General features: G+C 67.5%; 218 protein-coding genes, 2 tRNA genes, 1 other RNA gene and 1 pseudogene (2 of these 222 running past the window's edge). 105 read left to right on the forward strand and 117 right to left on the reverse strand.

Going from position 1 to position 224,820, the window contains the following annotated elements:
* The 3 genes from ACX40P_RS07820 to ACX40P_RS07830 all read left to right on the forward strand — a co-directional run.
* Positions 1-1,220, forward strand: partial view of a DNA polymerase III subunit gamma/tau gene (locus ACX40P_RS07820; protein WP_459125750.1) — the 3' portion only. It extends 412 nt beyond the left edge of the window; the window shows 1,220 of its 1,632 coding nt (coding positions 413-1,632); its start codon lies off the left edge, out of view; it ends in the stop codon at positions 1,218-1,220.
* A gap of 1 nt (position 1,221) precedes the next feature.
* The gene (locus tag ACX40P_RS07825) at positions 1,222-1,545 is read left to right on the forward strand and encodes a YbaB/EbfC family nucleoid-associated protein (RefSeq protein ID WP_459125751.1); all 324 of its coding nucleotides are present in this window, start codon (positions 1,222-1,224) and stop codon (positions 1,543-1,545) included.
* A gap of 73 nt (positions 1,546-1,618) precedes the next feature.
* Positions 1,619-1,888 (forward strand): hypothetical protein, encoded by a 270-nt coding sequence (locus ACX40P_RS07830; RefSeq protein WP_459125752.1) that lies wholly within the window; start codon positions 1,619-1,621, stop codon positions 1,886-1,888.
* Between the two features lie 4 nt (positions 1,889-1,892).
* Here ACX40P_RS07830 and ACX40P_RS07835 read toward each other — a convergent pair whose 3' ends face one another.
* The 4 genes from ACX40P_RS07835 to ACX40P_RS07850 are packed head-to-tail and all read right to left on the reverse strand — an operon-like array spanning position 1,893 to position 5,180.
* A complete protein-coding gene (locus ACX40P_RS07835) occupies positions 1,893-2,498 on the reverse strand; it encodes a CAP domain-containing protein (protein WP_459125753.1) in 606 nt (201 codons plus the stop codon).
* A gap of 11 nt (positions 2,499-2,509) precedes the next feature.
* Positions 2,510-3,223: a monofunctional biosynthetic peptidoglycan transglycosylase gene (mtgA, locus tag ACX40P_RS07840; RefSeq protein ID WP_459125754.1), complete on the reverse strand. Its 714-nt coding sequence runs from the start codon at positions 3,221-3,223 to the stop codon at positions 2,510-2,512.
* A gap of 46 nt (positions 3,224-3,269) precedes the next feature.
* A complete protein-coding gene (gene rpoH / locus ACX40P_RS07845) occupies positions 3,270-4,172 on the reverse strand; it encodes an RNA polymerase sigma factor RpoH (RefSeq protein ID WP_459125755.1) in 903 nt (300 codons plus the stop codon).
* Between the two features lie 60 nt (positions 4,173-4,232).
* Entirely contained in the window at positions 4,233-5,180 is a 948-nt protein-coding gene (locus ACX40P_RS07850) for an RluA family pseudouridine synthase (RefSeq protein ID WP_459125756.1), read from the reverse strand.
* A 42-nt stretch (positions 5,181-5,222) separates the two neighbouring features.
* Between ACX40P_RS07850 and ACX40P_RS07855 the strand changes: the two genes are divergently transcribed.
* The 9 genes from ACX40P_RS07855 (at position 5,223) to rnpB (ending at position 12,696) form a co-directional block, all read left to right on the forward strand.
* On the forward strand, positions 5,223-5,627 hold the full coding sequence (locus ACX40P_RS07855) for a M67 family metallopeptidase (RefSeq protein ID WP_459126038.1): 405 nt from the start codon (positions 5,223-5,225) through the stop codon (positions 5,625-5,627).
* A gap of 196 nt (positions 5,628-5,823) precedes the next feature.
* Positions 5,824-6,468, forward strand: a complete 645-nt coding sequence (locus ACX40P_RS07860; RefSeq protein ID WP_459125757.1) for a histidine phosphotransferase family protein — start codon at positions 5,824-5,826, stop codon at positions 6,466-6,468.
* A 55-nt stretch (positions 6,469-6,523) separates the two neighbouring features.
* Positions 6,524-8,788 carry a chemotaxis protein CheA gene (locus ACX40P_RS07865; protein ID WP_459125758.1) on the forward strand — a complete coding sequence of 755 codons (2,265 nt, stop codon included), beginning with the start codon at positions 6,524-6,526 and terminating at the stop codon, positions 8,786-8,788.
* A complete protein-coding gene (locus ACX40P_RS07870) occupies positions 8,785-9,216 on the forward strand; it encodes a chemotaxis protein CheW (protein ID WP_459125759.1) in 432 nt (143 codons plus the stop codon). The genes ACX40P_RS07865 and ACX40P_RS07870 overlap by 4 nt, the downstream gene beginning before the upstream one ends.
* Positions 9,217-9,304: 88 nt before the next feature.
* Complete coding sequence (locus ACX40P_RS07875) at positions 9,305-9,670, forward strand: response regulator (RefSeq protein ID WP_459125760.1); 366 nt, start codon at positions 9,305-9,307, stop codon at positions 9,668-9,670.
* Positions 9,671-9,690: 20 nt separating this feature from the next.
* Entirely contained in the window at positions 9,691-10,758 is a 1,068-nt protein-coding gene (locus ACX40P_RS07880; protein WP_459125761.1) for a chemotaxis protein CheB, read from the forward strand.
* Positions 10,755-11,591: a CheR family methyltransferase gene (locus tag ACX40P_RS07885; protein ID WP_459125762.1), complete on the forward strand. Its 837-nt coding sequence runs from the start codon at positions 10,755-10,757 to the stop codon at positions 11,589-11,591. Before ACX40P_RS07880 ends, ACX40P_RS07885 begins: the two co-directional genes overlap by 4 nt.
* 37 nt (positions 11,592-11,628) lie before the next feature.
* Positions 11,629-12,318, forward strand: coding sequence for an N-acetylmuramoyl-L-alanine amidase (locus tag ACX40P_RS07890; RefSeq protein WP_459125763.1), 690 nt, complete (start codon positions 11,629-11,631; stop codon positions 12,316-12,318).
* Positions 12,319-12,329: 11 nt separating this feature from the next.
* An RNA gene (gene rnpB, locus ACX40P_RS07895) (RNase P RNA component class A) lies at positions 12,330-12,696 on the forward strand.
* Between the two features lie 318 nt (positions 12,697-13,014).
* Here the strand turns inward: rnpB and ACX40P_RS07900 are convergent.
* Together ACX40P_RS07900 and ACX40P_RS07905 are read right to left on the reverse strand one after the other, a co-directional pair.
* Positions 13,015-13,725, reverse strand: coding sequence for a carbonic anhydrase (locus ACX40P_RS07900; protein WP_459125764.1), 711 nt, complete (start codon positions 13,723-13,725; stop codon positions 13,015-13,017).
* On the reverse strand, positions 13,722-15,329 hold the full coding sequence (locus tag ACX40P_RS07905) for a SulP family inorganic anion transporter (RefSeq protein ID WP_459125765.1): 1,608 nt from the start codon (positions 15,327-15,329) through the stop codon (positions 13,722-13,724). Before ACX40P_RS07905 ends, ACX40P_RS07900 begins: the two co-directional genes overlap by 4 nt.
* Before the next feature lie 119 nt (positions 15,330-15,448).
* Between ACX40P_RS07905 and ACX40P_RS07910 the strand changes: the two genes are divergently transcribed.
* Both ACX40P_RS07910 and ACX40P_RS07915 read left to right on the forward strand, forming a co-directional pair.
* Positions 15,449-15,985, forward strand: coding sequence for a J domain-containing protein (locus ACX40P_RS07910; protein WP_459125766.1), 537 nt, complete (start codon positions 15,449-15,451; stop codon positions 15,983-15,985).
* The gene (locus ACX40P_RS07915; RefSeq protein ID WP_459125767.1) at positions 15,982-16,281 is read left to right on the forward strand and encodes a (2Fe-2S) ferredoxin domain-containing protein; all 300 of its coding nucleotides are present in this window, start codon (positions 15,982-15,984) and stop codon (positions 16,279-16,281) included. Before ACX40P_RS07910 ends, ACX40P_RS07915 begins: the two co-directional genes overlap by 4 nt.
* A 114-nt stretch (positions 16,282-16,395) precedes the next feature.
* Here the strand turns inward: ACX40P_RS07915 and ACX40P_RS07920 are convergent, their stop codons facing one another.
* The 8 genes from ACX40P_RS07920 to pspA all read right to left on the reverse strand — a co-directional run bounded on the left by ACX40P_RS07920 (position 16,396) and on the right by pspA (position 19,584).
* A complete protein-coding gene (locus ACX40P_RS07920; RefSeq protein WP_459125768.1) occupies positions 16,396-16,800 on the reverse strand; it encodes a SufE family protein in 405 nt (134 codons plus the stop codon).
* A gap of 49 nt (positions 16,801-16,849) precedes the next feature.
* Positions 16,850-17,092 carry a hypothetical protein gene (locus ACX40P_RS07925; protein WP_459125769.1) on the reverse strand — a complete coding sequence of 81 codons (243 nt, stop codon included), beginning with the start codon at positions 17,090-17,092 and terminating at the stop codon, positions 16,850-16,852.
* A 16-nt stretch (positions 17,093-17,108) separates the two neighbouring features.
* On the reverse strand, positions 17,109-17,366 hold the full coding sequence (locus ACX40P_RS07930; protein WP_459125770.1) for a hypothetical protein: 258 nt from the start codon (positions 17,364-17,366) through the stop codon (positions 17,109-17,111).
* A gap of 230 nt (positions 17,367-17,596) precedes the next feature.
* Positions 17,597-17,884 (reverse strand): hypothetical protein, encoded by a 288-nt coding sequence (locus tag ACX40P_RS07935; RefSeq protein WP_459125771.1) that lies wholly within the window; start codon positions 17,882-17,884, stop codon positions 17,597-17,599.
* Positions 17,885-17,897: 13 nt separating this feature from the next.
* Entirely contained in the window at positions 17,898-18,236 is a 339-nt protein-coding gene (locus ACX40P_RS07940; protein ID WP_459125772.1) for a hypothetical protein, read from the reverse strand.
* 29 nt (positions 18,237-18,265) lie between these two features.
* Positions 18,266-18,646, reverse strand: a complete 381-nt coding sequence (gene pspC / locus ACX40P_RS07945) for an envelope stress response membrane protein PspC (protein ID WP_459125773.1) — start codon at positions 18,644-18,646, stop codon at positions 18,266-18,268.
* A 1-nt stretch (position 18,647) separates the two neighbouring features.
* Entirely contained in the window at positions 18,648-18,917 is a 270-nt protein-coding gene (gene pspB, locus ACX40P_RS07950) for an envelope stress response membrane protein PspB (RefSeq protein ID WP_459125774.1), read from the reverse strand.
* 1 nt (position 18,918) lies between these two features.
* Entirely contained in the window at positions 18,919-19,584 is a 666-nt protein-coding gene (pspA, locus tag ACX40P_RS07955; protein ID WP_459125775.1) for a phage shock protein PspA, read from the reverse strand.
* 208 nt (positions 19,585-19,792) lie between these two features.
* Here pspA and pspF point away from each other — a divergent pair, with 208 nt between their 5' ends.
* Positions 19,793-20,812 carry a phage shock protein operon transcriptional activator gene (pspF, locus tag ACX40P_RS07960; RefSeq protein ID WP_459125776.1) on the forward strand — a complete coding sequence of 340 codons (1,020 nt, stop codon included), beginning with the start codon at positions 19,793-19,795 and terminating at the stop codon, positions 20,810-20,812.
* Positions 20,813-20,909: 97 nt separating this feature from the next.
* On the forward strand, positions 20,910-21,518 hold the full coding sequence (locus ACX40P_RS07965) for a superoxide dismutase (RefSeq protein ID WP_459125777.1): 609 nt from the start codon (positions 20,910-20,912) through the stop codon (positions 21,516-21,518).
* 36 nt (positions 21,519-21,554) lie between these two features.
* On the opposite strand, the gene ACX40P_RS07970 is transcribed toward ACX40P_RS07965, so the two are convergent.
* The 3 genes from ACX40P_RS07970 to mtaB all read right to left on the reverse strand — a co-directional run bounded on the left by ACX40P_RS07970 (position 21,555) and on the right by mtaB (position 24,406).
* On the reverse strand, positions 21,555-22,166 hold the full coding sequence (locus ACX40P_RS07970) for a septation protein A (RefSeq protein ID WP_459125778.1): 612 nt from the start codon (positions 22,164-22,166) through the stop codon (positions 21,555-21,557).
* A 111-nt stretch (positions 22,167-22,277) separates the two neighbouring features.
* Entirely contained in the window at positions 22,278-23,210 is a 933-nt protein-coding gene (ftsY, locus tag ACX40P_RS07975) for a signal recognition particle-docking protein FtsY (RefSeq protein WP_459125779.1), read from the reverse strand.
* The gene (mtaB, locus tag ACX40P_RS07980; RefSeq protein ID WP_459125780.1) at positions 23,207-24,406 is read right to left on the reverse strand and encodes a tRNA (N(6)-L-threonylcarbamoyladenosine(37)-C(2))-methylthiotransferase MtaB; all 1,200 of its coding nucleotides are present in this window, start codon (positions 24,404-24,406) and stop codon (positions 23,207-23,209) included. Before mtaB ends, ftsY begins: the two co-directional genes overlap by 4 nt.
* Between mtaB and ACX40P_RS07985 the strand changes: the two genes are divergently transcribed.
* The 6 genes from ACX40P_RS07985 to ACX40P_RS08010 all read left to right on the forward strand — a co-directional run bounded on the left by ACX40P_RS07985 (position 24,405) and on the right by ACX40P_RS08010 (position 29,408).
* Entirely contained in the window at positions 24,405-24,983 is a 579-nt protein-coding gene (locus tag ACX40P_RS07985) for a DUF924 family protein (protein ID WP_459125781.1), read from the forward strand. The two genes, mtaB and ACX40P_RS07985, sit on opposite strands and share 2 nt — an antisense overlap.
* Before the next feature lie 170 nt (positions 24,984-25,153).
* Positions 25,154-26,647, forward strand: a complete 1,494-nt coding sequence (ffh, locus tag ACX40P_RS07990; RefSeq protein ID WP_459125782.1) for a signal recognition particle protein — start codon at positions 25,154-25,156, stop codon at positions 26,645-26,647.
* A 34-nt stretch (positions 26,648-26,681) separates the two neighbouring features.
* Positions 26,682-27,155 carry a 30S ribosomal protein S16 gene (rpsP, locus tag ACX40P_RS07995; protein WP_459125783.1) on the forward strand — a complete coding sequence of 158 codons (474 nt, stop codon included), beginning with the start codon at positions 26,682-26,684 and terminating at the stop codon, positions 27,153-27,155.
* Between the two features lie 90 nt (positions 27,156-27,245).
* Positions 27,246-27,701, forward strand: a complete 456-nt coding sequence (rimM, locus tag ACX40P_RS08000) for a ribosome maturation factor RimM (protein WP_459125784.1) — start codon at positions 27,246-27,248, stop codon at positions 27,699-27,701.
* Between the two features lie 40 nt (positions 27,702-27,741).
* Entirely contained in the window at positions 27,742-28,038 is a 297-nt protein-coding gene (locus tag ACX40P_RS08005) for a hypothetical protein (protein WP_459125785.1), read from the forward strand.
* A gap of 107 nt (positions 28,039-28,145) precedes the next feature.
* Positions 28,146-29,408 (forward strand): hypothetical protein, encoded by a 1,263-nt coding sequence (locus ACX40P_RS08010; RefSeq protein WP_459125786.1) that lies wholly within the window; start codon positions 28,146-28,148, stop codon positions 29,406-29,408.
* A 3-nt stretch (positions 29,409-29,411) separates the two neighbouring features.
* Here the strand turns inward: ACX40P_RS08010 and ACX40P_RS08015 are convergent, their stop codons facing one another.
* Positions 29,412-30,317 (reverse strand): NAD(P)/FAD-dependent oxidoreductase, encoded by a 906-nt coding sequence (locus ACX40P_RS08015; protein ID WP_459125787.1) that lies wholly within the window; start codon positions 30,315-30,317, stop codon positions 29,412-29,414.
* Between the two features lie 96 nt (positions 30,318-30,413).
* Between ACX40P_RS08015 and ACX40P_RS08020 the strand changes: the two genes are divergently transcribed.
* The 17 genes from ACX40P_RS08020 (at position 30,414) to ACX40P_RS08100 (ending at position 50,297) form a co-directional block, all read left to right on the forward strand.
* Complete coding sequence (locus tag ACX40P_RS08020; RefSeq protein WP_459125788.1) at positions 30,414-31,931, forward strand: serine hydrolase domain-containing protein; 1,518 nt, start codon at positions 30,414-30,416, stop codon at positions 31,929-31,931.
* Positions 31,932-31,962: 31 nt separating this feature from the next.
* A complete protein-coding gene (locus tag ACX40P_RS08025; protein WP_459125789.1) occupies positions 31,963-32,214 on the forward strand; it encodes an AbrB/MazE/SpoVT family DNA-binding domain-containing protein in 252 nt (83 codons plus the stop codon).
* Positions 32,214-32,588 carry a PIN domain-containing protein gene (locus tag ACX40P_RS08030; protein WP_459125790.1) on the forward strand — a complete coding sequence of 125 codons (375 nt, stop codon included), beginning with the start codon at positions 32,214-32,216 and terminating at the stop codon, positions 32,586-32,588. Before ACX40P_RS08025 ends, ACX40P_RS08030 begins: the two co-directional genes overlap by 1 nt.
* Complete coding sequence (gene trmD / locus ACX40P_RS08035; RefSeq protein WP_459125791.1) at positions 32,585-33,322, forward strand: tRNA (guanosine(37)-N1)-methyltransferase TrmD; 738 nt, start codon at positions 32,585-32,587, stop codon at positions 33,320-33,322. Before ACX40P_RS08030 ends, trmD begins: the two co-directional genes overlap by 4 nt.
* Positions 33,319-33,714, forward strand: coding sequence for a 50S ribosomal protein L19 (rplS, locus tag ACX40P_RS08040; RefSeq protein WP_459125792.1), 396 nt, complete (start codon positions 33,319-33,321; stop codon positions 33,712-33,714). Before trmD ends, rplS begins: the two co-directional genes overlap by 4 nt.
* 116 nt (positions 33,715-33,830) lie before the next feature.
* On the forward strand, positions 33,831-35,273 hold the full coding sequence (locus ACX40P_RS08045; protein ID WP_459125793.1) for a DUF418 domain-containing protein: 1,443 nt from the start codon (positions 33,831-33,833) through the stop codon (positions 35,271-35,273).
* 39 nt (positions 35,274-35,312) lie between these two features.
* Positions 35,313-37,544, forward strand: coding sequence for a S9 family peptidase (locus ACX40P_RS08050; RefSeq protein WP_459125794.1), 2,232 nt, complete (start codon positions 35,313-35,315; stop codon positions 37,542-37,544).
* Between the two features lie 93 nt (positions 37,545-37,637).
* Positions 37,638-38,663 (forward strand): aspartate-semialdehyde dehydrogenase, encoded by a 1,026-nt coding sequence (locus ACX40P_RS08055; RefSeq protein WP_459125795.1) that lies wholly within the window; start codon positions 37,638-37,640, stop codon positions 38,661-38,663.
* 41 nt (positions 38,664-38,704) lie between these two features.
* On the forward strand, positions 38,705-38,950 hold the full coding sequence (locus ACX40P_RS08060) for a FitA-like ribbon-helix-helix domain-containing protein (protein ID WP_459125796.1): 246 nt from the start codon (positions 38,705-38,707) through the stop codon (positions 38,948-38,950).
* Positions 38,950-39,357 (forward strand): type II toxin-antitoxin system VapC family toxin, encoded by a 408-nt coding sequence (locus ACX40P_RS08065; RefSeq protein ID WP_459125797.1) that lies wholly within the window; start codon positions 38,950-38,952, stop codon positions 39,355-39,357. The genes ACX40P_RS08060 and ACX40P_RS08065 overlap by 1 nt, the downstream gene beginning before the upstream one ends.
* Positions 39,358-39,363: 6 nt before the next feature.
* Entirely contained in the window at positions 39,364-39,621 is a 258-nt protein-coding gene (locus ACX40P_RS08070; protein ID WP_459125798.1) for a hypothetical protein, read from the forward strand.
* Positions 39,614-40,360: a prepilin peptidase gene (locus tag ACX40P_RS08075; protein ID WP_459125799.1), complete on the forward strand. Its 747-nt coding sequence runs from the start codon at positions 39,614-39,616 to the stop codon at positions 40,358-40,360. The genes ACX40P_RS08070 and ACX40P_RS08075 overlap by 8 nt, the downstream gene beginning before the upstream one ends.
* Entirely contained in the window at positions 40,357-41,775 is a 1,419-nt protein-coding gene (locus ACX40P_RS08080; protein WP_459125800.1) for a coniferyl aldehyde dehydrogenase, read from the forward strand. The genes ACX40P_RS08075 and ACX40P_RS08080 overlap by 4 nt, the downstream gene beginning before the upstream one ends.
* A gap of 5 nt (positions 41,776-41,780) precedes the next feature.
* Complete coding sequence (locus ACX40P_RS08085; protein ID WP_459125801.1) at positions 41,781-42,245, forward strand: MarR family winged helix-turn-helix transcriptional regulator; 465 nt, start codon at positions 41,781-41,783, stop codon at positions 42,243-42,245.
* A 119-nt stretch (positions 42,246-42,364) separates the two neighbouring features.
* Positions 42,365-44,578: an autotransporter assembly complex protein TamA gene (locus ACX40P_RS08090; protein WP_459126039.1), complete on the forward strand. Its 2,214-nt coding sequence runs from the start codon at positions 42,365-42,367 to the stop codon at positions 44,576-44,578.
* Positions 44,578-48,792, forward strand: coding sequence for a translocation/assembly module TamB domain-containing protein (locus ACX40P_RS08095; protein ID WP_459125802.1), 4,215 nt, complete (start codon positions 44,578-44,580; stop codon positions 48,790-48,792). Before ACX40P_RS08090 ends, ACX40P_RS08095 begins: the two co-directional genes overlap by 1 nt.
* 50 nt (positions 48,793-48,842) lie before the next feature.
* A complete protein-coding gene (locus ACX40P_RS08100) occupies positions 48,843-50,297 on the forward strand; it encodes a flavin-containing monooxygenase (protein WP_459125803.1) in 1,455 nt (484 codons plus the stop codon).
* Here ACX40P_RS08100 and ACX40P_RS08105 read toward each other — a convergent pair.
* From ACX40P_RS08105 to ACX40P_RS08140, 8 genes are all read right to left on the reverse strand, one after another.
* Positions 50,281-50,730: a MaoC family dehydratase gene (locus ACX40P_RS08105; RefSeq protein ID WP_459125804.1), complete on the reverse strand. Its 450-nt coding sequence runs from the start codon at positions 50,728-50,730 to the stop codon at positions 50,281-50,283. The two genes, ACX40P_RS08100 and ACX40P_RS08105, sit on opposite strands and share 17 nt — an antisense overlap.
* The gene (locus ACX40P_RS08110; protein ID WP_459125805.1) at positions 50,730-51,206 is read right to left on the reverse strand and encodes a GNAT family N-acetyltransferase; all 477 of its coding nucleotides are present in this window, start codon (positions 51,204-51,206) and stop codon (positions 50,730-50,732) included. The genes ACX40P_RS08105 and ACX40P_RS08110 overlap by 1 nt, the downstream gene beginning before the upstream one ends.
* A 118-nt stretch (positions 51,207-51,324) precedes the next feature.
* The gene (locus ACX40P_RS08115; RefSeq protein ID WP_459125806.1) at positions 51,325-53,178 is read right to left on the reverse strand and encodes an acetyl/propionyl/methylcrotonyl-CoA carboxylase subunit alpha; all 1,854 of its coding nucleotides are present in this window, start codon (positions 53,176-53,178) and stop codon (positions 51,325-51,327) included.
* 145 nt (positions 53,179-53,323) lie between these two features.
* Positions 53,324-53,800: a nuclear transport factor 2 family protein gene (locus ACX40P_RS08120; protein ID WP_459125807.1), complete on the reverse strand. Its 477-nt coding sequence runs from the start codon at positions 53,798-53,800 to the stop codon at positions 53,324-53,326.
* Positions 53,801-53,805: 5 nt separating this feature from the next.
* Complete coding sequence (locus ACX40P_RS08125; protein ID WP_459125808.1) at positions 53,806-55,407, reverse strand: carboxyl transferase domain-containing protein; 1,602 nt, start codon at positions 55,405-55,407, stop codon at positions 53,806-53,808.
* Positions 55,404-56,573, reverse strand: coding sequence for an acyl-CoA dehydrogenase family protein (locus ACX40P_RS08130; protein ID WP_459125809.1), 1,170 nt, complete (start codon positions 56,571-56,573; stop codon positions 55,404-55,406). Before ACX40P_RS08130 ends, ACX40P_RS08125 begins: the two co-directional genes overlap by 4 nt.
* A gap of 80 nt (positions 56,574-56,653) precedes the next feature.
* A complete protein-coding gene (locus ACX40P_RS08135) occupies positions 56,654-58,996 on the reverse strand; it encodes a beta-L-arabinofuranosidase domain-containing protein (RefSeq protein WP_459125810.1) in 2,343 nt (780 codons plus the stop codon).
* Positions 58,997-59,001: 5 nt separating this feature from the next.
* Positions 59,002-60,336, reverse strand: a complete 1,335-nt coding sequence (locus ACX40P_RS08140) for a sugar MFS transporter (protein WP_459125811.1) — start codon at positions 60,334-60,336, stop codon at positions 59,002-59,004.
* A gap of 144 nt (positions 60,337-60,480) precedes the next feature.
* Between ACX40P_RS08140 and ACX40P_RS08145 the strand changes: the two genes are divergently transcribed.
* Positions 60,481-61,518 carry a glycoside hydrolase family 43 protein gene (locus ACX40P_RS08145; protein WP_459125812.1) on the forward strand — a complete coding sequence of 346 codons (1,038 nt, stop codon included), beginning with the start codon at positions 60,481-60,483 and terminating at the stop codon, positions 61,516-61,518.
* Complete coding sequence (locus tag ACX40P_RS08150; RefSeq protein ID WP_459125813.1) at positions 61,518-62,123, forward strand: aminotransferase class IV; 606 nt, start codon at positions 61,518-61,520, stop codon at positions 62,121-62,123. The genes ACX40P_RS08145 and ACX40P_RS08150 overlap by 1 nt, the downstream gene beginning before the upstream one ends.
* Here ACX40P_RS08150 and ACX40P_RS08155 read toward each other — a convergent pair.
* From ACX40P_RS08155 to ACX40P_RS08175, 5 genes are all read right to left on the reverse strand, one after another.
* A tRNA-Glu gene (locus tag ACX40P_RS08155) sits at positions 62,124-62,198 on the reverse strand.
* A 60-nt stretch (positions 62,199-62,258) separates the two neighbouring features.
* A complete protein-coding gene (gene recJ, locus ACX40P_RS08160; RefSeq protein ID WP_459125814.1) occupies positions 62,259-64,019 on the reverse strand; it encodes a single-stranded-DNA-specific exonuclease RecJ in 1,761 nt (586 codons plus the stop codon).
* A gap of 475 nt (positions 64,020-64,494) precedes the next feature.
* A complete protein-coding gene (locus tag ACX40P_RS08165) occupies positions 64,495-65,172 on the reverse strand; it encodes a 2OG-Fe(II) oxygenase (protein WP_459125815.1) in 678 nt (225 codons plus the stop codon).
* Positions 65,173-65,243: 71 nt separating this feature from the next.
* A complete protein-coding gene (locus ACX40P_RS08170; protein ID WP_459125816.1) occupies positions 65,244-66,266 on the reverse strand; it encodes an RcnB family protein in 1,023 nt (340 codons plus the stop codon).
* A gap of 111 nt (positions 66,267-66,377) precedes the next feature.
* Positions 66,378-66,923, reverse strand: a complete 546-nt coding sequence (locus ACX40P_RS08175; protein WP_459125817.1) for a (2Fe-2S)-binding protein — start codon at positions 66,921-66,923, stop codon at positions 66,378-66,380.
* Between the two features lie 93 nt (positions 66,924-67,016).
* On the opposite strand from ACX40P_RS08175, the gene ACX40P_RS08180 reads away from it, so the two are divergent.
* Positions 67,017-67,235, forward strand: a complete 219-nt coding sequence (locus tag ACX40P_RS08180; RefSeq protein WP_459125818.1) for a hypothetical protein — start codon at positions 67,017-67,019, stop codon at positions 67,233-67,235.
* A gap of 46 nt (positions 67,236-67,281) precedes the next feature.
* Here the strand turns inward: ACX40P_RS08180 and ACX40P_RS08185 are convergent, their stop codons facing one another.
* Genes ACX40P_RS08185 through ACX40P_RS08195 form a run of 3 tightly spaced genes read right to left on the reverse strand, consistent with a single transcriptional unit; the run spans position 67,282 to position 73,180 of the window.
* The gene (locus ACX40P_RS08185) at positions 67,282-68,787 is read right to left on the reverse strand and encodes an efflux transporter outer membrane subunit (protein WP_459125819.1); all 1,506 of its coding nucleotides are present in this window, start codon (positions 68,785-68,787) and stop codon (positions 67,282-67,284) included.
* Complete coding sequence (locus tag ACX40P_RS08190; RefSeq protein WP_459125820.1) at positions 68,784-71,990, reverse strand: efflux RND transporter permease subunit; 3,207 nt, start codon at positions 71,988-71,990, stop codon at positions 68,784-68,786. The genes ACX40P_RS08185 and ACX40P_RS08190 overlap by 4 nt, the downstream gene beginning before the upstream one ends.
* Entirely contained in the window at positions 71,987-73,180 is a 1,194-nt protein-coding gene (locus tag ACX40P_RS08195; protein ID WP_459125821.1) for an efflux RND transporter periplasmic adaptor subunit, read from the reverse strand. Before ACX40P_RS08195 ends, ACX40P_RS08190 begins: the two co-directional genes overlap by 4 nt.
* A 229-nt stretch (positions 73,181-73,409) precedes the next feature.
* Between ACX40P_RS08195 and ACX40P_RS08200 the strand changes: the two genes are divergently transcribed.
* Positions 73,410-74,690 carry an MFS transporter gene (locus tag ACX40P_RS08200; RefSeq protein WP_459125822.1) on the forward strand — a complete coding sequence of 427 codons (1,281 nt, stop codon included), beginning with the start codon at positions 73,410-73,412 and terminating at the stop codon, positions 74,688-74,690.
* A gap of 4 nt (positions 74,691-74,694) precedes the next feature.
* Here the strand turns inward: ACX40P_RS08200 and rsmD are convergent, their stop codons facing one another.
* Positions 74,695-75,240: a 16S rRNA (guanine(966)-N(2))-methyltransferase RsmD gene (gene rsmD / locus ACX40P_RS08205; RefSeq protein ID WP_459125823.1), complete on the reverse strand. Its 546-nt coding sequence runs from the start codon at positions 75,238-75,240 to the stop codon at positions 74,695-74,697.
* Positions 75,237-76,589, reverse strand: a complete 1,353-nt coding sequence (locus tag ACX40P_RS08210; RefSeq protein ID WP_459125824.1) for a pseudouridine synthase — start codon at positions 76,587-76,589, stop codon at positions 75,237-75,239. The genes rsmD and ACX40P_RS08210 overlap by 4 nt, the downstream gene beginning before the upstream one ends.
* Before the next feature lie 117 nt (positions 76,590-76,706).
* Between ACX40P_RS08210 and ACX40P_RS08215 the strand changes: the two genes are divergently transcribed.
* From ACX40P_RS08215 to ACX40P_RS08225, 3 genes are read left to right on the forward strand one after another with little or no spacing between them, the layout of a single operon-like run.
* Complete coding sequence (locus ACX40P_RS08215; protein ID WP_459125825.1) at positions 76,707-77,138, forward strand: response regulator; 432 nt, start codon at positions 76,707-76,709, stop codon at positions 77,136-77,138.
* Between the two features lie 49 nt (positions 77,139-77,187).
* Positions 77,188-79,581 carry a response regulator gene (locus ACX40P_RS08220; protein WP_459126040.1) on the forward strand — a complete coding sequence of 798 codons (2,394 nt, stop codon included), beginning with the start codon at positions 77,188-77,190 and terminating at the stop codon, positions 79,579-79,581.
* A 32-nt stretch (positions 79,582-79,613) separates the two neighbouring features.
* Positions 79,614-79,964 (forward strand): response regulator, encoded by a 351-nt coding sequence (locus ACX40P_RS08225; RefSeq protein ID WP_459125826.1) that lies wholly within the window; start codon positions 79,614-79,616, stop codon positions 79,962-79,964.
* A gap of 165 nt (positions 79,965-80,129) precedes the next feature.
* Here ACX40P_RS08225 and ACX40P_RS08230 read toward each other — a convergent pair whose 3' ends face one another.
* On the reverse strand, positions 80,130-82,394 hold the full coding sequence (locus ACX40P_RS08230; protein WP_459125827.1) for a coiled-coil domain-containing protein: 2,265 nt from the start codon (positions 82,392-82,394) through the stop codon (positions 80,130-80,132).
* 105 nt (positions 82,395-82,499) lie between these two features.
* On the opposite strand from ACX40P_RS08230, the gene ACX40P_RS08235 reads away from it, so the two are divergent.
* On the forward strand, positions 82,500-82,793 hold the full coding sequence (locus ACX40P_RS08235) for an Hpt domain-containing protein (protein WP_459125828.1): 294 nt from the start codon (positions 82,500-82,502) through the stop codon (positions 82,791-82,793).
* A gap of 3 nt (positions 82,794-82,796) precedes the next feature.
* Here ACX40P_RS08235 and ACX40P_RS08240 read toward each other — a convergent pair whose 3' ends face one another.
* The 8 genes and pseudogenes from ACX40P_RS08240 to ACX40P_RS08275 form a co-directional block, all read right to left on the reverse strand.
* Positions 82,797-83,975 (reverse strand): vWA domain-containing protein, encoded by a 1,179-nt coding sequence (locus tag ACX40P_RS08240; RefSeq protein WP_459125829.1) that lies wholly within the window; start codon positions 83,973-83,975, stop codon positions 82,797-82,799.
* A gap of 7 nt (positions 83,976-83,982) precedes the next feature.
* Entirely contained in the window at positions 83,983-85,353 is a 1,371-nt protein-coding gene (locus ACX40P_RS08245; protein ID WP_459125830.1) for a hypothetical protein, read from the reverse strand.
* Between the two features lie 109 nt (positions 85,354-85,462).
* Positions 85,463-85,591: pseudogene (locus ACX40P_RS08250) on the reverse strand (DUF817 family protein); the annotation flags it as partial.
* 104 nt (positions 85,592-85,695) lie between these two features.
* Complete coding sequence (locus ACX40P_RS08255; protein ID WP_459125831.1) at positions 85,696-86,541, reverse strand: AAA family ATPase; 846 nt, start codon at positions 86,539-86,541, stop codon at positions 85,696-85,698.
* Between the two features lie 38 nt (positions 86,542-86,579).
* On the reverse strand, positions 86,580-87,257 hold the full coding sequence (locus ACX40P_RS08260) for a DUF6975 family protein (RefSeq protein ID WP_459125832.1): 678 nt from the start codon (positions 87,255-87,257) through the stop codon (positions 86,580-86,582).
* A gap of 335 nt (positions 87,258-87,592) precedes the next feature.
* Positions 87,593-89,623, reverse strand: a complete 2,031-nt coding sequence (rpoD, locus tag ACX40P_RS08265) for an RNA polymerase sigma factor RpoD (protein ID WP_459125833.1) — start codon at positions 89,621-89,623, stop codon at positions 87,593-87,595.
* A 143-nt stretch (positions 89,624-89,766) separates the two neighbouring features.
* Complete coding sequence (gene dnaG, locus ACX40P_RS08270) at positions 89,767-91,575, reverse strand: DNA primase (RefSeq protein ID WP_459125834.1); 1,809 nt, start codon at positions 91,573-91,575, stop codon at positions 89,767-89,769.
* 200 nt (positions 91,576-91,775) lie between these two features.
* A complete protein-coding gene (locus ACX40P_RS08275) occupies positions 91,776-92,243 on the reverse strand; it encodes a GatB/YqeY domain-containing protein (protein ID WP_459125835.1) in 468 nt (155 codons plus the stop codon).
* Between the two features lie 97 nt (positions 92,244-92,340).
* Here ACX40P_RS08275 and carA point away from each other — a divergent pair, with 97 nt between their 5' ends.
* From carA to ACX40P_RS08300, 5 genes are all read left to right on the forward strand, one after another.
* Complete coding sequence (gene carA, locus ACX40P_RS08280) at positions 92,341-93,513, forward strand: glutamine-hydrolyzing carbamoyl-phosphate synthase small subunit (RefSeq protein ID WP_459125836.1); 1,173 nt, start codon at positions 92,341-92,343, stop codon at positions 93,511-93,513.
* The gene (locus tag ACX40P_RS08285) at positions 93,510-94,010 is read left to right on the forward strand and encodes a DUF6680 family protein (RefSeq protein WP_459125837.1); all 501 of its coding nucleotides are present in this window, start codon (positions 93,510-93,512) and stop codon (positions 94,008-94,010) included. The genes carA and ACX40P_RS08285 overlap by 4 nt, the downstream gene beginning before the upstream one ends.
* Complete coding sequence (gene carB, locus ACX40P_RS08290) at positions 94,010-97,342, forward strand: carbamoyl-phosphate synthase large subunit (RefSeq protein WP_459125838.1); 3,333 nt, start codon at positions 94,010-94,012, stop codon at positions 97,340-97,342. Before ACX40P_RS08285 ends, carB begins: the two co-directional genes overlap by 1 nt.
* 78 nt (positions 97,343-97,420) lie before the next feature.
* On the forward strand, positions 97,421-97,897 hold the full coding sequence (gene greA / locus ACX40P_RS08295; RefSeq protein ID WP_459125839.1) for a transcription elongation factor GreA: 477 nt from the start codon (positions 97,421-97,423) through the stop codon (positions 97,895-97,897).
* Between the two features lie 19 nt (positions 97,898-97,916).
* Positions 97,917-98,558: a rhomboid family intramembrane serine protease gene (locus tag ACX40P_RS08300; RefSeq protein WP_459125840.1), complete on the forward strand. Its 642-nt coding sequence runs from the start codon at positions 97,917-97,919 to the stop codon at positions 98,556-98,558.
* Positions 98,559-98,600: 42 nt separating this feature from the next.
* Here ACX40P_RS08300 and ACX40P_RS08305 read toward each other — a convergent pair whose 3' ends face one another.
* Positions 98,601-99,230 (reverse strand): carbonic anhydrase, encoded by a 630-nt coding sequence (locus tag ACX40P_RS08305; RefSeq protein ID WP_459125841.1) that lies wholly within the window; start codon positions 99,228-99,230, stop codon positions 98,601-98,603.
* 118 nt (positions 99,231-99,348) lie between these two features.
* Between ACX40P_RS08305 and lipA the strand changes: the two genes are divergently transcribed.
* Both lipA and ACX40P_RS08315 read left to right on the forward strand, forming a co-directional pair.
* The gene (lipA, locus tag ACX40P_RS08310) at positions 99,349-100,299 is read left to right on the forward strand and encodes a lipoyl synthase (protein WP_459125842.1); all 951 of its coding nucleotides are present in this window, start codon (positions 99,349-99,351) and stop codon (positions 100,297-100,299) included.
* Positions 100,292-100,759 carry a type II toxin-antitoxin system RatA family toxin gene (locus tag ACX40P_RS08315; protein ID WP_459125843.1) on the forward strand — a complete coding sequence of 156 codons (468 nt, stop codon included), beginning with the start codon at positions 100,292-100,294 and terminating at the stop codon, positions 100,757-100,759. Before lipA ends, ACX40P_RS08315 begins: the two co-directional genes overlap by 8 nt.
* Here ACX40P_RS08315 and ACX40P_RS08320 read toward each other — a convergent pair.
* The 3 genes from ACX40P_RS08320 to ACX40P_RS08330 are packed head-to-tail and all read right to left on the reverse strand — an operon-like array spanning position 100,714 to position 102,883.
* Positions 100,714-101,232 carry a CinA family protein gene (locus tag ACX40P_RS08320; protein ID WP_459125844.1) on the reverse strand — a complete coding sequence of 173 codons (519 nt, stop codon included), beginning with the start codon at positions 101,230-101,232 and terminating at the stop codon, positions 100,714-100,716. The two genes, ACX40P_RS08315 and ACX40P_RS08320, sit on opposite strands and share 46 nt — an antisense overlap.
* On the reverse strand, positions 101,229-101,738 hold the full coding sequence (locus ACX40P_RS08325) for a hypothetical protein (RefSeq protein WP_459125845.1): 510 nt from the start codon (positions 101,736-101,738) through the stop codon (positions 101,229-101,231). The genes ACX40P_RS08320 and ACX40P_RS08325 overlap by 4 nt, the downstream gene beginning before the upstream one ends.
* Positions 101,735-102,883 (reverse strand): bifunctional 2-C-methyl-D-erythritol 4-phosphate cytidylyltransferase/2-C-methyl-D-erythritol 2,4-cyclodiphosphate synthase, encoded by a 1,149-nt coding sequence (locus tag ACX40P_RS08330; protein WP_459125846.1) that lies wholly within the window; start codon positions 102,881-102,883, stop codon positions 101,735-101,737. Before ACX40P_RS08330 ends, ACX40P_RS08325 begins: the two co-directional genes overlap by 4 nt.
* A gap of 89 nt (positions 102,884-102,972) precedes the next feature.
* Between ACX40P_RS08330 and dusB the strand changes: the two genes are divergently transcribed.
* The 7 genes from dusB to hflX all read left to right on the forward strand — a co-directional run bounded on the left by dusB (position 102,973) and on the right by hflX (position 112,094).
* Positions 102,973-103,971 (forward strand): tRNA dihydrouridine synthase DusB, encoded by a 999-nt coding sequence (dusB, locus tag ACX40P_RS08335; protein ID WP_459125847.1) that lies wholly within the window; start codon positions 102,973-102,975, stop codon positions 103,969-103,971.
* Positions 103,968-105,029, forward strand: a complete 1,062-nt coding sequence (locus ACX40P_RS08340) for a two-component system sensor histidine kinase NtrB (protein ID WP_459125848.1) — start codon at positions 103,968-103,970, stop codon at positions 105,027-105,029. Before dusB ends, ACX40P_RS08340 begins: the two co-directional genes overlap by 4 nt.
* Entirely contained in the window at positions 105,026-106,489 is a 1,464-nt protein-coding gene (ntrC, locus tag ACX40P_RS08345) for a nitrogen regulation protein NR(I) (protein ID WP_459125849.1), read from the forward strand. The genes ACX40P_RS08340 and ntrC overlap by 4 nt, the downstream gene beginning before the upstream one ends.
* Before the next feature lie 54 nt (positions 106,490-106,543).
* Positions 106,544-108,799 carry a sensor histidine kinase gene (locus tag ACX40P_RS08350; protein ID WP_459125850.1) on the forward strand — a complete coding sequence of 752 codons (2,256 nt, stop codon included), beginning with the start codon at positions 106,544-106,546 and terminating at the stop codon, positions 108,797-108,799.
* Entirely contained in the window at positions 108,796-110,172 is a 1,377-nt protein-coding gene (ntrX, locus tag ACX40P_RS08355) for a nitrogen assimilation response regulator NtrX (protein WP_459125851.1), read from the forward strand. Before ACX40P_RS08350 ends, ntrX begins: the two co-directional genes overlap by 4 nt.
* 82 nt (positions 110,173-110,254) lie before the next feature.
* Positions 110,255-110,785, forward strand: coding sequence for an RNA chaperone Hfq (gene hfq / locus ACX40P_RS08360; protein WP_459126041.1), 531 nt, complete (start codon positions 110,255-110,257; stop codon positions 110,783-110,785).
* A 10-nt stretch (positions 110,786-110,795) separates the two neighbouring features.
* Positions 110,796-112,094, forward strand: coding sequence for a GTPase HflX (gene hflX / locus ACX40P_RS08365; RefSeq protein WP_459125852.1), 1,299 nt, complete (start codon positions 110,796-110,798; stop codon positions 112,092-112,094).
* On the opposite strand, the gene mazG is transcribed toward hflX, so the two are convergent.
* The 9 genes from mazG to ACX40P_RS08410 are packed head-to-tail and all read right to left on the reverse strand — an operon-like array spanning position 112,081 to position 120,416.
* On the reverse strand, positions 112,081-112,833 hold the full coding sequence (mazG, locus tag ACX40P_RS08370; protein ID WP_459125853.1) for a nucleoside triphosphate pyrophosphohydrolase: 753 nt from the start codon (positions 112,831-112,833) through the stop codon (positions 112,081-112,083). The genes hflX and mazG overlap by 14 nt on opposite strands.
* Before the next feature lie 51 nt (positions 112,834-112,884).
* A complete protein-coding gene (locus ACX40P_RS08375; protein ID WP_459125854.1) occupies positions 112,885-113,496 on the reverse strand; it encodes a retropepsin-like aspartic protease family protein in 612 nt (203 codons plus the stop codon).
* Positions 113,493-114,257 (reverse strand): MBL fold metallo-hydrolase, encoded by a 765-nt coding sequence (locus ACX40P_RS08380; protein WP_459125855.1) that lies wholly within the window; start codon positions 114,255-114,257, stop codon positions 113,493-113,495. The genes ACX40P_RS08375 and ACX40P_RS08380 overlap by 4 nt, the downstream gene beginning before the upstream one ends.
* Positions 114,254-115,033, reverse strand: coding sequence for a TatD family hydrolase (locus ACX40P_RS08385; protein WP_459125856.1), 780 nt, complete (start codon positions 115,031-115,033; stop codon positions 114,254-114,256). Before ACX40P_RS08385 ends, ACX40P_RS08380 begins: the two co-directional genes overlap by 4 nt.
* A complete protein-coding gene (metG, locus tag ACX40P_RS08390; RefSeq protein WP_459125857.1) occupies positions 115,030-116,559 on the reverse strand; it encodes a methionine--tRNA ligase in 1,530 nt (509 codons plus the stop codon). The genes ACX40P_RS08385 and metG overlap by 4 nt, the downstream gene beginning before the upstream one ends.
* Before the next feature lie 9 nt (positions 116,560-116,568).
* Positions 116,569-117,537: a DNA polymerase III subunit delta' gene (locus tag ACX40P_RS08395; protein ID WP_459125858.1), complete on the reverse strand. Its 969-nt coding sequence runs from the start codon at positions 117,535-117,537 to the stop codon at positions 116,569-116,571.
* Positions 117,534-118,160, reverse strand: a complete 627-nt coding sequence (gene tmk / locus ACX40P_RS08400; protein WP_459125859.1) for a dTMP kinase — start codon at positions 118,158-118,160, stop codon at positions 117,534-117,536. The genes ACX40P_RS08395 and tmk overlap by 4 nt, the downstream gene beginning before the upstream one ends.
* Complete coding sequence (locus tag ACX40P_RS08405) at positions 118,157-119,344, reverse strand: D-alanyl-D-alanine carboxypeptidase family protein (RefSeq protein ID WP_459125860.1); 1,188 nt, start codon at positions 119,342-119,344, stop codon at positions 118,157-118,159. Before ACX40P_RS08405 ends, tmk begins: the two co-directional genes overlap by 4 nt.
* 40 nt (positions 119,345-119,384) lie before the next feature.
* On the reverse strand, positions 119,385-120,416 hold the full coding sequence (locus tag ACX40P_RS08410) for a lytic murein transglycosylase (RefSeq protein ID WP_459125861.1): 1,032 nt from the start codon (positions 120,414-120,416) through the stop codon (positions 119,385-119,387).
* A gap of 110 nt (positions 120,417-120,526) precedes the next feature.
* Here ACX40P_RS08410 and ACX40P_RS08415 point away from each other — a divergent pair.
* Positions 120,527-120,616: transfer RNA gene (locus ACX40P_RS08415), tRNA-Ser, on the forward strand.
* A gap of 7 nt (positions 120,617-120,623) precedes the next feature.
* Here ACX40P_RS08415 and ACX40P_RS08420 read toward each other — a convergent pair.
* The 15 genes from ACX40P_RS08420 to ACX40P_RS08490 all read right to left on the reverse strand — a co-directional run bounded on the left by ACX40P_RS08420 (position 120,624) and on the right by ACX40P_RS08490 (position 134,788).
* Entirely contained in the window at positions 120,624-120,908 is a 285-nt protein-coding gene (locus ACX40P_RS08420) for a hypothetical protein (protein WP_459125862.1), read from the reverse strand.
* Positions 120,909-121,261: 353 nt separating this feature from the next.
* The gene (gene rpmE, locus ACX40P_RS08425; protein WP_459125863.1) at positions 121,262-121,492 is read right to left on the reverse strand and encodes a 50S ribosomal protein L31; all 231 of its coding nucleotides are present in this window, start codon (positions 121,490-121,492) and stop codon (positions 121,262-121,264) included.
* A 94-nt stretch (positions 121,493-121,586) separates the two neighbouring features.
* The gene (gene fabZ, locus ACX40P_RS08430) at positions 121,587-122,069 is read right to left on the reverse strand and encodes a 3-hydroxyacyl-ACP dehydratase FabZ (protein WP_459125864.1); all 483 of its coding nucleotides are present in this window, start codon (positions 122,067-122,069) and stop codon (positions 121,587-121,589) included.
* Positions 122,066-122,746 (reverse strand): OmpH/Skp family outer membrane protein, encoded by a 681-nt coding sequence (locus ACX40P_RS08435; protein WP_459125865.1) that lies wholly within the window; start codon positions 122,744-122,746, stop codon positions 122,066-122,068. The genes fabZ and ACX40P_RS08435 overlap by 4 nt, the downstream gene beginning before the upstream one ends.
* The gene (bamA, locus tag ACX40P_RS08440) at positions 122,746-125,502 is read right to left on the reverse strand and encodes an outer membrane protein assembly factor BamA (RefSeq protein ID WP_459125866.1); all 2,757 of its coding nucleotides are present in this window, start codon (positions 125,500-125,502) and stop codon (positions 122,746-122,748) included. Before bamA ends, ACX40P_RS08435 begins: the two co-directional genes overlap by 1 nt.
* Before the next feature lie 94 nt (positions 125,503-125,596).
* The gene (locus ACX40P_RS08445; protein WP_459125867.1) at positions 125,597-126,730 is read right to left on the reverse strand and encodes a M50 family metallopeptidase; all 1,134 of its coding nucleotides are present in this window, start codon (positions 126,728-126,730) and stop codon (positions 125,597-125,599) included.
* A gap of 9 nt (positions 126,731-126,739) precedes the next feature.
* Positions 126,740-127,897 carry a 1-deoxy-D-xylulose-5-phosphate reductoisomerase gene (locus ACX40P_RS08450; protein ID WP_459126042.1) on the reverse strand — a complete coding sequence of 386 codons (1,158 nt, stop codon included), beginning with the start codon at positions 127,895-127,897 and terminating at the stop codon, positions 126,740-126,742.
* On the reverse strand, positions 127,894-128,661 hold the full coding sequence (locus ACX40P_RS08455) for a phosphatidate cytidylyltransferase (protein WP_459125868.1): 768 nt from the start codon (positions 128,659-128,661) through the stop codon (positions 127,894-127,896). Before ACX40P_RS08455 ends, ACX40P_RS08450 begins: the two co-directional genes overlap by 4 nt.
* A 1-nt stretch (position 128,662) precedes the next feature.
* Complete coding sequence (locus ACX40P_RS08460) at positions 128,663-129,361, reverse strand: isoprenyl transferase (protein ID WP_459125869.1); 699 nt, start codon at positions 129,359-129,361, stop codon at positions 128,663-128,665.
* Positions 129,362-129,497: 136 nt separating this feature from the next.
* A complete protein-coding gene (gene frr / locus ACX40P_RS08465; protein WP_459125870.1) occupies positions 129,498-130,055 on the reverse strand; it encodes a ribosome recycling factor in 558 nt (185 codons plus the stop codon).
* 10 nt (positions 130,056-130,065) lie between these two features.
* Positions 130,066-130,785 (reverse strand): UMP kinase, encoded by a 720-nt coding sequence (gene pyrH, locus ACX40P_RS08470; protein ID WP_459125871.1) that lies wholly within the window; start codon positions 130,783-130,785, stop codon positions 130,066-130,068.
* Between the two features lie 131 nt (positions 130,786-130,916).
* Positions 130,917-131,846, reverse strand: a complete 930-nt coding sequence (tsf, locus tag ACX40P_RS08475) for a translation elongation factor Ts (protein ID WP_459125872.1) — start codon at positions 131,844-131,846, stop codon at positions 130,917-130,919.
* Positions 131,847-131,937: 91 nt separating this feature from the next.
* Positions 131,938-132,774 (reverse strand): 30S ribosomal protein S2, encoded by an 837-nt coding sequence (rpsB, locus tag ACX40P_RS08480; RefSeq protein WP_459125873.1) that lies wholly within the window; start codon positions 132,772-132,774, stop codon positions 131,938-131,940.
* 483 nt (positions 132,775-133,257) lie between these two features.
* A complete protein-coding gene (pssA, locus tag ACX40P_RS08485) occupies positions 133,258-134,070 on the reverse strand; it encodes a CDP-diacylglycerol--serine O-phosphatidyltransferase (protein ID WP_459126043.1) in 813 nt (270 codons plus the stop codon).
* Complete coding sequence (locus ACX40P_RS08490; RefSeq protein ID WP_459125874.1) at positions 134,060-134,788, reverse strand: phosphatidylserine decarboxylase; 729 nt, start codon at positions 134,786-134,788, stop codon at positions 134,060-134,062. The genes pssA and ACX40P_RS08490 overlap by 11 nt, the downstream gene beginning before the upstream one ends.
* Positions 134,789-134,906: 118 nt before the next feature.
* Between ACX40P_RS08490 and ACX40P_RS08495 the strand changes: the two genes are divergently transcribed.
* From ACX40P_RS08495 to ACX40P_RS08505, 3 genes are all read left to right on the forward strand, one after another.
* Complete coding sequence (locus ACX40P_RS08495) at positions 134,907-136,130, forward strand: NADP-dependent isocitrate dehydrogenase (protein WP_459125875.1); 1,224 nt, start codon at positions 134,907-134,909, stop codon at positions 136,128-136,130.
* A gap of 114 nt (positions 136,131-136,244) precedes the next feature.
* Positions 136,245-138,017, forward strand: a complete 1,773-nt coding sequence (locus ACX40P_RS08500; protein WP_459125876.1) for a cation:proton antiporter domain-containing protein — start codon at positions 136,245-136,247, stop codon at positions 138,015-138,017.
* A 214-nt stretch (positions 138,018-138,231) separates the two neighbouring features.
* Complete coding sequence (locus tag ACX40P_RS08505; RefSeq protein ID WP_459125877.1) at positions 138,232-138,645, forward strand: hypothetical protein; 414 nt, start codon at positions 138,232-138,234, stop codon at positions 138,643-138,645.
* Between the two features lie 44 nt (positions 138,646-138,689).
* On the opposite strand, the gene alaS is transcribed toward ACX40P_RS08505, so the two are convergent.
* From alaS to ACX40P_RS08520, 3 genes are all read right to left on the reverse strand, one after another.
* Positions 138,690-141,335 (reverse strand): alanine--tRNA ligase, encoded by a 2,646-nt coding sequence (alaS, locus tag ACX40P_RS08510; RefSeq protein WP_459125878.1) that lies wholly within the window; start codon positions 141,333-141,335, stop codon positions 138,690-138,692.
* Positions 141,336-141,544: 209 nt separating this feature from the next.
* Positions 141,545-142,162: a phytanoyl-CoA dioxygenase family protein gene (locus ACX40P_RS08515; protein WP_459125879.1), complete on the reverse strand. Its 618-nt coding sequence runs from the start codon at positions 142,160-142,162 to the stop codon at positions 141,545-141,547.
* A 141-nt stretch (positions 142,163-142,303) separates the two neighbouring features.
* Positions 142,304-143,554 carry a M24 family metallopeptidase gene (locus tag ACX40P_RS08520; RefSeq protein WP_459125880.1) on the reverse strand — a complete coding sequence of 417 codons (1,251 nt, stop codon included), beginning with the start codon at positions 143,552-143,554 and terminating at the stop codon, positions 142,304-142,306.
* Between the two features lie 77 nt (positions 143,555-143,631).
* On the opposite strand from ACX40P_RS08520, the gene ACX40P_RS08525 reads away from it, so the two are divergent.
* Positions 143,632-144,954, forward strand: coding sequence for a dicarboxylate/amino acid:cation symporter (locus ACX40P_RS08525; RefSeq protein WP_459125881.1), 1,323 nt, complete (start codon positions 143,632-143,634; stop codon positions 144,952-144,954).
* Here ACX40P_RS08525 and ACX40P_RS08530 read toward each other — a convergent pair.
* Together ACX40P_RS08530 and ACX40P_RS08535 are read right to left on the reverse strand one after the other, a co-directional pair.
* Complete coding sequence (locus ACX40P_RS08530) at positions 144,951-145,577, reverse strand: glutathione S-transferase family protein (protein ID WP_459125882.1); 627 nt, start codon at positions 145,575-145,577, stop codon at positions 144,951-144,953. The genes ACX40P_RS08525 and ACX40P_RS08530 overlap by 4 nt on opposite strands.
* Positions 145,578-145,590: 13 nt before the next feature.
* On the reverse strand, positions 145,591-146,406 hold the full coding sequence (locus ACX40P_RS08535; RefSeq protein WP_459125883.1) for a class I SAM-dependent methyltransferase: 816 nt from the start codon (positions 146,404-146,406) through the stop codon (positions 145,591-145,593).
* Positions 146,407-146,546: 140 nt separating this feature from the next.
* On the opposite strand from ACX40P_RS08535, the gene ACX40P_RS08540 reads away from it, so the two are divergent.
* Genes ACX40P_RS08540 through trmFO form a run of 4 tightly spaced genes read left to right on the forward strand, consistent with a single transcriptional unit; the run spans position 146,547 to position 150,051 of the window.
* On the forward strand, positions 146,547-147,095 hold the full coding sequence (locus tag ACX40P_RS08540; protein ID WP_459125884.1) for a GbsR/MarR family transcriptional regulator: 549 nt from the start codon (positions 146,547-146,549) through the stop codon (positions 147,093-147,095).
* A gap of 14 nt (positions 147,096-147,109) precedes the next feature.
* Positions 147,110-147,970: a fatty acid desaturase family protein gene (locus tag ACX40P_RS08545; RefSeq protein ID WP_459125885.1), complete on the forward strand. Its 861-nt coding sequence runs from the start codon at positions 147,110-147,112 to the stop codon at positions 147,968-147,970.
* A 24-nt stretch (positions 147,971-147,994) separates the two neighbouring features.
* Positions 147,995-148,672 carry a hypothetical protein gene (locus tag ACX40P_RS08550; RefSeq protein WP_459125886.1) on the forward strand — a complete coding sequence of 226 codons (678 nt, stop codon included), beginning with the start codon at positions 147,995-147,997 and terminating at the stop codon, positions 148,670-148,672.
* Positions 148,669-150,051: a methylenetetrahydrofolate--tRNA-(uracil(54)-C(5))-methyltransferase (FADH(2)-oxidizing) TrmFO gene (gene trmFO / locus ACX40P_RS08555; RefSeq protein WP_459125887.1), complete on the forward strand. Its 1,383-nt coding sequence runs from the start codon at positions 148,669-148,671 to the stop codon at positions 150,049-150,051. Before ACX40P_RS08550 ends, trmFO begins: the two co-directional genes overlap by 4 nt.
* Here the strand turns inward: trmFO and ACX40P_RS08560 are convergent.
* Together ACX40P_RS08560 and ACX40P_RS08565 are read right to left on the reverse strand one after the other, a co-directional pair.
* On the reverse strand, positions 149,987-150,457 hold the full coding sequence (locus ACX40P_RS08560; protein WP_459125888.1) for an EF-hand domain-containing protein: 471 nt from the start codon (positions 150,455-150,457) through the stop codon (positions 149,987-149,989). The two genes, trmFO and ACX40P_RS08560, sit on opposite strands and share 65 nt — an antisense overlap.
* A 63-nt stretch (positions 150,458-150,520) precedes the next feature.
* On the reverse strand, positions 150,521-151,198 hold the full coding sequence (locus ACX40P_RS08565; RefSeq protein ID WP_459125889.1) for a squalene/phytoene synthase family protein: 678 nt from the start codon (positions 151,196-151,198) through the stop codon (positions 150,521-150,523).
* 115 nt (positions 151,199-151,313) lie between these two features.
* On the opposite strand from ACX40P_RS08565, the gene ACX40P_RS08570 reads away from it, so the two are divergent.
* From ACX40P_RS08570 to ACX40P_RS08580, 3 genes are read left to right on the forward strand one after another with little or no spacing between them, the layout of a single operon-like run.
* A complete protein-coding gene (locus ACX40P_RS08570) occupies positions 151,314-153,098 on the forward strand; it encodes a TadE/TadG family type IV pilus assembly protein (RefSeq protein WP_459125890.1) in 1,785 nt (594 codons plus the stop codon).
* Entirely contained in the window at positions 153,095-153,706 is a 612-nt protein-coding gene (locus ACX40P_RS08575) for a TadE/TadG family type IV pilus assembly protein (RefSeq protein ID WP_459125891.1), read from the forward strand. Before ACX40P_RS08570 ends, ACX40P_RS08575 begins: the two co-directional genes overlap by 4 nt.
* Complete coding sequence (locus ACX40P_RS08580) at positions 153,703-154,374, forward strand: TadE/TadG family type IV pilus assembly protein (RefSeq protein ID WP_459125892.1); 672 nt, start codon at positions 153,703-153,705, stop codon at positions 154,372-154,374. The genes ACX40P_RS08575 and ACX40P_RS08580 overlap by 4 nt, the downstream gene beginning before the upstream one ends.
* A 127-nt stretch (positions 154,375-154,501) precedes the next feature.
* On the opposite strand, the gene ACX40P_RS08585 is transcribed toward ACX40P_RS08580, so the two are convergent.
* From ACX40P_RS08585 to eno, 4 genes are all read right to left on the reverse strand, one after another.
* Positions 154,502-155,929 (reverse strand): pyruvate dehydrogenase complex E1 component subunit beta, encoded by a 1,428-nt coding sequence (locus ACX40P_RS08585; protein ID WP_459125893.1) that lies wholly within the window; start codon positions 155,927-155,929, stop codon positions 154,502-154,504.
* 1 nt (position 155,930) lies between these two features.
* Positions 155,931-156,980 carry a pyruvate dehydrogenase (acetyl-transferring) E1 component subunit alpha gene (gene pdhA / locus ACX40P_RS08590; RefSeq protein WP_459125894.1) on the reverse strand — a complete coding sequence of 350 codons (1,050 nt, stop codon included), beginning with the start codon at positions 156,978-156,980 and terminating at the stop codon, positions 155,931-155,933.
* Between the two features lie 101 nt (positions 156,981-157,081).
* Positions 157,082-157,402, reverse strand: a complete 321-nt coding sequence (locus ACX40P_RS08595) for an FtsB family cell division protein (protein WP_459125895.1) — start codon at positions 157,400-157,402, stop codon at positions 157,082-157,084.
* 171 nt (positions 157,403-157,573) lie between these two features.
* The gene (eno, locus tag ACX40P_RS08600; protein ID WP_459125896.1) at positions 157,574-158,851 is read right to left on the reverse strand and encodes a phosphopyruvate hydratase; all 1,278 of its coding nucleotides are present in this window, start codon (positions 158,849-158,851) and stop codon (positions 157,574-157,576) included.
* A gap of 135 nt (positions 158,852-158,986) precedes the next feature.
* On the opposite strand from eno, the gene ACX40P_RS08605 reads away from it, so the two are divergent.
* Genes ACX40P_RS08605 through ACX40P_RS08625 form a run of 5 tightly spaced genes read left to right on the forward strand, consistent with a single transcriptional unit; the run spans position 158,987 to position 160,854 of the window.
* Complete coding sequence (locus ACX40P_RS08605) at positions 158,987-159,484, forward strand: hypothetical protein (protein ID WP_459125897.1); 498 nt, start codon at positions 158,987-158,989, stop codon at positions 159,482-159,484.
* Between the two features lie 26 nt (positions 159,485-159,510).
* Positions 159,511-159,834, forward strand: a complete 324-nt coding sequence (locus tag ACX40P_RS08610; protein WP_459125898.1) for a phage holin family protein — start codon at positions 159,511-159,513, stop codon at positions 159,832-159,834.
* A complete protein-coding gene (locus tag ACX40P_RS08615; protein WP_459125899.1) occupies positions 159,831-160,184 on the forward strand; it encodes a hypothetical protein in 354 nt (117 codons plus the stop codon). Before ACX40P_RS08610 ends, ACX40P_RS08615 begins: the two co-directional genes overlap by 4 nt.
* Before the next feature lie 3 nt (positions 160,185-160,187).
* Complete coding sequence (locus tag ACX40P_RS08620; RefSeq protein WP_459125900.1) at positions 160,188-160,577, forward strand: hypothetical protein; 390 nt, start codon at positions 160,188-160,190, stop codon at positions 160,575-160,577.
* 58 nt (positions 160,578-160,635) lie between these two features.
* The gene (locus tag ACX40P_RS08625) at positions 160,636-160,854 is read left to right on the forward strand and encodes a DUF4170 domain-containing protein (RefSeq protein ID WP_459125901.1); all 219 of its coding nucleotides are present in this window, start codon (positions 160,636-160,638) and stop codon (positions 160,852-160,854) included.
* A gap of 148 nt (positions 160,855-161,002) precedes the next feature.
* Here ACX40P_RS08625 and aspS read toward each other — a convergent pair whose 3' ends face one another.
* Entirely contained in the window at positions 161,003-162,814 is a 1,812-nt protein-coding gene (aspS, locus tag ACX40P_RS08630; RefSeq protein WP_459125902.1) for an aspartate--tRNA ligase, read from the reverse strand.
* 95 nt (positions 162,815-162,909) lie between these two features.
* On the opposite strand from aspS, the gene rnd reads away from it, so the two are divergent.
* Together rnd and ACX40P_RS08640 are read left to right on the forward strand one after the other, a co-directional pair.
* Complete coding sequence (gene rnd, locus ACX40P_RS08635; RefSeq protein ID WP_459125903.1) at positions 162,910-164,088, forward strand: ribonuclease D; 1,179 nt, start codon at positions 162,910-162,912, stop codon at positions 164,086-164,088.
* Positions 164,085-164,360 carry an I78 family peptidase inhibitor gene (locus ACX40P_RS08640; protein WP_459125904.1) on the forward strand — a complete coding sequence of 92 codons (276 nt, stop codon included), beginning with the start codon at positions 164,085-164,087 and terminating at the stop codon, positions 164,358-164,360. Before rnd ends, ACX40P_RS08640 begins: the two co-directional genes overlap by 4 nt.
* On the opposite strand, the gene ACX40P_RS08645 is transcribed toward ACX40P_RS08640, so the two are convergent.
* Genes ACX40P_RS08645 through ACX40P_RS08660 form a run of 4 tightly spaced genes read right to left on the reverse strand, consistent with a single transcriptional unit; the run spans position 164,357 to position 169,876 of the window.
* Positions 164,357-165,832 carry a Ppx/GppA phosphatase family protein gene (locus ACX40P_RS08645; RefSeq protein ID WP_459125905.1) on the reverse strand — a complete coding sequence of 492 codons (1,476 nt, stop codon included), beginning with the start codon at positions 165,830-165,832 and terminating at the stop codon, positions 164,357-164,359. The genes ACX40P_RS08640 and ACX40P_RS08645 overlap by 4 nt on opposite strands.
* Positions 165,829-168,009 (reverse strand): RNA degradosome polyphosphate kinase, encoded by a 2,181-nt coding sequence (locus ACX40P_RS08650; RefSeq protein ID WP_459125906.1) that lies wholly within the window; start codon positions 168,007-168,009, stop codon positions 165,829-165,831. The genes ACX40P_RS08645 and ACX40P_RS08650 overlap by 4 nt, the downstream gene beginning before the upstream one ends.
* A complete protein-coding gene (locus ACX40P_RS08655) occupies positions 168,003-168,641 on the reverse strand; it encodes a P-loop NTPase family protein (RefSeq protein ID WP_459125907.1) in 639 nt (212 codons plus the stop codon). Before ACX40P_RS08655 ends, ACX40P_RS08650 begins: the two co-directional genes overlap by 7 nt.
* Complete coding sequence (locus ACX40P_RS08660; protein ID WP_459125908.1) at positions 168,638-169,876, reverse strand: heavy-metal-associated domain-containing protein; 1,239 nt, start codon at positions 169,874-169,876, stop codon at positions 168,638-168,640. Before ACX40P_RS08660 ends, ACX40P_RS08655 begins: the two co-directional genes overlap by 4 nt.
* Positions 169,877-170,108: 232 nt before the next feature.
* Here ACX40P_RS08660 and purM point away from each other — a divergent pair, with 232 nt between their 5' ends.
* From purM to ACX40P_RS08680, 4 genes are all read left to right on the forward strand, one after another.
* Positions 170,109-171,209: a phosphoribosylformylglycinamidine cyclo-ligase gene (purM, locus tag ACX40P_RS08665; protein ID WP_459125909.1), complete on the forward strand. Its 1,101-nt coding sequence runs from the start codon at positions 170,109-170,111 to the stop codon at positions 171,207-171,209.
* The gene (gene purN, locus ACX40P_RS08670) at positions 171,206-171,763 is read left to right on the forward strand and encodes a phosphoribosylglycinamide formyltransferase (protein ID WP_459125910.1); all 558 of its coding nucleotides are present in this window, start codon (positions 171,206-171,208) and stop codon (positions 171,761-171,763) included. The genes purM and purN overlap by 4 nt, the downstream gene beginning before the upstream one ends.
* On the forward strand, positions 171,760-172,137 hold the full coding sequence (locus ACX40P_RS08675) for an MmcQ/YjbR family DNA-binding protein (RefSeq protein ID WP_459125911.1): 378 nt from the start codon (positions 171,760-171,762) through the stop codon (positions 172,135-172,137). The genes purN and ACX40P_RS08675 overlap by 4 nt, the downstream gene beginning before the upstream one ends.
* Before the next feature lie 71 nt (positions 172,138-172,208).
* Positions 172,209-172,742, forward strand: a complete 534-nt coding sequence (locus ACX40P_RS08680; protein ID WP_459125912.1) for a hypothetical protein — start codon at positions 172,209-172,211, stop codon at positions 172,740-172,742.
* An 18-nt stretch (positions 172,743-172,760) separates the two neighbouring features.
* Here ACX40P_RS08680 and ndk read toward each other — a convergent pair whose 3' ends face one another.
* The 4 genes from ndk to ACX40P_RS08700 are packed head-to-tail and all read right to left on the reverse strand — an operon-like array spanning position 172,761 to position 175,481.
* Positions 172,761-173,183, reverse strand: coding sequence for a nucleoside-diphosphate kinase (gene ndk, locus ACX40P_RS08685; protein WP_459126044.1), 423 nt, complete (start codon positions 173,181-173,183; stop codon positions 172,761-172,763).
* A gap of 56 nt (positions 173,184-173,239) precedes the next feature.
* Positions 173,240-173,680 carry a DNA polymerase III subunit chi gene (locus ACX40P_RS08690; protein ID WP_459125913.1) on the reverse strand — a complete coding sequence of 147 codons (441 nt, stop codon included), beginning with the start codon at positions 173,678-173,680 and terminating at the stop codon, positions 173,240-173,242.
* A gap of 3 nt (positions 173,681-173,683) precedes the next feature.
* The gene (locus ACX40P_RS08695) at positions 173,684-174,007 is read right to left on the reverse strand and encodes a DMT family transporter (protein WP_459125914.1); all 324 of its coding nucleotides are present in this window, start codon (positions 174,005-174,007) and stop codon (positions 173,684-173,686) included.
* Between the two features lie 4 nt (positions 174,008-174,011).
* Positions 174,012-175,481: a leucyl aminopeptidase gene (locus ACX40P_RS08700; RefSeq protein ID WP_459125915.1), complete on the reverse strand. Its 1,470-nt coding sequence runs from the start codon at positions 175,479-175,481 to the stop codon at positions 174,012-174,014.
* Between the two features lie 174 nt (positions 175,482-175,655).
* Here ACX40P_RS08700 and ACX40P_RS08705 point away from each other — a divergent pair, with 174 nt between their 5' ends.
* The 4 genes from ACX40P_RS08705 to rsmA all read left to right on the forward strand — a co-directional run bounded on the left by ACX40P_RS08705 (position 175,656) and on the right by rsmA (position 181,106).
* Positions 175,656-177,863, forward strand: a complete 2,208-nt coding sequence (locus ACX40P_RS08705) for an LPS-assembly protein LptD (protein WP_459126045.1) — start codon at positions 175,656-175,658, stop codon at positions 177,861-177,863.
* A gap of 75 nt (positions 177,864-177,938) precedes the next feature.
* Positions 177,939-179,276 (forward strand): peptidylprolyl isomerase, encoded by a 1,338-nt coding sequence (locus tag ACX40P_RS08710; protein WP_459125916.1) that lies wholly within the window; start codon positions 177,939-177,941, stop codon positions 179,274-179,276.
* Complete coding sequence (gene pdxA, locus ACX40P_RS08715; RefSeq protein WP_459125917.1) at positions 179,254-180,294, forward strand: 4-hydroxythreonine-4-phosphate dehydrogenase PdxA; 1,041 nt, start codon at positions 179,254-179,256, stop codon at positions 180,292-180,294. Before ACX40P_RS08710 ends, pdxA begins: the two co-directional genes overlap by 23 nt.
* Positions 180,291-181,106, forward strand: coding sequence for a 16S rRNA (adenine(1518)-N(6)/adenine(1519)-N(6))-dimethyltransferase RsmA (gene rsmA, locus ACX40P_RS08720; RefSeq protein ID WP_459125918.1), 816 nt, complete (start codon positions 180,291-180,293; stop codon positions 181,104-181,106). The genes pdxA and rsmA overlap by 4 nt, the downstream gene beginning before the upstream one ends.
* Before the next feature lie 4 nt (positions 181,107-181,110).
* On the opposite strand, the gene ACX40P_RS08725 is transcribed toward rsmA, so the two are convergent.
* From ACX40P_RS08725 to ACX40P_RS08745, 5 genes are all read right to left on the reverse strand, one after another.
* Positions 181,111-181,620, reverse strand: coding sequence for a tetratricopeptide repeat protein (locus ACX40P_RS08725; RefSeq protein WP_459125919.1), 510 nt, complete (start codon positions 181,618-181,620; stop codon positions 181,111-181,113).
* Positions 181,621-181,654: 34 nt separating this feature from the next.
* Positions 181,655-182,836, reverse strand: coding sequence for an RsmB/NOP family class I SAM-dependent RNA methyltransferase (locus tag ACX40P_RS08730; protein WP_459125920.1), 1,182 nt, complete (start codon positions 182,834-182,836; stop codon positions 181,655-181,657).
* A gap of 360 nt (positions 182,837-183,196) precedes the next feature.
* The gene (locus ACX40P_RS08735; RefSeq protein WP_459125921.1) at positions 183,197-183,784 is read right to left on the reverse strand and encodes a PEPxxWA-CTERM sorting domain-containing protein; all 588 of its coding nucleotides are present in this window, start codon (positions 183,782-183,784) and stop codon (positions 183,197-183,199) included.
* A 308-nt stretch (positions 183,785-184,092) separates the two neighbouring features.
* Positions 184,093-185,550, reverse strand: coding sequence for an IMP dehydrogenase (gene guaB / locus ACX40P_RS08740; protein WP_459126046.1), 1,458 nt, complete (start codon positions 185,548-185,550; stop codon positions 184,093-184,095).
* A 114-nt stretch (positions 185,551-185,664) separates the two neighbouring features.
* Complete coding sequence (locus ACX40P_RS08745; protein WP_459125922.1) at positions 185,665-186,456, reverse strand: HpcH/HpaI aldolase/citrate lyase family protein; 792 nt, start codon at positions 186,454-186,456, stop codon at positions 185,665-185,667.
* 66 nt (positions 186,457-186,522) lie between these two features.
* Here ACX40P_RS08745 and ACX40P_RS08750 point away from each other — a divergent pair, with 66 nt between their 5' ends.
* The 3 genes from ACX40P_RS08750 (at position 186,523) to ACX40P_RS08760 (ending at position 188,455) form a co-directional block, all read left to right on the forward strand.
* Positions 186,523-187,515 (forward strand): SPFH domain-containing protein, encoded by a 993-nt coding sequence (locus tag ACX40P_RS08750; RefSeq protein WP_459125923.1) that lies wholly within the window; start codon positions 186,523-186,525, stop codon positions 187,513-187,515.
* Between the two features lie 4 nt (positions 187,516-187,519).
* Positions 187,520-187,972, forward strand: a complete 453-nt coding sequence (locus tag ACX40P_RS08755; protein ID WP_459125924.1) for an NfeD family protein — start codon at positions 187,520-187,522, stop codon at positions 187,970-187,972.
* A 72-nt stretch (positions 187,973-188,044) separates the two neighbouring features.
* Entirely contained in the window at positions 188,045-188,455 is a 411-nt protein-coding gene (locus ACX40P_RS08760; RefSeq protein WP_459125925.1) for a DUF3597 domain-containing protein, read from the forward strand.
* 42 nt (positions 188,456-188,497) lie between these two features.
* Here ACX40P_RS08760 and ACX40P_RS08765 read toward each other — a convergent pair whose 3' ends face one another.
* Complete coding sequence (locus ACX40P_RS08765) at positions 188,498-190,111, reverse strand: phosphoenolpyruvate carboxykinase (RefSeq protein ID WP_459125926.1); 1,614 nt, start codon at positions 190,109-190,111, stop codon at positions 188,498-188,500.
* Between the two features lie 173 nt (positions 190,112-190,284).
* Here ACX40P_RS08765 and ACX40P_RS08770 point away from each other — a divergent pair, with 173 nt between their 5' ends.
* The 8 genes from ACX40P_RS08770 to ACX40P_RS08805 all read left to right on the forward strand — a co-directional run bounded on the left by ACX40P_RS08770 (position 190,285) and on the right by ACX40P_RS08805 (position 196,513).
* Positions 190,285-190,992, forward strand: coding sequence for a response regulator transcription factor (locus ACX40P_RS08770; RefSeq protein ID WP_459125927.1), 708 nt, complete (start codon positions 190,285-190,287; stop codon positions 190,990-190,992).
* 172 nt (positions 190,993-191,164) lie between these two features.
* Positions 191,165-192,721, forward strand: coding sequence for a sensor histidine kinase (locus ACX40P_RS08775; protein WP_459125928.1), 1,557 nt, complete (start codon positions 191,165-191,167; stop codon positions 192,719-192,721).
* Entirely contained in the window at positions 192,718-193,152 is a 435-nt protein-coding gene (locus ACX40P_RS08780) for an HPr kinase/phosphorylase (RefSeq protein WP_459125929.1), read from the forward strand. Before ACX40P_RS08775 ends, ACX40P_RS08780 begins: the two co-directional genes overlap by 4 nt.
* Complete coding sequence (gene rapZ, locus ACX40P_RS08785) at positions 193,149-194,063, forward strand: RNase adapter RapZ (protein WP_459125930.1); 915 nt, start codon at positions 193,149-193,151, stop codon at positions 194,061-194,063. Before ACX40P_RS08780 ends, rapZ begins: the two co-directional genes overlap by 4 nt.
* A 23-nt stretch (positions 194,064-194,086) precedes the next feature.
* Complete coding sequence (locus ACX40P_RS08790) at positions 194,087-194,494, forward strand: PTS sugar transporter subunit IIA (protein WP_459126047.1); 408 nt, start codon at positions 194,087-194,089, stop codon at positions 194,492-194,494.
* Positions 194,491-194,760, forward strand: a complete 270-nt coding sequence (locus ACX40P_RS08795) for an HPr family phosphocarrier protein (RefSeq protein WP_459125931.1) — start codon at positions 194,491-194,493, stop codon at positions 194,758-194,760. The genes ACX40P_RS08790 and ACX40P_RS08795 overlap by 4 nt, the downstream gene beginning before the upstream one ends.
* 220 nt (positions 194,761-194,980) lie before the next feature.
* Positions 194,981-195,778, forward strand: coding sequence for a TrmH family RNA methyltransferase (locus ACX40P_RS08800; RefSeq protein WP_459125932.1), 798 nt, complete (start codon positions 194,981-194,983; stop codon positions 195,776-195,778).
* A 57-nt stretch (positions 195,779-195,835) separates the two neighbouring features.
* The gene (locus tag ACX40P_RS08805) at positions 195,836-196,513 is read left to right on the forward strand and encodes an META domain-containing protein (protein WP_459125933.1); all 678 of its coding nucleotides are present in this window, start codon (positions 195,836-195,838) and stop codon (positions 196,511-196,513) included.
* A 147-nt stretch (positions 196,514-196,660) separates the two neighbouring features.
* Here ACX40P_RS08805 and ACX40P_RS08810 read toward each other — a convergent pair whose 3' ends face one another.
* The 3 genes from ACX40P_RS08810 to recR all read right to left on the reverse strand — a co-directional run bounded on the left by ACX40P_RS08810 (position 196,661) and on the right by recR (position 199,343).
* Positions 196,661-198,079, reverse strand: a complete 1,419-nt coding sequence (locus tag ACX40P_RS08810) for a DNA recombination protein RmuC (protein ID WP_459125934.1) — start codon at positions 198,077-198,079, stop codon at positions 196,661-196,663.
* Positions 198,080-198,188: 109 nt separating this feature from the next.
* The gene (gene def / locus ACX40P_RS08815) at positions 198,189-198,713 is read right to left on the reverse strand and encodes a peptide deformylase (RefSeq protein ID WP_459125935.1); all 525 of its coding nucleotides are present in this window, start codon (positions 198,711-198,713) and stop codon (positions 198,189-198,191) included.
* 33 nt (positions 198,714-198,746) lie between these two features.
* On the reverse strand, positions 198,747-199,343 hold the full coding sequence (recR, locus tag ACX40P_RS08820) for a recombination mediator RecR (protein ID WP_459126048.1): 597 nt from the start codon (positions 199,341-199,343) through the stop codon (positions 198,747-198,749).
* A 54-nt stretch (positions 199,344-199,397) separates the two neighbouring features.
* Here recR and fmt point away from each other — a divergent pair, with 54 nt between their 5' ends.
* Entirely contained in the window at positions 199,398-200,303 is a 906-nt protein-coding gene (fmt, locus tag ACX40P_RS08825) for a methionyl-tRNA formyltransferase (RefSeq protein ID WP_459125936.1), read from the forward strand.
* Entirely contained in the window at positions 200,300-201,046 is a 747-nt protein-coding gene (truA, locus tag ACX40P_RS08830; RefSeq protein ID WP_459125937.1) for a tRNA pseudouridine(38-40) synthase TruA, read from the forward strand. The genes fmt and truA overlap by 4 nt, the downstream gene beginning before the upstream one ends.
* On the opposite strand, the gene ACX40P_RS08835 is transcribed toward truA, so the two are convergent.
* From ACX40P_RS08835 to ACX40P_RS08865, 7 genes are all read right to left on the reverse strand, one after another.
* Complete coding sequence (locus ACX40P_RS08835) at positions 201,018-202,223, reverse strand: class I SAM-dependent RNA methyltransferase (RefSeq protein ID WP_459125938.1); 1,206 nt, start codon at positions 202,221-202,223, stop codon at positions 201,018-201,020. The genes truA and ACX40P_RS08835 overlap by 29 nt on opposite strands.
* Positions 202,214-203,572 carry an NAD(P)H-hydrate dehydratase gene (locus ACX40P_RS08840; protein WP_459125939.1) on the reverse strand — a complete coding sequence of 453 codons (1,359 nt, stop codon included), beginning with the start codon at positions 203,570-203,572 and terminating at the stop codon, positions 202,214-202,216. Before ACX40P_RS08840 ends, ACX40P_RS08835 begins: the two co-directional genes overlap by 10 nt.
* Before the next feature lie 33 nt (positions 203,573-203,605).
* Entirely contained in the window at positions 203,606-205,327 is a 1,722-nt protein-coding gene (ilvD, locus tag ACX40P_RS08845; RefSeq protein ID WP_459125940.1) for a dihydroxy-acid dehydratase, read from the reverse strand.
* Between the two features lie 66 nt (positions 205,328-205,393).
* Positions 205,394-206,131 (reverse strand): enoyl-CoA hydratase/isomerase family protein, encoded by a 738-nt coding sequence (locus ACX40P_RS08850; protein ID WP_459125941.1) that lies wholly within the window; start codon positions 206,129-206,131, stop codon positions 205,394-205,396.
* 109 nt (positions 206,132-206,240) lie between these two features.
* Positions 206,241-207,062, reverse strand: a complete 822-nt coding sequence (locus tag ACX40P_RS08855) for a 4-(cytidine 5'-diphospho)-2-C-methyl-D-erythritol kinase (protein ID WP_459125942.1) — start codon at positions 207,060-207,062, stop codon at positions 206,241-206,243.
* A 1-nt stretch (position 207,063) separates the two neighbouring features.
* On the reverse strand, positions 207,064-208,800 hold the full coding sequence (locus ACX40P_RS08860; RefSeq protein ID WP_459125943.1) for a tetratricopeptide repeat protein: 1,737 nt from the start codon (positions 208,798-208,800) through the stop codon (positions 207,064-207,066).
* Positions 208,775-210,436 (reverse strand): electron transfer flavoprotein-ubiquinone oxidoreductase, encoded by a 1,662-nt coding sequence (locus ACX40P_RS08865; RefSeq protein ID WP_459125944.1) that lies wholly within the window; start codon positions 210,434-210,436, stop codon positions 208,775-208,777. The genes ACX40P_RS08860 and ACX40P_RS08865 overlap by 26 nt, the downstream gene beginning before the upstream one ends.
* A 143-nt stretch (positions 210,437-210,579) precedes the next feature.
* On the opposite strand from ACX40P_RS08865, the gene ACX40P_RS08870 reads away from it, so the two are divergent.
* The 3 genes from ACX40P_RS08870 to moaB are packed head-to-tail and all read left to right on the forward strand — an operon-like array spanning position 210,580 to position 213,654.
* The gene (locus ACX40P_RS08870; RefSeq protein ID WP_459125945.1) at positions 210,580-211,302 is read left to right on the forward strand and encodes a uracil-DNA glycosylase; all 723 of its coding nucleotides are present in this window, start codon (positions 210,580-210,582) and stop codon (positions 211,300-211,302) included.
* Positions 211,302-213,137, forward strand: coding sequence for a lytic transglycosylase domain-containing protein (locus ACX40P_RS08875; RefSeq protein ID WP_459125946.1), 1,836 nt, complete (start codon positions 211,302-211,304; stop codon positions 213,135-213,137). Before ACX40P_RS08870 ends, ACX40P_RS08875 begins: the two co-directional genes overlap by 1 nt.
* A complete protein-coding gene (moaB, locus tag ACX40P_RS08880) occupies positions 213,127-213,654 on the forward strand; it encodes a molybdenum cofactor biosynthesis protein B (RefSeq protein WP_459125947.1) in 528 nt (175 codons plus the stop codon). The genes ACX40P_RS08875 and moaB overlap by 11 nt, the downstream gene beginning before the upstream one ends.
* A gap of 121 nt (positions 213,655-213,775) precedes the next feature.
* Here the strand turns inward: moaB and ACX40P_RS08885 are convergent, their stop codons facing one another.
* Both ACX40P_RS08885 and ACX40P_RS08890 read right to left on the reverse strand, forming a co-directional pair.
* Complete coding sequence (locus ACX40P_RS08885; protein ID WP_459125948.1) at positions 213,776-214,126, reverse strand: GFA family protein; 351 nt, start codon at positions 214,124-214,126, stop codon at positions 213,776-213,778.
* A gap of 11 nt (positions 214,127-214,137) precedes the next feature.
* A complete protein-coding gene (locus ACX40P_RS08890; RefSeq protein WP_459125949.1) occupies positions 214,138-214,635 on the reverse strand; it encodes a YbjN domain-containing protein in 498 nt (165 codons plus the stop codon).
* A gap of 92 nt (positions 214,636-214,727) precedes the next feature.
* On the opposite strand from ACX40P_RS08890, the gene ACX40P_RS08895 reads away from it, so the two are divergent.
* A complete protein-coding gene (locus ACX40P_RS08895) occupies positions 214,728-215,804 on the forward strand; it encodes a PA0069 family radical SAM protein (protein ID WP_459126049.1) in 1,077 nt (358 codons plus the stop codon).
* Between the two features lie 236 nt (positions 215,805-216,040).
* Here the strand turns inward: ACX40P_RS08895 and ACX40P_RS08900 are convergent, their stop codons facing one another.
* The 6 genes from ACX40P_RS08900 to ACX40P_RS08925 form a co-directional block, all read right to left on the reverse strand.
* Positions 216,041-217,633, reverse strand: a complete 1,593-nt coding sequence (locus ACX40P_RS08900; RefSeq protein WP_459125950.1) for a long-chain fatty acid--CoA ligase — start codon at positions 217,631-217,633, stop codon at positions 216,041-216,043.
* Between the two features lie 12 nt (positions 217,634-217,645).
* Positions 217,646-221,119 carry a DNA polymerase III subunit alpha gene (dnaE, locus tag ACX40P_RS08905; protein ID WP_459125951.1) on the reverse strand — a complete coding sequence of 1,158 codons (3,474 nt, stop codon included), beginning with the start codon at positions 221,117-221,119 and terminating at the stop codon, positions 217,646-217,648.
* Positions 221,120-221,213: 94 nt separating this feature from the next.
* Positions 221,214-221,693, reverse strand: a complete 480-nt coding sequence (locus ACX40P_RS08910; protein ID WP_459125952.1) for a glutathione peroxidase — start codon at positions 221,691-221,693, stop codon at positions 221,214-221,216.
* Complete coding sequence (locus ACX40P_RS08915) at positions 221,690-222,379, reverse strand: ABC transporter ATP-binding protein (protein WP_459125953.1); 690 nt, start codon at positions 222,377-222,379, stop codon at positions 221,690-221,692. Before ACX40P_RS08915 ends, ACX40P_RS08910 begins: the two co-directional genes overlap by 4 nt.
* Positions 222,372-223,622 (reverse strand): lipoprotein-releasing ABC transporter permease subunit, encoded by a 1,251-nt coding sequence (locus ACX40P_RS08920; RefSeq protein WP_459125954.1) that lies wholly within the window; start codon positions 223,620-223,622, stop codon positions 222,372-222,374. Before ACX40P_RS08920 ends, ACX40P_RS08915 begins: the two co-directional genes overlap by 8 nt.
* Before the next feature lie 636 nt (positions 223,623-224,258).
* A protein-coding gene (locus ACX40P_RS08925; RefSeq protein ID WP_459125955.1) for a TonB-dependent receptor crosses the window boundary here: on the reverse strand, positions 224,259-224,820 show its 3' portion. The gene runs 1,913 nt beyond the window's last position; only the last 562 of its 2,475 coding nucleotides appear in the window; its start codon lies off the right edge, out of view; it ends in the stop codon at positions 224,259-224,261.

Here is a 224,820-nt window from a genome sequence, read left to right on the forward strand (position 1 = left end):
CCCGCTACAAGATCTACATCATCGACGAAGTCCACATGCTTTCGAAGGCCGCGTTCAACGGTCTGCTGAAGACGCTTGAGGAGCCGCCGGGCCATGTGAAGTTCCTGTTCGCGACGACCGAGGTGAACAAGGTGCCGGTGACGGTGCTGTCGCGGTGTCAACGTTTCGACCTGAAGCGCATCCCCGCCGACCTGCTTGCCGGTCATTTCGCGCGCGTCGTCGCGGCCGAGCATGTGGAGGCGGAGGAGGATGCACTGGCGCTGATCGCCCGCGCGGCGGAAGGGTCGGCGCGCGACGGCCTGTCGATCCTCGATCAGGCGATCGCCCATGCCGACATCGGCGGCGGCGCGGTATCGGCCGAATCGGTCCGCGACATGCTTGGCCTGAGCGACCGTAGCGCGATCCGCACGCTCTTCGCGGCGCTGGTCGCGGGTGACGCGGGGGAGGCGCTGGCGGCGCTGCGCCGGCAATATGATCTGGGTGTCGATCCGGCGTCGGTGCTGAAAACGCTGCTCGAAACCGTCCATGGCATCACGCTGGTGAAGATCGGCGCCGATATTGCCGCGACGCAGGCGGCGGAGGAGCGCGAGGCGCTGGCCGAATGGGGCGCGCAACTGTCGCATCCGGCGCTGCATCGCCTGTGGCAGCTGTTGCTGAAGGGACATGGCGAGGTCGCCACAGCGGCGCTGCCGATCGAGACGGCGGAGATGGCGTTGTTGCGCGTCATCCACGCCTCGACCTTGCCCGACCCGGGTGAGCTGGCGCGGCAGATCGCCAGCGGATCGGTGCCCGCCGGCACTGCGTCCTCGGCGACCGCGGCGGCACCGGTTCCTGCGACGACGGCGGAAGCGGCGTTGCCCGCAACGATCGCCGAAGTCTACACCCTGTTGTCGGAGGCGCGACGTCACGTGCTCGCCGAGCACGTCCGCAACCGCCTGCGCCCCGTCCGCTACGCCCCGCCCGAACTGGTGGCGAGCAGCGCGACGCCGCTGCCGGCGGATTTCGTCCGCGACCTCGGCAATGAACTGCGCACGCTGACCGGGCGCGCGTGGAAGGTGACGACCGACGCGGCGCCCGGCGAACCGACGCTCGCCGAACAGGCGGCGGCGGCGGAGGATGCGCAGCGCGCCGCCGTGCTCGCGTCTCCGGCCGTCGCCGCGGCGATGGAACATTTCCCCGGTGCCGAGTTGATCGGCTGGACCAACCAACGAAGGGCATGACGTGAAAAGCATCGAAGACATCATGGCGATGGCGCAGAACGTGCAGAACGAGCTGACCAAGGCGCAGGCGAGCCTCGATGAGATCGAGGTGCAGGGTGCTTCGGGCGGTGGCCTCGTGAAGGTGACCGCGTCGGCCAAGGGTCGCATCATCGGCATCGACATCGACGCCTCGCTGCTCCAGCCGAGCGAGAAGGGGATGGTCGAGGATCTGGTCGTCGCCGCCTTCAACGACGCGCGGGCGAAGGCCGACGCCGCCTCGCAGAGCGAGATGGGCAAGCTGACCAGCGGCCTGCCGCTCCCGCCGGGCTTCAAGCTGCCGTTCTGATCGGTCGTTGCGCCTCGGGAACGAAGCCCGCCCGGCGTCGTTCAGCGCTCATCGCAGTTCAAGGGGACAGACGATGAGTGACGACCGCGTAACCGAAACGACGACGCCGACCGGAACCCAGGCGCCGCAGCACACGACGACGATCATCGAACGCCGCAGCGGTGGTGGGGGCGGGCTGGTGATCGGCCTGATCCTGCTGGTGGTGGTGGCGATCGGCGCCTTCTACCTGTTCTCGCAGAACAGCAGCGAGACGCGGAAGAACGACGCGATCACGCAGGCCGCGAAGGACGTCGGTTCGGCGGCCAAGGATGTCGGTGACACCGCGAAGAAGGCCGTGGACTAGGGGATCACGTCCCGCCTCGCGGCCGGACGCCCAGATCGACGACGCAGACCGCACCGTAGCGACGGTGCGGTCCGCACCACGCTCCGGCTACCCGGAAATACGGGTCGAGAATAAGCCGACGATGCATTCGCGACGGCACGCCGCCATCGACGATCAACTGCCGCACGACATCGCGCGCGGTGGTCTGGCCGTAGGAGATCGCCTCGGCGATGCCGTAAGGCTGGCCGCCCCGCCGCTCGACCCGCTGCGCCGGCATCAGCCCGTCCGGCGACGTGTGGCCGATCTGCCCGGTCCGGGCGTGCGAGGCGCCGAGCTCCTCAGCGGTGTCGGTCAGCAACGATGCCGCCGCTAGCGACGGCGCCGGCTTCATCGCCATCAGCACTCCGATCGCCTCATCGACCGCCGCGACGCCCTCCAGCGTCGGTGTCGGACGGGCGGTCGGCAAAGCGCGGTGCGATATGCCATCGCGTTCGAACCCCCGCCGATAGTCGCGGAGGACATCGGCGTAGGCCCGCGGGTTGTTGCGCGCGAGGTTGATCTCGGCGACGATCGCGTCGCTGTCCGGGAACCCCGGTGCGGAGCCGCCGAGCGCCAGCGCCGCCAGGGCCATCGCGACCCGCCTCACAGGCAGCTGTCGAGGCCCGAATTGCGCACGACGCCGGTGCGCCGGGCGATGGAGTTGCCGTACCGCTTCGTATAGCCGCGCGGGGCGATGCCGGCGCGCTTTTTTGGCAGAGGGAGGACGGCGGCGATCTGCGCGGCCTCGCGCGGCGTCATTTGGGACGCGTCGTGGTGGAAGTAGCGCATCGACCCGGCGTTGACACCGTAGGTGCCGATGCCGGTCTCCGCGACGTTCAGATAGACTTCCATGATCCGGCGCTTGCCCCAGATCGCCTCGATCAGAACGGTGAAATAGGCCTCCAACCCCTTGCGGGCGTAGCCGCCGCCCTGAAACAGGAAGACGTTCTTCGCGGTCTGCTGGCTGATCGTCGAGCCGCCGCGGATGCGACCACCCTTGCTGTTGCGCGCAGCGGCGCTGGCGATCGCCTTGTAGTCGAAGCCCGAATGCGAACAGAAACGCGCGTCCTCCGCCGCGATGGCAGCGCGGGGCATGTCCGGGTCGATCTGCGAGAGCGGCATCCAGTCCTTGGTGATGCCGTGCCCGCCCATCAGGTCGCCGATCATCGTCCAGGTGATCGGCGGCGGCACGAAGCGATAGATGATCGTCATCGTCACCGAGAGCGCGACGAAGGTGAACGCGAGCTTCGTCAGCCAGCCGATCATGCGGCGGACGAAGCCGCGTTGGGCGGGACGGCGCTTTACGGCTGACGGCATCGCGCGACGCTATAAGCCGTCGGACGGGGAGACAAGCGGCGCCCGGTTACGCGGGGAGCAGCCGCTTGCCACCCGCCAGTCGCATCATCGCCTTCTGCAGCTTCTCGAACGCGCGCACCTCGATCTGGCGAACGCGCTCGCGGCTGACGCCATAAACCTGGCTCAGTTCCTCCAGCGTTTTCGGCTCGTCGGTCAGGCGACGCTCGGTCAGGATGAACTTCTCGCGGTCGTTCAGGTCATCCATCGCCTCGACCAGCATGTCGTGGCGAACCGTCTTTTCCTGCTCGTCGGCGACGATCGTGTCCTGCAAGGGCGAGTCATCGGCCAGCCAGTCCTGCCACTGACCCTCGCCATCCTCACGCATCGGCACGTTGAGCGAGGTGTCGCCGCCCATCGCCATGCGCCGGTTCATCGACGTGACCTCGGCCTCGGTCACGCCCAGATCGGTCGCGATCTTGGTCAGATGCTCCGGCGTCAGGTCGCCGTCCTCGAACGCGTCGAGCTTCGACTTCATGCGGCGCAGGTTGAAGAACAGCTTCTTCTGCGCCGCGGTCGTGCCCATCTTCACCAGCGACCAGCTGCGCAGGATGAATTCCTGAATCGAGGCGCGGATCCACCACATCGCGTAGGTGGCGAGGCGGAAGCCCCGGTCGGGCTCGAACTTCTTCACGCCCTGCATCAGGCCGATGTTGCCTTCGGAGATCAGCTCGCTGACCGGCAGGCCGTAGCCGCGATAGCCCATCGCGATCTTGGCAACGAGCCGCAGGTGCGAGGTGACCAGCTGCGCCGCGGCCTCGGGATCGCCGTGCTCCTGAAAGCGCTTGGCGAGCATATATTCCTGCTCGGGCGCGAGGATCGGGAATTTCTTGATCTCGGCGAGATAGCGGTTGAGGCTCTGCTCGCCGCCAAGCGCAGGAATCGTCGCCGGGACGTTGCTGCCGTTTGCCATGACCTCGTAAATCCCTTTCCACGCACCGGACCGCAAGGGTTCTGCGGCGATGCACAATATCTATACGTGAAGCTGGTTGAACAGTTCCTGCATGTCAGCAGGCATTTCGCTTTCGAACGCCAAAGCGGCACTTGTCACCGGATGGATGAACCCCAGCCGGGCGGCGTGCAAGGCCTGACGGCGGAAATGCAGGGTTTCCAGCACGGCGCGATGGGCCGGTTTCGTTCTGCCGTAGACGGGATCGCCGAGCAGGGCATGTCCGATCGACGCCATGTGGACGCGCACCTGATGCGTGCGGCCGGTTTCCAGCCGGCACTCGACCAGCGCCGCCTCGCGCAGCGGCAGGATGGTCGAGAAATGAGTGACCGCGCGCTTGCCCGACGCGACGATGGCGACCTTCTTGCGGTTCTGAGCGCTGCGGGCGAGCGGGGCGTCGACGGTGCCGGACGGGGGCAGGGGGCGTCCGCCCACGATCGCCTTGTAGCGCCGGTCGATGCTGTGCGCCTTGAACTGCCGCGCCAGCCCGACATGCGCCGGATCGGTCTTCGCCGCGACCATCAGCCCTGACGTGTCCTTGTCGATACGGTGGACGATGCCGGGGCGGGCGACGCCGCCGATGCCCGAGAGCGATCCGCCGCAATGGTGGAGCAGCGCGTTGACCAGCGTCCCGTCCGGATTGCCCGCGGCGGGATGGACGACGAGGCCCGCCGGCTTGTCGATGACGATCAGATGTTCGTCCTCGTAGGCGACGATCAGGTCGATCGCCTGCGCCTCGTTATGCGCGGGGGCGGGATCGGGAATGTTGATGGTGAAACGGGTATCGACGACGGCTTTCCGGGAAGGATCGCGCATCGGGCCGTCCGGGCCGGTGACCTGACCCGTCGAGATCAGCGCCTTGATCCGCTCCCGCGACAAGGTCGGCACCGCGGCGGCGAGCGCGCGGTCGAGACGCCATCCTGCCATCGCCGGGACGACGACCGTTTCGATGATGGAAACCCCCCGGCTCATGTGGCACGCAAGATGGGGATGGCGGTGCGTGTTGCAAGACGGGTGTTGAGGGCGATTTCCGCCGAAGCGGCAGCGTCGCCGAAGCGAGAGGTGTGCGGCCTGCTGTACGGCGGCGGAGACGGCATCGATGCGGCGTCGGCCTGCGCCAATGTTGACGGAAGTCCGGAAACCGCATTCGAGATCGATCCGGCCACGCTGATCGCCGCTTACCGACGCGAGCGGGCGGGTGGGCCGCGCATCGTCGGCTGCTATCACTCGCATCCGGGCGGACGGCCGGTGCCGTCGCTACGCGACGCCGCCGCAGCGGCGGCCGACGGCTGGCTGTGGCTGATCGCCGGGGGCGGGAGGATCGAAGCGTATCGGGCGGTGCCGGACGGGGCGATCCATGGGCGATTCGAGCCGGTGGGCCTGATCGAACGTCCGGACGAGGTTCCGAAGGTTCCGTGATACCGACCCATCTCTGAACTTTCAGTCGATCCACGCGCGGGCTTTGGCAAAGCATGTCGAGAGGGTCTCGCGCGGCATCCGTCGGTCAAAGCATAGTATCGCGGTGTAGGACAGAGACGTCGCGTGACGGGACGAACCCGGTTGCAGGCTCACGGTCGCTGCGCGTAAGGCGGTGTATTGCCGGGAGCCCGCGACCTTGAACATCACACCGACCGATTTCGCCAGCCTGCTGTGTTCGCGACTGTGCCACGACCTGTTGAGCCCGGTCGGCGCGCTGAACAACGGGCTGGAGTTGCTCGCCGACGAGCATGATCCGGCGATGCGCGCGCGCTGCCTGGAACTGTTGAGCGAGAGCGCGAAGGCCTCGGCCAACAAGCTGAAGTTCTTCCGCCTGGCGTTCGGTGCAGCCGGCGGGTTCGGCGACATGGTGCCGACCGGCGAGGCGCAGGGCGCGATCGGCGGCCTGTTCGGCGCGGACCATCGCGTCAAGATCGGCTGGCTGGTCGAGGAGCCGCAACTGCCCAAGGGCGCGGTCAAGATCCTGCTGAACCTCGCGCTGATCGGCGGCGACGCGCTGGTGCGTGGCGGACAGCTGGATATCGGCGCGGAAACGGTCGGCGACCACGTCGAGATCGTCGTCGCGGCACAGGGCCCGCGCATCATCCTCGACCCCGAACTGCGCGCGGCGCTTGCCGGCGATCCGCCCGACACCGCCGTCACGCCGCGCTCCGCCGCCGCGCACATGGCGCGCGCGCTGGTCGTCGAGAATGGCGGCAGCTTGCAGGTGTCGCCCGAAGGCGAGCCGGTGCTGGTGATCGGTGCGACGCTGGGGCCGACGTAAACGCGGACTTAACCACCGGCGCGGCATATCGGTCTCCAGTATCCGGCGGGGACCGATGGACGAGCTTCTTCAGGAATTCATTGCGGAAACGCGCGAGACGCTGGAGGCCCTCTCCGGCGAGATCGTCGCGTGGGAAGGCGATCCGGGCGACAAGGGGCGCCTCGATGCCATCTTCCGCTTCGTGCACACGGTGAAGGGCAGCTGCGGCTTCCTTGATCTGCCGCGGCTCGCGCGGCTGAGCCATGCGGCCGAGGACGTGCTGGCCGACGTGCGCGACGGGCGCCGCACGCCCGACCGCGCGCTGGTCAACGCCGTGCTCGCCATCGTCGATCGCATCGGTGAACTGGTCGAGGCGATCGATGCCCATGTCGCGCTCGACGATCGTGACGAGGATGTGCTGATCGCCGCGCTCGCGGAGGGCCAGTTGGCCATCGTCCAGTCCAGTTCGACGGCACCGCGCGCCGCGGTGCGCAGCGTACGGTTGAGCGTCGACCTGCTCGACCGGATGATGTCGGGCATGTCCGACATGGTACTGGCGCGCAACGAGCTGGCGCGCCGCGTCCGCGACGAGGATCCCGATCCGGCGCTGGAGGCCGCCCTCGAGCGCATGTCCGCCACCGTCGCCGACATGCGCGACACCGTCACTCGCACCCGCATGCAGAAGGTCGAGGCGCTGTTCTCCGCCTTGCCGCGCATGGTCCGCGACACCGCCGCCGCGCTCGGCAAGTCCGTGACGCTGCGCGTCGAGGGCGCCGACGTCGAGCTGGACCGCGAGATGATCGAGGTGATGCGCGATCCCCTCGTCCACATCATCCGCAATTCGATCGACCATGGCGTCGAGCATCCCGCTCTCCGCCGGGCCGCGGGCAAGCGCGAGAATGGTCAGCTGACCGTCAGCGCGCGGCAATCCGGCAACCAGATCGTCATCGAGATTGCCGACGACGGCGCCGGCATCGACACCGACCGGCTGATTGCCAAGCTCGCCGCATCCGGGCGCGACGAACGCGAGTTGCGCGCCTTGTCCGAGCGCGGCAAGCTGGAGCTGGTGTTCGAACCCGGTCTGTCGAGCAAGGACGACGTCAGCGAGATTTCGGGCCGCGGCGTCGGCATGGACGTGGTGCGGGCAGCGATCGAGCAGATCGGCGGGCGGATCGAGCTGGACAGCGTCGCCGGCAAGGGGCTGCGCATCGCCATCCACGTGCCGCTGACGCTGTCGATCATCCCGACCATCGTCGTCGGCGTCGCCGACCAGTTTTTCGCGATACCGCGCCAGTCGATCGAGGAGATCGTCGCCGATACCGCCGATTCGATCCGCATCGATCAGATCGGCGATTCGCGCGTCGCCACCGTTCGCGACCGCCGCCTGCCGCTGGTCGATCTCGGCGAGCGGCTGGGCATCGGTCCGGACGTGCCGGGACCGCAGATGCTGGTGATCGTCGGGGTCGGCAGCGGCAGCTATGCCATCGCCGTCGACAGCGTGCTCGATACCGAGGAACTGGTCGTGAAGCCCGCCGCCCCGCCGGTGATGGCGAGCGGCCTGTTCGCCGGGCAGACCCTGCCCGACACCGGGCGGCCGATGCTGATGCTCGATTGCGCTGGCATCGCGGTCGATGCCGGCCTCGTCTTCAGCCGGACGATCGCCGCCACCGACGCCGCGGCCGACCTGGTCGACGTGGGCGAGGCGGTGCTGTTGTTCCGCGACCTCGACGATCGCATCCGCGCGATCCCTTCGGCGGTGGTCGACCGGGTCGACAGCGCCTCTGCGGATGCCATCGAATTCGTTGGCGGACGCCTGCGCCTGATGGTCGACGAGCAGATCGTCCCGCTCATCGCCTGTCAGCCGCTGACGACCGAGACCATCGGCGTCGTTCGCCTGCGCGACGGCGTGACCGAGCTCGCCTATGCCATCCAGGAGCCGATCGACATCGTCGCGCTGCCGTCGGTGCTGATCCCGCCGGCTGCGCCGGGGATCGTCAGCGGCGTGGCGCTGATCGACGATCAGCCGGTCGAGATTCTCGATCCCCACTGGCTGTTCGCCAACCATCGGGACGTGGAAGCTCGGGCCACCGACACTTGCTGCGTCATCGACGCGGAGGACGCGTGGATGGCGCAGTTCCTGCGGCCGATGCTGGAGCGCGCGGGCTACCGCGTCACCACCGCCGACGAGCCGGGGGCGATACTGATGCGCTGCGACGGAAAGCCGGCGATCCCCGGCCAGCGTGCCGTCCGGCTGTGCATCGACGGGGCCAATGGAATCTTTCGGTACGACCAGGCGGCGATCCTGTCCGCGGTCGCCGCCGTCGCGGGAGGGGGCGCATGACCGAGGGACTGTATCTGGTCGCCCATGTCGCCGGGCGCACCGTCGCGATCGACTGCAACCAGGTCGATTCGGTCGTCGATATCACCCAGATCACGCCGGTGCCGCGCGTCGCGCCGTCGGTGCGGGGCCTCGCCGCTCTGCGCAGCCGCGTCGTCACCGTCATCGACACGCGGCAGGCGCTGAACCTGCCCGGCCGCAGCAAATCCGGCCGGTCGGTGATCGTGCGGCAGGATGGGCATCTCTATGCGATGCTGGTCGACGCGCTGGATGATGTCGCGCCGTTCGCGATGCAGCCGCTGGCGAGCGGAATCGCGCTGTCGCCGACGTGGCGCGGCATCGCCCGCGGGCTGATCGAGCGGGACGGCGAGCCGGTGCTGGTGATCGATCTGTGCGGTCTCGTACCGCATTCGCAGGACATCGCCGCCTGACGCGTTTGATCCGGCGCGATTAACGACACCGTTACACCTGAGCGTGCAGGACGACGGTAGTGATGCTTTGCAAACGGGACCGACAATCATGAAGAGCTGCCTCGTCGTCGATGATTCCAAGGTCATCCGCAAAGTCGCGCGACACATCCTCGAAACGATGAACTTCGAAGTGCGCGAGGCCGGCGACGGTCGCGAGGCGCTGGCGTCCTGCCGGGAGGCATCGCCGGACGTCATCCTGCTCGACTGGAACATGCCGGTGATGAGCGGCATGGATTTCCTGCGCGCGCTGCGCGAGAGCGAGGAGGGGCGCAAGCCCAAGGTCGTATTCTGCACGACCGAGAACGGCATGGCCTATATCCGCGCCGCGATCGAGGCGGGTGCGGACGAATATGTCATGAAGCCGTTCGACCGCGAGACGCTCGAGAGCAAGCTCCAGATCGTCGGCGTCGCCTGAGACCCGACATGCGCGCGGCCGTGCAATCCCGGAGCGGTGACGACAGCGCAGCGGTCACCGCCGCCAGCGTGCTGATCGTCGACGATTCGATCGTCGCGCGCACCGCTTTCGGCCGCATCATCGATGAGACCGACACGTTCGTGGTCGCCGGCGCCGTGGGCACGGTGGCGGCCGCGCTGGCGTTTCTCGGCAAGCACCGGGTCGACATCATCCTGCTCGATCTCGACCTGCCGGGCGTCGACGGGTTGACCGGGATGCCGTCGCTGATCGCCGCCGGATCGGGGGCGCGTGTGATCGTGGTGTCGTCGACCGCGGCCGACGGCGCCGTCGCGACCATCCAGGCGCTCGCACTCGGTGCGGCGGACACGCTGGTGAAGCCCGGCGTCGGCGATGGTAGCCGGCGGTTCGGCGAGGTGCTGATCGAACGGCTGGAAAGACTTTGTGACAGGGGCGGGGAGGTCGTGCCCGTCCGTTCCGCATCGCCCCCCGGCGAACAGCTGCCCACGCTCCCGCAATTCGATGTGGTGGCGATCGGCGCGTCGACCGGCGGCATTCATGCGCTGAGTGCGCTGCTGCGCGCACTGCCGCTGTCGTTCGACCGGCCGATCCTGATTACCCAGCATCTGCCAGCGTCGTTCATGCCCTATTTCGCGTCGCAGCTGTCGGTGCTGGCGTCGCGGCCGTGCGACGTGGCCGAGGACCGGATGCGCGTGCGGCCGGATCGGATCGTGCTCGCGCCGGGTCACGCGCATATGCGCGTGGTCAGCACGGGTGAGGGCGTCGCGATCCGCCTGACGAACGAACCGAGTGCCAGCGGATGCATTCCGTCGGTCGATCCGATGTTCGATTCGCTGGCGACGGCGTGCGGAGCACGTGCGTTAGGCGTCGTGCTGAGCGGCATGGGGCGTGACGGGTCGATCGGTGCCCAGGCGTTGCTGGCTGCCGGCGCGCCGGTGGTGGTGCAGGATCGGGCCAGCTCGGTCGTGTGGGGCATGCCTGGGGCAGTCGCCAATGCCGGCGGGGCGAGCGCGGTGCTGCCGCCCGATGCGATCGGGCGATTGATCGCCGCCAGCGTGGAACGGCGATGACCTTCGCTGCCGCATCGCGCAGCGGCTCCGCCATCGCGCTCGGACGGCTGGCGCGGCTGCTGGAAGACCGCACCGGGCAATGTATCGCCCCTGCCCGCGCGTGGCGGTTAGAGACCGCGCTGACCCCCTTGATGCGAGAACGCGGCATGGCGAACCTGGACCAACTGGTCGACGATCTGGTGACATCGCGAGACCCGGCGCTGAGCGAACAGGTCGTCGATGCGCTCCTCAATCAGGAAACCTCCTTCTTCCGCGACGGCACCGTCCTCGATCAGGTCGCCGACGTCGCGCAGTCGTTTCGGCAAGCCGCGCCGCACCGCGCGATCCGAATCTGGTGCGCGGGCTGCTCCACTGGACAGGAGCCGCTGAGCCTCGCCATGCTGATGGAAGAGCGCGGGCTGGGCGAAGATGCGGTCGAGATCATCGCGACCGACGTGTCGCAAGGCGCGATCGCCCGCTGCCGTGCCGGACGCTATTCGCAGTTCGAGATCCAGCGCGGACTGCCGATCCGCCGGATGATGACCTGGTTCGACGGCGAAGGCGACGTCTGGACCGCGAAGCGCGAGCTGTTGCGACGCATCCAGTTCCGCGTCGCCAGCGTGATCGGCAGCGAGCCGGTGGGCGGGGTCTTCGACATCATCCTGTGTCGCAACGTCATGCTGTATCTGCCCGGACAGGCGCGGGCGGCCGCCTATGCCAACTTCACCGCGGCGCTCCGCCCCGGCGGGCTGCTGTCGCTGGGGGCGGGCGAGTCCGTGATCGGGCAGACCGAGATGTTCGAACCGTCGCGGCAATGGCGCGGCCTCTACGAGATCGCGCCTGCGCACAGGTAGTTGCGTTTCGGCACCGGTCGCCCCACAGTCACCGGTAATGGACATCATCGACACGCCTTCGCCGAACTTCGACGAACGGCTGATGCCGGTTTCGGCGATCGTGCTCCACTATACTGGCATGGAGGATGCGGCGTCCGCGCTGGCTCGCCTGTGCGATCCAGCGGCCAAAGTGTCCTCGCACTATCTCGTCTATGAGGACGGGACGATCCATCGTCTGGTCGCGGAGGACAAGCGCGCCTGGCATGCCGGCAAATCGCACTGGCGCGGGCTGACCGACCTGAATGCCTCATCGATCGGGATCGAGATCGTCAATCCCGGGCACGAGTTCGATTACGTGCCGTATCCCGATGCGCAGATCGAGGCGGTCATCCGGCTGGTCGCAGATATCAAGGATCGCCACGGCATCACTCGCGGCAACATCGTCGGCCATTCGGACATCGCGCCGGCGCGCAAGCGCGATCCGGGCGAGCTGTTCCCCTGGTATCGGCTGGCCCGATTGCGGCTGGCTCTGCCGCGGCCGACCAAGAACCTGATGGATCCGGGCTGGACCGAGGCGGGGTTCCTGCTGGCGCTCGAACGCTTCGGCTACGACGTTACCAATCCGATGGCGGCGATCATGGCGTTCCAGCGGCGTTTCCGCCCCGAGCTGATCGACGGCGAGATCGACGCGGAATGCCGGATGATCCTGCTCGCGCTGCTGCTTCCCAAACCGCAAGGTGACGATTAAGGCATGTCGGGTCAGAGGGTCGGGCGGCCGCGGGTGCTTTCGGGCACGCGAGGAAAGTCCGGGCTCCACGGAAACGACGGTGCCGGTTAACGACCGGCCGGGGTGACCCGAGGGAAAGTGCCACAGAGAGCAGGTCGCCGATCCCCGGATCGGTGAGAGTGAAAGGGTGCGGTAAGAGCGCACCGCGCGGCTGGTAACAGCGGCGGCACGGCAAACCCCACCGGGAGCAAGACCGAATAGGGACGGCATATGCGCTGCGTTCCGGCGCGTCGTCCGGGTTGGTTGCTGGAGGCGGCGCGCAAGCGTCGTCCTAGAGGAATGGTCGCCCATCCGCCTGACGGCGGTGGACAGAACCCGGCTTACAGACCCTCTGACGCTTTGCGGAGGCGGATAGCGGAGCTATCCGCTGCTGCCGCAGGCACCGCAAAGCGCGGCCGGCCTCGCGCCAGCGAGGACCGACGGCATACGCGATTTACTCGCGTATGCCTCGCGCTGGTGGTGTTGGCGACCACGATCCGGAGTGTTTGCCGCAAGAAGGAGGGCAGCCCTTCGACAAGCTCAGCGCGAACGGGGAGCGGTAAGGCTCAAGGCGAACGGCGAGAGTAACGCTCGGCGCGAACGGGGAAGGGGCGGTACGCCCTTCGTCAGCCCGGACACGTCCGGAGTGACGGAGGACAGGCGATCGCCCGCCGCCGCTTAAGCCGTCATCTTCTTCGGCTTCACCTTCTCCACGATCAGCTCGACACCCTGCGCCTTCAGCTCATCCGTCGTCAGCAGCACCTTGTCCGGCCGCCCGACCTCGTCGAGCACGGTCGACCGATCGATTTCCATCATCGGTTTGATGTGGCCGTCGCGGATGTCGTAGACCCAGCCGTGCAGCCAGACCTCGCGCCCTGCGGCGAAGGCCTGCTGCACCGGCTCGGTGCGCGCGAGCTTCACCAGCTGGTCGCGGACGTTGACCTCGACGAAGCGGTTGACCTTCGCTTCGTCGCCGACCTGGGCATCGATTTCGTCGCGGTGGTTGTGGAGCACCTCGCGCGCGGTGCCGAGCCATTCGTCGACCGGACCGGTCGTGCCGCCGTCCAGCGTCGCCTTGATGCCGCCGCAGGCATAGTGGCCGCACACGATGATGTGCCGCACCTCCAGCACGCTGACCGCATATTGGATGACCGACATCAGGTTCAGGTCGTCGGGGTTGACCAGATTGGCGATGTTGCGGTGGAGGAACATGCCGCCGGGCGGCGTCTGCGTCATCTGTTCCGGGCTGACGCGGCTGTCCGAACAGCCGATCCAGAGGAATTCGGGCTTTTGACCGTGCGCCTGACGCGTGAAGAACGCGGGATTCTCCTCGATCAGTTCCTGCGCCCAGGCGCGGTTCGACAGCAGGAGCTGCTTATATTCCCTCATGCGAAACGAACCTCTTGGCTGGTGGCGTTGATGAGCGTGGCGCTGCGCTCAGAGACGTCGCCACGCAGCGTCACGGTGATCCCGCGATACTCCGCGCCCTTGATGAAGGCATTGATGATGTCGATGTTGTCGAGGTCGACGTAGCTGGTCGCCGACAGGTCGATCAGCAGGTTGACGCCGTCCGGCACGCGGCCGAGCTCACGCTGCAACTCCACCTTGTGGATGAAGTACAGGTTGCGGCGCGCGCGGACGAGGCAGTCGTCGCCGTCACAGGCGAAGGTGATCGCGGTGCGGAAGTTGCGGGCGACGACGAAGACGAAGCCGACGACCAGGCCGATGCCAATCCCGATCAGCAGGTCGGTGAACAGGATGGCGACGATCGTGACGACGAACGGCACGAACTGCGTCCAGCCCTGCCCGAACCGCTTCACGAACAGGGCGGGCTTGGTCAGCTTGTAGCCGGTCGCGATCAGGATCGCGGCGAGCGCGGCGAGCGGGATGAGGTTCAGCAACGTCGGGATCAGCACGACGCTGAGCAACAGCCACATGCCGTGCATGATTGTCGAGGCCTTGCTCTGCGCATTGGCCTCCACGTTGGCGGAGGAGCGGACGATGACCGAGGTCACGGGGATACCGCCGAGGAGCCCCGAGACGATGTTGCCGCCGCCCTGCGCCATCAGTTCCCAGTTCTTGTCGGTCGTGCGCCGGCGCGGATCGAGCTCGTCGACCGCCTTCACGCTGAGCAGCGATTCGAGGCTGGCGACGATCGCCAGCGTCAGCGCGGTCGTCCAGACGAGCGGATTGCCGATCGCGGTGAAGTCGGGCGTCGCGAACAGGTCGGTGAATTCGGCGAAGGACTGGGCAACCGGCACGTTGACCAGATGGTTCTGGCGCAGCTGCAGCTCCGGCGCGACGAGGCCGAACACGGCGTTCAGACCGACACCGAGCAGCACGACGACGAGCGGACCGGGCAGGTAGCGCAGCGGGCCGTCCTTCGGCTTGTTCGCATCCCACCAGAACAGGAAGGCGAGGCCGATGACGGCGATCACCACCGCGCCCGCCGAGATGCTCTCGACGATGGCGTAGGAGATGGCGGTGAAGGTGTTCATGCCGTCGGACTGGGAGAAGTTGAACGTCCCCTCCGGCCCGCCGTCATAGCCGATCGCGTGCGGCAGCTGCTTGAGGATCAGGATCAGGCCGATCGCGGCGAGCATGCCGGTGATGACCGACGACGGCACGAATTCGGACAGCACGCCCGAGCGCGAGATCGAGAAAAGCAACTGCATGACGCCACCGACGACGACGGCGAGCAGGAACACCTCATAGGTCGGCATCCGCTCGATCGCGGCGAAGACGATCGTGGTCAGGCCGGCGGCGGGGCCGCTGACCGACAAGGGCGACTTCGACAGCCCACCCACGACGATACCGCCGACGACGCCGGCGATGATGCCCGCGAACAGCGGCGCCCCGGACGCCAGCGCGACGCCGAGGCAGAGCGGCAGGGCGACCAGCGCGACGACGATCGACGCCGGCAGATCGGCCTTCCAGCTCGACAGGAAGGATGGCGGCGCCCCGGGCGCGGTTGTGGCGGTGTGTTCGGACATGCCCCGCTCTGTATGCCGCGGCGCAACAACCGTGTGTGAGGCCTGTGTGATAAAGTGTTGCCGCTCCCCATCGCCCGGGCCGGGTTGCGCCGCGGCGAAGTGGGACTATGTCGTCGCCGATGGCGCGTTTCACCCGTTCGGACGACTGGGGCTTTCCCCGCTGGCGCGACTATGGCGCCCCGCGCGAAGCGACGCGGGTGCGGATTTGCGACCGCCACGGATGCGAAGAGAAGGGCGACTGCCCGGCGCCCAAATCGCCCAACAGCCCGGATCGCTGGTATTTCTGCCAGGCCCACGCCGGCGAGTACAATCGCGGATACAATTATTTCGAGGGGCTGAGCGCCGAGGACGCCGCCGCGCGCGAGGCGGACGAGCAGCGCGACGCCGGCGGCTATACGCGATCGAAGTATGAGGCGTGGGCGGGGCCGGGTGACGGCAGCCGCTCGCGCGACGAGATGCGTGCGCTCGACGTGCTCGGGCTGGAGCCCGATGCGGATTTCGAGACGATCAAGGTCGCGTGGCGGCGGATGGCCAAGGAAAGCCACCCCGACGTCAATCGCGGCGACGCCGACGCGGCCGCGCGGTTCCAGTCGGTGCAGGCGGCTTACGACGTGCTGCGCGTGGCGGAGGACCAGCGCAACTGGAAGCCGGCGTGATCCGCCACCTTCGCTCCGACTGGAGCGATACGATCGTCGTCTGCGGCAAATGTTCGAAGAAACTGGACGGCGGGTTCGGCGCGAAGGGGCGCCAGTCGCTCGCGAAGGCGCTGCGCAAGCTGGTGTCGGCGAAGAAGGGCCGCAAGGCCGCGATCGGCATCGTCGAGAGCAAGTGCCTGGGCGTCTGCCCGAAACGCGCGGTGGTCGTCGCGCGGGCGGGGGAGTGGCTGCTGGTGCCCGAGGGGACGGATGTGGAACGGGTCGCCGAGGGATTGGGGTTGGCAAGCGGGCGCTGACGGCAATTTGTCTTTTCGTCGTGCTCGCGCATAGGCGGAAGCCCAGGGCAGCGGTGCCGTTCGTGACCCTAGGCTCCCGCCTGCGCGGGAGCATGGTAGTGGGGTAAGGCCAATCTACGCGTAGCGCGCTGCCGTCTCGCGGATCAGCGCGATCATGTTGGGGATGCCCTGCGTGCGGTTCGAACTGAGCTGGTTGCGCAGGTCGAAGGGGGCGAGCGCCGCGTCGATGTCGGTCGCGAGGATGTCGACCGGCGCGCCGTCCTGTACCGTCGAAAGGACGAGGGCGATGATGCCCTTCGTGATCGCGGCATTGCTGTCGGCGAGGAAGTGGAGCCGTCCGTCGTCGCGGACGGTAGGATACACCCACACCGAGGCGGAACAGCCGCGTACCAGCGTCGCATCGGTCTTCAGCGCCTCCGGCATCGGTTCGAGCTGTCGGCCGAGATCGATCAGCAGGCGGTATCGGTCGTCGGCGTCGAGAAAGTCGTATTCATCGCGGATGTCGGCGAGGCTGGTCATGGCCCCCGCGTTAGGGGGTGCGCCCGTCCTTGCCAACCGGGCGTGCGGCCTACAGGTCCACCCCGGCCGCGATCGCCTCGAGCTTGCGGATGCGCTCCTTCAGGTCGGCGATCTCGATGCGCGCGCTGGCGCTGGGCGCCGGCACGTCGCTGTCGAAATCGCGCACCGCCGACAGCTCCTGCGCCTTCAGCGCCAGCCACCCGCGCCAGCCCGACAGGCCGGCGGCCGTGACGATACCGATGCCGGCCAGGCCGGCGGCGGCGAGGGTCAGATAGGTATTGGGATCGGTCATCACGAAAGTCCCTTCGTCAGTCCTGGCGGCGGTCGCGCAGGCTCTCAATCTCTCGATCGAGGCGCAGGCTGCCTTCGTTGTCGGTCACCACGCGCTCCAGCACCTGGATGCGCTGGCGCAGGTCGGTGATCTCGCTCTTCAGCCGGTGGTTCTCGGCCACGGCGGTAGCGTCGTCGCGGACGCTGTATTCATTGCCCTTCCAATCCTTGCGAAGACCCATCTTCGCCTTGACGATGCTGCTGATCATCACGATCGCGACGATCATCACCACCATGAATTGTCCACCGCTCATGTCTCGAACCCTTCGCTTGTTCTAGGTGTTACTCGGCGGGCTGCATCTCGGCGGCCCGGATGGCGCGGCGGCGGGGACGATCGACCCGCTCGGTCAGAAAGCAGCCGACTCCGGCCACCGCCGCCATGACGATGCAAAATACCAGCATTTCAAATGTCCTTGGTTGAATTTCTGTCGGGCAGGTCAGGCCGCCAGCGACATTTTCCGTGTCTTCAGTTCAGCGGCCGAGGATCGTTCGATCCGTCGCGAAGCTGCTCGATCCGGTCCGCCAGATCGGCGCCGCGATCCGTCGCGATCCGCTCCAGCACCCGCACCCGCTGTTCCAGTCGCTCGGTATGGGCGGCATATTGCGCCGCCTTCTCCGCGGCCTGGGCGTTCAGCGCGCTCGCCATCACCTCCTTGTGCTTCAGCCAGCGCCGGAACATCTCCGATCCGATGCCGAGGATGACAGGCAGGCCGATGACGACGAAGGCGAGCATGAAGATGGTGAAGCCGTTCACGTGATGATTTCCTTCAGCGGAGGGCGTCGATTTCGCGGGCGGTCCGTTCGGCGGGATCGGTGGCGATGCGTTCGAGCACCGCGATCCGCTCCTCCAGTCGGCCGACCTTGCCGGTCAGGCGCTCGTTCTCGGTAGTGAGCAGCGCGATCTTGCGATCGTCGTCCAATTCGTCGTCGTCGCGACCGGTCAGTGCTCGATTGATCCGACCGACCTTGCGCTTTGCGCCGCTGCTCATTCCCCAGTCGTCCGTCGGTTCGAAGCCATGCTTCGCGCGGATCCAGTTATTGATGATCCATCCGCCGGTGGTGATCGCGATGATCGCGATCACGAAGCCTGGTCCACCCCAATCCATCGATTGTCTCCCCTGTCAGTTACCGCGCCTCAGCGCAGCGCCTCGATCTCGTCGGCCAGACGCGTGTTGCGGCTGGTGTAGAAGGTTTCCATGTCGGCCAGGCGGCGGTCCAGCTCGCGGAACTTGGAGCGGACTTCGGCGGTGCTACGCCGCGGGTTGCCGCGCACGCCCTGCCAGAACTTCTGGTCCTCCGGCGTGTCGTAGAGGTCGTTCGGCTTCACCGGAGCGATCATGCCAGCGATGAAATAGACCGGGATCAGCGATCCGACCGACAGACCGACGGTCAGCAGGACCATCGCGATCCGCACCAGCGTGACGTCGAAGCCCGTGTAGTCCGCGATGCCAGCACAGATACCCAGCACCTTGCCGTTGTATTTGTCACGATAGAATTTCGTGCGACGCGCGGTCATGTCAGTTCCTCCGTGCGGGGGTGTAGTCGTCGGCCTCGCTCAGGCGCGGAGCCGGCGCGGACAGCTGGCGGAAGTCGGGATTGTCGGCGGCGACGATGCGTTCGATCGTCTGCACCCGATCCTCCATCCGCCGGGCGAAGAGATGCAGCTCGTCGAGCAGCTTCTCGTCCTCCTCAGTGATCTTCGGCGCCTGCTTCCACTTGGTGATATAGTGGAGCAGCAGCCACGGCAGGCCGATGACGGCGGCGACGATGCCGATGATGTCTTCCATCTCAGCCCTCCTTGCTCAGGCGCGCCTTCAGCGCGGCCAGCTCGGCGTCGACCTGATCGCTGGAGCGCAAATCGGCGAATTCGTCGTCGAGCGTGCGGATCGCACCCAGACCGGCGGCGTCGGCACGGCCCTCGGCCTCGTCCACGCGGCGCTCCAGTATGTCGAAGCGCGAGAAGGCTTCCGCGGTCTTGGGCCCCGCATACATGTCGCGCAGGCGATAGCGGTTGTTGGCGCTTTCCAGCCGCGTCTCGACCGAATTCTGCCGGCCCCGCGCCTCGACCAGCTTCTTCTGCAGCTTGGCGATGTCGATCTCGTAGGCGCGCAGCGCGTCCTCCAGCACCGAAATCTCGGCGTTCAGCTGGTCGCACATCTCGGCGGCCTTGCGGCGTTCGCCGAGTGCGGCCTTGGCCAGATCCTCGCGGTCCTTCGACAGCGCCAGCTCGGCCTTCTCGGTCCAGCTCGCCTGCAGCCCTTCCAGCTTCGAGATGTGGCGGCGCATTTCCTTCTGGTCCGCGATGGTGCGCGCGGCGGAGGCGCGGACCTCGACCAGCGTGTCCTCCATCTCGGAGATGATCATGCGGACCATCTTCGCCGGGTCTTCCGCCTTGTCGAGCAAGTCGGTGACGTTCGCGGCGATGATGTCTCGGGTCCGGCTGAAGATACCCATCAAAAAACTCCTGTAATCGTCGCCGGGGCAGTGCGAGGGAGCCTGCCCCGGCCCGCCGTGCGAGGGATCGTCCGGCGGTTGTCCTGTGCTTTGCAGGGGGCGTGCCAGTTTCGAAAATCGCGTCGGATCAAGGTGTTGCTGGGCGTTAGACCATCGCTGCGACTTGCCTCTTGCCAACAGTTGGCGAAATGCGCCAATCCTGCGCACCATGCAGCGCGCTACCCAGGTCGTCGGCCAGTCCGGCGCATTTCTCGACGCCCTCGAACGGGCCAGCCGCGCGGCGGCGCTCGACCGGCCGGTGCTGGTGATCGGCGAGCGTGGGACCGGCAAGGAGCTGGTCGCCGAGCGCCTCCACCGCCTGTCGCCGCGCTGGGACCAGCCGCTGGTGACGATGAACTGCGCGGCGCTGCCGGAAACGCTGATCGAGGCCGAATTGTTCGGGCATGAGGCGGGGGCCTTCACCGGCGCGACCAAGGCGCGTGTGGGGCGGTTCGAGGAAGCCGATGGCGGCACGTTGTTCCTCGACGAACTCGGCACGCTCAGCATGGGCGCGCAGGAGCGGCTGTTGCGCGCGGTCGAATATGGCGAGGTCACGCGGATCGGCGCGTCGCGGCCGATGCGGGTCGACGTGCGCATCGTCGCGGCGACCAACGAACACCTGCCCGACCGGGTGGAGCGGGGGCTGTTCCGTGCCGATCTGCTCGACCGGTTGAGTTTCGAGGTGGTGACGCTGCCGCCGCTGCGCGCGCGGACCGACGACATCATGGTGCTGGCCGAATATTTCGGAAAGCGGATGGCGTCGGAAGTCGGGTGGGAGAGCTGGCCGGGCTTCGGCCCGCGCGCGACCGACCAGCTGACGCAGTATCGGTGGCCGGGCAATGTGCGCGAGTTGCGCAACGTGGTCGAGCGTTCGGTCTATCGCTGGGACCGGGGCGGGGCGATCGATTCGATCGAAGTGGATCCCTTCGCCTCGCCGCACCGGCCGGGTGCATCGGCCGCTCCGGCGCCGAAGCGGGCGGAACCGGCGGCGGGATCGAACGAGCCGGTCGTGGTCGCCTGCGACGAGGGGCCTTCCGACTTCAAGGCGCGGGTGGCCCGGTTCGAGCGCGAGCTGCTGTCGCAGTGCATGTCGGAGCATCGCTACAACCAGCGGCTGGCGGCGGCGGCGCTCGGGCTGACCTACGACCAGTTGCGCCACGCGCTGCGTCGTCACGGCTTGCTCGGTTAGAAGAGCGTCGCCATATCGCCGCCGTAACGATCACGCGCGAGCGGAGCCATCCGGGCGTGCGTTCGTTTCCGCGCACGACCCTTTCAGGAGATGACCGATGGCCTTCGAACTTCCGCCGCTGCCCTATGCCTATGACGCGCTGGAGCCGACGATCGACAAGGAGACGATGACGCTCCACCACGACAAGCATCACAAGGCCTATACCGACAAGCTGAATGAGGCCGTCGCCGCCGATGCGTCGCTGGCGGACAAGTCGATCGAGGATATCGTGAAGTCGGCCGGCACGCTGCCGCCTGCCGTGCGGAACAACGGTGGCGGTTTCTGGAATCACAATTTCTTCTGGGAATCGATGACGGGCGGCGGGTCCGAGCCGTCGGGTGCGCTGAAGGATGCGATCGAGGCGAAGTGGGGTTCGGTCGATGCGTTCAAGGAAAAGTTCAACGCGGCGGGCGTCGGCCAGTTCGGCTCGGGCTGGGTGTGGTTGATCGTCGGGCAGGACGGCGAGCTGGCGATCACCTCGACCCCGAACCAGGACAATCCGCTGATGGACGTCGCGGCCGTGAAGGGCACGCCGATCCTGGGTAACGACGTGTGGGAGCATGCCTACTACATCACCTATCGCAACGTCCGCCCGGACTATCTGAAGGCGTGGTGGGACGTGGTCGACTGGGATGTGGCGTCGAAGCGGTACGACGCGGCGAAGTAAGCGGAGCCGGGGGGCGTTGCGACGCCCCCCAAACCGTCACCCCTGCGGCGGGACGGGCGCGTCGTCGTCGCCCAGCGTCAGGCCATTCCTGAGCAGCATCGGGATGTTCGCGAACGCGAAGGCCAGCGTGACGATTGCGCAGCCGGGGAATTTGAAGAGCACCCACTGGTCCGTGGTTACCGAGCGCCACACCGCCTCGTTCACCACCGCCATCACCGCGAAGAAGATCGCCCAGTTGATCGTCAGTTGACGCCAGCCGCGGTCGGTCAGCCCCGGATAGGCCGCGCCCAGCAGCCCCTGCAGCAACGGACGCCCCGTCCATAGCCCGAACGACAGCGTCGCGGCGAACAGCGCGTAGACGAAGGTCGGCTTCATTTTGATGAAGCGTTCGTCGTGGAAGTAGAGCGTCAGTCCGCCGAACACGAGCACCAGCACCGCCGTCACCAACAGCATCGGCGGGATCGCGCGGGTCTTCGTCCATGACACGATCATCGCCACCGTCATCGCGACCATGAAGGCGACCGTCGCCGCCATGATCCGCGCCAGCGCCGGGCCCGGCATGAGGAAATTGACCGCGAAGAACACGACCAGCGGGCCGTAGTCGATGCCGAAACGAACGGCGGGAGAGGGGGGCTTTGTTTCGGACAATGCTATCAAATCCGTTCGTGCTGAGCTTGTCGAAGCACCGTACTTCGTGCCGCGAATGATGGGGATGGAAGAAGAACGGTCCTTCGACAAGCTCAGGACGAACGGTATTGCCTAGAGCAATTCCTCCACGCCGGCGATGATCCGCGCGACCTCCATCGCATCGAAGGCGCGCAGGTCGTCGACCTTTTCACCCACGCCGATCGCGTGGATCGGCAGGCCGAACTTCTCCGCCGCCGCGACGAGGACGCCGCCGCGTGCGGTGCCGTCGAGCTTCGTCATGACAAGGCCGGTGACGCCCGCCGTTTCCTTGAACACCTCGATCTGGTTGAGCGCGTTCTGGCCGGTCGTGGCGTCGAGCACGAGCACGACGTCGTGCGGGGCTGCCGGGTTCAGGCGGCCGAGCACGCGGCGAACCTTCGACAGTTCGTCCATCAACTCGCGCTTGTTCTGCAGACGGCCGGCGGTGTCGACGATCAACACGTCGATGCCGGTCGCAGTCGCCTGTTTCACCGCCTCATAGACGATGCCGGCCGCGTCGCCGCCCTCCGGGCCGGTGACGATCGGCACACCGATCCGCTCGGCCCAGGTCTTCAGCTGCCCGATCGCGGCGGCGCGGAAGGTGTCGCCCGCCGCGAGCATCACGCCGTAATCCTGTTCGAGGAACTGATTGGCGAGCTTCGCGATCGTCGTCGTCTTGCCCGAGCCGTTGACGCCGATGACGAGGATGACCTGCGGCCGCGGAAACGCCGCGATCTCGAGCGGCGCGGCGACGGGCTCGAGCGCGCGGGCGACCTCCTCGGCGACGATCAGGCGGATGCCCAGCTCCTCCATGTTGCGCTCGAACTGACCCTCGGCCAGCCGATGGCGGACGCGCGCAGCGGTGGCGGGGCCGAGGTCTGAGGCGATCAGCGCCTCCTCGATCTCGTCGAGCGTCGCGTCGTCGAGCCGCGCGCCGCTGAGGCCGGCGAGGTTGCCGGTCAGGCGGTCCGACGTACGCTTGAAGCCGCCGATCAGCTTCTGATGCCAGGAGGGGGAGGTGCTCATGATGTCTGTCCGGTCAGCTTGGTCGCATCGGCGCCGGTGATCCGGACGCGGATCAGCGAACCGATGGGGGAAGGGGGGATCGCGACTTCGGCGAAGCCGGCGGTATGGCCGCGGTCGCCCGGCGCCTCGACCAGCACGTTTTGATCGGTGCCGATATGGTTGGCGAGCCAGCGCGCGCGACGCGTAGCGGCGGCGGTGCGCAGACTTGCCGCGCGGGCCTTCGCGACCGCCGGATCGACCTGCGGCATCCGCGCCGCGGGCGTGCCGGCGCGCGGCGAGTAGGGGAAGATATGGGCATGGACGATGTCGCAATCGTCGACCAGCGCCAGCGTGTTGGCGAAGGCGGCGTCATCCTCGGTCGGGAAACCGGCGATCAGGTCCGCGCCGATCGCGATGTCGCTGCGCCGCGCCTTCAGCCGATCGACCATCGCCACCGACTGCGCGCGCGAATGGCGGCGCTTCATCCGCTTGAGGATCAGATCGTCGCCGGCCTGTAGCGAGAGGTGGACATGCGGCATCACCCGCGGCTCGCCGGTCAGCAGGTCGAACAGCCGGTCGTCGATTTCGATCCCGTCGAGCGAGGACAGGCGCAGGCGCGGCAGGGTCGGCACCAGCTTCAGGATCCGTTCGACCAGATGGCCCAGCGTCGGCGCGCCGGGCAGGTCGGTCCCGTAGCTGGTGACGTCGACGCCGGTCAGCACGACCTCGCGGTGGCCCGCCGCGACGTGCGCGGCGATGTGCTCTACGACGGCGCCTGCCGGCAGCGACCGGCTCGGCCCGCGACCGGCCGGGATCGCGCAGAAGGTGCAGCTGTGGTTGCACCCGTTCTGCACCGCGACGAACGCGCGGGCGTGACCATCGAAGCGGGGGACGGGCGGGGCTATCGTCGTGCCCCAGGCGTCGGGTAGCAGCTTGGCCGGGTTGGCGACGACGCGGTCGACCTCGGGCATCGCCGCGATCGTGTCGGGATCAATCGTGGCTGCGCATCCGGTGACGACCAGTTCGGCACCCGGCCGCGCGCGACGGGCGCGGCGGATCGCGGCGCGGGTCGCCTTCACCGCTTCGTTGGTAACCGCGCAGCTGTTCACGACGACGATGTCGCGCGCGCCCAGCATCGCGCGTATGCTCTCGCTTTCGGCAATGTTGAGCCGGCAGCCGAGCGTCACGACGTGCGGGCCGGCGATGGAGACGGACATGGATGCGCATCTACGGACCACCGGCGGCGAAGTCCACGCGAACGCGCGCCGTGTGCTGCACTTCTGGTTCGAGGAGCTGACCGAAAAGCAGCATTTCGCGAAGGACGACGCGCTTGACCGCACGATCGCCGAACGGTTCGGCGGCTTGCGCGATGCGGTGCTGGCGGACGGGGCGGCGGGTTGGCGGGGCGATGCGGACACGCTGCTGGCGGCGATCATCCTGCTCGACCAGTTCTCGCGCAACATCCATCGCGACACGGCGGAAGCGTTCGCGGCCGATCCGCTGGCGCTGTCGCTGGCGCGGGAGGGCGTGGCGAAGGGGTGGGACGCTGACCTGCCCGCCGACCGCGCGGTGTTCCTGATGATGCCGTTCATGCATGCCGAGGATGCGGCGTCGCAAGCGACCAGCTTGGCGAAGTTCGAGGCGCTGGGCCGCGAGGAGAATGCCGCCTTCGCGCGCGATCATGCGAAAGTGATCGCACAGTTCGGACGGTTTCCCTCGCGCAATGCCGCGCTCGGGCGGCGATCGACGCCGGCGGAGCTGGAGTATCTCAGCCGGCCCGACGCCGGTTGGTAGTCAGGCGGCTTGCCAAATCGGCAGACTATCGGTAGAGGCTGCGATCGAGCGACCCCAGGCGGGTTCGTGACGCTATGCCGCCCCGAGGGGCGACGCCGGCCGACGGGGTTCCGTCCGCCGGCGTTTTTCGCGTTACGGGTTTTGCCTGCGGTCTCGATGTGGAGGCATGCATGTTCGACAGTCTGAGCGACCGGCTGGGTGGAGTCTTCGACCGCCTGCGTGGTCGTGGCGCGCTGACCGAGGCCGACGTGCGCGCCGCGATGCGCGAAGTGCGTGTCGCCCTGCTGGAGGCCGACGTCGCGCTGCCCGTCGCACGCAAGTTCGTCGACGAGGTCACCGAAAAGGCGGTCGGCCACAACGTCCTGCGCTCGATCACGCCGGGGCAGCAGGTCGTCAAGATCGTCAACGACGCGCTCGTCGCGATGCTGGGGTCGGAGAATACCGGCCTCGACATCGACGTGACGCCGCCCGCCGTCGTCATGCTGGTCGGCCTGCAAGGGTCGGGCAAGACGACGACGACGGCGAAGCTCGCCAAGCTGCTGTCGGGTCGCGAGCGCAAGAAGGTGCTGATGGCGTCGCTCGACGTCAATCGCCCGGCGGCGCAGGAGCAGCTGGCGGTGCTCGGTACGCAGGTCGATGTGGCGACGCTGCCGATCGTCGCGGGGCAGCAGCCGGTCGATATCGCGCGGCGCGCGCTGTCGGCGGCGAAGCTGCAGGGCTATGACGTGCTGATGCTCGACACCGCCGGGCGACTGCACGTCGACCAGGCGCTGATGGACGAGATGAAGGCGGTAGCGGATATCGCGACGCCGAACGAAATCCTGCTCGTCGTCGACAGCCTGACCGGTCAGGACGCGGTGAACGTCGCGCAGAACTTCAGCGACCAGGTGCCGCTGACCGGCGTCATCCTGACCCGCATGGACGGCGATGCGCGCGGCGGTGCGGCGCTGTCGATGCGCGCCGTCACTGGCAAGCCGATCAAGTTCGCGGGCGTGGGCGAGAAGCTCGATGCGATCGAGCCGTTCCATCCCGAGCGGGTCGCGGGTCGCATCCTCGGCATGGGCGACGTCGTCAGCCTGGTCGAGAAGGCGGCGCAGTCGATCCAGACCGAGGACGCCGAGCGCATGGCGGCGCGGCTGGAGAAGGGGAAGTTCGACATGAACGACCTCCGCTCCCAGCTCGCGCAGATGCGGCGCATGGGTGGGCTCGGTGCGCTGGCGGGCATGATCCCGGGCATGAAGAAGGCTCAGGCGGCGATGGCGTCCGGCGCGGTCGACGAGAAGATCCTGCTGCGCATGGACGCCATGATCGGGTCGATGACCGTCAAAGAGCGCGCCAAGCCCGAGATCATCAGCGCCAAGCGCAAGATCCGCGTCGCCAAGGGGTCCGGCACCACCGTGCAGGACGTCAACAAGCTGCTCAAGATGCATCTCGAAATGGCCACCGCCATGAAGAAGATCAAGAAGATGGGCGGGCTGAAGGGCATGATGTCGATGCTGGGCAAGGGCGGCATGGGCGGCCTCGGCAACGCGCTCGGCGGTCAGGGTCTGGGCGACATGATGGGCAAGATGGATGGCCCCGGCGGTGGCGGACTGCCAGGCCTCGGTGGTCCCGGCATGCCGAAGCTGCCGCCCGGTTTCGAGAATCTCATCAAGAAAAAGTAATTTCGACGCAATCGTTTAGAGAAGGAAGATCATCATGGCAGTTAGCATTCGTCTGTCGCGCGGCGGCAGCAAGAAGCGTCCCTACTATCGCATCGTCGTCGCCGACGCGCGTTCGTCGCGGGACGGCAAGTTCATCGAGAAGATCGGCACGTACAACCCGCTGCTCGCCAAGGACGACGAAAAGCGCGTCGTGCTGGACGGCGACCGCGCCAAGCACTGGCTGAGCGTTGGCGCGCAGCCGACCGACCGCGTCGCTCGCTTCCTGGACGTCGCCGGTGTGCGTGAGCGCGCGGCCCGCACCAACCCGAACAAGGGCAAGCCGGGCGAGAAGGCGACCGAGCGCGCCGAGGAGCGTGCCGAGAAGCAGAAGGCCGCCGAGGAAGCCGCCGCAGCCGCCGCCGCGACTCCCGCCGTCGAAGAGACGCCAGCCGAGGTCGAAGCCGAGCAGGCCGAGACCGTCGAGGTCGCCGCCGAGGCGATCGAGGACGCTACGCCGAACAACGGCTGATGCATGTGGGCGGCGGTCGCGGGTCGACCGCCGCCTGACATTTCTTACGAACCGGGGATTGCCGTGTCCGCTTCCAGTCGCAGCGTTACCTTGGCCGCTGTCACGGGAGCGCATGGCATCGGCGGCGAGGTGCGGCTGAAGGTGTTCGCCGACGATCTGTCGGTCCACAAGAGCTTCAACGACGGTGCGCTGACGCTGACCGCACTGCGCATGACGCCGCAGGGCGCGATCGCCCGCTTCGCACAGGTCGCCGACCGTACCGCCGCCGAGCGGTTGCGCGGCACCGAACTCACCGTCCCGCGCAGCGCCCTGCCGCCGCTGGGTGAGGGCGAATATTATCATGCCGACCTGATCGGGCTGCCGGTTGTGACCGATAGTGGCGTCGCGGTCGGCACCGTCGTCGCGATCGACGATTTTGGCGCAGGCGACGTGATCGAGATCGCACGCGCAGACGGCAAGCGCTTCATGGTGCCGATGACGCCGGCCGCGGTACCGGAGTGGAACGACGACCGGCTGGTCGTGACCGAGGCTTTCGCCGCCGAATAGTCGGCTTGCGGCGCGGCGTATCGCCTGCGATGCTGTTGATGTGACAACCCCGATCTGGATCGTGGCGACGGTGGCGTCCTGCATCGTTTGCTGGTGGCTAGCCGCAAAGGCGGGGCAGGCCGTTGTCGGCCGCTGCGTCGTATCGATCGCTGGGCCGTTCTGGACGATGTTCGTGGTGATCGCGTGGGATGTTCTACTGCCCGCCGGCTCCGAAGAAGAGCGCAAATGGCGGGTCGTTCTGCTCGTGATGGCATTTCTGATGTCGTCGGGCACGTTGCTCGTCACCCTCCCGACATGGTTCCTGCTGGAAGACAAGTTCGGCTGGCGCTTTCGCTGACGACGTCCCGGCAAGCCCCCGAATTCATGTGATTAGCCGCACCTTCATCTTGATCCCGACATAGCCGCTAGCTAGTCTTGTGTCCGGGGTTTTGGGGGAGACTGCGAATGCGCAAGACGATGCTGAGTGCGGGGGCAATGGCTATGCTGGCGGGGGGGCCGGCGATGGGACAGGCGACCATGATGGTTCCGACGGGCGGTGGACCCGTCACACCGGTGCCGCAATCGCCGCCGGTCGATCCGGCCGACACGCCGGAAGAGATCGCCAAGGATGCCGCGCGCGACCTGAAGGATACGCGCTTCTACAACAAGCCCGGCGCGACCCGCGCGGAATATGACGCGGCGTGGCAGGAATGTCGCCTGATCGCGCGCGGATCGCGCACGCCGTCGGGGATGGTTCCCTTCTATTACAACCCGGCGGTCATCTCGCCGCTGGCCGCAGGGATCGGCGGCGGCATCGGCGGGATGATCGGTGCCGCGATCGCGCAAGGCAAGCAACGGCGCGACAACCGCCGCTCGTGCCTGCTGATCCGCGGATGGCGGATGGTCGAGACGCCGTCGGCGGAAGCGACGCGGATCGCCGCGATGACCGACGCCGATCGTGACACCTATTTCAACACGATCGTCGGGGCGAAGGACGTGCGCGGCGAGGTCACCGAGCTGAAGAGCTTCACCCTGCCGGAGGATCCGGCGCTGCGCCCCGCCACGCCCTTCACCGGGCAGGGCGCGGTGTGGCTGGGCAAGAAGGTCGATCCCGCGGTGCCGGTGGTGTTGGGTCCGAACGAGGGCGCGGTCGTGATTGCCTATCGTCGTGTCGAGGCGCCGGCGCTGGGCCGGTCGGGCAGCATCGACCTGCTGCGCTACGACGCGGAGCATCGCGACGTCGTGTACCGGCCGAAGGACTGGAAGAAGCAGGGCGATAAGACGACCTATACGGCGTCGCTGTCCAGCCGCGACAAGAAGGCGGCGTATGAAGTGCAGGTGCTGAAGCTGACGCCGGGCGACTATGTCATCAACTCGACCACGGTCGGCGCGGTCGTGCCGACGAGCACCAACTGCTTCGGTGCGCCGACCTTCCGGGTCGGTGCGGGCGAGGTCGTCTATCTGGGCGATTTCGTGCCGTACATGGGCGTGAAGCTGTCGCGCGGCGATACGATGAGCGGGCTCGTCCCGACCAATCATATCGAGGATGCGCGTCGCACGCTCGCGGGTCCGCAGCCCGCACTGGCCGGCGCGCTGAAACCGGCCACCATCCGCAACGGGGCGACCTATGCCTGTTCGGGGATCACCATGACGCGGTGGGATATCGCCGGGGTGCCGGACATGCCGCCGCCACCGCCCGCACCGGCCACGGTCGCCGGTACGCAGTGACGATCAGCGGCGGAGCGGGATCCGCTCCGCCAGCAGGTTGCGGATCGTCGTCGCAGCGACGCCGGCCTGACCCATCGCGTTGCTGATCTGGTCCAGCCCCTTCACGACGTCCCCGGCCGCGAACAGGCCGGGGATCGAAGTGCGCTGGTGATCGTCGACCTCGAGACAGCCTTCGTCGGTGGCGCGTGCGCCGGCGGCGACGGCAAGCTTTGAGCGGATCACCGAGCCCAGCGCGGGATAGACGCTGTCGAAGCGGCGTTCGCCCGCCGCAGTCTTCACGACCATCTCTGCGCCCTCCGCGCGCAACGGCGTACAGGGGCCATCCATCCAGGCGATGCCGGCTTCGGCCAGTTCGCGGCGACAGGCCTCGGGCAGGTCGTGTTCGCCGTCGTGCGCGATCAGCGTGACGTCGCGGGTGAAGCCCCGCAGGAACAGCGCCTCGCGCATCCCATGATCGCCAGTGCCGATCACGCCGACGCGCTTGTCGGTGACTTCATAGCCGTCGCAGATCGGGCAATAACGCAGCAATCCGGCGGCAAGCGCCGCGTCGTGCGCCTCGGCCTCCATGTCGGGCCGGTTGTTCACCACGCCGGTGGCAAGCAGCACCGTGCGGGCCGCGAGCGTGCGATCGCCGACGTGAATGCGAAAGCCTTCGTCGACGGGTTCGATCCGCTCCACCGCGACACTCTCGCGGACCGCGCCGAATTCCTCCGCCTGTTGCAGCATCAGCGCGAGCAGGTCCGGCCCGGGAATGCCGCCGGGATAGCCCGAGTGATTGTGCGTGCGCGGGATAAGCGCAGCGCGGCTCGACCCGCAGTCGAACAGCCGGATCGAGAGATGGAAGCGCGCGAGGTAGATCGCCGCGGTGAGACCGGCCGGGCCGGCGCCGATGATGATGCAATCGTCCATATGTCGCGTGAAGGCGCGAGATGCCTCAGGGTTCCGCTTGGCCCGATGCCGCCGCACCGGTATCAATCGCATTCGAGATTACTCGGGGAGCGAGATATGAAGCGATTGGCAGCGGCGATGGCGGTGACAGCGATGTTGCCGCAGGTGGCATATTCCCAGATGTCGCCCGCACCGGTGGCGGTAGCCAAGACGCCGACCGACATCGCGACGCTGAAGACCCGCATCGATGCGATGATCGGCGACTGGGTGCGCGAACAGCATGTCCCGGGGCTGGCGTACGGCGTGGTGAAGGACGGCCGGCTGGTGATGGTCGGCACCTTCGGTACGCAGGATCAGGAGAGCAAGCGCACCGTCACCGCCGACAGCCGGTTCCGCATCGCGTCGATGTCCAAGGCGTTCACTGCGCTCGCCATCCTGAAACTTCGCGACGCGGGCAAGCTGTCGCTCGACGCACCGGCCGAGGCTTATGTCCCCGAGATGCGCGGCTGGACCTATCCGACCAGCGATAGCCCGAGGATCACTGTGCGCGACTTGCTCCACCACATCGCCGGTTACGTCGAGGACAATCCGTGGGGCGACCGGCAGCAACCGATCACCGAGGCGGATTTCTCGAAGATGCTGCGCGCGGGCGTCGCCTTCGCGACGGTACCGGGTAGCCGCATGGAATATTCGAACCTCGGCTATGCGACGCTCGGGCGGATCGTCTCGAACGTGTCGGGTACGCGCTATCAGGACTATATCCGGCGGGAGATCATGACGCCGCTGGGGATGACGGCGACAGGCTACGACATCTTCGCCTCGCCCAAGGACAAGCGCGCGATCGGCTATCGCTGGCAGGACGGCGGCTGGGTGCGCGAGCCGGACATGGCCGACGGCGCATTCGGCGCGATGGGTGGGGTGGAGACGAGCGCAAACGATTACTGGCGCTGGGTCGCCTTCCTGCTGTCGGCATGGCCGGCGCGGGACGGTGCCGACGCCGGGCCGGTGAAGCGGGCGACGGTGCGTTCGATCGTCGAGGGCGCCAACTTCACGGCGACGCGGATGCGCCCCGCGGCGCTGGGCGCGCCGTGCCGGCTGGCGATATCCTATGCGATGGGATGGAACGTGGTCGACGATTGCGACGTGGGTCGGATCGTGACGCATAGCGGCGGTTATCCGGGGTATGGATCGAACGTCGCGCTGCTGCCCGATGCTGGGGTGGGCGTGTTTCTGTTCTCCAGCCGGACCTATACCGGCGGCGGGCTGATGGTGACCAAGACGCTGGCGATGCTGCGTGAGGCGGGTTTGGCCGATGTGCGCGATCTGCCGGTGTCGTCGGGGTTGAGCGCCGCCTATGCCGCCGCGAAGACCGCCTGGACCGCGGGCGACGCCGAGCGCGCGCCACTGGCGGTCAACGTCCTGCTCGACCGCGATGCGGTCCGGCGGCGTGGCGAGATCGCGGAGGTGAAGGCGAAGGTCGGCACCTGCGCGATGTCCGAGGCGATCCGGCCGATCTCGGCGATGGAGGGCACGTTCGTCTGGACGTGCGAGCGCGGTCGGGTCGCCGGACGTGTGCAGCGCTCGCCCACCCCGGTGATGTCGTTGCAGGTGCTGGATTTCACGGCGGCGGATTGACGTATATACGGCGCGTATATACATTTCGGATGTGACGAAAGAATATCTCGCGAAGACCTTCAAGTCGGGCAATTCTGTGGCTTTGCGGCTGCCCAAGGCGCTTGGTGTGGGAGAGGGCGCCCAGATGCGGGTTCGCGAGGAAGCCGGGAAGTTCATCCTTGAGCCGACCGATGCGCCAAAGCGCAAGTTCAATGTGGACAAGGTTTTTGGGTCAGTGAAGGGCCTGAAGGTGATCGCCGACGAAGACCGTGTCTTTGAAGACCGACCGCTTCGCTTCGACTGATGAAGTACCTCTTCGATACGAATGTCGTCATCATGTCGCTCGGAAACATGAGTGAGCGACTGGCCCGACGCGCGGCGGAATGTGACGAGGGCGATATCGTCACCTCGTCGATCGCATTCGCGGAACTGTGCTACGGCTCGTTCCAGGATCGGCCGCCGTTGATGGATGAGCTCAAGGCATTCGTCGAAGAGGTTCCTGTCCTCGATTTCGATCGCAACGCGGCGATGGCGTACGCCACACTGCCCTTCCGGCGGGCAAGTTTCGATCGGCTGATCGCCGCCCATGCGCTCGCGCTCGACCTGACGCTCGTCACCAACAACATGCGCGACTTCGCCGACATCCCCGGCCTGCGCGTCGAGAACTGGACGCTGTGACCTTCGCCGCGACCGTATTGACGTTGTACCCGGAGATGTTTCCCGGGCCGCTCGGCATTTCGCTGGCCGGGCGGGCATTGCGCGAGGGGAAGTGGTCGCTGACCGCCACGCAGATCCGCGACTTCGCGACCGACCGGCATCGCACTGTCGATGGCACGCCGGCGGGGGGCGGGGCGGGGATGGTGCTGCGCGCTGACATTCTCGCCGCGGCGATCGATAGCGTAGGCGGTGGGGTGCCGGTGCTGGCGATGACGCCGCGCGGACGACCGTTGACGCAGGCGCGGGTGCGGGAGATCGCTGCCGGGCCGGGCGTTGCCATAGTGTGCGGGCGGTTCGAGGGGTTCGACGAGCGGATCTTCGAGGGCCGCGTGGTGGAGCCGGTGTCGATCGGCGACTATATCCTGTCGGGCGGCGAGATGGGCGCGCTCGTCCTGCTGGATGCTTGCATTCGGCTGCTCCCCGGCGTAATGGGCGCGACCCTTAGCGGGGATGACGAGAGCTTCGAAATGGGGCTGCTCGAATATCCGCATTACACCAGACCGGTGGAATGGGAGGGTCGCACGATCCCCGAAGTGCTGCGATCGGGGGATCATGCGCGGATCGCAGGCTGGCGCAAGTCGCAGGCCGAGACCGATACACGGCTAAGGAGGCCGGACCTTTGGGAGCGCCATGTCGGCGCTCGGGTCAAGCCTCCCTCTGGCGCGCGGCACACGTCAGAGGACGAACCGAAGTGAACATCATCCAGACGCTCGAAGCCGAGCAGATCGCCAAGTTCAACGAATCGAAGAAGGCTCCGGAATTCCGCCCGGGCGACACGCTGCGCGTCGGCGTGCGCGTGGTCGAGGGCGAGCGCACCCGCGTCCAGAATTATGAGGGCGTGTGCATCGCGCGCTCGAACAAGGGCATGGGCAGCAACTTCACGGTCCGCAAGATCAGCTTCGGCGAGGGCGTCGAGCGCGTCTTCCCGCTGTATTCGCCGAACATCGATTCGATCGAGGTCGTGCGCCGCGGTGTCGTGCGTCGCGCCAAGCTCTATTACCTGCGTGGCCGCACCGGTAAGTCGGCGCGTATCGCCGAGCGTCGCGATCCGCGTCCGGCCAAGGGTACGACCGCCGCGGCCGAATAAGCCCGCGTCACCCCGGCTTTTTGAAACGGCCGTCCCGGATGCGGGGCGGCCGTTTTGCTTTGTCGTAGCCCCTGTCGCGTGTTAGGTGAGTGACACGCTTCCGGGGGGATGCCGACATGACCGCAACAGTGATGACGACTGCGACCGAGCCGGATGGCGCGCCGCGCGTCGCGAGCCTGGATATCCTGCGCGGGATCGCCATTCTCGGCATTCTGTTCATGAACATCAACGACATGGGCGGATCGCTGAACGCCTCCTTCGACGACATCCGGCATCTCGGCTGGACGAGCGCCGACCGAGTCGCCTGGTGGCTGCGCGAGGTGCTGGCCAACGGCACTGCGCGGTGCCTGCTCGAAATGCTGTTCGGCGTCGGCATGGTGATCCTGACCGATCGTGCCGCCGATGCGGCGGGCGTGAGCGGCGGCGAGGGCGGATGGCTCAGGCGGGGGGCGCGACGGATCTTCGGGTCGTGGGCGGTGCTCAGGCCCTATTATGCCCGCAACCTCGTGCTGTTCGCGTTCGGCATCGTGCACATCTTCATTCTGATGTGGCCCGGCGACATCCTCCACACCTATGGTATCGCGGCGCTGATCGCCTTCCTGTTTCGCCGCTTGGGACCGAAGACGCTGCTGTTCATCGGTGGGCTGATGGCGCTGCTGCAGTTGTTCGGCGCCGGCATCGGGCTGACGATGGCGCAGCGGGCGCAAGTCGAGACGCGCCGGATCGAGGCGAAGCAGAGCGTCGGCAAGCCGATCACCGCGGACGAACGCAAGACGCTGAAGAAAGCGGCGGAGCGCAAGGTCGAAAAGGCCAAGGACGATGCGAACGTCGAGAAGCGCATCGCGATCGAGGACAAGGCACGATCGGCCGCGACGGGCACGGCGACCACATGGTTCGCGAGCGCCTGGAGAACGATGCTGTGGCTGTGGGGCGTGCCCGATACGGTGGGCGAGGGCATGTTCCTCGAACCGCTGTTCGTGTGGGAGGCGGCCGGCACGATGCTGATCGGTGCGGCGCTCTATAAATGGGGCGTGATCCAGGGTCTGCGATCGCGGCGCTTCTATCTGCGGGCGATGCTGATCGCCTATGCGGTCGCGATCCCGTGCCGTCTCGGCATGGCCTGGGCGGAGACGCGGTTCGATGACGGGCTCTACCTGATCTACGCGACGAGCGAGGTCGCGCGGCTGGCGATGACGCTGGGGCACATCGCCGCGGTCTACGTCCTGCTGGCGACGGCGACAGGCACGCGCCTGCTGAAGCCCTTCGAGGCGGCGGGGCGCACGGCACTGACCATCTATATCGCGCAGACGATCATCTGCCTGTGGATACTCTACCCCCCGTTCGCGCTGGGACTGTACGGCACGCAGGGCTGGATGGCGCTAATGATAACGGCGCTGGCCGTGAACGCGGTACTGCTGTTCGCCGCCAACTGGTATGTCCGCCACTATCGCATAGCGCCGGTCGAATGGGCGTGGCGGTCGATCATCGCGCGGAAGGCGCTGCCGTTCCGCCGGCGCGGCGGGTCGTCGGCAGGCGGGGCGGTGCCGGTCGCGGCATGAGGCTTGGCGTCGGGGCGGGGCCGCGTTAGGCTCGCCCCCATGCTTCGCACCATGCTCGCGGCGTCCGCCGCCGTCGCCGCGCTCGCCATGACCGCACCCTTCATGATCCCGCAGGCCGCCGCAGAAGAGCTGACGCTCCAGCGCATCTTCGCCAGCCCCGACCTCGCCGGCGCACAACCGCGCGGCCTGCGCCTGTCGCCGGACGGCACGCTCATCACCTCGCTGCGCCCGCGCGCGGACGAGAAGGATCGCTACGACCTGTGGGCGATGGACACGACCACGCTGCAATGGCGGATGCTGGTCGACAGCAAGAAGGTCGGCACCGGCGCCGAACTGTCGGAGGCCGAGAAGATGCAGCGCGAGCGCGCGCGTATCGGCGGGCAGCGCGGCATCGTCGCCTATGACTGGACGCCCGACGGCAAGGCGATCCTCGTGCCGCTGGACGGCGACCTGTATCTCGCGACGCTGGACGGCGGCGTGAAGCGACTGACCAATACGCCGGGCGGCGAGCTGAACCCGGCGATCAGCCCGAACGGTACCTATCTCAGCTTCGTTCGCGACCAGAACCTGACGACGATGAACCTCGCCAGCGGCACCGAGCGCAAGGTGACCGACGACGGCGCCGGCACGGTTCACTGGGGCGAGGCGGAATTCGTCGCGCAGGAGGAAATGGATCGCACCACCGGTTACTGGTGGTCGCCCGACGAACGCTATGTCGCGGTCGAGCGGTTCGACGAGGCGCCGGTCGGCACCGTCGTGCGCGCCGCGATCGGCGCGGACGGGACCAAGGTGTTCGAGCAGCGCTATCCCGCCGCCGGCACGCCCAACGTGCTGGTCGACCTCTACGTCATGGCGCCCGACGGCAGCGGGCGGGTTAAGGTTGATCTCGGCAAGAACCGCGACATCTATCTCGCCCGCGTGCGCTGGGCGCCCGATGGCAGCGCGCTGTACGTGCAGCGCCAGAACCGCGAGCAGACCGTGCTCGATGTGCTGAGGGTCGATCCGGCCACGGGCCGGTCGGAGCTACTGTTCACCGAGAAGTCGGGACCGCGCAGCTGGGTCAATCTCTCCAACGTCTTCGTGCCGATGAAGGACGGGTCGTTCATCTGGTGGTCCGAGCGGGACGGGCATGGCCACCTCTATCGCTTCGCCAGGAACCGCTGGACCCAGCTGACCAAGGGCGACTGGGATGTCGCCGGCCTGAGCGGTGTCGATGAGGACGGCGGCAAGCTGTACTTCAACGGCAACAAGGACGGCGTGCTAGAGCGGCACATCTACGCGCTCGACCTGAAGGCGAAGGGCTATCCGCTCACCCGGCTGACGCAGGCCGGATGGTGGAACAACGCGAGCGCCGACAAGGGCGCGTCGCGCTTCATCGTGTCGCGCTCCAATCCCGATCAGCCGACGCAGGTGTATCTGGCCGACGCGACGGGTCAGCGGCTGGCATGGATCAACGAGAATGCGATCGCGGCGGGGCATCCCTATGCACCCTATCTGGCCAGCCATGCGACGGCGAAGTTCGGCGAGTTGAAGACCAGCGACGGCGTGACGCTCAACTGGCGGATGATGACGCCGGCGCTGGAGGCCGGGAAGCGCTATCCGGTGTTCTTCGAACATTATGGCGGCCCGCACAGCCAGACCGTGATGCGCGCCTGGGGCAGCCCGCTGCACCAGTATCTGGTCGATCGCGGCTATATCGTCTTCCAGATCGACAATCGCGGATCGGCCAATCGCGGCAAGGCGTTCGAGGATGCGATCTGGCACGCGATGGGCAGCGTCGAGGTGCGCGACCAGCTGGCCGGCGCCGACTATCTGAAGACGCTCGATTTCGTCGATCCGAAGCGGATCGCGACCTATGGCTGGTCGTACGGCGGCTATATGACGCTGAAGATGCTGGAGGCGAACCCCGGCGTCTATGCGGCCGGCATCTCCGGCGCGCCGGTGACCAAGTGGGAACTGTACGACACCCACTATACCGAACGCTACATGGGCGTTGATCCCAAGGGCAAGGATGCCAAGGCGTACACCGCGTCGGACGCGATCGACGACGCGCCGAAGATCCGCGACCCGCTGATGCTGATCCACGGCATGGCGGACGACAATGTCGTGCTCGACAACGCCACCGCCTTCGCCGCAAAGATGCAGGCGACCAACACGCCGTTCGAGATGATGCTGTATCCGGGCAAGACCCATTCGGCGTCGCGCGACATCCATGTGTGGACGACGATCCTGAACTTCCTCGATAGGACGGTCGGGGCCGGTCCCAAGTAGAGCTTCACTTGTGCGCCGCGTGCGCGCCGCGTAACGCCCCGGCGGTCTGTATGATGGCCGGCGGCGCTGCCGGACGAACGCAAGGGTGTGACGATGGGGTATCGGATCGTGGTCGCTGGCGCGACCGGCAACGTGGGTCGCGAAGTGCTGGCCATCCTGGCCGAGCGGGACTTCCCCGCCGACGAGATCGCGGTGCTGGCATCGTCGCGCAGCCAGGGCGAGATCGTCGATTACGGCGACAGCGGGCGCAAGCTGAAGATCCAGAACATCGACAATTTCGACCCCGCCGGGTGGGACATGGCGATCTTCGCGATCGGATCGGACGCAACGAAGATCCATGCCCCGCGCTTCGCGGCGGCGGGCTGCACCGTGATCGACAACAGTTCGCTCTACCGCATGGACCCGGACGTGCCGCTGGTGGTGCCGGAGGTGAACCCGGAGGCGATCGATGGCTACCGCGCGCGCAACATCATCGCCAACCCGAACTGCTCGACCGCGCAGATGGTCGTCGCGCTGAAGCCGATCCACGACGCCGCCACCATCACCCGCGTCGTCGTCTCGACCTACCAGTCGGTGTCGGGCGCGGGCAAGGCGGGCATGGACGAACTGTTCGAGCAGAGCCGCAACATCTTCGTGGGCGACAGCGCCGAGCCGAAGAAGTTTACCAAGCAGATCGCCTTCAACGTCATCCCGCACATCGACGTCTTCCTGGACGATGGTTCGACCAAGGAAGAGTGGAAGATGGTCGTCGAGACCAAGAAGATCATGGGCGCGAAGATCAAGGTGATCGCGACCTGCGTGCGCGTGCCGGTGTTCGTCGGCCATTCGGAGGCCATCACCGTCGAGATGGAGAACGAACTGTCGGCCATCGATGCGCAGAACATCCTGCGCGAGGCGCCTGGCATCATGCTGGTGGATAAGCGTGAGGATGGCGGATACGTGACGCCGGTCGAATGCGTCGGCGATTACGCCACCTACGTCAGCCGCGTACGCGAGGACCCGACCGTCGAGAACGGCCTGGCTTTGTGGTGCGTCAGCGACAATCTGCGCAAGGGCGCGGCGCTGAACGCGGTGCAGATCGCCGAACTGCTGGGACGCCGTCACCTGCAGAAGGGATGAGGGCGTTGTGACCGGTGATAGCATCGTGCTATCACCGGCGCATGGGACAGGTGCTGATCCGCAACCTCGACGACGCCGTCATCGCCGATTTCAAACGCGCCGCGGTGCGTAACGGGCGATCGCTGGAGGCCGAACTGCGCGAGGCGCTGGCGGCCGCGCGCCCGCGGACGCAGCTGACGACCGAGGAGAAGCTGGCGTTGATCGACAAGCTTCATGCCCGGACACCGCCCGCTGCGCGTCTGATCGACAGTACGCCATTGATCCGTGAAGATCGCGATACGCGCTGATGCTGGTCGTCGATGCCAGCGTGCTGGTGAAGCTGGCGGCTGCCGAGCCGGATTCAGAGTTGGCCGTTGCCGCCGTCGCCTCCCGAACCGACTGTATCGCGCCCGACCTCATCCTGATCGAGTTGGCCAGCGCTCTGACGAAGAAGACGCGGTTCGAAGACATGACGACGGACTGGGTCATGGAGAATATCGAGGCGGTGATGCCGCTGCTGGCGGAGATCGTCTCGATCGAACCCCTTCTCGGTGGCGCGGTCGATCTGTCACGACAGCTGGACCACTCGCTCTTCGATTGCATCTATCTCGCGCTGGCACTCGATCGCGACTGCGCGGTGCTGACGGCGGATGCGAAATTCGCCAAGCGCGCGGTTGCCGCGGGCTATGCACCCAACGTCGTGACGCTGCGTTAGCGGAGGATGGAAGATTCCCCCCTTATCGCGGGCCTGAAATGGTTCGCGACCGCCAGCGGCGTCACCGCCGCTTTCATGGTCTCTCTCGACAGCGGGCGGCGCGTGACGGGGTGGGGGTTCGTGCTGTTCGTCGCGTCGAGCATCGCCTGGATCACCGGCGCGGTGATGACCGAGGACTGGGCGCTGACGACGCAGAACGGCGTCTTGTTCGGCATCAACATCTTCGGCGTCTATCGCTATCTGATCCGCAAGACGGATGTCTGAAACGGTCGCCTGGCCGCTGCTGCTCGGCATGCTGGGCGCGGTGTTCGGCAGTTTCATTGCCACGGTGGCGATCCGCTTTCCTGAAGAACGTTCCGCGCTGACTGGCCGGTCGGCATGCGACGGGTGCGGGCGGGTGCTTCGGCCGGCTGAACTTTTTCCGATACTGAGCTACTTCGCCCAACGCGGGCGGTGCCGCACCTGTGGTGCGTCGATCGCGCCATCGCACGTCGTGACGGAGATGGTCGGTGCCGCGATCGGCGTGGCGGCTGGCCTGCTGGCGCCCGGGGGGACTGGTGCGGCGGGGGCGATGTTTGGGTGGCTGTTGCTGGCGCTCGGTGCGATCGACCGGGCGGCGTATCGCTTGCCGAACCCGCTGACGTTGGCGCTGGCGCTGACGGGTCTGGGGGCCGGCGCGGTCGGATTGGCGCCGTCGCTTGCCGATCGGGCGATCGGCGGATTCGTGGGGTTCGCCAGCCTCTGGCTTGTCGCGGCGGTGTATCGGCGGTTGCGGGGGCGTAGCGGGCTCGGCGGCGGCGATGCGAAGATGTTCGCCGGAATCGGCCTGTGGCTGGGGTGGCGGGCGTTGCCGCCGGTGCTGTTGATCGCGTGCGTGCTCGGCCTCACCATCGCACTGGTCGGTCGCAAGGCGATGCACGATCGCCTGCCACTCGGATCGCTGCTCGCGACCGGTGCATTTGCGATGTGGCTGGCGTATCATTGGCCGGGGAGCGGCGGATGACGGCGTTGAACGACATGCTCGCACGACAGCGGGCGGCATTCATGGATGAGTTGCCGGTGGCGCTGGACGTACGCCGCGACCGGCTACGCCGCGCGATCGCCATGGTGGCGGAGAATGCCGACCGGTTCTGCGACGCGCTGTCGGAGGATTTCGGGCACCGCAGCCGCGAACAGTCGATGGTGACCGACATCGCCGCATCGATCTCTCCGCTGAAACATGCGCTGCGTCATGTCGGCGGATGGGCGAAGCGCGAGCGGCGGCCGGTGACGTTTCCGCTCGGCCTGCTTGGCGCGCGCGCCTGGGTCGAGCAGGTGCCGAAGGGTGTCGTCGGCGTGATCGCGCCGTGGAATTTCCCGGTAAATCTGGTGATGGCGCCGCTGGCTGGCGTGCTGGCGGCGGGCAACCGCGCGATGGTGAAGACCAGCGAGTTCACGCCGCGCACCGCCGCGCTGTTCGAAACGCTGGTCGGCGACTATTTCGCGCCGGAGGAACTGGTGTTCGTGTCGGGCGGGGCGGATGTGGGAGAGGCGTTCGCGCGGCTGCCGTTCGATCACCTGCTCTTCACCGGGGCGACCGGTATCGGACGTCATATCCTGCACGCCGCCGCCGACAATCTGACGCCGGTGACGCTCGAACTGGGCGGCAAGTCGCCGGCGATCGTCGGGCGATCCGCCGATATGACGCGCGCTGCCGAGCGGATCGTGATGGGGAAGATGATGAACGCCGGGCAGATCTGCCTGGCGCCGGACTATGTGCTGGTCCCCGCGGAGAAAGAGGGTGCGGTCGTCGAGGCGCTGACCACCGCGGCGAGCGCGATGTATCCGCGGCTGATCGACAACCCCGATTATACCGCGATCGTCAACGACCGGCATCACGCCCGCCTGACCGACTGGATCGCGGATGCGCGGGCCAAGGGTGCCGATGTCGTCACCGTCGATCCGGCGAGCGAGTTTCCGTCGACCGGCAACAGCCGCAAGCTGCCGCTGACGATCGTGCGCGGCGCGACCGACGACATGATCGTGATGCAGGAGGAGATCTTCGGCCCCATCCTGCCGGTGCGCACCTATCATCATATCGACGAAGCCGTGGCCGAGGTAAACCGGCGCGACCGGCCGCTCGCGCTCTATTATTTCGGCAACGATGCCGACGAACGACGGCGGGTGTTAGACCGGACGGTGTCGGGCGGCGTGACGATCGACGATGTGTTGTTCCACGTCTCGATGGAAGACCTGCCGTTCGGCGGGATCGGGCCGTCGGGCATGGGCGCCTATCACGGGCTCGATGGGTTTCGGACGTTCAGCCATGCCCGCGCGGTCTATCGCCAGTCGCGGATCGACGTCGCCAAGCTGGCGGGGTTGAAGCCGCCGTACGGCAAGGCGCTGGCCCGCACGATCGCGCAGAAGACGAAGGGATGAGCGACATGACGAAGCAACTGACGCTCGACACCTTCCTGCCCTATCGCCTGTCGATCGTGTCGAACCGGGTGTCGGACGCCATCGCCGACACATATCGGGCGCTGTTCGGCCTGCGCATCCCGGAGTGGCGGCTGATCGCGCTGCTGGCGGAGAGCGACGGGCTGACGCAACAGGCGCTGGGGCTGCGGTCGCGGATGGATAAGGTCACCGTCAGCCGCGCAGCGATCGCGCTGTCGGAACGCGGGCTGATCGACCGGGCGCCGAATCCGGGGGACCAGCGCTCGCACCTGCTGGCACTGTCGGCGGAGGGGCGGCGCCTCTATGCCGAGGTGGCGCCCAAGGCGCTCGAGATCGAACAGCGGATTTTCGGCGGTTTCGCAGCAGCCGACCTGGAGCGTTTCGTGACGATGCTGGGTGCGATCGAGGCGACAGTCGCGAAGGTCGAGCAGGACACGCGCGTAGCAGGCTGACAAAAGCCTGAAATTCGACACGGGGCGGGGAACGCATCGGCTCCGACGGGGTTGTCTGGATCGACCACACGTCTGGGAGGGCGGTGGCATCGTTTTCCGGGGGCGTGTTTTTGTCGGGTATGTGGGGCTATAGGATTTTGCTGCTGGCCGGCGTCGCGGGACTTTCGTCCGCGGCCGCCGCCCAGATCGCGACCCCTCAGAGCGGACAGAATACGCCATCGCGATTGCCGCCGCCGGCAACGCCGACGCCTCCCGCCAGAACAGCGTCTGGCTCGACCGCACAATCGCCAAGCCCGACCGATCCGAACGCGCCGATTGTTCCCGACGCCGCGTTCCAGAAGGAAATCCCCGCCCTGTCGGACGACGTGGCCGCGCCGCTGGAGCCGATCGAGGCGTTCGGTTCGCCGCCGCCTGCGCCCGTTCCTCCGGTCGCCGGCCAGACCGCTCCCGCCGTGGTGGCGCAGGACGGTGAACTGACGCAGCCGCTGACGCCGCTGTCCAACTTCGATGTCACCCCGGTCGAGGTGGCAGGCGTCGACGACACCAAGGCGCCGGAGATCCGTTACGACGTGCGTGTCGATGGGCTGGACGCGATCGGTCTGACGGCGCGGTTCGACGATCTGTCGGCGCTGAAGGACGACAAGGAGGCGCCGAACGCCGCCGTCGTCGCGGCGCGCGCGCGTGAGGACGAGCAGCTGGCGGTGCGGCTGATGCGCTCGCTCGGCTATTATGATGCGACCGCGTCGTCGGCGATCGAGCAGTTGCCGCAGACGCCGGGCCGGGTGCGCGCGGTCGTGACCGCGGTGCCGGGCGCGCTCTACACGCTGGGGTCGGTCACGGTGACGGCGGGGCCGACCGTGCCGCCCGATCTGGCACGGCGCGAGCTGGCGCTGAAGGTCGGCGATGCGATCGATGCCGAGCGCGTGCAGGCGGCGGAGGCGAACGTCAGCCTGCGCCTGCCGCAGCAGGGCTATGCCTTCGCGACGGTCGGCGAGCGCGACATCCTGCTCGACGAGACCAGCTTCAAGGGCGACTATACCCTGCCAATCGATGTCGGTCCGCGCGGCAGCTTCGGGCGGATCGTGACGAAGGGCGACGACGTTTTCGGCATCGATCACCTGAACGTCTTCCCCCGCTACAAGGAAGGCGAGCTGTACGACAGCCGCCGGGTCGACGACCTGCGCGAGGCGCTCGTCGCGACCAGTCTGTTCTCCTCGATCGGCGTCGAGCCGCAGCGCACCGGCCGCGTGAACCCCGATGGCACCGAGGCGGTCGACCTGCTGGTCACGCAGAACAAGGGACCGGCGCGCACGCTGGCGGCGACCGGCGGTTATGGCACCGGGCAGGGCATGCGGATCGAGGGCAGTTGGACCCACCGCAACCTGTTCGCGCCCGAAGGCGCGCTGATCGCCGCGGGCGTGGCGGGGACGCTGGAGCAGGCGTTGTCGGCGACCTTCCGTCGTTCCAATGCCGGGAGGCGCGACCGCACCTTCTCGATCATCGCCGCCGCCAATCATTCGAACTACGATGCGTTCGAGAGCTTCACGGGCACGCTGGCGGCGAAGATCAGCTATGACTCGACGCCGATCTGGCAGAAGCCGTTCACTTATGCGTTCGGCGTCGAACTGGTCGGCACCAACGAGGACCGGTTCGTGCCGTCGCTCGGCCGGCGCGAACGCGGCACCTATTTCATCGGCGCGCTGCCGGTGCAGGGCATGTGGGACAAGACCGACGACCTGCTCAATCCCACGCGCGGTTTCCGCGTGAAGGCAAACGTCAGCCCCGAAACGTCGATCCGCGCCGGCATCCGGCCCTACGCGCGCGTCCTGCTTGAAGGCACCGCCTATATGCCCGTCAGCAGCAGCATCGTCGTCGCTGGGCGGCTACGCGGCGGTTCGATCGCGGGAATATCGCGCGACGATCTCGCGCCATCGCGGCGTTACTATGCCGGTGGCGGCGGATCGGTGCGCGGCTTCGGCTATCAGGAGCTGGGGCCCAAGTCCGTCGAGGCGAACCCCGATTTCGACCCGACCGATCCGGACGAGGAAGATGCGCCGACGATCGTGCGGCCGCTGGGCGGACGCAGCGTCATCGAGGGCGCGATCGAGGCGCGGTATCGTTTCGGCAATTTCGGCATCGTGCCGTTCGTCGATGTCGGCCAGGTCTACGACAGCGTGTTCCCGAAGGGGAGCGACCTGCGCTTCGGCGCGGGAATCGGCGGGCGCTATTACACCAATTTCGGGCCGTTCCGGATCGACGTGGCGACGCCGATCGGACGGCGGCGCGGTGAATCGCTGATCGCGGTGTACCTCGGTATCGGGCAGGCTTTCTGATGACGACCGAGGATGTGACCATCGTGCGGCATCGGCCGGTGGGGCAGACCGCGCTGAAGTGGATCGGCATCGTTCTGCTGGGGCTGGTGCTGCTCGTCGCGCTGCTGCTGGTCGGGGTGAATACGCAGCCGGGGCGGCGCTTCGTCGCGGATCGGCTGTCGGGCTATACGCTCGCCAACGGACTGAACGTCCGTGTAGGCCGGATCGACGGGTCGATCTATGGCGCGATGGTGCTGCGCGACGTGCGCGTGCGCGATCCCAAGGGCGTGTTCCTGAACTCGCCCGAACTGCGGGTCGACTGGCGCCCGTTCGCCTTTGCGCGCAATCATGTCGACGTGCGGTCGCTTACCAGTCCGCTCGTAGCGATGAGCCGCACGCCCGAACTGATCCAGACGCCGAGCGACCCGAACGCGCCGACGCTTCCAGACATCGATATCGACGTGAACCGCTTCGCGATCGACCGCATCGACCTGGCGCCGGCAGTCAGCGGTGCGCGGCGGTTGGCGCGCGTGTCGGGCAGCGCGCACATCGCGGATGCGCGGGCGCAGGTCGTGCTGGACGGCGCGACGCTCGGCGCGCCGGGTATCGCCGGTGGCGATCGGATCGCGCTGCGGCTCGATGCGGTGCCAGACAGCAACCGGCTAGGCCTCGATCTTAAGCTGGCAGCGCCGGCGAACGGGCTTTTGGCCGGGATGGCGGGGCTGAAGGCGCCGCTCACGCTGTCGATCGACGGGCGCGGCGACTGGGCGAAGTGGGATGGGCGTGCGGTATCGACGCTGGGCGGCGGGGAGCTCGCCAACCTGTCGATCGCGGCGCGGAACGGCAATCTTCAGGTGCGCGGGACGACACGCCCTGGGCTGTACCTGACCGGTCCGGTCGAGCGGCTGACCGCGCCGCAACTGAACGTGGCGATCGACGCGGCGCTGGCCGAGCGCGTGGCGGATACGAAGATTCAGCTGCGGTCGTCGGCCCTGCAGGCAACGGCCGATGGCAAGCTCGATCTGGCGCAGAGCCGCTTCGACGGTTTCCGGGTGGAGGCAATGCTGCTGACGCCGGGATCGATCGCGCCGAACCTGAATGGGCGCGCGGTGCGGGCGGCGGTAGCGCTGGACGGCGCGTTCGCGCGGCCGACGGTCGACTATAAGCTGCAGGCCGCAGCGCTCGGTTTCGGCGAGATCGTCGCGGAGGGCGTGTATGCCGAAGGTCGCGCCCGCGTCGATGCCGACCGTATCCTCGTGCCGATCACGGCGCGCGCGCGGCGGATCAGCGGGTTGAACGCCGCGGCGGGTGGATTGCTGACCAACGTCGCGATCAACGGCGATCTGGCGATCAACGGCGGGACCCAGATCCTGTCGGACAATCTACGCCTGCGTTCCGACAAGATCGACGCCACCGCCGTCATCGCGGCCGACCTGTCGACCGGGCGCTACGCCGGTGCGCTGAAGGGGCGGATCAACGATTATCGGGTCGAGAGCTTTGGCATCGTCAACCTGACTACCGACGCCAGCCTCTACACCGCGCCGCGCGGCGGTTTCGGCATTCGCGGGCGGGTGGTCGCGCGGACCAGCCGGATCTTCAACGACGGCGCGCGCGATTTCCTTGGCGGCAACGCGATCGCGCGGGTCGATCTGGACTACAGCCCCGAAGGCATCATCCTCTTCAACAATCTGCGCGTCACCGCGCCGCAGTTCCGCGTGCTGCGCGGCTCTGGTCGCTATGATCCGGCCGGGCCGCTGCTGGTAAACGCGGACGCATGGTCGGCGCAATACGGTCCGGTCAGCGCGCGCGTGACCGGCACGCTCTTGGCCCCAGTGGCGACGATTCGTGCAGCGCGGCCAGGGCTGGGCGTGGGACTGGCCGACGTGACCGCGACGATCCGCGGGCAGGGCGATCGCTATGCCATTATCGCGCGCGGCGGGTCGCAATACGGGCCGTTCACCGCCGACCTGCTGCTCAGTACCGGTGGGCTCCTGACCACCGACATCCGGACCGCGCGCTTCGCCGGGATCGATTTCTCGGGCCGGGTGCAGCAGACCGCGGCGGGGCCGTTCGCCGGTGGCCTGCGCTTCGCTGGATCGGGCGTCGCCGGCACGCTGACGCTGGCGTCGCAGGGCGGCGTGCAGCGCGCGGACGTGAACGCGCGCGCCGCCAATGCCGTCATCCCGGGCACCGCCGGCCTGACGATCGGTCGCGCGATCATCGTCGGCAGCGCGGTGCTCTATCCGAACCAGCCCGCCATCACCGGCGATGCGCAGATCGCCAATCTGAAGATGGGCGACTTCCTGTTGCAGACCGCGAGGGCGAAGATCGATTATCGCGGCGGCAGCGGGACCGCACAGGCGTTCGCGCTAGGATCGTCGGGTGTGCCCTTCCGCATCGGCGCCAACGCCCGCTTCTCGCCGCGCCTGTGGCTGGTGGCGGCGCAGGGTACGGCGAGCGGGATCAATTTCCGCACCGCGACCCCGGCGCGGATCGAGCCGGGTCGCGACGACTATCGGTTGCAGCCGACGCGGATCGACTTCGACCAGGGGTCGGTGCGTCTGGCCGGGCTCTACGGCGCGACGACCAGCATACAGGCACGGCTCGACCGGCTCGACCTTGCCATCGCCAACGCCTTCTCGCCGGGCTTAGGCATCGGCGGCACCGCGACGGGCAGCGTCGACTACCGACAGGCGGGCAGCGCGTTCCCGCAGGCGCAGATGCGGGTCGACGTCGCGAACTTTACCCGCGCCAGCCTCGCCTCGGTGTCGACGCCGGTGAACATTCAGATGGTCGGCGGGCTGACCGAGGGCGGCGGCGACATGCGCGCGCTCATCAAGCGCGGCACGACCACGGTCGGCCGGATGGTCGCGACGCTGCGCCCGGTCGGGCCGGGCGCGGGCGGCTGGACGAGCCGGCTAGCAGCGGCGCCGCTGTCGGGCGGTATCCGCTACAACGGGCCTGCTGGCGTGCTCTTCTCGCTGGGCGGTTTCACCGGCCAGCAACTGTCGGGCACGATCGGCATCGCTGCGGACTTCGGCGGGCGTTTGTCGGCACCGGCGCTGAACGGCGTGGTTCGCGCGAACAGCCTGACCTACGACAACGAAAACTATGGCACGCGGCTCAGCAACATGCGGATCGCGGGACGCTTTACCAACGATCGGTTCGAGCTGACGGAGCTGACCGCGCGCGCTGGCGAAGGCACGGTGAGCGCGCAAGGCTCGGTCGGGTTGGCGGCGGCGTCGGGCTTCCCGATCGACATCCGCGCGACGCTGAAGGACGCGCGCCTCGCTCGCAGCGACGCGCTGGGCGCGACCGCGACCGGCACGATCCGCGTCACGAACAGCCAGGCGAACGGCGGGCTGATCCAGGGCGAGCTGACACTGCCGGAGGTCCGCTATCAGGTGATCCGTCAGGGATCGGCCGAGGTCGCCGAACTGACCGGTGTGCGGCGCCGCAGCGATGCCGCGCGCGCCGCCGCAGCGAAGCGCAACGGCGAGGGCACGGCATCGGCCGGGCTGTTCCGCCTCGATCTGCGCGTCCGCGCCGACAATCGCCTGTTCGTGTCCGGCATGGGGCTGGAATCGGAGTGGGAGGCGGATATCCGCATCGGTGGCACGTCCGCCGCGCCGCAGGTGACGGGGTTGGCGCGTGTCGTGCGCGGCACGTACAGCTTCTCGGGCAAGCGGTTCGAACTGACGCGCGGCATCGTGCGGTTCGAAGGCGGCCCGCTGGGCGACCCCAGCCTCGACATCGCCGCGACAACCACCACCGACGGTATCACTGCGACGATCGCGATCACCGGCAGCGCGCAGCAGCCGCGGGTGGCGTTCACCTCCAGCCCCAACCTGCCGCAGGACGAGGTGCTGTCGCGCCTGTTGTTCGGCAGCTCGGTCACCAATTTGTCGGCAACCGAGGCGATCCAGCTGGCCTCCGCGCTCAACTCGCTGCGCGGGTCGGGCGGGGGCGGACTCAACCCGCTTGGCAAGCTGCGCTCGGTGACCGGGTTCGACCGGCTGCGCGTGTTGGGTGCCGACGAGGCGACCGGACGCGGCACCTCGCTGGCGGCGGGCAAGTATCTGACCGACGACATCTACGTCGAGATCATCACCGACTCGCGCGGCTTCACCGCGACGCAGCTGGAGATCGCGCTGTCGCGGGCGCTGAGCATTCTGTCGTCGACATCGTCGTTCGGCGGATCGAACGTGAACCTGCGCTACTCGAAGGACTATTGACCTCGGCATCCCGCTACTTACCCTGATGTCAATATGATCGGGAGCGGGATGTGAGCGAGTTCGTCGATGTGCTGGTGGTGGGGGCTGGGCTGTCCGGCATCGGCGCGGCCTATCACCTCCAGACGCGCTGTCCCGATCGCAGCTATGCGATCCTGGAGGCGCGGGACCGGTTGGGCGGGACGTGGGACCTGTTCCGCTATCCCGGCGTACGGTCGGACTCCGACATGCACACGCTGGGCTTCGCGTTTCGTCCGTGGACGGGGGCGAAAGCGATCGCGGACGGGCCGGCGATCCTCGACTATCTCGACGAAACGGCGCGCGAGTACGGCATCGACCGGCATATCCGTTATGGCCGCAAGGTCGTCGCGGCGGTGTGGTCGAGCGCCACCGCGGAATGGACGGTGACGATCGCCGAGGGCGAGCGGCGGACGGAGATGCGGAGCCGCTTCCTGTTCCTGTGCTCGGGCTATTACGACTATGCGCGGGGCTATGAGCCGGCGTTCGAGGGGGCGGCGGACTTCGGGGGGCGCATCGTGCATCCGCAGTTCTGGCCAGACGACCTCGACTATGCGGGCAAGCGCGTCGTCGTGATCGGCAGCGGCGCGACGGCCGTGACTTTGGTGCCGGCGATGGCGGCGACCGCGGCGCACGTCACGATGCTGCAGCGCTCGCCCACCTACATCGTCGCTCGGCCGGGCGAGGACCGCGTCGCCAATGCTTTGCGCCGCGTGCTGCCGGGGCGGGCGGCCTATGCGATCACGCGGTGGAAGAACGTGCTCCTTGGCCAGTTCTTCTATTCCCAAAGTCGCAAGCGGCCGGCGGCGGTGAAGGCGCGGATGCTGGGGTGGGTGCGCGATCACCTGGGACCGGACTATGACGTCGCCCGGCACTTCACGCCGAGCTATGATCCGTGGGATCAGCGGGTGTGTCTGGTGCCCGATGCCGACCTGTTCCGCACGATCATGTCGGGCAAGGCGGAGGTGGTGACCGACCGGATCGAGCGGTTCGAGGTCGACGGTATCCGCCTGCAATCGGGGCGCGTCCTGCCGGCCGACATCATCGTCACCGCGACGGGTCTGGAGATGCAGTTGATGAGCGGCATCGCCTTCAGCATCGACGGGGCGGCGATCGATCCGGCCAAGTCGCTGGCGTACAAGGGCATGATGTTTTCGGACATTCCCAATCTGGTTCTGTCGTTCGGCTATACCAATGCATCATGGACGCTGAAGTCGGACCTGACGGCGGGCTATGTCTGCCGCCTGCTGAACGCGATGCGGGATCGCGGGGTGCGGCAGGTGACGCCGCGGCTGAACGACCCGAGCGTCGAGCCGGCGGGGTTCCTCGACTTCACCTCGGGCTATGTCCAGCGGGCCGCCGACCGCATGCCGAAGCAGGGATCGAAGGCGCCGTGGCGGCTGCACCAGAACTACCTGCGCGACCTGCTGGCGCTGCGGCACGGCAAGCTGGACGACGGAGCAATGGAATTCTCTAACCCCGCGACTTGAGCAGGGCGTTGCGAAGGCATTCGCAGACGATCTCGCCGCGCTGGTTCGTCAGGCGGTGGCGGAAGGTGACGATCCCCTGGCCGGGGCGCGACTTGGACGGGCGAAGCTCCATAACCTCGGTTTCGGCGCGCATCGTGTCGCCGATGAAGACCGGGTGCGGCATCACGACCTTGTCGTAACCGAGGTTCGCGACGAGCGTGCCGAGCGTCGTATCGCCGACCGACAGGCCGACCATCAGCGCGAAGGTGAAGGTGCCGTTGACGAGAATGCGGCCGAACTCGCTCGCCTTCGCCGCCTCGACGTCGAGGTGCAGCGGCTGCGGGTTGTGCGTCATCGTCGAGAACAGGAGATTGTCGGTCTCCGTCACGGTGCGGGTCAGTTCGTGGACGATGCGGTCGCCGACCTGCCATTCGTCGAAGTGGCGTCCCGCCATCATGCGTCTCCGTCGTCGAAATGCAGCTTGAAGCCGAGGTGGCTCTGCTCCCAGCCGAGCCGCTCGTAGAAGCGGTGCGCGTCGGGGCGGTTGCGCTGCGAGGTGAGTTGGACGAAGCGGCAGCCCTTCTCACGGCAGCGCGCCACCGCCCATTCGATGAGCTGGGTACCCAGCCCGCCGCCGCGCAGGTTACTGGCGATGCGGACGGACTCGATCTGCCCACGGAGCGCGCCGCGAAAAGCGAGGCCGGGGATGTAGGTGAGTTGCAGCGTGCCGATGACGCGGCCGTCGCGTTCGGCGACGACCAGTTCCTGCCGGTCGTCCGCCGCCAGATCGAGGAACGCGCGTTCATAGGCTGCGTCGAGCGGGAGCGTAGCGTCCTCCCGCAACGCACCGTTGGGGTCGTCGGCCATCAGGGCGACTATGGCGGGGACGTCGGTGATGAGGGCGGGGCGGATGTGGAGCCGGTCGATCATCACGACATCCGTTCGTGCTGAGCTTGTCGAAGCACTGCCTTCTTCGACGGGCACAGATCGTGGCACGAAGAAGGACAGCCCTTCGACAAGCTCAGGGCGAACGGGGAGGGTGCGGTGCTCACGCCGCCTCCGCCCGATCGATGCGGACGAGGATGTGGCCATCCACCACCTGCCGCCCTTCACTCGCGTCGAGGGCGGCGACGGTGCCGTCGAACGGGGCAATGAGGGCGTGTTCCATCTTCATCGCTTCGAGCGTGACGAGCTTCTGGCCCTTGCTCACCGACTGGCCTTCGGACACCTCGACCGATGTCACCCGTCCCGGCATCGGTGCGAGGATCGCGCCGTCGCCTGCCGCGCCGGCGGCGACGCCGACCGCGCGATGGGGAGCGATGAGCCAGGTCTGCCCGGCCTCGGTCAGCAGCGTGCCGGCGTCGTCGATCACGTCGCCCGACGTGGCGCTGGTCGCGGCGATCTGCGCGTCCACCGGGACACCGTCGGCCATCAGGCGCACGCGGGACTGCGGCGGCGCGTTGAGGCGGAAGCCCGGCATCGACTGAGCGCCGACGAACAGCAACGCCGCCTCGGCCAACGCGTCGTCGGAGGGCAGGGCGGCGGGCAACAACGCATCGCCCTCGCGTGCGATCAGACCGGTATCGAGATCGGCCGCGACGAAGGCGTCATGCTCCAGCGCCTTGACCAGAAAGCCTGCGTTCGACCGGATCGGCCAGACGACGGCGCCCTCCAGCGCCTCGACCAGCGCGGTGCGCGCATCCTCGCGGTCCTCGCCCCAGGTGATGACCTTGGCGATCATCGGATCGTAGAAGGGCGACACTTCCGCCCCCTCTTCGACGCCCGTTTCGATCCGCGCATCATCGCCAAGATCGAAGGCGTCGAGCCGCCCGACGCTCGGCAGGAAGCCCTTGGCCGGGTCCTCTGCATACAGCCGCGCCTCGATCGCCCAGCCGTCGATCGCCAGTTCGTCCTGCCGCTTCGGCAACGGCTCGCCGCTCGCGACGCGCAGCTGCCATTCGACCAGATCGACGCCGGTGATCTCCTCGGTCACCGGATGTTCGACCTGAAGGCGGGTGTTCATCTCCATGAACCAGATGCGATCGGCGCGCAGGCCTTCGGAGGCGTCGGCGATGAATTCGATCGTGCCGGCGCCGACATAGTCGACGGCCTGCGCGGCGCGGACGGCGGCGGCGCAGATGGCGTCGCGCGTCGCCTCGTCCATGCCGGGGGCGGGGGCTTCCTCGATCACCTTCTGGTGACGACGCTGGAGCGAACAGTCGCGCTCGAATAGGTGGACGACCTGACCGTGGGTGTCGCCGAACACCTGCACCTCGATATGGCGCGGCGAGAGGATATATTTTTCGAGCAAGACGCGGTCGTCGCCGAAGCTCGACGCCGCTTCGCGCTGGCATCCGGCGAGCAGGTCGGCGAAGTCCCGCGGATCGTCGACGCGGCGCATGCCCTTGCCACCGCCGCCCGCGACCGCCTTGATGAGCACGGGATAGCCGATCGCGTCGGCCTCCGCACGCAGGCGATCGGGTGACTGGTCCTCGCCGAGATAGCCCGGCGTCACGGGCACGCCGGCGGCGATCATCCGCGCCTTGGCGGCATCCTTCAGCCCCATCGCGCGGATGCTGTCGGGGCGGGGGCCGACCCAGATCAGACCGGCGTCGATCACGGCCTGTGCGAAGTCGGCGTTTTCGCTGAGGAAGCCGTAGCCGGGGTGGATCGCCTCCGCGCCCGTCTCGCGGGCGGCGGCGATGATCTTGTCACCCACCAGATAGCTTTCACGCGCCGGGGAGGCGCCGATGTGGACGCTTTCGTCCGCTTGCCGGACATGAACCGCATCCCGGTCGGCGTCCGAATAGACCGCGACCGTGCGGATACCCATCGCCCGCGCGGTGCGAATGATGCGGCAGGCGATCTCGCCGCGATTGGCGATCAGGAGCGACGTCAGCATCGATATTCAACCATTTCGTTGAGCGCGAATGTTGAGACGAAAACACGTGTGTTTTGTCTCGTAAAGCCCGCTTGAAGCTCAACCGATCGGTTGAGCTTCGCAAGCCCGGGTTCGGGGTAGAGATTCGGGGTTGTGTAGGACAGCGTCACTGCGCCGTGCAGCCGGTGGTACGGTGCGAATAGGTGACGTTCAGTATGCGCCAGCCGGCATCGGTGCGGATCAGATCGTAATGGTTGTAGCCACAGTGCGACACCTTGCCGTCGACCAGCACCGTGTAGGGCGCCCAGACCATCGCGACGTCGTCGTCGATCTCGATCCCAGGCTGGCCCTGACGTTCTTCGACCTTGGCGGCTTCGGGTGGCAGCTTGGCGGCGAATTCGGACCAGCCGACGCGGCGATGCTGGCGTTTGCCATCGGGGCCAGTGCGGGTGGAGGTGATAGCGCCCTCGGGGATGGTCGCCGCGATGATCTTGTCGCGGTCGCCGGTCGACAGCGCGGCCAGCAGCGCGGCGACGGGCGCCATCACCTGCGCCTCCTCGGTGCCGGGTGGGGGCAGGGCGGTGCCCTTCACGATCGGCGCGACGGGGGTGACCTGCAGGGCAAGGAGGAGGGGGAGGATCATCAGCGTCACATCCTGAACACGCCGAAGCGCGGTGCTTCGGCGACGGGAGCGTTGAGCGTGGCGGCGAGCGCAAGGCCGAGCACGTCGCGGGTCTGCGCCGGGTCGATGATGCCGTCATCCCACAGGCGCGACGTGGCGTGCCAGGGGTTGCCCTCATCCTCGTAACGCTGGCGGACGGGTGCCTTGAAGGCTTCGGCCTCGTCCTCGCTCCAGCGGTCGGCGTCGCGGTGGACGGTGGCGAGGACGCTCGCGGCCTGTTCGCCGCCCATCACCGAGATGCGCGAATTGGGCCAGGTGAACAGGAAGCGCGGCGAATAGGCGCGGCCGCACATGCCGTAATTGCCCGCGCCGAAGCTGCCGCCGATCAGCACGGTGATCTTCGGTACGCTCGCCGTGGCGACGGCGGTGACGAGCTTGGCGCCATGCTTGGCGATCCCCTCCGCCTCGTACTTGCCGCCGACCATGAAGCCCGAGATGTTCTGGAGGAACAGCAGCGGCACGCGGCGCTGGCAGGCGAGCTCGATGAAGTGGGCGCCCTTCTGCGCGCTCTCGCTGAACAGCACGCCGTTGTTGGCGAGGATCGCGACCGGGATGCCCCAGATGTGGGCGAAGCCGCAGACCAGCGAGCTGCCGTAGAGCGGCTTGAATTCGTGGAATTCGGACGCGTCGGTCAGGCGGGCGATGACCTCGTGAACGTCATAGGGCGCGCGCACGTCCTGCGGGATGACGCCGTAGAGGCCGGCGGGGTCGTGCCTGGGCGGACGCGGCTCGCGCAGGTTGATGTCGGGGGTGCGCGAGGGCTGGAGCGTCGAGACGATATCGCGGACGATCGTCAGCGCGTGCTCGTCGTTCTCGGCGACATGATCCACTACGCCCGACCGGCGCCCGTGGGTGTCGGCGCCGCCCAGTTCCTCGGCGGAGATGAGCTCGCCCGTCGCCGCCTTCACCAGCGGCGGGCCGGCGAGGAAGATGGTGCCCTGACCGCGGACGATCACCGTTTCGTCCGACATCGCGGGGACGTAGGCGCCGCCCGCGGTGCAGCTGCCCATCACGCAGGCGATCTGCGGGATGCCGAGCGCGGACATGTTCGCCTGGTTGAAGAAGATACGGCCGAAATGCTCGCGGTCGGGGAAGACCTCCGCCTGATGCGGCAGGTTCGCGCCGCCGCTGTCGACCAGATAGATGCAGGGCAGGCGGTTCTCCTGCGCGATCTCCTGCGCGCGGAGATGCTTCTTCACCGTCATCGGGAAGTAGGTGCCGCCCTTCACCGTCGCATCGTTGCAGACGATCATGCACTGGCGGCCGGAGACGCGGCCGATGCCGGCAATGACGCCGGCGCCGGGCACCTCGCCATCATAGAGGTCGTGCGCGGCGAGCTGGCCGATCTCGAGGAACGGTGAGCCGGGATCGAGCAGGCGTTCGACGCGGTCGCGGGGGAGCAGCTTGTCGCGCGATACGTGACGGTCGCGCGACGCGTCGCTGCCACCCCGCGCGGCCTGCGCCACGTCGGCGCGCAGCCGCTCGACGAGGGCCGCATTGTGCGCAGCATTGGCGCGGAATGCGGCGTCGTCGGGCGAGAGTTTGGTGTCGAGGACGGGGGCGGTCATTGGGCCACGACGTCCGCCGCACCGATCAGCTCGCGGCCGATCAGCATGCGGCGGATCTCGTTGGTGCCGGCACCAATGTCGAGCAGCTTCGCGTCGCGTAGGAAGCGCTCTACCGGCCAGTCCTTCGTGTATCCCGCGCCGCCCAGCGCCTGCACTGCCTCGCCCGCGACCTTGAAGGCGTTTTCACTGGCCAGCAGGATCGCGCCCGCCGCGTCGAAGCGGGTCGTCTGGCCCGCATCGCAAGCGCGCGCGACGGCGTAGACATAGGCGCGCGCAGAATTGAGCGCGACATACATGTCGGCGATCTTCGCCTGCATCAGCTGGAACGTGCCGATCGCCTTGCCGAACTGGCGGCGCTCGCGGACGTAGGGGAGGACGACGTCGAGGCAGGCCTGCATGATGCCGAGCTGGATGCCGGCGAGCACGGTGCGCTCGTAATCGAGGCCCGACATCAGCACGCCGACGCCGCCGTTTTCCGGCCCCATCACATTCTCGAACGGGACTTCGCAGCCGTCGAACACCAGCTCGGCGGTGGGGGAGCCGCGCATGCCCATCTTATCGATCTTCTGTCCGATCGCGAAGCCGGGCATGTCCTTCTCGATGATGAAGGTGGTGATGCCGCGCGAGCCTTCGCCTGTCTTCGCATAGACGACCAGCGTGTCGGCATAGGCTGCGTTGGTGATCCAGAACTTCGTGCCGTCGAGGACGTAGCCGGCGTCGGTGCGCCGCGCCTTGAGCTTCATCGAGACGACGTCAGACCCGGCGGCGGCTTCCGACATCGCGAGGCTGCCGACATGTTCGCCCGAGACGAGCTTGGGGAGGTACTTCGCCTTCTGTTCTTCGTTGGCCCAGCGCGCGATCTGGTTGACGCAGAGGTTCGAATGGGCGCCATAGCTGAGGCCGATCGAGGCCGAGGCGCGGCTGACTTCCTCGCAGGCGATGACATGTTCGAGATAGCCGAGGCCGAGACCGCCCCATTGCTCCGGCACAGTAATGCCATGGAGGCCGAGCTCGCCCATCGCCGCCCAGAGTTCGTCGCGCGGGAAGCAGTCCTCGGCGTCGATCCGGGCGGCGAGCGGCGCGATCCGGTCGGTGGCGAAGCGCCGCGTCGTGTCGCGGATCATCTCCGCGTTCTCGCCCAGGCCGAAATCCAGGGTCGCTTCCATTACACTCTCCCATGCGCGTCGCCGCGCTTATGGGACAGGAATAGTGACATTATCGCCTGTTTGCCAAGCGCTTTGGCGGATCAGGTGACCGCGGGCGTCTCTGCGGTCAGCATCCGGACTTCATAGACGACGACGCCGCGACGCTCGGCGGCGAAGGCGACCGCGGCCCGCCCGGCCGTGCCGGCGGGAAGGGGATAGTCGAGCGCCGCATAGCGCCCCTCCGGCCGTACGGTGCCGGTCGCGGGGTCGATCGGCCTGCCGTCGACGGAGATGGCGGGCGCGTTGTTCGCGTCGTCGGACACCACCATGACGCGCAGCACCGCCGGGCCGGCGGGTCGGGCGAGCGTCATGCGCATCGCCTCGCCGGGGCGCAGGCGACGGCCGGGGCGACCGGCCCAGTTGACGACTTCGCTGCGCTCGCTGGCGAAGTCGTGATCGCGCTCGGGCTGCATCTCGCCCAGATGGAAGATGTCGATCGTGCGGGCCGACAGCATTTTCGCTGCGGCGGCGCCGGCGACATAGCCGGTCCGCGCGGCCTGCCAGCCATCGGGCGTGAAGGTCTGGAAGTAGACGGCGGTGCGGCGATCATATTGCTGCGCGAAGGGGCGCAGCACCAGAGTTTCGCCAAGCGCGCCCGTCGTGCGGAACCCGGCAGGACCGGCACCCTGCGCCAGGCCGGCGACCGGCGAGCCGGTGACGACCAGCGCGGGGCCGACGCCGTCGAACGGCGCATCGGCCGCACCCATGTCGGCGGCCAGCACCAGCGGTCCGCGCGTGAACGCGATGGTGGTGCGATCGTGGGGCGTCGGCTCTGCCGCGACGCGCATCGGCAGGGTGACGCCCAACCGGTCGCCCGCGCGCCAGCGGCGATCGATGACCGCGTAGCCATTCTGCAAGATCACGGGGGCGGGGGCGCCGTTCAGCGTGACGCTCGCCCCATCGGCCCAGCTTGGCATGCGCAGCGCGATCCGGGTGCGAGTGCGCGGCGCGCGGCGCAGGGTCAGCGTCGCGCTACCTTCCAGCGGCATCCCCGTATCGAGGTCGATCGCGACACCGCGCGCTGTCCAGTCGAGGCGGCTGGGGATATAGAGGTTGAGGTAGAGCGTGTCGGCGTCCTGCCACCAGATCGAATCGGCGTGCTTGGCGTGGCTCTCCATCCCCGACCCGACGCAGCACCAGAAGCTGTCCTCGGGCGACGACCAGCTGCGCCGCGCGCCGGCCGACAGCGGCATGAAATAGACGAACTGCCCGGTGTCCGGCCGCTGGTGCGCCATGATATGATTGAGCTGGATGCGCTCATAGGTGTCGAACCAGTCGGCGCGCGGATTCCAGCCGTAGAGATGCCGCGTCAGCTTCAGCATGTTGTAGCTGTTGCACGCCTCGCACGTCGCATCGGTGATCCGTTTCGACAGCTGGTCGGGCGCGCCGAAGTGCTCGCGCTCGGAATTACCGCCGATGACGTAGCTGTGATGCTGCGTCACCCGCTCGTGGAAGAAGCGCGCGGCGGTTGCGTGCGCCGGCTGTCCGCCCAAAACTTCGTGCAGGCGTGCAAGACCGATGACCTTCGGGATCTGCGTGTTGGCGTGCAGACCGGCGAGCCTGTCCTGCTGCATCGCCAGCGGGGCGAGCACTGCCTTGTGATAGAAGCGCTCCGCCATCCGCATCCAGCGCGGGTTCCCGGTTTGCGCATAGGTTTCGGCGTAACTTTCGTTCAGCCCGCCATGCTCGGCCGCCAGCACGCGCTGCATCTGCGCATCGGTCAACGGTTCGAGTACGCCGGCGAGATAGCCGGCGAGCTTCAGCGTGATGGGGAGGGCGCGCGGGTTGCGTGCGAGATTGTGGGCGTCGAGCAGTCCGGCGTGGATCTTGTGCCAGGTGTAGAACGGCACCCAGCCGCCGTTGAGATCGAATCCGCCTGAGCGGATCTCGCCGCGGCGGACCTCCTCAAACACGATCTTTCCGTCGACGGTCTTGCCGTCACGCTCGACCGTGGTGCCGCCAAGATAGCCGTCGCCATGCGCCGCCTGGATGCGCGCCATTTCTTTCAGCGCATGGTCGAGCGTGGCAGCAACCGCCGCGTCGCAGGTGTTGGCGACGACCAGCGCGCAGGCCGACAACCAGTGGCCGAGCGAATGGCCGGCGATGCCCTGCGCCTCCCACCCGCCGTACACGGGCTTCGGCGCGGGCAAGCCCGCCGAGACATAGAAATTATGCAGCAGCCGCTCGGGATCGAGCGACAGTAGATAGCGCCGGTTCGCCGCGAATGCGTCGGCAAAGGGCGATGGCAAGAGGCGGACGTGTCGCGCCGGTACCGGGGCGACCCGTGCCGGAGATGTCCACGGCCGGGCCAGCGCGGGGAAGGGCGACGCGGCCGCCAGCAGGCTTGCGCCCGCCAGCAGACCGCGCCGGGTCGCGACGATCATCCCGGTCAGCCGTGGTGCTGGGTCGCCGCGGCGGGTTCGACGGCCGGGGCGGGCAGGGCGTCGGTCGCCTTCGATCCCCACACGGCATAGAACAGGATGTAAAGCTCGCACAGCGCGGTCAGCAGGAACGAGGTCTGCAGGCCGTAGCGATCGGCGAGCCAACCCTGCACGACGACGAGCGCACCGCCGGCGATCGCCATGATGAGCAGGCCGGAGCCTTCCTCGGTCAACGGGCCCAGCCCCTTGATGCCGAGCGTGAAGATCGTCGGGAACATGATCGAGTGGAACAGGCCGACGAGGATCAGCGCCCACATCGCGACGGTGCCGGTGGTGTAGACGGTGACCAGCATCACGACGAACGCACCGATCGAGAAGGCGGCGAGCACTGTTTCCGCCGGGATCTTCTGCATCAGCACCGAGCCCGCGAACCGTCCGACCATCATGCCGCCCCACAGGAAGGTGAGATAGCGGCCGGCCTGCTCATGCGTCAGGTTGGCGATGTCGGGCTGGCTGACGAAGTTCACGAACAGGTTGGCGACGCCGATCTCGGCGATCAGGTAGATGAAGATCGCCGGGATGCCGAACACCAGATTCCGGTGCTTCCACAGCGAATGACGCTTGCGTTCTTCTTTGCTGACGCGGGTCATCGAACCGCCGATGGCGGGCAGCGGGAAGCGCGCGATCACGATGGCCAGCACGGCCAGCACGACTGCGACGATGATGTAGGGCAGGATCACCGACTGCGCGTCGGCCAGGCGCTCGGCCTGGGTCAGCACGACGTCGCTCTGCGCGGTGCCGCCCTTCGATCGGCCGAGAATCAGATACGCGCCGAACAACGGGGCGAGCATCGTGCCGGCCGAGTTCATCGCCTGCACCAGATTGAGCCGCGACGACGCCGTCTCCGGCGCGCCGATCACGGCGACATAGGGGTTGGCCGCGACCTGCAGCAGCGTGATGCCGCTGGCGATCACGAACAGCATGACGAGCGTGACGCCGTAGGACGGCAGGCTGGCCGCCAGCGTCATGCCGAGCGCGCCGATCGCCATGACGACGAGGCCGATGACGAGCGACTTCTGGTAGCCGATCCGCTCGATCAGCTTCGCCGAGGGAATGGAGGCGAAGAAATAGGCGATGAACCACACGCTCTCGATCAGCGTCGTCTGCGTGTAGTTGAGGTCGAACACACTGCGCAGATGCGGCAGCAGCGTGTTGTTGATGACGGTGATGAAGCCCCACATGAAAAAGAGGCTGGCCAGCAGGATCAATGCCGGAACGTAGCTCGCCCCACTGCCGGGCGATTGCCCTCCAGCCGGTACGGAAGTGTTGATCGGTCCCGCCATCGTCCTCTGCCCTTATACTTGGTTTTTTGTCTGACTATATCGCCGGCGGTCGGTGGTCAATCGGTGACCATCGCTTGGCCGGGACAGGCGGCATCGCTATCCCGTCGTAACCGGTGACCGCAAGACGAGCGAGACGCAAACCCCATGACGATATCCCTGACCAGCCGCCGCGGATTCGTCGCAGGTGCCGCCGCGACGGCCGCACTGGCGCCGCGCCTGTCCGCCGCCGCTGCCCGCGATACGGTCGTCAACCCGCTGGTGCGCCAGCGCGCCGACGCGCAGATCGTGCGGCAGGCGGACGGACGCTATACGTTCACCGCGTCGGTGCCCGAATACGACCGGGTGATCCTGCGCCGTGCCGACAGCATCGCCGGACTGGCGACGGCGGAGGAGGTCGTGCTGTGGCGACGTCCCGCGTCGGGCAGGATGGCGGGGCATATCTGGGCGCCCGAGCTGCACCGCATCGACGGACGCTGGTATGTCTATGTCGCGGCGGGCGACGGGGACGCGCGATTCCGCATCCGCACCTATGTCCTGCAATGCAATGGCGACGATCCGATGATCGGGCGCTGGTCTGTGCTGGGGCAGCTGGTGACGCCGTGGGACAGCTTCACGCTCGATTCGACGATCTTCACGCACCGCGGCACGCGCTATGTCGCCTGGGCGCAGCAGGAACCGGGGATCGCGACGAATTCGAACATCTATCTCGCGCCGCTGGCGACGCCGACCACGCTGGGCGCGAAGCCGGCGCGGCTGACCGTGCCGACGCTGCCGTGGGAGATACAGGGCTTCAAGGTCGCGGAGGGGCCGGCGCCGCTGATCCGCAACGGGCGGGTGTTCATGACCTATTCGGCAAGCGCGACCGATGCGCGCTACTGCCTGGGCTTGCTCACCGCGCGCGACGATGCCGACCTGATGGACCCGGCCGCCTGGACCAAATCGCCGCAGCCGGTGTTCGCGAGCGACCCCGCGCGCGGCATCTACGGACCCGGCCACAACAGCTTCACCGTCGATGCGCGCGGGCGCGACGTACTGGTCTATCATGCCCGCGATTACGAGAAGATCACCGGCGACCCGCTGTACGATCCCAATCGCCATACGCGGGTGCAGCGGCTGGGCTGGCGGCGTGACGGCACGCCGGATTTCGGGCGTCCGGTGGCGAACGGACCCACGCGAATCTGATGACGTCGGTCACGCTGATCGAGACGATGGCGTTCACCCCGGCGGGCGGGGTCGCGCGTGTCGATCGGCATATGGCGCGGTTGCGGGCGAGCGCGGCGGCGCTGGGGTTGGCGTGTGACGAGTCGGCGGTGCGGGCGGCGCTTGGCCTGGCACTGGCCGCGGCGTGCGAGCCGCTGCGGGTGCGGCTGACGTTGTTCGAGGGCGAGGCGTCGGTGACGCTGTCGCCGATGCCGTTGGTGCCCGTGCTGGCCGACGTTGTAGTGATGCCGCTGCCCGTCGCCACCGACGACATCCGCCTGCGCCACAAGACCACCGACCGCGCCTTCTACGACAACGCCCGTGCGGCGAGCGGGGCGTTCGAGGTGGTGTTCACCGATCCCGACGGCTGGCTGACCGAAGGGAGTTTCACCAACCTATTCGTCGCTCGCCACGGCGTGCTGCTGACTCCGCCGCTGTCGCGCGGGCTGCTGCCCGGGGTGCTGCGGGCGGATTTGATCGATGGCGGGCGGGCCGTGGAGGCCGATTTGCGCGTGACGGACCTAGCGGACGGCCTGCTGATCGGAAACGCGCTGCGGGGATTGATGCCGGCGGTGCTGGTCGAATGATGGTGACCCCTACGGGAATCGAACCCGTGCTTCAGCCGTGAAAGGGCCGCGTCCTAACCGCTAGACGAAGGGGCCACGTCGCCGTGGGCTGGGCTCGGTTAGGCGGTGATGCCGCATGGGTCAAGCCGGTGAATGTCAATCGATCCATGCCGCATCGTCGAGGTGGAGTTCGGCGGCCGGGCGGCTGGACCAGTCGTCGATCTTCGCGCGGCCGGCGATCCACAGGCGGCGGTGGGGTGGGGCGCCGAGCAGGGCCTGACCGAGCGGGGTGTCGGCGGCGCGGAAGGCCATCACCTTGACGGTGCGGCCGTCGTCGCCCGCGACGATCGCGCGGACGTGCCCGTTACCAACGATATCGGCCTTCACGACGCGCACCGGCCCGGCGGCGACGCGCGGGGCTGGCCAGCCCATGCCATAGGGTCCGCCGACCTCCAGCGAGTCGCACAATGTCGGCGAGACGCCGCCCGGCGCGAGCACCGCGTCGAGCAGCAGCGCGCGGTTCTCGCCGGCGCGTTCGACCGCTTGCGTAAGGCGCTCGTTCAGGAAATCAGCGAAGGCCTCGACCTGATCCGCCGCGATCGTCAGGCCCGCCGCCATGGCGTGGCCGCCGCCGGCGACGAGCAGACTGTGCTCCTTCGCGGCCAGCACTGCGGCCCCCAGATCGACCCCGGCGATCGAGCGGCCGGAGCCCTTGCCCACGCCAGCCTCGTCCAGTGCGATGACGATCGCGGGGCGGCCGAGCCGTTCCTTGAGGCGGCCGGCGACGATGCCGATGACCCCGGGGTGCCAGCCGGCGCCGGCGACGACGGCGATTGCGCGGTCGCCACTTGCCTGGAGCAGGGCGTCGGCCTCGGCCTGCACGCCCGCCTCGATCGCGCGGCGGTCCTCGTTAAGCCTGTCGAGCTCTTCGGCGATCCCACGCGCTTCGTCGGCGTCTTCGGTGACGAGCAGTCTAACGCCGAGATCCGATCGTCCGACCCGGCCGCCGGCATTGATCCGTGGCCCGAGCGCGAAGCCGAGGTCGCTGCACGTCGGGGCGCGGGTGAGGCGCGAGGCGGTGATGAGGGCGTTGAGCCCGGTGTTGCGGCGCGCCGACATCACCTTCAGCCCCTGCGCGACGAAGGCGCGGTTCAGGCCGCGCAGTTGCGCCACATCGGCGACGGTGCCGAGCGCGACGAGGTCTAGCAGGTCAAGCAGCTTCGGTTCTGGCCGCGTCGCGAACCGGCCACGCGCGCGCAACGTCCGGACGAGCGCGGCGCACAGCAAGAAGGCGACTCCCACTGCGGCGAGATGGCCATGGGCGGCGCCTTCGCCTTCGTCGAGGCGGTTGGGGTTCACCAGCGCGTGCGCGACGGGAAGGGCGCTGGCGCATTTGTGGTGATCGACGACGATGACGGCGATGCCGGCGTCACTAGCCGCCTGCAGCGGTTCGAACGCCTGCGCGCCGCAATCGACGGTGACGATCAGGCTCGCCCCTTCGGCGCCGAGCCGGGTAAGCGCTGCGGCCGACGGGCCGTAGCCTTCCGCGAGACGGTCGGGGATGTAGACGACGGGCGACAGGCCGAGATCGCGAAGCACCCGGATCATGACGGCGGATGAGGTCGCGCCATCGACGTCGTAATCGCCGAAAATCGCCACCCGCTCGCCCGCCTGCACCGCATCGGCGAGGCGTTCGGCGGCGCGGTCCATGTCACGGAAAATCGACGGGTCGGGCATGAAGGCGCGGATGCTGGGGCTGCGGTGAGCCTCCAGCGCGTCGCGCGGACAGCCGCGTGACAGCAACAGGCCGGTGACGAGATCGTCGGGCGACCCGCCGTCGCGCGCATCGCCCGAAAGTCCGCGCCACCGCCACGGCTGGCCGAGGATCGAGCGTTCGATGCCGAGGACCGATGTCATCGCTGTGGCCCCAACGCGATCGGCATTGCTGGACTTGTGGTAGATCGACATTGCCTTACGTCGCCCGTTCGCCTCGAGTAACCGTCGAGCTGGTTGAGACGGCATATCGAGAGGTCGGTGCCACCCGATAGGGTCTCTCGATACAGGTTCTCGACACGCTCGATCCCTCCGCGAGACGAGCGGGTGGCTAGTGCGTCCACCCGGACGGGGTCATGACAGAACAGGACGTGCGGCTGCTGGTTTGAACGCGATGCCGGCACGGGCGGGAGCGGTGTCGGCATCGATATTCAACCAGTTCGTTGAGCATGAACGTTGAGACGAAAACGCATGTGTTTTGTCTCGTAAAACCGGCCAACAAAGCTCAACCGATCGGTTGAGCTTTGTTGGCCCGCTTTGGTGGTAGCGATTTGCGGGCGTGTAGGACAGTGCGGGGGTGGCCTATCGCAGCGCTAACCGACGCGCAGGCCCGGCGCCATCACGGCGTCCAGGGCAGCTCGCGAAACCATTTGGTGACGACGTACTTCGTGCCGGCGGTGACCGAGGTGCCTTCGTGCAGCGTATTGGGGTTCGGGCTGCCGTCCGGGTTCATGTTGTTCCAGGTGAGCAGCATGCGCTTGCGCGGCGGGATGCGGATGCCGGCCTGCGGGAACCAGGTCGCGCCGCCTTCGGCGACGTCGCTCAGATAGACCATCGCGGTCCAGGTGCGCTGGCCGCCTTTCTTCTCCATCTGCGCCCAGTAATCCGCGTCGCGCTTGAAATAGTCGAAGTGCGCACGGAAATGCTGGTTGGAGCCATAGCGCTGGCCCTGCATCGTCTCGCCATGCGAGCGTGGCAGGCCGAGCGTGTCGGCGATGCGCTCGTCGATCGGGCGGACGAGGGGCGAAGTGCGATCCATGTCGCAGCTCTCGCTGGTGCGGAATTCGGATGTTGTGGTGGCGGAGAGCAGTGTCGAGGGCCGGCGATGTCGGTCGATCAGCGTGCACAGCGCCTTGCATTCGGCATCGGTGACGAAATCGGTGATGTAGAACACGTCCGCCGTGAGGACCTTGGCGCGGCGTACGCGCGGATCGCTCTCCAGCTTGGCGAGCACGATGTCGGAAAAGCGGGCGCGCGCCGAGGATGGCTGGTCGGGATGATCGGGAAGGGTCGCCATCGCCGCTGTCTGCCGCCGCCGCGTCAAAAAGGAAAGGGGCCGGCCGTTGCGGCCGACCCCTCACAGGCGTCCTACCAGAAGATGTCGTTGATGACGTCGACGACTTCGCCCGAGTAGATATCGACCAGCAGCGCGTCGTTGTAGTAGCGGACCCACCGGTACGGGCCGTAGACCTCTGGCAGGCGATACTGCCACGGATCGTCGATCCAGTAGTTCCGCGAGTACAGCATCGACCCCAGCGTCAGTCCGACCGAGAAGCGCTGATAGCCATAGTGATAGCCCTGCGGTGCGTAATAGCGGGGCAGGCGATAGGCCTGGCGATTGCGCTGGCGATAGTTCTGCCAGTCGTAGCGATTGTCGCCGCGCCAGTTGCGGCTCCAGCGCTGGTTGGACGAGCGGTCGTTGCCGCGCCAGTCGCGGTTGTCATTGATACCACGACCGTCGTTCCAATTACGACTTTCGGCGCGGCGGCGATCGTCGTTGCGATAGCGATCGTCGTTCCGATACCGGTCGTCGCCGCGGCGAGCCTCCTCCCGCCGAGCTTCGTCGGCCCGGTTGCGCAAGGTGCCGCCGAAGATGGAGTTCTGGCGATCCTCGCGCGCTCGGGGTGTAACGGCATTACCGCGAGCGTCCTGACCGGCGGCGCGATCCCAACGACGGTCGCGGTCATAATTGGCGCGGGCTTCGCCAAAACCCGGCTGCCCACGTTGATTGACCTGCGCACGGGGATCGACCTGCGCGGGGCGGGCGACCTCCGCGTCCGGGCGGCGGCCGCGATCGAGGCGCGCCTGACCGTCGCCGAACGGCGCGCGGCTGCGATATTCGGGTCGGTCGGCGGGGCGGACGCCGACGTCGGCGCGCACCTCGGCGCGGGGACGCTCGACGCGCGGCTGTTCTGCCGGGGCGGCGGGCTGTGGCCGATCGACCGAGCGCTCGCGCCAGTTGGCGCGGGCCTCGGCGCGCGGCCCCTGTCCGGCTGGGTCGACACCGGCATCGGCACGGGCGCGTCCGCGACCCTGCCACTCCTGCGCACTGGCTGCCACCGGCACCAGCGCGGTCGCGGCGATCAGCGCGATCAACAGAGGCTTCCTCATCTCCACCACTCCAACTGGCCGGGCATCACCGGCGTTATCGATAGAGCGGGATTAGCGGTGCCGCGATGAGCCGTGGCTGAATTGGGTTGAAAGCCTATCGTCAGGAAGCGCTCAGCGGGGGCCGCGCGGGGTGAGGGCGGGGACGGTGCGCGCGGCGTCGTCGGCATCGACGTCGGGGCGCGGGGTCGGCGCGATCGTCTCGTCCCCGCGCATGATGCTCGCCGCCTGAACCACTGCATCCACCAGCCGCGCATAGATGCCGCATCGGCAGAGGTTGGTCAGCGTGGCGCGGATATCGTCTTCGCTCGGCGAGCGCGTGCGCCGGAGCAGCGCCTGTGCGGTCATGACGATGCCGGGGATGCAGTAGCCGCATTGGACGAGGTTGGCGTCGAGGAACGCCTGTTGCAGCGGGTGGCTGCGGTCCCGCGACAGCCCCTCGATCGTGGTGACGAACGAGCCCTCGATCGCGCCGATCGTGACGGTGCAGGATCGTACCGCGCGCCCGTCGATATCGACCGTACATGCGCCGCAATCGCCGCTGCCGCAGCCATATTTGGTGCCGGTCAGGTTCGATGCGTCGCGCAGCGCGAACAGCAGCGGGGTGGCGGGATCGAGGCCGTATTGCACCGGCTGGTTGTTGACCGTGAAGCGCGTCATGGCGTCGGTCTATCGACAGTTGCGCGATATGGGAACGCTCGCCCTTCGCCGGGGTTGAGGGGGGCCGATACCCCGAACAGCGGAGCACCCATCATGGCGAAGACCCTCGGCCAGCTTTCCATCACCCAGGAAGCAGACGGTTACATCCTCCACATCGAGGATGAGGATGGCGAGACGGTGGAGTATAGCGCCACCGTCGATCAGATCGACGACATCGCCGAGGCGATCGAGGATATCCTCGAGATGGAAGACGAAGACCCGTTGGCGGCGGTCGACGACGAGGACGAGCGCGCCGCTCCCGACGAGGAATAGGACGGCTCGCGTCATCCCGGGCTCGGTCCGGGATGACGCGGTGCGTTCAGCGCGTGCGCGGGACCGGCGTCGCGGTCGGCTCGGGACTGAGCGCATGCGGGCCGGCGTCGGTGGTCTGCAGGAGCGCGTCCCCGCCTAGTGTTCGGTACAGGTCGACCAGATTTTGCGCGCGGGTCAGCCGCGTGGCGACCAGCGAGCGCTGCGCCGAATAGAAGGAGCGCTGCGCGTCGAGGCTGGTCAGGAAGGTGTCGATGCCGCCGCGATAGCGTGCGTCGGTCAGCACGAAATTGTCGCGCGCGGAGGCGACGAGGCTGGTCTGCGCCCGCTCCTGCTCGCCGATCGTGCCGCGCCGGGCAAGCGCGTCGGACACTTCGCGGAAGGCGGTCTGGATCGCCTGCTCATAGGTGGCGAGCGCGATATCGCGTTGCGCTCGGCTCTGCGTCACCGCCGCCCGTGCCGCGCCGCCCGAGAAGATGTCGTAGTTCGCGTTCGCCCCGGCGCTCCAGGTGAATGCGTCGCCGTTGAACAGGCCGCCTAGCGCACCACTCGCCAGGCCGATGATACCGGTCAGGCTGATGCGCGGAAACAGCGCGGCGCGCGCGGCGCCGATGCGGGCGTTGGCGGCGCGCAGCTGATATTCGGCCTGCACCACGTCGGGGCGGCGCAGCAGCACGCCCGAGTCGAGCCCGGCGGGGAGTTCGGCAAGCGTCGTCGCGGCGCTTTCGATCTCCGTCGGCAGCAGGCTCTGGTCGATATCGGCGCCGACCAGCAGGCGCAGCAGGTTGACGTCCTGCGCCAGCGCGGTGCGCTGTTCGGCGAGGTCGGACTGGGCCTGTGCGAGCACCAGCTCCGACTGGCGCAGGTCGGTGCGCGGGGCGATGCCGCCCTCCAGCCGGGCGCGGGTCAGGCGCACGCTCTGGCCGGCATTGCGCGCGGTATCCTCGGCGATCCGCATCAGGCTGCGGTCCGCCGCATAGGCGAGCCAGGCGTCGGCCATGTCGCCGACCAAGGTTAGGCGGGTCGCGCGGGCGGCGGCTTCGGTGGCGAAATACTCCTCCTGCGCCGCACGGCTGAGCGAGGCGAGGCGGCCGAACAGGTCGATCTCGAACGCGCTGATCCCGCCGCTGACATTGTAGCTGTCGCTGACGCCGCTGCCTGAGGTGGAGGTCGTACCGCCGCTCCCCGTGCCGGTCCCGACACCGGTCGTGCCGGTGTTACCGCGTCGTAACGTAGGCCCACCACCGACCGACACGACCGGCAGCCGCTGCGCGCGCTGGACGCGATAGGCGGCGCGGGCGGCAGCGATGTTGGCGGCGGCGGCACGCAGGTCGCGGTTGTTGGCGAGCGCCTGTTCGACCAGCCGCTGCAACCGAGCGTCGCGGAAGATGTCGCGATAGGTGACGCTGGGCAGCGCCGCCTCGCTGGTGCGCAGATACGCGTCTCCGACCGGCCACGACGGCGGCACGGGTGCGGCGGGGCGCTGATAGGCCGGGGTGAGCGAACAGGCGGTGAGCGCCAGCGCGGCGACACCTAGGGACAGGCTGCGGATCATGAGGTGGCCTCCGGCGGAGGCTGGTGGCCGGTCGGGCGCCCACGCAGCTTCGCCAGCCCGTCGCGCACGCCGCGACGGACGAGCACGAAGAACAGCGGAATGAAGAAGATGGCGAGGATCGTCGCGGTCAGCATGCCGCCGATCACCGAGGTGCCGATGGCGATGCGGCTGTTGGCACCCGCGCCGGTCGAGATAGCGAGCGGGAGCACGCCGAAGATGAAGGCGAGGCTGGTCATCAGGATCGGCCGCAGCCGCAGCTTCGCCGCCTCCAGCGCGGCATCGATGACGCGAGCGCCCTTCTTCTCCGCCTGTTCGGCGAATTCGATGATGAGAATGGCGTTCTTCGCGGCCAGCCCCATCGTCGTCAGCAGGCCGATCTGGAGATAGACGTCGTTCTCCAGCCCGCGCAGCGTCACCGCGAAGATCGCGCCGACGAGGCCGAGCGGAATGACCAGCATCACCGCGACCGGCACCGACCAGCTTTCGTAGAGCGCGGCGAGGCAAAGGAAGACGACGAGCAGCGACAGGCCGTAGAGGATCGGCGCCTGTCCCGAGGACAGTCGCTCCTGGAACGAGAGCCCGGCCCATGCGACCGAGGTGCCAGGGATCTGCGCGGCCATCGCGGCGATCTTGTCCATTGCCTCGCCCGAGCTCGTGCCCGCCGCCGCCTGCCCCTGGAATTCGAATGCGGGCAGGCCGGAGAAGCGCGACAGCGTCGTCGGTGCGGTCGACCAGCTGATCGTCGCGAAGGACGAGAAGGGCACCATCTGCCCGCCCGATCCGCGCACGAACCAGGTCGCGAGATCCTCGGGCTTGGCGCGATAGGGGGCGTCGCCCTGTACATAGACGCGCTTCACGCGGCCGCGGTCGATGAAGTCGTTGACGTAGCGGCCACCCCACGCGGTCGAGAGCGTCGCGTTCACGTCGGCCTGTGTCAGGCCGAGCGCGGAGAGCTTCGTCTGGTCGACGTCGACGCGCAGCGTAGCGATGTCGGGAAGGTCGGACAGGCGGACGCGCTCCAGCGCCGGATCGGCCTGCGCCGCCGCCAGCAGCCGGTCCCGCGCGGCGACGAACTGGGCGCGGCTCATCCCACTGGCGTTCTGCAACTCCATCGTGAAGCCGCTCGACTGGCCGAGGCCACGGATGGCGGGGGGGACGAGCACGAACACTTCCGCATCGCGCAAGCCCCGGAAGGCGCCCGATGCCCGCTTGGCGATCGTGTCGGCGGTATTCTCGGCGCCCTTGCGGTCCGCCCAGTTGGTCAGGTTGATAAAGCCCTGACCGGTATTCTGCCCCGAAGCACCGCCACCGCCGCCGCCGGCGACGGTCAGCATCACGCTGGCGTTCTTCGCCTCGGTGTTGAGGAAATAGTCCTGCACCGCTTCCTGCACGACGCGGGTGCGGTTCTGTGTCGAGCCAGCGGGCAATCGGAACTGAACCGAGACGGTACCTTGATCCTCGCTCGGCAGGAAGCTGGTCGGCAGGCGCAGAAACAGGATCGCCAGCACCGCGACGACGACGGCGTAGATGGCGAGGAACAGCCATTTGCGGTCGATCACGCGCCGGGTGGCGTTGACGTAGCGGTCGCTGGTGCGTTCGAACCAGTTGTTGAAACCGTCACCGGCACGGTGGACGAAGCCCGCGGCCTTAGGAAAGCGCCGCTCCGCCCAGCCGGGTTCGTGCGAGCCGTCCTTGTTGCGCTGCTTCAGCAGGTTCGCGGTCAGCGCCGGGCTGAGCACCAGCGCGACTACGACCGACAAGATCATCGCCGAAATCACGGTCAGCGAGAACTGGCGATAGATGACGCCGGTCGATCCGCCGAAGAACGCCATCGGCAGGAACACCGCCGACAACACCAGCGCGATCGCGATCAGCGCGACGGTGATCTCGTTCATCGATTCGATCGTCGCCTCGCGCGGCGACATCTCGGGGTTCTCCTCCATCAACCGTTCGACGTTCTCGACGACGACGATGGCGTCGTCGACCAAGAGGCCGATCGCGAGGACGAGGCCGAACAGGGTCAGCGTGTTGATTGAGAAGCCGGCGAGCGCGAACACCGCGAAGGTGCCGAGCAGCACGACGGGCACGGCGATCGTCGGGATGAGCGTCGCGCGCCAGCTTTGCAGGAAGACGAACATGACGATGACGACGAGGATGACCGCCTCGATCAGCGTCTTCACGACCTCCTCGATCGACAGCTTGATGAAGGCGGTGGTGTCGTTGGGGTAGGCGTAGGCAAGGCCGGCGGGGAACGCCTTCGCCGACTGCGCGACATAGGCCTTCACATTCTCGGCAGTCTTCAGCGCATCGGCGCCGGGTGCCAGGCTGATCGCGATGCCGGCCCCGGGATGGCCGTTGACGCGGCTGACCGCGGCATAGCTTTCCTGCCCCAGTTCGATGCGACCGACATCGGCCAGCCGCACGGTCGCGCCGCTCGCCTGCGTCTTCAGGATGATGTTGGCGAACTGCTCGGGCGTCTGGAGCCGCGACTGGGCGGTCACCGTCGCGTTAAGCATCTGCTCGGCGCTGTTCGGCAGACCGCCGACCTCGCCCGCCGCGACCTCGGTGTTCTGTGCGGTGATCGCGGTGACGACGTCGCCGGGCATCAGCGAATAGCTGGCGAGCCGCGCGGGATCGAGCCAGATGCGCATCGCGTACTGCGAGCCGAACACGTTCGACTCGCCGACGCCCTCGACGCGGCCGAGCCCGTCCTGAAGGTTTGAGACGAGATAGTCCGACACGTCGGCGTTGGTCAGCTTGTCCGTCTCGTCGTAGACCGCGACGATCATCAGGAAGTCGGGGTTCGATTTCGTGACGCGCAAACCCTGCTGCTGCACCTGCTGGGGCAGGCGCGAGATCGCCTGCTGCACCGCATTCTGGACCTGCACCTGAGCGATGTCGGGATCGGTGCCCTTGTCGAACGTCGCCGAAATGCTGACCTGTCCGCGCGAGGACGAGGACGAGGTGAAGTAGAGCAGCCCGTCGATGCCGGTCAGCTGCTGTTCCAGCACCTGCGTCACGCTGTTCTCCAGCGTCTCGGCCGAGGCGCCGGGATAGCTGGCGCGGATGTTGACCTGTGGCGGGGCGACGTCGGGATATTGCGCGATCGGCAACGAGAAGATCGCGCCGACGCCCGCGAGCATGATGATGATCGCGATCACCCAGGCGAAGATCGGGCGATCGATGAAGATGCGGGAGATCACTTGGGGCTGCTGCCCGACTTTGCGGCGTCGCCGCCGGCGGGAGCCTTGATCGGCTGCGGTGCGGCGGCGGGCACCGCGCGGATGGCGGCGTTGGGTTTCAGCTTCGCCAGACCCTGCACGATCACCCGGTCGCCGGTCCTGAGGCCGGAGGTGACGACCCAGTTCGACCCTTGCGTCCGGTCGGCGGTGACGGCGCGCTGCACCGCCTTGTCGCCGGGGCCGACGACATAGACGGTCGCGGCGCCCTTCGCATCGCGCGCCAGCGCCTGCTGCGGGACGAGGAAGGCGTTGGTCTGAACCGACTGTGCGAAGATCGAGCGTACGAACATGCCCGGCAGCAGCAGCCCCTGCGGATTGGGGAAGCGGGCGCGCAGCGTCACGGTGCCGGTCGCCTGATCGACGGTGACTTCGGCGAACTGGACGGTTCCGGTGAAGCCGTAATCGCTGCCGTCCTCCAGCTTCAGCCGGACCTGTGCGGAGGCCGGTTCGACATCGCTGCTGCGAAGCGAGCGGCGTAGCGTCAGCAACGCTGCGCTCGACTGCTGGATGTCGACGAAGATGGGATCGAGCCGCTGAATAACCGCGAGCGGATCGGTCTGGTTCGAGCTGACCAGCGCGCCGACCGTCGACAGGCTGCGCCCGATGCGGCCAGTGATCGGGGCGGGAACGCGGGTGAAGCCGAGGTTGACCTGCGCGGTTTCCAGCGCGGCGCGGTTCTGCGCAACGGCGGCGGCGGCCTGGCGCTGAGTGGCGATGGCGTCGGTATAGTCCTGCTTGCTGACCGCCTCGATCTGCGCGAGCGGGCGGAAGCGGTCGGCACGGATCCGCGCGGCCTCCGCCGTAGCGGCGGCGGCGGCGACGTTGGCACGCGCCTGATTGGCGGCGGCGGCGTAGAGGCGCGGATCGATTTCGTAGAGCGTCTGGCCGGCGCGCACCAGCGCGCCTTCGGTGAACAGTCGGCGACGGATAATGCCGGTGACCTGCGGACGCACTTCCGACGTCTCGAACGCCGAAGTGCGGCCTGGAAGCTCGGTCGTGACCGCGACCGACGTCGGCTGGACGGCGACGAAGCCGACGGCAATCGGTCCGCCGCCGCCCGCGCCGCCGGCCTTGCCCGACGCATTGCTGGCGGTGTCCTCACCGCCGCCGCAGCTGCCAAGCGCGAGCGTCACCGCGGTGAGGGCCGTCATTCTGTACTTGCGCGTCGGGGTCACTGATCGCCGGTTCCGTGATTGTGGCCCGTCCCCTGTCGCACAATCGGGTTCGATAGCAATGCAGTGGCAGCGTACCGTTACATTTTGCGACGCAATATCTTTATAGTCTGGACGGGAACAAAAGCGGCGCGCTCTTGGCGTCGTCGCCGATCCGGCCTAGCCTGTCGCGCGAAAAGGGAACGGGCATGACGAACGGAACACGGCGATGAGCATCCGCGCGCACCGGCGGGTGTTGTTGGCGAGTTTCGTCGGCACTGCCATCGAATTCTACGATTTCTACATCTACGCGACCGCCGCCAGCCTGGTGTTCGCCGAGCTGTTCTTCTCCGCGCAGGATCCGGGCCTCGCCCAAATGTCGTCGTTCGCGACGCTGGCCGTGGCGTTCTTCGCGCGGCCGGTGGGGGCGGCGTTCTTCGGGCATTTCGGCGACCGGATCGGACGCAAGTCGACGCTGGTCGCATCGCTGCTGACGATGGGCGTGTCGACGACGCTGATCGCGTTCCTGCCAACCTATGCCCAGGCGGGCTGGGTCGCGCCGTTCGCTTTGTGCGTGCTGCGCTTCGGACAGGGCTTCGGGCTCGGCGGCGAATGGGGCGGGGCGGCGCTGCTGGCGGTGGAGAATGCTCCGCCGGGCTGGCGCGCCCGCTTCGGCGCGGCGCCGCAGATGGGTGCTCCGGCGGGCTTCATCGCCGCGAACGGGCTGTTCCTGCTACTGGGCCTGTGGCTGACGCCCGAGCAGTTCCGCGACTGGGGATGGCGGTTGCCCTTCATCATCAGTGCGGGTCTGGTCGCAGTCGGGCTGTATATCCGCCTGAAGCTGACCGAGACGCCAGAATTCGCGCAATCGCTGAAGGACGCGCCGCCGCCGAAGGTGCCGCTGACCGAACTGCTGCGCGAACACGGCGGCATGCTGATCGGCGGGACGGTGGGCGCGATCGCGTGTTTCGCGACCTATTATGTCGGCACGGCCTTCCTGCTCGGTTACGGCACCAAAACGCTCGGATACTCGATGCAGAGTTTCCTCGGCATTCAGCTGGTGGCGATCCTGTTCATGGCGGTCGGCATCTACGCCGCGGCGTGGCTGGCGGACCGGCGCTTCGACGAGCGGCGGGTACTGGCAGGCGGATGCGTGGCGACGATCCTGCTCGGCTTCGTCATCGCGCCGCTGGTGCAGGCGTCGCTGTTCGGGGCGTTGGTGTTCCTGTGCCTCGCGCTGCTGGCGATGGGGTTCGTCTACGGACCGCTCGGCGCATGGCTGCCGGGGCTGTTTCCGCCGCGGGTGCGCTATACGGGGGCGTCGATGACGTTCAACATCGCCGGCGTGCTGGGCGGCGGGCTGACGCCGCTGATCGCGCAAAAGCTGGCGCTGTCGGGCGGACTGGCGCCGGTCGGTCTGTATCTGAGCGCGGCGACGGCGTTGAGTCTCGTCGCGCTGTTGCTGCTGAAGCCGAAGCCCGCCGTGCCGGTGCCGCTCGACGGGGTGTAATGGTTCAGGCGTCGCCGAGGCGGAGCAGTGTCAGCATCGCCTTGCCGTACACCCGCTCAGCGTCGCGGGTGTAGCCGGTCACGTCGACCGCCTCGCCCTTCATCGTCTCGACGCTGACCCAGGTCGACCCGTCGATCCAGCCGAGCCGCGCCAGCTTGTCGAGCGCGACGTTGCCCGCGCCGCTGCCATAGGGCGGGTCCATCATGACGAGGTCGAGCGGGCGGGTGGCGGCGCCCAGCGCGAGGACCGATGTCGCGCGCACGTCGGCGCCGGTCGCGCCAAGCTTGGCGATGTTGGTGCGCAGCGCGTCAAGCGCCGGGCGATCCTGCTCGACGAAGAGGCAGGTCGCGGCACCGCGCGACAATGCCTCCAACCCCAGCGCGCCCGATCCGGCGAACAGGTCGGCGACGGCCAGCCCATCGAAACTGCCGAGCCGGCTCACCAGCATCGAGAACAGCGCCTCACGCGTGCGGTCGGCGGTGGGGCGGGTGGCGTCGCCCACGGGCGCGACGAGGGCGCGGCCGCGCCACTGTCCGGCGATGATCCTCATGACCGGGGCCGCCGCGGCTTGCCGGGACGCGCGCCCGGCTTCGGCTTGGCCTTCGCCCAGCCGGCGCCGCGCTTGGGGCGCTCGCCGGCGGGAGCGGACCGCTGCGGCCGGGTGGTGATCTGCTCGTTCGCCTCGTCGTCGCGGCGGCGGGGCGGGCGGGCGCGGTCGTCCGGACGTCCGGCGGGCGTGGTCGTGCGGTGCTCACGGGCAGGACGCTCCGTTCGCGGTGAATCGGTACGCTGGCGGGAATTGGTGCGATCGGTCGGCGGACGGCCGGCGGGGCGAGCCGTCCGGTCGTCACGCGTTGGGCGAGCGGCGGCTTCGCGCGGTGGTCGCTCGTCGCGGGGTATATCGGGACGCTGGCCCGGACGGCCGGGCCGCGCGGATCGCTCGGCAGTCGGCGCAGCCCGCGGCGGACGGGCGGGGCGGGCGTCGTGGGCACGGGGCGCGCGGGCCGGGGGCCGGACGGGCGGGGCGGCGGGACGGGCGGGGCGCTTGTCCTCCACCGGTACGTCGGGCGCGACCTTGCGCTCCGCCTTCGGCACGCCGGTGACCGCAATAGCCATGCCGCGCGCTTCCTCGACTGCATTCGCCTTGTTGCCCTTCAGCGAGGCGCGGAAGGCGATCAGGTCGTGGGCGCGCACCTCACCGATACCGCCGACCGGCAGGTCGCCGAGTACGAAGGGACCGTAGCGGGTGCGGATCAGGCGGCTGACACGCAGGCCGAGATGTTCGAGCACGCGGCGGACTTCGCGGTTCTTGCCCTCGGTCAGGATCATCTCGATCCAGACGTTGGCCCCGGTGCGGCGTTCAAGATTGGCGTCGATTGGGCCGTAGCGCACGCCCTCCACCTCGATACCGTCGATCAGATCCTCGAGCTGCGCCTGGGTGATGTCGCCATAGGCGCGGGCGCGATAGGCGCGCTCGACGCCCGTGGCGGGCAGCTCGAGTTGACGCTTGAGCTCGCCGTCCGTCGTCATCAGCAACAGCCCCTCGGTATTGAGATCGAGGCGGCCGACCGGCATCAGGCGAGGCAGGTCATTTGGCAGGCGATCGTAGATCGTCGCGCGACCGGCGGGGTCGAACGCGGCGGTCAGCACGCCTGCGGGCTTGTGGAACACGAACAGCTGCGCCGGGCGCGCCGCCTGCACCGCCTCGCCATCGACGGTGACGCCGTGCAGCGAGGGCAGCAGCGTGGCCGGCGTGTCGAGCGTGGTGCCGTCGAGCGCCACACGCCCCTCCGCAATCATCCGCTCGATTTCGCGACGCGAGGCGACCCCGGCGCGCGCGAGCAGCTTGGCGATGCGATGGAGCGGGCGATCGCCCTCTGCTGGTCCGGTTCGTTGCACGCATCGGGCCTTAGCGGCTGCACGCGGGGGAGACAAAAAAACTTTGCGTCCCGCGGCCATATTGCGCGTTACGATGACGGAACGAGCCCCATGTGGGCGGGAAGGGCGGACTCGAGCATGTTGTTCGGCAAGAAGGAGCGGCACATCGTGCGCGTGCTCATCGTCGAGGACGAGCCGCTGGTCGCGTTCGACACGGAGCATTTCCTCGAGGCGGAGGGCTACGAGATCGTCGGCACCGTCGACACGGTGGCTGAGGCCATGGCTGCGCTCGAGGCCGAGGAGGACATCCATCTCGTGCTCGCCGACGTGAACCTGTCGGACGGCAACGGCATCGACGTGGCGCAGGCGGCGCACGCCCGCGGGATCAAGGTGGTGTTCGTGACCGGCAGCTGCCCGATCGAGGCGCAGTCGATCGCAGCGGGATGCCTGTCCAAACCCTATGCCCCGCGCGACCTGATCGCCGCGATCGGGGCCATCGAACAGGTCATCGGCGGCAAGGCGCCGCGGCGGCTGCCGGCGAGTTTCCGCCTGTTCCTCCAGCCCGCCTGATCGCGCCGCTTGACGTACCGTCCGGAGGGGCATCATGGCTGACCACGCAATGACCAGCCTGCCCTCCGATACGCGCCGCTCCGTCATGCCCGCCTGGGTGCCGCTGGCTGCTGCCGTTCTGGCGGCTGCCGCGGCGGCGGGCGTCGTGCTGTGGCTGGTGGGCAACCTCGCGCTTGCTGCAGGCTTCGCCGGGGCCGGCCTGATCGCTGCCGGCGCGGCGGTGGTCGCGAAGCTACTGGCGCGGCCGGCGATTGAAGCGAGTGCCGAGCCGGACTGGAGCATCGCGCAGGCAATAGCCGCGGCATCTAGCGACGCGATCGCGCTGACCGACCGGGCGGGGCGCATCGTCTGCGCCAACGACCGGTACGAGGCGCTCTTCCACGGCTATCCGACCCCGCCGAGCTTGGGGCTCGACGAGAACGATACCGCGCGTCTGAGCAGCGCCGGGCGACAGGCGTGGCGCGATGGCGAGGCCGAGGCGAAGGTCGAGGTGCGCGGCGCGCCCGTCGAGGCGACCGTGATGCGCGTGGCGGCGGACATGCTGCTGTGGCGGTTCCGCGCCAACGATGTCGGCGATCTGGCGCAACGCACCGCGGACATGCTGGCGGACGGCACCGGCGACCGGCTGGGCGGGGCGGGGATCATGACCGCGCTGCTGTTCCCCGACGGGCGCATCCGCTCCGCCAACGGCGTCTTCCGCCTCCGCGCGACCGGTCAGGACGACGGCACGGTCGAGGGGCGCGACTTCGCGCGTTTCCTCGTCACCGACAGCGGCGGACTGGTGCATTTCGAGCGCGAAGGGCTGTCGGGCAATCCGTTGCGTGTGTTGCAGATTCCCTTTGCAGAAGGCGACGATGCGCCGATCCTCGTCGCACTGCTGGATGACGAACCCGCCGTCGCGCTGCCGGCGATGGGATCGAGCGCGGCGGCGCATGTACGGTCGCTGATCGCGCTGCTGCCGGCACCGCTGGCGCTGGTCGGGCGGGACGGGCGCTTCCTGCACATGAACGAGGCGTTCGTCCGCGCGGCCGGCATCGCCCCGGGTGCGCAGCCGATCTATCCCGGCGATCTGGTGGTCCGCGAGGACAAGGGCGCGCTGGCCGATGCGATCCGGCGGTTCGGCGGGGGCGGCGGCTTCGCAACGCAGCTGCCGGTGCGCTTCGCCGACCGGCCCGACGAGCCGGTGCAGGTCGCGCTGACCGGCGCGCGTGGGCTGGGCGATGCCACGGTGCTCGTCAGCCTCAAGGATTCGACCGAGGAGGGGAAGCTGAAGCGGCAGGTCGCGCAGGCGACCAAAATGCAGGCCGTCGGTCAGCTTGCCGGCGGCGTTGCACATGATTTTAACAACATCCTGACCGCGATCATCGGCCACTGCGACCTGATGCTGATGCGCCATACGCCGGGCGACAGCGATTACGACGACATCCAGCAGATCCGGACGAACTCGAACCGCGCCGCCGGCCTGACCCGACAGCTGCTCGCCTTCTCGCGCCAGCAGACATTGCGGCCGCAGGTCCTGCAGCTGCCCGACGTCATTTCCGAAGTGTCGAACCTGTTGAAACGCCTGCTGGGCGAGACGGTGCATCTGGTCGTCCAGCATGGCCGCAATCTGGGGGCGGTGCGGGCCGATCCGGGGCAGCTGGAGCAGGTCGTCGTCAACCTGGCCGTCAATGCGCGCGACGCGATCCTGTCGGTGAACCCGCACGGCGGCGGCACGCTGACGATCGAGACGAGCGCGGTCTCCGCACGCGACATCCGCAAGCTGGACGAGGCGATCATTCCGGCCGGCGACTATACCGCGCTGCGCATATCGGACACCGGCACCGGCATCCCCGCCGATGTGCTGCCCAAGATCTTCGAGCCGTTCTTCACGACGAAGGAAGTCGGCAAGGGCACCGGCCTCGGCCTCTCCACCGTCTACGGCATCATCAAGCAGTCGGGCGGGTTCATCTTCGCCGAAAATCTGCCGGGGTCGGGCGCCTCCTTCGTCATCTACCTGCCCGTCCATGCCGGCACGACCGCGGCGGTCGCCCCGCCCGCGCCGTCGAAGGCGAAGGTCGGCGATACCTGGGGCAGCGGAACGATCCTGCTGGTCGAGGACGAGGACATGGTGCGCGCCGTCGCCGAACGCGCGCTCGCGCGGCAGGGCTATACGGTGCTGACCGCCGAGAACGGCGAAGTCGCACTGGAGATATTGGAGAGCGGCGAGCGTCCGGATCTGCTCATCACCGACGTCGTCATGCCGCTGATGGACGGGCCGACGATGGTGCGGCACGTGCGCAAGCGCTTCCCCGACATGCCGATCGTGTTCATGTCGGGCTATGCCGAGGAACAGCTGCGCCGCTCGATCGATATCGACGACGTCGCGTTCCTGCCGAAACCCTTTTCGGTGCAACAGCTTGCCGAAGCAGCCCGTGATCGCCTGCTCGCGAAAATGCCTTGAGCGGCATGCGGACCATCGCCTAAGGTCGGTGCATGTCCGTGCCTAACCGGTTCCTCATCGTCGAGGACGAGCCCCTGATCGCCATGATGCTGGAGGATTTCCTCGACGCGTTGGACCGGGAGGTGGTCGGCACCGCCGACACGGTCGCAGCCGGGCTCAGCCTGGTTGAGGCCGGGGGTATCGATGCCGCTATTCTGGACGTCAACCTGCGTGGCGGTGAACAGAGCTGGGCGATCGCCGACGCGTTGGCCGCGGCCGATGTTCCGTTCGTTCTCGCGACCGGGGGTGGCGGCGAGTCGATCGCCGAGGGCCATCGCGGCCGCCCGATCCTGCCCAAGCCGTTCACGATGGATGAGGTCGAGCGCGCGCTGTCGGCGCTTTAACCAGTTTCAGATCCGAGCGCGCTGTACCTAACCCGTTCGTGCTGAGCTTGTCGAAGCACCGCATTTTCTTCGAACGGCACAATGTGCGGCATGAAGAAGGGCAGCCCTTCGACAAGCTCAGGGCGAACGGGTCTTAGGCTGGTTCATAATCTCTCAGGCAGCGAATTACCGAAGCCGCTCAATCGCCTGCGCGAGCGCCACGTAGAGCTTGCCCATATCCGACGACAGCAATGTCACGCCGAGCGCCGACCCATCGCGCAGCGCGAGGATCTGGCGCAGCATCGCTTCGAAGTCGTGGATGTAGCGGTTGACGTGTTCGCGGAAGATCGGGTCGTCGTCGTGCAACCGCGCGATCTCGCGGGCCTGTCCAGTATCGAGCAGCCGCACCGCGCGGCGGGTGAAGACGCCGCGATCGCCCTTCAGATAGGCGGACCACGCGCTGTCCGACACCTCGTGCGCGAACGTCTTCGATATATCGATAGAGGACGAGTTCAGCGCCTCGATCAGCAGGGACACGCGACGCGCGAAATTGTCCTGGTTCGACTCCTCGCGATCGGCGCGTTCCTCGTCGATCCGTGCCTCGACCGCGGCGGTCGATTCGGCGATCGTCATCAGTTGGTGCGCCAGTCGCTCGGACGCGCGCGTCGCCGCCGTCACCGCGGATTCGGACGCGTGGCCGAGTTCGGCGAGCGGTTGCGGCAGCGCCCGGGCGAAGGCGCGGCGCACCGCGTCGGCGCTCTCGGTTTCGATCGCCTGCGCGGCCTGCGGGATGACCTGCGAGAGCACCTCGCGGGCGCTGTCGGCGGCGCGCTCGGCGGTTTCGCGGATGCGGTTCAGCGCCTCGATCAGCCCCGGCGTCGCCTCTTCGGCGAAGCGGCGGGCGCGGGTGATCGCCTCGCCCACCACGGCGTCCATCGTCTCGGCCTTATCCTGACCGATATCGAGCGCCTCGGTCAGGTTGGCGGTGATGTCGGCAAGCTTCGTGCGCTCGGCGGTGACGAGGCCGGCGACCGCCTCGACCGCGATGTGCGTGCTCTCTGCCGCGGTGACGAGCGCGAGCAGTTCGGGCTTGGCGGTGCCGACCAGTCGGCGGCTCTCGGCGATATGCGCGTCGAGGCGCAGCAGCGATTCGGGCAGCGTCTCGTCGATTTCGCGCGTCGAGGCGTCGAGCGCGGTCAGCAGCGTCTCGGCCGAGCCGATCAGCGCGCGCGCGGTCGAATCGCCGACACGCATCGATTCGCTCATCGCGTCGCTCGATGCGGTCAGCGCGCTCAGCGCCGCGGCGAGGGACTGGGCCCGCATCATGCCTTCGTCGTGCAGGCGTTCGAACCCGCCGTCGGCGCGGGTCACGCCGGCGACGACCGTCTCGAACAGGCGGTCGCTGCGCTGCTGCTGTTCGCCGATCATCTGCGTGATCCGCTCGATCGCGCCCTCGACCTCGATCAGGCGGGCATGCAGCGCGTCGGCGCCGTCGCGGCCCGAGCGTTCCAGCGCCGCCTGACTGGCGCCCAGCATCGCCAGCATCGCCTCGCCCTGCGCGGAAATGCCCTTGCGCGATTCGTCGATGGCGACCGCGGCGCGATCCAGCACGGCGTCGACCGCGTCGGACATGCCCGATGCGGCGGCGTCCAGACGCGCGGCGGCGGCATCGCTCGACGATTCCATCCGTATGATGTGCGCCCCGAGCTTGGCGGCGGCACCGCCGGCGGTCTCCTCGGCGGCGCGACCACGCTCCGACAGGGCGGCGAGGGCGGCATCCAGTTCGCCCGCACGCTCGCTGGCGGTCAGACCGAGCGTGGTTAGCGAGTGGCCGAGCGCCGCCGTCTCCGCCTGCGCGCGGGGCAGCGCGTCGAACACGGTGGCGAGGCGATCGACGACCTGATCCGCCGTCCGCTCCAGCGCGCTGCCGATGCTGTCGAGCACGTTGGCTTCGGCATTCAGGTTGCTGGTGGTCGCCTGCAGTCGCGACGCGGCGGCATCGCCGATCGCGGCAAGCGACTGCGCCTGTTCGCCGAGCAGGCGGCGGTTCGATTCGATCCGCTGACTGAGCGCGTGGATCGTGCCCTCCAGCGCCGCGGCCTCGGCCCGCATCGCGCGCGCGGTCGCGCCGAAGCGCTGCGCTTCGGCCCGGCTGGTCCGGAGCGCCAGCAGGCACAGCACAGCAACCAATGTCGGCACGACACCCAGCGCCGCGACGAACTGCACGAGCGTGACAGGCGGCAGTGGGAAAGCGGTCCGGGCCAGCCACAACATGCCCCCGATCCAGCCGAGCGACACCAGCACGCCGAGCGTCGGGATCAGCCACGCAGCGCGGCGGGGCGTCTCGTAGGACGCGTAGTCCTCGTACGCGCCCGATACGGCACCGTCGTCCGGCAGCGCGCCGGAAAAATCCTCGGTCAGTTCGGCGTCCGTCGTCGGACGCAGTCCCAAGATGCGTGAGCCCCCATTCATTCGCGCACATGTATCATGTTTCGACGGCAGCGAAACTCCGGTTCGGCAACGACCTGTTAAACACGGTGGGCCTACAGCCGACGCATGGCCTATGACCCCGGAGCGATCGATGCGACCCTTGCCGCCGCAGTCGGTGACGAACCCGTCCTGATCGCGGAGTTGCGCGAGGCGTTCCTCGACAGCGTGAAGGCCAGCCTGACCCGGCTGACCCGCGCGGAGGACCCGACGACGTGGAAGGATGCGGCACTGCGCATGAAGGGGATCGCGGCGAGCTTCGGCGCGGTGCGCCTGATGGCGCTGGCGGCCGACGCGGCGAACATGCCCGCGGGTGACATCGAGATGCTGCGGAAGATCCGGCGCGCGGTCGAGCGGCTGTAAGCTCTACTGCTTGCGCCCGAGCTGGCGCATCGCGTCGTCCAGCCCAGCGAGCGTCAGCGGGTACATGCGCTCGTTCATGATCTGGCGGACGATCGCGGTCGACTGTGAATAGCCCCAATGCGCCTGCGCCACCGGGTTCAGCCAAACGCTGGCCGGATAGGTCGTCGTCAGCCGCTGCAGCCAGACGGCGCCGGCTTCCTCGTTCATATGTTCGACCGAGCCGCCGGGGTGGGTTATCTCGTACGGGCTCATCGCGGCATCGCCGACGAAGACCAGCTTGTAGTCGTGGCCGTATTTGTGGAGCACGTCCCACGTCGGGGTGCGTTCGGCGAAGCGGCGGCGATTGTCCTTCCACAGGCCTTCGTACGGGCAGTTGTGGAAGTAGAAGAATTCGAGGTTCTTGAACTCGGCGCTCGCGGCGGAGAACAACTCCTCGCAGAGCGTGACGAACGGGTCCATCGACCCTCCGACATCGAGCAGCAGCAGCAGCTTCACCGCATTGTGCCGCTCCGGGCGCATGCGGACGTCGAGCCAGCCCTGCCGCGCGGTGCCGTCGATCGTGCCGTCGATGTCGAGCTCGTCCGCTGCCCCGTCGCGGGCGAAGCGGCGCAGGCGGCGCAGCGCGACCTTGATGTTGCGGGTGCCCAGCTCACGCGTGCTGTCGAGGTTGCGGAATTCGCGCTGGTCCCACACCTTCAGCGCGCGCTTGTGCGTGCTCTCGCCGCCGATGCGGACGCCCTCGGGATTGTAGCCCGAGTTGCCGTACGGGCTGGTGCCGCCGGTGCCGATCCACTTGTTGCCGCCCTGATGCCGGCCGTGCTGCTCCTCCAGCCGCTGCATCAGCGTCGCCATGATCTCGTCCCAGCTGCCGAGTGATTCGATGCGGGCCATCTCCTCGGGCGTCAGGAACTTCTGCGCGACCGCCTTCAGCCATTCGTCGGGAATGTCCGCGCCCGCGACGCCGTAGCTGGTGGCCAGGCCGCGGAAGACCTTGGCGAACACCTGATCGAACCGGTCGAGCAGCCCCTCGTCCTTCACGAAGGTGGCACGGGCGAGGAAGTAGAAGGCCTCGGGCGTGCGCTCGATCACGTCGCGGTCGAGCGCCTCGATCAGGAGCAGATGCTCCTTCAGGCTGGCCGGGATGCCGGCGGCGCGCAACTCGTCGAGGAAGTCGAGGAACATGCAGGCGTCATGGCGCCGGCTTCGTCTCCGCGCAACGCCGCTCGCGACGGTACAGACGCCAGTGGGTGCCGGAGATGCCCGCCGGGTCCGCCTGCGCGGCCAGCGCATAGGCATAGCCGCAGCGGACAGGCCGGGCCGGGAAGGGCTCGTCGCCGTCACGGTCGACGAACAGCCAGGGCGCGCAATCGGCGATGCGGATCGATCGCCCGTGCGATGAGGCCGCGCTATCGATGACGGCCTCAGCGCGGGGGCGGTCGAGGGTGACGACGGGGTCGCCGTTCAGGATCATTGCGATGGCGCGGCCGGGGTCGGCGCGGCGGTCGCGGATCAGGACGATGTCGGCGTGGAGCATCGCTATCGAAAGCGCGACGAACGCCAGCGTGCCGGCGACGCGACGCCGGCTGATGATCGCTGCGGTCAGGAGCAGCAGGGCGACGGTGGAGAGCAGATAGTAGCGAGCGATCCCGGCGTTGCCGATGTGGAGCAGCGCGACACCGGCGGGGAAGCCGACGATTGCGAGCAGGTAGAACGGCCAGCGTGCGCGATCGATCGTCTGACCGACCGCGACAAGCGCGAGAGGGAGTAAGAAGATGAGCGCGCTCCGCGGCAGGCCCAGCGTAAAGGCGGTCACGTCGCTCAGGCCGGCCCCGAGTTCGCTCCAGCTGAACGGCGTGTAGGCACCGAAGGTGAAACCGGCATCGCCCGGTAGCCACCAGAGGATCGCCGTCAGCGTCGCGGCTACCGTCAGGCAAGGAAGCGTCGCGATCCGAATCAGCGTCATGACGGCGGATCGCGGGCCGTGGTCGAATGCAGCCCGCCACGTGATCCAGCCGAACACCGCTGGGATAGCGAAAACGAAAGTCATCTGTGCGAGCACGCCGATGACGCACAGCGCCATGACGCCAAGCACCGGGAACGGTCGCGACGGGTCCGCGAGCCAGCGATCGGCGGTCGCGATCAGCGCCAGCAGCGCCAGTACCATCGGCGCATAGCCTCGCGCCTCGCTCCCATAAGCTACGAGTATTGGCGACAGCGCGAACAGCGCAGCGGTGACGAGCGCGGCACGGCGCGCGCGCCCAAGCATGGCGGCTATGGCGATCGATGCGGTCCCGCACGCGACAGACAGCGCGCGCTGCACGACCGGCGCGGCATCGAAGCCGACCAGTTGCAGCCACAGCGTGTTCAAATGGTGATTATTGTCGTGGTTGATCGCGGTGAACACGCCAAGCGGCGTACCCACGTCGCGCGCGAAGCTCGCCGACCACGCCTCGTCCAGCCACAACGCGCCCTGTGCCGCCAGCAGTCGCAGGGTCAGACCGGCCAGTACGATGCCGGTGAGGGCTAGGTGAAAGAGGCTCGGGCGCAGGCGTCGCATCATCGATCCGATCGCACGGCGGTGGTTAACGCCGCGCTATCTCGGCGTTGGGAGGCTGGGGACGGTGGACCAGAGACACCAGCACGAACGACACGATCATCAGCAGATATCAGGCGCCGAGCTTCCCCGGCGACACCATGTGCCAACCGCCGCCCGGCGACGGATAGGACCAGGCGCGGGTAAAGGTGCCGATATTTTCCGCGAACCAGATGAACAGCGCGACCAGCAGCCAGCCGAACAGCGCGAATTCGTAGAGGGCGGCAGGCGCGCCGTGCGTCGGCTGCGCCGCCTCCAGCCGTGCGCGAATCCGCGCGAACCGGGTCGCGCCAACCGGGGAACGCAGGGTCAGCGGCCCTGACGTCGCGCCAGGAAGGCAAGCCGCTCGAACAGCATCACGTCCTGCTCGTTCTTCAGCAGCGCACCGTGCAGCGGCGGTATCGCCTTGGTCGGATCGCGGTTTTGCAACACCTCGAGCGGCATGTCTTCGGCGAGCAGCAGCTTCAGCCAGTCGAGCAGCTCGGACGTGCTCGGCTTTTTCTTGAGGCCGGGTACCTCGCGTAGCTCGTAGAAGATGTCCATCGCCCGGCTGACCAGCGTCTGCTGGATGCGCGGGAAGTGGACGTCGACGATGGCCTGCATGGTCTCACGGTCGGGAAACTTGATATAGTGGAAGAAGCAGCGGCGCAGGAACGCGTCGGGCAGCTCCTTCTCGTTATTCGAGGTGATGATGACGATCGGCCGCTCGACGGCCTTCACGGTCTCCTTCGTCTCGTAGACGTGGAACTCCATCCGATCGAGTTCCTGCAGCAGGTCGTTCGGGAATTCGATGTCGGCCTTGTCGATCTCGTCGATCAGCAGGACGGGTAGCTGCGGCGCGGTGAATGCTTCCCACAGCTTGCCGCGGCGGATGTAGTTGGCGATGTCGTGGACGCGTTCGTCGCCCAGCTGGCCGTCGCGCAAGCGGGCGACCGCGTCATATTCGTAGAGGCCCTGCTGCGCCTTCGTCGTCGATTTGACGTTCCATTCGATCAGCGGCGCGCCGACCGCCTTCGCGATCTCCTGCGCCAGGACGGTCTTGCCGGTGCCGGGCTCGCCCTTGACGAGCAGCGGGCGGCGGAGGGTGACGGCGGCGTTCACGGCGACCTTCAGGTCGTCGGTCGCCACATAATCGCGGGTGCCTTCGAAACGCATCGGCGACGACTAGCCGGTCGCCGGGAAAGCGCCAAGCGTCAGATCGCGTCGCGCGCCTTCGCCCGAGCCTCCAGCAACTGCCAGAGCGCGCGATGCTGGGCCAGCACCTGCTGCGCGCCGAACAGCAGTGCGCGGTCGAAGCCGGCGGGCGCGTCATCGGGAACGGCGGTGGTGATGCCGGCAATGACATCGGGCAGGTCGAGCGGGGGCAGCGGGCGGCCCAGCCGCTCGGCCAGCGTGTCGAGTACGGGGCGGATCACCTGCCAGTCGAGCGCCAGCGCGAGTGCTGCGCCGAGCGCACAGCCGGCGCGGTCGGACCGCCCGATCATGTCCATCGCATGGCACTGCGCGACGATCGCCGCCTCGCTCTCCGCCTGACCGGGCGTGGAGGGCAGGGGGCCGGCGGCGGCGACCAGCCCGACCAGCGCGGTGCGCTCCTCGGCGAAGGCTGTCGCGACGGTTTCCAGCCACGTCTTGGCCGCTTCGTCGGCCTCGTGAGTCGTGGCGTGATCGACGACGCCCGGGTGGCGGCCGTGCAGCATACACAGGCAATGCACCGCGTCGTTCAGATCACGCAGCGCCGGCCGTCCGGCGATCAGCGCAGCGACATACGCCTGCGACGCCGACCCGTCGGTCGCCACCAGCGCATCCAGCGCGGCAACGCGCTGCTGGTGTCGGGCCGGCAATCCGCCTGTCGGGACAGCGTAGATCGGCATCGGGTGTACTCTCTGAACAAGCCGCCGAACGGGCGGCGGGAAACGCCTGAGACCATGCTCTAGGCGTCACGTCGTAAAGAGGGGGTTTATGTGCCGAGGGAATGACGTGCGAATGCGACGGGCCGAGTTTCGGGGCGGTCGGACAGGGTCTTCGCGCATTGCCAATAAGGTGATGAGATTTTCGCGTAGGTGGGCCTGCTCCCCGGAAGGCCGGGCTCCAGTTCCAGTGAGTTCGCTAGTTACGTCTGTCGCCCGCCGCTGGATCCCGGACTTCGCCGGGGAAAATGGGGGATTTCGCGGAGGCCGCCCCGGTCGAAACCGGGGCGGCAGAGCGTTTACTGGTCGAGGAAGCTGCGCATCTTGCGGCTGCGGCTCGGGTGCTTGAGCTTGCGCAGCGCCTTCGCCTCGATCTGACGGATGCGTTCGCGGGTGACCGAGAACTGCTGGCCGACCTCCTCCAGCGTATGGTCGGTGTTCATGCCGATGCCGAAACGCATGCGTAGCACGCGCTCTTCACGCGGCGTGAGGCTGGCAAGGACGCGGGTGACGGTTTCCTTCAGGTTCGCCTGGATCGCGGCGTCGACCGGGATGACCGCATTCTTATCCTCAATGAAATCGCCCAGATGCGAATCCTCCTCGTCGCCGATCGGCGTTTCGAGGGAGATCGGCTCCTTGGCGATCTTCATCACCTTGCGCACCTTCTCCAGCGGCATGGAGAGACGCTCGGCCATCTCCTCCGGAGTCGGTTCGCGGCCCTGCTCGTGCAGGAACTGGCGGCTGGTACGCACCAGCTTGTTGATCGTCTCGATCATGTGGACCGGGATACGGATCGTGCGCGCCTGATCGGCGATCGAGCGGGTGATCGCCTGACGGATCCACCACGTCGCATAAGTGCTGAACTTATAGCCGCGGCGATACTCGAACTTGTCCACCGCCTTCATCAGGCCGATGTTGCCTTCCTGAATAAGATCAAGGAATTGCAGGCCACGGTTGGTATATTTCTTGGCGATCGAGATAACGAGGCGCAGGTTCGCCTCGACCATTTCCTTCTTGGCGATGCGCGCCTCACGCTCGCCCTTCTGCACCATGTTGACGATGCGGCGGAACTCACCGAGCGCCATGCCGGTCTGCTGCGCGATCTCGCTGATCTCGGTGCGGATGCGGTCGACCGCCGCGCCCTCGTTCGCCGCGAACGCCGCCCATTTCTTGTCGGTCTTGGCGTTCGCACTCAGGAAATTCTCGTCGAGCTCGTGATCGACATAGGCGTCGAGGAAGCTCTTGCGCGGCACCTTGTGACGCTCGGCCAGACGCAGCATCTGGCCACCGAGCGCGGTCAGGCGGCGGTTGAAGCTGTAGAGCTGATCGACGAGGAATTCGATCTTCGCCTGATGGAACTGGACGCTCTCGACCTCGGCAGTCAGCTCCTCGCGCAGCTTGTGATACTTGCGCTCGTCGGACGCGGACAACTCGCCGCCCGCGCTCATCGCGCCGAGACGCGATTCCTGCACCTTCGAGAATTTCTTGTAAAGCGCGGTGATGTTGGCGAACTTCTCGAGCGCCTGCGGCTTGAGCGTCTCCTCCATCTGCGCGAGGCTGAGCGTGTTGTCCTCATCCTCGTCGTCGGAGGGGCGGGGCGCACGACGCTCGGTCATGTCGTCCTCGTCGCCGTCGGCGGAGGCCTCCTCGGGCTCTTCCTCTTCCTTGAAGCTCGTGCCCGCGGTCTTCTCGCTGATCTCGCCCGAATCGTCGTCCTCGGCGCCCTCGACCTGCTCGGCGGACGGCCCCTTGCTCAGCATCGCGTCGAGATCGAGGATCTCGCGCAGCTGCATCGTGCCCTCGTTGAGCGCGGTGGACCAGCCGATGATCGCGTTGAACGTGATCGGCGATTCGCACAGGCCCAGGATCATCGTGTCGCGACCGGCCTCGATCCGCTTGGCGATGGCGATCTCGCCCTCGCGGCTCAGCAGCTCGACCGCCCCCATCTCGCGCAGGTACATGCGCACGGGGTCGTCGGTCCGGTCGACGGTTTCCTTCTTCTTCGCGACCTCGAACGTCTGGCTGCCATCGGTGCCGTCGTCGGAGGCCTCGGCCTCGTCGGTCGTTTCCTCCTCGGTCTCGGTATCCTCGCCGGCTTCCTCGTTCTCGACGACGTTGACGCCCATGTCGTTGAGCGCGGCCATCACGTCCTCGATCTGCTCGCTGGACATCTGGTCCTGCGGCAGCATCTCGTTCAGCTGGTCATAGGTGATGTAGCCGCGCTTCTTCGCCCGCGCGACGAGCTTCTTGAGCGACCCTTCGTTCAGGTCGATCAGCGGCGCGTCGCCGGTTTCCGCCACGTCCGCGTCCGCAGTATTCGCCTTGGCCATCAATGTCCCTCGGAAATCGCGGATGCCTATCCTGCTATCGCGCGAAACTATCAATACGCGACTCTCAGACCCAGCCCGGTGGGGCCGCCTGGAGCGTCATTCCAACTCAATTATAATCCGATATGGGAGCGCCCTTAGCAGGATCAAGCAGCTTCAGACAGCCGGTCCTGCCAATCCATAAGTCGCGCGTGGATCCGCTGGGCTTCGCCTTTTACAAGTTGCAAGCGCGTGACCGTCGCGTCGTTGAAATCGGCCTTGCATGCCGCCTCAGCCGCAGCCGTCGCTCGGGCCACCTCGGACTCTTCAATCAAAAGTTCCATAACTTTCTTGAGGTCCCGACGCGCTTCATCCGGCACCCAATCTCTGTGGAAAAACGTAAAAGCGAGATCATACTGAATATCACGCTTTCGTATTTCTGGTAGTTGAGCGTGTTCCAGCGCCTCGCTAAGCGAGTTTTCATCGAGGTCGGAACGGTATGAAGCCACTTCAAGGATTCTATCACGCCAATCACGAAGCGCTTTGTGATTTGCTAGTGGCAACTGATCGACCAGTTCCCACTCTTCCCGTAGCATCGACGTATGCATCATAAGACCTAGAAGAACGGCTCTACGAAACTTGTAGTCTAGGCTGGCACGCATATCCCGGACAGCTTTTTCGATAGCCTTTCCGACGACTGTAAAGCGACGGGCGGCGGGGCCGAACAAAGCGTAGAATCTATCACGGAATGCTTGCAAATACTGTTCGCGAAGTATTTTGTGGACTATCTTATTCGCATGTTCTTGTAGTCGATCGAATAGCGATGCAGTGTCATCGGGGGTAGGCGTGCTTCCAAGCTGCGCAAGTTCGTAGTTCCAGATGAAATCGTGCAGGTCGCGCGCGCTGGAAAGATGCTCGTCAAACGCCGCACGTCCTCCTTCGCGCACAATATCATCCGGGTCTTGTCCATTCGTCAGCATAACGAAGCGGGCGGACTTTCTGGGCGCAATCATCGGAAGCAATCGCATAGCTGCGCGAAACGCAGCGCGCTGTCCCGCTGCATCGCCGTCAAAACAAAGTAACGGCGTCCCTGACACCCGCCACAACCGATCAATCTGATGTTCTGTTAATGCCGTACCGAGAGGTGCAACCACCTCGTCGAACCCGGCCTGCGCCAAGGCGATAACGTCCATGTAGCCCTCGACCGCAATGACGCGGCCGGTCTTGCGCGCTGCAGGGAGCGCGCGGTCGAGATTGTAGAGCGTGCGCCCCTTGTCGAAGAGCGGCGTCTCCGGCGAATTCAAATACTTGGGCTCGCCTTCTCCGATGATCCGGCCGCCGAAGGCGATCGGCCGTCCGCGCGGATCGCGGATCGGGATTATCAGCCGACCGCGGAAGCGATCGTAGGGCGCCTTGCCGTCGACGGCGATCAGCAGCCCGGCCTCGACCAGCATCGGGTCGCCGTAGCTCTTGAGCGCGTCCTTGAGCTTACCGCGCGAGTCGGGGGCGTAACCCAAGCCGAAGCTGCGGGCCGTCTCTGCATCGATGCCGCGTTTGGCGAGGACGGCGCGGGCTTCGGCGCCGGCGATGCCCTGCAGCTGGTCGGCGAACCAGGTCGCGGCGTCGGCCATCGCCTCGTGCAAGCCCTTCGCGCGCTCGGCCTTGGCGGCGGAGGCGCGGTCCTGCGCTGGCATCTCCAGCCCGGCGGTCTGGGCCAGTTCCTTGACCGCATCCATGAACGGCAGGCCGCGGTTCTCGGTCAGCCAGCGGATCGCGTCGCCGTGCGCGCCGCAGCCGAAACAATGGTAGAAGCCCTTGTCATCGTTCACGTAAAACGACGGCGACTTCTCGTTGTGGAAGGGGCAGCAGGCGCGGAATTCCTTGCCGGCGCGCTGAAGCTTCGTCGTCTTGCCAATAAGGCCCGACAGCGAAGTCCGGTGACGCAGCTCGTCGAGGAAGGCCGGACTCAAGCTCACGCGGCGCCGTTAGCACAAATGCGGAAAAATGGCGAGAGACAAGGCGCCCCGGCTCGTCGCTTTCTTGATGTTCCGCGCTCCCCCTCGGGTACGCGGAACATCCTGCAAGCGGAGCGATCGATCCGCCCCCGCAGCTGCTATTCACATCGCGAGAGCGGGTGATTCACCGGAACGCTCCCAACCGGAAGCGGGGTTCCGGTTCAGGCGAGCGCCGCCTTCACCAGACCGCTGGCCTTCGCCATGTCGAGGTTGGCGGCGTGGCGCGATTTCAGCTCGGCCATCACGCGGCCCATGTCTTTCATGCCGGTCGCCCCAAGGTCGGTCTTGATCGCCTCGATCGCGGCCTTCGTCTCGTCCTCGGTCAGCACCTGCGGCAGGAAGCGTTCGATCACCGCGACCTCGGCGGCCTCGGCGGCGGCGAGTTCGGGGCGGCCACCCTTTTCGTACATGTCGATCGATTCGCGACGCTGCTTGACCATCTTTTGCAGGACTTCGACGACCAGCGCGTCGTCGCTGTCCGGCGCCTTGCCCTCCCGCGACTGGGGAGCGCGTGCCTCGATGTCGCGATTCTTGATCGCGGCCTGCATCAAGCTGATGGCTCCTCGGGCTTCCTTGTCGCCGGCCTTCATGGCGGCGATCTGGGCGGCTTTGATATCGTCTCTGATCATATCGCCCCCATAGCGGCGGTTGACGGATGTGGGGAGGGGGTCTAGCTGCCGCGGCTTAGCGACATCGCCGCAATTCTGACTGGAGTGCCCGCCCGACATGGCCGACGCCGATCCCTTTGCCGTGCCTGCTGGCGCCACGGGTGTCCTCGTTCTCGCGAGTGGCGAGGTGGTGTGGGGCCGTGGTTTCGGCGCCGAGGGGCAGGCGGTGGGTGAAGTCTGCTTCCACACCGCGATGACCGGTTATCAGGAGATCATGACCGACCCGTCGTTCGCGGGCCAGATGATCTGCTTCACCTTCCCCCACATCGGCAACGTCGGCGCGAACCCCGACGACGTGGAGGCGGACAATCCCCATGCGCTCGGCATGATCGTACGCGAGGACGTGACCGAGCCGTCGAACTTCCGTTCGGCCGAGCATCTCGACCACTGGATGAAGACGCATGCGCGCATCGGCCTGTCGGGCATCGACACCCGCGCGCTGACGCGGCGCATCCGGGTCGGCGGGGCGCCCAACGGCGTGATTGCGCATTCGGCCGATGGCGCGTTCGACGTGCCGTTGCTGCTCCAGATGGCGCGCGAATGGCCGGGGCTGGAGGGTATGGACCTCGCCAAGAGCGTGACGCGCGAGACGCATGGCGGCTGGGGCGAGGATCGCGCGGGCGGCGTCTGGCGGCTGGGCTTCGGCTATGACGGCGCAGCGGAGGGCGAGCGGCCCCACGTCGTCGCGATCGATTACGGCAGCAAGCACAACATCTTCCGCAATCTGGTTCAGGCCGGCGCGAAGGTGTCCGTGGTCCCCGCCGCCGCGACCTATGACGAGATCATGGCGTTGCAGCCCGACGGCATCTTCCTGTCGAACGGCCCCGGCGACCCCGCCGCGACCGGCGAGTATGCCGTGCCGGTGATCCGGCAGTTGCTGGAGACGGGCAAGCCACTGTTCGGCATCTGCCTCGGCCACCAGCTGCTCGGCCTCGCGGTCGGCGCGCGCACCACCAAGATGTTTCAGGGCCACCGCGGCGCCAACCACCCGGTCAAGCGGCTCAGCGATGGCGCGGTCGAGATCACCAGCATGAACCACGGCTTCGCGGTCGAGCGCGAAAGCCTGCCGGAGGGCGTGCGCGAGACGCATGTGTCGCTATTCGACGGGTCGAATGCGGGGCTGGAGTTGATGGATCGGCCGGCGTTCAGCGTGCAGTATCATCCCGAGGCTAGTCCGGGGCCGCAGGATAGTTTTTATCTGTTCGAGCGGTTTGTTGGTGCACTGCAATGACGAACTTTGAGGTTATCACGCTGATTGCGATCCTCGTTGGCCCTATTTTCGCGGTGCTCGTTCAAATATTTGCTGAGCGCCGCAAAAACACAAAAGACCAAAGGACTACAACTTTCCGCATGATGGTTAGCGTGCGCCACTTGCCGGCCGATCCAGCGTATTCGACCGCAATCAACATGATACCCATTGATTTTAATGGTGTGCCTGCTGTCATGGCTGCGCATCGGACTTATATCGACGCAATTCGGTATCAAGTGTCGGCGGAGAATGTTCAGGTTCACCTTAATCAGGTTATGGCAAACCAAACCAAGCTTATTTTCGAAATGGCTAAACATCTCGGGTATAGGCTTCCGGAAACCGAAATTCAAACCACCGCATATGCGGCGCAGGGCTTTATTGAACGCGATAACTTGATGCTAGATGGTTGGAGAGCTTGGCAAAGAATAGCCGCTGCCCTTGAAAGCCAATCCCCGCAGAGCCCGGAAGCCGAACGATAATGCCCAAACGCACCGACATCTCCTCGATCCTCGTTATCGGCGCGGGGCCGATCGTCATCGGTCAGGCGTGCGAGTTCGATTATTCGGGCACGCAGGCGATCAAGGCGCTGCGCGAGGACGGGTATCGCATCGTGCTGGTCAATTCGAACCCGGCGACGATCATGACCGATCCCGATCTGGCCGACGCGACCTATATCGAGCCGATCACGCCCGAGATCGTGGCGAAGATCATCGAAAAGGAGCGTCCCGACGCGGTCCTGCCGACGATGGGCGGGCAGACCGCGCTCAACACCGCGCTGGCGCTGTTCAACGACGGCACGCTGGCGAAGTACGGCGTCGAGATGATCGGCGCGGATGCCGAGGCGATCGACAAGGCCGAGGACCGGTTGAAGTTCAAGGACGCGATGTCGAAGATCGGGCTGGAATCGGCCCGCTCCGCGATCGCGCATTCGGAGGCCGAGGCGCTGGAGGGGCTGGCGAAGACCGGCCTGCCGGCGATCATCCGCCCGAGCTTCACCATGGGCGGGACGGGCGGCGGCATCGCCTATAACCGCGAGGAATTCCTGGAGATCGTCCGCAAGGGTCTGGACGCGTCGCCGACCACCGAGGTGCTGATCGAGGAATCGCTGATCGGGTGGAAGGAGTATGAGATGGAGGTCGTGCGCGACCGCGCCGACAACGCCATCATCGTCTGCTCGATCGAGAACATCGATCCGATGGGCGTCCATACCGGCGATTCCATCACCGTCGCGCCGGCGCTGACGCTGACCGACAAGGAATATCAGATCATGCGCAACGCAAGCATCGCTTGCCTGCGCGAAATCGGTGTCGAAACAGGCGGTTCCAACGTCCAGTTCGCGGTCAATCCGAAGGACGGCCGCCTGATCGTCATCGAGATGAACCCGCGCGTCAGCCGTTCGTCGGCGCTGGCGTCGAAGGCCACCGGCTTCCCGATCGCCAAGGTCGCGGCGAAGCTGGCGGTCGGCTATACGCTCGACGAGATCACCAACGACATCACCGGCGCGACGCCGGCCAGCTTCGAACCGACGATCGACTATGTCGTGACGAAGATCCCGCGCTTCGCCTTCGAGAAGTTCAAGGGCGCGGATGCCGTGCTCGGCACCGCGATGAAGTCGGTCGGCGAAGTCATGGCGATCGGCCGCAACATTCACGAATCGCTGCAGAAGGCGTTGCGCGGGCTGGAGACGGGGCTGTCGGGCTTCAACACCGTCGATCGCCTCGCCGGGCGTCCGCGCGCGGAGATCGAGGCGGCGCTGGCGATCGCCACGCCCGACCGGCTGCTGGTCGCGGCGCAGGCGCTGCGCGAGGGCTTCACGGTCGCCGAGATTCACGCGATCGCCAAGTTCGACCCGTGGTTCCTCGAACGCATCGCCGAGATCGTCGCGGCCGAGCAGGAGGTCTGCACCAACGGCCTGCCGATCGAGGCGCCGGGCATGCGTAAGCTGAAGTCGATGGGCTTCAGCGACAAGCGCCTCGCCTGGCTGGCGCTCCAGTCCGCCAATCTGCGCGGCATGACGCGCGGCATCGCGCGCGGGTCTGGGCTGATCCACGACGTCGTCGTCGCGATGACCGGCGGGGTGACGGAAGGCGAGGTGCGCGAGCTGCGGCATCGCCTGGGCGTGCGTCCGGTCTTCAAGCGCATCGATACCTGCGCGGCGGAGTTCGACGCGAAGACGCCGTATATGTACTCGACCTACGAGGCGCCGAGCTTCGGCGAGCCCGAGTGCGAGAGCGCGCCGAGCGAGCGGCGCAAGATCGTCATTTTAGGCGGCGGGCCGAACCGGATCGGGCAGGGGATCGAGTTCGATTACTGCTGCTGCCATGCCTGCTTCGCGCTCGCGGATGCGGGTTACGAGACGATCATGGTCAACTGCAATCCGGAGACGGTGAGCACCGACTACGACACGTCCGACCGGTTGTATTTCGAGCCGCTGACCGCCGAGGACGTGCTGGAGATCCTGCATGTCGAGGCGTCGAAGGGCGAGCTCGTCGGCGTGATCGTGCAGTTCGGCGGGCAGACGCCGCTCAACCTCGCCAAGGCGCTGGAGGAGGCGGGGATCCCGATCCTCGGCACCAGCCCGGACGCGATCGATCTGGCCGAGGACCGCGAGCGCTTTGCGGCGCTGATCGCGAAGCTGGGGCTGACCCAGCCCGCCAACGGCATCGCGCGCAGCCGCGACGAGGCGATCGCGGTGGCCGAGCGGATCGGCTATCCCGTGCTGATGCGCCCGAGCTATGTGCTCGGCGGTCGCGCGATGGAGGTGGTCGACGGGCCGGCGCAGCTCGACGACTATATCCAGACCGCGGTGCAGGTGTCGGGCGAATCGCCGGTGCTGATCGACAGCTATCTGCGCGATGCGGTGGAGGTCGATGTCGACGCGATCTGCGACGGCACCGATGTCGTCGTCGCGGGCGTGATGCAGCATATCGAGGAGGCCGGCGTCCATTCGGGCGACAGCGCCTGCGCGCTGCCACCCTACAGCCTGTCCGCCGAGACCGTGGCGGAGATCGAGCGCCAGACGATCGCGCTGGCGCACGCGCTGTCGGTCGTCGGGCTGATGAACATCCAGTTCGCGGTGAAGGACGACGTCGTCTATCTGATCGAGGTCAATCCGCGCGCCAGTCGCACGGTGCCGTTCGTCGCCAAGGCGATCGGCGCGCCGGTCGCCAAGATCGCGGCGCGGGTGATGGCGGGCGAGAAGCTGGCCGACCTGCCGGGCATCGACCGCGCGATCGGCCATGTCGCGGTGAAGGAGGCGGTGTTCCCGTTCAATCGCTTCCCCGGCGTCGATCCGGTGCTGTCGCCCGAGATGAAGTCTACCGGTGAAGTGATGGGAATCGATCGCGATTTCACGATCGCCTTCGCCAAGGCGCAACTGGGCGCGGGCACCGTCCTGCCGTCGTCGGGCACCGTGTTCGTCAGCGTCAAGGACAGCGACAAGGCCGTCATCCTGCCGGGCGTCCGCATCCTCGCCGAACAGGGCTTCACCATCGTCGCGACCGGTGGCACGGCGGACTATCTGCTGGCCAACGGCGTCGCGGTCGAACCGGTGTTGAAGGTGGCGCAGGGACGGCCGAACATCGTCGACCGGATCGTCGACGGCGACGTCGCGCTGGTGTTCAACACGACGGAGGGGTGGCAGTCGCTGAAGGACAGCCAGGAAATCCGCAAATCGGCGCTGGCGCACAAGGTGCCGTACTTCACGACCGCATCGGCGGCGGTGGCGGCGTCACGCTCGATTGCGGCGCTGGCGACCACGTCCCTTGAAGTACGCCCCTTGCAATCCTATTATTCGCAGTCGCACAATTGATCCCCCGACAGTTCGGTTGATGTGCGGGCGCCTCGTCAGGGAGAGGCGCTTGGGGAAGGGGCGTTGAAGGAAAGCGTAATGGCGACGGTCGAGAAGATGCCGATGCTGGCTGAGGGCTATGAGAAGCTCCACGCCGATCTGAAACGGCTGAAGACCGAACGCCCGACCATCGTCGACGCGATCGAGGAAGCGCGTGCGCACGGCGATCTTTCGGAGAACGCGGAATATCACGCCGCCAAGGAGCGGCAGGGCCAGGTCGAGGCGTCGATCTCCGACATCGAGGACAAGCTGTCCCGCGCGCAGATCATCGATCCGAAGGACCTGTCGGGCGACAAGATCGTGTTCGGCGCGACTGTCACGCTGCTCGACGATGCCGACAAGCCGGTGACCTACCAGATCGTCGGCCAAACCGAGGCCGATGCCCGGACCGGCCGGATCAGCTACAACTCGCCACTCGGTCGCGCGCTGATCGGGCGCAGCGTCGACGACGAGATCGAGGTGTCGGTGCCGGCGGGCGATCGCTACTACGTCGTCAGCAAGATCGAGTTCATCTGACCCCTCTACGGCGGACATCATGACCAGCATCTTCAGGACCGCCCCGGCGACCGCCGCCATCGCGGTCCTGACCGTCGTCGTCAGCCTGATCGTCACGTTCAGCGGCTATGACGGGCTGTGGTCGTATCACGCCGGCTTCATTCCGGCGCGGGTCACCTATGGCCTCGCGCCGGGCCAAACCGGCTTCCTGCCGCTCGCCCTCACGCCGTTGTCGTCGGCGCTGATCCACGGCGGCATCCTGCATCTCGGCTTCAATCTCGTCACCTTCCTTTATTGCGGCAAGGCGGCGGAGAAGGCGCTGGGTACGCGCGGGCTGATCGTGCTGTACGTGCTCGGCGCCTATGCGGCCTGCGCGGCGCAGTATCTCGCGTCGCCCGAGGCGGAGGTGCCGATGATCGGCGCGAGCGGCGCGGTATCGGCGATCGTCGGTGCCTATTCGTTGCTCTACGGCCGCAATCGCGCGCGCGATCTGGGGCCGGTGCCGGCTTGGCTGGTGCATGTGCTGTGGCTGCTCGCGGCGTGGACGGTGCTGAACCTCGCGGTCGGCTTCTTGAGCGCGCGGTCGGGCACGCCGATCGCCGCAGCGGCGCATGTCGGCGGGTTCATCGCCGGACTGGTGCTGTGCCGCCCGCTGCTGATGTGGAACTGGCGGCACGCCTGAAGCTCCGCGACCGCCGGCGCGATCGCGGAGCCGATACAACAGTTAGGCGGCGCTGAACTTGTCGTCTTCGTCGATGATGCGCAGCTTGCCATCGGCGATCGCGAAGACGGCGCCGTGGATCAGCAAAGTGCCGTCCTCCAGCCCCTTCTGCACGAAGGGGAAGGTCTTCAGGTTCTCGATCGAGACGCGGACGCCTTCCTGCTCCAGCTTTTCCTGGCCTTTGTCGCCGGTGCCGAATTCATCGGCGACGCGGTCACGCGCCTCGTCCAGCAGGCCGATCCATTCGGCGACAAACCCGCCTTCGCCCGGGGGCGCATCCTTGAGGCTCTTGGTCAGCGCCGCGTTGACGCCGCCGCAGGCGCCGTGGCCGAGCACGACGATCTCCTCGACCTTCAGCTTCGTCACCGCGAATTCCAGCGCGGCCGACACGCCGTGCAGGCCGCCCGAACTGTCGAACGGCGGCACTAGCGCGGCGACATTGCGCACGACGAACACTTCGCCCGGGCGCGAGCCGAAGATGGTGGCGGGGTCGACCCGGCTGTCGGAGCAGGCGATAATCATCACCTTGGGCGACTGACCGCTCGCCAGTTCGCCCCAGCGCTCGCGCTCCTCAAGCCATTCGCCGCCGCGGAATTTGTAGTAGCCGTCGATCAGGTTGGAGAAATGGGTCATGTCGTCCTTTCGAAATCGGGATTGCACGGACGGTAAAACATGAGCCGATGAGCCGTTCCAGCACGGATTAGCCGCCGCAACCATTGTTTACAGAGCGGACGCTGGCTATTTGCCTCCCATGAACGACCTGTCGCCGATCGCCCAGCCCGCCGCCCCCGAGGGCCGCCAGCGCAAGCCCGACTGGATCCGCGTGAAGGCGCCGACCTCCGCCGGCTTCGCCGCGACGCGTGCGCTGATGCGCTCGAAAAGCCTGACGACGGTGTGCGAGGAAGCGGCCTGCCCCAACATCGGCGAATGCTGGTCGAAGAAGCATGCGACCGTCATGATCCTGGGCGACACCTGCACCCGCGCCTGCGCCTTCTGCAACGTGAAGACGGGGATGCCGCGCAAGGTCGACCCGATGGAGCCGAACAACGTCGCCGACGCCGCGGCGGCGATGGGGCTGAACCACATCGTCGTGACCTCGGTCGATCGCGACGACCTGCCGGACGGCGGGGCGAGCCAGTTCGTGAAGGTGATCCACGCGATCCGCGCCGCCAACCCGACGACGACGATCGAGATCCTGACCCCGGATTTCCGCAACAAGCACGAGGCGGCGGTCGACGCGATCGTCGCGGCTCGACCGGATGTGTACAACCACAATCTGGAGACGGTGCCGCGGCTGTACCCGACGATCCGGCCGGGTGCGCGCTATTATGCGTCGCTCCGCCTGCTGGAGTCGGTCAAGAAGCTCGATCCGTCGATCTTCACCAAGTCGGGCATCATGCTGGGGCTGGGCGAGCAGCGGCTGGAGGTCCATCAGGTGATGGACGACATGCGTAGCGCCGACATCGATTTCATGACGATGGGCCAGTATCTGCAGCCGACGCCGCGTCATGCCAAGGTGATCGATTTCGTGACCCCCGCGGCGTTCGACGCCTATGCCGCGATCGGGCGGGCGAAGGGCTTCCTGCTGGTCGCATCCTCGCCGCTCACGCGATCCAGCTATCATGCCGGCGACGATTTCGCGAAGATGCGGGACGCACGTGACGCGAAGCTGGGTCGCGCCAGAGAGACCGTGCGTGCCTAGGCACGCCGAGACGCGGCGGCTGCCCTACAGCCCCGAGCAGATGTTCGATCTGGTCGCCGACGTGCGGGCCTATGCCGAGTTCCTGCCATGGGTGAGCGCGATCCGGGTGCGGTCGGACAGCGCCACGGAGATGGTCGCCGACATGATCGTCGGGTTCAAGGGGCTGCGCGAGACCTTCACCTCGCGCGTGCAGAAGACGCGGCCGACCGCGATCCGCGTCGATTACGTCGACGGGCCGCTGGCGCATCTGACCAACGACTGGACGTTCCGCAGCGACGGGGCAGGGGGCTGCGAGGTCGATTTCCGCGTCGACTTCGCGTTCCGCAACCGGATGTTCGAGATGCTGGCAGGACAGGTCTTCGACCGCGCGCTGCGCAAGATGATCGGCGCGTTCGAGGATCGCGCGCGCGTGCTCTACGGGTCGGGCAGCAGCAGTTCGAGCGCGCAGAGCGCCGCCTGAAGGCGGATGCCGCCACGGCCCAAGTCGCCGAAGGCGCGGGTGTCCGCGACGACATGATCCGGATCGGCGCCGCGCACCGCGCGGGCGAAGACGACGGTGCCGACCGGCTTGTGCGCGCTGCCGCCGCCGGGTCCGGCGATGCCGGTGATGGCGACCGCGACGTCGGCGCCGCTCTTGCTCAGCGCACCCTGCGCCATCTGCCACGCGGTCGCGACGGACACCGCGCCAAACGTCTCGATCACATCGCCGCTGACGCGCAGTAGCGCGGTTTTCGCCTCGTTGGCATAGACGACGAAGCTGCCGTGCAGCACGTCGGATGCGCCGGGGATCTCGGTGATCGCCGCGGCGACGAGGCCGCCGGTGCAGCTTTCGGCTACGGAGATGTGGCGGCCGGACGCCCGATTCTCGTGCACCACGCGCCGCGCCAGCGCGACCAGCGCGTCGGGCAACAGGGTATCGCGATGCTCGCTCATCGCGTGGTGGCAGGGCAGATCGAGAAGCTGCCCGTCTTGCGATTGCGCCCCGCCAGCTCTGCCAGCACGACGAGCAGCGACACGGTGTTGCGCGCCGGCAGCGGATCGAGCAGCGACAGGACACGATCGATCGCGGCGCAGTCGGTCGGCTTTACCTCTTTGGCGACCATCTGCCCGATCATCGCGGTCAGCATCGGCCGGCCGAGTTCGCTGTCGAGCATCGGCGTGACGTCGGCTCCGCCGATCTTCGCGATCGCGGCGCGCGCCTGCGGCCAGGCGGCGTCGGCCTCTCCCGCGAATTTTGCCGAGAGACGGGGCGCAGCCCGGGGCAGATAGGCTCCGGCCGTCAGCGTCGGCGCGCATTTCTGCGCAACGCTGGTCACGGCGGTGGGCGCGAGGACGAGGAACAGCGCCTCCGCCTCCCGCTGCGGGACGCAGGTCTGCGCGGCGGCACCCTGGGTGACGAGCAGGGCGGCGGCGGCGGCAGTCAGGCAGAGGCTCTTCATGATGATGCTCCGGGTACGCGGATCGTTGCGATGGCCTGTGCGGCGATGCCTTCGCCGCGGCCGGTGAAGCCCAGCCGCTCGCTGGTGGTCGCCTTGATGCTGACCTGCGCGGGCGACAGGCCGAGGATGCCGGCGATGCGCGCCTGCATGGCGGCGCGGTGCGGGCCGATCTTCGGCGCCTCGCAGATCAGCGTCAGGTCGACGAAATCGATGATGCCGCGGGCGTCGCGCACCAGCGTCGCGGCATGGGCGAGGAAGCGGTCGGAGGCCGCACCCTTCCATTGCATGTCGCTGGGTGGGAAATGCGTGCCGATATCGCCGGCGGCGATCGTGCCGAGCAGCGCATCGGTGATGGCGTGCAGCGCGACGTCGGCGTCGCTGTGGCCCGACAGGCCGCGGTCGTGCGGGATCAGCACGCCGCCCAGCCACAATTCCTCGCCCGCCTCCAGCCGGTGGACGTCGTATCCGCTCGCGCTGCGCGAGACGAGCGGCGGCGTCAGCCGCGCATCGGCGGCGGCGAGATCGGCGGGATGGGTCACCTTGTCGAGCATCGGGTCTCCTTCGACCAAAGCCACGCGCCCGCCCGCCTCGCGCAGCACCTGCGCATCGTCGGTCGCCTCGCGGTCCGCTGGCCAGGCGTCGTGCGCGGCGATCAGCGCCGCCCGGTCGAACGCCTGCGGGGTCTGCACCCGGACCAGCCCGGTCCGGTCGACCGTCTCGCCCAGCGCCTCGGCACCGTGCGCCAGCGTGTCGGCAACCGCCAGCACCGGCACGGCTCCGGGCGCCTCGTCCAAGGCGGCGAGAAGGCGGTCTATGACGGCGGCGTGGAGGCCGGGGCGGGCGGCGTCGTGGATCAGCACGCGGTCCGCCGTCACCGCATCGAGGCCCGCACGCACCGAATCGCGGCGCGTCGCGCCGCCGGTCGTCGAAGCAACCTCGCCGACCGCGGCATGCAGCAGCGCTTCCTGCCCGGCACCGGTCACTACGAGCACCTCGTCGATACCGGGATGCGCGCGGAAGGCGGCGACGCTGTGCGCGACCAGCGGACGACCGCCGACGGGGGCGAACTGCTTCGGCACGTCACCGCCGATGCGCTCGCCCTTGCCGGCGGCGACGATGATGGCGACGGTGGTGGGGCGCGTCATCCCTCCCGCCTAGCGCAGCGCGGTGCCGCCCGCCAGCCTTGCCCATCGACGCGGTTTCGCCTAGGGACTGCCCGTTTTTCAGGCAGATCATGCGCACCATCGCCCCCATCCAGATCGGTCCCGTCCGGATCGACACGCCCGTCCTGCTGGCGCCGATGACCGGCGTCACCGACCTGCCGTTCCGGCGGGTCGTGCGCGGCTATGGGTCGGGGCTGAACGTCACCGAGATGGTGGCGAGCCAGGCGGCGATCCGCGAGACGCGCCAGTCGCTCCAGAAATTCGCCTGGGACCCGATCGAGGATCCGGTGTCGATGCAGTTGGTCGGCTGTACGCCCTACGAGATGGCGGAGGCGGCGAAGCTGAGCGAGGATCGCGGTGCGGCGATCATCGACATCAACATGGGCTGTCCCGTCCGCAAGGTGACGAGCGGCGACGCCGGCTCCGCGCTGATGCGCGACCTGCCCGTCGCCGCGCAGCTGATCGACGCGGTGGTGAAGGCGGTGGCGCGCCCGGTGACGCTGAAGATGCGGATGGGCTGGTGCCACGACAGCCTGAACGCGCCCGAACTCGCGCGGATCGCGCAGGATCTGGGCGTGCAGATGGTCACCGTCCACGGCCGGACCCGCAACCAGATGTACAAGGGCTCGGCCGACTGGCGCTTCGTGCGGCGGGTGAAGGATGCGGTCACGCTGCCCGTCATCGTCAACGGCGACATCTGCACGCCCGAGGACGCGCACGCCGCGCTCGACCAGTCTGGCGCGGATGGCGTGATGATCGGGCGGGGTGCCTATGGCAAGCCGTGGCTGCTGCGGCAGGTGATGGATGCGCTGGAGGGGCGGGAGGCCCGCCCCGATCCGACGATCGACGAACAATATTGCCTTATCGTAACGCACTATGACGACATGCTGTCGCTCTATGGCAAGGAAACCGGCGTCAACATGGCGCGCAAGCACCTCGGCTGGTACACCAAGGGGCTGCCCGGATCGGCCGAGTTCCGCAACAAGGTGAACCAGGTGCCGGACGCGACCGTGGTGAAGGCGATGCTTGCCGAATTCTACGCCCCCTGGACCGCGCGCGCCGCGGCGTGACGTCGCCCGCGCCGCCGTTCGCCGAGCTGTTCGCGGCACATCCGGTCGCCACGCTGCTGGTCGATCCGGAAGCGCGCGTCGCCCGCGCCAATGCGGCGGGCGAAGCTCTGCTCAACATCTCTGAACGCGCGATGGCGGGGCAGGAGATCGACCTGTTCTTGCGATTGCAGGAACGGTTCGCGGAGCGGCGGACGGGAAATGTATTCGCGGCCTATGACGCCGATGTCGGTATCGGCCGGGTCGGGCGGGCACGCGTCGACCTGATCGAATGTCAGGTGCCGGACTATCCCGGCTGGACGTTGGTGACGTTGCGCCCACACCCCGCCGCGCGCGGCGGCGAGCGGTCGGGCGGCGCGCGGGCGGCGATCGGCGCGGCGGCGATGCTGGCGCACGAGATCAAGAACCCGTTGTCGGGCATCCGCGGCGCGGCGCAGCTGCTGGGCCAGGGAATCGGTGGGGGCGGGGAGGGGGCGGTCGAACTCACCACGCTCATCACGACCGAGGTCGACCGCATCGCCGCGCTGATCGACCGGATGCAGGACTTCACCGACACCCGCCCCCTGCGGCTGGAGGCCCACAACGTCTATCCGCTGCTCGACCATGTCCGGCAGGTCGCGCTGGCGGGGTTCGCGCGCGACGTGGCGATCGAGGCGCGCTTCGATCCGTCGTTGCCGCCGGCGAAGGTCGATCGCGATGCGGTGACGCAAGTCGTGCTGAACCTCGTCAAGAATGCCGCCGAGGCGTTGTCGGGGCAGGCCGACCGCCGCATCATCCTGTCGACCGCCTATCGCCACGGCATGGCGATCAGCGCCGGTCCGGGCCGCGCGCGCCAGCCGCTGCCAATCGAGATCGCGGTGATGGACAATGGCCCCGGCGCGCCCGCCGACATCGCCGATCACCTGTTCGAACCCTTCGTATCGGGCAAATCCGCAGGGCGCGGACTTGGTCTGCCGCTGGTCGAAAAGCTGGTGGGCGATATGGGCGGGATCGTCGCCTATGCGCGGGAGGGGGATCCCGAGATGACCATCTTCCGCATATTGTTGCCGAGGGCGTCATGACGTCACCGCATCCCGAGGGCGGCCGCATTCTTGTCGTTGACGATGATGCCGCGATCCGCACCGTCGTGTCGCAGGCGCTGCGCCGCAAGGGGCATGAGGTGACCACCGCCGGCAGCCTGGCGGAACTTCACCGCGCGCTGGCGGGCGGCATTCCGGACGTGCTCATCACCGACGTGCTGCTGCCCGACGGCAACGGGCTGGAGGCGATACCGGCGGTGCTGACCGCGCATCCGCGCCTGCCGGTTATCGTCCTCTCGGCGCAGAACACGCTGTCGACCGCGGTCCGCGCGACCGAGGCGGGGGCGTTCGACTATCTGCCCAAGCCCTTCGACCTCGACCTGCTGGCGCAGGCGGTGGCGGGGGCGCTGGAGCGGTCGCGTCGCGCGCCGAGCGTGGTGGAGGCCGATAGCGACGACGTGCTGCCGTTGATTGGCCGCTCGCCGGCGATGCAGGACGTGTACCGCGTGATCGCGCGCGTCGTCGCCACCGACCTGACGATCCTGGTGTCGGGCGAATCGGGCACCGGCAAGGAGTTGGTGGCGCAGGCGATCCACGATCTGGGCGCACGGGCGAAGGCACCGTTCATCGCGCTCAACATGGCCGCGATCCCGCGCGAGCTGATCGAGGCGGAACTGTTCGGGCATGAACGCGGCGCCTTCACGGGCGCGGCGGCGCGGGTGGCGGGCAAGTTCGAGCTGGCGGCGGGCGGCACGCTGTTCCTCGACGAGATCGGCGACATGCCGATGGATGCGCAGACCCGGCTGCTGCGCGTATTGCAGCAGGGCGAATTCACCACCGTCGGCGGCGCGCGGCCGATCCGTGCCGATGTCCGCATCGTCGCCGCGACCAACAAGGATCTGGCCGCGCTGGTCGCGGCGGGGGCGTTCCGCGAGGATCTGTTCTACCGGCTCAACGTCGTTCCCATCGCGCTGCCGCCGCTGCGCGACCGGCGGCAGGACGTGCCGCTGCTGGCGCGGCACTTTCTCGACCGCGCCGTCGCCGAAGGCCTGCCGCGCAAGCAGATCGAGCCCGATGGGTTGGCGCGGATGCAGGCCTATGACTGGCCCGGGAACGTCCGCGAGCTCGAAAATCTGATGCGCCGGCTGGCCGCGCTCAGCCGCGATGAGCGGATCGGGGCGGGCGAGATCGCGGCGATGCTGGGTGCGGGCGAGCTGTCCGCCGTACCGGTCGGCGACGACGGGCTGGGTGCCGCCGTGCTGACGCGGATCGCCGCGATAGGGCGGCAGGAGCCCGGCCGGCTGGACGACGGCACGCTCTACGACCGCATCATCGCCGAGGTCGAGCGACCGCTGATCGAGGCGATGCTGGCGCGACACGGCGGCAACCAGCTGCGTGCGGCGCGGGCGATGGGGATCAACCGCAACACGCTGCGCAAGCGGCTCGACGATCTCGGCATCGACGCGGGCGAGGTGCGGCAGGGCGGGACGACGTTGCGGTAGGTCAACGCAAATTATGTGTTTTCCCGGCAACACTCCCCGTGTACCATTGCCACGATGAGTGTTGCCGCCGTGCCGATGACCGAACCAGCGACGCCCCGGCGCCGCTTCACGGTAACGCCGGTCATCGAGCTAATGGTCCTCGCGGTCGCGATCCTGATCGCCGTCATCAGCTGGCGTGTGATCGCCGGACGCAGTGACAGCGCGGTGTTGCTGACCCCACCCACGGTCGCGCTGCTGCTCACCGCGAACCTGATCCCCAGCATCGCGCTGCTCGTCCTGATCGGGCGCCGTATCGCTATTCACCGCGCCGCGCGGTCGCCGCTTGGCGGGGAGGGGCGGCTGCACGTCCGCCTCGTCGCACTGTTTTCGGTACTGGCGAGCGTGCCGACGATCCTCGTCACGATCTTCGCGTCGCTGCTGTTCCAAACTGGCGTCGAATTCTGGTCGTCGGATCGCGCCCGCGGCATGCTCGAAAATGCGAGCGCGCTGGCATCGGAGAGCTATACCCAGTTCATCGCCGGGGTGGAGAGCGAGACGACGACGATGGCCGGCGACGTGGGTGAGGCGCTGACGCGCACCACTTATGACAATCCCGAATTCGCCACCTTCCTCGTCCAGCAGGTCTTCTATCGCAGCCTGACCGACGGACTGCTGTTCTCGATCGGACCGAACGGCGACGTGCTGTCGCTCGCGCTGGTCAATCCCGACGACCGGGCATTGGCGCGCGAGATCAAGCCGGAGGTTATGGCCAAGCTGAGAGCAGGGCAGCGCAACGTCACCGGCACGACCGGCGACCGCATCTGGTCGATAACCCGGGTGCCGGGGCAGGCGAACCTGTTCGTGTACGGCGCACGCGTTACCGCAACCGGTCAGATGCAGGCGACCAGCCAACGCGCGACCGCGGTGCTGGCCGATTATCGCGCGTTGGTCGAACGCTCGCGCTCGTTGCAGCTGAAGTTCAACGCCGCTCTTCTGGGCGTTTCCCTGCTGGTCGTCGGTATCGCCGTCTTCGTCGCGCTGGCCGTCGCCGATCGCCTCGTCCGGCCGGTCGGTGAGCTGGTGGATGCCGCGCGCCGGGTGGCCGGCGGCGATCTGACCGCGCGCGTGGTCGAGCCGCGGACGCGCGACGAAATCGGCACGCTCGCCAATGCCTTCAACCGCATGACCGAACGGCTGGGTGAGCAGACCGGCGCACTGGTCGAGGCGAATGCCGCCGCCGAGAGCCGCCGCGCGCTGATCGAGGCGGTTCTCTCGGGCGTCACCGCCGGCGTCGTCGCGGTGGGCAGCGACCGCGCGGTGCGGCTCGTCAACAGCTCGGCGCGCCCGCTGATCGGATCGGGTAGCAATGATTTCGTCGGGCGTCCGCTGGCCGAGGTCGCGCCGGAACTCGCGACCCTGCTCGAAGGCGGGGCGCGGGAGGGCGTGGTGCAGGTCGCGAGCGGCGGCGAGGCGCGCACGCTGGCGGTGAAGATCACGCGCGACGAGGATGGCCACGTCCTGACCTTCGACGACATCACGCAGCAGCTGCTCGACCAGCGCCGCGCGGCATGGTCCGACGTCGCGCGGCGGATCGCGCACGAGATCAAGAACCCGCTGACCCCAATTCAGCTCGCGGCGGAACGCCTGCAACGCCGCTATGGCAAGCTGGCGCCCGAGGGCGACGGCACCTTCGCGCGGCTGACCGAGACGATCGTGCGACAGGTCGGCGACTTGCGGCGGATGGTCGACGAATTTTCGTCCTTCGCGCGCATGCCCAAGCCGATGTTCCGCGAGGAATCACTGATCGATCTGGTGCGGCAGGCGGTGTTCCTGCACGAGGTCGCGCATCCCGCGATCCGCTTCGCGCTGCTCTACGACGATCCGCCGCCCGTGCTGGTCTGCGACCGTCGCCAGATCGGGCAGGCGCTGACCAATCTCGTCAAGAACGCGATCGAGGCGATCGAGGCGCGCGACGGGGCGGAATTGCCGCAGGGCGAGGTCACGCTGATGCTGGGCGGCGATGCCGTGCGCGGGGTGATGTTCCAGATTTCCGACAACGGCATCGGCCTGCCGGTCGAGCGCGACCGCATCGTCGAGCCCTATATGACGACGCGCGCACGCGGCACGGGCCTCGGCCTCGCCATCGTCAAGAAGATCGTCGAGGAGCATTTCGGCACGATGGCGTTCGGCGACCGGCGCGGCGGCGGCACGATCGTCTCGCTCACCTTCGACGCGGCGACGCTCGCGACCCTCGAACAACCGGACGCGCCGGCGGGCGATGCGCCCGAGCCGGCCTCCCCCATGCTGACCCGCAATCGGACATTGTCATGAGTATCGAAATCCTCGTCGTCGACGACGAATACGACATCCGCGAACTGGTCGCCGGCGTGCTGGAGGACGAGGGTTATCAGACGCGCGGCGCCGCCGACAGCGATGCCGCGCTGGAGGCGATCGCGACGCGGCGGCCCAGCCTGGTGCTGCTGGATGTATGGCTGCAGGGGTCGCGCCTCGACGGGCTCGACCTGCTCGACGAGATCAAGCGGCGCGATCCGTCAATCCCGGTGCTGGTGATTTCCGGCCACGGCAACCTCGACACCGCGGTCGCCGCGATCCGACGGGGTGCGTCCGACTTCATTGAGAAGCCATTCGAGGCCGAGCGTCTGCTGCTCCTCGTTGAACGCGCGACCGAAACCGAGCGGCTGCGGCGCGAAGTCGCGTCGCTGCGCGCGTCGGTGGGGCGCGAAGATGACCTGACCGGCAATTCGGCCGCGATCAACATGGTGCGCGCCACGCTGAAGCGGGTCGCCTCGACCGGTAGCCGCGTGCTCATCACCGGGTCGGCGGGCGTCGGCAAGGAGGTCGCCGCGCGGCTGCTCCACGGCTGGTCGGGCCGGGCGCAGGCGCCGTTTGTGATCGTCAGCGCCGCGCGGATGACGCCCGAGCGAATGGAGGAGGAACTGTTCGGCGTGGAGGAAGGGGGCGACCTCGTCCGGCCGGGCCTGCTCGAACAGGCGCACGGCGGCACGCTATTCCTCGACGAGATCGCCGACATGCCGATCGCGACGCAGGCCCGCATCCTGCGCGTCCTGACCGACCAGAGCTTTACCCGCGTCGGCGGGCAGCGGCTGGTGAAGGTCGACGTCCGCGTCGTCTCCGCCACCGCGCGCGACCTTCAGGACGAGATCGCCGAGGGGCGTTTCCGCGAAGACCTGTATTACCGCCTGAACGTCGTGCCCGTGGCGATCCCGTCGCTGACCGATCGGCGGGAGGATATTCCGGCACTCGTCGACCATTTCGTGGCGCATTACGCCTCCGAACGTCGCGTGCCGACGCCGGAAGTTGCCGCCGACGCCATGGTGGCGCTGCAAAGCTACGAATGGCCCGGCAACGTGCGACAGTTGCGGAACATCGTCGAGCGCACGGTCATCCTGGCGCCGGGCAACCGCATCGGCCGGATCGACATCGACCTGCTGCCGCCCGAGGTGCTGGGCAGCCGCGACGACGGGGATGGGCGAGGCAACAGCGCGATCATGGGGGCGCCGTTGCGCGAGGCGCGCGAGAGTTTCGAGCGCGAGTATCTGCGCGTCCAGATCCGCCGCTTCTCCGGCAACATCAGCCGCACCGCGAGCTTCATCGGCATGGAGCGATCGGCGCTGCACCGGAAGCTCAAGCTGCTCGGCATCACCGAGACGCGCGACGAATAGCGTCGCTGGACGGCGCGGGGGGAGGGCGTTAGTCTGAAACCCGCGCGCATTCGGCGCGTATTCGACGTCGCGCAGGCGGCGCATCGCGGGACAGACCCCGCCAAGAGCCAAGAGGACCACATCAATGGCCGAAAAGACCGCTTCCCTTCAGGACCTGTTCCTCAACGCGCTTCGCAAGTCGAAGACGCCCGTCACGATGTTCCTCGTGAAGGGCGTGAAGTTGCAGGGAATCGTTACCTGGTTCGACAATTTCTCGGTGCTGCTGCGCCGCGACGGCCAGTCGCAGCTGATCTACAAGCACGCGATTTCGACGATCATGCCATCGGGTCCGCTGGACGTCGAAGGCATCGTCGATTCGATCGGAGAAGGATCGAGCAAGCATCCGGGATTGCAGGAAATCTTCCTTGGCGCGGTGCGGCGCCAGCAGGAAAGCGTGACCATGTTCCTGGTCAACGGCGTCATGCTGCAGGGTGGAATCGTGGCGTTCGACCTGTTCTGCATGCTGCTCCAGCGTGAGGGCATGTCGCAGCTGGTCTACAAACACGCCGTGTCGACCGTACAGCCGGCGAACCCGCTGAACCTGGCCGAGGAACAGGCGATCGGCGAGGAATGAGCGGCCGGAAATGAGTAGCGCAGGCGGCGGCTTCGAGCGCGATGTCGAGGATTTCGCGCGGGGTGCGCGCGCGATCGTCGTGCTGCCCGATCAGGGTGGCGCCGAGCGGGATGCCGACGCGCGGCTGGAGGAAACCGCGGGCCTTGCGCTCGCGATCGGGGTCGAGGTGGTCCACAAGATCGCCTACCGCGTCCGCGCCCCCAAACCGGCGACGCTGATCGGTAGTGGGCAGGTCGAGGCGCTGGCCGAGATCGTCCGCGACGACGGCGTCGGCCTCGCCGTGTTCGACGCGTCGCTGTCGCCGGTGCAGCAGCGCAATCTGGAGACTGCGCTCAAGTGCAAGGTCATCGACCGTACCGGGCTGATCCTCGAAATCTTCGGCGAGCGCGCGCGCACTGCCGAGGGGCGGCTGCAGGTCGAACTCGCGCATCTCGATTATCAGGCGGGGCGGCTGGTGCGCAGTTGGACCCATCTCGAGCGCCAGCGCGGCGGCTTCGGCTTCCTCGGCGGCCCTGGCGAAACCCAGATCGAGGCGGATCGCCGGTTAATCCGCGACCGCATGGCGCGGCTGCGGCGCGAGCTGGAGCAGGTCAGCCGGACGCGCGGCCTGCATCGCGAACGGCGCCAGCGCGCGCCGTGGCCGGTGATCGCGCTGGTCGGCTATACCAACGCCGGAAAATCGACGCTTTTCAATCGCATGACGGGAAGTGACGTCATGGCGGAGAACCTGTTGTTCGCCACGCTCGACCCGACGCTGCGCCAGATCTCGCTGCCGGGGATCGACAAGGCGATCCTGTCCGACACCGTCGGCTTCGTCTCCGACCTGCCAACCCAGCTCGTCGCCGCGTTCAAGGCGACGCTGGAGGAAGTGGTGTCGGCCGACCTGCTGGTCCACGTTCGCGATGTGGCGCATCCCGATACGCAGGCGCAGCGCAGCGACGTCGAGGGCGTGCTGGCGGAGATCGGCGTGGCAGAGACGACGCCGCGGATCGAGGCGTGGAACAAGCTCGACCTGCTGACCGGCGATGACCTTGAGGATATGCTGGTCGATGCGGGCCGGCGCGACGATGTCGTGGCGATCTCGGCGCTGACGGGCGAGGGGGTGGATGCGCTGCTGCGGACCATCGCGGACCGGCTGACCGCCGCGCACCAGCGCTATCTGGTGACGCTGGATGCATCTGATGGGGCGGGGGCGGCCTGGCTGCACGCGCACGGCGAGGTGCTGTCGCAGGAGAGCGACGACGCCGGACTGCATCTCGAAGTGCGGCTCGACCCGCGCGATTACGAGCGTTTCGCTACGCGCGCGTGACGGGGTCGCCCTTGGCGGCGAGCCACAGAGCTTCCTTGTCGTCGAGCGGCAGCGCGGCGAACGCGGCACCGGCGACGGCCTCCATCGCCCGGAAACGGGAATCGAACTTAGCGTTCGCCGATCGCAGCGCGACCTCGGGATCGACGCCCAGCTTGCGCGCCCAGTTGACCACGGAGAACAGCAGGTCGCCGATCTCCTCCGATCGGTGCGCTTCATCGCCGGCGGCATCGACCTCGGCCACTTCCTCGAAGATCTTCGCGCGGGCGCCGTCGGCATCGGGCCAGTCGAACCCGGTCCGCGCGGCGCGCTTCTGCAGCTTTTCCGCCCGCATCAGCGCCGGTAGCGCCAGCGCCACGCCGGCGAGCGCGCTCCCGTCGGCCTTGCCGGCGCGCTCCTCGGCCTTGATGACTTCCCAAAGGTGATGTCCACCGCCGGGCGCATTGCCGAAGATGTGCGGATGGCGGCGCTCCATCTTGTCGCTGATCGCCGCGACGACATCGGTCAGATCGAAGGCGCCGCGTTCCTCGGCGATGCGGCTGTGGAAGACGACCTGTAGCAGGAGGTCGCCGAGCTCGTCCTTGAGTTCGGCCAGGTCACCGCGCGCGCAGGCGTCGGCGACCTCATAGGCTTCCTCGATCGTGTAAGGCGCAATCGTCTCGAACGTCTGTGCGACATCCCATTCGCAGCCATGGTCCGGATCGCGGAGGCGGACCATGATCTTAACCAATCGATCGATCATCTGAGCGCCCTGCCGATAAATCCAAAGCTGATAATATGCATTATGTAAGTTCTAGTGCGCATCCGGGCGTTTAGGCTCGAGGATCAGCGTCCGCCCCTCGACGCGCCACGATCCCAGCCGTGACAGGAAGTTCATGCCGATCACGTTCATCTCACCGAACGCCGGCGAGACGATGACGCCCAGATCGCGGGTTTTCAGCCCACCGATCGCCACACGCCCGGCCGTGGCGCGCCGCGCGGTGATCGTGCCGTTGGCGGTGTTTATCATCACCGGAAAGCCGCCTTCCGACACCTCGACACCGGCCGCCTGTGCCACACGTGGCGTCAACGCGGTGATCGTCGCGCCGCTGTCGATCAGCATGCGTTCGGTGTGATCGTTCAGCCGCACCCGCGCCCAGAAATGGCCGTCGGCACTCATCGTGATGCGGACCGTTTCGCCCTCGACGGTCTGGGCGCCGATACCGAGCCGCTCGCCGATCCCCGCGACCATGGGTTCAATACGGTCGCGGTTGGCGATCACAGCCCAAGCGATCCCGGCGATGATCGCCCAGCCGATCAGCGAGCGCAGGATTTCCCGAAACGACAACCGCCGCGCGGTCAGCGCGCTGATAACCAGCGCGAGCGCGCCGACGCCCCACAACAGGCTGACGGTATCGTCGGTCATATCGTCACCTCCAGCCCGTCATAGCCGGGCTCGACGCCGTCAGGTGTCGCAGCCGACACCGCCGCATAGTCCATCGACTGGTCCATGTGGGTGAGGATCGCGGGCCCGGCGCGGAGTTCCGCTGCCCACACGACCGCCTGGTCGAGCGTCGGATGGGTCGGGTGCGGCGCGCGGCGGAGGGCGTCGATCACCAGCACGTCGCAATCCTCATACAGCGTGCGCATGTCATTGGTCAGGATATTGAAATCGGTAGCATAAACCAGCGACCTTCCGGCGGTATCGAATCGCAAGCCGGCGGAGGTGATCGACCCATGCGGCTGATCGACGACGCTGACCGCGATGTCGCCGATCACGATGCGATCTGGCAGCACCTCCCCCGCGACCGTGCTCGGATATCCGTCCCGCCCGCGGAAGGCGTAGGCGAAGCGCTCTTCCAGCGCCGTGAGTGTCGCGGGTCGAGCCAGTCCGCGCACAGGTGCGCGCTGGGCGTGATAGAGCTGACGCAGATCGTCGATGCCGTGGCAGTGATCGGCGTGATCGTGGGTCCAGATGACCGCATCCACCGTGGAGACATCGGCGGCGAGCAGTTGTTCGCGCAGGTCGGGACCGGTGTCGACGAGGATACGGGTGGTCGCCGTCTCGACGATGACCGACACACGCGTCCGCCGGTTACGCGGTTCGGCGGGATCGCACGCGCCCCAATCGCCACCGATCCGGGGCACGCCCGACGAGGTTCCGCATCCCAGGATGCGCAGCTTCATGCGTGCGTCTTGGCGAACAGGTCGTGGAAATTCTCGCGCGTCCGCTCGGCGAGCATGTCGGCGTCCTCGCCGCGCAAGTCCGCGAGGAAACGGCAGGTGTCGGCGACGAACGCCGGCTCACCAGGGCGGCCGCGATGCGGCACGGGCGCGAGGAACGGCGCGTCGGTTTCGATCAGCAGCCGCTCGATCGGCAGGCGCTTCGCGGTATCCTGCAATTCGCGCGCGCTCTTGAACGTCACGATGCCCGAGATCGAGATGTAGAAGCCGAGGTCGAGTGCTGCATCGGCGAAGGCGCCGGTGCCGGTGAAACAGTGGATGACACCGGGATAGGCCCCCTTCCCCAGCTCGTCCTTCAGGATCACCAGCGTGTCGTCTTCGGCATCGCGGGTGTGGACGATGATCGGCAGGCCGGTTTCGCGGCACGCGGCGATGTGGGCGCGGAAGCTGGCCTGCTGACGCGTGCGGTCGCTGTGGTCGTAAAAATAGTCGAGGCCGCTCTCGCCGATGCCGACGACGCGCGGATGTGCTGCACGTTCGACGAGTTTCGCCGTGTCGATATGGGGGTGCTGGTCGGCTTCGTGCGGGTGGATGCCGACCGTCGCCCAGACGTCCGGCTCGGCCTCGGCGGTGGCGAGGACATCGTCCCACTCACGCTCGCGCGTGGCGATGTTGAGCATCGCGACCACGCCGCTGTCCCGCGCGCGTTGCAACACGTCCTGCTGAACCTCCGCCAACCCCTTGTAATTGAGGTGGCAGTGACTGTCGGCGAGCCTCATGCCGCGGCCAGCTCCAGCCGTGGGAAGACCGGCGATGGCGGCGCGATGGTCACGCCGACCGCGCTCCAGTCGTCGTCCAGCGCGGCGTGATCGCGCGCGTCGGCGCCGAGGAAATCGAGGATCCGGGCCGACGATCCGGGCACCACCGGCAGGATCGCGATGGCGAGATCGCGGATCGCGCGCACCAGCGTCGCGAGCACCGCGTTCATCCGCTCCGGATCGGTCTTGCGCAGCGCCCAGGGTGCCTGCACGTCGATGTAGGCGTTGCAGGCAAAGACGCCGCGGATCCAGGCCTCCAGCGCGGCACCGATGCCGAGGTCGGCGAACTGCTGGCGGAACTCGGCGGTGGCGGCGTGAACCTCGGCCAGCAACTCGGCGTCGGCCGGATCGGCGCGACCGGCGTCAGGGATGACCCCGTCGACGTTCTTGGCGATGAACGCGAGCGTGCGCTGGGCGAGGTTGCCGAAGCTGTTCGACAGGTCGGCGTTGGCGCGGGTGACGATCGCCTCGTCGCTGAACGTGCCGTCCTGCCCGAAGCTGACGTCGCGCAGCAGGAAGTAGCGAAGCGCATCGACGCCGTAGAGGCGGGCCAGCTCCATCGGATCGACGACGTTGCCGACCGACTTCGACATCTTCTCGCCCCGGTTCAGCAGGAAGCCGTGGCCAAAGACCTGCCTGGGTAGCGGCAGCTTCGCCGACATCAGGAACGCGGGCCAGTAGACCGCGTGGAAGCGGACGATGTCCTTGCCGATCAGGTGCAGGTCGGCCGGCCACCATTTCGCCAGCGCCTCGCCATCCTGCGGATAGCCGGCACCGGTCAGATAGTTGGTCAGCGCGTCGACCCAGACGTACATGACGTGGCCCGGGCTGCCCGGCACCGGCACGCCCCAGTCGAAGCTGGTCCGCGATACGCTGAGGTCGGTCAGCCCGCCCTCGACGAAGCGCAGGATCTCGTTGCGGCGCCCCTCGGGACGGATGAAGTCGGGGTCGCGCGCGTAGAGGTCGAGCAACGGCTGCTGATATTTGGAAAGGCGGAAGAACCACGTCTCCTCCGCCGTCCATTCGACCGGCGTCCCCTGCGGCGACAGGCGGTCGTCGCCCTCCCCGGTCAGTTCCTTTTCCTCGTAGAACGCCTCATCGCGGACCGAATACCAGCCTTCGTAGCGGTCGAGGTAGAGGTCGCCGGCGTCCGCCATCGCCTGCCAGATCGCCTGGCTGGCGGCATAGTGATCGGGCTCTACCGTGCGGATGAAACGATCGCACGAGATATCGAGAACGTCCGCCATCTCGCGGAAATAGCCCGACATCTCGTCGGCCAGCGCCCGCACGTCCATGTCGCGGTCGCGGGCGGTCTTCACCATCTTTAGGCCGTGCTCGTCGGTGCCGGTCTGGAAGCGGACGTCGCGACCGGCCTGACGCTGAAACCGCGCGATCGCATCGGCGGCAATCATCTCATAGGCATGCCCGATGTGCGGGCGCCCGTTGGGATAATGGATGGCGGTGGTGATGTAATAGGGATCGGCCATGCCGGTCCACTAGCGGCCCACGCGCGGCGGCGCCAGTCGTGCGACGAGGCCGCCCATCTCGAACACCGTCGTGCCCGCGTCGAGGGATTGCGCAACCGACACCCGCGCCAGATCGGCGGCGGCGGCATAGGCGTCGAGCGCATCACGCATCCGCCGGCCGTCCATCGCCTTCGCCCGCTCGGCGATGAAGGCGGGGACGCGCTCCAAAAACGCCTCATAGCGGGGTTGCGCCGCCTTCAGCGACAGCGCCTTGGTCAGCTTCACGCGGCGGGCGTTCGAGCGGTCGCCGTCGCGGGCGATGCCGGCCAGTTCGTCCTCGATCATCGCGAGGTCCAGCCCGGCGAAGCGCAACGCCCGACCGGGCGAACCGGCGCCGGCGCGCACCAGTGTCTCGATCTCTGCATCGCTGGCCTGTGGCAAGGCTTCCCGCACCGCCGCGCGGACGTCGTCGTCGGCGAGCGGATCGAACCGCAACAGGCGGCAACGCGAGCGGATCGTCGGCAGCAGCCGGCCGGGTGCATGGCTGACCAGCAGGAAGATCGTGCCGGCGGGCGGCTCTTCCAGATTCTTTAGTAGCGCATTGGAGGCGCCGGGTCGTTCGAGATCGTCGATCGAGTCGATCACGATGACGCGCGCGTCCGACATCGACGGGCGGGTGGCGAGCATCGGCTGAAGCGCGCGGACCTGCGCGATCGGGATCGAGCGGGCAATCTCTCCGTCCGGCTTGTCGGCGTCCTTGGGCAGGCGCTTCAGCACGCGGAAATCGGGATGCGATCCCGCCGCGATCATCGCCGCTGTGCGCTCATCGCTCCCGGGGCCGGCTGCGCGCGCCAACAGGCGCTCGGCGGTCTCCAGCGCGAAACTCGCCTTCCCCACCCCTTCCGGCCCGGCGATCAGCCAGGCGTGATGCAGGTTGCCGCCATCGACCGCGGCCGCCATCGCAGCGCGCGCGGCGGCGTTGCCGCGCTGGGCGATCATGGCAGCAGGTCGGCGATCGCGTCGATCAAGCGGGCGGTCACCGCCTCGGGGGCGGCGACGGCATCGACGATGCGGACGCGGTCGGGCTCGTGCGCGGCGATCCGGCGGAAGGCGTCGGCGACGGCGCTGTGGAAGTCGGGTCCGCGCTGCGCGAACCGGTCCCCCGCGCCGGCATCGCGCGCATTGGCGCGGGCGTTGCCTTCCGCCGCGTCGATCGACAGCACGAGCGTGCGATCGGGCAGCAGCCCGCGCGATCCGAAGCCGTGCAGCGCGAGGATCGCCGCGTCGTCGATATCCTGCGCCCCCTGATAGGCGCGCGTCGAATCGACGTAGCGGTCGCACAGCACCCAGGATCCGCTCTCGATCGCGGGCCGGATGCGCTTCTCGACGTGGTCAGCACGAGCAGCGGCGAACAACAACGTCTCGGCATGCGGGCTCCAGCGCCCGATATCGCCCTGCATCAGCAGCGCGCGGATGGCTTCGGCGCCCTCACTCCCGCCGGGCTCCCGCGTCGTGACGACCGACAGGCCGCGCGCCGTCAGCGCCTCCGCCAGTAGCGCGAGCTGGGTCGACTTGCCCGCCCCCTCCCCGCCTTCCAGCGAGATGAAGCGCCCGCGCGTCACGCGCCGACGAGCGACAGCAGGCCGGCCCAGGCGCGGCCGAAGAAGCCGGCCTCAGCCACATCGGCCTCGGCAACCAGCGGCAACGTCTGCGGCGATCCGCCCTCGGTCGTGACGATCAGGTCGGCGATGTGCTGGCCGGCCTTGATCGGCGCCTTTACCGGCCCCTGATAGACGACCTTCGCCGCCATCTTCGGGTCGGTGCCGGAGGGGATGGTGACCGACAGCGCATTGGGCGCGACCAGGCCGACCTCGTTCTCGCTGCCGCTCTGCACTTCGGCGGTCGAGACGCGCTTGCCCTTGGCGACGATCGGCTTCGCCTTCCACGCGCGGAAGCCCCATTCCATGAAGCGCACCGATTCCTCGATCCGCTGGTTGAAACTGCCGAGGCCGGCGACGACCATGACGAGGCGGCGGCCGCTCTGTTCGGCGGATCCGGTGAAGCCGTAGCCCGCCTCGTCGGTATGGCCGGTCTTGAGACCATCGGCGCCGGCGACGCGGCCGAGCAGCGGATCGCGGTTCGCCTGGATGATGGCGTTGCCCGACCCGAGCGTCTTCCCCCAGGTGAAGTCGCGGCGCGAATAGAACTTCTTGTAGAGCTGCGGATGGTTCTTGATCGTCGCATCGGCCAGATGCGCGAGATCGCGCGCGGTGACGTAGGTCACGCCGCCGTCGGGCCAGCCGTTCGACGTGCCGAAGTGGCTGTTTGTCAGGCCCAGCTCCTTCGCCTTCATGTTCATGAGGTTGACGAAGGCTTCCTCCGATCCGGCTATGCGCTCGGCGAGCACGACGCAGGCGTCGTTGCCCGACAGGACGATGACGCCGTTCAGCAGGTTCTCGACGCTGACCTTTTCACCCGGCGACAGGAACATCGTGGAGCCCGCGGCGGGACCATGCCACTTCTGCCATGTCTCGGGCCGGACATCCGCGACCGTGTCGAGCTTCAGTTCGCCCTTCTTGATGAGGTCGAAGGCGACATAGGCGGTCATCATCTTCGCCATCGACGCCGGCGGCATGCGCAGGTCGGCATCCTTGGCGTAGAGAACGGCGCCGGTCGAGAGATCCTCCATATACGCGACGCGCGCGGCCGTCTGGAACGGCGGCGCCTGTGTCGCCTGGTTCTGGGCGACGGAAGGAACGGCGACCGCGACGAGAGCGATGGCGGCGGCGATGTGCTTGCTGGTCATGTCGGGTCCGTGCGTTGGGAGCGTCTGGAATGGCGGGCGGTCAAGGCTGGCGGGCGACCTCGTCGGCCAGCAACCCTACCGAAAGCGCGTAGAAATTCGAGCAGTTATAATCGAGGATGACGCGGTAGTTGCCGGTCAGCAGATAGGCGGTCCGCCCCGGACCGTCGGGTTCGATCAGCGAGGCGAGCACATCGTCGGCGGGCCAGGCGGCACCCTGCGTGGCGAAGCCCAGCGCACGCCACTCGCGGATTGTGCGCCAGCGGCTGTGGCGCTCATGGACGCGCGGACAGCGCGGGCTGAGCGTGCGCGATCGCTGGTCGGCGCGGTCGTATCCGGTGGGCACCGTCACCGCGACACCCCACGGCTGCCCGGCGCGCCAGCCCGCCGCCACGAAGTAGTTCGCGATCGACGCGAGCGTATCGGCTTCGTTCGACCAGATGTCCGCCCGCCCGTCGCCGTCGCCGTCACGGGCGAGCCGAAGGTAGACCGAGGGCAGGAACTGCGGATAGCCGAACGCCCCCGCCCAGCTGCCCTTCAACGACGCGCGGGGCACGCCGCGGTCGATCATCTTCAGCGTCGCGATGAATTCGTCGGTGAACAGCGCGCGGCGACGCCCCTCATAGGCAAGACTAGCGAGGCTACGCGGCAGGTCGAAGTCGCCGGTATAGCTGCCGTAATTCGTCTCATGCCCCCAGATCGCGACCATGATCGACTCGGGCACGCCCGTCTCCGTCTCGATCCGTTCGAGACGCCCGCGATTGCGGGCATAGGCGATCCGACCGCGCGTGATGCGGGCGGTATCGACATGCTGGGCGCGGTAGGGCGCGAAGTTCGGAATCGGCGCGTTGGGCGCAGACTCCGGCTGCTGCCGGTCGAGCGCGACGACGCGCGGGTTGAAGGTCAGGCCCGCTGCGACCGAATCAAACGTCGCCGGCTGCACGCCCTCCGCGATCGCGCGCCCGCGGATCGACTGGAGGAAATCCCGAAAACCCGAATCGTCCTGTGCCGAAGCCGACGACGCGAGCGACAGCGCCGCCACCGCCGTCATCCTGAACCAGCTACGCAACCGCATACGACGCCCCCTGCACGATGCGCCTGATGCCACAGCGGGTCGCGAGACTGAACCCCGACCGTCCCGACACTTGCACAAATGATCGCACCCGCCGTAAGCGGGCGCGCACAGGAAGAGTGGCCGAGTGGTTTAAGGCAACGGTCTTGAAAACCGTCGACGGTGCAAGCCGTCCGTGGGTTCGAATCCCACCTCTTCCGCCAATACCCGTTACTTGGCGACCTGCCGCAGCAAGCGGGATACCGCGCCGCCAAGACCAACGCTGGTCGAATCACCGGTCATCCGCAACTCCAGCTTGGCGTCGATCTGTGATGGACGATAGCGTCCGCGGTCGAAGCGCAGGGCGCGCACACCGGCAAATTGCAACGGATCGTGCGAACGCAGGCGCGTATCGAGGCGCGGCGCCGACAGTGCATGCACGGCGGCGGTCAGGGGCTGTAGATTTGCTCGAACGAGCGACAGACCCGGCGTCGAATTCGCGATCCGGGTCGTCATCATTGCGCTGGGAGGCGTGATCGCAAGGCTTGGCTGCGGTGTGCTCCCTGGCCAAGCGAGTACCGCAAGTATGACTATGCCCCCGAACGACATTCCGTGCTCCCCCAAGCCCCTATACGCGTCGCAAGCTGCGCGAACCGGACGGGCCTGACAAGGACATAGACGATGTTGGCGACGAAATGGTTTACCGGCACGACGGACATCGCGATGTCAGGAGATCGTGAGGGATCGAGGCGTCCAAGCGCTCGGAGGATCGCAACGGTAGCGAACAATCGGGTGGCGGGCGCCAGCGCGCCAGACGACACACCCGTGTAGTAGACGCCGCGTGTCATCCACGCGGCGTCGATACCCGCTTACTTCTTGCCGAGCGTCAGGCTGCCGAAGCGCTTGTTGAAGCGCGCGACCTGGCCACCGGTGTCCATTAGATTGCCGCGGCCGCCGGTCCATGCCGGGTGCGCCAGCGGATCGATGTCGAGCGTCATCGTGTCGCCTTCCTTGCCCCAGGTGGAGCGGGTTTCGAACACGGTGCCGTCGGTCATCTGCACCTTGATCATGTGGTAGTCGGGGTGCGTGTCGGCCTTCATGGGAAATCTCCGGAATTGCGGCTGGTTTCCGACCAGCCAAAGAAAGCGCGCGCCTACACAGGCGCGCGCCGAAACACAAGTCGTGAGAGGCCGCTCAGTCCGCCTTAGGCGGATCGGCGATCATCGCGGTGAATTCGCATTCGGTCGCGACGTCGCCATTCAGCATCGCGCGGCCGGCGAACTTGCACACCCGCGACCGCTTCTGGACGAACTCGACCTCGAGCCGCAGCAGCACGCCGGGTTCGACGGGCTTGCGGAACTTCACATTGTCGATCGACATGAAATAGACGAGCTTGCCCGAGCCGGCGAGCCCGAGGCTCTCGACCGCGAGCACACCCGCCGCCTGCGCCAGCGCCTCGACCTGAAGGACGCCGGGCATGATCGGCCTTCCCGGGAAATGTCCCTGGAAGAACTCCTCGTTCATCGACACCGCCTTGATGGCGACGATCGACCGGTCGAGGATCAGCTCCTCGACACGGTCGACCAGCAGCATCGGATAGCGGTGCGGCAACGCCGCCATCACCCGCCCGATATCGAGCGGGCCGATGGACGTCGTCGTCACCTCGCCTTCGCTCATCGACCGCGCGGCGCCGCCGGGCGGGCCGGGGTCGTCGAAGGGGTCGTGGCCGGACGCGTCGTCGGGGCGGTGCCGGCGGGTGCAGCGCCCTGGCCCTGCTGACCCGGCTGCCAGTTCGCGGGCGGCGTCGTGGTCACGGAGGGAACCAGACGGTTCAGCTCGGTCGTGATGTCGGCGGTGATGTCGGCGGTCGGCGCGGCGAACAGCGCGGCGTCGGGACGCAACAGCACCTGCACGCCCTTGCGGGTGACAGCGGCCTGCACTGCGGCGCTCAACTGGCGCTGGATCTGCTCGAGCGCGAACGCCTGTGCGCGCGATGCCGGCGCGGTGATGCGCTGCAACTCGGCGTTACCCGCGGTCTCGCGGGTCTGGATGGTGTTAGCCTGCGTGCGCAGCGCCGCTTCGTTCGCATTGGGGGCGGCGCGCGCCGTCTCGAACGCGGTGTAGAGCGGCTGCAACTCGGTCGCGATCGCGGTGCGGCGCGCCTCGGCCTGATCGAGCTGCGCCTTGTAGGTCGCCTGGATCTGCGTCTGCGCGGCGGTCCATGCGGCGCTGCGGGCGACGGCTGCGTTCGGATCGGCGACGGCGACCGACTGGGCGGAAGCCGGGGCGGTCAGCGCCATCGTGCCGGGAACGGCCACGGCGGCGGCGAGCAACATCATCTTGATCGTCTTCATTAGAACTGGGTCCCTACGTTGAAGGTAACGAGTTTGGTGTCGTCGCCGGGCTGGCTCAGCAGCGCCTTGGCGACATCGATGCGCAGCGGGCCGAACGGCGAATTCCAGTTGACGCCGATACCGACCGAAAGGCGCGGCTTGGCCGAATCGCCGACGAACCGTTCGACGAACGCAGGCGTATCCTGCGTGAACGGCGAGTTGATCTGGCTGCCGACGCACGGGCCCCCGAACGTCGGCGAGCTGCCGACCGAACAGGTCGTGTAGGCGACCGTCGAGTCGGCGTTGTTGACGACGTAGAGCTGACGGCCCTGGTCGTCCTTCACGAACGTCGTCAGCGGCAACAGCGTCGGCGATCCATCGGCGTTGAAGCGCAGCGACCCGTCGGCGTTGCGCGCCTGCGGGAAGGAAATCGTCGGCAGCGGACGGGTCACGCCGAACAGCGCACCGGCCTGGAGATAGATCGACGGCCGTAGCCCCAGCTCACGCGCACCGGCGCCCAGGGGAATCTCGAGTTCGGCCCTGCCGAGATAATAGGCCCGGCCGCCCAGCGCGTCATCGATGATCTGGTCGCGATCGGTGACCAGCGCCTGATTGCCCGTCGCCGCATCGCCGGTGAAGCTGACCCGCTGCACGCGCGGCCCGACGCCGCGGATGTCGAAGCCGCGGAACTGCGGCTCGCCGAGGTAGAAGCGGTCGGTGATGCGCACCGGATCGATGCCGGGGCCGCGGCTATCCTCAAGGCTGTGGATATAGCCACCCTCACCCACCAGCGAGAACACGAAGCCGCTGCGGCCGAGGCCCCAGAACTTCGATCCTTCCGCGCGGCCGCGCAAGTAACGGACGTCGCCGCCGAGCCCGGCGAAATCGAAGCCGAGCGACAGGCGCTGGCCGGCGGTGGGGCGCAGGCGACTGTTGAGGCTGTCGTAGCTGAGCCCCAGACCGATCGACGAGGTCAAACGGTTGCCGATCGCGTCGCAGAGGTAGCGGCCGGCCTTCAGCGGATCGCAGACGCCGTTGGTGAAATAGGTCGCGCGGTCGAGATCGACGTCGTCCTGCTGCAACGTGTAGCGGGTCGACAGCGTCCAATATTCGGTCAGCGGCGTACCCGTCGCCAACTGGAAGCCGGTCGAGATCTGCGAGTAGGTCGTCTGGCGATCGTTGCCGTTGAAGTTGAAGGCGTTCAGATCGCGCCGGAAGATCGTGCCACCCAGCGCGATGTTCTTGTCGAACAGATACGGCTCGGTGAAACCAAGCTCCACCGCCTTCGAATAGCTGGAATAATTGACCGAGGCGCGCAAATCCTGCCCCTTGCCGCGGAAGTTGCGCTGGCGGATCGAAGCCTGGAGGATGAAGCGCTCGAGGCTCGAAAAGCCCGCCGACAGCGACAGCTCGCCGGTTGCCTTTTCCTCGACATTCGCGGCCAGCACGATGCGGTCGGGGGTCGACCCCGGCTTCTGCTCGATCTCGAACTTCTCCTGGAAGTATCCGAGTGAGTTGATGCGATCGGTCGAACGCTTCACGAGGAAGGTGTTGAAGGCGTCGCCCTCGGCCACGCGCATTTCGCGCCGGACCACCTTGTCCTGCGTCTGCGTATTGCCGGTGATGTCGATGCGCTCGATATACGTGCGATTCGCTTCCTTGATGCGGAAGTTGATCCCCATCGTCAGCGTGTCGCGGTCGCGCTGATACTCGGGCTCGACGTCGCTGAACGCATAGCCGAACAGGCCGGCGGCTTCCTGCAGCTGCTCGACCGAGTTCTCGACGAGGGTTGCGTTGAAGAAGTCGCCCTTTTTCATCGGCAGCGATGCGGCGAGCGTCGTGTTGTTGAAGTCGCGGATCTCGCTGTCGACGGTGACGTCGCCGAACTTGTAGCGCGGACCTTCCTCGACGACATAGGTGATGATGAAGTCGCGCTTGTCCGGCGTCAGCTCGGCGACGGCGGAGATGACGCGGAAATCGGCATAGCCCTCGGTCAGGTAGAACTGCCGCAGCTTCTGCTGGTCGTACGCCATCCGGTCCTGGTCGTAGGACGTGTTCGACGACAGGATCGTCGTAAGGCGCGATTCCTTGGTCACCATCTCCTTGCGGAGCTTGCCGTCGTCGAACACCTCGTTGCCGATGATGTTGATCTGGCGGACCTTGGACTTCGGCCCTTCGCGGATCTCGAAGATCACGTCGACGCGGTTCTGATCGAGGCTGACCTGCTTGGGCTCGACCACGGCGGCGAAGCGGCCCTGGCGGCGATACAGCTCGATGATGCGCGCCACATCGGCGCGGACGGCCGAGCGGGTGAAGATCTGGCGCGGCTTGAGCTTCAGTTCCTTCTCGATCTTGTCGTTCTTCAGCCGCTTGTTGCCCTCCAGCACCACGCGGTTGATGATGGGATTCTCGCGGATGCGCACCACGAGATCGCCCGACTCCACGCCCGCGATCGACACGTCGGCCAGCAGGTCGGAATTGAGCAGATCCTTGATCGCCTGATCGACGCTCTCGTTGTTGTAAGCCTGACCCACGCGCAGGCGAGTATAGCTGAGCACGGTTTCCGGCTCGACGCGCTGCGATCCCTCGACGCGCAGGCTCTTCACCATACGCGCATCCGGGGTCGCGGCGACGACGACGGGCGGCTCTGGCGTGTTCTGTGCCGGCGCCGCTGCAGGACGCTGCGGCGGCCGTCGTCCAGCCTGCCCCTGCGCCGACAGCGGCAGGCTGGCCAGGATCGTTCCTGCCATCAGTCCCGCCGCCACGCGCGTGGACATCGTCGAGGTCTTATTCGAAATCACTAAATCCCACCCCAAACGAAGTCAGAAACACACGAGAAATACACAACTGCGTCGCCCTGCCCCAACGGCATCATCCGATCAAGCCGGCGATGCTGCGCCACAAGCCGAAGGTACCCAGATCGTTGACCGTCACGAACAACATCAGCGTCAGGATCGCCGCCAGTCCGCCGCGAAAGGCCCATTCCATCGCCCGAGGGCTGGCCGGCCGGCGTCGCACCGCCTCGATCGCATAGAACAGCAGATGACCACCGTCGAGGATCGGGACTGGCAACAGGTTGATGAATCCGAGATTAATCGAGATCAGCGCGATCAGGAAGACGAACGCCTCTGGCCCCAGCTTCAGGGACTCGCCCGAGACGCGCGCGATCTGCAACGGCCCGCCGAGTTCCTTGACCGAGCGACGGCCGGTGATGATCTGCGCCAGACCATCGACCTGTATCTGCACGATCCGCTCGGTTTCGCGCACGCCGACGAGCGGCGCTTCGAACGCCGATACCGGCTGCCACACCTGTCGACCCGAAGCGACGCCGAGCGTACCGATGCGGAACACGTTGCCGAAGCGGTCGCGCTCCTGCCGCTCGCCCAGCGTCGCAACCGTCGACATCACGCGCCCGCCGCGATCGAACTCGATCGTCACCCGCTCGCTCGGCCGCAGCGCGGCGTATTTGGCGACGGTATCGAACGTCGCCGTGCCACGCCCGCCCATCGCGACGATGCGGTCGCCCGCCTGCAACCCGGCGCGCGCGGCGGCGCTGGCCGGCACGACCTCGCGGACGACGCTCGGCGTGCTCGGCTGACCGAACAGCAGCGCGAAGCCGGACAGGATAATGATCGCGACGATGAAATTGGCGATCGGCCCCGCGGCGACAATGATCGCACGCTGCCACAATGATTTGGCCTGGAACGTCTTCGCGCGCTCGGCGGGCGGCATCTGCAGCCATTCGGCGCTCGGCTGGCTCGCCGGGTTCATGTCGCCAGCGAACTTGACGTATCCGCCGAGCGGCAGCCAGCCGAACTTCCAGCGCGTGCCGCGCGTATCGGTGAAGCCGCCGATCTCGCGACCGAAGCCGATCGAGAATTCGTCCGCCTTCACCCCGAACCAGCGCCCGGCGATGTAATGGCCATATTCGTGCAGAAACACGAGCGGGCCGAGCACCAGCAGGAACGCGAGGATGTAGATCAGGAATCCGGGAGCTTCGATCACGCATCAATCCTATTGGACGCTGGCGTCCACACGATCCCGCGCGATCCGTCGCGCCCCCGCGTCGACGTCCAGTACGGCATCCAGGCTGTCCGGCGATCCCGGATCGTAACTGTCGAGCGTATCGGCGACGATTGCGGCAATTTCGAGGAAGCCGATGCGGCGATCGAGAAACGCCGCCACCGCGATCTCGTTGGCCGCGTTCAGGATCGCGGGGCGCGCGCCGCCCGCCGCCATCGCCTGCCGTGCCAGCCGCAGCGCGGGGAAACGCACCGGGTCCGCCGCCTCGAAATCCAGCCGCCCTACACGCGCGAGGTCGAGCGGCGCCATCGGCGTCGCCATCCGGTCCGGCCAGGCGAGCGCATGCGCGATCGGCACGCGCATGTCGGCCGGTCCCATCTGCGCCAGCATCGACCCGTCGACATATTCGACCATCGAGTGAATGACCGACTGGCGGTGGACGATGACGTCGAGCTGGTCGGGATCGAGTGCGAACAGATGCCGCGCTTCGATCAGCTCCAGCCCCTTGTTCATCATCGTCGCCGAATCGACCGAGATCTTTGCACCCATCGACCAGTTGGGATGCGCGACCGCCTGTTCGGGTGTGATCGCGGCCATCCGGTCGGCGTCCCAGTCGCGGAACGGGCCGCCGCTGGCGGTCAGCACGACGCGGCGGACGCGGGCGCGGTTGGCTGGCTCCAGGCACTGGAAGATCGCGTTATGCTCGGAGTCGACGGGTAGCAGCGTCGTGCCGCTCCCGCGCACCGCCGCCGTCATGACGTCACCGGCCGAAACCAGCGCCTCCTTGTTGGCGAGCGCGACCGCCCTGCCCTGCTCGATCGCGCGCATCACGGGCTTCAGTCCCGCGCAGCCGACGATCGCCGCCATCGTCCAGTCGGCGTCCATCGCCGCGGCCTCGCATACCGCATCCGCGCCGCCCGTCGTCGCGATCCCGCTGCCAGCGAGAGCGTCGCGTAGCGCTGGCAGGCATTCGGCGTCGGCGACCACGGCGAGGCGCGCATTCGTGCGGCGCGCGGCATCGGCGAGCTTGGCGACATCGCGGTGGGCGGTCAGCGCGACGACCTGAAACGCCTCGGGCGATCGCTCGATAAGGTCCAGCGTCGAGCTGCCGACCGATCCCGTCGCGCCCAATATGGTGACGCGCTTCACAGCCACTTGGGCACCTCGACCAGCAGCGCGGCGAGCGGTGCGACCGGCACCAGACCGTCCAGTCGGTCCATAACCCCGCCGTGCCCAGGCAGCAGCGTGCCCGAGTCCTTGACGCCCGCGCGCCGCTTCAGCCAACTTTCGAAGAAGTCCCCCGCCTGCGACGCGACCGCCAGCACCGGCGTCGCCATCACGAGCCGGAACGGGAGACCAGCCCAGACATGCAGCGCGAAGGCGAAGGCGGTGGCAGCAACGACGCCGCCGATCAGCCCGGCCCAGGTCTTGTTCGGGCTGATCGCCGGCGCCACCTTCGGCCCGCCGATGCTGCGGCCGGCGAAATAGGCACCGATGTCGGTCGCCCAGACCAGTGCCATCGCCCAGAAGGCGAGCAGCAGGCCGCGCTCCGGCTGATCGCGCAACACCAGCAGTGCCAGCACCGGCAGCCCGACATAAGCCGCACCCCAGCCCAGCACGCTGCGCCGCGTCGTCGCCGCGACGAAGAAGCCAGCACCCGCAATCAGACCGAGCGCGAGGAAGCCGGGGCCCGCCGCCAGCGGGCACATGATCGCCAGCGGCACCGATATCGCGAGCTGCCCGTTGCGCTTCGTCTTTGCGTCCGCGCCCTGCATGGTCGACCATTCGGCCATCATCAGCAGACCGGCGACGGCGGCGAGCAGCCAGAAAGCGAACCCGCCGAGCCACAGCGCCGCCGCGGCGAGCGCGATGAGCACGACGGCGGAGGCGCTGCGCCGGGCGAGTTCGTTCACGTCACAGCCCTCCGAAGCGGCGCTGGCGCTGGCCGAACGCGCCAATCGCCGCCGACAGCGCCGCCCCGTCGAAATCGGGCCACAGCGTGTCGACGAACAGCAGTTCGGCATAGGCCGCCTGCCACAGCAGGAAATTGGACAGCCGCTTCTCGCCCGAGGTACGGATCAGCAGATCGACCGGCGGCAGCGCCCCGCTCTGAAGCGCGCGCTCGAACGCGGCCTCGTCGATCGCGGCGGGGGGAATCTCGCCCGCCTGCACGCGCTCGGCCAGAAGGCGCGCGGCGGCGGCGATCTCCGCCTGCGCGCCATAGTTGAGCGCGATGACGAGGTTCGGCCCCGGATTGCCCGCAGTGCGCGCTACCGCGGAGTCGATCAGGGAGACCAGGTCGGGCGCCAGCTTGCGATAGTCGCCGATCACCGAGAGGCGCACGCCCTCCCGATCGAACTCGTCGATATCCTCCTGGATGAAGCGGCGCAGCAGCCCCATCAGGTCGCCGACCTCCTCGGCCGGGCGGCGCCAGTTTTCCGACGAGAAGGCGTAGAGCGTCAGCACCTCGATGCCGAGCTCACGCGCGGCGCGCGCGACCTTGCGCACCGCCTCCACGCCCTTGCGATGGCCGGCGATGCGCGGCAGCAGCCGGGTCTTCGCCCAGCGGCCGTTGCCGTCCATGATGATCGCGACGTGGCGGGGAACCGTCATACGTTCGCCCGGCGAGGAATGAGTGCCCCGCCAGGCATGCCGCCGGCATGCCTTGACCGGCGCGAGCGCCGTTCGGGGAGTGACCCGCCAGGCATGCCCCCGGCATGCCCTGACCGGCGCGAGCGCCGTTCTCGGGTCACTTGTTCATGATTTCCTTTTCCTTCGCCGCCGCCGCCGCGTCGATGTCGGCGATGGTGGCGTCGGTCAGCTTCTGGACCTCGGTCTCGTGGCGCTTGCGGTCGTCTTCGCCGAAAACGCCCTTCTTCTCGTCGGTCTTCAGGTGATCCATGCCGTCACGGCGGACGTTGCGCGCGGCGATGCGGGCCGCCTCGGCATATTTGCCGGCGAGCTTCGCCAGCTCCTTGCGGCGCTCCTCGGTCAGGTCGGGGATCGGCAGGCGTAGGGTCTGGCCATCGACGATCGGGTTGAGGCCGAGCCCCGCCGAGCGGATCGCCTTGTCGACGGGGCCAACGTTCGTCTTGTCCCAGACCTGCACGCTCAGCAGGCGCGGCTCCGGCGCGGATACGGTCGCGACCTGGTTCAGCGGCATGTGCGCGCCGTAGACCTCAACCGTCACCGGATCGAGCAGGTTCACCGACGCGCGACCGGTGCGCAGGCCGATCAGGTCGCTCTTCAGCGCTTCGACCGCGCCGGCCATACGGCGTTCGAGGTCGGACTTGTCATAGGCTGGCATCGAAATTCTCCTAAGCGGGCTGCACGACCGTCGACACGCCATCGCCCGCCAGCACGCGCGCCAGGTTGCCGCGTTCGCGGATGTTGAAGACGACGATCGGGATGCTGTTGTCGCGGCAGAGCGCGACGGCGGAGGCATCCATGACCTTCAGATTGTCGGACAGCACGCGATCGTAGCTGACCGTTTCGTAGCGTGTCGCGCCCGGCACCTGCTTGGGATCGGCGTCATAGATGCCGTCAACCGAGGTGCCCTTAAACAGCGCGTCGCATTTCATCTCGGCGGCACGCAGCGCGGCGCCCGAATCGGTGGTGAAGAAAGGCGAGCCGACGCCCGCCGCGAAGATCACGATGCGACCCTTTTCCAGGTGACGCTCGGCGCGGCGGCGGATGAAGGGTTCGCACACGCTGGCCATCGGGATCGCCGACTGGACTCGGGTCGACACGCCGATCTGTTCCAGCGCGTTCTGCACGGCGAGCGCGTTCATGACGGTCGCCAGCATGCCCATGTAATCGCCGGTCGCGCGGTCCATGCCGCGCGCCGCACCCGAGATACCGCGGAAGATGTTGCCGCCGCCGACGACGATGCACAGCTCATAGCCCTGCGCGCGGACATCGGCGATCTCGGCGGCGACGCGGCCGATCATGTCCGGATCGATCGACAGACCGCCCTCACCCATCAGCACTTCGCCCGACAGTTTCAGCAGGATGCGCTTGAATCGGGGCGTGCTCATGGGGGCGGAATAACTCGTTACAGTGGATACGGAAGCGGCGCGGACCCTAGTGGGACCGCGCCGCCTTGCCAATGACAATCCGTGGGGTCGCCGCGCGTCCGGCGTCATGCCGTCACGCGCGGTGCCCTGGCTTAGCGAGCGATGCCCGCCGTCGCGGCGACTTCGGCGGCGAAGTCGCTCTCTTCCTTCTCGATGCCCTCGCCCAGCTGGAAGCGGACATAGTCGACCAGCGTGATCGTCTTGCCCGCATCCTTCGCTGCCTTCGCGACGACGTCGGCGACCGGCGTCTTGCCGTCCATCACGAACAGCTGGCTCAGCAGCGCGTTTTCCTTGGCGAACTTCTTGATCGAGCCTTCGACCATCTTCGCGACGATGTCGGCGGGCTTGCCACTCTCGCTGGCCTTCTCGGTCGCGATCGCGCGCTCGCGCTCGATCACGGTCTGGTCGAGGCCGGTTTCGTCCAGCGCCAGCGGGAAGGCGGCGGCGACGTGCATCGCGATGCTCTTGCCCAGCGGCTCGAGCACATCGGCACCCGCATCCGATTCCAGCGCGACGAGCACACCGATCTTGCCGAGACCCGGCGCTTGCGCGTTGTGGATGTACGGAATGACCGCGCCCTGCGTGACTTCGAGACGCTTGGCGCGACGCAGCGACTGGTTCTCGCCGATCGTGGCGACGTTGTTGGTCAGCGCCTCCTCGACGGTCTTGCCCGACGGCATGTTCGCGGCCTTCAGCGCATCCAGATCGTCGCCTTCGCTCAGCGCGAGTGCGGTTACGTCCTTCACGAACGACTGGAACTGGTCGTTCTTCGCGACGAAATCGGTTTCCGAATTCACCTCGACGACCGCGCCCTTGGTGCCGGCGACGGCGACGCCGACCAGACCTTCGGCGGCGGTGCGGCTCGACTTCTTGGCGGCGGCGGCCAGACCCTTGGTGCGCAGCCAGTCCATGGCGGCATCGACGTTGCCGTCGTTCTCGGCCAGCGCCTTCTTGCAATCCATCATGCCCGCGCCGCTCTTCTCGCGCAGATCCTTGACCATCGCTGCCGTGATATCGGCCATCTCGAATTCCTTGACTAAGCGTTAGATACGAATGCGGCGGGACAGGGCGTCATGATGCCCTGCCCCGCCGATGTTACGGTTCAGGGACGCTTTACGCGTCGATCTGGCGCTCGCCCTCGGCGGCCGTCTCCGGCGTGGTGGCGGCGGCGGGATGCTCGGGCTCTGCCGACGCGGTTTCGGTCAGCGCCGGCTCGACGGGAGCTTCCTCCTGCGCGCCGAGGTCGACGCCACGGTTGGCCTGGCCCTGCTGGCTGCCACGGGTCGCGGCGATGGCGATGGCTTCGCAATACAGGCGGATCGCCCGGCTCGCGTCGTCGTTCGCCGGAACCGGGAAGGCGATGCCGTCCGGGCTGACGTTCGAATCGAGGATCGCGACGACGGGGATGCCCAGCGTGTTGGCTTCCTTGATCGCCAGCTCTTCCTTGTTCGCGTCGATCACGAACATGATGTCGGGGATGCCGCCCATGTCCTTGATGCCGCCAAGCGACAGCTCCAGCTTGTCGCGCTCCCGCGTCAGCTGCAGGACTTCCTTCTTCGTCAGGCCGGCGGTGTCGCCCGAGAGCTGCTCGTCCAGCGCCTTGAAGCGCTTGATCGAACCCGAGATGGTCTTCCAGTTGGTGAGCATGCCGCCCAGCCAGCGATGGTTGACGTAATATTGGCCGGCGCGACGCGCGGACTCGGCGATCGGCTCCTGCGCCTGGCGCTTGGTGCCGACGAACAGCACCTTGCCGCCCGAGGCGACCGATGCGCTGACGAATTCGAGCGCGCGCGCGAAGAGCGGCACGGTCTGCGACAGGTCGAGGATGTGGACGCCGTTGCGATCGCCGAAGATGTAAGGCTTCATCTTCGGGTTCCAGCGGTGGGTCTGGTGGCCGAAGTGCGCGCCCGATTCGAGCAATGCCTGCATGGAGACGACGGGTGCCGCCATAGGATAATTCCTTCCGGTTGAGCCTCTGGGAAGCGATGACCAAGGCAGACGCTAAGGTCCGACCGGGCACCGGTTTATGTGCTTCCCATGCGGGGTTGAGGGCGCGCGCTTAGTCGAGCGCCGACGGAAACGCAAGCGACAGCTGCCTGCCGCAATAGTCCCCGCCCGCTTGACAAACGGAACATGAAAGGAACATATAACGTCTATCGCGAGAACGGAGACGTTGTCGCGAGCGTTTGGGGAACAACCATGTTCGGCAAACGTCTGGATTCACGTAGATTTCGGGTGAGGCCCGGCGAGGAGCAGCAGAGATGGCGATTGTGGCCCTGATCGTATTCGGCGGAACGACCGCCCTCTGTGTCTGGACGTTGTGGTCGACGATCGCGCCGGAACGCGCACGGATCGTCGACTTGCTTCGCAACGGCCCGCTGCTGACAATCGATGCGACCGTCGCCGCGCCGATCCGTAGCACGGTGCGCGATGTCAGAGTGCGACGCGTGGTGCGCCCGTCGCCTCAGCGCGCAGCCGCCTGACCTTCGAATAGCTGCGGATGCTGAACGGGATCGACACGAGGTAAAGCGTGCAGATCACGGTCAGCGTCTGCCACGGCGCGGAGATCAGCGCCGCCGCGATCAGCACGACCACGACGATCGCATCGAACCGCACCGTCCGCCGCAGCTTCAGCGACGTCCAGCTATAGGTCGCGATGTTCGACACCATCAGCAGCGCGATGAAGACGAGCCACGGTCCGGCAAGCAACGGCGAGCGGAAGATCGGCTCGTCGGTGATGAACGACAGATAGAGCGGCATCAGCGCGAGGCCGGCGCCGGCGGGTGCCGGAACGCCGGTCAAAAAGCCCGCCGATTTGTGCGGCTGTTCCGTCACATCGATGCGGGCATTGAACCGGGCCAGCCGAAGCGCGCAGAACACCGCGTATAGCAACGCACACAGCCAGCCGAACCGCGGCGAGATCTGCAACGACCATAGATAGACGACGATCGCCGGCGTGACGCCAAAGTCGATCGCGTCGGCCAGCGAATCGAGTTCCGCGCCGAAGCGGCTTTCGCCGCGCAGCATGCGTGCGATGCGTCCGTCGATGCCGTCGAGCACGCCCGCCGCCATGATGAAGATCACCGCGCGTTCCCACTCTTGGCCGATCGCATAGCGGATCGCAGTGAGGCCGGAGCAAAGTGCGAGCGCCGTGACCGCATTCGGCACGACCGCGCGCAGGGGAATACCGCTCGCCTGTCGACGCAGCCGGCTGCCGCGATGCTCGGTCCCGCCGTTACTGGGCAATGCCAACCGCCCTTGCGACGCCGGGGCGACCGAGCACGGTCTCGCCCGCGATCGCGCGTTGGCCCAGAGCGACCTGCGGCTCGATCCCGTCGGGCAGATACACGTCGACGCGGCTGCCGAAGCGGATCAGGCCGATGCGCTGACCCACCGCGACGATATCGCCGACCTTCGTGAAGGTCAGGATGCGGCGCGCGACAAGGCCAGCGATCTGGGTAAAGCCGACGCGGACGCCATCCGCGCCCTCGACCACGAAATGTTGGCGCTCATTTTCTTCGCTCGCCTTGTCGAGGTCGGCGTTCAGGAATTTGCCCGAGATATAGACGACTTGGCGGACGACGCCCGAAATCGGCGTGCGATTGATGTGAACGTCGAAGACGCTCATGAACACGGAGACGCGCACCAGCGGCGCATCGCCCAGCCCGTTCGGGCCGGCAAGCTCGCGCGGCACCGGCACACGCTCGATCATCGTAATAAGGCCGTCGGCGGGTGACACGATAAGCCCGTCGCCCTGCGGCGTGACGCGTACCGGATCGCGGAAGAACGCAGCCACCCAGATCGTCAGGCCGATCATCGGCCAGAACAGCACCTTGCTGACGATCGTCAGCAACAGCGTCAGGCCGAAGGCGATGGCGACGTATTTGCGGCCCTCGGGATGAACGCCGGGGAACCGCCACTTGACGGTCGTGGTGCCCACGGCCGGCTTTTCGAGTGATGTCATCCCGCCTGCCTAGCCGCCCCCTCCCCGCCTGACAACGCCGGAAGGGCGGTTGATCGCGCGGCGCACGCCTCCTAGGAGCATGTGCAACCCCTTCCAGCTTCCAAGGATACGCATCAGCATGGCGACAAAGATCAAGGTGAAGACGCCCGTCGTGGAGATCGACGGCGACGAGATGACCCGCATCATCTGGGAGTGGATTCGCGAGCGCCTCATCAAGCCGTATCTCGACATCGAGCTCGAATATTACGACCTGGGCGTCGAGAAGCGCGACGAAACCAACGACCAGATCACGATCGATTCGGCCAACGCGATCAAGCGTCACGGCGTCGGCGTGAAGTGCGCGACAATCACGCCGGACGAGGCGCGCGTCGAGGAATTCGGCCTGAAGGACATGTGGAAGTCGCCGAACGGCACGATCCGCAACATCTTGGGCGGCGTGATCTTCCGCGAGCCGATCGTCATCAAGAACGTTCCGCGGCTGATCCCGGGCTGGACCCACCCGATCGTCGTCGGCCGCCACGCCTTCGGTGACCAGTATCGCGCGACCGACTTCAAGGTGCCGGGCGCCGGCAAGCTGACCATGAAGTTCGAGGGCGAGGACGGCACCATCATCGAGAAGAACGTTTACGACTTCGCCGAGGCCGGCGTGGCGATGGGCATGTACAATCTCGACCAGTCGATCCGCGATTTCGCGCGCGCATCGATGAACTACTCGCTCGGCCGCGGCTGGCCGCTGTATCTGTCGACCAAGAACACGATCCTCAAGGCCTATGACGGCCGCTTCAAGGACATCTTCCAGGAAGTGTACGAGGCCGAATTCGTCGACCAGTTCAAGACGGCGGGCATCGTCTACGAACATCGCCTGATCGATGACATGGTCGCCTCCGCGCTCAAGTGGCACGGCGAATTCGTCTGGGCCTGCAAGAACTACGACGGCGACGTGCAGTCGGATCAGGTTGCGCAGGGCTTCGGTTCGCTCGGCCTGATGACGTCGGTGCTGATGACGCCTGACGGCAAGACCGTCGAAGCCGAGGCCGCGCACGGCACGGTGACGCGCCACTATCGCCAGCATCAGCAGGGCAAGGCCACGTCGACCAATCCGATCGCATCGATCTTCGCGTGGACCGGTGGCCTGAAGTTCCGCGGCAAGTTCGACGAGACGCCCGATGTGACGCGTTTCGCCGAGACGCTGGAGCGCGTCTGCATCGAGACGGTCGAGAGCGGCAAGATGACGAAGGATCTCGCGATCCTGATCGGCCCGGATCAGCCGTGGATGACGACCGAACAGTTCTTCGAGGCGGTCCGCGTCAACCTCGAAACCAAGATGGGCAGCTGGCAGTAAGCTGCGACGGGCCGGGGAGCGTTCCCCGGCCCCGCTTTCGCAGGCGACATAAAAGTATCTCCATCGAAACGAACGACCTGACGTACTGCGCCGAATGCGGTTAAGGTGTCGACGATGGCATTACGGCTCGACAACGCAGGCTTCTCCGACGCACTCGTGATCCTCGGGGCGGCGGGGCTCGTCATTCCCGCCTTCGCGCGGTTCCGGGTCAGTCCGGTGATCGGCTTCATCCTCATCGGCGTGCTGGTCGGCCCGGCGGGGCTTGGCACGCTCGTCCCGCACGTGCCGTGGCTCTATTACGTCACGATCAGCGACCCGGCCTCGATCGAGCCGTTCGCCGAACTCGGCATCATCCTGCTGCTATTCTCGATCGGCCTGGAACTCTCGTTGAAGCGCCTGTTCGCGATGCGCCAGCTCGTCTTCGGGCTGGGCGCGTCAGAACTGCTGATTTCCGCAGTCATCATCGGCGTCGCGCTGCATCTTGTCGGTCAGGCTTGGGCCGGATCGATCGGGCTAGGACTGGCGCTTGCGCTGTCCTCCACCGCGCTCGTGCTGCCGCTGGTCGGTACGGCCAGCCCGGTCGGACGGCCAGCCTTCGCGATGCTGTTGTTCGAGGATCTGGCGCTCGTGCCGATCATCTTCGCGCTGGGTGCGATGGCGCCGACCGCCAGCGACGACGGTTGGAACGGCCTGTGGACGGTGCTGCTGCGCGGCGCGATCGCAGTGGCGATCCTGTTCGCCGCCGGACGCTTTGTCCTGCCGCGGCTGTTCGCGCAGGCCGCGCGAACGAAAAGCCCCGAGCTGTTCCTCGCCGCCAGCCTCCTCGTCGTCATCGTCGCCAGCCTTATCACCACGGCAGCGGGACTCTCACCGATCGTCGGCGCTCTGCTAGCGGGCCTGCTGATCGCCGAGACGGAGTATGCCCGCGAAGTCGAGGTGATGACCGAGCCGTTCAAGGGGCTGGCGCTCGGCGTATTCCTGCTGACGGTCGGCATGCGGCTCGACCTCCGGCTGGTCGCGGCGAACTGGCCGGCGCTGCTGGCGGCGCTTGTCGGCGTGATGGGCGTGAAGGCGGTGGTGACGACCGCCCTGCTGAAGCTGAAGGGCACCCGCACCGGCACCGCAGCGGAGGCCGGCATCCTGATGTCGAGCCCGTCGGAGACGACGATCATCGTGTTGGGCGTCGCGACGCAGGCCGCGCTCATCATGCCGACGACCGCCGCGTTCTGGACCACGGTCACCGCGATCGGCCTGACGGTCACCCCCCTTCTCGCCCGCGCCGGACAGGGCATTGCCCGGCGCATCGACCGGCAGGAACGGATCGCCGACCCGGAGATCGACGCGGATCGCCCGGGCACAGTCATCATCGGCTTCGGCCGGGTCGGCCGCACTGTCGCCGACATGCTGAAGGTTCATGGCAAGCCCTTCGTCGCGGTGGATGCCGACATCGACGGCGTGAATGCCGCCCGCAAGGACGGCTATCCGGTCATCTTCGGCGATGTTGCCCGCAGCGAGATGGTCGACCGCCTGCGGCTTGGTCACGCCGACGCGCTGATTCTGACGATGGACGATCCGGTGCTGACCGTCAGCTTGGCGCGGCGGGTGCGGGCGTGGGTGCCGGGCCTGCCGATCATCGCCCGTGCCCGCGATGCCAGCCACGCGGCCGAACTCTACAAGGCCGGTGTCACCGACGCTGTGCCGGAAACGCTCGAAAGCTCGCTGCAGCTGTCGGAGGCCGTGCTGGTCGATATCGGCGTGGCGATGGGACCCGTCATCGCCTCGATCCACGAAAAGCGCGACGAAATGCGCCAGCAGATCAAGGCCGAAGCAAGCATGGACCGCGAGCCGCGCATCCGGCGGTTACGGCGCAAGGGCGAGGCGGTCTGAGCAGGTTTCGGCGCATGGGGGAAACCCCGGTGCGCTTTTGATCGTTGTCTTTCCGAATCATCGCAATTCGGAGACTAAGATGACGATCCTCACCCTCGCCATGATGACGGCGGCAGCCTTGCAAGCGACCCCTGCAGCACCGGTTCAGCCTGGCCGCACACCCATCCCTCAGGCAGCGCCGGCCCCGGCAGCTCCGGCCGTCGGCGCGACTGTCGTGGACACGGCCGGCGGTGCGGTCGGGACCATCGAAGCCATCAACGGCGGCGTCGCCGTCATCAACACGGGCACTGCCAAGATCGGTTATCCGCTGACGTCGATGACGCCGGGGCCGAACGGGCCGATCGTCGCCGTCACCAAGGCGCAGCTGGAGGCCAATCACGCCGAGCAGTCGGCCAAGACGCAGGCCGAGCTGAAGGCCAAGCTGGTCGCCGGAACGCCGGTCAAGAGCCTCAACGGTTCGGCCCAGCTCGGCACGATCAAGGCGGTCGATGCCGAGTTCGTGACGCTGACCAGCGCCAAGGGCGATGTCCGCCTGCCGGTCACCGGTTTCTCGACCGACGCGCAGGGCGGCGTCATCGTCGGCCTGACCGCCGATCAGTTCAACGCCGCAATGGGCGGCGCCAAGTAAAGACCGACCGGCCCGTCGCCTAACCGGGGCGGCGGGCCTTTCGCTTAGCCAGCCAATGCCGCGCGGACTGCATCGATCGCCGCAGCAGCCGCAGCACCGTCTGGCCCACCGCCTTGTGCCATATCGGGACGACCGCCCCCGCCCTGCCCGCCGACCGCGGCGACGCCGGCCTTCACCAGATCGACTGCGCTGTAGCGTCCGACCAGATCGGCGGTGACGCCGACCGCTACCGTGGCCCGACCGTCATTAACCGCGACCAGCGCCGCGACGCCGGAGCCGATGCGCGCCTTCGCCTCATCGACGGCACCGCGCAGTCCCTTGGCTTCGAACCCATCGAGTACCTGCCCGACGAAAGCGATGTCACCGATCATCTCCGGGCCGGCCGCTTCAACGCCTGAGCCGCCGCCCATCGCTAGTGCTTTCTTGGCGTCGGCGAGTTCGCGCTCCAGCCGGCGGCGATCCTCGATCAGTGCCGCAACCCGCGATGGAACGTCGTCCGGCGTCGTCTTGAGCGTGGCCGCAGCCTCGCGCAGCTTGTCGTCGCGCGCGGCCATGTAACGGCGCGCGGCTTCGCCGGTCAGCGCCTCGACGCGGCGCACGCCGGAACTGACAGCGCCTTCGCCGACGATCTTGAGCAGGCCGATCTCGCCCAGCGCGCCCACGTGGGTGCCGCCGCACAGCTCGACCGAATAGGTCCGGCCTTCATCCTCCGTGCCCATCGCGACGACCCGCACCTCGTCGCCGTACTTCTCGCCGAACAGCGCCATCGCGCCTTCCGCGATGGCGTCGTCGGGCGTCATCAGCCGGGTGGTGACCAGCGAGTTCGAGCGGACCTGCGCATTCACGTCCGCCTCGACCTGCGCGAGATCGGCCGGCGACATGGCGGAGGGATGGGAGACGTCGAAGCGCAGCCGCTCGGGCGCGACCAGTGAGCCCTTCTGCGCGACATGGGTGCCGAGCCGCTCGCGTAGCGCGGCATGGAGCAGATGGGTGGCCGAGTGATTGGCGCGGATGGCCCGGCGGCGGTCGAGGTCGATGGCGAGACGGACGGTGTCGCCGACCTTCACCGAGCCGCTGTCGATCGTCGCGACATGGCCGTGCAGCTTGCCGAGATGCTTCTGTGTGTCAGTGACGGTGGCGTGGACGTGGTCGCCCAAAAGCGTGCCGGCATCGCCGACCTGACCACCGCTCTCGCCGTAGAAGGGCGTCTGGTTGACGAGGATCTCGACCGTCTCGCCGGCCTGCGCGGCATCGACGCGGGCGCCGTCCTTGACGATCGCGACGACCTGCGCCTCGCCTGTGTCGCTGGCATAGCCGGTGAATTCGGTCGCGCCGGTTTCCTCGGCCACTTCGAACCAGATGTCGTCGGAGGCGCGGGCGCCCGATCCCTTCCACGCCGCGCGCGCCGCCGCCTTCTGCTCGGCCATCGCCGCATCGAAACCGGCGCGATCGACGGCGATGCCCTGTGGCCGCAGCGCGTCCTCGGTCAGGTCGTAGGGGAAGCCGAAGGTGTCGTAGAGCTTGAACGCGGTCGCGCCGGGCAGCGTCTCACCCTCGCCCATCTCGCCGGTCGCCTCGTCGAGCAGCTTCAGACCGTTGGCGAGCGTGCGGCGGAAGCGGGTTTCCTCCTGCAGCAGCGTCGCCTCGATCAGCGGCTGCGCGCGCACCAGTTCGGGGAAGGCGCCGCCCATCTCGGCGACGAGCGACGGCACCATGCGGTGCATCAACGGCTCCTTCGCGCCGAGCAGGTGGGCGTGGCGCATCGCGCGGCGCATGATGCGGCGCAGGACGTAGCCGCGCCCTTCGTTGGCCGGCAGCACGCCGTCGGCCACCAGGAAGCCCGAGGTGCGGATATGATCGGCGATGACCCGGTGGCTGGCCTGGTTGTCGCCGGTCGTCGCGGTCTGGGTGAGCGCGCCGCTCTCGGCGATCAGCGCCTTGAACGTGTCGGTGTCGTAATTGTCGGTGACGCCCTGCAGCACCGCCGCGACGCGCTCCAGCCCCATGCCGGTGTCGATCGAGGGGCGTGGCAGGTCGCCGACGATCTCGTCCGCCTCCTGCACGAACTGCATGAAAACGAGGTTCCAGATCTCGACGAAGCGGTCGCCGTCTTCGTCCGGGCTGCCGGGGGGGCCGCCGAAGATGTGGTCGCCGTGGTCGTAGAAGATCTCCGAACACGGCCCGCACGGCCCGTCCGATCCCATCGCCCAGAAATTGTCCTTGGTCGCGATACGGATGATCCGCTCTTCGGGGAGCCCCGCGATCTTGCGCCACAGGTCGAATGCCTGATCGTCGGTGTGATAGACGGTGGCGGTCAGCCGGTCCGCCGGCAGACCCCACTCCTTCGTCAGCAGCGTCCACGCATGCGTGATCGCCTGTTCCTTGAAATAGTCGCCGAACGAGAAATTGCCGAGCATTTCGAAGAACGTATGGTGACGGGCGGTATAGCCAACGTTGTCGAGATCATTGTGCTTGCCGCCGGCGCGGACGCATTTCTGCGATGAGGTCGCGGTGGTGTAGGGTCGCGTTTCCAGCCCGGTGAACACGTTCTTGAACGGCACCATTCCGGCGTTGACGAACATTAGCGTCGGATCGTTCTGCGGCACCAGCGGCGCGGACGGCACGATGCGGTGCCCCGCCTTGCCGAAATAGTCGAGGAAGCTGCGGCGGATGTCGTTCGTCGAGGTCATGATCGCCGCTTAGTGGAGGCGCGGGCGACGCTCAAGCGTCGGCATCATGCGGCGCAGGTTCCGAAGGTTCCGGGAAAGCGACCCATTTCGGAACTTTCGGCCAGCGGATCGAGCGCGCAGGCGTGAATGGGAGGAGCATGGCGGTCCTCATGATGTGGGTGAAGGGTGAAGCACGGGAGCGGGTCTGTAGGACAGCGCTATCTTCTATCTCATGCGGACGTGTCGGTCGACCAGCGCAGGCCACCGGGCAGGTCGAAGCCGGCGCGGTCGCATTGCAGGACACGGCGTCTTCGTCCGGGAAAGGCGCGAGCCGATCGATGCAGGATAGGCGTGGCATAAAGCCAGACCGCCCCCGTAGGACCCAGGCAGGACATTTCGCCGCAGGCAGCGACGACCGCGGCGATCCCGCTCTCCGCCACGAAGCCGACCGCACGCGAGCCCGGGGCGACGACCAGCGGCGCGTTGTTATCATCCACGGCATCGACGTGCAGCCGGACCGTAATCATGCGCTCGACGACATCGATCGGCGGCGCCACGTGCAGCCGTCCCTGCTTCCCGGTGAACGGACTGAAACCCAGGACGTCGACGCGTTCGGCCACCTCGATCGTGCGATCCTGATGCCAGCCCAGCGCCCAGTTCGCGCCGTCACGCTTATCGAACAGGATCGCCCGGACGACGGGTCGCGGCGAGCCCAATGCAGCGCTCAGGTCGGCGGTGACGCGGCGGACGGCGGCCAGCTCACCTGCCTTGATCGGTGAGAATCGATACCCGGGACGGTCGGACGGGAAGTTCGCGAAAACACGCGGTGAGGTCGGCAAGCTCGACATGGTTCATCGGCGTGCCTCAAATCACGCCGTCCCGGCGTAGTGCGGCTACTGATACCGGGTGACCGTCGTGAGAAGCACATCGCTCGGCGGCAATGAATCCCCGCCTTCGCGGGGATGACGAAGAAGGAAAGTTTCCCCTGCTCAAACCGGCGCCTCGATCGATGCCGGTGGTTCGCTGAACCACTTCGGTCCCGCCGCCGTCATGTGGAAGCAGTCCTCCAGCCGGACGCCGAACCGGCCCGGCAGATACAGCCCGGGCTCGTTCGAGAAGCACATGCCGGGCGCGAGGCGCGTCGTCTCGCCGTGGACGAGGTTGACCGGTTCGTGACCGTCCATGCCGATGCCGTGGCCGGTGCGGTGCGACAGGCCGGGCAGGCGGTAGCGGGGGCCGTAGCCCTTCGCTTCGTAGCTGGCGCGGACAGCGTCGTCGACGCTGCCCGCGGTCGCGCCGAGGCGGGCGGCGGCGAAGGCGGTCTGCTGGCCGGCGTGGACGTCGTTCCAGACCTTCGCGACTTCGGCGCTCGGCGTGCCTTTCACGAAGGTGCGCGAGACGTCGGACTGATAGCCCTGCACGGTGCAGCCGCAGTCGATCAGCACGACCGAGCCGTCGCGTACGACCTGCGGCTTGCGGCTGCCGTGGGGCAGCGCCGCGGCGGCGTCGATCAGCACCAGCGAGAATTCTGGACTGCCGCCGAGCTTGCGGGTCGCGGCGGTCATCATTGCGCCGATGTCAGCGTTCGACATGCCGATTTCGACGCGCGGCCAGGTCCAGCGATAGGCGGCGATGGTGACGTCGGTCGCGGCCTGCATCAGCGCGATCTCGGCGGGCGTCTTCACCATGCGGCATCCGCGCACGACCGGGTTGGCGGTGACGAGGCGGGCGCCGGGCAGCGCGCGGCGGAGGCCGTCGACCGCGAAGTAGCGCACCGTCTCCTCGATGCCGACCGGGCGGGCGGCGAGGCGGCGTTCCTTCAGGAAGGCGGCGACCAGCGCCAGCGGTTCCTCGTCCTCCTGCCACACGCGCACCTCCGCTGCGATGCCGAGCGATTCGCGGACCGAGGGTTCCTCGAAGAACGGCGTGACGATCAGCGCCGGGCCTTCGACCGGCAGGACGGCGGCGGTCAGCCGCTCACTGCGGCCCCAGCGGACGCCGGTGAAATAGGTGAGGCTCGATCCCGCCTCCACCAGTACCGCGCCGATGCCGTTCGCGCGCATTAGCGACTGGGCGCGGGCGATGCGGGCGGCACGCTCGGCCGCGTCGATCGGGCGGGCGCCGGTGGTGATGTCGGACAGCGCCGACAGGTCGGGCTCGGCGGCGCGCAGCAGGCCCGGGCGGGCGAGCAGCGGAAGGGTGCCGGCGGCGGCGAGCATCGTGCGGCGGGTCAGGATCATGGTTACAATCGATACGGCGCTTGACCGCGCGCCCGCAATCCCCTTCCCTGTCGGGCGCAATTCGACACGGAGCTTCCATGGCCAACCGGCTGACTTACTACATCCTCGGCGCGCTGGTGGTCGGCATCGTCGTCGGCCTGATCCTGAACGCGAGCTTCGCCGGCACGCCCGCCGGCGCGGAGACGCTGAAGGACATCGCCTATTATCTGTCGATCGTCACGACGGTGTTCCTGCGCCTCATCAAGATGATCATCGCGCCCTTGGTGTTCTCGACGCTGGTCGTCGGCATCGCGCACATGGGCGACAGCGCGGCGCTGGGGCGCGTCGGCCTGCGTTCGATCCTGTGGTTCATCGGCGCGAGCCTGATGTCGCTGACGCTGGGCCTGATCCTGGTCAACCTGTTCCAGCCGGGCGTGGGCCTCAACATCCCCCTGCCCCCGGTCGATACGGCGAGCGGGGTCGACAAGGCGGCGTTTGATTTCAAGCAGTTCATCTCGCACGTCGTGCCCGCATCGGGCATCGAGGCGATGGCGAACAACGAGATCCTGCAGATCGTCATCTTCTCGATCTTCGTCGGCGTGGCCATCACCGCGGTCGGCGAGAAGGCCGCGCCGCTGGTGAAGGGGATCGAGGCGCTGGTGCAGGTGATGCTGGTTATCACCGGCTATGTCATGCGCTTCGCCCCGTTCGCGGTGCTGGCGGCAGTGACGGCGACGCTGGCGGAGCGGGGGCCGGAGATCCTCGGCAGCCTGGGCTATTTCATGCTCGCCTTCTACATCGGCATGGGGCTGCTGTGGTGCCTGCTAATCGGGGTGTGCTTCATGATTGTGGGCAAGCGCACTGGGCTGCTGGTGCGCTACATCCGGGATCCGCTGCTGCTGGCCTTCACCACCGCCTCGTCCGAAGCCGCCTATCCGCGGACGCTGGAGGCGCTCGACAAGTTCGGCGTGCCGCCGCGCATCGCCAGCTTCGTGCTGCCGCTCGGCTATTCGTTCAACCTCGACGGGTCGATGATCTACATGACCTTCGCGACGATGTTCATCGCGCAGGCGTACGGCATCGAGATGACGCTGGGGCATCAGATCACGATGCTGCTGATCCTGATGATAACGTCGAAGGGCATCGCCGGCGTGCCGCGTGCCAGCCTGGTGGTGATCGCGGGGACGCTCGCCTTCTTCGATATTCCCGAGGCGGGGCTGCTGCTGATCCTCGGCATCGACCATTTCCTCGATATGGGGCGGTCGGCGACCAACGTCGTCGGCAACGCGGTGGCGGCCACCGTCATCGCGAAGTGGGAGGGCGACCGGCTGGACCCGCTCGAATCGCCCGAGGTGGCACCGGCCACGGCGCCCAGCGGGACCGGGCCGGCGAAGGCGGTCGACAGCTTCGACAAGGTCTAGGCGTAGGCGTACGGCCCGCCGACCTCCAATGCGCGCTGGTAGGCCGGACGGGCGTGGATCGTCTTGAGCCACGCCACCGTCGCCGGGCGCGATGCATCGAGCCCGCCGCGGCTGCGCGCGGCCTCCAGCGGGAAGCTCATCATCACGTCGGCGGCGGTCATCGCGTCGCCCGCGAACCACGGGCGGGAAGCGAGTTCGCGCTCGACGAAATCGAGGTGGACGTCGATCATCGGCTGGATGCGCTTCTGCGCGCGCTTGCCGAGGAACGGGATGCGGCCGAGCACCAGCTTCAGCAGCAGCGGCGGCATCATCGATCCTTCGGCATAGTGCAGGAACTGGCGATAGCGCAGCAGGCCCTCGCGGTGCGCGGGCGGGCCGAGGCGGCCGTCGGCCAGCTCGACCAGATATTCGACGATCGCGCCGGTCTCCACCAGCACGCGCTCGCCGTCGGTAAGGATCGGGGACTTGCCGAGCGGATGGATACGCCGAAGCGAAGGCGGCGCGAGCATGGTCGTGGCGTCGCGTTCGTAGCGTTTCACCTCATAGGGCAGGCCGAGTTCCTCGAGCAGCCAGAGGACGCGCTGCGACCGGGAATTCTCGAGGTGATGGACGGTCAGGGTCACGGCAGGCTCTCCTTCAGGCTTTTGCCGACCATATCCACGCGGCGGCCGGAAAGTCGACCGTATCGCCGAGATGGTAGCGCGCGACGACGGACCGCAGCGTATCGATGAGTGCGGCACGATCCGCCGCTGGCGCGGTGCGCAGGTTGCTGGCGGCCGGGCCAATGCGGGTCAGAAAGGATACCGCGTCATCCACCGGATCGGCACCTGCACCGGCGCGATAGGCGAAGTCGACGGCCGTCGCGTCGCCATCGCTCCAGCCCGCCGCCGCGAGGATTCCGGCGACATGGTCGCGATCGGCGAAGGCGAACGGCCCCGGCCCAGCTTGCGGCGCGCCGCCGCCCAACGCGGTGGCGAGATCGCGGGCGAAGGCGTTGTGCTGCCAGTCGCGGAAGCAGGAGAATACCAGCCGCGCGCCCGGTTGTGCCGAAGCGCGAAGTGACCGGAAGGCGGCGACGGGATCGTCGAAGAACATGACGCCATGACGCGAATAGAGCAGGTCGAACGGGCCACGCTTGCCGGCCAGCATCGTTGCGTCGCCGGTTTCGAACGAGGGTCCGCCCTGCCCCGCTCGGCTGCGCGCGGCGTCGATCAGGCCCGCCGACAGATCGACGCCGACGATCCGCGCATCGGGTCGGTCACTCGCCAACGCCAGCGACGTCGCCCCGGCGCCGCACCCGATATCGAGCGCACTTAAGGCGCCGGCCGGTGCCGCCGAGAGGATCGCCGCGTCGAGATGTCGCGACAGGTCGGCCAAGCTTCGATCGGTCCGGCGCCACTCCTGCGCCCAGACATCGCCCACCGCCCCGGCCCAATCGTGCGTCCCCGTCATCCCATCCACTTCCGCCGAGATTGTCCGATGCATCATAGGCGGACACATGTCGAAAGCGACTGCCGCGTCTGCATCCATCATTCCGCTTGACGCCGGCCGGATCGAAGCGTTATTTCTGAAATAACAGAAATGGACGACAGATGCGATTGATCGATCATCCCGATGCCAAGGCCTTCATCCTCCACTGGGGGGAGATGGGCACGCAATGGGGCGTCAATCGCTCGGTCAGCCAGATCCATGCTTTCCTCTACCTCTCCGACCGCCCGCAGACCGCCGAAGACATCTGCGATGCGCTCGGCCTCGCCCGGTCCAACGTGTCGACCGCGCTGAAGGAGCTGCAATCCTATCGAATCGTCCGGCGCGTGCATGTCGAAGGGGATCGCCGCGACCATTTCGTCGCGGAAACCGACCTGTGGGACATGCTGATGCGCATCGCCGAGGAGCGCAAGCGGCGCGAGATCGACCCGACGATCGCGCTGCTCGCCGACCTCGCGCAGCGGTTGAAGTCCGACGACACCGCCCCGGCGCATGTGCGGGAGCGGGTGGCGCGGATGCATGAATTCATCGGTACGCTGGGCGGCTGGTACGATCAGGTCCGCGTGCTGCCTAAGCCGACGCTCGTCACGCTGATGAAGCTGGGCGGCAAGGTCGCGAAGTTCATTCCGGGGAAGTCCAAGAAGGCCGATTGAGGAGGACGGACGCCATGACCCAGCCAGACGCACGCGATATGATTTCTGTTATTACCGAAATAACGGATGAAAGGGATCGGCGCCTGATCCTGAAGCGGGTGGCGTGGCGCGATCTGGTGGCGATGCGGCCGATCGACGGACTGGTCGAGTGCCTGCACCCCCTCCCCTGGGTCGTCGCGTCCTGGGCGTTCGCGGCTCACGCGCTCTGGGTGCCGGCGATGCTGTGCGCCTTCATGATCTTCCTGACCGCGCTGCGGCTGAACCATGAGGCGATCCACCATAATCTGGGGTTCGGGCCGCGCGGCCATCGCATGGTGCTGCACGTCCTGAGCGCGGTGATGCTCGGATCGAACGCCGCGGTGGCGTGGAATCACCTGCATCATCACCGACACGTCGGGCGGCCCGACGATCTGGAGGGCAAGGCCGGAACGATGCCGGGGTGGCGCGTGCTGCTCTACGGCCCCGTCTTCCCGATCGAGATGCACCTGGCCGCGTGGCGCGGCGGCGGACGGACGCTCAGGCGACGGATGACGATCGATCTGGCGCTGAGCCTGATCGTGATTGGCGTCACGATCGCCACGGGGTCGGCGGTGCTCGCCTTTCATGTCGCGATGATGGCGCTGGCGCAGTGCCTGACCGCGTTCTTCGCGGTGTGGATCACCCATCACGGGTGCGAGGCCAATGGCGCGATCGCGCGGACGCAGCGCTCCGCGCTCGTCAATCTGCTGACCTACAACATGTTCTTCCACCTCGAACATCACCTGTTCCCGGCCGTGCCGGTGAAGCGGCTGAACCGGCTGGCCGAGCGGTTGGACCGGGCCGCGCCGGATGTTGCCGCCACCGCACGCCACGTCGTGCCGAACCCGTTCGCCTGACCAACCGCTGACCGGAGAACCGCCATGACGCCGCTGCTGGATGAAAGGACATCGCACATGACCGAGATCGCCGACCGCACGCTGGCCGCGACCTTCCGCCGGATGAGCCCGGAAGAGGCGCTGTACCGCGACTGCCCGAGCGCGTTCTGGCTGGCGCCGGGTGGTGACGATGCGTTGCCGACTATGGCGGAGCCGACCATGTCACCGCGCCAGACTTCGCGTACGGTCGCAAGGCCACGACGTGACCTGGCGCGCATAGTCGACGTCGCGAGTCAGCGACTGGCCATCGCCGCAGCGACCGTCGCCGCCGGGCCAATCTTCGCCGCGATGCTCATGCTCACCCTTCCAAGCTCTGACAGCCTGTTGCAGGGGCTGGGAAAAATCGTGATGCTCAGCATCGTGGGACTTCCGTTGACGGTCATCGTCGGGTCGTTCCTCGGCGTCCTTCCCATCTGCGGAGGCGCAGCATTCCTGTGCCGTCTCGGTCGTACCAAAGAGCGGGCCCGCACCTGCCAAGTTTGGGCAGCGACAGGTGCGGGCATGGGTCTTGCCATCGCCGGACTGTTGGACGCCGGGCTGGTCAGCATTCCGCTTATCCTGACGTCGGTCGCCTGTGCCCTGATCGCGCACGGCCATCTCGACTGGATCGAGGCCGAGCCGGCATTGCTCCTGCCGCACGATGACGGCATGGCGTGCGCATGACCGACCATAGCGAACATCACGTCCATATCATCGGCGGCGGCCTCGCCGGATCGGAGGCCGCATGGCAGCTGGCCGAGGCGGGCTACCGCGTGAAGCTGTCCGAAATGCGCGGCTCCGGCGTCGCGACGACGCCTGCGCACCACACTGATTCGCTGGCCGAGCTGGTGTGTTCGAACAGCTTCCGCTCCGACGATGCCGAAACGAACGCGGTCGGCCTGCTGCATCAGGAGATGCGGACACTGGGGTCGCTGATCCTGCGCGAGGGCGATACCCACCGCGTCCCCGCCGGATCGGCGCTGGCGATGGACCGCGACGGCTTCTCGGCGGGCGTCACCACGGCGCTGGACGCGCACCCCAACGTCACCATCGTGCGCGAACGGGTCGAGGCGCTGCCCGAGGACGGCATGACGATCGTCGCGACGGGGCCGCTGACCGACCCGCTGCTGGCCGACAGCATCGCCGGCGCGACGGGCCGCGACGCGCTCGCCTTCTTCGACGCGATCGCGCCGATCGTCCACCGCGACAGCATCGATATGGAGACCGCCTGGTTCCAGTCGCGCTGGAATAAGGGCGACGGGACCGACTACATCAACTGCCCGCTGTCGAAGGAGGAGTATTTCGCCTTCGTCCAGGCGCTGCTCGACGGCGAGAAGACCGAGTACAAGGGCTGGGAGGACGTGCCCTATTTCGAGGGGTGCATGCCGATCGAGGTGATGGCCGAGCGGGGCGCGGAGACGCTGCGTTATGGCCCGATGAAGGGCGTCGGCCTGGACGATCCGCGCACCGGGCGCTGGCCGTTCGCGGTGGTGCAGCTGCGGCAGGACAATGCCAGTGCGACGCTGTGGAACATCGTCGGATTCCAGACCAAGCTGAAGCATGCCGAGCAGGTCCGCCTGTTCCGCACAATCCCGGGGTTGCAGAATGCCGAGTTCGCGCGGCTGGGCGGGCTGCACCGCAACACCTTCCTGCGCTCGCCCGAATTGCTCGACCCAACGCTGCGGCTGAAGTCACGGCCGAACATCCGCTTCGCCGGGCAGATCACGGGGTGCGAAGGCTATGTCGAGAGCGCGGCGATCGGGCTGATGGCCGGACGCTTCGCCGCGGCCGAGCTGGCGGGCGAGACGCTGGCCGCGCCGCCGGTCGAGACGGCGCTGGGCGCGCTGCTGCACCACATCACCGGCGCAGCGGTGGCAGAGACGTACCAGCCGATGAACGTCAACTTCGGCCTGTTCCCGACGATCGAGGGGCGGACGAAGAAGGCGGATCGCAAGCGGATGTATACCGACCGCGCGCGCGCCGCGATGGGCGAATGGATCAGTCGGACTCGTTCGGCGCCTGCTGCGGCGGACAGTTCGGTCGCGGTCGCGTCGAACGCTTGACCGCAGTGGTCGCGAATTCGGCGCGGGTCAGCGTGCCGGAGCGATCCCTGTCGGCGGTGGCGAATTTGGCGGTGGTCTTCGCCGCCCATTCGTCGAACGACAGCCGGCCGTCGCCGTTGGTGTCGAGCTTCGCATAGGCCTTGCGCCGGCTCGCCAGATATTCCTCGCGGGCGATGCCGTCGTCGCGATCCTTGTCGTAGCGGTTGAAGCGCTTCTGCTCGCGGGTCAGCGCGCTGGCGGCGGGTAGAGGAGTTTCGTCGATCGCGGCGTCCTGTGGTTCGGACGCGGCGGCCGGTCGTGGCTGTGGTGACGCCGGACGTTCGGCCGTGGCATCGGAGCGGAAGAGGAATACTCCGGCCGCGACGAGCAGCAAGGCGGACGCGACCCCCGCCAGATAGCGCAACATGATCCTGTCCCCCGAACGTCCCGCCTGCGCACGAAGCTAATCAGCGGTCGCGCGCTCGCCAAGTCACAATCCGGCCAGGCGGTGGTACAGGATACGCCCAAAACGGCGGGCCGGCGCGCGCGTCCGATCTCTTGCCAGCAGCGCCATGGCGCCGAGCGGCCTGAGCGCGTGCGGCCAGCGAGTGGTCGGAAAACCGGCTAGTCGGTCGGTCGCGAGACGATCCGCCGCGGCGGCGAGCGTCGGTTCGCGGCTGCGCGCGGCGAGTTCGGCGGCGGCCCAGCCCTCCCCGGCCGAACCGACGTTGGCAAGATCGCCGCCGAGCACGGTCGCCGCCGCCTCGAACAGGGTCCGGCCACGCGCCGTGGCATGCAGGGCCGCGCGCGCCGCCGGGTCCGCTTCGTCACCCTCCAGCAACACCTCCCACCCCTCGACCATCACGGCGAGCGCCGCGCCGGACACGCCGGGGAGGACGAGCGCCGCCAGATCGCGCAGTACCGGCTGCGCCGGCGGCGCAGCGCTGTCGAGCGCGGTCAGGGCGCCATGCCACCACGTCAGCCGCATCTGCCCGACCATGGGATCACGCGTCGTCCGCACGATGTCGGCAAGCAGGTCGTCGAGCGCTAACAGCGCGGCCAGACCCGCCCTGCCCGCGGCCGGGGCGTAGGACAGGACGATGCGGCGCTCGACAGCGGCGAGGTCGCGCGCCGGGTCGGCCGGTGTGGTTAGCGGCGGCTTAACCACGCCCCTTCAACCGCCCTTATCCACCATCGTCGCATGGACCCGCAGTGATGGGGAAAAATCGGGCGACTCGATGATGTGGGGCTTCAGGAAAAAGCGGAGCGAAGCACGCGGCTTCATGTCGCGGTTGGCGCGCGACGTGCGCGGCAACGCGCTGATGCTGATGGGCGCATCGCTCATTCCGTTGGCGGGCATGGTCGGCGGCGGCATCGACATCGCCCGCATGTACATCCTCAAGACGCGGCTGCAACACGCCTGCGACGCCGGCGCGCTGGCCGGGCGCCGCGCGATGGGCGGCGGCACCTGGTCGTTCAACAACAACTACGCGAATTCCCAGGCGGAGCAGTTCTTCACCGGCAACTTCGAGAGCGGGTCGTTCGGTTCCTACGCCACCGCGAAGGAATTCACCGAACAGGCGGGCAAGGTGTCCGGTCGCGTGTCGGCGACGATCCCGATGACGCTGACCCGCATCATCGGGTTCAAGACCGACCAGCTGATCGAGGTCACCTGCGCCAGCGAGATGCGGCTGCCCAACACCGACGTGATGTTCGTGCTGGATACGACGGGTTCGATGAACGACGTACCGCCCGGGGACACGGTGAAGAAGATCGACGCGCTGAAGACGTCGGTCAAATGCTTCTATGAGATCGTCGCCCGGCTCGACACCGATGCGACCTGTGCGACCGGCACGCCGAGCGGCGGCGTCGGCGATCAGGTGCAGGTCCGCTTCGGCTTCGTACCCTATGCGACCAACGTGAATGTCGGGCGGCTGCTGAAGCCCGAATGGTTCGCCGACAGCTGGAACTACCAGACGCGCAGGGCGAGCGGCACCGACTGGACCAGCTGGACGCTGTACAACTACTACACCACCAGCAGAACGGCCCGTTGCAACGCGGCGCCCGGCAGCAGTTCCAACGAGCAATTTCGGGTGCTGGGGCCCCAGAACACCTATAATGGCACCACCTACGGGAGCTATTTCTGCATCTACGAACGCAGGGCCCTTCAGGTGCGCTGGGAATACAACAAGCTTCCGGTCAACGTCGGTCTGCTGAAGAACGGAACGAGCTGGAATGCGTCGTTCGACTGGCCGATCGACGTCAACGGCACATCGACGAAGAACAAGCGGATTACGTGGGAAGGCTGCCTCGAAGAGCGCAACACGGTGTCGCAGTCCAGCTATACGCCGATCCCTGCGGGCGCGAAGGATCTGAACATCGACGCCCTCCCGAGCGACGCGTCGACGCGCTGGGGCATGGTGCTGCCCGATGTGACCTACACCCGCGGTTGGTCGATGAATGCGGTCTTCAGCGCTGACGACCTTGGCAACGAATCCTACTATGCCTGCCCGCAAGAGTCGCGGAAGCTGCAGGAATGGAACAGTGCGTCGGCGTTCGACGACTATGTCGACAGCCTGACGCCGGAGGGTAATACCTACCACGACATCGGCTTGATCTGGGGCGCGCGGCTGGCATCGCCGACCGGGCTGTTCGCAGCGGAGAATGCGCTGACGCCCGGGGGGGGCGAGATCGAGCGGCATATGATCTTCATGACCGATGGTGACGCCTGCACGGCCGGCAATAATTATACCGCTTACGGCGTTAACTGGCTCGATCGCCGCACGATCGGTTCGGGCACCGACCCGGGGTTCGACCAGAACTGCACCGGCGGCGCCGCGCTGACGGATCAGGTCAATGCCCGAACGGAAGCGCTGTGCGCCGCGATCCGCAACAAGAACATCACGCTGTGGGTGATCGCCTTCGGCAATCTGGCGACCTCCACTGAAACGCGGCTAAGCAACTGCGCCACGCCCGGTCGCTATTTCAAGGCGACCAACGGACCGCAGTTGCAGGCGACGTTCAAGTCGATCGCGGACCAGATCTCCATGCTGAGGCTCACGCAATGATCCGGGCCCTGCATTCCCGCCTGCGGCGCGACCGGCGCGGCGCGACCATCATCGAATTCGCGCTGGTTGCGCCGGTGATGTTCCTGATGCTGCTCGGCGCGTTCGAGGTCAGCCACCGCCTCTATACGAAGGCGGTGCTGGAGGGGGTCGTGCAGAAGACGGCGCGTGATTCCTCGCTGGAAATCGGAGCATCGGCATCAGCGCAGGTCCTGCTGGACGAAAAGGTCCGCAAGCAGCTGCGCGCGATGTACAATGGCGCCGATATCAAGATCTCGCGACGGTACTACCGGACCTTCACCGACGCGGCGAACGCGCGGGCGGAGGACTATACCGACACGAACCGCAACAACACCTGCGACGCCGGCGAACCGTTCGAGGACGACAATCGCAATGGCGTGTGGGATGCCGATGGCGGCAACGGCGGCCAGGGCGGCGCGAAGGATGCGACACTCTATACCGTGAAGGTCAGCTATCCGAGCCTGTTCCCGGTCACCCGTCTGGTCGGCGGCACCAACCTCGATACGGTTGAGGCGACGACGGTGCTGAAAAACCAGCCGTACGGCGACCAGGGTGCCTATGGCGCCATGACGATCGGAAACTGCCCATGACGATCCTTGCCCACCACGTCAGCCCGCGGTTGCTGCGGCGATTGGGTCGCGACCGGCGCGGCCTGGCGCTGCTCGAATTCGCGTTCATCTTTCCGGTGTTTCTGACTCTCAGCCTGACGGGCGCCGAACTGACGAACTACATCATCGTGCGGATGCGCGTCAGCCAGCTGGCGCTCCAGCTGGCCGACAACGCCGCGCGGATCGGATCGGGCAGCCAGTTGCAAGCGAAGCGGATCAGCGAACGCGACATCAACGACCTGCTGACCGGTGCCGGCCTGCAAGCGGACGAGCTGAAGCTGTTCCAGCGCGGTCGTGTCGTCGTCACCAGCCTGGAACCGACGCAAAGCCCGAACACGAACCCCGCGCAGTACAAGATCGGCTGGAAACGGTGCCGCGGCAGCAAGGCGTACACGTCGAGCTATTCGAACAAGACCGGCAATTTTACCGGCGGGCTGGGCGTGACGACCCCGGTCGACCGACGCGTGATCGCGCCGGACAATGGCGCGACGATGTTCGTCGAGGTGGTCTACGACTATCAGCCGCTCATCAAGACATCGCTGTCACCATCGACCACGATCACCGAGATTGCGTCGATGATGGTCCGCGATCGTCGCGATACCACGCAGGTCTACAACGACGAGAACGAGATGAAGTCGCTATGTTCGTGAAGTAAGGTGCGATCCGTCAGATCGTGCGCCAAATCGCACGTAACTCACCGTTCGGGCTGAGCGAAGTCGAAGCACCTGTGGAAGGTGCCCTTCGACTTCGCTCAGCTTAGGTCCGATGGACGATCGCCTACCGGTAGGTCACCTTCTTCACCGCCGCGATCACCTTGTCCGCAGTGATGAGCGCCAGCTTTTCAAGGTTGGCGGCGTAAGGCAGCGGCACGTCCTCGTTGGTGACGCGCAGCACGGGGGCGTCGAGATCGTCGAAGCCTTCCTCCATCACCACCGCGGCGATTTCCGAGGCGATCGAGCAGGTCGGCCAACCTTCCTCGACAACGACGATGCGGTTGGTCTTCGCCAGCGACTTTAGCACCGTCTTGGTATCAAGCGGGCGCAGCGTGCGCAGGTCGACGACTTCGGCCTCGATGCCTTCAGCGGCCAGCTTGTCGGCGGCTTCGAGGCTGATGCCCACGCCGATCGAATAGCTGACCAGCGTGACGTCCTTGCCCTCGCGCATGATCCGCGCCTTGCCGATCGGCAGGACCCAGTCGTCGAGCTTGGGCACTTCGAACGTGCGGCCGTAGAGCAGTTCGTTCTCGAGGAAGACGACCGGATCCTCGCTGCGGATCGCGGCCTTCAGCAGGCCTTTCGCATCCTGCGCATCATAGGGCGCGATCACGATCAGGCCCGGCACGCTGGCGTACCAGGGCCCGTAGTTCTGCGAATGCTGCGCGCCGACGCGGCTGGCGGCGCCGTTCGGACCGCGGAACACGATCGGGCAGCGCATCTGGCCGCCCGACATGTAATTGGTCTTCGCGGCCGAATTGATGATGTGGTCGATCGCCTGCATCGCGAAGTTGAAGGTCATGAACTCGACGATCGGACGCAGGCCCGACATCGCCGCGCCCGTGCCGATGCCGGCGAAGCCATATTCGGTGATAGGCGTATCGATGACGCGCTTCTCGCCGAACTCGTCGAGCAGGCCCTGCGTCACCTTATACGCGCCCTGATATTGCGCGACTTCCTCGCCCATCACGAACACGCGCTCGTCGGCGCGCATTTCTTCGGCCATCGCGTCGCGCAGCGCCTCACGCAGCGTCACCTTCACCATCTCGGTGCCCGCGGGAAACTCCGGGTCGGCAACCTCGGCGTCGTGCTTCGCGGCGTCGAACATCTGGCGCGCGCCGGTCTCGACCTTCTCCTGCGCCGGGTGCGCGGAATCCTCGACCTGATCGTCCTTCTTCGCGTCGGCCTTGGCCTCCGGCGCGGGCGAATCGTCCTTCGCGACCGGCGCGGCGATCGAAGACGCATCCTCGCCTTCGGCGGCCAGCTGCATGATGACAGTGCCGACCTTCACGCCGTCGGTGCCCTCGGCGACCAGGATCTTCGCGACGGTGCCCTCATCGACGGCCTCGAATTCCATCGTCGCCTTGTCGGTTTCGATCTCGGCCATGATGTCGCCGGACTTCACCATGTCGCCTTCCTTGACGAGCCACTTGGCCAGCGTGCCCTCTTCCATCGTGGGCGACAGCGCCGGCATCTTGATGTCGATCGCCATCTCAATAGGTCTCCACCAGTACGTCGGTATAAAGTTCTGCGGGTTCGGGCTCGGGCGCCCCTTCGGCGAAATCGGCCGACGCGTTGACGACCTTGCGGATGTCCGCCTCGATCACCTTCAGTTCGTCTTCCTTGACACCGGCGGCGTCGAGCAGCTTCTTCACATGCTCGATCGGATCGGATTTGTCGCGGACGGCCTGCACCTCGTCACGGCTGCGGTACTTCGCCGGATCGGACATGGAGTGGCCGCGGTAGCGATAGGTCTTCATCTCGAGGATGATCGGCCCCTTGCCCGCGCGGACCCATTCCAGCGCCGTCTCGGCCGCGCCGCGCGAGGCGAGCACGTCCATGCCGTCGACCTGGATGCCGGGGATGCGGAAGCTCTCGCCGCGGCGATACAGCTGGTCCTCGCTCGACGCGCGGTTGACGCTGGTGCCCATCGCGTACTGGTTGTTCTCGATCACGAAGATGATCGGCAGCTTCCAGAGTTCGGCCATGTTGAAGGCCTCGTACACCTGGCCCTGGTTCGCGGCGCCGTCGCCGAAATAGGCGAGCGTGACGCCGCCGTCGCCGCTATACTTGTGCTTGAAGGCGAGACCCGCGCCCAGCGATACCTGCGCGCCGACGATGCCGTGGCCGCCGTAGAACTTATGCTCGGTCGAGAACATGTGCATCGACCCGCCCTTGCCCTTGGAAATGCCGGCGGCACGCCCCGTCAGCTCCGCCATGATGACGTTGGGATCGATGCCGTACGCCAGCATGTGGCCGTGGTCGCGGTAACCGGTGATGACCGAATCCCGCTCGTTGTCGAGCGCGGACTGCAGGCCGACGGCGACCGCCTCCTGACCGATGTAGAGGTGGCAGAAGCCGCCGATAAAGCCGAGACCGTAGAGCTGGCCCGCCTTCTCCTCGAAGCGGCGGATCAGCAGCATGTCCTTGTAGAACTTGAGCAGCTCTTCCTTGGTCGCTTCGTACGGCTTGGGTTCGGCCGGGCGCTCGCGATTGGGGATGGGGGGCGCTGTGACGGTATTGACGGCGGGTGCTTTGGCCACGTTGGGGAAGCCTCGTTTCCGTTAGGGAAGATGGTCCGGCTATAAGCGTGTTGCGCAGCATTCCGCAACGTCTTGCACACCGGTATCATCCGCAACGAAACTCAGTCGAGTGGTACGATAACCTCATTCGGATGCGCGACGTTCAGTTCCTTGCGAACCAGTTCGTCGGCCATGTCCGGATCGGCGTTGCGCGGATTGACTAGCGCGACACGGTTCTTCAGCCGCGCGCGTTCCTTGTCGAGGCTGGCGAATTCGAGCTGCCGCTTCGACAGCTGGCGCTGATAGTCGCGATACGACAGCACGCCGTTAGGCCCGAGCACCGCGAAATAAGCGAAGAACCCGGTCAGGATCACCGCCGCGGCGGGCAACCCCGCCTTACGGAGCATCTGGAAGACCGGCTTCTTCGGTTTGGTGCGCGACATGGCCGATCAGTGAATCAGATGCAGCGGCGAATCAAGTGATTAGGTCGCAACGAATGTCGAGCTAGCGGTGCTCCCGCGCAGGCGGGAGCCCAGAGCCACAGGCGCCGTCCTTCGTAGCCCTGGGCTCCCGCCTGCGCGGGAGCACGGTATCCAACGGCGCAACCCGCCGCCTCACCCCCGCAGAATGCTGCGCCCTGCATAGCGCGCGGCGTTGCCCAGCTCTTCCTCGATGCGGATCAGCTGGTTGTACTTGGCGAGCCGGTCGCTGCGCGCGAGGCTGCCGGTCTTGATCTGGCCGCAGCTGGTGGCGACGGCGAGATCGGCGATCGTCGCGTCCTCGGTCTCGCCCGAACGGTGCGACATGACCGCCGTGTAGGATGCGCGCTGCGCCATCGATACCGCCTCTAGCGTCTCGGTCAGCGTGCCGATCTGGTTGACCTTCACCAGCAGCGAGTTGGCGTAGCCGCCGTCGATGCCCCGCGCCAGCCGCTCGGGATTGGTCACGAACAGGTCGTCGCCGACCAGCTGGACCTTGTCGCCGATCATGTCGGTCAGGGTCTTCCAGCCCTCCCAATCATCCTCTGCCATGCCGTCCTCGATCGAGAAGATCGGGTAGCGGGCGGCGAGGTCGGCGAGGAACGCGGCGTTCTCTGCCGGGCTGAGCGTCTTGCCCTCCCCCACCATCTTGTAGACGCCATCGCGATAATATTCGGTCGCGGCGCAATCGAGCGCCAGCATCACGTCGTCGCCCGGCGTATAGCCCGCGCCCTCGATCGCCGACATGATGAAGTCGAGCGCGTCGGTGGTCGACGACAGGTTCGGCGCGAAGCCGCCCTCGTCGCCCACGCCGGTCGCCAGCCCCTTGTCGTGCAGCTTCTTCTTGAGCGTATGGAAGATCTCCGAGCCGCAGCGCACCGCCTCGACGATGTTCTCCGCGCCGACCGGCACGATCATGAATTCCTGGAAGTCGATCGGATTATCGGCATGTTCGCCGCCGTTGATGATATTCATCATCGGCACCGGCAGCAGGTGCGCGGCGACGCCGCCGACATAGCGATAGAGCGGCAGGCCGCGCGCATCCGCCGCCGCCTTCGCCGCGGCCAGGCTGACGCCCAGGATCGCGTTCGCGCCCAGCCGGCCCTTATTGGGGGTGCCGTCCGCCTCGATCATCGCGGCGTCGATATCGGCCTGATCCTCGGCATCCATGCCCAGCACCGCCTCGGCCAGGTCGCCGTTGACGGCATCGACCGCCTTCTCGACGCCCTTGCCCAGCCAGCGGCTCTTGTCGCCGTCGCGCAGTTCGACCGCTTCATGCGCGCCGGTCGAGGCACCAGACGGCACCGCGGCGCGGCCGAAGCTGCCGTCCTCCAGCATCACATCGACCTCGACCGTCGGGTTGCCGCGGCTGTCGAGAATGGTGCGGCCATGGATGTCGATGATTGCGGTCACGAAACGACCTTCCTATCTATGGGTGAGAGCGGTTCGACGCGGCGTCTATCGCCTCCAACGTTTGTCGGCAACGCCGATGGAACCGCCGCCGCCCGGGCATTGTTGTGGGCGCGTATCAATGAAAGGGCTTCGACCATGGCCGACGAAACGAACACCACCACCCCGCAGCAGCCGCTCGATATCGAGTTCACGCCGGAGACGACCGCGTCCACCGAACTCGGGACAAGCGACGAGACGCTCGATGCCGCCCGCCGCCGCGGCGCGACGACGGTCGTGAAAGAGGAAGCCGGCAAGCTGACCGGTCAGGCGACCGACCGCATCCGCAGCTTCGCCGACGACGGCAAGGCGCGTGCGACCGGCGCTTTGGGCGAGCTCGCCAAGGCGATCGACGACGCCGCGGTCACCATCGACGACAAGGTCGGCGTGCAGTTCGGCGGCTATGCCCGCAGCGCGTCAAGCGCGGTGTCGGACTTTTCCCGCAAGCTGGAGGACAAGAGCGTCGACGACCTGCTCGATGATGCACGCGTCTTCGTTCAGAAGTCGCCCGGGGTCGCCATCGGTGCGGCGGCCGCGGTCGGCTTCGTGCTGGCGCGCGTGCTGTGGTCGGGCGTCGACGCGAACCGCGATCGCTGAGCGGCACTGATCGCGTGGCGAATGACGTGAAGGACGGCATCGGCGCGACCGTTGCTCAGGTCGCCGAGGATGCGAAGGCCTATGCCGCCGCTCAGGTCGAGCTGTACAAGACGGTGGCGCGCGTCCGCATTCGTGCGGGCAAGAGCGGAATCGTCTTCGGCGTGCTGGCGGCGGTGCTCGCGATCGCAGCGTTCGGGGCTTTGCTGGTCGGACTGATCCTGTCGCTCGCGACGCTGATCGGCCCGCTCGGCGCGACCGGCGTCGTCGTTATCGCGACCCTCGCCATAGCGGGCGTGCTCGGCTGGCTGGCCGGCAAGCAGTTGTCTGCGGCGTTCGGAGGGGCGGAATGACGGTCGATCCGCAACTTCTCGCCGCACGGGCGCGGGTCGCTGCTGCGAAGGCGCAGCTCGACACGTCGGTGGCGGAGGCGAAGGTCCGGCTGGAACCGCGGGCGCTGGCACGGGAAACCGTGTCTGGCGTGCGCGATCGCTCTCAGGCGGCGGCGAAGGCCGGTCTGGCGACGGCGCGCGAACAGCCGGCCGTCGTCGCAGTCGCCGCTGCGCTCATCGGCGTGATCCTCGCGCGCAAGCCAATCAAGCGGAGCCTGCGCCCCCTGTTCCGTGGGAAGGGCGATGCAACCGCCGCCGAACCCCGCGAGTTGAAACCACGAACCCGGGCGAAGGCCCCGACGAAGGAATAGACCATGGCAGAAACCGCGACTTCCAAGGACAAGTCGAAGCCGAAGCGCAAGCGCGACCAGGCCCGTGAAGCCCGCGACAAGGCACTCGACAACGCGCGTGGCGCGCTGGCCGGACTGGAATCGAACCCCGTCGGCGTCCTCGTCGGCGGGCTGGCCGTCGGGCTGATCGCCGGGGCGCTGGTGCCGCGCACACCACAGGAGAAGAATGCGCTGAAGCCGGTCGGCAAGAAGCTGGCCGAGGGTGCCGTCGCCGCCTTTGCCGCGGCCAAAGCCACGGGCAAGGAACAACTCAGCACATCGGTTCTCAGCCGCGATGCCGCCAAGGAGACGGCGCGCAAGGTGCTCGACAGCGCGGTGAAGGCTGTGAAGACGAAGAAGTCCGACGCGGCTTGATGTTGACCCGGGGGTGTCGCGGTCTATTGCACCTGCGAACACCCCCGGGAGCCTTCACATGAGCAAGATGCACCTCGTCTTCGGCGGTCGCGTGACCGATCCGCAGACTCTGGATTTCGCCGACCTGTCCAAGATCGACGTTGTCGGGATTTTCCCCGACTATGCCAGCGCCGAAAAGGCCTGGCGCGCCGCGGCGCAGAAGACGGTTGACGATGCCGAGATGAAGTACGTGCTGGTGCACTTGCACCGCCTGCTGGAGCCCGAACTGCCGCACTAATTATGATGATTGTGGCAGTGCGCGGATTTTCAATCCAAGTCCGATGCAAGCCAAGCCGTGCTCCCGCGCAGGCGGGAGCCCAGAGCCACATGCATAGCGCTTCGTAATCCTGGGCTCCCGCCTGCGCGGGAGCACGTGATAGTGTCGCCTATTCGGTCTTCGCGGCCACACCCGCCTTCGGACCGTCCACCAGCTTGATGTGCAGTTCGCGAAGCTGCTTCGGGGTCGCGACGTTGGGCGCGCCCATCATCAGGTCCTCCGCCTTCTGCGTCATCGGGAAGACGATGACCTCACGGATGTTCGGCTCGTCGGCCAGCAGCATGACGATGCGGTCGATGCCGGGCGCCGAGCCGCCGTGCGGCGGTGCGCCGAACTTGAACGCGTTTATCATGCCCGCGAAGTTGGTATCGACGTCTTCGCGGGTATAGCCCGCGATCTCGAATGCCTTGTACATGATTTCCGGCCGGTGGTTCCGGATCGCGCCCGACGATAATTCGATGCCGTTGCACACGATGTCGTACTGATACGCGAGGATATCCAGCGGATCCTTCGTCTCCAGCGCGTCCATCTCGCCCTGCGGCATCGAAAAGGGATTGTGGCTGAAATCGACCTTCTTGTTGTCCTCGTCATATTCGAACATCGGGAAGTCGACGATCCAGCAGAATTCGAAACGCTTGTCGTCGATCAGGCCGAGTTGTTCGGCGACGCGGGTGCGCGCCAGACCGGCGAGCTTGGCGGCCTGCGCCTCCTTGCCGGCCGAGAAGAAGATGCCGTCGTTGGGACCAAGGCCCAGCGCCTCGGCGATCGCCTTCATCCCGTCCTGGCCGTGATTGTTGGCGATCGGGCCGCCGAATACGCCGTCCTTCTGCGTCGCATAGCCCAGACCCGGGAAGCCTTCGGACTGCGCCCAGCTGTTCATGTCGTCGAAGAACTTGCGGCTCTTCTCATGCGTGTTCGGCGCGGGCAGCGCCCGGACGACGTCGCCACCCTCCACCATCGAGGCGAAGCGGCCGAAGCCCGAGCCGCGGAAGTGATCGCTGACGTCGGTGATGACGATCGGGTTGCGCAGATCGGGCTTGTCGTTGCCGTATTTCAGCATCGATTCGCGGTAGGGGATGCGCTTGAACGGCAGCGCCGAGACGGTGCGGCCCTTGCCCTGCCAGTCGGCGAATTCCTCGAACACGCCGTGCAGCACGGGTTCGATCGCGTCGAACACGTCGTCCTGGGTGACGAAGCTCATCTCGAAATCGAGCTGGTAGAACTCGCCCGGGCTACGGTCGGCGCGTGCATCCTCGTCGCGGAAACAGGGCGCGATCTGGAAATAACGGTCGAAGCCGGCGACCATCAGCAGCTGCTTGAACATCTGCGGCGCCTGCGGCAGCGCGTAGAACTTGCCGGGATGGACGCGGCTGGGGACCAGATAGTCGCGCGCGCCCTCGGGGCTGCTCGCGGTCAGGATCGGCGTCTGGAATTCGGTGAAGCCCTGATCGACCATGCGGTGACGGATCGAGCTGATGACGTTCGAGCGCAGCAGGATGTTGGCGTGCAGCTTCTCGCGACGCAGGTCGAGGAAGCGGTAGCGCAGGCGGATGTCCTCGGGATAATCGGCCTCGCCCGCGACCGGCAGCGGCAGCTCCTGCGCGGGCGACTGCACCGACGCCTCGGCCGCGACGACCTCGATCTCGCCGGTCGGCAAGTTTGCGTTCGTCGCCTCAGCGCCGCGCGACACCACCTCACCGGTGACGGTCACGACCGTCTCGACGCGCAGGCCGTCGAGCAGCGCCAGCATCGGGCTGCCCGCCTTCGCGACGACCTGGGTGATGCCGTAATGGTCACGCAGATCGACGAACAGCACGCCGCCATGATCGCGCTTCCGGTGGATCCAGCCCGACAGGCGGACGGTCTGTCCGACGTCGCTCGAGCGGAGCGCGGCGCAGGTGTGGGTGCGATAGGCGTGCATCGTTTCAACTTTACAGTGATATCCGGGACGCCCGCGCCCTCCCCCCCACGACGCCCTTTGTCAAGGCGCGCGCACGCGGCTATGCACGCCCGCTTATGCATATCCACCCGCTGATCGAGGACACCGCGACCCTCGCCAACCTCTGCGCCCGCCTCGCCGAATCGCCGTTCATCACGGTCGATACCGAGTTCATGCGCGAGAATACCTTCTGGCCGGAGCTTTGCCTGATCCAGGTGGCGAATACCGAGGAGGCGGCGGCGATCGACCCGCTGGCGCCCGGGCTCGACCTGAAGCCGCTGCTCGATCTGCTGGTCGAGAACGAGGACGTGCTGAAGGTCTTCCACGCCGGTGGGCAGGATCTCGAGATCGTCTACAACCTGACCGGCAAGACCCCCTACCCGCTGTTCGACACGCAGATCGCGGCGATGGCGCTCGGTCAGGGCGAGCAGGTGGGCTATTCCAACCTGGTCGACTGCTATCTGGGGATCCAGGTCGACAAGGGCGCGCGCTTCACCGACTGGGGGCGCCGGCCGCTCGACGACCGGCAGATCACCTATGCGATCGCCGACGTAACGCATCTGTCGGTGATTTTCCCCAAGATGCTGGAGAAGCTGCGCAAGACCGGGCGCGGCGACTGGCTCGACCAAGAGATGGAGCGGATCGCCGATCCGGAGAATTATCGCAACGACCCCGATACCGCGTGGCAGCGGGTGCGCATCAACAGCCGCAAGGCCGAGGTGCTGGGTCGGCTGAAGGCGATCGCGCGGTGGCGCGAGATGGAGGCGCGGGGCAAGAACCTGCCGCGAGGCCGCATCGCCAAGGACGAGACGATCGCCGACCTCGCCAGCAATCCGCCGCGCAAGCAGGCCGATCTGGCGAAGGTCCGTGGCCTCGCCGCATCCTGGGCCGGCAATGACATCGGCGGTCGCCTGATGGCCGCGATCGAAGGCGCCGGGCCGATGCCCGCCGACGAGATGCCGGCGCGCGACGAGCGCGGGCCGTCGCTGGGCAAGGACGGCGCACTGGTCGCCGACCTGCTGAAGCTGTTGCTGAAGATTCGAGCGCGCGACATCAACGTCGCGGCACGGCTGCTGGCGCGCAGCGACGAGCTCGAGGCGCTGGCGGCGGGCGCGCGTGAGGGTCTGACGATCCTGCAGGGCTGGCGCTACGACCAGTTCGGTCGCGATGCGCTCGATCTGGTCGAGGGACGGCTGGGCTTCATGGTGCGTGGCGGCAAGCTGAAGATGACGCGCGAGGGCGAGGACGACACATGATTCGGGTCGCGGTGATCGCAGGTCTGGCGCTGTTGGGCGGCTGCACGGTGACCCGGACAGTAACACCCGGTCCGTGCGCCGCGGCCGATGTTCAGGGGTTCATCGGACGGGTGTACGATGCGACGACGGAAGCAGAGCTGCGCAAATGGACGGGCGCCAGGACGATCCGTCCCGTCCGGCCAGGTCAGATGGTGACGATGGATTTCCGGCCCGACCGACTGACCGTGCGGATCGACGACGCGGGGCGGATCGTGAGCCTCGCCTGCGGCTAGGCGACGATCAGTCTAGGCTCCAGACTTAGAGACGCGGAGAGCGCCTTGTGACGGCGTTCCACCGTATCTCCGTAGAGTGCGGCATCATTGGCCTTCACCGTCAGCGTCGAGAGCTTGCCGTCGATCGCGAGGCGGGTGCGCTCCAGCGGTCCCGACACGCCGCCCGACAGCCGCTGGCCCAGCCGCATCGCCAGCCCCCAGCGCGCCGCCAGCCCCAGTTCGTCGTGCGGGGCCAGCCGGCCGAGCGGATCGGGCGTATCGGTGCCACCGCCCAGCGACGTGTGCAGCGCCTGCGCTACCAGCGCCCGCCCGCGTGCATCGATCGCGACCCAGTTGCCGTGCAGCGCGACCTCGACACCGCGTTCGGCGCGAAATTCGGGATTTGCCGCCCAGCCAACGTCAGCGAGCAGGCAGGCGGCATGACGCAACCGGGCGAGGTCAGCATCCTCGCTCGCGAACAGCGGGGCGATCCAGGCGTCGAGGATGTCGCCATGTTCGGGGAAGCGACCGAGCCGCACCCCTTCCGCGCGCGCGGCGACGATCAGCGGATCCTGCAGGCGTTCGGCGGGGCTGAGCCGGGCATAGAGCAGTCCCTCGCGCAGGCCGTGCGCGGAGGCGACGACGTGGCTGCTGCCCAACGTGCGGCACAGCACCGCCAGCAGCGCGGCGGCATCTCCCAGCGTCGGTACGCGCGCGCTGGAGATATCGGCGATCGCCTTGATCCGCGATTTGTCGAGCTGTGTCAGCGACCGCCCGACCCGCGCGATCTCGACCGGCGTCATCGTATAGCCGTGGATGACGGGCAGCGGGTAGCCGGTCAGCGTCATGTCGAGCCGCGCCAGCGCCCGCCACGACCCGCCGACCATGTAGAGCGGCAGCCGGCGGCCGCGCCCTGTCCAGCCGGCCTCGGCCAGCATCGCGGCGACCTTCTCCTCGAACGCGCCCTTGCGCTTCGACCGCAGCGCGGCGAGGCGCAGCACGCCGAGCGGGAAGGACGCGCGATCGGTGACGGCGCCGGCGACGATGCGGACGAGTTCGAGGCTGCCGCCGCCGAGATCGCCGACGATGCCGTCGGCGTCGGGGATGGCGGAGAGCACGCCAAAGCCCGCGCCGCTCGCCTCCTCCTCGCCCGACAGTGTCTCGACCGTCAGGCCGAGCGCAGTGGCGGCGGCGAGCAGTTCGCCGCCGTTGGATGCGTCGCGCACCGCGGCGGTCGCGACGGTGCGCAGATCGGTCACGCCCATTTCGCGTGCCAGCCAGGCGAAGCGCGCCAGCGCCGCCTTCGCGAGCGTCATTGCGGGGGCGTCAATCGCCCCCGTCTCTGCTAGCGCGCGTCCCAGCCCGGCCATCACCTTTTCGTTGAAGATGGTCGCCGGCAATCGCGCCGCCCCTTCATAGACGACGAGACGGATCGAGTTCGATCCGATGTCGATCACCGCCGTCCGTGCGCCGCGCGACGCGGATGTGCTCACGCGGGCGGACTGCTGCGACGCCGGCCGCGCAACGTCAGCTTCGGCACCGACCGGCGCACGCCCATCGCGGCGCCGCGGCCGGAGAGCGACGGGTTCGTCATGAAATAGCGGTGGAGGTTGAAGCCCTGCCCGCCCTCCGGCACCGATACCCGCTCATATTCGCCATCGCTCTTCAATTCCCAGCTCTGCTCGGCATCGATGAGGTTGGCGACCATGACCTGGTCGAGCACCTGATCGTGGACGGTTTCGTTCAGCACCGGCAACATATACTCGACACGCCGGTCGAAGTTGCGCGGCATCCAGTCGGCGGACGAAAGATACACCTTCGCGCCGTCGTTCGGCAGCACGTCGCCGTTCGAAAACGCCCAGATGCGGCTGTGTTCCAGGAAGCGGCCGACGACGGATTTGACACGGATGCGTTCGGACATGCCGGGCACGCCGGGGCGCAGGCAGCAGATGCCCCGGACGATCAGGTCGACCTCCACCCCCGCCCCGCTCGCCTCGTACAGTTTCTCGATGATCGCGGGATCGACCAGCGAGTTCATCTTCGCCCAAACGCCCGCTGGCTTGCCCGACAGCGCATTGACGATCTCGTCGTCGATCAGGCGGATCAGCCGGTCGCGCAGGTCGCGCGGCGAAATCGACAGCAATTCGAGCTCGCCCGGTTCGACATAGCCGGTGACGTAGTTGAAGATCGCCGCGGCGTCGCGCCCGATCCGCGGATCGGCGGTGAAGAAGCTGAGGTCGGTATAGATGCGCGCGGTGACCGGGTGGTAGTTGCCGGTGCCGAAGTGGCAATAGGAGCGATAGGCGCCCGCCTCCCGCCGCACGACCATCGACACCTTGGCATGCGTCTTCCAGTCGATGAAGCCGTAGACCACCTGCACGCCCGCGCGCTCCAGCGCGGAGGCCCAGAGCAGGTTCTGTTCCTCGTCGAAGCGAGCCTTCAGCTCGACGACCGCGGTCACCGACTTTCCCGCCTCGGCGGCAGCGATCAGCGCGTTGACGACCGCGGATTGCTTGCCGGCGCGGTAGAGCGTCTGCTTGATGGCGATGACGTCGGGATCGGCCGCCGCCTGCTTGATGAATTCGAGCACCACGTCGAAGCTTTCGTACGGGTGGTGGACGACGATGTCCTTCGCCTTGATCGCGGCGAAGCAGTCGCCGGCGAATTCGCGAATGCGTTCGGGAAAGCGCGGCGTGTAGGGCGTGAACTTCAGGTCCGGGCGCTCGATCTCGACCAGCATGGCAAGATCGCCGAGCCCCAGGAAACCGCCGGTTTCGGTCAGGATCGCCTTGGCGCCGTCCAGCTCCTCCTTCAGCACCTGTTCCAGCTCGGCGCCGATGCCGGTTTCCATCTCCAGCCGGATCACGCGGCCGCGGCGGCGGCGCTTGATGGCGGTGCGGAAATAAAGGACGAGGTCTTCCGCCTCCTCCTCCAGCTCGATGTCGCTGTCGCGCAAAATGCGAAAAGCGGCGGCGCCGCGCACGTCGTAACCGGGGAAGAGCAGGCCGGAGAAGCGCTTCAGCACCGTTTCGATCGTGACGAAGCGGGCACCGTCGCCGGGCAGGCGGATGAAGCGCGGCAGGCTGGCGGGGAGCAGCACCAGCTCGCGGATCGGTTCGGCATCGGACTGGCGAACCAGATCGAAGATGACACTGAGGCCCGCGTTGGGGATAAACGGGAACGGGTGCGCGGGATCGAGCGCCTGCGGCGTCAGGATCGGGAACAGCTGTTCGCGGAAATGCCCGGCCAGCCACGTCGCCAGCTCGTCCTCGATCTCGTCGGCGTCGAGGACGGTGATCGACTGTTCCTCCAGCGCCGCGCGCAGATCGCGCCACACCGCCTGCTGGCTGTCGACGAGGCGGTCCGCCTCCTGCACGATCGCCGCCAGCTGCTGCTTTGGTGTCAGGCCGTCGGTCGAGCGCTGCTCGATGCCCTGCAGCTGCTGTCCCAGCAGGCCGGCGACGCGCACCATGAAGAATTCGTCGAGGTTCGATGCCGAGATCGACAGGAAGCGGATGCGCTCCATCAGCGGATGCGCGGCATTGCACGCCTCCTCCAGCACGCGCCGGTTGAACGCGAGCCACGACAGCTCCCGGTTGAAGTAGCGACCGGGCGGCGGTGGCGGCGGATCGACGGGTTCGATTTCGAGCGAGCGAAGATGGGTCACCATGCCAGATTGCCCTGCTTGTGTGACAATCCCGTTATGAGCCCGCTTTCGGCGAGCGCTTCGCGCACGACGGGTATCGACAGGCGGCGGGTGCGGCGGGCGTCGGCCACCTCCTCCAGCCGGTCGACGAGGCGCAGCACCGCCAGATGCGTGCGCTCGACCCGCTTGTGCAGCCACGCGATCAGGTCGGGCCGCACGTCGAGATCGCGACGTTCGAACAGATAGACGAGCAGGTCGCGGACCAGCACGTCGTCGGGCGGATAGAGCGTCAGCAGCTGGCTGGCGGCGATGCGGGAGCGCAGGTCGGGCAGGCGGATCGCCCATTCGGGTGGCGGCGCCTCCGCCACCAGCAGCAGCGGGCGGCGCTCGCCCTGCGCGCGGTTCCAGGCGTGGAACAGGTCGGCCTCCCCCGCGCGATCGGCATCGTCGATCATCTGGCCGCCGCTGGCACCGACGAACAGCCGCGCCAGCATGCTGCGGCCCGACTTGCGCGGGCCCACCAGCAGCGCGGTCATGACCGGCCACGCGCCCCAATGTTCGATGGCATGGACAGCACGGGTGTTCGATGGGCCGACCAGGAACTCCTCCGGTCGCGCGCTGACCGGCTTGGGCAGCGGCAGGTCGAGCTGACTCATCCCCCGGTGGGCGAGGCGGCGGGCGCAGGCGCGGGCGCCGCCCGACGGATGCGCAGCGTCCCCCCGCCCTCCTGCACCGTCCACCCCCGTGCCTCCAGCGCCGCCCGCAGCGCGGCAGGATCACCGTCATAGGTGACGCGCATGACGGAGACGCCGCCGAGCGCGAGACTGGTGGTCGTCGCCTGACGCACGCCGGGGATTGCGCGCAACGCGGCTTCGCCGGCGGTGATCGACGCGGCGGCGGGGGTGTCGAACTGGATGGTGACGGCGGTTCCGGTGACGCCAAGGACATCCTCGGTTCCGGTGATGCCGTCAGTGGCCGTGGCGGTCGGCGTCGGCGAAACTTCGGGTGCCGGCGGCGGGGCGAGCAGCGCGTCGGTGCGCATCCGCCCGCCACGCATCGCCGTCTGATAGGCCTCGTCCAGCCGGGCAACGCCGCGATCGAGCAGCGCGGGGATCGCATCGCTGTCCTCGACGCGCAGCACTGCGCGCGCCAGCGGCACGCGATCGGGGCCGTAGAAGGCGGTGAAGACGCCGATGACCGGCCCACCGGGATAGCTGCGGTACAGCCGCGCCTCAGGCATCACGACGTCGTTCGCGCCATATTGGTCGAGGATCGTCCGCCACCAGCCGCGCCCGCGCCGTCCGGTCTGGCCGACGTTCAGCAGCAGCGGGTCGGCGCCGGTGCCGACCGGGCGCACATAGTCGATGACGCTGTTGCCGGTGCGATAGCGCGCCCACGCCTGTTGCCACGGCGTGGTGCGATCGAACGCCTGCCCCGCCCCGCCCGACCAGAGGACGGGGATGACGAGCATCGGCGGGGACCGGTCGAAGGCGGTAGACACGCCCAACACCTGTCCGGCGCGACCGCGGTCGAACAGGACGCCGAGCCGCGCGACATAGCGGGTCGGGCCGATCTGTTCGTTCTCGACGACGATGCCGGTCACCAGCGAATCGAGTGCGCCGTCCGGCAGACTGCCGGCGTTGCCGGTCAGGCGTTGCGACAGCAACTGCCACCCGCGCCGCTGGGCGAGGCGCCAACCCGCAAGCCGCGCAGCTTCCGCGGTCTTGCCGCCGACGTCGATGGCGATGCCGCTCACCTCGAAATCACCCGAGCTGTCGACCGGCGCCGCACCGCGATCGCCGCCCTCGATCTGCGCGAGCGCGGCCCCGCCAGCGAGCGCGGCGGCGGCAAGCACGATCTTCAGCGTCCCGGATATGCGTCGCACGGCCATAGTCCGCGCTCTTGTGGCGAAGCGGGCGTGGAAATCCAAGCGCGTTGTGGCTAGGGGACGACCGTTGAGAGCGAAGCTTTCCCCATCCGTTCGCCCTGAGTAGCCATTAAGCGAAGTCGAAATGGCGTATCGAAGGGTCCGGGGCGGTGCTTCGATACGAGTCTTCGATACGCCGCTGTCGCGGCTACTCAGCCTCTACTCAGCACGAACGGATATTTTTCGAGGCGCGCCGATGACCGACCGACGGAACTCCCCCTACACCTACGCCGACGCCGGCGTCTCGATCGCCGCCGGCAATGCGCTGGTCCGTGCCATCGCACCGCTGGCGCGCGCGACGCGGCGACCGGGCGCGGAGGCCGATCTGGGCGGGTTCGGCGGCGTGTTCGATCCGAAGGCGGCGGGGTTCAAGGATCCGTTGCTCGTCGCGGCGAACGATGGCGTCGGCACGAAACTGAAGCTGGCAATCGATCACGACGCGCACGACGGAGTTGGCATCGATCTGGTCGCGATGTGCGTCAACGACCTGATCGTACAGGGCGCCGAGCCGCTGTTCTTCCTAGACTATTACGCCAGCGGAAAGCTGGATGCCGCGGTCGCCGAGCGCGTGGTGACGAGCATCGCGGAAGGGTGCAAGCAGGCCGGCTGTGCGCTGATCGGCGGCGAAACCGCCGAGATGCCGGGCATGTATGCCGCCGGCGATTACGACCTTGCCGGCTTCTGCGTCGGCGCGGTGGAGCGCGAGCAGCTGCTGACCGGCGACCGCGTCGCGGCCGGGGACGTGATGCTGGGGCTGGCATCGTCGGGCGTGCATTCGAACGGATTCAGCCTGGTCCGTCGGCTCGCCGCGGATCGCGGCTGGAAGCTCGACCGCCCCGCCGTCTTCGATCACGATATCCGCCTGATCGACGCGCTGATGGCGCCGACGAAAATCTATGTCAGGTCATTGCTTCCACAGCTCCATGCCGGACTTATCCACGGACTTGCCCACATCACCGGCGGCGGGTTGCTGGAGAATATCCCACGTGTCTTGCCCGCCGATTGCCATGCGTTCGTCGATGCCGGCGCCTGGGAACAGCCACGCCTGATGGCGTTCCTGCAGGCGCAGGGCGGGATCGAGCCGGAGGAGATGGCGCGGACCTTCAATTGCGGGATCGGCATGGTGGTGATCGTCGGGCCGGGGGATGCCGATACCGTGTCTGCCGCTCTGACCGAGGCGGGCGAAACCGTGTTCCGGATCGGTGAGGTGCGTGAGGGTCCGCGCGGCTGTACCGTCACCGGCGGGCCGGAGACATGGAGCGCGCGCGCGCCGTGGTCGGCGACGCATTCAGCATGAGGCACCGCGTCGGCGTCCTCATCTCCGGCCGGGGATCGAACATGGCGGCGCTGCTGGCGGCGGCGCAGGGCGAGGATTGTCCGTACGAGATCGTCGTCGTCGCGTCCGACAAGGCCGATGCCGTCGGCCTGCCCCATGCCGCGTCGCACGGCGTCACGACCTTCGTCGGCCCGACAGGCAAGATTGCGCGTGAGGCGGCGTTCGACGCGATGTTCCGCGCGATGGGCGTCGAGACGATTGCGCTGGCGGGCTATATGCGGTTGCTGTCGGACGAGTTCGTGTCGCGCTGGCGTGGGCGGATCATCAACATCCACCCGTCGCTCCTGCCGAAGTACAAGGGGCTCGACACCCACGCCCGTGCGATCGCGGCGGGGGATGCGGCAGGCGGGTGTTCGGTGCATGTCGTAACCGAGGAACTGGACGGCGGCGAGGTGCTGGGACAGGCCAGCGTCCCGATCCTGCCAGGCGACACCGCCGACGATCTGGCGGAACGCGTGCTGGTGCAGGAGCATTTGCTGTACCCGACAGTCCTTGCGGAGTTCGTGACGCGATGAGCCCGGATTATTCTGCCGACCTCGACCGCCTGCGTGAATTGGCCCTCGTCCTGCCGGGCGCGACCGAGCGCGTGTCGCATGGCGCACCGGGTTTCCTGATCGAGGACGGCAAGTTCTTCGCCTATATCTGGCACGATCACCACGGAGACGGCGAAACCGCGGTGATGGTGAAGACGACCGGCAGCGACGAGCAGGATGCGCTGATCGAGAGCGATCCGGCGCTGTATTTCAAGCCCGCCTATCTCGGGGCATCGGGCTGGATCGCGATCCGCACCGATGTGCCGGGCACCGACTGGGACCATATCGGCGACCGCGTGGCCCAGAGCTGGGAAATGGTCGCGCCGCGCGCGCTGCTGGAGGCGGGCGGACGGTGAGTGACGAGACGCCGGCGGAAAAGGCGGAAAGCCGTGCGATACGCCGCCGCTGGATTTCGATCGGCGAAGCCGTGGCGGTGGCCGGTGTCGTGATCGCAGGGCTGACGTTCTGGAGCGGATATCAGGACCGCCGCGATGCCGCCGCGGAGAAAGAAACCGCACGACGCAGCGATGCGGCTGAAAAGAACGCGCAGCGGCATCGCGTGACGCTGACGACCTCCGCAATCGACAGGTCCGGCATCGAGCTCAGGTCGCAGGCCGACTGCCCGCTTCAGACGACTAAGATTATCTTTCCGACAACGCTGGGCGTGGGCGACAAGACTACCGTCGTCACGCACCGGATCGAGGCCGAATGGCTTGCCACGCCGATGCTGAAACTGACGGATGGCGGCGCCGACCGTCGCGAAGGTCGCGTGCCGGTGATGATTGCCGCGACTTGCACCGCCGATGACGGCGATCGCAGCGAAACCGCTACGTATGACCTGCTCTGGCGAACGGAGCCGGGTGGTCTGCTAAGCGGCCGCGCCTTCATGCTGCGCGGACTCGTCCGGCGGCAACCAGGCGGCGACCAGCGCCGCCTCGATGCCATGTGGAAGGGGGTGTGAACCCCCTTCCCAATCGGATCAGCCGACCAGTTCTTCCGGCTTGAAGAAATAGGCGATCTCAATCGCCGCATTCTCGTCGCTGTCCGAACCGTGCACCGAGTTCGCCTCGATCGATTCGGCCAGTTCCTTGCGGATCGTGCCGGCGTCGGCGTTCTCTGGGTTGGTCGCGCCCATGATGTCGCGGTTGCGCTGGACGGCGTTCTCGCCCTCGAGCACCTGCACCACGACGGGGCCCGAGATCATGAAGCTGACGAGATCGTTGAAGAACGGACGCTCGCGGTGCACGCCGTAGAAGCCCTCGGCCTGCTCCTTGGTCATCTGGATGCGCTTCGACGCGACGACGCGCAGGCCGGCCTCCTCCAGCATCTTCGTGACCGCGCCGGTCAGGTTGCGGCGGGTGGCATCGGGCTTTATGATCGAAAAGGTACGGTTCGCGGCCATGACGGTCACGGGCTCCTGTGCTTGTACTGGTGGAAAGATGCGCGGCCCTTAGGCGCTCAGGCCGCCTGCGTCCAGCGGCCGTCGTCGTCCTGTTTCCAGTAGCGCCGTTCGACACCGTCACGGTCCGCCAGCGCTTTCCACGCGGCACGGGCGCCGCCGACACTCTCGCCATCGAAGAAGTGGAAAGCGCGGTCGAACGCCAGCGCCGCGTCGCGCCACGTCCCGTCGACCAGCGCTACGTTGCGGGCGCCGTTCAGAGCTGTCACCTCGGGGGCGATCAGGACCGGCTGGTCGGCGTCCCCCGCCCCGCCCGCCTGCGCATGCGGCAGGAAGCTGTCGGCAGCATAGGTCCATAGCAGCCGGTCGAGCCCGGCGCGCTGATCCTCGTCCGCGGCGACCACCACCAGCCGTCCGCCGCCCGCGACCACCTTTTCGGCGATGCGGGGCAGCACCCGATCGAGCGGCGTGGCGACGAGGTGATAGAAATCGACCTGCATGGCTCAGGCTGTCGTCGTCAGGCGCAACCCGACGGCTCCGGTCAAGACCAACGCGATGCACAATAGCTGGATCGCGCCCAGCCGTTCGTCGAACGCCAGAGCGCCGATGATCGCGGCGGCGACGATGCCGACGCCTGCCCAGATGGCATAGACGGTACCGACGGGCAGGCTTTTCATGGCCGGTGCCAGCACCCAGAAACACGACGCGTAGCGGGCGACCGACAGCGCCCCCCAGTGCCATTTCTCAAAGCCGTTCGACAGCTTCAGCAGAACCGTGCCGCCGATCTCCAACGTGATGGCGCCAGCGAGAAACAGCCAGGGGCTCACCGCCTCAGCTTTCGCAGGCGTCGCGCACGAAACGGTCGAGCAGGCGGACGCCATAGCCGGTCGCGCCCTTGTCGTGATTGACGCCGGGCTTGTCCGACCAGACCATGCCGGCGATGTCGAGATGCGCCCATTTCACGCCGTCGTCGACGAAGCGCTGGATGAACTGCGCCGCGGTGATCGACCCGGCGCCGCGGGGACCGACGTTCTTCATGTCGGCGATCGGGCTGTCGATCAGCTTGTCATAGGCCGGCGACAGCGGAAAGCGCCAAAGCTTGTCGCCGGACGCGGTGCTGGCGGTCAGCAGGTCGCCGGCCAGATGCTCGTCGTTCGAGAACAAGCCGCCATATTCGTTGCCGAGGCTAACGATCATCGCGCCGGTCAGCGTTGCGAGATCGACGATGCGTGCAGGCTTGTGCGTCCGCTGCACCCAGGTGATCGCGTCGCACAGCACCAGCCGGCCCTCGGCATCGGTGTTGATGACCTCGATCGTCTGGCCCGACATCGAGGTAACGACGTCACCGGGCCGCTGCGCATTGCCGTCGGGCATGTTCTCGACGAGACCCATCACGCCGATGACGTTGGCCTTCGCCTTGCGCAGGGCGATCGCCTTCATCGCGCCCGCGACGGCGCCGGCGCCGCCCATGTCCCACTTCATGTCCTCCATGCCGCCGGCCGGCTTGATCGAGATGCCCCCGGAATCGAAGGTGACGCCCTTGCCGACCAGCGCGGTCAGCGGTGCGCCGTCCCCCCCCCCGTTCCAGCGTAGTACGAGCAGCCGCGCCTCGCGCCGCGACCCCAGGCTGACGCCGAGCAGCGCGCCCATGCCGAGCTCGGCCATCGCAGCTTCGTCGAGCACCTCGATCTGCAGGCCGGTCCCATCCACGGAGGCGGTGACGCGTTCGACGAAGCTCTCCGGGTAGAGCAGGTTCGGCGGATCGGCGACGAGGCCGCGGGTCAGCTCCATCCCCGCGGTCACCGCGGCGTAGGCGTTCCAACCTTCACGCGCCTCATCCGATGCACCGGTGATGGTGACAGTATGCAGCGACGGCTTCTGCTTCTCGGTCAGCTTCGTACGGAGCGCGTCGTAGCGCCAGCTTCGCTGAAGCAATGCCGCAGCGAAACGACCGACCGCGTGGATACCGACGTTGGTGTCGTCGAGTTGCACGGTCAGCGATGCCGGCCCGCCGACCAGATAGCGTGCGGTCAGGGCGCCACCCGCCTTCTCCCAATCCTCGTCGGCACCCGCACCAACGCCTAGCAGGGCGACGCGCCGGACCTCACCTGTCGTGGCGGTGGGCACATAGAAATCTGCGATCGTTCCAGTTTCCCCCTCGAACTTCGCCTGGGTCGCCGCCGCGGTCACGAACGCCTTGTATGACGTAACCTGCGACAGCTCTGGCGCACCGCCCTGCACCACCGGCACGACGGTCAAAGCGGCATCGGCGGGGACGGCGGAATCGAATGCGAGCTTCATAAACGGGATCGTCCTGTCTTCGAGATGCTGCCATGTAGGACGCCTCGTGAAGTATCGCAAAGCGTTGCGGCCCGGTCCGGTCGATGCGATAGACCCGCCAAAGGGGGCCGCGCCGGCCGAGTGGAGAAGTTTTCGGTCGTGACGCGCAACGCCCTTCTGACGACCGCCGCGCTGATGCTCGCGCCGCTGGCGGCTCCGGCCGCCGCGCAGGATCTGCAGGATCGCCCGATCGAGAACGCGCCTGTCGCTGAGGCGCCGAGCCCGGCCGACAGCGACGACGTTCAGTTCTCCGCGGATTCGCTGGAATACGGATTCGATGCCGATCAGGTCGTGGCAAAGGGCGACGTCCGAATGTACCGCGGCGGCGACCGGCTGCGCGCCGAGACGGTGACGTGGAACCGCAAGACCGGACAGGTGATCGCCGAGGGCAACATCGCGGTCACCAATCCGCAGGGCGACACCGCTTATGGCGATCGGATCGAGCTGACCGATTCGCTGAAGGACGGCGTGATCGACAACATGCTGGTCGTGCTCGACGAAGGCGGGCGGCTGGCTGCGCGGCGGGGCAGCCGGGCGGACGGCGGCGTGGTGACGGTCGAGGATGCCGCCTACACACCGTGTTCGGTGACCGATAGCAGCGGGTGTCCGAAAGAACCGTCGTTCAAGATCACCGCGGTGCGCGTCATCTACGACCCCGCGGTCGGTCGCATCCGTTACAAGGGCGCGCGCATCTCGATCTTCGGGATCGCCAGCCTGCCGCTGCCGAGCTTCTCGCATCCGATCGGCGGCAAGAGCGCGGACGGGTTCCTGGCGCCCGAATTCCGCATCAGCCGCGTCAACGGTTTCGAGGTGGCGGCGCCCTATCTATTCAGCTTCGGGGAGAACCGCGACCTGACGGTGACGCCGCGCATTTTCACCGGCGCGCTGCCGATGGCGCAGGTCGGTTATCGCGAGCTGAACAGCCTGGGGGCATTCCGGATCGATGCCTATGGCACCTACAGCCGGCGCAGCGACGACCTGCAGACGACGGGCCAGAGCCTGTCCACATCGAACGACTTCCGCGGCTATATCGACAGCAGCGGCCGCTATCAGCTGAGCCCCAAATGGAGCATCAGCGAATCGATCCGACTGGCGAGCGACCGCACCTTCCTGCGCCGCTACGATATCTCGCGCGACGCCCGCCTGCGCAGCACCGTGCGGGTCGAACGGATCGACCGCGACAGCTATCTGTCGATCGCCGGCTGGTCGGTGCAGACGCTGCGCGTGAACGACAGCCAGGGGATGCAGCCGATCGCGCTGCCCGAGATCGACTATCGGCGCCGCTTCGCCGACGGGTTGATCGGCGGGCGGTTCGAGATGCAGCTCAACACGCTGGCGCTGACGCGCACCGAGGGACAGGATACGCAGCGCGCCTTTGCCTCGTTGCGCTGGGATCTGCGCCGGCTGACGACGATGGGTCAGGAGGTGACCTTCACCGCCTATGCCCGCGGCGACATCTACAATGCCAACGACGTGCTGGCGACCACCGTGGCGAGCTATCGCGGCGACGAAGGCATCTCGCACCGGTTGATCGGCGCGGTCGCGCTCGACGTGAAATGGCCGTTCATCGGCACCGCGTTCGGCGGCACGCAGCGGATCACGCCGCGCGTACAGCTGGTCGCCAGTCCCAAGGTCGCGAACCTCGCCATCCCGAACGAGGATGCACGCGCGGTCGATCTCGAGGATTCGAACCTCTTCGCGCTCAACCGCTTCCCCGGCTATGATCGGTTCGAGGACAGCCCGCGCGTCACCTACGGCATCGACTACGCGCTGGACCGCGACGGGTTGTCGGTGGCGGCGGTGGTCGGCCAGAGCTATCGGCTGAGCGACCGCACTTCGATCCTGCCGGACGGCACGGGTCTGTCGAACCGCTTTTCCGACATCGTCGGGCGGACGACGGTGCGGTTCCGCGAATTGCTGTCGCTGACGCACCGCTACCGGCTCGACAAGGACAGCCTGGCGGTGCGGCGAAACGAGGTCGATGCGACGGTGGGTACGCGCGATACCTATCTGCTGCTCGGCTATCTGCGGCTCAACCGCAACATCACCGCGGCGCAGGAGGATCTGCAGGATCGCGAGGAAGCGCGGGTCGGCGGGCGCGTGGCGTTCGCGCGGTTCTGGTCGGTCTACGGCTCGGCCACCGTCGACCTGACCGATCGGGAGGAAGATCCGCTGTCGCAGGCCGATGGCTTCACGCCGATCCGCCACCGCGTCGGCGTCGCTTATGAGGACGATTGCCTCAGGCTTGGCCTGACCTGGAAGCGTGACTATGAGACGACCGGCGACGCGCAGCGCGGCAACAGTTACCTGCTGACGCTGTCGTTCAAGAACCTGGGCCGCTAAGCCACGGTTCAGCCGAAATTGCGCTATACAGACGCGAAACCGCGACATGTCGCGCAGGATGGGATTGCACGAAACGTGAAGAGTTTTGCGACGAAGTCGGCCGGTGCGGCCATCGCGATCATTCTGGCGGCCGGTACGCTGGCGGCACAGGATGCGCCGCAGGTGCCCGACGCCAGCGGCCTGAACCTGCCGCAGAACCTGCAGGTGTTCGGCAAGCAGGATCCCAACATCCGCAAGCCGACCGCGATCGTGAACGATACCGTCATCACCGGCACCGACGTCGATCACCGCCTGGCGATGACGCTGGCGCTGAACAACATCAAGGAGCTGCCTGCCGCCGAGCGCGATCAGGCGCGGCTGCAGATGCTGCGCCAGCTGATCGACGAGACGTTGCAGGTGCAGGAGGCACGCGCCAACGACATCACCGTGACGACGGGCGAGATCGACCAGAGCTTCAACGGCATCGCCAAGCGCTTCAACCGGACGCCCGAAGAAATGCGCGCCTTCCTGCGCACGGCAGGGTCGTCGGATCGCTCGCTGCGTCGGCAGATCGAGGGCGAACTGGCGTGGAACCGCCTGCTGCGCCGCAAGGTCACGCCGTTCGTCAATGTCGGCGACGAGGAGGTGAAGAACATCATCGACCGGCTGAAGGCCGCGCAGGGCACCGACGAATTCCACCTTCAGGAAATCTACCTGTCCGCGACGCCCGACCGCGCGCCGGAAGTCGTCGCCAACATGCGCAAGATGATCGAGCAGATGCGCGGCGGCCAGCCATTCGAATATTTCGCGCGCAACTTCTCCGAAGCGTCGACCAAGTCGGTGGGCGGCGATCTCGGCTGGATCCGCCTCGCCACGCTGCCGCCTGAATTGCAGCAAGCGTCGCAGGGCATGGGCGTGGGCCAGATCGCCGGGCCGATCGAGGTGCCGGGCGGCTTCTCGATTCTGTACCTCGTCGACAAGCGGCAGGTGCTGACCGCGGATCCCCGAGACGCGAAGTTGAGCCTCCGTCAGCTGACCGTGCAGTTCCCCAAAGGCACGACCGAGGCGCAGGCGGGCGTGCGCGTGGCGGCACTCGCCAAGACGACGCAGGCGATCAACGGTTGCGGTAGCGTCGCCAAGGTGGCGGCCGAGATCGGCGCCGACGTCGCCGACAATGATTCGGTCACGATCCGCCAGCTGCCGCCGCAGCTGCAGGAAATCATGATGAAGCTGCAGATCGGACAGGCGACTCAGCCGTTCGGCACGCCAGAGGAAGTGCGCGTGTTCGTGCTGTGTGGGCGCGACGACGTGCGCACGGCCAGCTTGCCGTCGTCGGAAGCCGTGCAGCAGCAGCTGGAGGAACAGCGCGTCAACCTGCGTGCTCAGCGCATGCTGCGCGACATCCGCCGCGATGCGATCATCGAGTATCGGTGATGCGGACGGGGGCGGTACGGTGACCGGGCTGCTGCCGCTCGTCGTGTCGATGGGCGATCCCGCCGGCATCGGGCCGGAGACGATCGCCAAGGCTTGGGTCGCGCGCGAGACGTTCGGCCTCACGCCCTTCGTCGCGGTCGGTGACATTCGCGCAATTGCTGCCGTTTGGGACGGACCGGTCGCGCGGATCGCAACGCCCAAGTATGCCGCGTCGGTGTTCGCAGACGCCCTGCCCGTCATCGACGTCGCCGATGCCGGAGAGATCGTCCCCGGAGCGCCAGATGTCGATGGCGCGCGCTGCGCGATCCAGTCGCTGGAGCTGGCGGTCGGCATCGCGCGGTCGGGAACGGCGTCTGCGCTGGTGACAGGGCCGGTATCCAAGACCGAGCTGTACCGCATCGGCTTCACCCATCCCGGCCAGACCGAGTTCGTCGCCGAACGCTGCGGCATTGCGCGCGAGAATGCGGTGATGATGCTGGCCGGGCCGACGCTGCGGGTCGTGCCGGTGACGACGCACATCCCTCTGGCCGACGTGCCTGCCGCGCTCTCGGTCGAGCTGATCCTCGCCAAGGCGCGGGCGACCGCGCGCGGGCTGGTGCGCGATTTCGGGATAGAGCGGCCGCGGCTCGCCTTCGCCGGATTAAACCCGCATGCCGGCGAGAGCGGCGACATCGGGCGCGAGGAGATCGAGCTCATCACGCCAGCGATCGAAATCCTGGTAGCCGAGGGGATCGATGCGGTCGGGCCATTCGCGGCCGACACGATGTTCCACGCCCGCGCCCGAGCGGGCTACGACGCGGCGATTTGCCTGTATCACGATCAGGCGCTGATCCCGCTGAAGGCGCTGCATTTCGACGAGGGCGTCAACATGACGCTGGGCCTGCCGATCGTACGGACCTCGCCCGATCACGGCACCGCGTTCGGCATCGTCGGACAGAATCGGGCCGAGCCCGGCGCGATGATCCACGCCATCAAGCTGGCCACCGAAGCCGCCGCCCGCCGCGCCGCGGCCGCGTGACGGCCCTGCCCCCCTTGCGCGACGTCGTCGCCCGGCACGGGCTGTCGGCGTCGAAGGCGCTGGGCCAGAATTTCCTGTTCGACGGGCAGTTGCTGGGGCGCATCGCCGCGGTGCCGGGCGACCTGACCGATGTCGAGGTGCTGGAGATCGGCCCCGGGCCGGGCGGGCTGACCCGTGCGCTGCTGGCGGCGGGTGCGCTGGTAACGGCGATCGAGCGGGACCGACGTTGCATCCCGGCGCTCGCTGAATTGGCCGAGGCTTATCCGGGGCGGCTGCGTGTCGTCGAGGGCGATGCGATGGCGATTGATGCGCGCACGCTGTTCGACGGCGGGCCGCATATCGTCGCCAACCTGCCCTACAACATCGGCACCGCACTGCTGATCGGCTGGCTGTCCGCCGAGTGGCGGCCGTGGTGGCGCAGCCTGACGCTGATGTTCCAGAAGGAGGTCGCCGACCGCATCATCGCCGGTGCGGGCGACGATGCCTATGGCCGGCTGGCAATCCTGTCGCAGTGGCGGACGACGGCGCGGATCGCGATGCCGGTCCACCGCTCAGCCTTCACCCCGCCGCCCAAGGTGATGTCGGCGGTGGTCCATATCGAACCGGCCGATGCGCCCGAGGAGGTACGATTGGCGAAGCTGGAGACGGTGACCGCGGCGGCGTTCGGGCAGCGGCGCAAGATGCTGCGGCAGAGCTTGAAGGGCGTGCCCGGCGCGCTGGAGGCGCTGGAGACGCTCGGGATCGATCCTTCGCGGCGGGCTGAGACGATGAGCGTCGCCGAGTTCGTGTCGATCGCGCGCGTGCTTTCGTGACGCTCTAGTTCTTCGCCGTCGACGGCGGCACAACCGGCGTGGTCGCGGCGGCCTTGACCGGCGGCCCCTTGGCGATCACGGCGGCGAGCTGTTCGCCGTCGCCGCACGCCTTCGTCCCGCACAGCGCGCGAATCTTGGCAAGGTTCTCCTTGGCGCGCTCGACGGCACCCTTCTGGACCATCGCCTCGCCCTGCCCCTTCAGCGCGACGATGTCGTTAGGTTCGAGGATCAGCGCCTCGCGGTAGAAGCGGATCGCCTTGCCGGGCAGGTTCTGCGTCCGCGCGATTTCGGCGAGCGTGGTGAAGGCGGCGCGGTTGCGCGGATCGACGACGAGCGCGGTTTCGATCAGGTCGTTCGCGCCCGGCAGATTGCCCCCCGCGCGCGCCGCCTTGCCGCGTTCGAGCAGCGCGACGCTGCGCGGATCGATTTGGTCGTCGGGCCGCTGGCCGCTGAGCGACGTCGACAGACTGAGCAGGGTCAGGCCGATCGCGGCCCCGACCGAGACATAACGCATCACCAACTCTCCACGGATCATCACGCCTTCGCTATCACGGGCGCCGCAGCCGCGCGACAAAAAAGCCGTCGGTGCCGTGTGTTGCCGGCGTCAGCCGGGCGCCGCCGCCACGAGCCGTGCCGACGCCACCCAGCGGTTCGGCGGTCCAGACGGGATGGCGCTTCAGGAACGCCTCGACCTGCCCCGCCCCTTCGACGTCGAGCAGCGAGCAGACGATATAGCCGATCGCGCCGCCCGGCTTCGTGAGCAAAGCGCCGAGGTCGAGCAGGCGCGCCTGCGTCGCCTCCAGCGCCCGCAGCCGTGCCGAGGTCAGCCGCCAGCGTGCCTCCGGATTGCGCCGCCATGTGCCGGTGCCCGAGCAGGGCGCGTCGATCAGGACAATATCCGCGGCTTCCTTCAGGTCGTCGAGCGCGGCGGCTTCCTCGCCCGGATCGAGCAGGCGGCTCTCGACGATCGTCACGCCGGCGCGGTCGGCGCGCGGTTGCAGGCGCTGGAGTCGGGCGCGATCGGTGTCGGTGGCGACGATGCGCCCGTCGTTGCCCATCAGGGCGGCAAGCGCGAGCGTCTTGCCGCCCGCGCCGGCGCACAGGTCGATCACGGTCATGCCGGGCGCGGCACCGGCGGCGGCGGTCACCCGCTGGCTGCCGGAGTCCTGCACCTCGACCAGCCCGCCCTCGAACGCCGGCAACCGCTCAACCGCGGTGTCGGGCGGCAGGCGAAGCGCGGCGGGCGCATCGGGCAGCACTTCGGCGCTCTCGAACAACGCCAGCGCGTCGTCGCGCGTGCCGAGCAATGTGTTGACGCGGACGTCGAGCGGTGCGCGATCGAGCAGCGCCTGCATCTGGCGCATGTCCAGCCCCGAGCGCTGCAGCGCGTCGCGCAACCATGCGGGCGCGATGCCCGACAGCGCGGCGGGCTCGCCATCGGTCAGGACGGCGGGCCCGTATTGGCTGCCGTCGAAGGTCTCGGCAAGGTCAGGCCGCGCGCGCGCCACAGCGACCATTGCGGCGCGCCCGGCGACGGGGCGCTCGCCGAGCAGGCGGATCGCCTCATAGACCAGCGCGCGGATCGCCCGGCGGTCCTTCGAGCCGGCGAAGCGCCGCGCGGCGAACCAGCGGGCGATGATCGTATCCGCCGCCGCCCCGCCGTCACGGGCGGACAGGATGATGGCGTCGAGCAATTCGATTGCGGACTGGGTGCGGGCGGCGGGGGTCATATCAGGGCTTTCGAGCGGCGAACGTTGAGAGATTTTCCAAATGTGCGCGAAACGCTTGGCCCGCACATTACACTGTCTTTTCAATGACTACGGCGTCGTTCGAGCCAATTTTCGCGTCACGATGCTCAACCTAAGTGTTGAGTATCGCGATCGCCCCATCCGGCCGCCGGTTGCGCGCCATCTGGAGCAGAGGACGCTCAACGTTGCTAGGGTGTATCGACCACGGGTGAGGCAGGCTTGAGAGGGTAAGACCATGCCCCATCCTACCACAGGGGTGCCGCTGCAGGACACCGCCGGACCCCGAAAACGCAAAAGGCCGCCGGTCGCACGACCGACGGCCTTTCATCATTGCCCGTGCGATCAGGCGAAGCGGACGGTCGCCGCGACCTTCGCACGGCGGCGCAGCGCGAAGGCCATCGCGCCGAAGCCGAGCATCATCATCGCCCAGGTCGCCGGCTCCGGCACGGCGGCGGTGATCGACGCCGTGGCGAAGCGCGTGGCGCGAGCGTCGAGGTTGCCGCTGCCGACCTGCGTCGTGCCGTTGAACAGCGTGTAGGTGTAATTGTCGCGGAAGCCGCAGCAGGTGTCGTTGGCGCCACCGCGACCGAAGATCGAGATGCGCGTCACGTCGAACGCTCCGCCGAGATCGACGGTCAGGACGTCACCCGAACTCATGTTGCCATGATAGATATTCGGGAAGCTACCCTCGGTGTCGCCGTCCACGGCGCGCGATGCGACGGCCGAGCCGTTCTGATAGACGCTGGTCGCGGTCGCGGTCTTGCCCAGCGCGACGTTCACGCCGTTCGCGAATAGCTGAAGCTCGGCGACCTGCAGGATGTCGTTCGAGCGGATCTGCACCGACGTCACGATCGCGGCGGTAGCGGGCGTGGCGGCGGCGATGCTGCCGGCGAGCATCGTGGCGGCCAGCAGGCCCTTCATCATCGTCATGTTCGAATCACCCCCCGACCATGCGTGGCGCATGGCGTGAGAAGCTGCCTATCGATCGGTCGCGGTGCAGTAAACGGCCATTAACCTTGAAAAATAGCTCGTATCCCGTTGCGGCACAAAAATAATCTCAGGTCCGAGACGGGTTGGCATTTGAAACGCCTGAAATCCGTTCGTCTCGAGTAGTCGTCGAGCTTGTCGAGGCGACGTATCGAGAGGTCCGTGCCAGACAGAACCGTCTCTCGGTACAGTCTCTCGACTTCGCTCGATCCCTACTTGAGACGAACGGTTTGGCTGAATGTCGATCCGACTTACCGCGTCGGGTAATTCGGTGCCTCGCGCGTGATCGTCACGTCGTGGACATGGCTTTCGCGCAGTCCCGCGCCGGTGATGCGAACGAAGTTCGCGCGACGCTGCAAATCGGGGATCGTCGCCGAACCGGTGTAGCCCATCGCCGCCTTGATGCCGCCGACCAGCTGGTGGATGACCTCGCGCGCGCTGCCCTTGAACGCGACCTGGCCTTCGATGCCTTCTGGCACCAGCTTCAGCTGATCCTTGATATCGCCCTGGAAATAGCGGTCGGCCGAGCCGCGGCCCATTGCGCCGACACTGCCCATGCCGCGATATGATTTGTACGCGCGCCCCTGATACAGGAAGGTTTCGCCCGGCGCTTCCTCGGTACCGGCGAGCAGCGACCCGACCATGCAGGTCGAGGCGCCCGCCGCCAGCGCCTTGGCGAGATCGCCCGAGGTGCGCAGGCCGCCGTCGGCGATGACCGGCACGCCCGCCTTCGCCGCCTCCTCGGCGGCGTTCATCACCGCGGTCAGCTGCGGCACGCCGACGCCGGCGACGACGCGGGTGGTGCAGATCGAGCCCGGGCCGATGCCGACCTTCACCCCGTCCGCGCCGGCACCGATCAGCGCCTTGGTCGCTTCACCCGTGGCGACGTTGCCGGCGATGACCTGCACCCGGTTGCTCAGCGCCTTCACTCGCTCGACCGCGCGCGCCACGTCCTTGTTGTGGCCGTGGGCGGTGTCGATGACGACCAGATCGACTTCGGCATCGATCAGCGCGGCGGTACGCTCGAAGCCCTTGTCGCCGACCGTCGTCGCGGCGGCGACGCACAGCCGCCCGGTCGCGTCCTTGGTGGCGTTGGGATAGGTGACTGCCTTCTCGATATCCTTGACGGTGACGAGGCCGACGCAGGCGTAGTTTTCATCCACCACCAGCAGCTTCTCGATACGGCGCTGGTGCAGCAGGCGGCGCGCCTCGTCCTGCGTCACGCCGGTGCTGACGGTGGCGAGATTGTCGTGCGTCATCAGCTCGGCGACGGGCTGGCCGGGGTTTTCGGCGAAGCGCACGTCGCGGTTGGTGAGAATGCCGACGAGCTTGCCCGACGCCTCGGTGACGGGGATGCCGCTGATACGGTGGCGCTGCATCAGTTCGCGCGCTTCGGACAGTGGCGCGTCGGGGCGGATCGTGATCGGGTTGACGACCATACCGCTCTCGAAGCGCTTGACCAGCTTCACGGCGGCGACCTGCTCCTCGACGGTCAGGTTGCGGTGAAGCACGCCGATGCCGCCGAGCTGCGCCATCATGATCGCCATCGCCTCTTCGGTGACGGTATCCATCGCCGAGGACAGGATCGGGATATTGAGGCTGATCCCCCGCGACACCTGCGTCCGCGTATCGGCCATCGAGGGCAGCACCTCGCTCTCCGCCGGGATCAGCAGGACGTCGTCGAAGGTAAGGCCGAGGGGGATGTCGATCATATGTGCCGCGCCGTTGGTAGAATCGTGGGGTTGGCGAGGGTCTGTAACCGGGTCGCGTTTTCGGGGCTAGCTGTGAATGAAGGAAGCCCGCTGCCGCGCGATCCGAACCCGTCACGCCTCCGCCCGCGCCAGCACTGCCCTCGCCTGCTCCACATGCATCCCTTCGATCATCCGGTCGCGGAAGCGCTCCGCGCCGCCGGTGAAGGCGGCGATCAGCGCGCGGGCGTCTTCGACCTCCTGCGCCGACGGACCGAAGGCGCGGTTGCAGGGATCGACCTGCGACGGGTGGATCAGCGTCTTGCCGTCGAAGCCGGTATCGCGACCAACGCGCGCGTCGGCGGCGAAGCCTTCGGCGTCGTCGAGGTGGTTGTAGACCCCATCGAACGCCCAAACGTCGGCGGCGCGGGCGGCGAGGACGATCGTCTGGAGTGCCAGCGTCATGGCGTCGCGCGGCGCGTCGGCGGGCAGGCGCAGCGTGGCGCGCAGGTCGTTGGTGCCGGCGATCAGGCCGGCGACGCCCGGCACGGCGGCGATCGCGGCGGCGGCGAGGACGCCGGTGGGGGTTTCGATCATGGCGAGGAGAGGTTTGCCGGTGGTCGTGGCGACCGCGGTCGCTTCGGCGGCGCTCTCGACCTTCGGTACCACGGCGTAGTCGGCGGCGCTCTCGCGTACCGCGGCACAATCCGCGGCGTACCACTCGCTGCCGGCGCCGTTGATGCGAATGCCGACCGGCACGGCGTAGCGCGCCTCCACGGCGGCGGCGCGGGCGGCGTCCTTGGCACCGTCCTTCACCGCATCCTCCAGGTCGAGCAGGATCATGTCGGCGGCTAGGCCCTGCGCCTTTTCGACCGCGCGGGGATTGGAGGCGGGCAGGAAGAGCAGCGAGCGCGGGGCGATGGTCATGGCGCGTGCTTATGCTAGGATCAGGGCGTCGGCGCCACCCGGAGCGGCCGGCCAACGGGGATGCATATGGGACTTATCGCCGCCGCGCTCATCCTGGCGCTCGTCGTCTTCTACCTGTTCGTGTCGATCAAGATCGTGCGGCAGGGCTATCAGTACACGATCGAGCATTTCGGCCGGTATACGACCACTGCCTCGCCCGGCTTCAACTTCTACCCCGCCTTCTTCTACCGTGTCGGCCGCAAGGTGAACATGATGGAGCAGGTGATCGACATCCCGGGTCAGGAGATCATCACCAAGGACAATGCGATGATCTCGACCGACGGCGTCGTGTTCTTTCAGGTGCTCGACGCGCCGAAGGCGGCCTATGAGGTCAGCGACCTGTACGTGGCGCTTCTACAGCTGACCACGACCAACCTGCGCACGGTGATGGGCAGCATGGACCTGGACGAGACGCTGTCGAAGCGCGACGAGATCAATGCGCGGCTGCTGTCGGTCGTCGACCACGCGACGACGCCGTGGGGGGTGAAGATCACCCGAGTCGAGATCAAGGACATCCGCCCGCCCGCCGACATCGTCAATGCGATGGGCCGCCAGATGAAGGCGGAGCGCGAGAAGCGGGCGAACATCCTCGACGCCGAGGGGACGCGGGCGTCGGAGATTCTGCGCGCCGAGGGGCAGAAGCAGGCGCGTATTCTCGAGGCCGAGGGCCGCAAGGAATCCGCCTTCCGCGACGCCGAGGCGCGCGAGCGGGCGGCTGAGGCCGAGGCGAGCGCGACCCGCGCCGTCTCCGACGCGATCGAGGGCGGGAGCACGCAGGCGATCAATTACTTCATCGCGCAGAAGTACGTCGAGGCGATCGGCAAGTTCGCGACCAGCCCGAATGCGAAGACCATCCTCTTCCCGGTCGAGGCGACGCAGCTGATGGGGACGCTGGGCGGGATCGGCGAGCTGGCGAAGGATGCGTTGTCGGGGGGTAATGCCAGCCCCGCCGCCGCGCCCAAGGTGCCGCGGGTGAAGGGGCCGTTCGAGCAGGCGCAGACCGCGACGAAGGCGGAATAGCGCGATGGGGTTCGATTCGCTTGGCGGATGGTGGTTGGTCGCGGCGGTCTTGCTGGGGCTGGCCGAGCTGTTCGTGCCCGGCGTGTTCCTGGTGTTCCTGGCCGTCGCGGCGGCAGTGACGGGCAGCTTCGTGCTGCTGTTCCCCGAACTGCCGGTGCCGGCGCAGCTGCTGAGCTTCGCGGCATGGTCGGCGATCGCGGTGTGGATCGGGCGGCGCTGGTATCGCGATCACCCGGTGGCAAGCGAAGACCCGCTGCTCAACGACCGCGTCGCACGCCTGCTGGGCGAGACCGTGACGGTGACGCAGGCCATCGACGGCGGCGTCGGCCGGGTGCGCGTGGGCGACGGCGAATGGATGGCGCGCGGAGCGGACGCACCGGCGGGCGCGCGCGTGCGGGTGGTCGGTGCCGAAGGCTCCGCGCTGCGGGTAGAACCGATCGCACCCGCCCTCCCCTGACCGGAGCTTAGCCGCCCATCGATCGTTCGCCCGGCAAGCACGGCATCACGCCGTGTGCGCTGGAGTATGGCGATGGGTATCTTCTCGAAAATCAAGGACGCGATCTTCGGCCACAAGCCGGCAGCCGCACCAACGCCGGCGCCGACGGCGGCTCCTACACAGCCGACACCCACCGCGGCGCCCGCTGCCCCCGCCCCAGCTGCACCGGCCGCTACGGCGCAGCAGTCGGTCGACATCGAACAGGTGCTGTCGGACATACAGGCATCGTCGGGCCGCGACCTCAACTGGCGTAGTTCGATCGTCGATCTGATGAAGCTGGTGGGGATGGAATCGAGCCTGTCCGAGCGCAAGGAACTGGCGCAGGAGCTGGGTTATACCGGCGCGCTCGACGGCAGTGCCGAGATGAACATCTGGCTGCACAAGCGGGTGATGGCGGAACTGGCGAAGAACGGCGGCAAGGTGCCGGCCGCAATGCTCGACTGATGAAACGGGCGGGTCCGGCGCCACGCCAGACCCGCCGCTGTTTCACGCCGCGATCGGGCGGGTCGCTCCGGGGGCCGACTGGCGGACACCCTCATCGACATGATCGGCGAACTGCGCGAAGTTTTCCGTGAACTGGCGGACCAGATCGGCGGCGGTCGCGTCATAGGCGTTCGTATCGGCCCAGGTGCCGCGCGGGTCGAGGATCGTGCTATCGACGCCAGGCACCGCGACCGGCACCGCGAAGCCGAAGTTGGGATCGGTGCGGAACTCGGCGTCCTTCAGGCTGCCGTCCAGCGCCGCGTCGAGCAGCGCGCGCGTTACCTTGATCGGCATGCGGTTGCCGACGCCATATTTGCCGCCGGTCCAGCCGGTGTTGACCAGCCAGCAATCGACCCCGCCGCGCGCGATGCGCTCCTTCAGCAGATTGCCGTAGATGCTCGGATGACGCGGCATGAACGGCGCGCCGAAGCAGGTGGAGAAGGTCGCGTCGGGTTCGCTGACGCCGATCTCCGTCCCCGCAACGCGCGCGGTGTAGCCCGACAGGAAATGGTACATCGCCTGATCCGGCGTCAGCTTCGCGATCGGCGGCAGGATGCCATAGGCGTCGGCGGTCAGGAAGATGATGTTCGACGGCACCCCGCCCATGTTCTCGTCGGACGAGTTGGGGATGAAGTCGATCGGATAGGCGCCGCGGCTGTTCTCGGCGAGACTTGCGTCGTCGAGGTCGAGCTGGCGCGTGACCGGGTCCATCACGACGTTTTCAAGCACCGTGCCGAAGCGCTTGGTCGTCGCGAAAATCTCGGGTTCGGCGTCCTCGGACAGGCGGATCATCTTGGCGTAGCAGCCGCCCTCGAAATTGAAGACCGCGGTGTCCGACCAGCCATGTTCGTCGTCGCCGATCAGCGTGCGCTTGGGATCGGCGCTGAGCGTCGTCTTGCCGGTGCCGGACAGGCCGAAGAACACCGCCGTCCGCCCGTCGCCGCCCATGTTGGCGGAACAATGCATCGGCATGACCCCGTCCTGCGGCAACAGATAGTTGAGCAGGCCGAACACCGACTTCTTCATCTCGCCCGCATAGCGCGTGCCGCCGATCAGGATCAGCTTCTCGGTCAGGTTGACGGCGATCACCGTCTCGCTGCGCGTGCCGTGGCGCGCCGGATTCGCGCGGAAGCTGGGCAGGTCGATGATCGTATAGTCGGGCACGAAGCCGCGCAGTTGATGCTCCTCGGGCCGCACCAGCATCGTGCGGATGAAGAGATTGTGCCAGGCGAGTTCGTTGACGACGCGCACGTTGACGCGATGTTCGGGCTGCGATCCGCCGAACAGATCCTGCACGAACAGGTCTTCCTTGCGGTTCAGCGCGGTCAGGAAATCGGCCTTCAGCGCGGCGAAATGCTCAGGGAGCATGCCCTTGTTGGTCTTGCCCCACCAGACGCTGTCCTCGGTCTCGGCATCGCGGACGATGAACTTGTCCTGCGCGCTGCGGCCCGTATGCGGACCGGTTTCGACGACCAGCGGCCCGTCGGCGCTCAGCTTGCCTTCGTTACGACGCAAGGCGGCATCGACCAGCCGGGCGGTGACGAGGTTCCAGTGGATGTCGGCGCGGGTTTCGATGCCCTGTGATTCAAGGCCGGCGTTCGGTACGCGATCGCTCAAAGTCGTTCTCCTCCGTGCGCGACCGTTGGCCGGTCTGCGCCACATTTGTTCTTGTTGTTCCCGGCGCTTATCTGTCCCAGATCGTGGACACAACCATGCTACCGGTGTCAGATATCGCACCGAGTTGAGACACCCAAGTTGAGAATGGCGGCACAATCGACTAGGCACGGGCGATGACCGCCACCATCGCCCTCGTCGATGACGACCGGAACATTCTGACCTCGGTCTCGATCGCGTTGCAGACCGAGGGGTTCCTGACCCGCGTCTATTCGGATGGGGAGACCGCGCTGAAAGCGCTGGTCGACAATCCGCCCGATCTGGCCGTGCTCGATATCAAGATGCCGCAGATGGACGGGCTGGAGCTGTTGCGCCGCCTGCGCGAGAAATCGGCGACGCCGGTGATCTTCCTGACATCCAAGGACGACGAGCTGGACGAGGCGCTGGGACTGGCGATGGGCGCGGACGATTATATCGCCAAGCCGTTCAGCCAGCGGCTCCTCATCGCGCGCATCCGCGCCATCCTGCGCCGGACCGAGGGGCTGGCGCCCGGCACGGGGGAGGAGCGCGGTGAGGCGCAGCAGCCGATCGTACGCGGACGCCTAACGATGGACCCGGCGCGGCACCGCGTGACGTGGGACGACAAGGTCATCACGCTGACCGTCACCGAATTCATGATCCTGGAGACGCTGGCGCAGCGGCCCGGCATCGTGAAGACGCGCAACCAGCTGATGGATGCGGCGTATCAGGACGACATCTATGTCGACGACCGCACGATCGACAGCCACATCAAGCGCGTGCGCCGCAAGTTCCGCGAGGCGGACGGCGAATTCGATGCGATCGAGACGCTGTATGGCGCGGGGTATCGGTTTTCGGACGAGTGACGTTCCCTGACGCCGTTCGTGCTGAGCTTGTCGAAGCACTGCCTTTCTTTTTCGACGGTTTCTCCCTCGGCACGAAGAAGGGCAGCCCCCTTCGACTGCCTGCCTGCGGCAGGCGCTCAGGACAGGCTTCTACAAGCTCAGGGCAAACGGGGTTGGGTAAGCAAACACGGTCATGACCGACGCTGCCCCCTCCCCCCGCGACCTTTCACTGCGCTGGTCGGCGCGCGTATCGCTGACGCCGCGCATCCTGGCCGTGAACATCATCGCGCTGGCGCTGCTGGCCGGCGGGTTCTTCTACCTCGACAGTTTTCGCAGCCGCATCCTCGACGGGCGGATCGCGCAGGCGAGCCGGGAGGCGCGGCTGATCGCCGATGCGCTCGCCGCCGCGCCGCTCGAGCGGCGCGATGGGCTGCTGCTGCGCTATGCGCGGGACACGTCGGCGCGGCTGCGGCTGTACGACCGGCAGGGGCGGCTGATCGCCGATACGCGGGCGATGGGATCGCGCAACGCGACGCTGCGGGATCCCGACAAGGATCCGTGGCATCAGGATGTCGCGCGGTTCCTCGACGGCGCGATCGACACGATCGTCAACGCCGCGCGCCCGCCGCTGTATCGAGAACGCAACGGCAACGCCGGGCTGGCGTGGCCGGACGTGCGCGCGGCGCTGGACCCGTCGGTGGCGCATGCCAGCCTGTGGCGGGCGCCGGACCGGACACCGGTGGTGACGGCAGCCGCCGCCTATGGACAGGGGATCGTCTTCACCACCGCCAACGCGATCGACATCACCAACACGGTGCGGATCGAGCGATTCCGGCTGACGATCGTGCTGGCGATCGCGTTTCTTCTCTCGACATTGCTGTCGCTGTTTCTTGCACGCACCATCGTCAATCCACTGCGGCGGCTGGCGCGCGCGGCGGTGCGGGTGCGGCTGGGGCGCGCGCGCAACGTCGTCGTGCCGCGCCTGCCAGAGCGGCGCGACGAGATCGGCCTGCTGGCCCGCGCGCTGTCGGACATGAGCGGCGCGCTGAGGGCGCGGATCGATGCGACCGAGGCGTTCGCGGCGGACGTGACGCACGAACTGAAGAACCCGCTCGCCTCGCTCCGATCGGCGGTCGACGGGCTGGCGCGGGTGACCGATCCGGCGTTGCAGGGCCAGTTGCTGGCGATCGTGCAGGATGACGTGCGGCGGCTTGACCGGCTCATCACCGACATCTCCGACGCCTCCCGACTCGATGCGGAGCTGTCGCGCGCGAAATTCGAGCAGATCGATGTCGGCCAGTTGCTGACCCACCTGTTCGACCAGCGTCAGGCGCGCGGGATTGAGCGCGGCGTCGTGCTGGAGTTCGACCGCGACCTCGCCCCGTTGGTCGTGACGGGCGAAGGCAGCCGGCTGGAGCGGGTGTTCGAGAATCTTGTCGACAATGCCCTGTCCTTCTCGCCCGAGAATGGACGCATCACGATCGAGGCGCGCGACGAGGAGGATATGGTCGTCGTGTCGGTCGCCGACGAGGGACCAGGGGTGCCGGAGGCGCAGCGCGAGACGATCTTCCACCGCTTCCATTCGGTCCGGCCGGAGAGCGAGGCGTTCGGGCGGCACTCCGGCCTCGGCCTCGCGATTGCGCGCACTATCGTCGAGGGGCATGGGGGGCAGATCATGATCGAAACGCATGAGGATCGCGCGACCGGCGCCTGCTTCGTTGTCCGCCTGCCGATGGCGGGCGCCGAATGACCCCGGAACCGACCTCCGAGACGATCCACGCCAGCTGCGTCGCGATCGACGGGCGCGCGGTGCTGATCGAGGGGCGGTCGGGGGCCGGCAAGTCCGATCTGGCGCTGCGGCTGATCGACCGGGGGGCGAGGCTGGTGAGCGACGACTATACGGTGCTCGATGCGCGGGGCGGCGCGCTGATCGCGACGCCGCCCGGTAATCTGGCGGGTCGGATGGAGGTGCGTGGCATCGGGATTATCGAAATGGCGCATGTTGTAGACGTGCCGGTCGCGCTGATGGTCAGCATCGTCGAGACGCCGCCGCGGATGCCGGAGGGCGATACGCTGCGGCAGATCGCCGGGATCGACGTTCGCACGATCGCCCTGCCCGCGCTGGAACCCTCCGCACCGATCAAGGTCGAGCTGGCGCTATGCGGCACGTTGACATCATGACCGCACCCAAGGCGATCCTGCTGGTCACCGGCATGTCGGGGGCGGGCAAGTCCACCGTTCTGCGCACGCTGGAGGATATCGGCTGGGAGGTGGTCGACAACCTGCCGCTGCTGCTGCTCGACCGGCTGCTGGCGACGGCGCTGCCCACCGGCGTTGCCGACGATTCCCGCCCGCTGGCGATCGGGATCGGCGCGGGGACGCGCGGTTTCGATGCGGCGCGGATCGTCGCGCGGATCAAGAAATTGCGCGACAACGACGGTCCGGACGTCGGGACGCTGTTCCTCGACTGTTCGTCGCCCGAGCTCGACCGGCGCTATTCGGAGACGCGACGGCGCCACCCGCTGGCGCTCGACCGCCCGGCGAGCGACGGCATCGCCCGCGAGCGCGAGGTGCTGACGCCGCTGCGCGACTGGGCCAACCGCGTGATCGACACGACGATGCTGTCGGCGAACGAGCTGGCGCATCAGGTGCGCGATACCTTTTCGGGCGCCGGCCTCGGCGAGCCGGTGGTGTCGGTGATGTCCTTCGGCTTCGCCCGCGGCCTGCCGCGCAACGCCGACCTCGTCTTCGACATGCGCTACCTGCGCAATCCGCACTGGGTGCCGTCGCTGCGACCCGGCACCGGGCGCGACGCCGACGTCGCCGCCTATGTCGCCGCCGATCCCGCCTATGCCGAGTCGGTCGGTCGGATCGAGGAACTGCTGCTGCTGTTGCTTCCGCGCTACAGGGCGGAGGGGAAATCCTATGTCACCATCGCGGTCGGCTGTACCGGAGGGAGACACCGGTCCGTCCATGTCGCCGAGCGGATCGCCGCACGGTTGCAAGCGGCGGGCTTTTCGCCCACGGTGACCCATCGCGACCTGGGCACGGCGCCGCAGGACTCGCTTGAGGATCAGTCCAGACCACGATGACATCGGCGCGCAAGAACGACGGCATGATCGGCCTGGTGCTGGTGACGCACGGGCGGCTCGCGGAGGAATTCGTGGTCGCGATGGAGCATGTCGTCGGCAAGCAGGAGCGGATCGAGACGATCTGCATCGGTCCCGAGGACGATATGGAGAGCCGCCGCGCCGACATCGCCGCGGCGATCGGCACCGTCGACGACGGCAGCGGCGTGATCGTGCTGACCGACCTTTTCGGCGGTACGCCTTCCAACCTCGCCATCTCGCTGATGAAGCCGGGCCGGGTCGAGGTGATCGCCGGGATCAACCTGCCGATGCTGATCCGCCTGGGCGGCGCACGTCGCGCGATGGGCGTGGTCGAGGCCGTGTCCGCGGCGCGCGATGCCGGCCGCAAATATATCTCGGTCGCCTCCGAAATGCTGGGCGTGGCGGCGGCATGACGATCGAGCGCACCGTCCTCATCTCGAACCGCCGCGGGCTGCACGCGCGGGCCAGCGCGAAGTTCGTCACCCTCGCCTCCTCCCAGCCGACCGAGCTGATGGTCCGCAAGGACGGCGCGAGCGTCACCGGCACGTCGATCATGGGCCTGATGATGCTGGGCGCGGCGATGGGCGACCATATCGTCATCTCCGCCGAGGGCGAGCATGCCGAGACGGCGGTGTCGGCGCTTTGTGAGCTTGTAGAGGCGAAGTTCGGGGAAGAGTGACGCCAGGCGAATTGGCGTAGCCAATTCGTCGACTCGGGCGTCACTCCGGCCGACGGCGCAAACGCGCCGACTGACGACGCGGCTTTGCCGCGGCGCGATACGCGTCACAGGCGGACTTGGGCAAAGCCCAAATCGTCGGTCGCGGCTTTGGGCCGCGCCGGCCGGGCGTGTTGCTTTTGCCTTGCGTCAGCCCTTGGCTGACGCATAGGCGCAACACGCCATGCCCCGCGAAATCACCGCCTACTCCAACCCCCTCGTCAAGGCGACGCAACGTCTGCGCGACAAGAAGCATCGCCGCGACGCCGAGCGCTTCCTCGCTGAAGGGCTGCGCATCCTCACCGAAGCGCGCGAGGCGGGGTGGCTGCCCGATACGCTGTTTTACGTGCCCGGCGCCAGCGACAGCCCGTTGGTCGGCGAACTGGTCGAGGCTACCGAGGCGGACGGTGGGGAGGCGATCGAGACCACCGCCGACATCCTCTCGAAACTGTCGGGCAAGGATAATCCGGGCGCCGTCATCGGCGTTTACCGGGAATTCATGACGCCGCTCGACAGCCTCGATCGCACGACGGCGTCGATCTGGCTGGTCGCCGAGCGGCTGCGTGATCCGGGCAATCTGGGGACGATCCTGCGCACCGCCGATGCGGTCGGTGCCGGCGGGCTGATCCTGCTGGACGACTGCGTCGACCCCTTCTCGGTCGAGGCGGTGCGGGCGAGCATGGGCGCGTTGTTTACGGTGCCGGTCGCGCGGTCGGACTGGGCGGGCTTCCACGACTGGCTGCGGCAGGGGCCGGGGCAGCTGGTCGGGCTGAGCCTGGACACCGACACCGACTATCGCGCCGCGGACTATGCCGCGCCGACGTTCCTGCTGACGGGCAACGAGGCGCAGGGCATGCCGGACGAGATGGCGGCGGCGTGCGACCTGCTGGTCAAGATCCCAATGCTGGGCAAGGCCGACAGCCTGAACGCCGCGGTCGCGACGGCGGTCATGGCCTATGAGGTGCTGGCCCGGCATCGCTGATCGGCCATCGACGGTTCAGGCGGCGCGGCGCATCACGCTGGCCGAGAGGATATCGCCATGAAGATCGTCGTCACCGCATTGCTCGCACTGGTCGCCACCGCCCCCGCCACCGCGCGGACCGAGGTGGCGCCGTACAGCGCGCTGGGCACCGAGCCGTTCTGGTCGCTGTCGATCGACGAGACGCGGATGACCTGGCGCGGCATCGAAGGACGCCCCCTCTCCGTTCGCAAGCCGCGACCGATCACGGCCAGAGGCGTCGAGCGCTATGTCGCACGCGGCATGACCGTGGAGGTGACGCATCGCGCGTGCAGCGACGGGATGAGCGACCGGCGCTACGCCGATACGGTGCGCGTCACGATCGGCCGACGGGTCTACGACGGCTGCGGCGGGACACTGATCGGTGCGCAGGGCACGCCGCTGGCCGACACGCGCTGGACGCTCGACCTGATCGACGGACGCCCGGTGCGGCTCGACCAGCAGGCGACGATCGCGTTCAGCGCGGACCGGATCAGCGGGCGAATCTGCAACGGCTTCGGCGGCAACTATCGCCTGGCGCGTGGCACGCTGATCGCCGGGCCGATCATGGCGACGAAGATGGCGTGTCCCGGCGCCGCCGGTGCGGTGGAAGCGAAGGTGCTGGCGCTGCTGGCGAAGCCGCTGTCGGTGAGCCGGGGGCCGAAGGCGATCGTGTTGTCGGATGGGGCGCGGAGCCTGACGCTGCGGCCAGTGCGGTAAACACCGCCCCCCTCCGTTCGCCCTGAGCGTGTCGAAGGACTGACTTTCGTATCGCACGCCCGGACCTGAGAAGAAGGGCAGCCCTTCGACAAGCTCAGGGCGAACGGGGCGGAGGGTGTGCTCCCGACTTGATGGAAAGGGTGCCCTTTAGGGCGCCTCCCGCTCCTCATCCGCAGCGGCCAACTCCGCCTCCGCCACCGGCAGCAGCGGCACATCCGCCACCAGCGGCTTGGCGAGCGCATCGACGCTTTCGACGCCTTCGATCTCCTTGGCGCCCGTGCCGACCGACAGATCGCGGAAGCGGCGGGCGGAGACGAGGACGCGGCCTTCGAAGGACGAGACGAACTTATTGTAATTTTCCACCGCCGAGTTGAGCCCGCCGCCAACGCGCTTCAGGTGCATCGCCGCGGTCGCCAGCCGTTCGTGCAGCTCCTTGCCCAGCGCATCGACCGCGCGGGCGTCGTCGATCAGCTTTTCCTGCCGCCAGATGTTGGCGATGGTCTTGGCGATGGCGACGAGGTTGGTCGGCGTGGCCAGCAGCACGCGCCGCTCGATCGCCCATTCCCACAGGCGGGGATCCTGCTCCAGCGCGGCGAAGAGGAAATGTTCGCCGGGGATATACATGACGACATAGTCGGCCGCGTCGCCGAACTTGTCCCAGTAGCTCTTCGACCCCAGTTGCTGCGCATGGTTGCGCACTGAGGCGGCGTGGGCGCGCAGGCCCGCGGCGCGGCCTTCGTCATCGGTCGCGTCGCTGGCATCGAGGAAGGCATTGAGCGAGCATTTCGCGTCGATCACCAGCTTGCGCCCGCCCGGCAGGCGTACGATCACGTCGGGGCGTAGCGTCCCCTCGTCGGTCGCGACGACGACCTCCTGCTGGAAATCGGCAAAGGGTGACAGCCCCGCCTGTTCGAGCACATTGCGCAGCGACTGTTCGCCCCAGCGCCCGCGCGCCTTGGGACTGGAGCGCAGCGCGTTGACCAGCTTGGCGGTCTCATCGCGGACCTGGCCCTGGCCGGTGCGGACCTGCTCGACGGCTTCGCGCAGGCCCGCGTAGCTGTCGATGCGGTCCTTCTCGACGCGGTGTAGCCCCTCTTCGTAGCGCTTCAGCGTCGTCTCGACGGGGGCGAGCAGCGCCTTGATCTTAGCTTCGTTGGCTTGCCCCTCCTGCCCGAAACGCTCGTTGGCGCGCTTCAGGAACAGGTCCTGTGCCTCTCCCAGCATCGTCTGGGCGGTTTCGCGGAACTGGCCGACCATCATGTCCTTGGCGGACTTGAATTCGGCGAGGCGATCCTCGAACGCGCCGGCCTTGGCGCGCAGCTCGGCCAGCTCCAGCCGGGCGCGGTCGCGCTCCTGCGTGGTCAGCTCCAGCGCCTCGCGCAGCTCGGGCATATCGCGCACGCGCTCGCTGGCGACGGCGAGCTCGGCGATGGCGCGGCGGAATTCCTCGTCTCGGGCGTCACGCTCGGCGCGCGCGGCGGCGACGCCCCGGCTGCCCAGCAGCCAACCCACGCCGACACCAATGACGAGCGCGAGCACGATCAGGACGAAGGCGGTGGAGTCCATGCGGATGTATCTCGATGCTGGCCGGAACGAACGGCGAACCTACCCGCCGCCCCGAGCGGCGACAAGGGTGGTGCGGCTATTTGCGACGGGGTGAGCGACAGACGGCGGCTCAGGCGGTTCGGCGCGCCTTGTTCAGCTTCTTGACGATCATGTCGCGCTTCAGCTTCGAGATGTGATCGATGAAGAGCACGCCATTCAGATGGTCGATCTCATGCTGCATGCAGGTGGCGAGCAGGCCGTCCATCTCCGCCTCATGCGACGCGCCGTCGCGATCGAGCCACTTCACGCGGCAGCGGACCGGGCGCTCGACCTCCGCATATTGCTCGGGGATCGACAGGCAGCCTTCGTTATACTTCGCGACCTCGTCGCTGACCCACAGCAGTTCGGGATTCACGTAGGCGCGCGGATCGCGGATCGGCTTGCCCTCCTCGTCCTCCTGTTCCTGCAGGTCGATGACGACGACGCGCCGATCCACGCCGACCTGCGTGGCGGCGAGACCGATGCCGCGGGCGTCGTACATCGTGTCGAACATGTCGTCGATCAGCGTGCGCACGGCGGCGTCCACGTCCGCCACGGGTTCGGCCACGGCGCGCAAGCCGGCGTCGGGGATCTCGAGGATGGTAAGCACGGTCATGGCGGAGCGCGCTAAATCCGCCCTCCCTTCCCGTCAAGCAACCGGGCGGCGCGCGCGCAGCGCCTGGGCCAGCGTGCCCTCGTCCAGATAGTCGAGTTCGCCCCCCACTGGCAGGCCGTGGGCAAGCTGCGTCACGCGCACCGGATGCCCCTCGATCCGCTCGGCGATGTAATGGGCGGTCGTCTGGCCCTCCAAGGTCGCGTTCATCGCCAGCACGACCTCGTCGATGTCGCCGCCGGCGATGCGGCGCACCAGCGAATCGATCGCGAGATCCTCGGGCCGAACGCCCTCCAGCGCCGACAGCCGCCCGCCGAGCACGTGGAAGCGGCCGGGGAACAGCCGCGAGCGATCGAGCGCCCACAGGTCGGCGACCTCCTCCACCACGCAGAGCGACCGTGCGTCGCGGCGGGGATCGGCGCAGATCGCGCACGGATCGCTGGTGTCGACATTCCCACATGTCGAGCAGGTGACGAGCCGTTCGTTGACGTCGGCCAGCGCGGTCAACAGAGGTTCCAGCGCGCTTTCCCGCCGCTTGATGAGGTGCAGCACCGCGCGCCGGGCCGACCGGGGGCCGAGCCCGGGAAGACGCGACAGCGCCTGCGACAATGCCTCGATCTCCGCAGACGCCATGCGGAACAGATAGGGGGTTGCATGCGGCAACGCCAGCGTGTCGAAGCGCGGATCATGCGTATCGTCTTTATGGGAACGCCCGACTTCGCCGTGCCGGCGCTCGACGCGCTGGTCGCCGCGGGTCATGACGTCGCCGCCGTCTATACCCAGCCACCCCGCCCCGGCGGACGGCGCGGGCGTGCGCTGGTGCCCTCCCCCGTGCAGGCGCGGGCCGAGGCACTAGGGATCGCCGTGCGGCATCCGGTGTCACTGCGCGGCGCGGAGGCGCAGGTCGAGTTCGCGGCACTGGCGGCGGATGTCGCGGTGGTCGCGGCCTATGGCCTGATCCTGCCGCAGGCGGTGCTGGACGCGCCGCGGCTGGGGTGTCTCAATATCCATGCCTCGCTGCTGCCGCGCTGGCGGGGGGCGGCGCCGATCCACCGCGCGATCCTGGCCGGGGATGCGGAGACGGGCGTCGGCATCATGCAGATGGAGGCCGGGCTCGATACCGGGCCGGTGCGTGCGGAGGCGCGGACGCGGTGTGCGGGCAAGACCACCGGGCATCTGACGCGCGAGCTCGCCGATCTGGGTGCCGCGCTGATGGTGAAGGTGTTGGGCGGTCTAGATCACTACCCGCCGGTCGCGCAGGACAGTGTGGGCGTGACCTATGCCGCGAAGATCGAGAAGGCGGAGACGCGCATCGACTTTTCGCGCTCCGCCGAGGTGATCGACCGGCAGATCGACGCCTTCCACCCTGCGCCCGGCGCGTTCTTCGAGTTTGAAGGCGAGCGCATCAAGATATTGCGCGCGGATATCGAGGATGGCGCGGGTCCGCCCGGTATGGTTCTCGACGACCGGCTGCTGATCGCCTGCGGGACCGATGCGATCCGGCCGTATCGCGTGCAGAAGGCCGGACGCGGCGAGATGAGCGTCGACGAGGTGCTGCGCGGCCTGCCCATCCCCGCCGGCACGCAGCTGTGACGCGCTTTGCGCTGACGGTCGAATATGACGGCCGGCCGTTCATGGGCTGGCAGCGGCAGGATCATGGGCCGAGCGTGCAGGGTGCGATCGAGGCGGCGGTGCTGGCCGTGACCGGCGAGACGGTCGCCGTCCATGCCGCCGGGCGAACCGACGCGGGCGTTCACGCGCGGGGGATGCGCGCGCACCTCGATGTCGCCAAGCCGCTGACGGCGTTCCGGCTGATGGAGGCGATCAACGCGCGGTTGCGGCCGGCGCCGGTGGCGGTCCTCGACTGCGTCGTCGTGGATGCGGATTTTCATGCCCGTTTTTCGTGCCTTGCGCGGCATTACGAATATCATATCGTAACACGGAGAGCACCGCTGACATGGGAGAAGGGGCTGGCGTGGCAGGTGCCCCGCCCGCTCGACGCGGAGGCGATGGCGGCGGCGGCGGCGGCGCTCGTCGGGCGGCATGACTTCACGACGTTCCGCTCGGCACATTGTCAGGCGGACAGCCCGCTGCGGACGCTCGACCGGCTCGACGTGTCACGGCACGACGACCGCATCGTCATCGCGGCGTCGGCGCGGTCGTTTCTCCACCATCAGGTGCGGTCGATGGTCGGATGTCTGGCGCTGGTCGGCGAAGGCAAATGGCCGGTCGCGCGCGTGGGCGAGGCGCTGGCGGCACGCGATCGCGCCGCGCTCGGGCTGAATGCGCCGAGCGACGGGCTTTATTTCATGCGCGCGGATTATCCGGACGCGTGAAGGCGGCGGCCAGTTCGACATGCGTCGACCAGGTGAATTGCCCGACCGGCTGGACCCATTCGAGCACATAGCCAGCCTCGCACAACATCTTCGCATCGCGCGCGAAGCTGCTGGGATTACATGAAACATAGGCGATGCGTGGAACGCTGGATTGCGCCAGCATCGCGATCTGCTCTCGCGCGCCGGCCCGTGGCGGATCGAGCACGATGGCGGCGAAGCGGTTCAGCTCGGCCGGGGCCAGCGGGCGGCGGAAGAGGTCGCGGTGGTCGGCGAAGACGGTCCGCCCCGCCGCCGTCGCTGCAGATTTCAGCGCCAGCGTCGCATCGCGCGCGCCCTCACCCGCGTAGATCTTGCCCGACAGCGCGAAGGTGAAGGTGCCGACGCCGGCGAACAGGTCGGCGATCACGCTCGCCTCACCGACGCCTTCACGAACCGCCGCGACCAGCGCCGCTTCGCCATGGTCGGTCGCCTGCATGAAGCCGCCGGGCGGAAATGCCACCGGGACGCCGCTTAGCGTGATCGTCGCCGGCTCGGGCTCCCACCGCGTCTGCGCGCCATAGCCGTCGTCGACCGACATTCGGGCGAGGCGATGACGTTCGGCGAAGGCGGTCAACTGCTCGGTCGCGGCAAGCGTATCCGCGACCGCGCCGCCGATCAGGACGTCGATGCCCTGATCGACCCGTGCGACATGCACGTCGATGCGCCGGCCCGCGGTCAGCACGCCGGCCAACAACGCGCGGAGCGGTGCGAGCAGCGCGAACAGTTCCGGCAGCAGAATGTGGCATTCGGCGAGATCGACGAGGCGGTGGCTGTTGTGCTCGGCAAAGCCGAGGATCAGGCGCTTGCCGATCCGCTCGGCATGCAGCGTCGCACGGCGCCGGGTGCGCGGCGGAGAGATGGTGGCAGGGCGGATCTCCGCCGTGAGCGCCTGCGCGGCGAGCGCGTCGCGCACGCGGTCCTCGACGAACGCGGCATAGCTGGCGTCGTCGAGATGCTGGAGCCGGCAGCCCCCGCAGGCCGGGAAATGACGGCATGGCGGATCGCGGTGGTGGGGGCCGGGCGTGACGACACCATCGGCGTCGAGCGTGTCGCCGGGGGCGGCAAAGGCAGCATGCCGACCGGTCGCGGTGACGCCATCGCCGCGCGCGGCGACGCGGAGGATCGACTCTACAGACATACGTCGAGCGCCTGTGGGACGTGTTCGACAAGACGATCGGCGGCAAGCGCCGGTCCCGCCAGCCCGGCCGCGCGGGCGTGGAGCCATGCCGCCGTCTCCGCCGGCATGAGATCGCCGGCCGCCATCCGCGCGGCGATCAGGCCGGCGAGTACGTCGCCGCTGCCCGCCGTCGCCAGCCACGGCGAGGCGGCGCTGGAGATCGTCACCCTGCCGTCCGGATGGGCGATCACCGTGTCGGCGCCCTTGTGGACGATCGTACAACCACAGGCGACAGCGGCGGCGAGCGTGCGCGTGATCTTGTCGCCGCCGCCACCGCCGAACAATCGGTCGAATTCTCCGCCATGCGGCGTCAGAATGGCATCGACGCCGGCCAGGCGCCCCACCCCGTCGCGGCCGAGCAGGCTCAGCGCATCGCCATCGACCACCAGGCGGCGGCCGCTCGCCAGTGCGGCGTCGAGCTTCCACCGCGCCGCGTCGTCGCGGCCGAGGCCGGGACCGATCAGCAGCGCGCCGACCCGTTCGTCGGCGAGCAGCGCGGCACCCAGCGGGCGCTGGACGAGCGCGTCGGGTAGGCCCGGCGTCCAGTCCGCGGCGAGCACGACATAGCCCGCTCCGGCCGCCATCGCCGCACGCGCGGCCAGGCGCGCGGCGCCGGGCATGGCGCCGCCGACCACCGCCACCATGCCGCGAGTAAACTTGTGGGCGTCGCGCCCTGGCGACGGGATGCGGGGGGTGTCGAGGGTGCGCCACGCCGTGTCGACCGGCACGCCGATGTCGGCGAGCAGCACATGGCCGCTCGCCCCAGCCCCTGCGCCGATCACGTGAACTGGCTTCAGCGCCGCCAGGGCGATGGTGACGTCGGCCCCCGCCCCGCCGAGATCGGTGCTGTCGTCGACGCCGAATCCGCTCGGCACGTCGATGGCGATGGTGAAGGCGTCGGCGCGCAGCCGCGCGAATTGTCGGGCCAGAGTGTCATCGAGCGGGCGCGACAGGCCGATACCGAACAGCCCGTCGATCAGGACGGGGCGCGGCGTGGCAGCGTCGAGCGTGGTGACTGCGCCTCCCCAGCCCGGCGGACACCTACCATCGATGGTCGCCAACGCGACATCGTGGCCGCGCGCGTTCAGGACCGACGCCGCAATCACCGCGTCGCCGCCGTTTCGGCCCGGACCGGCCAACACCAGAACCGGACGGCCGGCAGCAAGGCGCGCCACCTCGGTCGCCACCGCCGTCGCAGCGGTTTGCATCAACACGTCGGCGGCGATCCCAGAGGCGAAGACCCGCTCTTCGGCCGCCCGCATCGTGGCCGCGGTGACGATCGGCGCGCCGGCCGGAACGCGGCGCGTCATCGCGACGCTGGAACGAGATATGAACCAGTGCGCTTAAATATCTGCATAGACGTGGGTTTCCGCAGCAGCGCCCGGATGGGTCACTGCGCCGGCCCAGGCCGGGCCGACATTCTGCGCATAGCGCCAGAGCGCGCCCGATTGATAGTCGGTGCTGCGCGGCTGCCACGCCGCGCGACGCTCGGCCAGCACGGCGTCATCGACCAACAGGTCGATCGTGCCCTGCGTCGCGTCGATGCGAATTGTGTCGCCGTTCTGGACGAGCGCGATCGGGCCGCCCTCGGCCGCCTCCGGGCCGACATGGCCGATGCAAAAGCCGCGCGTTGCGCCAGAGAACCGACCGTCGGTGATGAGCGCGACCTTCTCACCCATACCGAGGCCATAGAGCGCGGCGGTGGTCGACAGCATCTCGCGCATGCCGGGACCACCTTTAGGTCCTTCGTAGCGGATCACGACGACCTCACCCTCGACGATGGCGCGATCCTCGACCGCGGCGAACGCGTCCTCCTCGCAGTCGAACACCCGCGCCGGCCCCTCGAACACCAGCCTACTCATGCCCGCGACCTTCACGATCGCGCCATTGGGAGCGAGGCTGCCGCGCAGACCGACGACGCCGCCGGTGGGGGTGATGGGGGTGCGGGCGTCGTAGATGACCCTTTGGTCGGGGTTCCACGTCACCTGATCGATGTTCTCGGCGAGCGTGCGACCGGTGACGGTCAGGCAATCGCCGTGCAGCAGCCCCTCCGACAGCAATGTCTTCATCAGCATGTAGACGCCGCCGGCCTCATACATATCCTTGGCGACATATTTACCGCCGGGTTTCAGATCCGCGCAGTAAGGTGTTGATCTGAATATCTCGGCTACGTCGAACAGGTCGAATTCGATCCCCGCTTCATGCGCCATCGCCGGCAGGTGGAGCGCGCCGTTGGTCGAGCCGCCTGTCGCCGCGACGATGCGCGTGGCGTTTTCGAACGCATCGCGCGTGCAGATGTCGCGCGGGCGGATGTTGCGGGCGATCAGCTCCATCACCTGCACGCCGGCGGCATGCGCGATCTGTTCTCGCGACGTGTAAGGTGCCGGCACCATGTTACTGTTCGGCAAGGACAAACCAATCGCCTCGCCGACACAGGCCATCGTGTTCGCGGTGTACTGCCCCCCACAGGCACCATGACCGGGACAGGCGACCTTCTCGAGAGCATGAACCTCTTCGATCGGACAGGCGTGGGCGGCATATTTGCCGACGATCTCGAACACGTCGACGACGGTAACATCGCGATCCTGATAGCGGCCGGGCAGGATCGACCCACCGTAGACGAAGATGCTGGGCACGTTCAGGCGGAGCATCGCCATCATCATGCCGGGTAACGATTTGTCGCACCCGGCGAAGCCGACGAGCGCGTCGTAGCAATGGCCGCGGACGCTGAGTTCGATCGAATCGGCGATGACCTCGCGGCTGACGAGGCTGGACTTCATGCCCTGATGCCCCATCGCGATGCCGTCGGTGACGGTAATGGTGTTGAAGCGTCGCGGCATGCCGCCACCCGCCTCGACCCCGCCGCGCGCGGCATCGGCCTGTGCGTCGAGCGTCGTGTTGCATGGCGCGCTGTCGTTGCCCGCCGACGCCAGCCCCACGAAGGGGCGAGCGATCTCTTCCTCGGTCAGCCCCATCGCGTAATAATAGCTGCGATGGGGCGCACGCTCCGGCCCGACGGAGACGTGGCGGCTCGGCAGGCGGGACTTGTCGAAAACGTTGCTCATGCGCGGCCTATGTCGCGGAAGGCGGGTTTTGCGCAAGTCCATTACGTCTCGCGGGGGTTGGCCGCGCTAACGTGTCGTGCGCGGCCTGTCGTGGAAGGCGAGCAGTCTGCGCGCGAAGCCGTCACCCCGGAACAGGCGGTCGAACGTGTCGGCGTGGCGCGCGTCAAGCGGATCGGCGAGCGTCGCCTTCAAGGCGGCCACGGCAGTGACATCGTTGTCGGCGATGAGGTCCGCCAGCCGTGCCGCTTCTTCGGTTGCGACCGGGTAGCGGATATCGGCGAGGCAGACGCGCCAGGCTTCGTCAGCGTCGATCGCTTCGGCGGTGAAGAGCATCTTGGTGGCCTGCCCCCGTCCCACCGTGGCGATCAGGCGGGCGATGTCGGCAGCGGGATAGGCGATGCCGAGCTTCGCCGGGGTAATGGCGAAGCGCGCGCCGTCACCGGCGATACGCAGATCGCAGGCGAGCGTCATAGCGACCGCTGCGCCGAAGCAGCTGCCATCGACCGCGGCGATGACGGGCATGGGGAGCGCGGCGATCGCCTCGATCGCTCTGCTCATCCGTGTTCGCAATCGGGTGCCGAAGCCGGAATCGCCGAGGCTCGCGGCCATCTCACCGAGGTCGGCACCGGCCGAGAAGAAACGCGGGTCGGCGGAGCGGATGATGACGGCGGACGGGCGGTCGGCGGCAAGCTGCCCGATAGCGGCGGCCAATTCGTCCCAGTGATTTAACGTAAAGGCATTCCCCGCGCTGCCGCGATCGAGCGTGAGCGTCGCGATGGCGCCGTCGTGGTCGACGCGGATCATGGGAAGGATGGCGCGCAGGCGAGCCGCTGGCCATCGGCGGACGTATCGCTCTCGGCGTTCGATCCGCTGCGGGCATAGTGCCGCGTCGATGTGGAGGAAGGATTGCCAGTCATGCCAAACGAGTCGCTAAACACCACCAGTCGGGGTGGTCGGACTGGATCGACTGCGCGGCGAGATCGCGGTCGATGTCGTTGTCGAACAAGGCGAAACAGGTCGCACCGGAGCCCGACATGCGCACGAAGGTCGCGGTTCCGGACGCGTCCAGCGCCGCGATGACATCGCCGATAACGGGCGCGACCGCCATCGCGGCAGCGGTGAGATCGTTGCGACCAGCGAGCGGGTCATCGGGCAATGGGCCGCGATCGATGCCGTCCCAGCGAGCGAAAACGTCGCGCGTGGACACCGCGACGCCGGGGTTCACGAGCAAGACCGGACGAGAGGATAGGCCAGCAAGTGGCTGCAATCGCTCGCCCCTACCCCGCCCGATCGTCGCCCGGCCGTCGAGGCAGGCCGGTATGTCCGAACCCAGATCGGCGGCGATAGCGAACAGGCGAGGATCGTTGGCGGCGACGCCGGCGATCCGGGCGCAGGCGCGCAGCATCGCGGCGGCGTCGGCGGAGCCTCCGCCGATTCCCGAGGCGACGGGGAGATTCTTGGTCAGACGGATGGCGAAAGTCGGGAGCGTCGCAATGTGGCGTTCGAAGGCGACACGAGCGCGAGAAACGAGGTTGTCATCGCCCGGTGAGAGATGACGCCCGAACGGTCCGTCGATCTCGAAACTGGGCTCCGCGGCCGGCGTCACCGTCAAAACGTCGCCGTCGCGGACGAAGGCGAACACGGTTTCGAGCTCGTGATAGCCGTCCGCGCGGCGGGCGCGGACGTGGAGCGCGAGGTTGAGCTTCGCGGGCGCCGGTTCGGTGATCGTCGTCATGTCAGTCGGCGATGCCCTGCGCGATCTTCGCGGTCAGGCGGGTGAGGTCGGCAGGCTCGGCTTCGACCGCAGCGGCGCGCCAGGCGTAGCGCGCCTCGTACCGGCGACCGAGCGCCCAATAGACATCGCCGAGATGTTCGTTGATCGTGGTGTCGCCCGGCGCCTGGCGCGCGGCCTTCTCCAGCAGGACGGCACCCTTGGCGGTCTGGCCGCTGCGGTGCCAGGCCCAGCCGAGCGAATCGGCGATGTTGGGATCGTCCGGTTCGAGCCGCACGGCGCGTTCGAGCAGCTGGCGGGCGGCGGCGATGTTCTCGCCACGCTCGACCTGCGCATAGCCGAGATAGTTGAGCGCCAGCGGCTGATCGGGGGCGAGCGCGACCGCCCGGGCAAGCGCGGTGCGGGCCTCGTCCCAACGGCCGGCTTCGTCCAGTGCGCCGCCCTGTTGCAGGTAGAGCGACCAGTCGGCCCCTGCCCCGGCCCGCGCGATGGCGGTGGCGTAGACGGTCGCGGCCTCGTCGTTGCGGCCCGACGCGGCCAGCAGGTCGGCGAGACGCTGGGCATCGGCGGCGGTGGCGCCGGGCGCGATCGCGAGCGGGCGGGCCGCGGCGATCGCGTCGTCGGTCCGGCCCGCGCGGTTGAGAATGGTGACGCGGAGCGACGCGGCCTCGCCCGCGCTCTCGCTGCGCCGGCCGATCCGATCCAGCAGCGACAGCGCGTTCATCGGATCGCGGGAGCGCGCGAGTGCCTCGGCCAGGATCAGCCGCGCACGATCGTCGTCGCGGTCGAGGATCAGCGCGGCGCGGGTCAGCGTGACGGCGAGCGTCGCGGCCTCGCTGCCGAGGATGTCGCGCCCCAGCCGGTCGAACAGGCGGGCGAGGCCGTGAGCAGCACCGGCACGCTGCTTACCGACCCGGTCGCGCAATCCCGCGAGCGCTGGCGTGTCACCGGCGAGCAAGGCGGCGGCATCCGCATCGCGGCCACGCCCGCGCAGCAGTTCCGCGGCGGCGAGGCGGAATTCGAGGTTGCCGGCATTGGCGGTCAGGATCGCGCGGATCTGCGCCAATCCCTCGTCCACCCGGTCGCCGCCGATCAGCAGCAGCGCGCGGGTTTCGTCGGCGAAGCGGCGGCCGATCGGGTTGCCGCCGTCGCCATCGGGCAGCAGTGCGAGCGGATCGGAGCCCTTGCGCCCGAACGCGATCCAGGCGCGGACGGAGGGCGCGAGGAAGTCGAGCGTACTCTTGCCCAGCGCATCCGCCGCCGCATCGGCCGCGTCCCAGCGCTTCGCGGCAACCGCGTCGGCGAGCGCGATCAGCGCGGTGTCGCCGGGCGCGACGCCCGCCGCATGCAACGTCGCGATCGAGCGGCGAACGAGCGGCATGTCGCCGGCCGCCAGCGCCTCCCGATACGCACGCGCGGCGACGACCGGGTTGCCGGGCGCACCGGCGAGCGCGGTGGCGTAGGCCGGGGCGGCAATGTCGCTGCGGTTGTCGGCGTCGGCAGCGCGGGCGCGGACGTAGGCGGCGAGGGCTTCGGGAGTTTCCGGGCGGATAGTGTGGGATTTTCTGGGCGCTTGCTGTGACGAAGTGGTTTGGATGCCGGCAACCGCACCACTCCGTTCACCACGAACGCTTTGGGTGAGGTTCGATCCACCACCTGATAACGCCGCACCTGATACCGGCGACGCCGCCAGCAACAGCAGCGCCGCGGCGACGCTACATGTTCGGATAGTTCGGGCCACCGCCGCCCTCCGGCACCACCCAGTTGATGTTCTGCGTCGGGTCCTTGATGTCGCACGTCTTGCAGTGGACGCAGTTCTGCGCGTTGATGACGAACTTGGGGTCGCTGGTCTCTTCGCCCACGATCTCGTACACACCGGCCGGGCAGTATCGCTGGGCAGGCTCGTCGAACATCGGCAGGTCGTAGGCGACCGGGATATCGGGATCGCGCAGGGTGAGGTGGACGGGCTGATCCTCCTCGTGATTGGTGTTCGACAGAAACACCGAGGACAGTCGGTCGAAGCTCAGCTTCCCGTCGGGCTTCGGATAGGCGATCGGCTCGACCATATCCTTGCGCCACAGCGTCTCGTTGTCCGGCGTGTGATGGAGCGTGAAGGGCAGCTTCAGCCCCCAGCTTTCCAGCCACATCGTGACATTCGCAAGGCCGGAGCCGACGAAATCGCCAAACTTCTTGACCAGCGGAACGACGTTGCGGACCTGCGAAAGCTCGGTCTTCACCCAGCTCGCCTCGAACGCTTCCGGGTAAGCGGTCAGCTCGTCATGCTCGCGCCCGGCCTGCACTGCGATAAACGCAGCTTCGGCGGCCATCATGCCCGATTTCATCGCGGTATGCGTGCCCTTGATCCGCGGCACGTTCAGGAAGCCTGCCGAGCAGCCGATCAGCGCCCCGCCGGGGAAGACGAGCTTCGGGATGGATTGCAGGCCCCCGTCGTTGATCGCGCGGGCGCCGTAGGAGACGCGCTTGCCGCCCTCAAGGATCGCGGCGATGTCGGGATGGGTCTTCCACCGCTGCATCTCCTGAAACGGCGAGAGATAGGGGTTGGAATAGTTGAGCCACGTGACGAAGCCCAATGCCACCTGACCGTTCGCCTGATGATAGAGGAAGCCGCCGCCGTTCGACCCGCGCGTTTCGTTGAGCGGCCAGCCCTGCGTATGGATCACACGACCGGGGACGTGCTTGTCGGGCGCGATGTCCCACAATTCCTTGATGCCGAGACCATAGATCTGTGGATCGCTGTCCTTCGCGAGGTCGAAATTGCGGATCAGTTCCTTGGTCAGGTGGCCGCGCACGCCCTCCGCCAGAAACACGTATTTCGCGTGGAGTTCGAGGCCGGGCTGGTAATCAGGCTTGCGCGTGCCATCGCGGGCGACGCCCATGTCGCCGGTGGCGACGCCCTTCACCGCGCCATTTTCGTCGAACAGCACTTCGGCGGCGGCGAAGCCGGGGAAGATCTCGACGCCCAGCTCCTCCGCCTTGCCCGCCAGCCAGCGGCACAGATTGCCGAGGCTGCCGGTGTACGTCCCCTTGTTGTGCATGAAGCCGGGAGTGATGAAGTGCGGGACGTTGCTTTTCTTGGTCTTCGACAGCAGCCAGTGCTGGTTGTCGGTGACCGGCACTTCAGCGAGCGGACAGCCGTCGTCGCGCCAGTCGGGCAGCAGCTCGTCGAGCGAGCGCGGATCGATGACCGCGCCCGACAGGATGTGCGCGCCGACCTCCGACCCCTTTTCCAGCACGCACACGGCCAGCTCGCCGCCGCTTTCGTTCGCCAGCTGCTTCAGCCGGATCGCCGCCGACAGGCCCGCCGGGCCCGCCCCGACGATCACCACGTCATAGGGCATGGACTCGCGTTCGGACATCTTCACCGTCTCCCAGCCTGCGCCTGAATGCGATCAACCAACGCGCGGACACCGTCCGTCGTCGCATCGCCGCACCATCTTGTCTCCCAAATCGGTTCGGGCAGATTGACGGCCACGTCAAGTCAGTGCCTTGACGGCATGCGATGGGGGCCGATCAGCATCACGACTGGCGCGAGATGGCGGCGAGCACGCTCGACTGGTGGCGCGATGCCGGGGTCGACGTTCTGGTCGAGGATTGCCCACGCGACTGGACGGTCGATCCCGCCCCGCCCCGTGCGCCCGCGAACCAGCCGGTCGCCGTAGCGGCGGCGGCACCGGCCGCGCCCGCGTTCGTCCTGCCCGACACGCTCGATGCCTTCCTCGTCTGGCGGATGGGCGACGAGGCGCCGGAGGCCGGGCGTGGCGACCCTGTCGCTCCAGAGGGCGATGCGGCGAGCGACCTGATGATCGTCGTCGAATGCCCCGGCGCGTCGGCGATGCTGGACGAGGATAGCGGTCGGCTGTTCGACCGGATACTTGCGGCGATCGGGCGGACGCGGGCTTCGGTTTATGTCGCCGCCCTCACTCGCTGTCGCCCCATCACCGGTCGGGTGGCGTCTGAGAGCGAGGCCGAACTGGCGACCATCTTGCGGCATCACGTCGCGCTGGTGCGGCCGAAAGCGGTGCTGGCGCTGGGGACGGCGGTGAGCCGTGCGCTGGGCGCGACGGATGGGGAACCGCAACGCGGAAATTTGGTGCGTATTAACCTAAACGGGCAGACGGTGGATGTGGTGGCAAGCTATCACCCGCGCACGCTGCTCGATCGGCCCGCGATGAAGGCTGCCGCCTGGAAGGATCTGCAATTGCTGATGGAGGGATTGCGCTGATGCGCTCCGCGTTTCTGATCGCCGCCGCCGTTCTGGCGCTGCCGACCGCCGCCTCCGCCGCCGATGGCGTGGATGGAGCACCGGTCGCCGATCCGCCCGCCACCGTTGCCGCGACCGATCCGGACACGCGTTTCCCCACCCTGTCGTCCGCCCCGCGCGGCGACGGCATTCCCGATCAGCTCGATGGCGAGCAGCGTGCTGCCTATCGCGCGGTATTCGCGAGCATCCGTGGCCAGCGTTGGGCCGATGCGCAGTTGCAGCTCGATGCGATGAAGCCCGGACCGCTCCACGCGATCGCGCGGGCGGAGATGTTCACGGCGAAGGGCTCGCCCAAGGCGACGCTCGAGCCACTGCTGGCACTGCTGGCCGAGGCACCTGAACTGCCGCAGGCGGCGCAGATCGCGAAGCTGGCGAAGTCACGCGGTGCCGAGAGCCTGCCGATGCTGCCGATCGAGCAGCGGCTGATCTGGGTCGATGGCGCGCCCAATCGCCTGCGCGCCGCGACGATCCGCAGCGATGCCGCCGCCGCCGCGCTGTCGGTGGCGATGCAGCCGCTCATCAAGGAGGATCGCGGAGCCGAGGCCGAGGCGCTGGTCGAGAGCAAGGCGGGCCTGCTGACGCCCGAGGCGCTGATCGAGTGGCGGCAGCGGGTGGCGTGGATTCACTATGTCGACGGCGACGATGCCTCGGCGCGACGCGTCGCGGCGCTGGCGCAGGCCGGCAGCGGCGACTGGGCGGCGCAGGCCGACTGGGTCGCCGGGCTGTCGGCGTGGCGGTCGAAGGATTTCGCGGGCGCCAGCGCGGCCTTCGCCAGCGTGGCACGCCGCGCGAGCGACGCCGACATGCGCGCGGCGGGCCTGTTCTGGACCTCGCGCGCCGACATGGCGTCGGGCCGCGCCGACCTGGTGCAGGCGCGGTTGCAGAGCGCGGCGCAGTTTCCCGAGACCTTCTATGGCCAGCTCGCACGTCAGTCGCTGGGCGTGACCAGCCCGATCGCGGGATCGGGCGAGAAGACCACGGCCGAGGACTGGCGCGACCTGTCGCGGCGCCCGAACGTGCGTGTCGCCGCCGCGCTGGTCGAAATTGGCGAGACGGAGGCGGCGGACGAGGTGTTGCGCCAGCAGGCCAAGATCGGCGACCGCGGCGAATATGACGCGTTGACCCGGCTGGCCGGGCGGCTCGACCTGCCGGCGACGCAGCTGTGGCTGTCGCACAATTGCCCGCCGGGTGCCGCGCCGCGGATGACCTCGCGCTATCCGACGCCGAACTGGACGCCCGACGGCGGCTGGCGCGTCGACAAGGCGCTGGTCTATGCCCACACGCTGCAGGAATCACGCTTCCGGATCGGTGTCGTCAGCCCGGCCGGCGCCTACGGCCTGATGCAGATCATGCCGGCGGCGGCGAGCGATATCGCGCGGGCCAAGGGGCTGTCGGCGATCGACCGCTCGGCGCTGACCCGCCCCTCCACCAACATCGAAGTCGGGCAGAGCTATCTCGAGAAGCTGCGCGACCAGCCGGCGACCGGCGGGCTGCTGCCCAAGGTTATCGCGGCGTACAACGCCGGGCCGCTGCCGGTGGGGACATGGAATGCGCGGATGAAGGATGGCGGCGATCCGCTGCTCTACATCGAGAGCATCCCCTATTGGGAGACGCGCGGCTACGTCATGACGGTGCTGCGCAACTACTGGATGTACGAGGGGCAGGCCGGTAAGACCTCGACCAGCCGCGCCGCGCTGGCGCAGGGGCTGTGGCCGAAGTTCCCGGGCATGACCGGCGCGCGATCGGTGCGCGTGTCCTCCAGCGGAGCGCCGGGCGCGATCACGCGTGCCAATTGAGGAGAGCGTCGCGTTCCGCCCCGTGCGGATCGCGGTGCTGACGATATCGGACACGCGCGGGGCGACGGACGATCGGTCGGGCGATACTCTGGTCGCTCGGATCGAGGGTGCCGGTCACGTGCTGGCCGACCGCGCGATCGTGCGCGACGACAGCGACGTCATCGTCGCGCGGCTGCATGGCTGGATCGACGATCCCGCCATCGACTGCATCATCACCACCGGCGGCACCGGCGTGACCGGGCGCGACGTGACGCCCGAGGCGGTCGAGCGAGTGGCGGACAAGATGATCCCGGGCTTCGGCGAACTCTTCCGCTGGCTGAGCTATGCCAAGATCGGCACCTCTACCATCCAGTCACGCGCCTGCGCCGGGGTGGCGCGCGGCACCTATATCTTCGCGCTGCCGGGATCGACGGGGGCGGTGAAGGACGGGTGGGACGATATCCTGTCGTCCCAGCTGGATGTGCGCCACCGACCGTGCAACTTCGTCGAGCTGATGCCGCGGTTGATGGAACGGTAGCGGGGGATCCCAATTCGTCCGCCGTACTGCACCCCTCGAAGCACCGGTTTGCGAATCGCTAGACGATACCGCTCGAACTCCCCTCCTCCGCTCGTGCTAAGCCTGCGGAATAGGGTCGCCGTCAGAAACTCGCGCCATCCACCTTCTGTATCTCCAGCGCATCGAGGTCGAGGTCCGGCTCGCACCGAAGATTCACCGCCGCCGTGGCTGCGCCGTCCGGCGTCTTGCCCGCCGCGAACGGCTGCGCACCGCAGATGGTGCAGAAGCGGTGCGTGATCGCATGGCGGTTGAAGTGATAGTCGGTCAGCGACTCCTCACCCCGCGTCACCGCGAAGACATCGCCGGGGACGAAGGTCAGCAGGAACCCCTTGCGCCGACAGTGCGAGCAGTTGCAGCTCATCGCCGTCGTCGGCGGCTCCATGTCGACCGTGAACGCCACCGCGCCGCAGTGGCAGCTTCCGCTATAGGCCATTCCGCCCCCCCCTACTTCGTACCGGCGGGCTTCGCCGCCGCGCGCTTCTCGGTCAGGAACTTGTCGAGCTCGCCGTCCATCACCTGATACCAGTCGACCCAGTCGGCGAACTGCGCCTGCGTCATCTTGCCGACGCCGGTGACATCCATCGACAGCGCGAGGTCGCCGTCCTTGTCGATGCGCACCTTCAGGAAACGCTTGGACGCATTCCAGTCGTTGGCCAGCTGGACGGTGTAGAGCGGCTCCTTCTTGAAATAGCCGTAGAACTGGAACGAGCCGCAGGCCTTCGCCTTCTCGCAGCCGTAGAATTCGATCGTGAAGGGCGATCCGTTGGCGGCACTGACGATATAGGGTTCGCCCTCGGCATTGGTCTTCAGCTCGGCCTTGTAGCCCGCTTCCTTAAGCGCACCCGCGATCGTCGCCGGATCGGTCGCGTCGAACAATTTGTCCTGCGCCGCCGCCGGCACCGCCAGCAGCGCGAGCGCGGCCGCCATCATCATCCGTGTCATGAAGCCCCCTTCGTGTATCTTCGGGCGATACTGCATCGAACGATGCGCCATGTCGATAGATGTTCCGCATATGTTCTGCTATGACGAGTCGCATGCCGGCGATGAAGCCCCGCGCCGTCCGTGGCGCCACATCCAATGCGGAGAGCGCCCGCTTCGCCCTACCCGCGCGCGCGACGGACGGCGACTGGCTGGATGCGCGCGAGGCGTTGGACGGCGCCCCGCCCCAGCTGCGCACCAGCGTGACGGTGGAGCGCGCGAAGACGATCGTTTCGTACAACACATCGCCCGACGTGCCGTTCGACCGGTCGGTAAACCCGTATCGCGGCTGCGAGCATGGCTGCATCTACTGCTTCGCGCGCCCCAGCCACGCGTTTCACGACCTGTCCCCGGGGCTGGATTTCGAGACGAAGCTGTTCGCCAAGCCCGATGCGCCCGACCTGCTGCGCGCGGCGATCGGCAAGCCGGATTATGTCTGCCGGCCGATCGCGTTCGGGACCAACACCGATCCATATCAGCCGATCGAGAGCGACTGGCGGATCACCCGCGCCTGTCTGGAGGTGCTGGCCGAACACGACCATCCGGTGACGATCACGACCAAGTCGGACCGGGTGGTGCGCGACATCGACGTGCTGGGCGGCATGGCGGCGAAGGGATTGGCCGCCGTCATGGTGTCGGTGACGTCGCTCGACCCCCGCATCGCGATGACGCTGGAGCCGCGTGCGACGACGCCGGAGCGGCGGCTGAAGGCGATCGCGGCGCTGTCGGGGGCGGGGATACCGACGCACATCTCGATCTCGCCCGTCATTCCGGCGATCACCGATCACGAGATGGAGCATCTGATCGCGCGCGGCGCTTCGGCGGGGGCTTATGCCGCGTCGTATATCCCCGTGCGGCTGCCGTGGGAGGTCGCGCCGCTGTTCGAGGAATGGCTGGAGACGCATTTCCCCGATCGCCGCGCGCGGGTGATGGCGATCATCGCGTCGTTGCGTGACGGGCGGCGCAACGATCGGGCGTTCTTCACCCGGATGCAGGGGAGCGGGCCGTGGGCGGACTTGTTGCGGACGCGGTTCCGGATCGCGTGTCGTAAAGCCGGGCTGGATGGGGATCGGGTGACGCTCAGGACGGACCTGTTCCGGCGGCCTGCGGGCGCGCAGGGGGAGTTGTTTTAGGAAGGAGGGAATGGCTCATGCAAAGGCGCGAAGGATCGGTCGCGCGGAGACGTAAAGACGCGGAGACTGTCTCGCGCGCGGCGGCGCGCCTCCCGCTACTACCGCGCTATGGTTCCGATGCGTTGAGATGAAGCTGCCGGCGCAGCAAGCGCTCCGTCTCTGCGCCTCCGCGCGAACTAATCTCTTCTCTTCTCTTCTCTTCGCGCCTGCGCGCCTTTGCGTGAACCCATGCCTTTCTAAGCCGCCGCCAGCCGGAAGTCGCGATACTTCGCCCGGATCGCCGTCTTGAGCAGCTTGCCCGTCGCCGTGTGCGGTAGGTCATCGACGAAGTGGATTTCGTCGGGCAACCACCATTTCGCAACATGCGCGGACAGGTGCGCCTGGATCGCATCGGCAGTCACGTCGCTGCCGGATTTGCGCACCACCAGCAGGATCGGGCGTTCGTCCCACTTCGGATGCGCGACGCCGATCGCCGCGGCTTCGGCGACGCCGGGACAGCCGACCGCAGCGTTTTCGAGCTCGACCGAGCTGATCCACTCGCCGCCCGATTTGATGACGTCCTTCGCGCGGTCGGTGATCTGCATCGTGCCGTCAGGGTGGAGGATAGCGACGTCGCCGGTGTCGAACCAGCCGTCGGGCGTAGTGCAGTCGGCCTCGCCCTTGAAATAGCGCTGGACGATCCACGGACCCCGGATCTGCAATCGGCCCGAGGCGACGCCATCGCGCGGCAGTTCCACGTCGGCGTCGTCCATGATGCGCAGTTCGACGCCGAACGGCACGCGCCCCTGCTTCACCGTCACGTCGACGCGTTCGTCGAACGACAGCTCGTCCCAGTTGGGACTCGGCGCGCCCATCGTGCCGATCGGGGAGGTCTCGGTCATGCCCCAGGCGTGATTGACCCGCACGCCCATGCGCATGATGCGTTCGATCATCGCGCGCGGCGCGGCCGATCCGCCGATGGTGACGACGCGCAGATGCTTCGGCGCCTCCCCGCCCGCATCCATATGGCCGAACATCGCGAGCCAGACGGTGGGGACGCCGGCGGTGTGCGTCACCTTCTCGACGTTCATCAACTCGCACAGCACGCGCGGATCGTTGACGGCGGAGAAGACGATCTTGATCCCCGCCGCCGCCCCCGCGAACGGCAGGCCCCAGCCGACCGCGTGGAACATCGGCACGACCGGCAGCACGACCGCGGTCGCATCCAGATCGAACACCGCGGGTTGCAACTCCGCCATCGCGTGGATCATCGTCGAGCGGTGGGTATAGAGGACACCCTTCGGATTGCCCGTCGTGCCGCTGGTATAGCACAGCAGGCAAGGTTCGCGCTCCGGCCCCTCGACCCACGCATAGTCACCGTCCTCGGCCTGCAACAGCGCGTCGAACGCGCCATCGTCGAAGCAGACATAGTGGCGGATTGTCGTCCACTGCGGCTTCATCCGCTCGACGATCGGCGCGAAGGCCGCGTCGTAGAGCAGCACCCGATCCTCGGCATGGTTGGCAATATAAGCGAGCTGATCGTCGAACAGCCGCGGGTTGATGGTGTGGACGACGCCGCCCATGCCGATGACGCCGTACCAGGCGATCAGGTGGCCGGCGTGGTTCATCGCGAGCGTCGCGACGCGCTCACCGGGCCGCACCCCCAGCCGCTCCAGCGCCTGCGCTAGACGGCGTGCGTCGCGGTGGATGCCGGCCCAGTCGGTGCGCGTCTCGCGCCCGTCGGCCCAGCGGGTCACGATCTCCCGCGTTCCGTGTTCGCGCCGCGCATGATCGAGCAGGCGGGGCACGCGCAGCTCGATATCCTGCATCGTACCCAGTGGTTCCTGCATCGACTGTCTCTCCTATCCGGCGAGCTGCAGCCTGTTTTCCTCGGCCGTCAGCTTCACGTCGCGGACAGAGTGGAGATTGCCGAGCGCGACGGCAAGCTCGGAGTCGAGGCGGAAGTCGCGGCCGAGCAGTACCTCCGCCTCTCCGCCGTCCGCCAATGCGGCGAAAACCCGCACCTCGCCGCGCCCGCCGCGATGATTGTGAAGAAGCGTTGCCAGCGCCGGCATCGCGGCGGCATCGTCGATCCGCGCGGTGATGGTCATACGCGCGGCGGTCGCCATCGTCTCCAGCGGGACGATGCGGCGAACGGTGACGCGGGCGCTGTCCTCCCCGGCGCGGCGGTCGAGCTCGACGGTCAGCAGGCCACAGCCGCCGGCGCGGCCGGCTTCCTCCAGATCGACCGACACGTCCTCGTCGAAACAGGTTGCGGGCACTTGACCCGACTGGTCGCTCAGCGTCATCATCAGATAGCGTTTGCCGCGCGCGGAGGTGCGCCAGCGCGCATCCTCGACCAGCGCGGCGATCATCGCGCCCGACCGCGCACCCTCCGCCACCGGTACTTCGCCCAGCGCCGCGATCTGGCGCGCGCCCTGCCCGCGCGCGAGATGCGCGTAGCGATCGAGCGGGTGACCGGAGAAGAAAAAGCCGAACGCCTCCTTTTCGGCCTCGATCCGCTGCATCAGCGTCCAGCGGGCGCCCTTGGGCAGCTGGATCGCGGTGCGGCCGGGCTCGGCCTCGCCGAACAGGCCGCCCTGGCCGCTGGTGCGATTCTGTAGCGTGCTGGTGGCGACCGCCAGCATCGTCTCCGCCGCGGCGGCGATGCCGGCGCGGTTCGTCTCGATGCCGTCGAACGCACCGGCCGCCGCCAGAGTCTCGACCTGCCGCTTGTTCAGCAGGCGCGGATCGACGCGGCGCGCAATGTCGTCGAGCGAGGCGAAGTTGCCGTTCGCCTCCCTCTCAGCGACGACCAACTCCATCGCGCGTTCACCCACGCCCTTCAGCGCGCCGAGGCCGTAGCGGACGGCAAACCCGTCGCCATGCGTCTCGACCGAGAACTCCGCCTCGCTCTGGTGCAGGCACGGCGGCAGGCAGGGCACGCTCAGCCGCTTCATGTCGTCGACGAAGATCGCCAGTTTGTCGGTCTGGTGGATGTCAAAGCACATCGAGGCGGCGTAGAATTCGTGCGGGTAATGCGCCTTCAGCCACGCGGTCTGATACGCCAGCAACGCGTAGGCAGCGGCGTGCGACTTGTTGAAGCCGTAGCCGGCGAACTTGTCGATCAAATCAAACAGCTGGTTGGCGTAGGGCGCCGGGATCTGGTTGTGCGCCGCGCAGCCTTCGACGAAGGTGGCGCGCTGGGCGTCCATCTCCGCCTGGATCTTCTTGCCCATCGCGCGGCGCAGCAGATCGGCGCCGCCGAGCGAATAGCCCGCCAGGATCTGCGCGGCCTGCATCACCTGTTCCTGATAGACGAAGATGCCGTAGGTCTCCGACAATATCTGTTCGAGCAGCGGGTGGGGATAGGCGACATCCTCCCGCCCGTTCTTGCGCGCGCCGAAGCTCGGGATATTGTCCATCGGACCGGGCCGGTAGAGCGAGACGAGCGCGATGATGTCGCCGAAGTTCGACGGGCGTACCGCGCTCAGCGTGCGGCGCATGCCTTCGGATTCCAGCTGGAACACGCCGACCGTGTCGCCGCGCTGGAGCAGCGCGTAGACGTCCGGATCGTCCCAGCGCAGCGTGTCGAGATCGACGTCGATGCCGCGCGCGGCGAGCAGGTCGATCGCCTTCTTCAGCACCGACAGCGTCTTCAGGCCGAGGAAGTCGAACTTCACGAGTCCCGCGCCCTCGACATATTTCATGTCGAACTGCGTGACCGGCATGTCCGAACGCGGATCGCGATAGAGCGGCACCAGCTGGCTGAGCGGACGATCGCCGATCACGACGCCGGCCGCGTGGGTTGAGCTGTGGCGCGGCAGCCCCTCCAGCTTCATCGCCAGGTCGAGCAGGTGGCGGACGTCGGCGTGGTTCTTGTATTCGGCGTTCAGCTCCGACACGCCGTTCAGCGCGCGGCTCAGCGTCCACGGGTCGGTCGGGTGGTTGGGGATCAGCCCGGCGAGGCGGTTGATCTGGCCATAGCTCATCTGGAGCACGCGGCCGGTATCCTTCAGCACCGCGCGCGCCTTCAGCTTTCCGAAGGTGATGATCTGCGCGACCTTGTCCGAGCCGTACCGCTCCTGGACGTAGCGGATGACCTCGCCACGCCGCGTTTCGCAGAAGTCGATGTCGAAATCGGGCATCGACACGCGTTCCGGGTTCAGGAAGCGTTCGAACAGCAACCCGAGCTTGATCGGGTCGAGATCGGTGATACGCAGCGCCCATGCGACCGCCGAGCCGGCGCCCGAGCCGCGGCCCGGACCGACCGGAATATCGTGATCCTTCGCCCAGCGGATGAAGTCCGCGACGATCAGGAAATAGCCGGGGAAGCCCATCTGGATGATGACGTCGAGTTCGAACTCCAGCCGCTCGCGATACGCCTGCACCGCCGCGTCGTCGGCGATGCCGGCCTTGTCCAGCCGGAACGCCAGACCGGCGCGCGCCTGATCCCGCAGCATCGTAGCCTCGCCCGCGATGTCGCCGGCGATGCTGGGGAGGATGGGTTTGCGCTTGGGCGCGGCGAAGGCGCAGCGCTGCGCGACGACCAGCGTGTTGGCGATCGCCTCCGGCACATCCTCGAACAGCGCGCGCATGTCCTCGGCCGGCTTCATCCAAGCGTGGGCGGAGCTTTTCGGGCGGTCGTCGCTGGCGACATAGGTGGAGTTCGCAATGCACAGCATCGCGTCGTGCGCCTCGTGAAAATCGCCTTCCGCGAAACAGCATGGATTGGTCGCGACCAACGGCAGGTCACGGGCATAGGCCAGCTCGATCAGCTGTGCCTCTGCCCGCGCGTCGACGTCGCCGCAGCGCTCGAGCTCGATATAGAGGCGATCTGGAAATAGCGCCTGCAGTCGGTCCGCATAGGCGGCGGCATCGGCGGTCTGATCGTCGGCATAGAGCCGCGCGAGCGCCCCCTCCCCACCCGCGGTCAGCGCGATCAGCCCATCGGTGCGACCGTCGAGCGCGTCGAGAGAGACGTGAGCATCCTCCTCCACCGGCCGGTCGAGGTGCGCCATCGAGACGAGCGCGCACAGATTGTCGTAACCGGTCGCGTCCTGCGCATAGAGCGCCAGCCAGTCGATCGGCCCGGCCAGCCCCTCGGGTCCGGGGCGGCGGACGGCGAGCAGCGTACCGACGATCGGCTGGACGCCCGCCTCCTTGCACGCATCGCCGAACGCCATCGCGGCATAGAGCCCGTTGCGATCGGCGAGCGCGACGGCGGGAAAGCCCAGTTGCTTCGCCCGCTTGGCGATCGCCTTGGGCTCGATCGCCCCTTCGAGCATCGTGTAGGAAGAGAAGACACGTAGCGGGACGAAGGCGGAATGGGGCACGGGCCGAGGATAGGCGCTGCGGCGTGATTCTGGAAGGTCGATGGGCGGATTATCCACACCTGTGATCGCTGCAGGCTGACATCCCTGCCCCGCCCTACAGCAACGCCTCGATATCCTTCGCCATATCCGCGGGCTTCGTCGTTGGGGCGTAGCGATCGACCACCTTGCCCGCGCGATCGACGAGAAACTTGGTGAAGTTCCACTTGATCCCCTGCGAGCCCAGCAGCCCCGGCGCCTCGGCCTTCAGGCGACGGAACAACGGGGCCGCCTCGTCGCCATTGACGTCCACCTTCGCAAACAGGGGGAAAGTGACGTCGTACGTCAAAGAACAGAAGTTCGCGATCTCGGCCGCATCGCCGGGCTCCTGCCCGCCGAACTGGTTGCACGGAAAGCCGAGCACGGCGAAGCCGCGATCGGCATATTGCCGGTGCAGCGCCTCCAGCCCCTCATATTGCGGGGTGAAGCCTCATTTCGAGGCGACGTTGACGATCAGCAGCACCTTGCCAGCGTGTGCCGACAGGTCGGTTGCCGTGCCGTCGGCGGCGGTCACAGGGATGTCGGTAATCGCGCTCATTCCAGTCGCCCCTCATGCAGCCGCACGACCCGGTCCATCCGGCGCGCCAAGCGTTCGTTGTGGGTCGCGACCAGCGCGGCCGAGCCCTGATCGCGGACCAGCCGCAGAAATTCGGCGAGGACGACGTCGGCGGTCGCTTCGTCCAGATTGCCGGTTGGCTCGTCGGCCAGCACCAGCGCCGGGCGGTTGGCGAGCGCACGAGCGACGGCGACACGCTGCTGCTCGCCGCCCGACAGCTGGCTCGGGCGGTGGGTCAGGCGGGCGCCGAGGCCGAGCGTCTCAAGCAGGGATGCCGCGCGCGCATCGGCATCCGCGCGGGTGGCACCGTGGATCAGCTGCGGCAGCACGACATTCTCGAGCGCCGAGAAATCGGGCAGCAAATGGTGGAACTGATAGACGAAGCCCATCTGCTTGCGCCGCACGCGCGTGCGACCGGCGGCGTCGAGCTTCGCGGCCTCTTCACCGGCGATGCGGATCGACCCCTCGAACCCCCCCTCCAGCAGGCCGACCGCCTGAAGCATCGTCGACTTGCCGGAGCCGGACGGGCCGAGCAGCGCGACGATCTCGCCGGGTGCGACCGACAGGTCGACGCCGCGCAACACCTCGATGGTGATGCCACCTTGCGTGAACGCGCGGCGCAGGCCGGTGGTGGACAGGGTCGGGGCGGTGCCAGCGGGATTAGTCATAACGCAGCACCTGCACGGGATCGGTGCTCGCCGCCTTCCACGCCGGGTACAGCGTGGCGAGGAAGCTGAGCAGGAACGCCATCAGCGCGACGGCGACGACCTCCAGCGTATCGGTCTTGGCGGGCAGCAGCGTCAGGAACCGCATCGAAGGATCCCAGATGTCGCGCCCCGTTACGAAGCCGAGAAAGTTCACCACGCTCTGGCGGTAGACGATGATGATGGCGCCGAGCACGAGCCCCGCGAGCACGCCGACGCCGCCGATCATCGTGCCGACCGTGATGAAGATGCGCATCATGCCGCCCCGCGACGCGCCCATGGTGCGCAGGATCGCGATGTCGCGGGTCTTCGCGCGGACCAGCATAATGAGCGAAGACAGGATGTTGAAGACGGCGATGACGATGATGATCGATAGGACGACGGTGGTGACGAGCCTATCGACTGACACTGCTTCAAACAGCGTCGCGTTCATCTCGCGCCATGACACGACGACGCCGCGCGAACCGACCGCCTTGGCGAGCGGGCCGGTCACCGCCTCGACCCGGTCGGGATCGGCAGTGTCCATTTCGATCATGCCCACCGAATCGCCCATCAGCAGCAACGTCTGCGCATCCTCCATCGGCATGACGACATACGCCTTGTCGAAATCGTAGATGCCGACTTCGAAGATGGCGCCGACCCGGTAGGAAACGATGCGCGGCACCGTGCCGAACGGCGAAGCCGGTCCCTGCGGGCTGATGAGCGAAATCTCACTACCCAACGTCGCGCCGAGCGAACTGGCAAGGCGCGAGCCGATCGCGACCTGTCCGCCACCCGGCGTCAGATTGGCGAGCGAGCCGGCGAGCACGCCCTTCGTCAGCGTCGGGTTCGCGCGAATGTCCTCGACGCGCATGCCGCGCACCAGCACCGCGTCGACCCGCCCGCTGAAGCCCGCCATCAGTGGCTGCTCGATCAACGGTGTCGCCTGGGTCACGCCCGGCGTGCTGCGGGCCTGCTCCAGAACGGTACGCCAGTCGCGTAACTGGCCGGCATAGCCCTGCACCACGGCATGGCCGTTCAGCCCGACGATCTTGTCGAAGAGTTCGGCGCGATAGCCGTTCATGACGCTCATCACGACGATCAGCGCGGCGACGCCCAGCATGACAGCGACGAGGCTGATCCCGGCGACGAGGGCGATGAACGCCTCCCCCCGCCCGGGCAGCAGATAGCGACGGGCGATCATCCGTTCGTAACGCGAGAGCAGCATGAGGTTCGCTCTAGGTACAGCCACCGTCACCGGCAAGCGGCGTGTTGCACGAATCCCACACGCTGCGCCCAATCGTCGCAGGAGTGTCGCAAAGCGGATGACAAGCCGGGGGTGCGGGCGTACCCAGACATCACTGAAACACAGGCAACGGCCGTGGTTCGGGGAGGCCTTTCGGCCCCGTTCGTCTGGGAGGGCGAGCGTGTGGGCCGAGGGTTAAAAAATCAGGGGGCTGACGAGTTATCGTCACGCAGGACGCCCGGGTCGGAAACGGCCCGGGCGTTTCGCGTTTCGGCGAAGGCCGCGAAGCGGACGATGCGCAAAGCGCATCGCCGAAACCGGCCGGCGGGTCGGGCGTAAGCCCGAACCCGGCCGACGGCTTTGCCGGCGGCGCAACGTTATTCGACACGTTCATTACGTACGCTGGCGAGCTCCCACATCCGTTCGCCCTGAGCTTGTCGAAGGGCTGCCCTTCTTCCCTGCTCCGGGTGTGCGGCGCGAAAGAAGGGCAGTGCTTCGACAAGCTCAGCATGAACGGTAGTGATGGCGTGCCTGAGGCATAGCCGCCGGCGAAGCCGTCGGCCGGGTTCGGGTTTCTCACCCGACCCGCCGGCCGGTCGGGTTGCTTCGGCAACCCGCCTAGAAGCTAAGCTTCACCGTTCCCCCGATCGTCCGCGGATCGGCCAACTGCGCCGAGATCAGCCCGGTATTCCCCGGCGTCACCGCCAGCGATTCGAAATAGTCCTCGTCGAACGCGTTGCGGACCCAGGTGAAGATGTCGAATTTGTCGGTGCGGAAACCGAAGCGGAAGTTATGGACCGAATAGCCGTCGATGTCGGTGTAGATCGAGCGCGAGGCGTTGGAGGAAAACTTCGTGCGGAAATTGGCGTCGTAGCCGAGGTACACCGCGCCGTTCAGGCCGAAGACGGTTGCCGGCTCGTTCCACTCGCCGCCCGCCGCCGCCGCCCATTTCGATACGCCCGGCAGCCACTGGCCCGAGACGTTGCAGTTGGCGGGGCTGATACCGCCCGGGGTCGCAGGTGCGCTCTGCGTCTGGCCTGCAGTCGCGGTCGTGCCGCCGGCGAGTTCGGGCGGGCATGGCGCGTCGACGAAACGGAGGAATTTCGCATCGGTGAAGGCGCCGCTGACATAGGCGCTGACCCGCTCGGACGGGCGCACCGACAGGTCCGCTTCCAGACCG

The organism is Sphingomonas sp. RS2018, assembly GCF_054489605.1.

Coding starts and splice junctions, on each gene's coding strand:
- ACX40P_RS07830 (WP_459125752.1), top strand. CDS start 1,619: ATGAGTGACGACCGCGTAACCGAAACGACGACGCCGACCGGAACCCAG.
- ACX40P_RS07835 (WP_459125753.1), bottom strand. CDS start 2,498: ATGGCCCTGGCGGCGCTGGCGCTCGGCGGCTCCGCACCGGGGTTCCCG.
- mtgA (WP_459125754.1), bottom strand. CDS start 3,223: ATGCCGTCAGCCGTAAAGCGCCGTCCCGCCCAACGCGGCTTCGTCCGC.
- rpoH (WP_459125755.1), bottom strand. CDS start 4,172: ATGGCAAACGGCAGCAACGTCCCGGCGACGATTCCTGCGCTTGGCGGC.
- ACX40P_RS07850 (WP_459125756.1), bottom strand. CDS start 5,180: ATGAGCCGGGGGGTTTCCATCATCGAAACGGTCGTCGTCCCGGCGATG.
- ACX40P_RS07865 (WP_459125758.1), top strand. CDS start 6,524: ATGGACGAGCTTCTTCAGGAATTCATTGCGGAAACGCGCGAGACGCTG.
- ACX40P_RS07870 (WP_459125759.1), top strand. CDS start 8,785: ATGACCGAGGGACTGTATCTGGTCGCCCATGTCGCCGGGCGCACCGTC.
- ACX40P_RS07875 (WP_459125760.1), top strand. CDS start 9,305: ATGAAGAGCTGCCTCGTCGTCGATGATTCCAAGGTCATCCGCAAAGTC.
- ACX40P_RS07885 (WP_459125762.1), top strand. CDS start 10,755: ATGACCTTCGCTGCCGCATCGCGCAGCGGCTCCGCCATCGCGCTCGGA.
- ACX40P_RS07890 (WP_459125763.1), top strand. CDS start 11,629: ATGGACATCATCGACACGCCTTCGCCGAACTTCGACGAACGGCTGATG.
- ACX40P_RS07900 (WP_459125764.1), bottom strand. CDS start 13,725: ATGAGGGAATATAAGCAGCTCCTGCTGTCGAACCGCGCCTGGGCGCAG.
- ACX40P_RS07905 (WP_459125765.1), bottom strand. CDS start 15,329: ATGTCCGAACACACCGCCACAACCGCGCCCGGGGCGCCGCCATCCTTC.
- ACX40P_RS07910 (WP_459125766.1), top strand. CDS start 15,449: ATGGCGCGTTTCACCCGTTCGGACGACTGGGGCTTTCCCCGCTGGCGC.
- ACX40P_RS07920 (WP_459125768.1), bottom strand. CDS start 16,800: ATGACCAGCCTCGCCGACATCCGCGATGAATACGACTTTCTCGACGCC.
- ACX40P_RS07925 (WP_459125769.1), bottom strand. CDS start 17,092: ATGACCGATCCCAATACCTATCTGACCCTCGCCGCCGCCGGCCTGGCC.
- ACX40P_RS07930 (WP_459125770.1), bottom strand. CDS start 17,366: ATGGTGGTGATGATCGTCGCGATCGTGATGATCAGCAGCATCGTCAAG.
- ACX40P_RS07940 (WP_459125772.1), bottom strand. CDS start 18,236: ATGGATTGGGGTGGACCAGGCTTCGTGATCGCGATCATCGCGATCACC.
- pspC (WP_459125773.1), bottom strand. CDS start 18,646: ATGACCGCGCGTCGCACGAAATTCTATCGTGACAAATACAACGGCAAG.
- pspB (WP_459125774.1), bottom strand. CDS start 18,917: ATGGAAGACATCATCGGCATCGTCGCCGCCGTCATCGGCCTGCCGTGG.
- pspA (WP_459125775.1), bottom strand. CDS start 19,584: ATGGGTATCTTCAGCCGGACCCGAGACATCATCGCCGCGAACGTCACC.
- pspF (WP_459125776.1), top strand. CDS start 19,793: ATGCAGCGCGCTACCCAGGTCGTCGGCCAGTCCGGCGCATTTCTCGAC.
- ACX40P_RS07965 (WP_459125777.1), top strand. CDS start 20,910: ATGGCCTTCGAACTTCCGCCGCTGCCCTATGCCTATGACGCGCTGGAG.
- ftsY (WP_459125779.1), bottom strand. CDS start 23,210: ATGAGCACCTCCCCCTCCTGGCATCAGAAGCTGATCGGCGGCTTCAAG.
- ACX40P_RS07985 (WP_459125781.1), top strand. CDS start 24,405: ATGGATGCGCATCTACGGACCACCGGCGGCGAAGTCCACGCGAACGCG.
- mtaB (WP_459125780.1), bottom strand. CDS start 24,406: ATGTCCGTCTCCATCGCCGGCCCGCACGTCGTGACGCTCGGCTGCCGG.
- ffh (WP_459125782.1), top strand. CDS start 25,154: ATGTTCGACAGTCTGAGCGACCGGCTGGGTGGAGTCTTCGACCGCCTG.
- rpsP (WP_459125783.1), top strand. CDS start 26,682: ATGGCAGTTAGCATTCGTCTGTCGCGCGGCGGCAGCAAGAAGCGTCCC.
- ACX40P_RS08010 (WP_459125786.1), top strand. CDS start 28,146: ATGCGCAAGACGATGCTGAGTGCGGGGGCAATGGCTATGCTGGCGGGG.
- ACX40P_RS08015 (WP_459125787.1), bottom strand. CDS start 30,317: ATGGACGATTGCATCATCATCGGCGCCGGCCCGGCCGGTCTCACCGCG.
- ACX40P_RS08020 (WP_459125788.1), top strand. CDS start 30,414: ATGAAGCGATTGGCAGCGGCGATGGCGGTGACAGCGATGTTGCCGCAG.
- ACX40P_RS08030 (WP_459125790.1), top strand. CDS start 32,214: ATGAAGTACCTCTTCGATACGAATGTCGTCATCATGTCGCTCGGAAAC.
- ACX40P_RS08045 (WP_459125793.1), top strand. CDS start 33,831: ATGACCGCAACAGTGATGACGACTGCGACCGAGCCGGATGGCGCGCCG.
- ACX40P_RS08050 (WP_459125794.1), top strand. CDS start 35,313: ATGCTTCGCACCATGCTCGCGGCGTCCGCCGCCGTCGCCGCGCTCGCC.
- ACX40P_RS08055 (WP_459125795.1), top strand. CDS start 37,638: ATGGGGTATCGGATCGTGGTCGCTGGCGCGACCGGCAACGTGGGTCGC.
- ACX40P_RS08060 (WP_459125796.1), top strand. CDS start 38,705: ATGGGACAGGTGCTGATCCGCAACCTCGACGACGCCGTCATCGCCGAT.
- ACX40P_RS08065 (WP_459125797.1), top strand. CDS start 38,950: ATGCTGGTCGTCGATGCCAGCGTGCTGGTGAAGCTGGCGGCTGCCGAG.
- ACX40P_RS08070 (WP_459125798.1), top strand. CDS start 39,364: ATGGAAGATTCCCCCCTTATCGCGGGCCTGAAATGGTTCGCGACCGCC.
- ACX40P_RS08075 (WP_459125799.1), top strand. CDS start 39,614: ATGTCTGAAACGGTCGCCTGGCCGCTGCTGCTCGGCATGCTGGGCGCG.
- ACX40P_RS08080 (WP_459125800.1), top strand. CDS start 40,357: ATGACGGCGTTGAACGACATGCTCGCACGACAGCGGGCGGCATTCATG.
- ACX40P_RS08085 (WP_459125801.1), top strand. CDS start 41,781: ATGACGAAGCAACTGACGCTCGACACCTTCCTGCCCTATCGCCTGTCG.
- ACX40P_RS08090 (WP_459126039.1), top strand. CDS start 42,365: ATGTGGGGCTATAGGATTTTGCTGCTGGCCGGCGTCGCGGGACTTTCG.
- ACX40P_RS08095 (WP_459125802.1), top strand. CDS start 44,578: ATGACGACCGAGGATGTGACCATCGTGCGGCATCGGCCGGTGGGGCAG.
- ACX40P_RS08105 (WP_459125804.1), bottom strand. CDS start 50,730: ATGGCGGGACGCCACTTCGACGAATGGCAGGTCGGCGACCGCATCGTC.
- ACX40P_RS08110 (WP_459125805.1), bottom strand. CDS start 51,206: ATGATCGACCGGCTCCACATCCGCCCCGCCCTCATCACCGACGTCCCC.
- ACX40P_RS08115 (WP_459125806.1), bottom strand. CDS start 53,178: ATGCTGACGTCGCTCCTGATCGCCAATCGCGGCGAGATCGCCTGCCGC.
- ACX40P_RS08120 (WP_459125807.1), bottom strand. CDS start 53,800: ATGATCCTCCCCCTCCTCCTTGCCCTGCAGGTCACCCCCGTCGCGCCG.
- ACX40P_RS08125 (WP_459125808.1), bottom strand. CDS start 55,407: ATGACCGCCCCCGTCCTCGACACCAAACTCTCGCCCGACGACGCCGCA.
- ACX40P_RS08130 (WP_459125809.1), bottom strand. CDS start 56,573: ATGGAAGCGACCCTGGATTTCGGCCTGGGCGAGAACGCGGAGATGATC.
- ACX40P_RS08135 (WP_459125810.1), bottom strand. CDS start 58,996: ATGATCGTCGCGACCCGGCGCGGTCTGCTGGCGGGCGCAAGCCTGCTG.
- ACX40P_RS08140 (WP_459125811.1), bottom strand. CDS start 60,336: ATGGCGGGACCGATCAACACTTCCGTACCGGCTGGAGGGCAATCGCCC.
- ACX40P_RS08145 (WP_459125812.1), top strand. CDS start 60,481: ATGACGATATCCCTGACCAGCCGCCGCGGATTCGTCGCAGGTGCCGCC.
- ACX40P_RS08150 (WP_459125813.1), top strand. CDS start 61,518: ATGACGTCGGTCACGCTGATCGAGACGATGGCGTTCACCCCGGCGGGC.
- recJ (WP_459125814.1), bottom strand. CDS start 64,019: ATGACATCGGTCCTCGGCATCGAACGCTCGATCCTCGGCCAGCCGTGG.
- ACX40P_RS08165 (WP_459125815.1), bottom strand. CDS start 65,172: ATGGCGACCCTTCCCGATCATCCCGACCAGCCATCCTCGGCGCGCGCC.
- ACX40P_RS08170 (WP_459125816.1), bottom strand. CDS start 66,266: ATGAGGAAGCCTCTGTTGATCGCGCTGATCGCCGCGACCGCGCTGGTG.
- ACX40P_RS08175 (WP_459125817.1), bottom strand. CDS start 66,923: ATGACGCGCTTCACGGTCAACAACCAGCCGGTGCAATACGGCCTCGAT.
- ACX40P_RS08180 (WP_459125818.1), top strand. CDS start 67,017: ATGGCGAAGACCCTCGGCCAGCTTTCCATCACCCAGGAAGCAGACGGT.
- ACX40P_RS08185 (WP_459125819.1), bottom strand. CDS start 68,787: ATGATCCGCAGCCTGTCCCTAGGTGTCGCCGCGCTGGCGCTCACCGCC.
- ACX40P_RS08195 (WP_459125821.1), bottom strand. CDS start 73,180: ATGACGGCCCTCACCGCGGTGACGCTCGCGCTTGGCAGCTGCGGCGGC.
- ACX40P_RS08200 (WP_459125822.1), top strand. CDS start 73,410: ATGAGCATCCGCGCGCACCGGCGGGTGTTGTTGGCGAGTTTCGTCGGC.
- rsmD (WP_459125823.1), bottom strand. CDS start 75,240: ATGAGGATCATCGCCGGACAGTGGCGCGGCCGCGCCCTCGTCGCGCCC.
- ACX40P_RS08215 (WP_459125825.1), top strand. CDS start 76,707: ATGTTGTTCGGCAAGAAGGAGCGGCACATCGTGCGCGTGCTCATCGTC.
- ACX40P_RS08220 (WP_459126040.1), top strand. CDS start 77,188: ATGACCAGCCTGCCCTCCGATACGCGCCGCTCCGTCATGCCCGCCTGG.
- ACX40P_RS08225 (WP_459125826.1), top strand. CDS start 79,614: ATGTCCGTGCCTAACCGGTTCCTCATCGTCGAGGACGAGCCCCTGATC.
- ACX40P_RS08235 (WP_459125828.1), top strand. CDS start 82,500: ATGGCCTATGACCCCGGAGCGATCGATGCGACCCTTGCCGCCGCAGTC.
- ACX40P_RS08240 (WP_459125829.1), bottom strand. CDS start 83,975: ATGTTCCTCGACTTCCTCGACGAGTTGCGCGCCGCCGGCATCCCGGCC.
- ACX40P_RS08245 (WP_459125830.1), bottom strand. CDS start 85,353: ATGATGCGACGCCTGCGCCCGAGCCTCTTTCACCTAGCCCTCACCGGC.
- ACX40P_RS08255 (WP_459125831.1), bottom strand. CDS start 86,541: ATGCGTTTCGAAGGCACCCGCGATTATGTGGCGACCGACGACCTGAAG.
- ACX40P_RS08260 (WP_459125832.1), bottom strand. CDS start 87,257: ATGCCGATCTACGCTGTCCCGACAGGCGGATTGCCGGCCCGACACCAG.
- rpoD (WP_459125833.1), bottom strand. CDS start 89,623: ATGGCCAAGGCGAATACTGCGGACGCGGACGTGGCGGAAACCGGCGAC.
- ACX40P_RS08275 (WP_459125835.1), bottom strand. CDS start 92,243: ATGATCAGAGACGATATCAAAGCCGCCCAGATCGCCGCCATGAAGGCC.
- carA (WP_459125836.1), top strand. CDS start 92,341: ATGGCCGACGCCGATCCCTTTGCCGTGCCTGCTGGCGCCACGGGTGTC.
- ACX40P_RS08285 (WP_459125837.1), top strand. CDS start 93,510: ATGACGAACTTTGAGGTTATCACGCTGATTGCGATCCTCGTTGGCCCT.
- carB (WP_459125838.1), top strand. CDS start 94,010: ATGCCCAAACGCACCGACATCTCCTCGATCCTCGTTATCGGCGCGGGG.
- greA (WP_459125839.1), top strand. CDS start 97,421: ATGGCGACGGTCGAGAAGATGCCGATGCTGGCTGAGGGCTATGAGAAG.
- ACX40P_RS08300 (WP_459125840.1), top strand. CDS start 97,917: ATGACCAGCATCTTCAGGACCGCCCCGGCGACCGCCGCCATCGCGGTC.
- ACX40P_RS08305 (WP_459125841.1), bottom strand. CDS start 99,230: ATGACCCATTTCTCCAACCTGATCGACGGCTACTACAAATTCCGCGGC.
- lipA (WP_459125842.1), top strand. CDS start 99,349: ATGAACGACCTGTCGCCGATCGCCCAGCCCGCCGCCCCCGAGGGCCGC.
- ACX40P_RS08320 (WP_459125844.1), bottom strand. CDS start 101,232: ATGAGCGAGCATCGCGATACCCTGTTGCCCGACGCGCTGGTCGCGCTG.
- ACX40P_RS08325 (WP_459125845.1), bottom strand. CDS start 101,738: ATGAAGAGCCTCTGCCTGACTGCCGCCGCCGCCGCCCTGCTCGTCACC.
- ACX40P_RS08330 (WP_459125846.1), bottom strand. CDS start 102,883: ATGACGCGCCCCACCACCGTCGCCATCATCGTCGCCGCCGGCAAGGGC.
- dusB (WP_459125847.1), top strand. CDS start 102,973: ATGCGCACCATCGCCCCCATCCAGATCGGTCCCGTCCGGATCGACACG.
- ntrC (WP_459125849.1), top strand. CDS start 105,026: ATGACGTCACCGCATCCCGAGGGCGGCCGCATTCTTGTCGTTGACGAT.
- ACX40P_RS08350 (WP_459125850.1), top strand. CDS start 106,544: ATGAGTGTTGCCGCCGTGCCGATGACCGAACCAGCGACGCCCCGGCGC.
- ntrX (WP_459125851.1), top strand. CDS start 108,796: ATGAGTATCGAAATCCTCGTCGTCGACGACGAATACGACATCCGCGAA.
- hflX (WP_459125852.1), top strand. CDS start 110,796: ATGAGTAGCGCAGGCGGCGGCTTCGAGCGCGATGTCGAGGATTTCGCG.
- mazG (WP_459125853.1), bottom strand. CDS start 112,833: ATGATCGATCGATTGGTTAAGATCATGGTCCGCCTCCGCGATCCGGAC.
- ACX40P_RS08375 (WP_459125854.1), bottom strand. CDS start 113,496: ATGACCGACGATACCGTCAGCCTGTTGTGGGGCGTCGGCGCGCTCGCG.
- ACX40P_RS08380 (WP_459125855.1), bottom strand. CDS start 114,257: ATGAAGCTGCGCATCCTGGGATGCGGAACCTCGTCGGGCGTGCCCCGG.
- ACX40P_RS08385 (WP_459125856.1), bottom strand. CDS start 115,033: ATGAGGCTCGCCGACAGTCACTGCCACCTCAATTACAAGGGGTTGGCG.
- metG (WP_459125857.1), bottom strand. CDS start 116,559: ATGGCCGATCCCTATTACATCACCACCGCCATCCATTATCCCAACGGG.
- ACX40P_RS08395 (WP_459125858.1), bottom strand. CDS start 117,537: ATGATCGCCCAGCGCGGCAACGCCGCCGCGCGCGCTGCGATGGCGGCC.
- ACX40P_RS08405 (WP_459125860.1), bottom strand. CDS start 119,344: ATGACCAGCAAGCACATCGCCGCCGCCATCGCTCTCGTCGCGGTCGCC.
- ACX40P_RS08410 (WP_459125861.1), bottom strand. CDS start 120,416: ATGCGGTTGCGTAGCTGGTTCAGGATGACGGCGGTGGCGGCGCTGTCG.
- ACX40P_RS08420 (WP_459125862.1), bottom strand. CDS start 120,908: ATGACGACCCGGATCGCGAATTCGACGCCGGGTCTGTCGCTCGTTCGA.
- rpmE (WP_459125863.1), bottom strand. CDS start 121,492: ATGAAGGCCGACACGCACCCCGACTACCACATGATCAAGGTGCAGATG.
- fabZ (WP_459125864.1), bottom strand. CDS start 122,069: ATGAGCGAAGGCGAGGTGACGACGACGTCCATCGGCCCGCTCGATATC.
- ACX40P_RS08435 (WP_459125865.1), bottom strand. CDS start 122,746: ATGAAGACGATCAAGATGATGTTGCTCGCCGCCGCCGTGGCCGTTCCC.
- bamA (WP_459125866.1), bottom strand. CDS start 125,502: ATGTCCACGCGCGTGGCGGCGGGACTGATGGCAGGAACGATCCTGGCC.
- ACX40P_RS08460 (WP_459125869.1), bottom strand. CDS start 129,361: ATGACGGTTCCCCGCCACGTCGCGATCATCATGGACGGCAACGGCCGC.
- frr (WP_459125870.1), bottom strand. CDS start 130,055: ATGCCAGCCTATGACAAGTCCGACCTCGAACGCCGTATGGCCGGCGCG.
- pyrH (WP_459125871.1), bottom strand. CDS start 130,785: ATGAGCACGCCCCGATTCAAGCGCATCCTGCTGAAACTGTCGGGCGAA.
- tsf (WP_459125872.1), bottom strand. CDS start 131,846: ATGGCCGATATCACGGCAGCGATGGTCAAGGATCTGCGCGAGAAGAGC.
- rpsB (WP_459125873.1), bottom strand. CDS start 132,774: ATGGCGGCACCCGTCGTCTCCATGCAGGCATTGCTCGAATCGGGCGCG.
- ACX40P_RS08490 (WP_459125874.1), bottom strand. CDS start 134,788: ATGACATCACTCGAAAAGCCGGCCGTGGGCACCACGACCGTCAAGTGG.
- ACX40P_RS08495 (WP_459125875.1), top strand. CDS start 134,907: ATGGCGACAAAGATCAAGGTGAAGACGCCCGTCGTGGAGATCGACGGC.
- ACX40P_RS08500 (WP_459125876.1), top strand. CDS start 136,245: ATGGCATTACGGCTCGACAACGCAGGCTTCTCCGACGCACTCGTGATC.
- alaS (WP_459125878.1), bottom strand. CDS start 141,335: ATGACCTCGACGAACGACATCCGCCGCAGCTTCCTCGACTATTTCGGC.
- ACX40P_RS08515 (WP_459125879.1), bottom strand. CDS start 142,162: ATGTCGAGCTTGCCGACCTCACCGCGTGTTTTCGCGAACTTCCCGTCC.
- ACX40P_RS08520 (WP_459125880.1), bottom strand. CDS start 143,554: ATGATCCTGACCCGCCGCACGATGCTCGCCGCCGCCGGCACCCTTCCG.
- ACX40P_RS08525 (WP_459125881.1), top strand. CDS start 143,632: ATGGCCAACCGGCTGACTTACTACATCCTCGGCGCGCTGGTGGTCGGC.
- ACX40P_RS08535 (WP_459125883.1), bottom strand. CDS start 146,406: ATGACGGGGACGCACGATTGGGCCGGGGCGGTGGGCGATGTCTGGGCG.
- ACX40P_RS08540 (WP_459125884.1), top strand. CDS start 146,547: ATGCGATTGATCGATCATCCCGATGCCAAGGCCTTCATCCTCCACTGG.
- ACX40P_RS08545 (WP_459125885.1), top strand. CDS start 147,110: ATGACCCAGCCAGACGCACGCGATATGATTTCTGTTATTACCGAAATA.
- ACX40P_RS08550 (WP_459125886.1), top strand. CDS start 147,995: ATGACGCCGCTGCTGGATGAAAGGACATCGCACATGACCGAGATCGCC.
- trmFO (WP_459125887.1), top strand. CDS start 148,669: ATGACCGACCATAGCGAACATCACGTCCATATCATCGGCGGCGGCCTC.
- ACX40P_RS08560 (WP_459125888.1), bottom strand. CDS start 150,457: ATGTTGCGCTATCTGGCGGGGGTCGCGTCCGCCTTGCTGCTCGTCGCG.
- ACX40P_RS08570 (WP_459125890.1), top strand. CDS start 151,314: ATGTCGCGGTTGGCGCGCGACGTGCGCGGCAACGCGCTGATGCTGATG.
- ACX40P_RS08575 (WP_459125891.1), top strand. CDS start 153,095: ATGATCCGGGCCCTGCATTCCCGCCTGCGGCGCGACCGGCGCGGCGCG.
- ACX40P_RS08580 (WP_459125892.1), top strand. CDS start 153,703: ATGACGATCCTTGCCCACCACGTCAGCCCGCGGTTGCTGCGGCGATTG.
- ACX40P_RS08585 (WP_459125893.1), bottom strand. CDS start 155,929: ATGGCGATCGACATCAAGATGCCGGCGCTGTCGCCCACGATGGAAGAG.
- ACX40P_RS08595 (WP_459125895.1), bottom strand. CDS start 157,402: ATGTCGCGCACCAAACCGAAGAAGCCGGTCTTCCAGATGCTCCGTAAG.
- ACX40P_RS08605 (WP_459125897.1), top strand. CDS start 158,987: ATGGCCGACGAAACGAACACCACCACCCCGCAGCAGCCGCTCGATATC.
- ACX40P_RS08615 (WP_459125899.1), top strand. CDS start 159,831: ATGACGGTCGATCCGCAACTTCTCGCCGCACGGGCGCGGGTCGCTGCT.
- ACX40P_RS08620 (WP_459125900.1), top strand. CDS start 160,188: ATGGCAGAAACCGCGACTTCCAAGGACAAGTCGAAGCCGAAGCGCAAG.
- ACX40P_RS08625 (WP_459125901.1), top strand. CDS start 160,636: ATGAGCAAGATGCACCTCGTCTTCGGCGGTCGCGTGACCGATCCGCAG.
- aspS (WP_459125902.1), bottom strand. CDS start 162,814: ATGCACGCCTATCGCACCCACACCTGCGCCGCGCTCCGCTCGAGCGAC.
- rnd (WP_459125903.1), top strand. CDS start 162,910: ATGCATATCCACCCGCTGATCGAGGACACCGCGACCCTCGCCAACCTC.
- ACX40P_RS08640 (WP_459125904.1), top strand. CDS start 164,085: ATGATTCGGGTCGCGGTGATCGCAGGTCTGGCGCTGTTGGGCGGCTGC.
- ACX40P_RS08650 (WP_459125906.1), bottom strand. CDS start 168,009: ATGGTGACCCATCTTCGCTCGCTCGAAATCGAACCCGTCGATCCGCCG.
- ACX40P_RS08655 (WP_459125907.1), bottom strand. CDS start 168,641: ATGAGTCAGCTCGACCTGCCGCTGCCCAAGCCGGTCAGCGCGCGACCG.
- ACX40P_RS08660 (WP_459125908.1), bottom strand. CDS start 169,876: ATGGCCGTGCGACGCATATCCGGGACGCTGAAGATCGTGCTTGCCGCC.
- purM (WP_459125909.1), top strand. CDS start 170,109: ATGACCGACCGACGGAACTCCCCCTACACCTACGCCGACGCCGGCGTC.
- purN (WP_459125910.1), top strand. CDS start 171,206: ATGAGGCACCGCGTCGGCGTCCTCATCTCCGGCCGGGGATCGAACATG.
- ACX40P_RS08675 (WP_459125911.1), top strand. CDS start 171,760: ATGAGCCCGGATTATTCTGCCGACCTCGACCGCCTGCGTGAATTGGCC.
- ndk (WP_459126044.1), bottom strand. CDS start 173,183: ATGGCCGCGAACCGTACCTTTTCGATCATAAAGCCCGATGCCACCCGC.
- ACX40P_RS08690 (WP_459125913.1), bottom strand. CDS start 173,680: ATGCAGGTCGATTTCTATCACCTCGTCGCCACGCCGCTCGATCGGGTG.
- ACX40P_RS08700 (WP_459125915.1), bottom strand. CDS start 175,481: ATGAAGCTCGCATTCGATTCCGCCGTCCCCGCCGATGCCGCTTTGACC.
- ACX40P_RS08705 (WP_459126045.1), top strand. CDS start 175,656: ATGCTCGCGCCGCTGGCGGCTCCGGCCGCCGCGCAGGATCTGCAGGAT.
- pdxA (WP_459125917.1), top strand. CDS start 179,254: ATGCGATCATCGAGTATCGGTGATGCGGACGGGGGCGGTACGGTGACC.
- ACX40P_RS08725 (WP_459125919.1), bottom strand. CDS start 181,620: ATGCGTTATGTCTCGGTCGGGGCCGCGATCGGCCTGACCCTGCTCAGT.
- ACX40P_RS08730 (WP_459125920.1), bottom strand. CDS start 182,836: ATGACCCCCGCCGCCCGCACCCAGTCCGCAATCGAATTGCTCGACGCC.
- ACX40P_RS08735 (WP_459125921.1), bottom strand. CDS start 183,784: ATGACGATGATGAAGGGCCTGCTGGCCGCCACGATGCTCGCCGGCAGC.
- ACX40P_RS08745 (WP_459125922.1), bottom strand. CDS start 186,456: ATGACCATCGCCCCGCGCTCGCTGCTCTTCCTGCCCGCCTCCAATCCC.
- ACX40P_RS08750 (WP_459125923.1), top strand. CDS start 186,523: ATGGGACTTATCGCCGCCGCGCTCATCCTGGCGCTCGTCGTCTTCTAC.
- ACX40P_RS08755 (WP_459125924.1), top strand. CDS start 187,520: ATGGGGTTCGATTCGCTTGGCGGATGGTGGTTGGTCGCGGCGGTCTTG.
- ACX40P_RS08760 (WP_459125925.1), top strand. CDS start 188,045: ATGGGTATCTTCTCGAAAATCAAGGACGCGATCTTCGGCCACAAGCCG.
- ACX40P_RS08770 (WP_459125927.1), top strand. CDS start 190,285: ATGACCGCCACCATCGCCCTCGTCGATGACGACCGGAACATTCTGACC.
- ACX40P_RS08775 (WP_459125928.1), top strand. CDS start 191,165: ATGACCGACGCTGCCCCCTCCCCCCGCGACCTTTCACTGCGCTGGTCG.
- ACX40P_RS08780 (WP_459125929.1), top strand. CDS start 192,718: ATGACCCCGGAACCGACCTCCGAGACGATCCACGCCAGCTGCGTCGCG.
- rapZ (WP_459125930.1), top strand. CDS start 193,149: ATGACCGCACCCAAGGCGATCCTGCTGGTCACCGGCATGTCGGGGGCG.
- ACX40P_RS08790 (WP_459126047.1), top strand. CDS start 194,087: ATGATCGGCCTGGTGCTGGTGACGCACGGGCGGCTCGCGGAGGAATTC.
- ACX40P_RS08795 (WP_459125931.1), top strand. CDS start 194,491: ATGACGATCGAGCGCACCGTCCTCATCTCGAACCGCCGCGGGCTGCAC.
- ACX40P_RS08800 (WP_459125932.1), top strand. CDS start 194,981: ATGCCCCGCGAAATCACCGCCTACTCCAACCCCCTCGTCAAGGCGACG.
- ACX40P_RS08805 (WP_459125933.1), top strand. CDS start 195,836: ATGAAGATCGTCGTCACCGCATTGCTCGCACTGGTCGCCACCGCCCCC.
- ACX40P_RS08810 (WP_459125934.1), bottom strand. CDS start 198,079: ATGGACTCCACCGCCTTCGTCCTGATCGTGCTCGCGCTCGTCATTGGT.
- def (WP_459125935.1), bottom strand. CDS start 198,713: ATGACCGTGCTTACCATCCTCGAGATCCCCGACGCCGGCTTGCGCGCC.
- recR (WP_459126048.1), bottom strand. CDS start 199,343: ATGGCGTCTGCGGAGATCGAGGCATTGTCGCAGGCGCTGTCGCGTCTT.
- fmt (WP_459125936.1), top strand. CDS start 199,398: ATGCGTATCGTCTTTATGGGAACGCCCGACTTCGCCGTGCCGGCGCTC.
- ACX40P_RS08835 (WP_459125938.1), bottom strand. CDS start 202,223: ATGTCTGTAGAGTCGATCCTCCGCGTCGCCGCGCGCGGCGATGGCGTC.
- ACX40P_RS08840 (WP_459125939.1), bottom strand. CDS start 203,572: ATGACGCGCCGCGTTCCGGCCGGCGCGCCGATCGTCACCGCGGCCACG.
- ilvD (WP_459125940.1), bottom strand. CDS start 205,327: ATGAGCAACGTTTTCGACAAGTCCCGCCTGCCGAGCCGCCACGTCTCC.
- ACX40P_RS08850 (WP_459125941.1), bottom strand. CDS start 206,131: ATGATCCGCGTCGACCACGACGGCGCCATCGCGACGCTCACGCTCGAT.
- ACX40P_RS08855 (WP_459125942.1), bottom strand. CDS start 207,062: ATGACGACGATCACCGAACCGGCGCCCGCGAAGCTCAACCTCGCGCTC.
- ACX40P_RS08865 (WP_459125944.1), bottom strand. CDS start 210,436: ATGTCCGAACGCGAGTCCATGCCCTATGACGTGGTGATCGTCGGGGCG.
- ACX40P_RS08870 (WP_459125945.1), top strand. CDS start 210,580: ATGGGGGCCGATCAGCATCACGACTGGCGCGAGATGGCGGCGAGCACG.
- ACX40P_RS08875 (WP_459125946.1), top strand. CDS start 211,302: ATGCGCTCCGCGTTTCTGATCGCCGCCGCCGTTCTGGCGCTGCCGACC.
- ACX40P_RS08885 (WP_459125948.1), bottom strand. CDS start 214,126: ATGGCCTATAGCGGAAGCTGCCACTGCGGCGCGGTGGCGTTCACGGTC.
- ACX40P_RS08890 (WP_459125949.1), bottom strand. CDS start 214,635: ATGACACGGATGATGATGGCGGCCGCGCTCGCGCTGCTGGCGGTGCCG.
- ACX40P_RS08895 (WP_459126049.1), top strand. CDS start 214,728: ATGCCGGCGATGAAGCCCCGCGCCGTCCGTGGCGCCACATCCAATGCG.
- ACX40P_RS08900 (WP_459125950.1), bottom strand. CDS start 217,633: ATGCAGGAACCACTGGGTACGATGCAGGATATCGAGCTGCGCGTGCCC.
- ACX40P_RS08915 (WP_459125953.1), bottom strand. CDS start 222,379: ATGACTAATCCCGCTGGCACCGCCCCGACCCTGTCCACCACCGGCCTG.
- ACX40P_RS08920 (WP_459125954.1), bottom strand. CDS start 223,622: ATGCTGCTCTCGCGTTACGAACGGATGATCGCCCGTCGCTATCTGCTG.